Source organism: Pseudoalteromonas sp. GB56 (genome assembly GCF_054923835.1).
On the sequence record NZ_JBPCHK010000001.1, the window covers coordinates 1,963,014 to 2,193,699 of the forward strand.

The following is a 230,686-nucleotide window of genomic DNA, read 5'->3' on the forward strand; positions in this document are numbered from 1 at the left end:
ACGCAGTAAGTAGCATCGCAGGTGTTAGCCGTGTATTGGTGGCTGACAACGCGATTTATGCGCACCAGCTAGCAGAAAACTGTGCTGATCTGGTTGTTGCTTTAAGCGAAGGCTATAGCCACGTTTTTGCAAGTGCAACCACCACAGGTAAAAACATGATGCCACGAGTAGCTGCATTGCTAGACAAAGCGCAAATCTCTGACATCATCGATGTTGTTGATGCACAAACGTTTAAGCGTCCAATTTACGCTGGTAATGCCATCGCTACAGTGAAGTCGTTGGAATCACAACACATCATTACCGTGCGTTCAAGCGCGTTTGATGTCGCAGAGCAGGGCAACAGCGCACCGATTGAAACTGTTGACCATATGGTTGAGTCTGCAAACAGTGCGTTTGTTGCTAATGAACAAACTGAATCAGAGCGACCTGAGCTGACTGCCGCTGATGTGATCATCTCTGGTGGTCGCGGAATGCAAAACGGTGAGAACTTTAAATTGCTTGAAGGTATCGCCGATAAACTGGGTGCTGCAATTGGTGCTTCACGTGCTGCGGTTGATGCGGGCTTCGTACCAAATGATATGCAAGTAGGCCAAACGGGTAAAATCGTTGCTCCTAACTTATATATTGCTGTCGGTATCAGTGGTGCTATCCAACACTTAGCGGGTATGAAAGACTCAAAGGTTATCGTTGCTATCAATAAAGACCCAGATGCGCCTATCTTCCAAGTTGCAGATTATGGCTTGGTAGCTGATTTATTTGATGTGTTACCTGAGCTAGAAGCTGCACTGTAACATCACAGAAAATTAGACTTAAAAAGCCACTTTATTTAGTGGCTTTTTTGTTTTCCACTAGCCATAAAAAAACCGCTCGTAGAGCGGTTTTTAATAGATTAGACAAAGGCTTAATAAGTTGCGCTGCCTTTAGTACGTGGGAACGCGATTACATCACGAACGTTGCCCATACCTGTCACATACGCAACTAGACGCTCAAAACCAAGACCGAAACCAGAGTGAGGCACTGTACCGTAGCGACGTAGATCGCGATACCAGCTGTAGTCTTCTTTGTTAAGGCCCATTTCCTCAAGACGTGCATCAAGCACATCTAAGCGTTCTTCACGCTGAGAACCACCGATGATTTCACCGATGCCTGGCGCTACTACGTCCATGGCTGCAACAGTTTTGCCATCTTCGTTTTGGCGCATGTAGAAGGCTTTGATATCACGTGGGTAATTTTTGATAACTACAGGTGATTTGAAGTGCTCTTCCGCTAAGTAACGCTCGTGTTCTGATTGTAAATCCACGCCCCACTCAACAGGGAATTCAAATTTCTTGCCACAACCTTTAAGAATTTCGATTGCGTCTGTGTAATCAACTTGTGCAAAGTCTTTGCTAACAAATTCTTCTAGGCGAGAGATTGCCGTCTTTTCAATACGCTGAGCGAAGAATTCCATATCATCACGGCGTTCTTCCAGTACTGCAGCAAACACGTATTTCAACATGTCTTCTGCTAGTTTAGCGATGTCTTCTAAATCAGCGAACGCTACTTCAGGTTCAACCATCCAGAACTCAGCTAAGTGACGCGACGTGTTCGAGTTCTCTGCACGGAAGGTAGGACCAAACGTGTAGATTTTCGACATTGCGCTTGCGTAAGTCTCACCGTTTAGCTGACCGGATACCGTAAGGAATGCTTCTTTACCGAAGAAATCTTCGCTGTAGTCGATGTCGCCTTTGTCTGTCAGCGGCAAGTTTTGCATATCAAGTGTTGATACACGGAACATTTCACCCGCACCTTCACAGTCACTTGCCGTGATGATTGGCGTGCTGATCCACATGTAGCCTCGTTCATGGAAGAAACGGTGAATCGCTTGTGATAAACAATTACGAACGCGTGTTACGGCACCGATCACGTTTGTACGTGGGCGCAGGTGAGCGTGCTCACGAAGGAACTCGATGCTATGACGTTTTGCAGCCATAGGGTAAGAATCTGGATTCTCTACCCAACCGATAACCTCAACAGATTCTGCTTGGATCTCATATGCTTGGCCTTGGCCTTGTGAAGCGACCAATTTACCTGTTACCGACAGAGAACAACCCGCAGTTAAACGCGTTACTTCATCATAATTATTCAGAGAATTCGGCACGACTGCTTGGATAGGATCAAAACTCGAACCGTCATGGACGGCTAAAAACGAAATACCTGCTTTTGAGTCGCGACGTGTACGCAGCCAGCCCTTAATGGTCACTTGGCTGTCCACTGCAACGGCGCCTTTTAATAGCTCGGCGATTGCTGTATGGCTCATTTTCACTCCAATGATTACTTGTGCCAAAGGTGCTTATTCAATTCTGTGCACCTTAATTATGATGTAAGTTAAGAGGCCTATCTTAACCGCGATTTGGTGAGAAAAAAACTGTCAATTGGCCTGTTTCTACGTTAATTACCTAAAAGTGTTTAATATTTCACCTAAACTTAAAGGGTACAAGGATTTATGGGAGTATTGGACAATGTTGCGTGGTGACAGGAAAGGTCCGTTTCAATTAGTTGCTTGGTGTGCAGGTATCGGCTGGATGATGTTTATCGTGGTGTTGATACTCATACACTACGCTCGGCCAGAAGTTGATTACGGTATTTTGCGCTATTTTGACGTGCAAACACGAGATCATTGGCTATTTGAACCAAGAAATTGTGCATTAATTTTACTTGGGCTGTGCAGTCTATGCTGTGTTTGTGGCATTATACGAGCCAGAAAGATAAATAAAATGATGCATCTAGCGTCACTATCCTTAGTCGCATTGGCGTTTTTAAGCGTCAGCTTCACGCTAGCTATAGTGAGTGGTTAATGAAACAAGTTGTTATTCTAAGAGGGTTGCCGGGTAGTGGCAAAACCCACTATGCACAAAATCTCGCAGACGATTTAGTCGCTGGTGATGCCAGCCAATACTTTATTTGCAGCACGGATGATTTCTTCATCTCAGACGATGGCGGGTATCAGTTCGATAAACACAAATTACCGCAATTCCATAACCTTAATCTTGCGCGTTTTATTAAGGCATTAGCTGAGGGGATCCCGTTGGTGATTGTTGATAACACCAATATCAAAAAGTGGGAATTTGTGGCTTACGTTGAAGCAGCTCATGCACTTGATTATCAAGTTAAAGAAGTTATTGTGGGTGAAGTCAAAGACAAAGCCATGCAACACTTATATGCGCAGCGAAATACCCATAACGTCGCACTTCGAACTATTGCGAAAATGGCGTACCAATTCGAGTGGTAGTTAACTAAGAGCGTGCCAAAGAAGGCACACTCCCAATGTTCAATAGCCGTGCTTAATAAGGTGCGATGTCAATAATGTTTGCCTGCAATTGCAGCATAAATTGCGTCGCACAATTGGTTTATGTCTTGCTCTGTGGAGATGAAAGGGGGCATGAGGTAAATGAGTTTACCAAACGGCCTGATCCATACACCTTGCTTAACAAAGAACTTTTGAATTTTGGCTACATCCACCGCAGCGTTTAATTCAACGACGCCAATTGCACCGAGAGCTCTGACATCAACCACTTCATCAAGACTAAGGCAGTTTGTAAGTCTTTGAAGCCATCGATTAATATTGCTTACCTGCTGCTGCCAGTTATTCTCAAGTAGCAGACTCAAACTCGCATTGGCAACAGCACAGGCCAATGGGTTACCCATAAATGTAGGCCCGTGCATCAACACGCCAGCCTCGCCTTCACAAATGCCTGTTGCGACTTTCTCTGTCGTTAAAGTCGCTGCAAGCGTCATGTAACCACCTGTTAGCGCTTTACCCACACACATGATGTCTGGGCTAATATTCGCATGCTCAACTGCGAATAGCTTCCCAGTGCGTCCAAAGCCAGTGGCGATTTCATCACAAATTAATAGCACATCGTATTGGTCACATAAGTTGCGCACTGCTTTGAGGTATTGGGGGTGATAGAAGTTCATGCCACCGGCATTTTGCACGATTGGCTCGATAATAAACGCGGCGGCATCTTGATGATGTTCAGCAAAGTAAGTGTTTAATTCATGAGCTTCTCGCACATCAAACGATTCACCAAAGCGGCTTTTTGGCTGTGGCACAAAGAGTTGTTGCGGTAAAAAGCCCTGATACATGCTGTGCATGGAATTCACAGGGTCGCACACACTCATTGCTGCAAAAGTATCGCCGTGATAACCCTTTTTCGGCGTCATGAGTTTGTGTTTGCGCTGATTTCCCTGACTAAACCAATATTGAATAGCCATTTTTATCGCCACTTCAACACTCACCGAGCCACCATCCGCAAGAAACACTTTTTCTAATGGTTTAGGAGTCAGTTCAACCAATTTTTTGCATAGATCAACGGCAGGTTTGTGCGTAATGCCGCCAAACATGACATGACTCATGTGTTGAGTTTGTGACACCAATGCATCATTGAGTTTTGGGTGGTTGTAGCCATGCAATGCACTCCACCAAGATGCCATTCCGTCAACCAAAGATTCACCACTTTGCAAGTGAATGCGAGTGCCGCTTGCATGGGTCACTGGGTAATTTGGCAAAGGTTTGGTCATCGAGGTGTAGGGATGCCAGATGTGTGCGCGATCAAATTCCACATCAATGTGATTATCTGTACAATTATTGCTCATATGTAAACTTTAAACTTTGGTTTTGCGTTGACAATACTAAGGCAACTCGTAGACTGATACAAAATTTGTTTTAGTGCCCATAATAAAGAGAACTCTATGGAACAGGCCCAAATCCGTCATAACTGGACCCACGAGCAAGTCAAAGCTCTTTTCGAAATGCCATTTAACGATTTGTTGTTTAAAGCGGCGAGCATTCATAGGCAGAACTTCAATCCGAACGAAGTACAAATCTCAACGTTGTTATCGATCAAAACCGGTGCCTGCCCTGAAGACTGTAAATACTGCCCACAGTCAGGCCACTACAAAACAGAATCTAGAGCGTGAACGCTTAATGGAAGTTGAAAAGGTAGTCGAGCAGGCGCGTTTGGCTAAACAAAAAGGTGCGACTCGTTTTTGTATGGGCGCAGCGTGGTCAGATCCTAAAGACCGCGACATGCCCTACATTGAAAAAATGGTGCGCGAAGTAAAAGAACTCGGTTTAGAAACCTGTATGACGCTGGGCATGCTTGATAACGACAAAGCACACCAACTACGCGATGCCGGCCTAGACTACTACAACCATAACTTAGACACATCGCCTGAGTACTATCAGCAAATTATCACCACGCGTACCTATCAAGACCGACTAGACACGCTAGATAACGTGCGTGACGCCGGAATGAAGGTATGTTCAGGTGGTATCGTGGGTATGGGTGAGCAGGCAAAAGACCGTTACGGCTTACTTATTCAACTCGCTAATCTGCCAAAACAACCTGAAAGTGTGCCAATTAACATGCTCGTAAAAGTAAAGGGCACGCCGCTTGAGAATGTGGACGATTTAGACCACTTTGAATTTATTCGTACCATTGCCGTGGCTCGTATCATGATGCCTCACAGTTATGTGCGTTTGTCAGCAGGGCGCACGGCGATGAACGAGCAAATGCAAAGTATGTGTTTCTTTGCGGGTGCCAACTCAATTTTCTACGGTGATAAGTTGCTCACCACAGAAAACCCAGAAGCCGACGCGGATATGAATCTGATCCGCAAATTGGGCATGAACCCAGAGAAAGCACACGATTACTCAGATGAAGCGTATGAAGCGTCATTGACGTCTGCGATTGCCGACAAGGCTGAATCAGAGCTATTTTACGAAGCGAAATAAATGGCCTTTGATTTCATCGATGACGTGTTGAGCCAACGCCGAGCGCAACATTTGTTGCGCCAGCGCGTTGCGGTTGAACACGTCACTGCACGAACAATCACTGTGGCGGGCAAAATGTATTTGAATTTTGCTAGCAACGACTATCTGGGGCTAAGGGGATCAACCTCTCGCCGCGATAGATGAGCGTTCTGGCTCCCACAGTTCACCTTTGGTAACCGGGTATCATGGGTGTCATCGAGCGTTGGAACAGCGTTTTTGTACATTGCTTGGTTACCAGAGCGCCATGCTATTTTCCAGCGGCTTTAGCGCCAATGTGAGCGTGCTCAAAGCCTTGTTCAACGAAGCCCCTGAGGGGTTTATTGTTCAAGATAAGCTGAACCACGCCAGCTTGATTGATGGCGGATTGCAATCTAATGCGCAAATGCAGCGTTTCAACCACAACAATATCAGCCATTTGCAAGCCCGATTAGCTAAGTCGAAATCACCTAACAAGCTGGTCGTCAGTGAAGGCGTGTTTTCTATGGATGGTGATTGCGCGCCAGTAGGTGAGATAAAGACCGTCTGTGAGCAACACCATGCTTGGTTTATGCTCGATGACGCCCATGGTTTTGGTGTTTTGAACGACGGAGTGGGTAGTGCCCTAGAGGTTAAACCTGAAATCTTAGTGATCACCTTCGGTAAGGCCATGGCATGTAACGGTGCCATTGTGTTGGCCAAAAGCAAAGTGATTGATTTACTGCTGCAAGCAAATCGTGACTACATTTATTCAACGGCTGTTTCACCTATGCAGTGCGCGGTAGCATCACAGCGACTTACGCAGCTCCTTAATGCCAATAAAGAGCGTCAACATTTGGCACAATTGATTACTTATTTTCGCGATAAATGCGCCCAGGCCGGTTTAGCTTTAATGGCATCGGAAACGCCCATTCAACCCTTAATTGTGGGTGACAGCGAAAGCGCGCTTGAGATGCAACAGGCATTGCGTAAAAAGGGCATTTGGCTCAGTGCGATTCGCCCACCAACGGTGGCGCAAAACACCGCGCGGTTGCGTATAACGCTCAGTGCAGCGCACACTTATGAAGATGTTGATTCGTTGGTGAGAGCATTGGAGCAATGTCGATGAGCGCAGCACTCAAGCTAAGAACGCAGAGTCAGTTTTCGAAGGCAGCCTGCCAGTATCAAGACAATGCACGAGTGCAAGCCAGCAGCAGCGCATTATTACTCAATCAAATCGGTAAGCGGAATTTGGGTATATGTTTGGACTTGGGGGCAGGGCCAGGCGTCAACAGTCACGCACTACAAGCTAAAAGCCAGCGTTACATCGCACTCGATTTATCTGCGCAAATGCTTGCTCAAATTACGCATGGCAGTGAAAGAGTGTGTGGCGATATGGATGCGCTACCCATTCAAAATCAAGCGCTAGATACCGTGTTTAGTAACTTTGCGATGCAATGGTCAGAAGATATGAGTGGTGCATTGGCACAGCTTTATCGGGTATTGAAGCCAGGCGCAAGAGCATTTTTGGCAGTGGTTGCAGAACATTCATTACATGAAGTGAAACAAGCGTTTGCAAGTGTTGGGCGCACAGCAATCAATGACTTCAATTCACTCGAAGAACTGCAGCAGATGGCAAGGGGTAACGGTTTTACACTTGCTTGGGCACAGCAAAAAGTATTGTTCGATTACTTTACCAGTGCCCCTGAGGCGTTGAGAAGTTTATCCGCTATTGGCGCGACGAGTACAGCGCAAAAACAAAAACCGATTACAAAATTAGAGTATGCTGGCGTTCTTAAAGCGTTACAACAGCAAGGTAGCGAGGTAAAACTCAGTTACAACGTCGCCTTTTTGGAATTAGTAAAATGAAACAGTTCTTTATTACCGCAACCGATACCGATGCGGGGAAAACCCATGTAACAAGCTTGCTGTTGAAGCTAGTTGTGCAACACAAGAAAAAGGCGCTCGGATTTAAACCTATCGCTGCAGGCTCAGAAGAAGCATTTGGTTTGCGCTTGGTTAATAGCAATGCACTGACATTAATTGAAAGTGGCAACACCAATGTGCTTTATGAACAAGTTAATCCTTTCATCTATGCACCGCCAATTGCTCCTCACATCGCCGCTAAGCAAGTGGGTGAAACAGTCACAATCACAAAACTGCATGATGCATACGCAGATATTAAAACAGTGGCGCTGATGTGTTGTTGACCGAAGGCGCAGGTGGTTGGCTATTGCCAATTAATGATACTGAGCTCATGAGCGAGTGGGTAAGTGCTGCACAAATTCCTGTGATTCTAGTTGTGGGTATGAAATTAGGGTGTTTAAACCATGCGTTACTCACTATGGAAGTGTTGGCACATCAAGGTGTTCATGTCGCAGGTTGGATTGCCAACCAAGTGGATCCTGAAATGCAGTGCTATGATGAAAATTTAGCCACGCTTAAAGCACGATTACCTGCACCGATGCTAGCCGAAAGCCCTTATGCTGAAGGCACACCTAAGTTACGTATTCACGGTGCTTTATTAGACACATTAGGCCTTCGCTGAATAATAATCATCCATTGATACACACAGTTACATTTACACGTCGCACAAAACTTGAAGTAACGGGTTTTCGCCTATATATATTCAACTACCATCCGTTGTGAATTTCTCACCATGTTGATTGTCCAATCAAATAACATGTAATTCGCAGATGTTCACTTCAAGGTTAGAGTGATGCTATCCATTATGAGTCACCTTGCTGACTCCTAATGAATAATCTTACTCGATTGGAGAAATGTAGTATGAAGCGTGTAGTGCTGTTTTTATTGACCAACTTGGCAGTGATGCTGGTGCTTGGTCTGGTATTGTCAATTTTGTTTTCCGTGCTAGGTATTTCATCACGAAGCATTGGCGGTATCCTCGTCATCGCAGCTGTGTTTGGCTTCGGTGGTTCATTTATTTCCCTATTCATGTCTAAGTGGATTGCAAAAAAATCGACTGGTGCCTACGTGATTGAACAAGCGCGCACTGACACTGAACAATGGTTGGTTGCAACTGTTGCTGAACAAGCGCAGCAGCGCGGTATTAAAATGCCAGAAGTGGCTATTTACGACAGCCCAGAAATTAACGCCTTCGCGACGGGGCCATCAAAGAACAATTCATTAGTTGCCGTAAGTAGCGGCCTTCTACACAACATGACCAAAGATGAAGCGCAAGCTGTTCTTGCTCATGAAGTGTCGCACGTTGCTAATGGTGACATGGTGACTTTGACGCTCATTCAAGGTGTGGTAAATACCTTTGTTATTTTTCTCGCAAAGATCTTAGCGGGTATTGTCGATAACTTCCTTAACGGGGATGAAAGAAGAGGGCGGCAGCTGGACGTACTTTATCTTTGATATGGTTTTCCAAATCTTGTTCGGCATTTTAGCATCAGTGATTGTTGCCTACTTTAGCCGTAAACGCGAATACGCAGCAGATAAAGGTGCAGCAGAGCTCGTTGGTGCTAATAAAATGCGCGCAGCGCTGGAGCGCTTAAAGCATAACCATGAATCTCAATTGCAAGGTTCAATGATGGCATTTGGTATTGCTTCAGGTCGCTCAATTGGCGAGTTGTTCGCTTCACACCCACCATTAGATTCGCGTATAAACGCACTTAAATAACAAAAAGGGGCCAATTGGCCCCTTTTTCAACTAGTTACTTCTCTTGCCTGCTGGTTTGGCAATAGCTGCTCGACAATCTCTTTTGCGGAAATAGTGTGCCTCACACCGTCGAACATCACTGATGTGTATTCATCGATACCGGTTATTCCCGTTAATGTCCAACCTTCACCGCGCTCAGGGCAATATACTGTGGTTGTAGGTGGGACTTTCACATACTGTTCATGCATTTAACAATTACTTCCAGTGCTTGAATATAGACTTAGTTTAAGGCAATAATTCTGCAAACAAAATACCCCTTTCATACGTTCATGAATGTCGAACACCTTGCAGACCTACAATTTCGATTGATCAGCCATAAAGACGCAGCGGCTCTATTTACGCTTTTATCATTTGAGGCCGTTGCGCAATTTAATGATTATGCGCCCCTAACCTGTAAAGGTGATGTGCGCGATCTGATTCAGGGAGACATAGAAATGCAATTGGAGCAAACAGGGTGTCGATTGGCCATAGTTCACCGTAAATGTTTAATAGGCACCGTAGGTCTATACAATCTTCAGGACAGCTGTGCTGAGCTCGGATTCGAATTGCACCCAGATTATTGGGGGCAAGGGCTAATGCAGTGGGCGGTGGGCCATCTTTTAGCACGCTATAATAATTATTTGGAATCTGACATATCAGTAGTAACGGCGCGGGTGGATAAACGCAACACGCGATGCTGCAACACGTTATTGTCATTGGGATTTACACGAATAGATGAAACTCGTTGGCGAAAACAGCTGTGAGCTATTAAATAGTGTCGGTGTTGTGTGAGAGCGTTCTATGCATAACACTACTATGAAGCTCTATAAATAAATGGCAATGGTTTTTAGCCCGTACTTTGTGTTCAGTATGTAACGATGCTCATTGTACAAACATCACACCTGTTGCTCTTCGAAGATTGTGTCGCAGTGGCGGGTTTTTACGCCATTACAACAACGCCAACTTCGAGCTCAAGCGACTTACGAGCTGAGATGTTTTTATTCCTTCGCTATTGAGCCCTTCTAGCAGCGTCATGAAGTAACAATCGATCATTGCTGCAGCGCGTACTTCGTCATAGCGCTCACAGTCAATGAATAACGATGTCTTTAACTCTTCCATTTGCGCACTGAAGAAATCCCCTTGCCAGATAAGACCTTGAAGTATCGTTTTAGAGAATTCTACGTGCTGTAAATAAAACTCGTACAGATGTTGGGCGTAGTGGCGCATTTTTAACTTAGGTTGCTCGAATTCATCGCAGGCTTTGGCGCGTTGAATAACTTCTGAAAGTTGTTGGAGCATAAGCTCGCGCAGCAGATGCTCTTTGTTTTCAAAGTGAGAAAACAAGGTGCCGTTGCCAATCTTTGCATGGGCGGCAATGTCGCGAGTGGAGGTTGCTGTATAGCCGTTGGCCAAAAACAGCGTCCAAGCACTACCTAAAATACGTGCTCGGGTGGCGAGCTTCTTGGGGGATTGAGAGTGACTCACAGAGACTCCATACATTCCAATAGTGAGCGTGCTCACATTTAAATTGAGCGCGTTCACTTTTCTTTTGAATATAAAAAATAATATAAAATCAACAAGCAATGGCCGTTTCGTTAAAGTGGCCATATTGCGCAGATGTTGGTAAACATTAGGTATATTTATATATTAAGGCCTTCTTTTAAGGCAACCATCTTATGCAAAATAGGGTGAAAATTGCCGTGTGATTTGTGTACATAAAAGATACTGCGCTGTGCAGTGATAGGCTCCTTGATAGGGGCAAATAACTCATGGGTTACCGTTGCAAGATACTCACTTAATGATGAAGGATTTTTTCGTCGTATCATTACGCTTCTTGGCATGCTTTTTCATCTGTTTTTTTGTATAATGCGCGGCAAATTTGTTGCCATATAAATTTGTGGCGGTGGTCTTTGCGTACACCCTGAGGCAATAGTGCTTCGCGCAAAGACATCTAATTACGTATCGTTTATACCCGAGGAGTAGCAATGAAAGTAGGTATCATCATGGGGTCTAAGTCTGACTGGCCCACAATGCAACACGCAGCGGACATGTTAGATAAATTTGGTGTTGAATACGAAACCAAGGTTGTTTCTGCTCACCGTACTCCTCAGTTGCTAGCTGATTATGCTTCTTCAGCAGCCGACCGTGGTATAAAAGTGATCATCGCGGGTGCAGGTGGTGCGGCGCACCTACCAGGCATGGCGGCAGCCTTCACATCTTTGCCTGTGCTCGGTGTGCCTGTTAAGTCTAAAGCACTCAATGGTGTTGATTCTTTGTTATCTATTTGCCAAATGCCAAAGGGTGTTGCGGTAGGCACGCTTGCAATTGGTGACCCAGGTGCAGCCAACGCTGGTTTACTCGCGGCGCAAATTTTGGGTTGTCAGCAACCTGAACTTTTAGCAAAAATTGACGTATTCCGTAAAGAACAAACTGAGACTGTTCTAGCTAATCCAAATCCAGCTGAATAAGGGCTGCAGTGAAATGAAAATGTTAGTGTTAGGTGCAGGTCAATTGGCGCGCATGATGGCGTTGGCAGGTACTCCGCTTGATATTCATATTTGTGCTTATGATGTTGGTACAAAACAAGTTGTTCATCCGGTTACAGGTGAAGTGTATGCACTGACTCTTGAGCAGGCAATTGCGCAGAGCGACAGTATCACGGCAGAATTCGAACACATCCCAGCCGATGTTTTGGTACTGTGTGAACAAAGCGGTAAATTTTTCCCAGGTAAACAAGCGATTGAATGCGGTGGTGACCGAGCAAAAGAAAAAGCGTTGCTTGAAAAAGCGGGCGTGCCGAGCGCACCTTATGTTCTTGTTACTGAACGTAGCCACTTAGACAAAGCAATTGCACAGCTTGAGCTTCCATTAGTTATCAAGACTTGTCAGGCAGGTTATGACGGTAAAGGTCAATGGCGTCTAAAAACTATCGCTGATGCAGATGGTATTTGGGGTGAAATGGCAGAATTTCTAGCCAAAGACGAAGCGCACAGTATTATCTGTGAAAAAATGATTCCATTTGACCGTGAAGTATCCGTGATTGGTGCACGTGACCATCAAGGTAATGTGGCAATTTATCCTGTGACAGAAAACGAGCATACTCATGGTGTATTGACCCTGTCAGTTGCAGGTATTGTGGCCGATAGCATTCAACAACAAGCTATAGACGCGTATACCAAACTCGCTAATGAGCTTGAATATGTGGGCGTGTTAGCCATTGAGTTCTTTGATGTTGATGGCCGATTACTCGTTAATGAAATTGCTCCGCGTGTTCACAATTCGGGTCATTGGACACAGCAGGGTGCATACAGCTGTCAATTTGAAAACCACGTTCGTGCAGTCGCAGGGTTGCCTTTAGGCAACACTGAATTGCTCCAACCTAGTGCAATGATCAATGTGTTGGGACAAGCAGCAATTCCTACTACGGTGTTGAAAACAGCACAGGTACGCAGTCATTGGTATGGCAAGGGCGTTAAACCGGGTCGTAAGATGGGTCACATCAACGTGAGCGCACCAACGATTCATGCATTGGGTGAGCGATTATCTGAGCTAACAGAGGTGTTAGCGGAGGATGATTACCCCGGCGTTGGTGCATGTGCCAAGCGTTTGATTTTAAACTAACGCAATAATGCATAAAGAAGCCGAGCATCGCTCGGCTTTTTTATGCCCGTTCATTATTAACGTCAGCAGACTCTAATAAATAATATAAATTCATTATGTTAACTGATATCTTAAGGCGTTCAGGATTTTAGTGCTTAATATGGAAAAAGTATGAATCGAATATCTCTTGTGGCAGTTACCTCTATTTGTGCCTTCACAGTCACTGCCAGTGGTTGTTCAAATGTTACTTTTGATAGAAATATCGAAGTGCAGCAAGATACAACTATTCGGGTAGCAACATTCAACGTCAGTATGGATGGCTCTAATTACGAGAAAAATTTTACGTCTTTGGATGCATCGCCATTGCCACAGCTGTTGGAGGAAGGTGAAAACCCACAAATTCATAATATTGCCACTATAATTCAGCAGGTTAGACCCGATATTATCTTGCTAAACGAATTTGATTACACGGCTAACTGGCGTGAAAATGTCGCATTATTTCAGCGCAATTTTCTTAGTGTTCCGCATGGTCAATTACAACCTATCGAATACACATACAGTTTTAGCGGACCGGTAAACACCGGTGTGCCTAGTGAATATGACTTTGACGGTGATGGCAAAATGACCGCAAAGGCGGGTGACGCATATGGCTTCGGTTTTTATCCGGGTCAATATGGCATGGTTGTTTTAAGTCGCTATAAAATTGATGAATCGTCGATACGTAGCTTTATGAAGTTGAAGTGGCACACTCAAGAAGGGAGTACGATGCCCATGCTCGAAGGGCAGCCATTTTATGACAAGCAAACGTGGCAAGCTGCGAGACTTAGCTCCAAGTCATTTTGGGATATTCCTATAGATGTTAATGGTGACACTATTCATCTATTAGCATCGCATCCCACACCACCGGTTTTTGACGGACCTGAAGATAGAAATGGGCTCCGAAACTACGCGGAGATAAAATTATTAGCGGACTACATCTCAACTCAAACGCCTGATTATGTGATAGATGATAAGGGTGTACAGGGGGGCTTGAATCAGAATTCACGCTTTGTGATAGTCGGTGATTTGAATGCGGCACCTCAAGGCTCAAAAGCGCGCCCAGCGGCGATTAATCAAGTGTTACAACATCCTGCCGTAAACGCCAGCATTGTGCCCAAAAGTAACGGTGGAGCACACAGTGAAGATACGGTATTCGCTCAGTATTACACCGCAAGCTGGCGTGCTCGGGCAGATTATGTTCTTCCGTCGCAAGTAGGGCTAACCCCGATTGCCGGCGGGGTATATTGGCCACACGAAAATGAGCATGGCTATCAACTAGTGAGTGATCGAAAACTCTCTTCAGATCATCGGTTAGTGTGGATGGACTTAAAAATTTCTAAAATTGATTGAACTTAAATGTTCAAAAAGTAGTCTACCAGTTAATGAAGCAGGCATGGAGCTTGTTTTATTGCTAGCGCAGAGTTTTGGTCAGCACCCTTGCTGACCATTTTTTTGTCCCCTAACTTGCTTTGCACGAGTTTTGTCTAAAAAGATTGTCAATTCCGTAAGGATTTTGCTTAAATCCAAACACCTTGGATTTAAAAACTCTAATACTATGTTCCATAAATCTTTACTCGCTGTGACTATCGCATCGAGCTTACTAATGTCGGGTTGTCAAAGTACAGTCCAGCAGAGCGAGTCCGCTCCCGTCACAAACACACCGTCACAATCTCAACTTGCTGTTCAGACACCTACCAAAGCAGGTAGTGTTGCAATTACGCTCGAACAAGCTATGGCAGACCCAGATTGGATGGGTAACCAACCTGAGAATGCATATTGGACTGCTGATTCGAATACAGTGGTGTATCAGCAAAAGCAACAAGGCACAGTGCTGCGTGACAGTTTTATAAAACAGCTGAACACCAGCGAAGCATCGCAAGTGGAACTGAAAAACTTACATACTTTAGGTGATGCAGACGCGGTATTTAGCCGTGATAATCGCTTACAAGCCTATGAGTTTGAAGGTGATATTTTCCTTAAGAATTTAACTAATAACACCTTAATTCAAATCACCAAGACGTCTGCGTTCGAATCTGCACCGCAGTTTTTAAATGATAATTCTTTGGTTTATCGTGTGGGTAACGTGTTTATGCACGTTGACCTACAAACTTCTTTGCACAGCGAATTAGTGAATCTTAAGTTAGAAGACACGCCCGTAAAGATTGAAGAGCCAAAATCTTACATCGCCAAAGAGCAGCATAAGCTGATTGATTACGTCGCTTTGCAACATAAAAATAAGCAAGACAAAGCCAATCGTCAGCAAGCACTTAACGACGCCAATACAACGATTGTTGACGCCAATGTTTATTTGGGTGACAACAAGCGCCTTGTTGACGCGCAATTATCACCGGATGGTTCAAAACTGATTGTGGCATTGACTGACACGCGCAGTTGGCGAAGTGACGGTGATATTATGCCGAACTACATAACTGACGATGCAACCATTGCGGCTGTACCTGCACGTCGTCGCGTAGCGGACGCCAAGCCGCAAGAAACTGAATTGGTCTATATTGACCTCAATAATAAGCAAAAAACAACGTTGACCTACAACACGCTACCAGGTTGGGACGAAGACGTTCTAGCCGCGGTAAAAGCTGAAAATCATGCGCGTGAAGGTAAAACCTATCAGTCTGAAAAGAAACGCCGTGAAATCAACCTTATGATGGATTGGGGTTGGGATCAAAGTGCTATCGTCTGGAATAATGCGGGTACGCAAGTCGCTGTTATGCTTGAAGCATGGGACAATAAAGACCGCTGGATTGCGACTGTTGATTTTGCTGGTAAGAAATTAGTTAATCAACATCGTCTACATGATGACGCATGGGTTAATTACACTTTTAACGACTTTGGTTGGTTAAACAATAAAGATACCTTGTATTATCTTTCAGAAGAGTCTGGCTACAGCCATATCTACACTAAACCACTTAACGCGAAGGCAACGCAACGCACTAGAGGAAAGTTTGAAGTATCAAACCTGACTTTGTCGTCGGATGACAACTACCTTTATTACAAAGCGAACCAAAAGCACCCGGGGATCTTATGAGGTATACCGATTAAACCTTGAGAATTCGCAAGTTGAAGCTTTAACTGATCTCAATGGCATGACCGATTATGTACTTAGCCCTGATGAGAGTAAGGTGTTGCTAACGCACTCTACCGTGATGACACCACCTGAGCTTTTTGTTATCGATGCTGCGCCAAACAGTGAAGTAACACAGCTCACTCATACTGTGTCAGACCAATTCGTTGCCACTAAGTTAGTTGCTCCGAAAATTGTTGCTGTGCCATCGAGTCATGGTGAACAACCTGTGTATGCCAAAGTCTATTACCCAACGGATTACCAAGAAGGTGAGACAGGCAAAAACCGCAAAGCGGTGATATTTAACCACGGTGCTGGCTACTTACAAAACTCACATTTTGGTTGGTCAGGCTATTTCCGCGAGTTTATGTTCCACTCACTGCTTGCTAGCGAAGGCTATGTGGTAATGGATATGGATTACCGCGCATCGAAAGGTTACGGCCGTGATTGGCGTACAGCGATTTATCGTCAAATGGGTACACCGGAGACTCAAGATTTGGTTGATGGCGTAAATTGGATGGCTGAAAACGCAAACGTTGATGTTAAACGCGTTGGTACATACGGTGGTTCATACGGCGGCTTTATGACCTTTATGGCATTGTTCACTGAGCCAGAGCTATTCCAAGCGGGTGCTGCGCTTCGTCCAGTGAGTGACTGGGCTCATTACAATGCGCCATACACGTCAAACATTTTGAATCACCCAGATGTTGACCCTATCGCTTATGAGCGTAGTTCACCGATTTACTTTGCAGAAGGGTTGAATAAGCGTCTGCTGATCAACGCACCTATGGTTGATGACAACGTATTCTTCCAAGATGTGGTGCGTCTGGTTCAGCGCTTTATTGAGCTTGAGAAAGAGAACTTTGAAACTGCGATATTCCCAGTGGAACCACACGGTTTCGTACAACCATCAAGTTGGCTGGATGAATACCGCCGTATTTACAAGTTGTTTGGAGAAACGCTGTAATTAATGGAGTATAAAAAACCCAAGCTTAATGCTTGGGTTTTTTATTTAATAAGAACTCAATTGCGGCAATGGCTAAGCCACTTAACATCCCAAACAAATGTGCCTCTATCGCTACACGCGATTCAATCAATTGTTCCAAGTCAGCGCTAGCGCCAATAAATTGCTCATACCCGACTTTGCCAAGTACCCCAATCAAAAGCAGATAACCCGTTTTCTCTTTGTCCTGAATGTCCTTGATAGCACCATAAGCGAGTAAGCCATGCAAGGTGCCACTTAGTCCGACATAGATATCGATGTTATGACTAAACAGGAATATGAAGCCGGTACATGCAACAGAGATAACGAGCACATGGAGCCAATACTTACGCACACTATAAAAATGATGATGCAGTAGCCAAAGTGCGCCTACACCAGCCATATTCATTAACAAGTGAGCGGTGTTGCTGTGAACGACATTACTCGTAAGAATGCGATACCATTGCCCGTCGACAATTGCACTTCTATCAAAACGTAAATCAATGTTAAAGTGAAAGAGCATGATTAATGTGCATAAAATAATGAGTAATAACGGAGCTAACAGGGTTTTTCTTTTTGTTATTAATGCCAACATGGTGAACCGAATACAGAAACTTTGCTTTGCATATTGTGCCCGTTTAACTTTAAGATGCCAAACAAACAACGACAAATAAGCAGTGAGTAATGACATTCTCAAAACCATTTTTATCTCTAGCTATCACTCTTCTTCTCAGCACAGGCTGCTCAGCAACAGCATCATCAACAACGCCAGCACAAGTTCTGGCTGATAGAGAGCCTGAAGCCACCACCGCAATCGTTGCGAAAAAGCAAACTGTTGGTGAACGCTATATGGTGGCCGCTGCAAACCCGTATGCGGTAAGAGCAGGTGAAGCCGTGCTGGCCAAAGGTGGTAGTGCAATTGATGCGGCTATCGCCGTACAGCTTGTGCTGACACTTGTTGAGCCACAATCGTCCGGCGTGGGTGGTGGTGCCTTTATTCTTCACTACGATAAACAACACGAAAACTTGACTACGTTTGATGGTAGAGAAAAAGCACCAGCAAACGCGACACCTGAGTTATTTCTAGATGGCAATGGCAAAGCAGTGCGCTGGATTGATGCTGTTGTAGGTGGTCGTTCTGTAGGTGTGCCTGGGGTGCTAAAAGCGCTGGCAGACGCGCATCAACGTTATGGCACATTACCATGGAACGAACTATTCACGGATGCGATACAACTCGCTGATCAAGGTTTTAAAGTCTCACCTCGACTTCATAACTTATTGGCGCGTCGTCTTAATCCCGGCGTGGAATTAATACCCACCACTAAACAGTATTTTTTCCCAGGTGGTGAGCCACTCGCTGTAGGAACAATTAAAAAGAACCCAGAACTTGCCAATTTGTATCGCAAAGTAGCAAAAGAGGGCGTGAGCGCTTTTTATTCGGGTGAAAACGCTAAGGCAATAGCCAAAGCGGTACAAAGTAGTCCAATTGATCCAGGTTTACTTACCGAGGCTGACATCAATGCGTATCAGGCAAAAGAGCGAGCGCCTATTTGTGTTGGCTACCATACTTATCGAGTGTGCTCTATGGCACCACCGAGCAGCGGGGGAATGGCAGTACTACAAATACTCAAATTGCTTGAAGATAAGGACATGGGCAAATACCAAGCCAACGATCCGCAAGCACTTCATTACTTTACTCAGGCTTCCCGATTGGCATTTGCTGACCGCGAAGTATTTATGGCTGACCCAGATTTCCAACCGGTACCAACGCAAGCGTTATTGGATGCTCAGTATTTAGATCGTCGTGAGGCCCTTATCGGCGATGTCGATAAGAAGCAAGCGCATGGTAATCCGGTGACAGGTGTGGCTTACGCGAAAGATGATGCCTTCGAGCGCCCTAACACGAGTCATATTTCGATTGTCGATGCCAAAGGAAATGCAGTGTCGATGACCACGTCGATTGAAATGGCCTTTGGATCAACAGTTATGGCAAATGGTTATCTGTTAAATAACCAATTGACTGATTTTGCACTCACACCAAAACGTAATGGAAAATACGTGCTCAATCGCGTTGAAGGAGGTAAACGTCCGCGTAGTTCAATGTCACCTGTGATGGTGTTCAATGAAGATGGTACGCTACGTTTAGTTATTGGTTCTCCTGGTGGTAGCCGCATTATTAATTATGTGGCACAGAGTATTGTTGGCGTATTGGATTGGGGCATGACAGCGCAAGAAGCGATTAATATGCCACGTATTACCAATCGTAATGACAAAACTACGTTAGAGCAGGGTACGCCGCTAGCTGACCTTAAGGCTGAATTTGAGCGTCGTGGCCATAATGTGCACATAGGTGACCTAAACTCTGGCATTCATGCCGTTGAGGTTATTAACGGTAAATTGTATGGCGCCGCTGATCCGCGTCGTGAGGGCATCGCGTTAGGCCAATAACTTTGGCCTAAATGTTAATGCTTTTTCAGGGGCTTGTTGTTTATTTGCAAACAAGCCCTAAATCCAACAAAGATTGGTCCTACTTGCCGATTTCGGTTTGCTTTTTAATACTAAGCAGCAATAATATCAGGCAATTGTATTCTGCGCTTAGTAGGCATCATGACTGATAAATCATCTGCAAAAGAAAATCACACATCCGATCCAAATTATCTTTATATTCCTTACTCTGGTCCGACCTTATTAGAGACACCGCTATTAAACAAAGGCAGTGCGTTTACACAAAGAGAACGCCAGAACTTTAATTTAGCGGGTTTACTTCCACCTCGTTTTGAAACTATTGAGGAACAGGTTGAGCGTTGTTACCAGCAGTATTCAAGCTTCAGAGACAATCTCAACAAGCACATTTATCTTCGTGCAATTCAAGATAATAACGAGACGCTGTACTACCGTCTTGTTCGTGATCACATCGATGAAATGATGCCGATTATATACACCCCAACAGTGGGTGATGCGTGTGAGCAATTCTCAGATATTTATCGTAGCTCGCGCGGTTTATTTATCTCCTACGAAGACAGACACAACATCGATGATATTTTGCGCAATGCCACCAAAGGCAAAGTAAAAGTCATCGTAGTAACCGATGGTGAGCGTATTCTTGGCCTTGGCGACCAAGGTATTGGTGGTATGGGCATTCCAATCGGTAAGCTTTCGCTTTACACCGCGTGTGGTGGTATCAGCCCAGCCTATACATTACCAGTGATGCTTGATGTGGGTACAAACAACGAAAAGCTCCTCAATGATCCTATGTATATGGGTGCGCGTCACCCGCGTATTGGCCAAGAAGAATACGATGAGTTTCTTGATTTATTTATCAAGGCTGTAAAACGTCGTTGGCCTAATGTTATGTTGCAGTTTGAGGATTTTGCACAGCCAAATGCAATGCCATTGCTAAAGCGTTACCGTGACGAAATTTGTAGTTTCAACGATGACATTCAAGGTACCGCGGCTGTGACCGTAGGCACATTACTCGCTGCGTGTCGTGTAAAAGGCACAAAACTTAGTGAGCAGAAAGTTGTGTTTGTTGGCGCTGGTTCAGCAGGCTGCGGTATTGCAGAACAAGTGATCAGCCAAATGGTTTCAGAAGGGATCAGTGACGCCCAGGCGCGTAGTCAGATTTATATGGTAGATCGCTTCGGTTTATTGAGTGAGGGTATGGAAGGGTTGCGCGACTTCCAACAAGCGCTTGTGCAAACAAAAGACGCTTTAAGTCAGTGGACTTACAGTGGTGACTTTGCCTCATTACTTGATGTAATGCATTGTGCCGAGCCGGGTATCTTGATCGGTGTCTCCGGCCAACCGGGATTGTTTACTGAGCAAGTAGTGCGCACTATGTCTGAAAATTGCGAGCAACCGATTATCTTCCCATTATCTAATCCTTCAAAGCAGGTTGAGGCACACCCTCAAGATGTGATTAATTGGTCAAATGGTAAAGCAATCATCGCTACAGGTAGCCCATTTGGCAAAGTGAGTTTTGAAGATAAAGAAATGCTGATCCCGCAATGTAACAACAGTTATATTTTCCCAGGTATTGGCTTGGGCGTGATTGCCATCAAAGCGAAACGCATCACAGATGAAATGCTTATGGCTGCCAGTGAAACCCTCGCTTCTAGCTCACCGTTGGCAAATGAAGGTAAGGGCAGTTTGCTTCCACCTCTCACTGAAATCGAAGCATTGTCTAAGCGCATCGCTTTTGCGGTTGCCAAAGTAGCGATTGAGCAAGGTGAAGCGCTTGAAGTGAGTGATGAAGATATCATCAAAGCGATTGATAAAAACTATTGGCTTCCAGAGTATCGTAACTACAAACGTGTCAGTATCTAACTTGTGAACACTTGAATAAACGCCGCACTTAGTTGCGGCGTTTTGCGTTAAAGGAAAGGTAAAGCAAGACCAAATACAGTGCCTTTTGCACGGGCTTTATGAATAATGATAGTAGGTAATTATGCAATGTAGTGTCATGGAACTACGTTGTCAGGGAGTACAGTGAATTTTGAATTGGCAGCAACTAGTTGACAATCGACAGCGGTTCTTTTGGGTTCTGCAAATAGCGGGATGGATTGGCTACGCGTTAGTTAACTATATCGGTTCTAAGGTTTTCGAGATGCGTGATATTTACGTATTCGTGATCCTATTGAACGCCTATGCTGGCTGCTTAATGACCGTCCCATTGCGGTATCTATATCGCAGAGTTTGGAACGCTAGCCCATGGGTGTTAGTGATTGTTGTGTTTGGTGTTTCGTATTTAACAGGAACGCTGTGGTCGGTCGTTAAGAAGTTTAACTTCTGGGAGATTTATCGTCATGGTTATCGTCCAGATGAATGGTTTTATTACTTTGAACAAGGCTTAGATTCCGTCTACATCATTCTTTGTTGGAGTGGCTTGTATTTCGGTATTAAGTACTACCAACTATTGCAAGGTGAACGTCAAAAAGCGTTGAAGGCCAATACAATGGCCCATGAAGCAAAACTTAAAATGTTGCGTTATCAATTGAACCCGCATTTTTTGTTTAACACGCTTAACGCTATTTCCACGCTTATTTTGGTGGAAGAAAACAAAGACGCAAATAAGATGCTTTCGAGGTTGAGTGATTTCTTACGTTATACACTCAACACCAATCCAATTAGAAAGGTGCCCTTAGAACAAGAATTACATGCACTTAGCTTATATTTGGATATTGAAAGAGTGCGTTTTGATGACAGATTAACTGTCGATATGCAAATTAGTGATGACGCGCGCCAAGCAATGGTGCCGAGCTTAATTTTGCAACCACTGATTGAAAACTCATTGAAGTATGCCATTGCGCAGATGACCCAAGGCGGGGAGATTAAAATCAACGCGCAAGTATTTGCCAAAGAGCTGTTACTTGAAGTGAGTGACAACGGCCCAGGTGCTGAATTAAAAGATGGGCAGCTAATGCAGGCGTCCGGCGTGGGCTTAGCTAATACCAAAGATAGACTAAAGACCCTTTACGAGAACAATTATTCATTTGTATTATCAGGGAATACGCCGACTGGTTTAACGGTCAATATTCGTATCCCTTTTGAGAAGGCTGTAACAGAGTGAATACCATAAAAACCATTATTGTTGATGACGAGTCATTGGCACGCAAGGGCTTGGCAGTGCGATTAGAGCAACTTGAAGAAGTTGAGCTAGTGAGTCAATTTGCCCAAGGAAGCGATGCAGTGGCTTTGTGTCAGGAACAACAAATTGATTTGGTGTTTTTAGATATTCAAATGCCGGGTATGAATGGCTTCGAGGTGGCAGATGCGCTCACGCATTTACCTGCGTCTCATCAGCCACTCGTCGTTTTTGTTACCGCCTTTGATCGCTATGCCGTACAGGCGTTTGAGGTGCATGCATTAGATTATGTACTCAAACCTGTGGACGACGACAGACTAAAACAGGCGGTGGAAAAAGTGCAATCACATTTAAAAACACAACAAGATAATGCTCACAAGAAAAAGCTGGCCAGTTTTGTAGCTGGTATAACAGGCAACAATTGTGAGGAAATCCTTAAGAAACTCGCTTCGGGTGACAGCTTAGAAACGAAGAAATACCCTGAGTCGCTGGCTGTCAAAGAACAAGGTGAGATTATTCGCGTACCAACTAACACAATTCAGTGGGTTGATGCTGCAGGGGATTACATGTGTTTACATTGTAGTGATGGCCAGACTCATATTCTTCGCAAAACGATGAAAGAGCTAGAGCGTGAATTAAATCCAAGCCTTTTTGTGCGTGTTCACCGCAGTGCTATTGTTAATTCAAAGCAAATCAGTAAATTAGTGACGCAAGTCAGCGGCGAGTATCTGCTCGTATTAGGCAACGGTCAGGAATTAAAAGTAAGTCGTAGCTACCGTGACAAGGTTAAAGCCGCATTAGCTAATTAAATTAATAAAATTTCATCATGTATCATCTGTAAGAACGAGGCCAAGTGCCTCGTTTTTTTATATCTGACTTCGTTTTTATGTCTGTCGGGTAACTGTCGGGGTAAATTCGGCAACGACAATGCTAATATGTATCTATTCTCCTAACCGATTGAAAATGTGAGCAGTAGGCACAGTATGGATTTAAAGCACTTACGGTTGAGTCGACGACTATCGCAAGAGCAACTTGCGCAAATGTCTGGGTTAAATGTCAGAACAATCCAGCGCATTGAAAGCGGAGCAAATGCGAGTATGGAGTCTCAAAAGTGTCTAGCTGCAGCTCTCAACATTGACATTGAAACGTTGAATAAGGAGAACTTTATGCCAGATAAACAATCGGATAATTATCAGGCTTTACCGATTTTTTTAAAAATTTGGTTTGCATTTAACTTTTTGCAATTACGCTCAACACGAAAGACGGCAACACGAGTGGAGTGGGTGAGCCATCTATTTGGATATGGATTCTGTTTACTTGGATTCGTTAATGAAGCTGCATTGGCCGGTGGCCTCATTATGTTGACCATGGGCTATTTGTTTACGCTATTGAAATACCAAGGCGACAAATACCAAATTTGGTATGGGGAGAATTAGTACATCTGGTAAAGTTACACTCGAGGTCGACTCGCAAGGTTTCGACCTCTGAATGCTTATAAGCGATATTCTTTAAGTTTTGCAACGAAGTCTACATTGCGAGCATGCGTATCAGATGTGTCAGCTAAGCAAGTCGTTGTCACTTGCCCATTCTCTACGCCAATCATAATACCTGTATCGCCTCGTTCAACGTGTTTAACCGCCTCAACTCCTAACTGGGTTGCAAGGATACGGTCACCTGCTGCTGGCGCTCCACCGCGTTGTACATAGCCCAAAATCGCACTTCTACTGTCAACTCCGGTGTAGCTTTTAAGTTGCTCTGCGAGCTCTTGAGCACTCATACTCAGCGAGTGCTCAGCCATAACAAGCACATAGCTGTGAGCCGCGTCATTCGCCAAAGAATGAGCGACATCCTGTTTAAGCTTGTCGATGAATTGTTGTTCATTGTCGATGAGCTCTTTGCAAATGATTTGTTCAGCACCACAGGCAAGGCCGGCTTCCATAGCAATAATTCCACAATCACGACCCATCACTTCGACTACAAATGTCCGTTCGAACGCTTGTGCTGTATCACGGATTTTATCTATACAGCCAAGTGCTGTGTCGATGGCAGTATAAAAACCGATCGTAGCATCAGTTCCCTTGATATCGTTATCGATAGTACCCGGAATGCCGATGATTTGCCCAGGCCAGTGTTTTGCAAGTGCTTGTGCACCTTTAAAACTGCCGTCACCGCCAATTACTATCAGCGCGTCTACATGGCATTTACGCAAACTATTCGCCGCTTGCAATAAACCTGATTCGCTATGCATAGCAGGGCAACGAGCTGACTTAATAATTGTGCCGCCACGGTGAATGATGTCATTTACATCGCGCGCTGTGAGTTCAGTGTAATGTTCGTCGATGAGACCATTGTAGCCACAGTAGTAGCCGATGACTTGGAAGTTACTTGCCAGAGCTTTGAGGGTAATTGCTCGAATGGCGGGATTCATTCCGGGGGCATCGCCCCCGGACGTGATAATTGCGATACGTTTTTGTTTAGACATAAGTCTTTGCTTGTGTTGCTAAAACCTATGTTAACTATTTATTGAACCGTCACAATTTTCAAGGTATTTGTGGCACCAACGGTTTCCATCATGTCACCGTGTGTCAAAATCACGGTATCACCGCTGTGTAATTCACCCAACTCAACTAAGCGAGAGAGGGCTTCTGAAGCGATAAAGTCTTTTTGATACTTGGTCGTATCGAAATAGACTGGATAAACACCACGATACAACGCAGTTTGACCTAATGTCTGTGGGTGACGGGACAATGAATAGATAGGTAAACCTGATGAAATACGTGACATCAGTTTAGAGGTGTTACCTGATTCTGTTAGGGCAACAATAGCTTTCACTGTGCCTAAGTGGTTTGCCGCATACATCGCTGAAAGAGCAATGGTTTCTGCATTATCAGCAAACATACTATCTAAGCGATGCTTCGAAACGTGTGTTTCTTTTTGCGATTCTGCACCAACACATACGCGAGCCATCGTTTGCACTGTTTGCTCTGGGTAATCACCGGCAGCGGTTTCAGCTGATAGCATGACAGCGTCTGTGCCATCAAGAACTGCGTTAGCAACATCCATAACCTCTGCACGTGTTGGCATTGGGTTGTCAATCATTGACTCCATCATTTGCGTTGCGGTGATCACAACACGATTAAGTGAGCGAGCACGGCTAATGATGGTTTTTTGCTTGCCGACAAGGGCTGCATCACCAATCTCAACGCCTAAGTCACCGCGGGCTACCATGACTGCGTCAGATGCTAAGATAATATCGTCGATAGCTTCAACAGATTCTACTGCCTCTGCACGTTCGATTTTCGCGAGTAGTTGCGCTGTAGAACCTGCTTGTTCAGCTAGCGAGCGCACATAACGCATGTCTTCGCCAGAACGAGGGAAAGACACCGCTATATAGTCAACACCGATATTCGTAGCAGTGATTAGGTCTTCTTTGTCTTTATCAGTAAATGCTGGTGCTGTTAAACCACCACCTAGACGGTTAATGCCTTTGTTATTGGATAAAACACCGCCAACAGTCACGATACAATGGACTTTATTGCCTGCAACACTGTCGACAGTCAGCTGGATTAAACCGTCGTTTAGTAACAGTAAATCACCTGTAGTAACGTCATTTGGAAGTTCTTTATAGTCGATACCTACTGCGTTGACATCACCTTCGCCTAGACCTAGTTCAGCGTCAAGAGTGAACTTAGCGCCAACTGCGAGATTTACCTTGCCTTCTTTGAAAGTAGAAACACGAATTTTTGGACCCTGTAAGTCAGCTAGAATGGCCACATGCACATTTAAACGATTAGCAATCTCACGTACATCATCAGCACGTTTTTGGTGATCTGCAGGGGTACCATGCGAAAAGTTCAAACGTACAACGTTTGCACCAGCGCGGATAATTTTTTCTAGGTTGTTGTCTCTGTCCGTAGCCGGTCCAAGGGTGGCGACTATCTTTGTACGTCTAAGCATCAAATTCTCCCGTAGGCGTAATTGCTTTATTAGCATGGTAGCAAACTCTAGTATGAATGAGACCTTGAGTTTGCATATCCTTATTATTCGTTAACACTATGTCAGCATTATGACACCGGTGTCAGGTGCAGTCAATTATGTCGCAAAACTAAAGTGGGCATCTTTATGCAAAGATTCTCAGTTAATTTGATATAATTCCAGAGCGGGGATTGAATGGCACATAGTTTCGCCTATAATGCCCGCCGTAATCAGGTTATACCCATTGTATTAAGTTGTAGTCAGACGCACGCGCACAGATGCTCACTCGTAGAGTGGATTTTATCTCAAAGCTTGAAGGATAACATCACGTTAGCGCGTATGCTCTGTTGAATTATTACAGCACATATTGATGCAATCGGTATCATTTACCAGCCATACGTTTTTACCGAGGAGGAAACTTAATGCAAGTAGCATTAGTAGGTCTGGGAGTGATGGGCAAAAATCTTGCTTTGAACTTAATCGAGAAAGGGCTCACGCTTGTCGCATATGATAAAAATCCAGACGCTGGTGAAGAATTACTAAGCTGCGCCAAAACACAAGGAACGGCTGAGCGCTTGCATATAGTCTCTGATCTTCACGATATGGTTCGTCGTTTAAAGGCGCCACGTTCTATTTTACTGCTAGTCCCAGCGGGTGAACTAGTAGATCGCGTCTGCCAAGATCTTATTGACGCTGGTGTGAGCAAAGACGACATCATCGTTGATTGTGGCAACAGTAACTACAAAGACGGTATCGCACGTAAACTTAAGTTCCAGAACAAATTCGAATTTGCCACTATGGGTATCTCAGGTGGTGCAGAAGGTGCACGTCACGGTCCTGCAATGATGGCCAGTGGTTCAGAAGGTGGCTGGGAGCGTATCGAGTCATCTATGGAAAAGGTGGCAGCTAGCTACAATGGCGAGTCTTGTTTCGCGCGTGTAGGTCAATCAGCAAGTGGCCACTTTGTGAAAATGGTGCACAATGGTATTGAGTATGCGTTGATGCAACTGATTGCTGAAATTTACCATCTTCTTCGTTTAGGTGCGGGTAAATCACCACAAGAGATAGCGGCTATTTTTGACCAATGGTCTGAAGGTGAATTGAACAGCTATCTTCTCGCTATTTCTAGCCATATTCTTAAGCTTGAGTCTCACGAAGGCACGCCACTTGTTGATTTAATTGATAACAAAGTGGGCGCGAAAGGCACGGGTCTATGGACTGCACAAAATGCTCTAGAGTTAGGAATTGCTGTTCCGTCATTAGTTGCCGCTGTACAGGCTCGTCATCTTACTAACACGGGTGACACCCATGCGGCCAAAGAAATGACTTATGCGCCAAAAGCAACAGAAAAAGTTGATTTGGACTTAGACGAATTGAAAGACGCATTCCACTTAGCAAGTTTGCTGTGTTATCGCCAAGGTCTTGCACTAATCAAAGGTGCATCTCGCGCCCATCAGTGGAAGGTCGACTTAGCAAAAACGCTACAAACTTGGCGTGCAGGTTGTATCATCCGCGCTGATTACCTTGATCAAATCGCACAAGGTGTCGAGTTTATCGATACGCTTGATACCCAAGTCAAAGCGCTACGTCGTGTTACTGGTGCAGCGGTAACAACGGGTCTAGCATTCCCAGTATTGAGTGCGACACAAAACTACCTAGCTACACTCAGCACCCCAAGTAATGGTCATCTTGTGCAAGCGCAACGTGACTACTTCGGCGAGCATGGTATCAAAACCCACAGTGGTGAAGTGTGTCATTTAACAGATTTGGCTGACATTGACGCTAAAGTTCGTTAATAATTAATTCTTTCTTAAGATAGTAAAAATGCCGCTAACAAGCGGCATTTTTTTATTCACTTAACTCTTACAAGCATCAAGCTAACGGCTTAATTCTCCACGAAGGTTATCTTGCATTAGGTGGCGAATACTTTGTGTTGATACCTTCTTGCTCAACAAATAATGCAGCTTTGTTAAACACGCCTCTAGTGTCATATCGAATCCACTGATCACACCCACATTCAATAGGGCATTACCTGTGGCATAACCACCCATGTTGACTTGGCCCTGCAAACATTGAGTCAGGTTAATGATAATTATCCCGCGTTCATTGGCTTCTTCTAATAAACATAAGAATTCATGGTTTTGTGGTGCATTACCTACACCGAAGCTTAGTAAGATGAGTGCTTTGATATCATCGTTAATGATTGAACCGACTACATCAGCGCTGATCCCAGGGTATAGGTGCAAAACTGCAATGGCTTGCGGTGTAATCCGTGACACTTGCAGGTCGTTATCAATGTAAGGGCTAAGTTGGCCCTCAAGTAAACGTATGTTGATGCCTGCTTTCGCCAGCGGTGGTAGGTTAGGCGAATCGAAGGCGTTAAATCCGTCTGCGTGAATTTTTGTAGCGCGATTGCCTCGGAATAACTGGTTGTTGAAGAATAGGCTGACTTCAGCGATAGGGTAATTAGCAGCGAGATACATGGCGTTCAGTAAATTCACCTGACCGTCTGAGCGCAACTGCGACAGGGGGATTTGTGAGCCTGTTACGATGACCGGTTTTGTAAGGTTTTCGAACATGAAAGACAGCGCAGACGCTGTGTAGGCCATGGTATCTGTACCATGTAAAACGACAAAGCCGTCATAGTCGTGATACTTGTCTTTGATATCATCGGCAATCATCTGCCAGTGCGCTGGAGACATATCAGATGAATCAATTAGGGGGCAGTATTCCTCTATATCGAATAGAGGCATTTCGTCACGGTTAAATTCAGCGCTGTTTTTAACCGTTTCGGTTAGGAAGCCTGCTGCAGGAATATAACCTTGACTCGATTTTTTCATGCCGATCGTACCGCCTGTGTAGGCGATGTAAATGCGTTTACGTTTCATAAAAAAGCCCGATAGAGAGTATCGGGCTAAGTATACAACGAGTGAAGCTACGACTTCACGTAGCAACACACTTTATTTACGAAAATTAATCCGTTACAGCGCACACTAAGCAACGCGCGTAGATACCTTCAGGGTCGTTAAAGGTTTTCAATGTTGCAACTTGTGACTGTACTTGTTCAACTAAATTGTCGAATTGCATCGCAGCACCGACAGTCGCGCTTTGTGGCGCTTTGGCACTGACTAGTGATTGCACTGTGGCACTGCCAAATAGGTTCTGGATGAAGATATCCTGAGCTGACAGCGGTTGCTCAATCAATTTCACATCGTAATGTTTAAGGCTGGCAAGGGCCGCAGCTGCTTCAATCGCTGCTTGTTTGTCACCTAATTTATCAACAAGACCTAACTCTTTTGCTTGCGTTGCAATCCACACACGGCCCTGAGCAATCTCATCAACTTCTTCAACAGATAAACCACGTGATTGAGACACAACTTCTAGGAAGCGCTTGTAGGCGTTTTCAACACTCATTTGGATAGCTTGTGCCATCTTGTCATTAAGCCCAAGGAGGATTGAAGAACCTTTAAGTTCTGTCGTTGCCACACCGTCTGAGTGAACACCTAACTGAGCGGCACTGTTTTCGAATGTCATGATGGTGCCAAATACACCGATAGAACCGGTAATTGTGCTTGGTGCAGCCCAAATTTCATTGGCGGCGCTGGCAATCCAATAACCACCAGATGCTGCTACTGAACCCATAGACGCGATTACTGGTTTACCGGCTTCTTTTAGGGCAATTACTTCACGACGGATAAGCTCCGATGCGAACATGCTGCCACCGCCTGAATCGATACGTAATACCACCGCTTTAACCATGTCGTCATTGCGCGCTTCACGAAGTAGGGCGGCTGTACTGTCACCACCAATTTCGCCCGCTTTACGATGACCATCAACAATGGTGCCTTTGGCAACGATAACTGCCACTTTTTCAGTCATTGGGTTGTCAAATACAACAGGCAGTTTGAATGAAGCAAGATAGTCATTGAAGCCTATTTGACGGAACGTTTTGCCCTCTTCATCTAAACCAACAAGAATCGATTAACTGTTGGCGCAGCTGTTGATTGTTTTTAAGTGCATCTACCCAACCATATTTTAGAGCGAACTCAGCGCTGTTACCGTCAACGGTTTCGAGTTTCGCAAGGTAACCGTCAAGCGTTTCGTCGAAGTTAGTTTTTTCGAATCCGCGCAACGCTGCAACTTCATTTTTGTACTGAGTCCAAAGGTGTGACAACCATTCTTTATTGGCTTCTTTTGCGGCTTGTGACATGTCGTTGCGAATGAGTGGTTCAACCGCCGACTTAAATGTACCCACGCGGAATACATGTTGGGTAATTTTCAATTTATCCAGTGCATCTTTGAAGTAAACTGGGTAAACACCAAAGCCCTCAATTGAAACGCCGCCATAAGGGTGAAGATTGATTTCATCTGCATGTGCTGCAAGATAATATTGACTCTGTGTGTAGTAGTAGCCAGAAGCAATAACAGGTTTGCCTTGGGCTTTGAATTCGTCAATCGCTTTGGCGATTGCATCGAGTTTATTGATGTGCGCGCCGCCAAGGTTTTGTACATTCAAAAGCATGGCTTCAATGCGCGAATCCTTAGCAGCCTTTTTGATTACAGAAACAACATCATCAACGAGGATCTCAGCGGGCTCATCTGAACCGCCCATGGACTCTGCAAGCGCGGCATCAAGTGGGTCAACATAGCGTTTTTGTTCAACTAAATAACCATTTAGGTTGAGTGTTAACACTGAGCCATCTGGCACTAATATTTCATTTTCGTCGCTGCTTATGGATGCGATGATAGCAATGATGATTGCGATGAAGATGATATTGACCACCAGACGACGGGAAAAATTAATACCATCCCAGGTGGCTTTTACTGCTTTTTTAATCAAAATCAGACCCTTACTTTTAGATTCTGCTCTACACACTGGTTAGACTTCCATATTAGCCCAAAGACTTCAAAAATTTAAACAGAAAAAAGTAACTAAGTATTTACAGCACGATTATCAACCAATCTAAGAGACAGCGAATATACTTGCTGGAGAGTCGAAAAATAGTTACTCTCAGACAGGTATGACCAGATTAACCATAAGGGGAACGCCATGCTAGAACAACCATTAAAACTGGCGCATGGAGAAATTAGGAACCGACTTGTGATGGGTTCTATGCACACCGGTCTAGAGGAAGGGTGGCACAATCGAAAACGTCTTGCTGCATTTTATGAAGAACGAGCGAAAGGCGGTGTAGGTCTCATTATTACGGGAGGTTACAGTCCAAATGTGCGGGGTAAGCTGTCTCCTTTCGCATCATCATTCAATTCTGTGTTTGATGTAGTAAAACACAAGAAATACACCGATGCTGTGCATAAACACGGTGGAAAAATTTGCATTCAACTATTGCATGCTGGTCGCTATGGGTATCATCCTTTTAGCTGCGCACCGAGTGCAATTAAATCGCCTATCACTCCTTATGCACCTAAAGAAATGTCATTGGGAATGATAAAAAATACAGTAAAGGATTTTGCTAAAAGCGCCTTGCTCGCACACAAAGCGGGGTATGATGGCGTAGAAATAATGGGCTCAGAAGGCTATCTCATTAATGAGTTCATGGCTCCACACACGAACAAACGTACTGATCAATATGGTGGTAGCAACGAAAACAGAATGCGTTTTGCCAAAGAAATAGTCTCTGCGGTTCGTGCAAAAGTACCTGACGAATTCGTTATCGTTTTCCGTTTGTCAGTGATGGATTTAGTGCCTGATGGCTCAACGAAAGATGAAGTCACAGAGCAAGCTAAAGTGTTAGCTGAAGCAGGTGTCGATATCTTCAATACAGGTATCGGTTGGCATGAAGCGCGTATTCCCACAATAGCGTCCATGGTACCACCAGGTGCCTTCAGGGAAGCTTCGTTGAGATTAAAATCAGCGACTCAAAAACCTGTTATTGCGGTAAATCGTATTAACACACCAAAAATAGCAAATGACATACTTACAGCTGGCGAAGCAGATATGGTCTCAATGGCGCGGCCTTTGCTGGCAGATCCAGATATTTTCAATAAATACGCCGACAATAAATCTGAAGAAATCAACATTTGTATCGGTTGTAATCAGGGGTGTCTCGACCACGTATTTAAAGGCCAACGTGCAACCTGCTTAGTGAATCCATTGGCAGCGTATGAATTGGACTTGGCCATTGAGCCTGCAACCAGTACGAAAAATGTGCTTGTAGTAGGGGGTGGTCCAGCTGGCTTGGCTGCAGCGATTTATCTGCGTAAGCGTGGCCACAAGGTAACCTTAATTGAGCGCTCGGATACGCTAGGTGGTCAATTCAATTTAGCGATGCGTGTGCCAGGTAAGGAAGACTTTAAACTTGCACTGAAATACTTTAGCGATGAAGTCGTTCGTCAAGGCGTAGATTTGAAAATGAACACGGAATTTAGCCACAGCATGTTAAAAGAGTATGACGATGTGGTCTTCGCATGCGGTGTATCTCCGCGTATTGCGAACTTTGAGTGTGCTGATGGTAAGCGTGTTTATCGTTACGATGAAGTGATCCGTGGTGATGTTGAAATCGGCGATAAGGTGGCCATTCTTGGCGCTGGTGGTATTGGCTTCGATATGGTTGCATTTTTGACAGAAGAAACTGACCAAAGTATCGAAAGCTTTAAGCAGCAGTGGGGCATTGAACAAGCGCCTAAACCGCATCGCACTGATAAGAAATTGTATATGCTCAAGCGCAGTGAAGGACGATTTGGTAGTACGCTTGGTAAAACAACCGGTTGGATCCACCGCCAAGTGGCTAAGATGCAGGGTGTTGAACAAATTGCCGGTTGCCAATATACGCGTTTTGATGAACAAGGTTTGCACATTACTGTTAACGGAGAATCTCGCATCCTAGATGTTGATACAGTAATAGGTTGCATAGGTCAGACATCGAACGACTCTGAACTTAAACAAGCACAAGAAACGCACATGAGCACGAAAGTCCATGTCATTGGTGGAGCAAAGCTTGCGTCAGAAATTGATGCCAAGCGCGCTATCAAAGAAGCCTTGATGGTAGCACGAGAAATTTAACCTCTTTGCAACTGGCCATTGGACAACCTCAATGTAGCCAGTTGGCTTTTGTTTCTTTTTGACTGAAATAATAAATCGGCTCGTTAGGTCTATGTGCTATACAAATAGTAAATAGATGTAATTCGAGCTTTTTTATGTTTCACCGCACCGCTAGTTTTTATGAAAATACCCTCGAGCGAATACAATTCCTTGATGGCATTCCGTCTTTGTTAATGCGATTAATACTCGCACCAGTGATGATCATCGCAGGTTACAGCAAACTTAATTTAGGTAATGACTCTCTGCCTTGGCTAGAGCGAATATTGGCTGACCCCAATGTTGTTGCTTGGTTTGGTAATGCAGACTGGGGTCTGGGACTGCCTTTCTCAGAACTGTTGGCCTTCGCTGCGGGTTGGACAGAGTTTTTGGGAGGTTGGCTGTTATTGTTAGGTTTATTCACTCGACTTGTCACTATACCCTTGATGATTACCATGATTGTGGCGATTACGATGGTTCATTGGGATTATGGCTGGTTCGCCATCACACCCACTGACACACAAACAAGTCCCGCAAAAGTATTGAACTGGATTGGTATTGAACAAGCACAAGAGAGCCTTGATAATTCTGCAGCAGCAGGTGTTCGTTTGGACTCCATAAAGGAGATTGTTGCTGAACATGGACGCCCTCAATATCTCTACGATAGAGGCAATATTGTCATACTAAACAATGGTATTGAGTTTGCGAGTATTTATTTTGTGATGCTGACGTCGTTATTTTTCGTTGGCGGCGGGCGTTTTGTTAGTCTTGATTATTTCCTTAAACCGCGCAGGCGTGCAGTTTGAATTATCGAGTGTTGATCAACGAGTTACTATGATAGTCTCTGGCTATCATAGTAACGAAGTGAAGTTCCCCCAATGCTAGCAACTGAATTATTGCTCAACAGACAATCTGACAGTCACCTTTCTTTTCCCGGGCCTAACCCCAAACAACTCGAATTAATCCAAAACGCAGCGTTGCGAGTGCCTGACCACGCAAACTTAGCACCGTGGCAATTTATCGTGCTTGAGGAAGAAAATAGAAGTCAGCTCGGCCAAATATTCGAGCAAGCTGCAATCAGCGAGGATATGGGGGAGCGCGCAGTGTCACGTGCAGCTGCATTACCGGATCGCGCACCTATGGTCATCGTCTGCATCATGAAATACAAGCCACATGAGAAAGTGCCCCGTGTAGAGCAGATAGCCAGCGCATCATGTGCTACGTTTGCAATGCAACAAGCGGCATATTCACAAGGCCTGAGTGGGATTTGGCGAACGGGCAGTTATGCGACTTCTCCTTATGTAAAGAAAGCGCTAGGATTAACTGAAGACGACGAAATAATCGGCTTCTTGTACATTGGTACACCGACTGTTGATTGTCCGAAAAAGCGTCGACATGACATAGCACAGTTCTTTAGCCACTCTCTTTAATAGCTCGCCTAAAAAGCCTCACCTAAGTGGGGCTTTTTTGTCATCCTAGATTAATGTCCTCCTTGTTATTGTATCTTTTTGATCACTAATTTCGCTTTGGTGGTTTTTTAACTGAACAAATTTTGTTAGGGTAAGTTTTGTACAGAATTGTAATCAACAAAATAATAAGAAGATAAGAATCAATGGGTAACTTGTTCTTAAGAGAAAAAGAGCGTTGGGGCTTATGGACATTCTGGGGCGTTTTAGGAGCGTTGCTCACCACTTACGTTGCAATGGCAACGAAAGCACCATTATTTATTACTCTTGGCGCGATGAGTGTCGTTGTGGTGGTTTCCAGCTGGATGATGTATTCCAAGCGATATGATTTTTTACGGGCGTTAAAAGTAACGGCCTATGTACTGGGTGTTTCAGTATTGCCAGCATTGACCTTGGTTATCATACCAGCGAGTAAGCAAAATCGTGGTGAATTGCTTATGCAGAGCGCTTTGTTTGCTATCGTGGCATTAATTGGTTGTGTTATTTGTGCATTCATTGCCAAGCGACCGAAACAATATTATTGAATTAATTGGCGTTTATGGTCTTTACATTGCCATAGAAAACCTCTAACATGCGCGCCATTCGGAGAGATGGCTGAGTGGTTGAAAGCACCGGTCTTGAAAACCGGCATACGTTAATAGCGTATCTAGGGTTCAAATCCCTATCTCTCCGCCACCTCATTCTAAAAACCGCCCTCGAGGCGGTTTTTTCGTTATAGTGATGTCTCTTTTTTAACTATCAATGGAGTTCGTACAATGGCGGCACCGATGCGTATCTTTTTTTGGTTTGCACTGGCATTTTTTTACGCGATGAGTCTTGATGTTATTAATGCGATGGCTATCGATGCCCAGCTCGACACGCTTCCCACTCTGGCCGGCTTCGCAGTGTTTAATGCCTTAGTGGCTCATCTTATAGCGAAATATGAAACACAACTATCGGCTTTATGCGCATTACTCACGGGGTGTTTTGGCGTTATTGTATTTGGTGTAATGATATGGCCTTGGTTTGCACACATGCCGATGTGGTTATGGGCCTATCTCATCGTGTCATTGGTCGTGTTTACTTGGCTTGCGCCTATATTGGCGAAGAAAATGGCCAAATTATCTGCAAAAGAGTCAAATTAATTACTGAAATTCTTCATCAACCTGACGTTCACTAGGGAGTATGTTACCCTGTGTGCGAATTTTGTATTTTAAATAAAAGATGGACGACTTTATGTCTGATAAATTTTCGACTAACGCTGATAAAGCGAGCTACGGTATTGGTTTACAAATGGGTGAGCAACTTAAAGCTAATCCATTCGAAGGTTTGAACCTTAATTCTGTATTCGAAGGCATGAAAGATGCTTTCACTGGTGATAGCTTCCAAGTAGAGATCCCAGAAATTCAAGCTGCATTCGAAGAAATTAACGCTGAAATTCAAAAGCGTCGTGAAGAAGAAGCAAAAGTATTAGCGGCTGAAGGCGACGCTTTCCTTGCTGAAAATGCGAAGCGTGCTGAAGTCACTGTTACTGAGTCTGGCCTTCAATTCGAAGTTATCGAACAAGGCGAAGGCGAAAAGCCAACTGCTGAATCAACAGTCCGTACGCACTACCACGGAACATTGATCAACGGCACAACATTTGACAGCTCATATGAGCGCGGTCAGCCTGCAGAATTCCCTGTTGGCGGCGTAATCAAAGGTTGGACAGAAGCGCTACAAATGATGCCAGCTGGTTCTAAATGGCGTTTATACATCCCTCATGACCTAGCGTACGGTGAGCGTGGTGCGGGTGCAGCGATTGCTCCTTACTCAACACTTATCTTTGATATCGAGCTACTTGATATCCTATAAGTGAAAGCCATTATCTGACACGCAGGTGATGGTTTTTAATGTGTCGCTCCGCTAACAAGTGGGGCGATTTTTTTGCTTGTTACTACCAATTCTTTTCACACATAACGATACTCTCTTTGCTTTTATCTCGCGTTCCTCATTTGTCATAGATATATTTTGGGTACTATTCTTTGCATTATGTTATCTGTCATCCAATGGCGGGGTGGTTGTGCACGAGCATATTTTCAAAGCGATAATTGAAAACAATTGTGATGCCGTTGTCATCGCAGATCTACATGATGGTATTGTCTTTTGGAACAGTGCAGCGCAACGGATGTTTGGTTTCCAGTTTGATGAAGTCAAAGGCAAAGATCCTCATGATTTATTGACTGTTCCGAGTAATCGCGATTTTGCGAAGCATTCAAAGCAAGTGTATCTAAATACACGCAAGTCGAATATTTTCGGCGACTTCATTCGCCTTAAAGCCTTGACGAAAGATAACACTGAGCTGGATGTTGACTTGCAGATAAACGCCATTGAACAAGACGGCAAAACCTACATTTACACCTTCATACGAGACGTGTCTGAACTTGTCCAACTGGAGAGAAAAACTGAACATTTGCTCAACACCGATGGGTTGACGCAAATAAAGAATCGTTATCACTTTACCAATGATATGGAGTGGCTGGTTGAGCGCAGTCGACAGTACACAACGCCGTTGAGTATTGGCATTATCGATATCGACCACTTTAAATCTATCAACGATAACTACGGACATCTCGCAGGTGATCATGCACTTCGAGAATTTGCCAGAATTGTTTCAGAGCAATTATGCCCTCGAGCGCTGTTTGCAAGGTTAGGGGGGAAGAGTTCGCAGTCGCATTCCCAGACACATATTGCTATGAAGCTGTGCAAGCTGTTGAAAATGTGCGTCAACATGTTGAGAAACAAGTCATCGTGTTTGACCAAATTCAGTTTACGCTGACATTTAGCTGTGGCTTAGCGAGTTTAAAAGGGGCAGCATGTAATTTAGGCACGCTCTTGAGAGATGCGGACAAGGCTCTATATGAAGCAAAAGAACAAGGAAGAAATAGAACGATATTATTTCATCAATAACTGAGGGTTACTAACGGCGAGCGTTCCATGCTTTTCTGACGCTACGGCGCCATAAAACGTCCACTAGTACGAAGCCGAGTAGTGCGGCAACAGCACCACACACGACTGAGCCGAGCAAAAATGCGGGACCGATGGTTGTGAGGCTATCGCTTAGCCACTGCCAGCTTGGTTCAAAATAGAATTCTTGCTGAGGGTGGCCAAGAATCCATGTGCCGACTAAATATGAAAAATAGAAAATTGGGGGCATCGTAAGCGGATTTGTAATCCAAACCAACGCAATAGAAAGAGGTAAATTTACGCGAAATGGAATCGCGACAGCAGCCGAAAGCAGCATTTGAAAAGGAACAGGGATGAACGCAAAAAACAAACCAACGGAAAACGCTCCTCGTGCAGAACGTCTATTTAAGTGCCAAAGATTGGCATCGTGCAACAGTCGCCCAAAAATACGCAGAGATTTAATCTGCTTTATTTTATTGTGATCGGGTAAGAACCGTTGAATGGTTTTCTTCGCCATTTGATGGGGCCCTGTACATCTAGTGCGGTGTGCAGTGGGTTTTCATTCGGCTGTATTTTGTCACTTTTCACCCCGTCACCGCTAGCACTTTTTACAATAATAGTGATATTGGTCATTATTCGTATCAATAACGGTTATTTATTCGGCTACTTACGTTTTTGCGTTTTGGGAATCGTATACACAATAGCCTATTTTTATATTTTTTTTCACTGGCATGGTCCTGAAATAGATAATAGTGAGCGTGACGTCGTTGCTGTAGTAGAAACATTTAACAATCTCGACAATCAGGTATTTGTCACCGCACGGTTAAAGTCTATTACCAATTACACTGTCCCTTCATATCAAACGTTTCGTGTCTCTTTAGGGCTACAGGGGACCCATGTGCTGCACAGCGGTGATGTATTGAAATTCACCACGCGAGTCCGAAAAAAGGTATGGCGAGTCAATTTTGATGTGAGAGACTCTCGCATCTACGGCTTTACACATAGGTTAGTGTTTGTAGCGTCAACGCCTAAATCATTACAAATCGACGCTATGGAACGAGAAAATGTGCGCGATAGGTACAAGTTGTGGCTAGACGAGAAGTTGGAACAGTTCAGACTGTCGGGCGTGTTCAAGGCGCTTCTTAGTGGCGACCGTGATGACATAACGCTGCAGCATCTCACGATGTTGAAACATACGGGCACAAGTCATTTAATTGCCATCTCTGGATTACACATAGCCTTGTTGTTTGGTTTTTGTTTTTACATTTTAAAAGCGATCACCTATTTGTTAGCTCACTTAGTGTGTAAGCGAATATATCAACAGCAACATACAAACATTTTCTTGAGTCTAATGGCTGTCATATTGTGTGGTGTGTTTGTTTTTCTATGTGACTTTCCCGTGAGTGCACAGCGAGCTTGGATTATGTTGAGTGTGTTCACCTTTATGTACTTCAGTCACAACCAATATAGCCTGCTTAAAAGTCTGCTAGTCGCGTTTTGCGCCGTATTGGTATTTAATCCATTTGCGTTGCTTGAAGTTGGTATGTGGCTTTCATTTTGTGCCGTCGCAGTCATTTTTGTCACTTTAGTGCACACGCAAGGTCGAACGGTGTTTACACGTTATTTGCTGGTGCAATTAAGCTTGTTTGTTGCTTTGGCGCCGTTAAGTTTTTGGGCGTTTAACGGCGTCTCGATAGTCTCGCCGATAGCCAATTTGATTTTGGTTCCGGCCGTGAGTTTTATATTGTTGCCCTTATTGCTTCTCAATGTCATTTGTGGATTTTCAACGCCGTTTGTGTACCTATTGAACTGCGTCGATATGTGTTTAAGCGGTATTTTTAAATCTTTGGCACCTTTGGAACAGATGATTTGGTTGGACTTCGGTCAACTCCCTTTATGGGGGGTAATTGTCATATATGTTGTGAGTGTGTTGTGTGTATATATTCGTACTTTGATTCCCGTTGTTTATGCAGTGAGTCTGTTGTTCACCTATGGAATATGTACAACACTTGGTCAACCAAAATGGCGTGTGGATGTATTGGATGTTGGCCATGGTTTGAGTGTTGTAGTGAGCGCGGATCAAACGGCAATTGTGTATGATTTGGGCGCACGCTATTTTGACCAGTACTCTATTGTAAAAAACACCTTGTTGCCCCATATCGAAGCAAGGAGTTTAACAGTAGAGCACACGATCATTTCGCACAGCGACAATGACCACAGTGGTGGCTTTACACACTGGATAGACGCAGGATTTGGCGAGACCTTAATGTTATTTCATCCCCAAAGCGCACCACCATGTCAGAGGCAATCACTGCGTTGGCATGGGTTGCAAGTTGAGGTTTTGTGGCCTGATGCTTGGCAAGAGTCGGACAACGCAAGTTCCTGCGTAGTGTATATTACAGATGGTATTCATTCTGTGTTGTTACCTGGCGATATTGGTGCACACGAAGAACAACGTATCGTTGCGCAAGGAAGTTTACCGCAAATAGATGTGGTAATTAGCCCACATCACGGTAGCAAAACGTCCTCCAGCGAGCAGTTTGTAGAGACTGTAAACGCAACTCATGTTGTCCATTCCAGTAGCAACCGTTATGGGTGGCAAATGCCGCACCCAAGTGTTTTTAGTCGTTACCAGGAGCAAAACGCGCAGCAGTGGTTAACAAAACACCACGGCGGGATAAAAGTGGCGTTCTATACTGACAACATTGTGGTGCAAAGTGCAAAACAACAGAAAAAATATTGGTTTATCACCGATTAAGTTTTGTTTTTAAGCCCACGCAGATACAATATCCGATAACGCGTTCATTTGAGAAGATTATGCAAGAAAGCGCTACAAATACATATAAACGCCTATTGGGCTATGTAAAAGATTTTAAGTCCGCAGCAATTGTTGCTGTGGTAGGTATGTTGGGTTATTCAGCAATGGACGCCACCTTTGTGTGGTTGATGCAGCCCTTTATCGACGATGGTTTAACTGACAGAAATAGTACAGTTCTTACGTGGGCGCCTTATGTGGTTATCGCGTTAGTCATTGGCCGTGGGACATTTAACTTTCTTTCAAGCTATTGCCTCGCTTATGTCGGTTCGCAGGTTGTGCGTTCATTGCGCCAAGACTTATTCACACATATGCTAAATTTGCCCGTCAGTTTCCATGATAATCATTCTAACGGCGAACTTATTTCTAAAATCACCTTTGATACAGAACAAGTACAACAAGCGATTACAAAAGCCTTGTTGGTGCTGGTAAGAGAGGGTGCTTATGTCGTGTTTTTGCTGGTTGTTATGTTCAGCGCAAGTTGGAAGTTATCACTCATATTTCTTGTTATTACACCTATAGTTGCTGTGATTGTCGGCGTAGTTTCAAAGCGTTTTCGTAAAATCTCGAAGAATATACAAAACGCCATGGGTGATGTAACGCGTTGCTCCGAGCAGATGCTCTCTGGTCACAAAGTCATCCATGGTTTTAACGGTCAACAACAAGAAACAGAACGTTTCGCTCGCGTCAACAATATTAATCGTCTCCAACGAGTCAAAATGGATGCCACAAAAGCGTTGAGTGTATCCGTAATACAAATACTTGCAGCGTCTTCAATGGCCGTCATTTTAGTGTTGATTTCGATGCCTGGAATGATTGATGCCATAACGTCTGGAACCTTTGTAACCCTTATCTCATCGATGATGTTGATGTTGCGTCCACTTAAGCAGTTGTCAAACGTAAACAGTGAATTGCAACGCGGTATTGCAGCGGCACAAAGTATCTTTGCTGTGCTCGATACAGAAGTAGAAAAAGACACAGGCACGGTGGTCATTGAAAAGGCCAAAGGGCGTATTGAAGTTTTCGACCTCAACTTTACTTACCCAAGTGTAAGTGAACCAGTACTAAAAGGGCTCAACCTGACAATCGCCGCCGGCGAGAAAATAGCCTTGGTAGGGCGTTCGGGCTCTGGCAAATCGACACTGTCGAACTTGTTACCTCGTTACTATGATGTTACTGAACGCGAAGCGATAAAGCTCGATGGCGAGCCTCTAGATACCTATACGCTTAAAAGCTTACGTCAGCAATTCGCAATCGTTTCTCAACAAGTTGTTTTGTTTAATGACACCATCGCTAACAATATTATGTATGGATTAGAAACGCCGTTAAGTGAAGCTGAGTTAATCGAAGTAGCCAAAAAAGCACATGTCTGGGAATTTGTAAAAGAGTTACCGGATGGCCTGCAAACGACGGTAGGTGAAGATGGTGTCATGCTCTCTGGTGGTCAACGTCAGCGTATCGCAATCGCACGTGCAATTGTAAAAGACGCGCCGATTTTAATACTAGACGAGGCAACTTCTGCTTTGGATACCGAGTCTGAAAAGCTCATTCAAAATGCCCTAGAGTCTTTGATGGCGGATAAAACGGCGATCATCATCGCTCACCGTTTATCTACGATTGAGCAGGCAGACTGTATTTATGTGCTGGATAAAGGGCAAATTATTGAGCAGGGCACACATACTCAGCTTTTAGAACAAGATGGTACCTACGCCGCACTTGCAAAAATGCAACAAGGCGAGGCAGGATGAGTCAAGACCAAAGCAACACGCACAGGGGAGTTGCACAGCGTTTAGAGGCTTCATGGTTTAAACCCGTGGGAATGTTAGCGATTATTATGTGGCCACTGAGCTTCATATTTTGGCTTATCAGTGCAATGAATCGATGGCTATTTCGTGTTGGGATCAAAAAGAGCTATCGCAGCCACGTGCCGGTCATTGTCATTGGCAATATCAGTGTGGGCGGCAATGGTAAAACGCCCATGGTTATCTATTTAGCTGAATTGTTAAAACGCCAAGGTAAACGGGTAGGAGTTATTTCTCGCGGTTATGGTAGTCAACCACCTGTTACGCCTTTTGAGGTAAACCCACTCACCTCTACTGATGTCGGTGGTGATGAGCCTGTATTATTGGCGAAACGTACGCGTTGTCCTGTTGTCATTGGTGGTAACAGAAGAGCCAGTATCGAACATTTGGTGTCCGAGCATCAAATTGATGTCATTCTTAGCGACGACGGTTTGCAGCACTATGCTCTGGAGCGTGACATCGAGTTATGTATTATCGATGCAAAAAGAAAACATGGTAATGGTTTACTTATTCCTGCAGGCCCCTTGCGTGAAGGCAAGTGGCGGTTAAACAAGGTTGATTTGGTGGTTTTTAATGGCGAACACCAAGAGGGCTGTGCGTATCAACTAGCGGTCTCTGGTTTATTTAATGTTGCTAACGAACAGCCGTTAGTGCCGCCATTTTTGCCCGGTGTTGCACTCAGTGCAATCGGTAATCCACAACGCTTTTACGATAGTTTACGCGCTCATCAGGTCGCTGTTACCAAAACGTATCATTTTCGCGATCATCACAAATTTGTTCGTGAGGATATTCCAGCAGACGAGGTCGTGTATATGACCGAAAAAGATGCGGTAAAATGCAGCGCGTTTGCGCATGAGCAATGTTATTATTTACGAGTTGATGCCAAGCCCAACGAACAGCTTGAGCAACAACTAACAAAATTATTGAAAGATAAAGGGGTGCTATAAATGGCATTTGATACCAAGCTGCTTGAAATCATTGCGTGTCCTGTATGTAAGGGCAAATTGCAATTTGACAAAGAGAATCAAGAACTAATCAGTACAGCAGCGAAACTTGCTTACCCAATCCGCGATGATATTCCTGTACTGCTTGAAAACGAAGCCAGGGAATTGAGCAGCGAAGAGGTAGAGAAGTGGAATTCGTAGTCATTATTCCCGCGCGTTACGCGTCAACGCGACTACCCGCTAAACCTTTAGCGGATATAAACGGCAAGCCGATGATCCAGCATGTGTATGAACGTGCTTTGGAATCCGGTGCGAAAGCCGTTTTTATTGCAACTGATCATCCCGATGTTTATGACGTGTGTGTGGGTTTTGGCGCTGAGGTTGTTATGACTCGTGAAGACCATCAATCGGGCACAGAGCGTCTCGCTGAGGTGGTGGAAACATTGCAGTTGAGCGATGACGCGCTGGTGGTTAATGTGCAGGGTGACGAACCTTTGTTAGCACCAGAGAATGTGAGCCAGGTAGCGAAACTACTTGATGGCAACGACGCACCGATGGCAACACTGTCGACACCCATAATCGACATTGAAGAAGCATTAAACCCCAATGCAGTGAAAGTGGTGAGCAATACAGATAACAACGCCCTGTATTTTTCACGCGCAACCATCCCTTATCATCGCGACGCATTGCTAGCGAAGCAATGTGAGCTTGATATTAGCCATATGCAACGCCACATCGGCATTTACGCCTATCGAGCAGGATTTATTAGTCAGTATATTGAGCTAACACCATCGCCGATAGAAAAGTTAGAATCCCTTGAGCAACTGCGTGTATTGCATCATGGCTATACCATAAAAATTGCCCAGGCACACCACGTTCCAGCAGCAGGAGTGGATACGCCGGCTGATTTACAGCGTGTGATAGCGACGTTGCAATGAGTGTGTTGCAAGTCATTGCACACGAAGATGATTTCGTTGTAATCAACAAGCCAGCGGGTTTGAACTTTCACAGTGAAGACGGCGAAGCTGGGCTTGTTGCACTTGCTACTGAGCAACTTGGGCTCGACTTTTTCCCAGTCCATCGCCTTGATAAAGTGACTTCCGGTTTGGTAGTGTTGCCGACTCGCTCTGATGTCGCTGCGACATTTACGCAAATGTTCGCCGCGCGACAGGTCGACAAGTTTTATCTTGCCCTGAGCGATGCCAAGCCGAAAAAGAAGCAAGGTTGGGTCAAAGGCGATATGGATAAAGCCCGTAGAGGCGCCTATAAGCTGCTAAAAAGCAGCGAAAACCCCGCCATTACCCGGTTTTATTCTTATTCGTTAGCTCCCAAGATGCGGGGTTTTGTGCTCAAGCCTTACAGCGGTAAAACCCATCAACTAAGAGTGGCTATGAAGTCATTATCTGCCCCAATATTAGGGGATAGTCTCTATGGTGGAAGTGAAGCAGATCGTACCTATTTGCATGCTTATGCATTAGAATTTCAGTATAAACAACAGCGATTTCAATTTTGTGCCGCCAATGTTGAGGGGGATATGAGCCCTTATCTTCTGCAATTGGCGCAACAATGTGATAATCAACCCTGGCAGTTAGATTGGTAGTTATATGACTCAGGATTATGAACTTAGATTTGGTGGTATCGGCCGCCTGTATGGTCAACAACAGACACAATGGTTAAGTGAGGCGCACTTTTGCGTTATTGGCATTGGCGGTGTTGGCAGTTGGGTAGCAGAGGCGCTTGCACGCACGGGGGTTGGTCAATTAACCCTTATTGACTTAGATGATATCTGTGTCACCAATAGCAATCGTCAAATTCACGCCAACAAACAAACCGTAGGTGAAGCTAAAGTTGATGCAATGAAAACGCGTTGTGAGTTGATTAACCCTGAAATAATCGTCAATGTCATTGATGATTTCATTACCTTGGATAACTACCGTGAGCACATTCAAGGCTTTGACTACGTGATTGATGCCATCGATGCGGTAAAAGAAAAGGCGGCGCTGATTGCACATTGCAAACGCAATAAAATCCCGGTGATCACCACAGGCGGTGCGGGTGGTCAGACTGACCCGAGTGAAATTAAATTTGGCGACGTAGCAAAGACCACTCATGACCCATTGTTGGCAAAAGTTCGGTATATTCTGCGCAACCAATATAATTTTAGTAAAAATCCTAAACGTAAGTTCGATGTGGATTGCGTTTACTCGACTGAGCAGCTTGTTTATCCCGATGGGCGCGGGCAGGTGTGCAAAGCTAAACAAAGCGCAGATTCGAGCATGAACATGGATTGCGCCACCGGTTTTGGCTCGGCAACTATGGTAACGGGAACGTTCGGCTTTTTTGCCGCGGCGAAGGCTGTGCGTAAATACTTAGATAGGCGAGCTCGATTGCAGCACACAAATTAATTGTGCTGCTGTGCAAACTGATTGATTTTTTGCACAATGGCTTTGATGCCGTTACCGCGAGAAGGGCTGAGGTGTTTGAGCAAACCTAGCTCTTCAAATTCTTGCTCCGCATTGATGGCTGTTACCTCTGCAGGGGTTTTACCCTGATACATGCTTAAGATAATAAACAATAAACCTTTGACAATACGGGTGTCTGAATCTGCGATGATCACAAGATTGTCTTCACCTTGGTCAAAATCAATATACATCCACACGTTACTCTCACAGCCGGAGACTTTAGCATCATCGACTTTTAGCTCACTGGTCATCACAGGTAACTTTTTACCAAGTAACATGAGTTCACGGTAACGTTGCTGCCACGCACCGAGGGCTACAAACTCTTGTTTTAACGATTCATAGTTGTTTGCAATCACGCCATCATCTCCAGAGTATTACTGAGTGCATTGATAAATATATCGATATCGTTTTTATCGTTATAAAACGCCAGACTGACGCGTACTGTACCATTGATACCCAGTGCAGCCATGAGCGGCTGAGCACAGTGGTGGCCATGACGCACGGCAACACCTTCCAGATCAAGCAAGGTTGCTAGGTCGAAAGGATGCTCACCGTCAATAACGAAGCTGACTGTGCCGATATTATGTTCCATGTCACCCAGTAATCGTACTTGCTCAAAACCGGCAAGCTTTACCTTTAAGTGGTCAAATAAGTCTTGTTCATGGGCCAGTAATTCACTTTTATCGAGTGCGTTGAGGTAATCGATTGCAGATGCAAAGCCCAAAATACCGCCAATATTAGGTGTGCCAGTTTCAAATTTACTCGGTGGTGGATTGAAAGTGGTTTCTTCGATGGTGACCTTGGTCACCATTTCTCCGCCGCACTGAAACACATCCAACATTTCCAGCATATCATACCGTCCGTAAAGACCACCGACGCCCGTTGGCCCAAGGCATTTGTGCGCAGAAAATACGAAAAAATCGCAGTCTAGCTTTTTAACATCAGGGCGCAAATGCAAAAGAGACTGAGCTCCGTCAACTAAAGTAAACGTTCCGAGCTGTTTTGCCTTTGTAATAAATTGTCGCACTGGCTGAATATTACCCAGAGCGTTCGAGGCATGGCTAATTGCCAATACTTTCGGTTTCAATTGTTCAATCAATGTGATGGATTCAGCGACTTTTAACACGCCTTTTTCGTCAATTGGCAACGCTTTAACTACGGCACCTGTGCGCTTGGCTAGTTGTTGCCAGGGAACGATATTGGCGTGATGCTCAAGGTGCGAAATGAGGATGATATCGCCTTTACCAATATGAGGAGTCAATCCATAAGCGACTAGGTTAATGGATTCAGTCGCACCTTTGGTCCACACCAGCTCATTTGCATTGCAGTTAATAAAGCGGCTGACTTTGGTCCTCGCGTCTTCATAGGCCCTCGTTGCTGATTGGCTTAGGCGGTGCGCACCACGATGTACATTGGCATTTTCTTCACTGTAAAAGCGGTTGAGTGTGTCGATAACGCATTGTGGCTTTTGACTTGTCGCTGCAGAGTCCAAATACACCAATTGGTTTTGGGCATGGTGGGCTAGGGCAGGAAAGTCTTTGCGAATGGTATCGATATCGAACATAACTAAGGGCTAATACAGATGAGCTGAGTGTGGCGAATATTGTAGAGATTTGCTTTGAAATGGCAATAAAAAAGGCCGCTAAAATAGCGGCCTTCTTGAATATTCTAAGCGTGATTAACGCTTGTCAGTCGATACGTAATCACGCTTTGTCGCGCCTTTGTATAACTGACGTGGACGGCTGATCTTGTGACCAGGCTGAGACAGCATTTCATCCCAGTGTGAGATCCAACCAACAGTGCGCGCCATTGCAAAGATTACAGTGAACATGCTTGTTGGGATACCAATTGCCTTAAGAATGATACCTGAGTAGAAGTCAACGTTCGGGTATAGCTTCTTCTCAACGAAGTATGGGTCTTCTAGGGCAATTTGCTCAAGACGCATTGCTACATCTAGAAGTGGATCTTCGATGTTTAATTCTTTTAGTACTTCGTGACATGTTTCACGCATTACCGTAGCACGAGGGTCGAAGTTCTTATAAACACGGTGACCGAAGCCCATTAGACGGAACGGGTCGTTCTTGTCTTTCGCTTTCGCAATGTACTCGTCGATGTTGTCAACTGAACCGATTTGCTTGAGCATGTTCAAACATGCTTCGTTAGCGCCGCCGTGCGCAGGACCCCAAAGTGATGCGATACCCGCAGCGATACACGCGTAAGGATTAGCGCCAGAAGAACCAGCGATACGCACTGTTGACGTCGAAGCATTTTGTTCGTGGTCAGCGTGAAGCATAAAGATACGGTCCATTGCTTTGGCAAGCGTTGGACTTACTTTGTACTCTTCTGACGGTACAGAGAACATCATGTGTAGGAAGTTTTCTGCATAGCTTAAGTCGTTACGTGGGTATACGAATGGTTGTCCAATCGTATATTTGTAAGCCATTGCTGCGATAGTAGGCAGTTTCGCTACTAGACGGATTGCACTGCGCTTGCGCTGTGCTGGGTCAGAAATATCAAGGTCTTGGTGGTAGAAAGAAGACATCGCGCCAACCACACCACACAGCATTGCCATTGGGTGTGCATCAACTCGGAAACCTTGGAAGAAGGCTGCCACTTTTTCGTGCACCATTGTGCTTAGCGTGATTGACTTTGAAAACTTCTCAAGTTCAGCTTCAGTAGGTAACTCGCCGTTAAGAAGTAAGTAGCAAAGTTCTACATAGTTTGAGCTTTCAGCTAATTGATCAATCGGGTAACCACGGTGTAGAAGTACACCTTTAGCACCGTCGATATAGGTGATAGATGAGTCACAAGAGCCAGTTGACATGAAACCTGGGTCATAAGTGAAATAACCGTGTGAACCCAAGGTACGGACGTCAATAACGTCCTGACCCGCTGTGCCTTCATAAATTGGAAGCTCAATTGGGTCGTGTCCATCGATATGAACTGTGGCTTTCTTATCTGCCATCTATTTATCTCCTAATAAAAACAACAGCCGACGCTGTCATCATGATACTAATGTTAAGCAAATTCCGATCATTCTAACGTACAAGAGGGGTAGAAAGTCAATTTTAATGCATATTCGTATAATAAATATTCCTCGTAGATTAAATATTATACCAATGGCTAATTCGCAAACCTCTCACACTAAACAAGAATTGTAATATCCTCTGCAGACTTATATACTGTCGGAGGTTCAATACCGTAACGTCTTTGAGTAAATCGTCAATGACAGCTTGATGAAAATTCGCTTTAAAGTCGAATACATAAAGTGAATGTTTTGCATGTCTGCGGTTTATTTCTGTGAGCGCATTTATGTAGTGATACATAAATGGTTATAAAAACAATGTAGATGGCTCTATTTTTCAATGTGAGCAAGATGGGCAAGTAACTGTGAAAAAGCAAAGACCTGTAAATCTCGATTTAACGACCATCTCTATGCCAGCAACGGCCAAAGCTTCTATTCTTCACCGTGTCACCGGTGTAGCAATGTTCTTTGCCTTGACCTTTGTGATTTGGGCATGGGCTGAGTCTTTATCTTCTCCGGAAGGATTTGAATTTGTCAAAAGCCTGTTAACCGGGTTTGTTGCCAAATTTATCGCCTGGGGTACCCTCACCGTTCTTTCGTATCACTTCATCGCAGGTGTACGCCACTTAGTCCAAGATTTGGGCCCGTGGAAAGAACTAGACTCAGCTAACGCGACAGCGAAAGCGGGTTTTGTGTTGTGGGTAATTGTTGCTGTTTTAGCGGGAGTTTGGCTATGGTCTTAAATCAAGCATCTCTTAAGCGCAATGGCGTTCAGGATTTCGTATCTCTTCGTGCAACTGCGCTAGTCATTAGCTCTTACGCACTATTTATTATTGGTTATTTGCTTTGCACTCCAGCATTAACCTACGACGCATGGTCAGGCCTATTTGGTAACCTAGCAATGAAAGTGTTCACGCTTGTGGCGCTTGCTTGCATCATGGTTCACGCACGTATTGGCCTTTGGCAGGTACTGACTGACTATGTTAAGAACGCAAAGTTACGCGCGTTCCTTGGTTTCGTATTAAACCTAATGGCACTTACTTACGTAGTAATTGGCCTATTCGTTCTATGGGGTGTTTAAGTGAAATATTCAGTTCGCGAATTTGATGCGGTTGTAATCGGTGCAGGAGGCGCAGGCATGCGTGCAGCACTAGCAATCACTGAATCGGGCAAGTCTTGTGCCCTAATCTCTAAAGTTTTCCCAACTCGTTCTCACACAGTATCAGCTCAAGGTGGTATCACCGTAGCGCTAGGTAACTCGCACGAAGATAACTGGGAATGGCACATGTACGATACCGTAAAAGGTTCTGATTATATCGGTGACCAAGACGCTATCGAATACATGTGTAAAACAGGTCCTGAAGCTATCACCGAACTTGAAAACATGGGTCTTCCATTTTCTCGTTTTGAGAACGGTCGCGTATATCAGCGTCCATTTGGTGGTCAGTCTAAAAACTTCGGTGGTGAGCAAGCTGCTCGTACAGCTGCGGCAGCAGACCGTACAGGTCACGCGCTACTTCACTGCCTATACCAACAGAACGTTAAAAACCAAACAAACGTATATTCTGAGTGGTATGCACTAGACCTAGTTAAAAACGACGATGGTGCAGTTGTTGGTTGTACTGCAATCGACATCGAAACTGGCGAAGTTGTTTACTTCAAATCTAAAGCTGTTGTACTTGCAACGGGTGGTGCTGGTCGTATCTTCGCATCGACTACTAACGCACACATCAACACAGGTGACGGTGTGGGTATGGCAACACGTGCTGGCGTTTCTATGCAAGACATGGAAATGTGGCAGTTCCACCCAACCGGTATCGCAGGTGCGGGTGTACTTGTAACTGAAGGTTGTCGTGGTGAAGGTGGTTACCTTCTAAACAAAGACGGCGAACGCTTCATGGAGCGTTATGCGCCAAATGCAAAAGATTTAGCGTCTCGTGACGTTGTTGCTCGTTCAATGATGACAGAGATCCGTGAAGGTCGTGGCTGTGAAGGTCCTTGGGGTCCACACATCAAACTTAAGCTCGATCACCTTGGTGAAGAAACGCTTAATTTACGTCTACCTGGTGTATGTGATCTTGCGAAAACATTCGCACACGTTGACCCAGCTAAAGAGCCAATTCCAGTAATCCCAACATGTCACTACATGATGGGTGGTGTACCGACAAACGTTAACGGTCAAGTGCTGAACGTAGACGACGCTGGTAACGAGAAACTTGTAGAAGGTTTATTCGCAGTAGGTGAGATTGCCTGTGTATCTGTACACGGTGCTAACCGTCTTGGTGGTAACTCACTACTTGACCTTGTGGTATTCGGCCGTGCAGCGGGTAACTTCTTGGGTACTTACCTTAACGATTACCAAGCGCAGCGTGATGCGTCTAGCGACAACATTGATGGTGCGCTTGCACGTTTCAATCGTTGGGAAACATCGACACCTGGTCAAGGTGAAGACCCAGTACAAATTAAGAAAGACCTTCAACAGTGCATGCAGCTTAACTTCTCGGTATTCCGTGAAGGTGACTCAATGGCGACTGGTCTTAAAGAGCTTAAAGAAATTAAAGAACGTCTGCAGTTTGCTCGTCTTGATGACAAATCAAGCGATTTCAATACGCAACGTATCGAGTGTCTTGAGCTAGACAACTTAATGGAAACAGCTTATTCAACTGCTGTTGCTGCAAACTTCCGTACAGAAAGCCGTGGTGCACACTCTCGCTTTGACTTCCCAGAGCGTGATGATGACAACTGGTTATGTCACAGTATCTACAATCCTGAGACAGAGCAGATGTCAAAACGTGACGTAAACTACGCGCCTAAATTGCGTGAAGCATTCCCACCTAAAGCTCGTACTTACTAGGAGAGATGACGATGGCAACTTTAGAATTTTCTGTTTATCGTTACAATCCAGATGTGGATAACGCGCCACGCATGCAAGACTACACGTTAGAAGTGGAAGAAGGTCGTGACATGATGGTGCTTGACGCTTTGCTTCTTCTTAAAGAGCAAGACCCAACACTTTCTTTCCGTCGCTCTTGTCGTGAAGGTGTGTGTGGTTCTGATGGCGTGAACATGAACGGTAAAAACGGTCTTGCATGTATTACCCCGCTTTCAGCATTGCAAAGCAACGGTAAAGGTAAGATTGTGATCCGTCCTCTACCAGGTCTACCGGTTGTACGTGACCTCGTAATTGACATGACTCAGTTCTATACTCAATACGAAAAAGTAAAACCGTACCTAATTAATGATACGCCAGCTGCAGGTGAGCGTCTTCAGTCAATCGAAGAACGTGATAAGCTTGACGGCTTATACGAATGTATCTTGTGTGCGTGTTGTTCGACTTCTTGTCCGAGTTTCTGGTGGAACCCTGACAAGTTTATTGGCCCAGCGGGCTTGCTTCACGCTTATCGCTTCTTAGCGGATAGCCGTGACACAGCAACTGAAGAACGCTTGGCTGATTTGGATGACGCTTTCAGCGTGTTCCGTTGTCACAATATCATGAACTGTGTCAACGTTTGTCCGAAAGGCTTGAACCCGACAAAAGCGATTGGCCAAATCAAATCAATGCTTCTTAATCGTTCAGTTTAAGGGCATAATAACGCTAAGAATGGCTAGACGTCTGTCTGGCCATTCTTTGATCACTTACTCAGTAATGAGTAAGCCTAAAATGTAAATCTGCGCTAGATAAAAGGGCTTATAAATGCACGATGGTGTGATGAAGGCATGGCTAGAGTCTTCTCATCTATACGGCGGCAACGTTGCGTATGTTGAGGAGCTTTATGAAGCATATCTTGATGATGTGACTTCAGTGCCAGAGCAATGGCGTGAAGTGTTCGAGCAACTTCCAAAAGTGGAAGGCGTGGATGTTGAAACTAAGCATTCACAGGTTAAAGCCGAATTCGCCGAGCTGGCAAAAAACAAACATCGGGAAGTAGTAATCGCAGAAGGGGGTCAGGGCGATCCTAAACAAATTAAAGTTCTGCAACTTATCAACGCTTTCCGCTTCCGTGGTCACCAAAACGCAAACTTAGATCCATTGGGTCTTTGGCAGCGTGAGCGCGTACGCGACTTAGATTTAGAGTTCCACGGCCTTTCGAAAGAAGATTTTGACACCGAGTTTTATGTAGGTTCATTCGCTGCTGGCGGTGACATGATGAAACTGGGTGACTTATATCACGCACTGAAAACTACGTATTGTGGTTCAATTGGTGCGGAATACATGCACATCACATCGACTGAAGAAAAGCGTTGGTTACAACAGCGTTTGGAATCAGTACAAGCACGCCCTAAATTCGACAACACCACTAAGACACGTATCTTAAAAGGCTTAGTCGCAGCGGATGGCCTTGAGAAGTACTTGGGTGCTAAATTCCCTGGTGCAAAACGTTTCTCTCTAGAAGGTGGTGATGCACTCGTACCAATGCTTAAAGAGCTGATTCACCGTGCAGGTGAAAGTGGTCAACAAGAAGCGGTTATTGGTATGGCGCACCGCGGTCGTCTAAACGTGCTAGTGAACGTTCTTGGTAAGAACCCTTCGGCACTGTTCGATGAGTTCGCAGGTAAGCACAACGACACACTTGCCTCAGGTGACGTTAAATACCACATGGGTTATTCATCCGATTTCGCAACGGCAGGCGGAAGTGTTCATATGGCACTTGCATTTAACCCGTCACACTTAGAAATCGTTAACCCAGTAGTTATGGGCTCAGTTCGTGCTCGTCTTGACCGTTTAGCCTGTGAAAGTGGCTCAAAAGCGCTACCAATCACCATTCACGGTGACTCAGCAATCGCCGGTCAAGGCTGTGTGCAAGAGACATTCAATATGTCTCAAACAAATGCCTTTAAAGTGGGCGGAAGCGTTCGTATTGTTGTTAACAACCAAGTTGGTTTCACAACATCGAATCAAGACGACGTACGCTCTACTGATTACTGTACTGATATCGCCAAAATGGTTCAGGCGCCTATTTTCCACGTGAACTCGGATGATCCTGAAGCGGTGGCGTTCGTTACGCAAATCGCGCTAGATTTCCGTAACCAATTTAAACGTGACGTAGTTATCGACCTAGTTTGTTACCGTCGTCACGGCCACAACGAAGCTGATGAGCCAAATGCAACTCAGCCGTTGATGTATCAGAAAATTAAAAAACACGCAGTACCTCGCGAGATTTATGCACAGCAACTAATCAGCGAAGGTCTATACAGCGAAGATGAAATCAAGCAACTGGTTGATTCTTATCGCGTAGGTCTAGACGACGGTAACTGTGTTGTTGAAGAAATTCAAAAAGACACCAAGCACTCATCTGAGTGGTCAAAGTTTGTTGGCCATGATTGGGACACGCAGTATGACGCGAGCGTTCCTGTTGAGAAGTTAAAAGCACTTGGTGAGAAAGTTGCTTCTTATCCAGAAAACCACAAAGCACAATCACGTGTTAAAAAGATCTACGACGACCGTAAATTGATGGCTTCCGGTGAGAAAATGCTTGATTGGGGTATGGCGGAAACGCTTGCCTATGCAACGCTCGTAGAAGAGGGTACTGACATCCGTTTGACAGGTCAGGACTCTGGACGTGGTACATTCTTCCACCGTCATGCTGTCGTACACAATCAAACAGATGCTTCAACATATTTACCTCTGCAGCATGTTTCTGCAGAACAAGGTAAATTTGAAGTGTTCGACTCAGTGTTATCTGAAGAAGCGGTACTTGCATTTGAATATGGTTATGCAACAGCCGAACCTACGTCGTTAGTAATGTGGGAAGCACAGTTTGGCGACTTCGCTAACGGTGCGCAGGTTGTATTCGACCAATTCCTTAGTTCAGGTGAGCAGAAGTGGGGCCGTTTGTGCGGTCTAACATGTCTTCTTCCGCACGGCTATGAAGGGCAAGGCCCTGAGCACAGTTCTGCGCGCCTAGAGCGCTTCTTACAACTGTGTGCTGACCACAACATGCAAGTGTGTGTTCCATCAACACCTGCTCAGGTTTATGCCATGCTTCGTCGTCAATCAGTACGTCCACTGCGTCGTCCACTGATTGTTATGACACCTAAGTCGCTACTGCGTCATCCGTTAGCTGTGTCTTCGCTAGAAGAGTTGTCAGAGGGCACGTTCCACAACATGATCGACGAAATCGATGATATCGATACGAAGAACGTTGAACGTGTCGTGTTCTGTAGCGGTAAGGTTTACTACGAACTATTGCAAGAGCGCCGTAAGCTTGAGCTTAACAACATCGCAATCGTGCGTGTTGAACAGCTTTACCCATTCCCACATCAGGAAATGGAAAAGATCATTGAGCGCTACAGCCATGTTAAAGATTTCGTATGGTGTCAAGAAGAGCCACAGAACCAAGGTGCTTGGTACTGTTCTCAACACCACTTCTGGAATTCAATTCCGCAAGGCGCAAATCTAACATACGCTGGCCGTAAGGCATCTGCATCACCGGCATGTGGTTACATGTCTGTACACACTAAAGAACAACAAGCGTTAGTCGCTGACGCGCTTACCATTAAGAAATAAGGGATAAGAGATGACCACAGAAATTAAGGTTCCTGTTCTTCCTGAGTCAGTTGCTGACGCGTCAGTTGCAACATGGCACGTGAGTGTTGGCGACAAAGTAAGTCGTGACCAAAACCTAGTTGACATCGAAACTGACAAGGTTGTTTTAGAAGTTGTTGCACCGGCTGACGGTGTGATCACTGAAATCAAAGAACAAGAAGGTGCAACAGTATTAGCCGAGCAAGTTATTGCAATCATCGGTGAAGCTGCTGCAGCGGACGCTGGTGCGGCTGCACCAGCATCATCTGAAGAAACAAAAGCTGCGCCTGCTGCTGGCGCTCAAGAAGGTAAAGACGTGGATATCAAAGTTCCTGTACTTCCAGAATCTGTTGCTGATGCAACAATCGCTACTTGGCACGTACAACCGGGTGAAGCGGTTAGCCGTGACCAAAACCTAGTTGACATCGAAACTGACAAAGTTGTTCTAGAAGTTGTTGCTCCCGAAGACGGCGTAATGGGTGAGCACATCCACGCTGAAGGTGACACTGTTTTGGCTGAGCAAGTGATCGGCACAATGAAAGCGGGTGCAACTGCGAGTGCAACTGCTGCAGCGTCTGCGCCAGCGGCCCAAGAAGCGGGTGATGACAGCGCAGCTGACGTACTTACTCCTTCAGTTCGTCGTCTTATCGCTGAAAAAGGCCTTGATGCTTCAAAAATCAAAGGTTCAGGCAAAAACGGTCGTGTAACTAAAGAAGACGTTGATGCGTTCCTTAAGAGTGCGCCAGCTAAGCAAGAAAGCACAGCTGCTGCAACTCCAGCGCCAGCTCCAGTTGGCAATCGTACGCAGAAGCGTGTTCCTATGACGCGTCTTCGTAAGACCATTGCGAACCGTCTGCTTGAAGCTAAAAACTCAACGGCTATGTTGACTACGTTCAACGAAGTTAACATGAAGCCAATCATGGATCTTCGTAAGCAGTATCAAGAAGTATTTGAGAAGCGTCATGGTACGCGTCTTGGTTTCATGTCTTTCTACGTGAAAGCAGTTGTTGAAGCACTTAAGCGTTTCCCAGAAGTAAATGCGTCAATCGACGGTGATGATATTGTTTATCACAATTACTTCGACATCAGCATCGCTGTATCTACACCGCGTGGTCTAGTAACACCAGTGCTTCGTGATTGTGACAAGCTATCACTTGCTGAAATCGAAAAAGGCATCAAAGATTTAGCAATTAAAGGCCGCGACGGTAAGCTAACTGTTGAAGATATGACAGGTGGTAACTTCACTATCACTAATGGTGGTGTATTTGGTTCACTACTTTCAACGCCAATCATCAACTTACCACAGTCTTCAATCTTGGGTATGCACAAAATCCAAGACCGTCCGATGGCTGTAAATGGCAAAGTAGAAATCCTACCTATGATGTACCTAGCGCTGTCATACGACCACCGTCAAATCGATGGTAAAGAGTCAGTTGGCTTCTTGGTAACTATCAAAGAAATGCTAGAAGATCCTACCCGTCTTCTACTTGACGTTTAATTGTCAAAGTTTGCATAAAAAATAAGCTGTAACCCGGTGTTGCAGCTTTTTTTTTGCCACCTTTAGTCTTACTAGGGTTTTCAAGCAATGGCTTGGGATCTATACTAGGTGCGCAATTTGGGATGGTTGAATAAATGCATATTTATTCAGCTCTTTTAGTACAAAAAATTGGATAAAGCATCATGAATTTGCATGAGTATCAGGCAAAACAACTTTTTGCCGAATATGGTTTACCAGTTTCTGAAGGTTATGCATGTGACACACCTCAAGAAGCTGCTGAAGCTGCTGATAAAATCGGCGGTGACAAATGGGTTGTTAAATGTCAGGTTCACGCGGGTGGCCGTGGTAAAGCAGGTGGTGTAAAACTTGCTGACAGCAAACAAGAAATCAAAGAGTTTGCACAAAACTGGTTAGGTAAGAACCTAGTAACTTACCAAACAGACGAGAATGGTCAGCCAGTAGCTAAAATTCTTGTTGAAAGCTGCACAGACATTGCTAACGAACTATATCTTGGTGCTGTTGTTGACCGCGCTTCTCGTAAAGTTGTTTTCATGGCGTCAACTGAAGGCGGTGTTGAAATTGAACAAGTTGCAGAAGAAACGCCTGAACTAATTCACAAAGCTGAGATTGATCCACTAGTAGGTCCTCAAGCTTACCAAGCTCGTGAACTAGGCTTCAAATTGGGTCTTAACCCAACGCAAATGAAGCAATTCGTTAAGATCTTCATGGGTCTTGCGAACATGTTCAACGATCACGATTTCGCACTTCTCGAAATCAACCCGCTAGTTATCACAGACGAAGGTAACCTTCACTGTCTAGACGGCAAAATCGGTGTTGATGGTAACGCGTTATACCGTCAGCCTAAAATCCGCGCGATGCACGATCCTTCACAAGAAGACGAGCGTGAAGCTCACGCAGCACAGTGGGAACTTAACTACGTTGCACTAGACGGTAACGTTGGTTGTATGGTTAACGGTGCAGGCCTAGCGATGGGTACTATGGACATCGTAAACCTACACGGTGGTAAGCCAGCTAACTTCCTAGACGTTGGTGGCGGCGCGACGAAAGAGCGTGTAGCAGAAGCATTCAAGATCATCCTATCTGACGACAACGTTAAAGCTGTTCTAGTTAACATCTTCGGCGGTATCGTACGTTGTGACATGATTGCAGAAGGTATCATCGGTGCAGTTAAAGAAGTGGGCGTAAACGTTCCAGTAGTTGTACGTCTTGAAGGTACTAATGCTGAACTAGGTCGTGACGTTCTAGCGAACTCTGGTCTAGACATCATCGCTGCAGAATCTCTAACAGACGCTGCACAGAAAGTTGTTGCTGCTGCGGAGGGCAAATAATGTCTGTACTAATTAATAAAGACACTAAAGTAATCTGCCAAGGTTTCACTGGTGGCCAGGGTACTTTCCACTCTGAGCAAGCTATCGAGTACGGAACGCAGATGGTTGGTGGTGTATCACCAGGTAAAGGCGGTCAGACTCACCTTGGTCTACCTGTGTTCAACACAGTACGTGACGCAGTAGAAGCTACAGGCGCAACAGCATCTGTTATCTACGTACCAGCACCTTTCTGTAAAGATGCAATCCTTGAAGCAATCGATGCTGGCATCGAGCTAATCGTTTGTATCACTGAAGGTATCCCAACACTAGACATGGTTGACGTTAAAGTTAAGCTTGATGAAACTGGTGTTCGTATGATCGGTCCTAACTGCCCAGGTGTTATCACTCCGGGTGAAACTAAGATTGGTATCATGCCTGGTCACATCCACAAGCCTGGTAAAGTAGGTATTGTATCTCGTTCTGGTACACTTACTTACGAAGCAGTTAAGCAAACTACTGACGCTGGCTTCGGTCAATCAACATGTGTTGGTATCGGTGGTGACCCAATTCCTGGTACTAACTTCATCGACGTACTAGAGATGTTCGAGAAAGATCCGCAAACTGAAGCTATCGTAATGATCGGTGAGATCGGCGGTACAGCTGAAGAAGAAGCGGCGGCGTACATCAAAGAAAACGTCACTAAGCCAGTTGTTTCTTACATTGCAGGTGTTACGGCTCCTCCAGGTAAGCGCATGGGCCACGCAGGCGCAATCATCGCAGGCGGTAAAGGTACTGCTGACGAAAAATTTGCTGCTCTAGAAGCTGCTGGCGTGCAAACAGTGCGTTCACTAGCTGATATCGGTAAAGCACTAAAAGAGAAAACTGGTTGGTAATCTCTTTGCTTTATTGAAAAAGACCCGCTTTTGTAGCGGGTTTTTTTTTTGTCGGCATCAAGAAGAACAGCAAATTCTGATAGTTGCTGCGTTCGTACTGTTACTGTCGGTGTTATTTTTTTAAATATAGATGTGAGTTATATAAAGCAATCTGCATTTCTACCTCATAATATGCCCTTGAAACATAAAGAGTTGAGCTACACTTAACATGGGCCTAATCCTTAATTGACAATGATGAACCTGCCTTATCGTACGCTGCTCGCATTATTACTCGCCGTGACGTCAAACGTTGCGCGTAGTCATAATGGTGATATACATGTTGTCAGTGAAATGTGGCCAAATTTTACCCATGAAAATGGTACAGGCTTGTACTGGGACATTGTAAATAGTGCGTATAAAGACGAAAAAGTGATTTTTGAAGCGACTACGTATTCCCGCGCATTTAACCAATTCGATGTCCATGATGCTGATATCATGCTTGGTGTTTATAACTCAGAGATTGCTGACGACCAGTTTGTATTACGCTCGAAGACCTATATCGATGTCGACTATGTTTCCGTATGTGTTCGAAATGGCCATAATTTTCCAACTGTTGCTGAATTGAAATCAGGGACATCTGCATGGGTAGTCGACTATGGCTATAATGAAATCTTTGATATCCGTGTTTTCTACGAAGTTGAAGATAGAAGTAAAGGCTTGAGAATGTTGGCAAAGGGGCGGGTAGATTTTTTTATTGATGCATTGACTGAGATCACTGCTGAGCTCGATAAAGATTTGGAACTAAATTCACAAGTTACATGCCAAGTATTTCATGAAGAACCCATTTATCTGGCGTTTCACAATAACGCGCGTGGTGGTGCGTTGAAAGCGCAGTGGGATGTGCGTTTTAGTCAATTAGTTGCCAATGGTGAACTTAAACAACTGTTCGCAAAGTACAATGTCACCTATCCATTTGACCAAGTTGCCGTGGTGACGAAGTAGCCATCTGATACTTCTTAACACCCACGTATATCTTTATTTTAAAGTTCTGGAATTGCCTTTCATTATAGTGGCGTTATATAAGGCATTAAGCAGATAGTTTGATGGTAAACCTTGAACCTCCATTTTGTTGTCTTTTTCAAATGCCATTATTGCACTTTTCGTTCTTGTTCCCATTTTGCCGTCTTCTGGGCCGGCGTCATAACCAAGGAGATTTAATTTTTTTTGAATTTGCATTACTAATGCCCAGGAAAATTCGTTACTGCTATTTTGCGCCACAGGTGACTTTGAATTTGACGATAAGGATGTATACGATTTAGCTGAGTTGTGAGGTAGTTTTTTATTGTGACAATGATACCCACCAGTTTTTTTGTTGTTATGGCATCCTGAAAGATTTGTTCTGCCACTATGCGCATTTGCACATTTAATAATAAGTAAGCAAAATATTAAAACGATGGATTGAAAATACAATTGTATACCTATTTGATATCGAGTTATTTACATAGCCTTAGAGGTCTGAGTTTAAGTCTGCCACACACCTTTCAGTGTAATCAATTGATAAAAGGTATTAATATAGGCTTTTCAATAAAAAAGCCCCAACGAATTGGGGCTTTTATGTATATTAACTAAATCAAATCTTAATCTAGGTAGGTTACTTCACCTAGGTTTAAGCTTTCGATTTGGTCTTTGATTTTCGCTACGTCGCCAACGATAACCCAAGTCAATTGGCCTGGCTTAATCACTTTTTTGGCTTCTTGCGCGATCGTTGCTGTATCCGGTGTACGTACTAGATTTGCGTAGTTTTCTAAGTAAGTGACATCGCGGCCATTGTCATACGCATCAGCAAGTGCATTCAGTAGCGACCATTTTTTCTCGTAGCGACCCGGAAGTTTAGCCGTTTTGTTAGAAACAACTTTTGCTAATTCTTCTTCAGTTGCAGGATTGTCACCGATATAACCGTTCAGTTCCTTCAAGATTTCTTGAATAGACTCTTTAGTTTTATCCGTTTGTACAGGCGCATAAACGAAGAATGGGCTCTGCGCGTCAGTGTTCATCAGAATAGTACGCGCGCCATAAGACCAGCCTTTGTCTTCACGAAGGTTCATATTCATACGTGAAGTAAAGCTACCACCAATAATGGTGTTCATCATGTCTAAATTCACCTCGTCTTGCGCACTTAGCTCTTTCGAGTTAGGCGCTAATACACCTGAGATGATCAGAGACTGAGGAGACTCTGGCTTATCCAATACGAATACGCGAGCAGTTTGTGCGGCTGCAACGTTTGGAATATCTAAAGTAGGTGCCGCTGAGGCTGGCTTTTCCCAAGAAGCCAGTGCAGATTCAAGAGAAGATTTAAGCTGTGCTTGGTCAATATCACCCACAACCACCAAACGGCCAAGGTCTGGACGGATCCACTTGTTAGTGAAAGCCAGTAGGTCGTCACGACTGATTTTAGCGACCGATTCCTCAGTACCTGAACCTGTTAGAGGCTTACCATATGGGTGATTTTCGCCATATAGTAATGGTGGCAATACACGTAGAGCGTTATTCGCAGGTTGCGCTTTTTCCTGCTTGATACCTTGAAGAATAAGCTTACGTACGCGCTCAATATCGCTGTCTGCGAAAGTAGGGCGCTGCAAGATATCAGCAAAGATCTCAAGGCTAGGCTGCCAATTCACGGTCATTGCAGACATCGAAATAGACGTGCTATCAAGGCTTGCGTTGGTTGAGATCGACGCACCTAGTTTTTCTAGTTCACCAGCAAGTTGAAGTGCATCATATTCACCAGCACCTTCGTCCATCATACCTGCAGCGAAATTGGCAACACCCGGTAGGTTATTTGCATCCGTCGCTGTGCCTGCGCTGATATCAAGACGTACGTTTACAACTGGCGTATCTGTGCGTTGTGCTAATACTACTTCAAGGCCGTTGCTTAGGGTAAAGCTCGACACGCTTGGTAGTTCAAGAGCCGGTACGTCACCAGCACTTGGTACACCTGTTGAGCGGTCAACACCTTCTTCTTTCGCGGTTAGTTTATCGAATGGGTGAACCGTAAGTACAAAGTCACCGTCGCTCAACCAACGCTGTGCGGCTTGCTTTACATCACTTGGTGTGGCACTTGCCATGATGTCGAACGCTTCTTTATAGAAAGCAGGATCGCCGTGGTATACAGCCCCAGATGCGAGTACATCCGATTTACCACCGAAACCACCTACACCTTCAACACGCTTAACCCAGCCTGCTGCATTAGCAAAGCGGATACGGTTAAGCTCATCAGCAGTTGGACCTTCAGCGATGATACGTGCTACTTCTTCATCAACGATTGCTTCGATTTTATCGATATTGGCTTTATCTAACGCATCAGCACCAATCATGATTTGGCCAGCAAGTTTACGTTGATAATTGAATGCAAATACACTCGAAGCAAGTTGTTCATCGTATACTAAACGTTGGTAAAGACGTGAATTCTTACCACCCGCTAACACATCGCTTAGCAATGACAGGTATTCACCATCAACACTGCCTTTTTCAGCGGTGTTCCACACTTTTACGATACGAGAAGCAGGTACTCGGTCTTGGATAGTTAAGCGCGTTTGCTCATCACGTTTTGCAATCCACTTGTCAAGTTTGCCGACAGGTTTACCAGGTTTGATGTCACCAAAATACTTGCCTACTTTTTGTTTGGCTGTTTCAACATCAATATCACCTGCGAGAACAAGCACTGCGTTATTCGGGCCATAATAATCTTTAAACCATTGGTGCACGTCTTCAAGTGACGCGGCATTTAAATCTTCCATTGAGCCAATAACTGACCATGAATATGGGTGACCTTGTGGGAAGGTGTATTTCCAAATATTGTCCCACATTGTGCCATATGGTTGAGATTCACCTTGACGCTTTTCGTTTTGCACTACACCACGTTGTTCATCAAGTTTCTCTTGTGTGATTGCGCCTAGCAGGTGACCCATGCGCTCTGATTCCATCCACAATGCCATATCTAGAGCAGGAGTAGGGACGTTTTCAAAGTAGTTGGTTCTATCGGAGTTAGTAGTTCCGTTTTGCTCAGTAGCACCAGCGCGTTCGAACGGACCGAAATACTCGTCGTCGTAGTTTTCTGTGCCGTTGAACATCAGGTGTTCAAATAAGTGAGCAAAGCCAGTTTTACCGACTTTCTCATTTTTTGCACCCACGTCATACCAAACGTTTACCGCTACGATTGGTGCTTTGCGGTCAGTGTGAACGATAACAGTCAAACCGTTATCTAGGGTGAAAGAATCGTATTTAATGTCTACAAACGGAAGGTTTGCTGCTTGGCTACTACCTTGTACTGTCGAAGCAGTTGTATTGCTATCAGAAGTTGTTGCACAACCACTAAGTGACAACATTACAGCCATGCTAATTGCGCTGAGCGTCATTTTTTTCATTGTATTTCCTTGATTTGACTTGTTGGTCTCCCATTAATTCATGGTTAATTTAGCATTGACAAGGCGTTAATTGAATTGAAAGGCGATAACTTACGGTCACGACTATGTAACGAAATGTTTATAGCGAAAATACAACGAAGGCGCGGATGTTTGAAGTAACAATAAGGCATAAAAAAAACCCCTCAAAAGAGGGGTTTTGGGTAACACAGTGCCAACTAGCACTGGGAATGAGGACGGTACATGTGGGCACCTATTGAGGTTTACCCTTAGTCAAAGCTCATTTCTGGAACATCGCCTTCGACGATGAGTTTACCCGCTGTTTTGCTGATTATTTCATCAACACTAACACCCGGAGCGCGCTCTAGCAAATGAAAAGCGCCGTCTTTGACTTCTAACACAGCTAAATCAGTTACGATTTTTTTGACGCAATTTACACCAGTAAGTGGTAACTCGCATTGTTCAAGTAACTTTGAATCGCCATGTTTACTAGCATGAGTCATGGTTACGATGATGTTTTTGGCTCCTGCCACAAGGTCCATCGCGCCACCCATGCCTTTGATTAACTTTTTCGGGATCATCCACGACGCGATATTGCCGTGCTGATCAACTTCAAATGCACCTAAGACGGTCAAGTCTACATGACCTCCACGTATCATGGCAAAGCTATCGGCACTATTAAATATAGCGGCACCTTGTGCAGCTGTAACGGTTTCTTTACCCGCATTAATCATATCGGCATCAAGCTCATCTTCTGTAGGGTATGGACCCATTCCCAATAAGCCGTTTTCAGATTGCAACATCACTTCAATACCCTGTGGTACATAGTTAGCAACCAATGTTGGAATACCAATACCCAGATTAACGTAATAGCCGTCTTGCAATTCTTTTGCTACGCGCTGAGCGATTTGTTCGCGATTTAATGACATGATCACTCTCCTTAAGCTTGGCGCGTCGTTACGCGTTCAATACGTTTTTCAAAGTTGCCTTTGATCACACGGTTAACATAAATTCCTGGAGTATGAATTTGGCTAGGCTCTAATTCACCCGGCTCTACAATTTCTTCCACTTCAGCAACGGTGATTTTGCCAGCAGTTGCTGCCATGGGGTTGAAGTTCATTGCGGTGTGTCGGAACACTAAATTGCCGTAGCGATCAGCTTTCCATGCCTTTACGATCGCGAACTCTCCGGTAATCGACTCTTCGAGGATATATGGACGCCCGTCGAATTCTTTCACTTCTTTACCTTCAGCTACGGGAGTGCCGTATCCTGTTGCGGTGTAAAACGCTGGAATACCCGCACCGCCAGCACGCATTTTTTCAGCCAAGGTACCTTGAGGAGTTAATTCAACTTCCAATTCACCGTCGAGCATTTGCTTTTCAAACAACGCGTTTTCACCCACATATGATGCGATGATTTTTTTGATCTGCTTGTCTTGTAATAGGATACCTAAACCAAAATCATCAACGCCACAGTTGTTTGAAACAACCGTTAAATCTGTGGTGCCCATACGTTTAATTTCTGCGATTAAACCCTCTGGGATACCACATAAACCAAAGCCACCAGCGATGATGGTGTCACCATCTTTTAATCCAGCCATGGCTTCGGCGTAACTATTCACTACTTTATTAAATCCGGACATGTCTAAGCACTCCTTGGGTTCTTATTCTTCACTGGCCAATATGGCATTGGCAACTTTGCTCTGAGGCTTTTTACCCAGCGCGTTACAAATTCTCTCGCCAGCGCGGGCCAGTGTTTTTAAATCAATTCCAGTGTCGATGCCAAGCTTTTGCAAAAGATAGACAACATCTTCAGTGGCAACATTTCCTGACGCTCCCTTGGCATAGGGGCATCCGCCGAGTCCTGCGACTGCGCTATCGACAGTGCTTATACCCATTTTTAATGCTGCGTAGATATTACTAATCGCTTGGCCATAGGTATCATGGAAATGAACAGCAAGCTGGTGTGCATCTATGTGCTCAAGCAACAAACTCAGTAATGCTTCAACTTCATTGGCCGTACCCACACCTATGGTGTCGCCAAGGCTCACTTCATAGCAGCCAAGAGCCAATAATTGTTTACACACATCAAGCACTTGCTCTGGCGACACTGCACCTTGATACGGGCAACCTAGTACGCAACTGACATAGCCACGTACTTTGATGCCGTGTTGGTTTGCAAGCTCAACAACAGGACGAAAACGTTCAATGCTCTGTTCGATAGAGCAATTGATATTCTTTTGCGTAAAGGCTTCACTCGCTGCTGTAAAAATTGCAAATTCACCAACGTTGGCATTCAAGGCCAGCTCAGCACCTTTTAGGTTGGGCGTTAGTGCGCTGAATAACACCTCATCGGAACGTTTGACTGCTGCAAACACGTCGCTCGAGTCTGCCATTTGTGGCACCCATTTAGGTGACACAAAAGCGCCGCCTTCGATATGTTTAAGCCCTGCATCAATAAGGTCGTTTACGAGTGTCACCTTATCTTCAGTGGTGACACTCTTTTCGTTTTGTAAGCCGTCCCGTGCTCCCACTTCGACGATACGCACACTATTTGGGAAAGTCGTAGGCACAGCCATTAACTTTGCTCCTCGACGACAGCCAGTAAGGCTCCATGGCTTACAAGCTCACCTTCACCATAGCAATAGCTGCTCAACACGCCGTCAAATGGTGCGTTTAATGTGTATTCCATCTTCATTGCTTCCATAACGACAATGGCATCACCTTGTTTGACTGAGCTGCCGACTTTAAGTAGGTGTTTCACAACCGTGCCATTCATTGGCGCGGAGAGGGCATCACTGCCTGCTTGCTCAGCACCAATATAGTGCTTTGAGGTCAATGTGAATGCGTACTGGAGGCCATCTAATAACACCGTAAGGATTTCATCATCTATGGTCGCATCAGCACGCAAACGCTCGCCATTGACCACTGCAATGTAGCGATTGTTATCTAGTTGCTCACCGGCCAACGAGTAAGAGTCGCCGTCTATGTCGAGCTTCAAGCCATTTGTATTGGCGTGTAGAACAACAGTGTGATCAGCCAGTGGTACTTTGATTTCATTGACCGAATTAAGCTTAAAGCCTGAAAGTTGTGTCCACGGCGAGTGTTGCTTTTTATCTTTAGCCTGTAAGTGGCAATAATACACCCAGGCGGCCATCGCCATACTGCGATAGTCAGGCGCTGGCTCTTTTGTTAGCTCGTCGCAATTATTGTCGATAAAGTGGGTGTCCATCGTCGCATCTTGTAAAGGCTGCGCCTGACAAAGAGCGATAAGGAATCCTATGTTCGCTTTTACACCACCGACATAGGTTTCATGCAATGAACGCTCTAGCAGTGAAAGTGCCGCAGTACGGTCATCGCCTTTAACGATTAGCTTGGCCACCATAGGGTCATAGAATGAGCTTATTTCGTCGCCACTGGTGACACCTGTATCGATGCGCACATTGTCGCTTGCTGTGGGGAAGCTCAAATGAGTGAGGGTGCCGCTACTTGGCATGAATTGCTCGCTTGGGTCTTCTGCGTACAAACGGGCTTCAAAGCTGTGCCCGCTGATGACCACTTGCTCTTGAGTAAGCGGCAGTTGAGCACCCGAAGCAACGGCGATTTGCCATTTAACGAGGTCGACACCCGTTACCATTTCAGTCACGGGATGCTCTACTTGCAATCGTGTGTTCATCTCCATAAAGAAGAATTCTTCACCGCATAGGAGAAATTCAACTGTACCCGCGCCGACATAATCGATGGCTTTGGCACAGCGAACTGCCGCTTCACCCATGGCTTTGCGCATTGTATCGCTTAGACCTGGGGCAGGGGCTTCTTCAATGACTTTTTGGTGACGACGTTGTAATGAACAGTCGCGATCGCCAAGATAAACACAGTTACCGTGCTTATCGGCAAAAACTTGCACTTCCACATGACGCGGATTATCGACGTAGCGTTCAATGAGTACTAGGTCGTTACCAAAGCTACTAATCGCTTCGCGTTTTGCGCCTTCGAGCGCGCTCATAAAGTCTTTAGGTTCACGCACTACGCGCATGCCTTTCCCGCCACCGCCATAGGCTGCTTTGATAAGCACTGGGTAACCGATCTTATCTGCTTCATCTGACAGGAAAGTGGGGTCTTGCTTATCACCATAGTAACCAGGCACGAGTGGTACATTGGCATCGGCCATTATCTCTTTAGCGCGGGTCTTTGAACCCATAGCCTCGATACTTTTTGCGTAAGGACCAATAAACGTAATGCCTTTGTCTTCGCATAAAGCTGCAAATGCTTCGTTTTCAGATAAGAAACCGTAGCCTGGGTGGATACAGTCTGCACCTGACTTTTCTGCCACAGCAAACAGCTTGTCCATATCCAAATAGGACGATTTACTCGGCGCTGGGCCAATATGGTAAGCGCTGTCAGCCATTTTTACGTGTTGGGCGTTAGCGTCTGCGTCTGAGTAAACAGCAATGGTATGCATGCCCAGTGCCTTGGCACTGCGGATAACACGACAAGCAATCTCACCGCGGTTAGCTATCAAAATTCGTCTAAGCATGGTTTATCCTTGTTGTTGCCAAGCAGGCGCTTCTTTGTTGAAAAATGCGTTCAAGCCAGTTTGGCCTTCATCGCTCACACGAATGGCCGCGATGCGCTCTGCGGTCAAATGACGTAGCTGGGCATCAATCTCTTTGCCTGCGACATCATTAATTAAGCTCTTCGCCGCTTTAACAGCCATTGGGCCATTGTCAGTGATTATGTCGAGGAATTTGTCGCATTCGGCTTGTAGGTCTTCACAGACTTCATGGACTAGACCCATATCTGCGGCCTTGTTTGCGTCGAACACCTCTGCAGTGAGAAAGTAACGACGGGCGTTGCGCTCACCGATGGCTTTAATTACGTAGGGGCTGATCACAGCTGGAATTAAACCCAATTTAACTTCAGACAAACAAAACTTTGCGGTTGGATTAGCTAGGGCAATATCACATGCCGCTATTAGACCCAATGCGCCACCAAACGCGGCACCTTGCACTAAGCAAATAGTTGGGTGCGGGCAGGTGTGAAGCACATGCATGAGTTTGGCCAGTTCCAGTGAATCGGCAACATTGTCATCGAAGCTGTTGTCTTTCATGGATTTCATCCAGTTCAAGTCAGCGCCCGCTGAGAAATGCTTGCCCTCGCTGTTAAGCACTAGTGCGCGTATATCTAGAGTACTTGCATGTTCAATTAAACGGATCATTTCACTGATCAACGCGTCATCGAAGGCGTTGTGTTTTTCAACACGTTGCAAGGTAAGTGTCGCAATTCGACTTTTGCTGATATTAAGAGTAACTGACATCGCGCACCTCTACATTCTGAACACACCGAACTCGGTGTCTTTTTGAGGTGCATTGGCAGCAGCTTCAAGCGCTAGGCCAAGTACTGAACGAGTATCCGCTGGATCGATGATGCCATCGTCCCATAAGCGCGCACTGGCATAGTAAGGGTGACCCTGACGCTCATATTGCTCAACAATCGGTTTCTTAAATGCCGCTAATTGTTCATCATTCATCGACTCACCGGTACGGGCAAGACCATCTTGTTTGACCTGTGCCAATACACCAGCAGCCTGTTCGCCGCCCATTACCGAGATACGTGCGTTTGGCCACATCCACATCATAGTTGGGTCATAGGCACGGCCACACATACCATAGTTACCTGCACCATAAGAACCACCAATCAAAATGGTAAACTTAGGGACTTCGGCACACGACACGGCAGTCACCATTTTTGCCCCGTGTTTTGCAATCCCTTCGGCTTCGTATTTTTGACCGACCATAAAGCCAGTAATATTTTGCAAAAAGACTAAAGGTATATTGCGTTTCGCACACAGTTGAATGAAATGCGCGCCTTTTTGTGCTGATTCGCTGAATAACACACCGTTGTTAGCAACAATGCCCACAGGGTGTCCATAAATATGGGCAAATCCTGTAACTAAAGTTTCGCCAAAGTAACGTTTAAACTCATCAAATGACGAATCATCAACGATACGGGCTATCACTTCGCGCACATCGAAGCTCTTTTTGAGGTCACTACCGACGATGCCATAGAGTTCATGGATATCGTAACGTGGCGGCTTAACGGGCTCTAATACAGGCGCAACTGGGCGAACATGATTAATACGGGCGATGCATTGACGGGCAATAGACAGCGCATGCTCGTCGTTATCAGCGTAGTGGTCGGCGACACCAGATACTTTACAGTGTACGTCCGCACCACCTAAATCTTCGGCGCTCACTTCTTCACCTGTTGCCGCTTTTACAAGCGGAGGACCGGCTAAGAAAATCGTGCCTTGCTCTTTTACGATGATGCTCTCATCTGCCATAGCAGGGACATAAGCACCGCCAGCGGTACACAAGCCCATTACCACTGCAATTTGGGGAATGCCTTTCGCTGACATGCGTGCTTGGTTAAAGAAAATACGACCAAAATGCAGCTTGTCTGGAAATACTTCATCTTGCTCTGGTAAGTTAGCGCCGCCTGAGTCTACAAGGTAAATACAAGGCAGATGACAGCGCTCTGCGATTTCTTGAGCGCGTAAATGCTTTTTAACAGTGAGTGGGAAGTAAGTACCGCCTTTAACGGTCGCATCATTACCCACAATCATGCATTCAACGCCCTGAACTCGGCCGATTCCTGCAACAACACCGGCACACGGGATATCCTGCTCATACACACCAAACGCTGCGAACTGACCAATCTCTAGAAAAGGTGACCCTTCGTCTAGCAGGTGCTCAATTCGGTCACGTACGAATAATTTTCCACGACTCTGATGGCGTTCAACATATTTTGGGCCACCGCCGCCACGCAAGGTGGCAGCTTTGTCGTGTAAATCTTTTACTAGGGCGCGCATTGACTCATCGTTGGTGAGAAATTGCGGATCCTTTGGGTTAATTGCTGAAGTTAATATGGTCATAATGCACCTTATCGGCTTTCAGTGAATAGCTCACGGCCAATTAACATACGGCGAATCTCAGAGGTACCTGCACCAATTTCATATAACTTGGCATCACGAAGAAGACGACCTGTTGAGTACTCATTGATGTAACCGTTACCGCCTAGGATTTGAATTGCATCCAGTGCCATTTTAGTGGCGAGTTCGGCCGCATAAAGAATTACTCCAGCAGCGTCTTTACGGGTGGTTTCGCCGCGATCACATGCACGTGCAACTGTGTATACGTACGAACGCGCAGCGTTCATCTGCGTATACATGTCAGCCACTTTGCCTTGGATAAGCTGGAATTGGCCGATTGGCGTATCAAACTGTTTGCGCTCGTGAATGTAAGGCACAACCACATCCATACACGCTTGCATAATCCCCAGAGGGCCACCGGCAAGTACTACGCGCTCATAATCTAAGCCGCTCATAAGGACTTTTACGCCTTCATTGAGGTTACCTAAGATGTTTTCTTCAGGTACCGCACAGTTTTCAAATACCAACTCACATGTGTTAGAGCCGCGCATTCCAAGTTTGTCTAGCTTTTGCGCTTGCGTGAATCCCGGTGTGTCGCGTTCAACGATGAAAGCGGTAATGCCTTTAGGACCTGCGTTAGCATCTGTTTTTGCATAGATAACGTAGGTGTGTGCATCTGGACCATTGGTGATCCACATTTTATTACCGTTAAGAATATAGTGATCGCCTTTCTTTTCAGCTTTCAGGCGCATAGATACAACGTCAGAACCTGCACCTGGCTCGCTCATCGCTAGGGCACCTATGTGTTCACCACTGACTAGTTTTGGTAGATACTTTTGTTTTTGTTCTTCGTTACCATTTCGGAAAATTTGGTTAACACACAGATTAGAGTGCGCACCGTAGCTTAAGCCAATTGACGCACTCGCGCGGCTGATTTCTTCCATTGCAATCACGTGCTCAAGATAACCAAGACCAGCACCACCGTATTGCTCGTCTACTGTCATACCCAGTAAACCCATTTCACCTAGTTGCGGCCACAATTCGTTTGGAAATTGGTTTTCTACGTCTGTTTTCTCAGCTAGCGGCGCGATTTCAGCACTAGCAAAGCTATTGACGTGTGAGCGGATCATGTCGGCTGTTTCACCTAAGCCGAAGTTGAGTTCTTTATAAAGCGAGATAGTACTCATAGTGATTAATCCTGTTGTAAATGTGAGAGTGTTTCGCGGCAGCGTTTTTCAGCCGTAACTAATTCCATTAATACCACTTTGATGTCGTCCATCTGTTGTATTAAGTGCTCTTTCTTTTCTTCGATAAGATCTAACATGGTGGCCAGCTGCTTGGCACTGGATTTGTCAGCGTCGTAAAGCTCAAACAAGCGTCCTGTTTCAGCAAGTGAAAATCCTAAACGTTTACCACGTAAGATAAGTTTCAAACGTACTTTATCGCGCTTAGAATAAATACGTGTCTGGCCATTGCGACGTGGGGTGATAAGCCCTTGGTCTTCGTAAAAACGAATACTTCGGGTGGTAATATCAAATTCTTTCGCCAAGTCGCTGATGGAGAAAGTCTGTTCCTGTTGGCTTTGCTCGGTCATCATTATTTAGTCTTATCTACTACAAAATATTAACACCAATATAAGTGAAGTTTACGTAAAGGTAAAGCTGGAATTCGAATCTCTTATATAACTAATTATCTATAGTATTTATAGGCTAATAGCGCGTAAATAGTGGGGTTCGTCGCGACTGATAGGAACTGTTAGTTTGGTAAACAGGTTGGTCAGATATGTTTACAGTGACTAATTTGCCATCATTTCGGTTCATCTAATTGACGTTGGCGTAAACGTAAATTTTATGTATGCTCAAGTGAAACTGATTATGGAGAAAGAAATATGAGCTCACAGCTAAACGACAACGATATTGTTATTGTTAGTGCCAAACGTACCGCTATGGGCGGTTTCATGGGGGCTTTAAGTGGTGCGAGTGCCACAGAGTTAGGTGCAACAGCCATTAAAGGCGCACTAGAAAGCATCAACATCAACCCGTCTGAAATCGATGAAGTAATCATGGGCTGTGTATTGCCAGCAGGTTTAGGTCAAGCACCTGCACGCCAAGCAATGCTAAAAGCAGGTATGGATAAGCACACAGGTGCTACAACCATCAATAAGGTATGTGGTTCAGGTTTGAAAGCTGTGATGCTAGCGCATGACCTCATCAAAGCGGGAAGCGTAAATAGTGTAGTTGCCGGTGGTATGGAAAGCATGACTAACTCACCTTATGTATTACCTAAAGCTCGCGGCGGTATGCGTATGGGTCACGGCGAAGTGAAAGACCATATGATGATGGACGGTCTTGAAGATGCGTATGATAACTTGGCAATGGGTTGTTTTGCGCAAGCTACCGCAGACCAATATGAAATTACTCGTGAGCAAATGGATGAATTTGCGGTTTCGTCATTAGAAAAGGCCAACAAGGCAATTTCTTCAGGTGCGTTCGCCAACGAAGTGGTGGCACATACTATCAGCACACGTAAAGGTGATTCAGTTGTTGATACTGACGAGCAGCCAGGCAACGCGCGTCCAGACAAAATTCCTTCACTGCGCCCAGCGTTCAAAAAAGACGGTACTATCACAGCGGCAAACTCTTCATCTATCTCAGATGGTGCCGCAGCTTTAGTCGTAATGAGCTACGCAGAAGCACAAAAACAAGGTATGACGCCAATCGCCAAGATCAGCGGTCATAGCACGCATTCACGCCTTCCAGCTGAATTCACTATTGCACCCGTTGGTGCGATGGAGAAGTTATTAAGCAAGTTGGACTGGGATAAAAACGATGTTGATTTATGGGAAATCAACGAAGCATTCGCCATGGTTACCATGTTAGCTATTAATGAAATGGGCTTAAATAAAGACAAGGTAAACGTCAATGGCGGTGCATGTGCACTAGGCCACCCAATTGGTGCAAGTGGTGCTCGTATTTTAACGACACTTATTCATGCGCTTCGTAATCAAGGCAAACAGCGCGGTATCGCATCACTGTGTATCGGTGGTGGTGAAGCCGTAGCGCTTGCAGTCGAAGCACTTTAATTATCTTAAGCGCCCGCATAACAATAATGACTGGGCGCTTTTCTTATCTGGGGGACATGCAATATGCATAAGGTACCATTATATATCGGCGGCGAAATGCGCCAATCAGAATCATCACAGTGGTTAGACGTAGTTAATCCGGCTAACCAAGAAGTATTGGCACAAGTGCCAATGGCAACAGAAAATGAAGTATCAGAAGCGATTGCGTCTGCCAAAGAAGCATTTCAAACGTGGAAGGAAGTGCCAGTCAGTGAGCGCGCTCGAATTATGATGCGTTACGCACAGTTGCTAAAAGACCATCATGACGAGTTAGCTACGATTATCTGTCATGAGCTAGGTAAAACGTTTGAAGATGCTAAAGGCGATGTATGGCGTGGTATCGAAGTTGTTGAACAAGCAGCGAATGCTCCATCTAATATGATGGGTGAAACCGTATCAAACGTGGCTCGTAACATTGATACATACTCACTAATTCAACCGTTAGGTGTGTGTGCTGGTGTAACACCATTTAACTTTCCTGCAATGATCCCATTGTGGATGTTCCCATTGGCGATTGTGTGCGGTAACACCTTCGTACTTAAGCCGTCAGAGCAAGACCCTCTAACGCCAATGCGTTTGGTCGAACTGTTTGAAGAAGCCGGTGCACCTAAAGGCGTACTTCAAGTTGTACATGGTACTAAAGGCCAAGTTGACCAAATTCTTGAAAGCGAAGACGTACGCGCTATTTCATTCGTCGGTTCATGTGGCGTGGGTCAATACATCTATGACAAGGGCACAGCGAATTTAAAACGCGTGCAATGTTGCGTGGGTGCAAAGAACCACTTAGTGGTAATGCCTGACGCCAACAAGCAAAACGTAATCAACAACCTAGTAGGTTCTTCTGTTGGTGCTGCAGGTCAACGTTGTATGGGTATCTCGGTAGCGGTATTCGTGGGCAGCGCGCAGCAGTGGGTGGGCGAGCTTAAAGAAGCACTGAGTGTTGTTAAACCAGGCCCGTGGGATAAAGCTGATTCTGCTTACGGCCCACAAACGACAGTGGCAGCGAAAGAGCGCATTCTTTCTCTTATCGCTCAAGGTAAGGCAGAAGGTGCAGAGTGTTTACTCGATGGCTCTGATTGCACTGTTGAAGGTTATGAAAATGGTAACTGGGTTGGCCCAACGCTATTCACTAACGTGACCAAAGACATGGCGATTTACCGCGAAGAAATCTTCGGTCCAGTACTTTGCTGTGTGTTCGTTGATACGCTAGACGAGGCAATCGCACTTATTAATGACAACCCGTACGGTAACGGCACGTCCATCTTTACTGCCAGTGGTGCCGCGGCGCGTAAGTTCCAACACCACATCGAAGTAGGCCAGGTCGGTATTAACGTGCCAATTCCCGTGCCATTGCCGTTCTTCTCGTTCACAGGTTGGAAAGGCTCTTTCTACGGTGATCAACACACATACGGTAAACAAGGTGTGCGTTTCTATACAGAGACCAAAACAATTACAGCACGTTGGTTTGAAGACGACGTAGTAAGTGGTCCAAACATGAGTATTCACCTTAAGTAATTTAATTCTTGCAGTGGGTGACGTATGGCACCCACTGATAACTGCAGTACAAGAGAGAAAGTTATGGATTTTAATTTATCAGAAGACCAACTTGCCTTTGCCGATATGGCAGAGCGCTTTGCGGCTCAAGAGATGGCACCATTTGCTGCAAAATGGGACCAAGAGCACATTTTCCCTAAAGAAACGATTCAAAAAGCGGGTGAGCTCGGCTTTTGTGCCTTGTATACACCAGAAGAAGCGGGCGGTTTAGGCCTGTCTCGTTTAGATTCAAGCATCATTTTTGAACAGCTAGCTAAAGGCTGTACGGCGACGACGGCTATGTTGACGATTCACAACATGGCGACGTGGATGGTGGCGAGCTTCGGTACGCAAACAGCAAAAGATATCTACTGTCCGGAGCTGGTTACAGGTGAAAAGCTTGCGTCATATTGCTTAACAGAGCCAGGCAGTGGTTCAGATGCCGCGTCACTTAAAACCAAAGCTGTTCGTGACGGTGATGACTACCTGATCACAGGTTCTAAAATGTTTATCTCGGGTGCGGGCAGCACCGATGTGCTTGTGGTCATGGCACGCACAGGTCAAGACGGTCCAAAGGGCATTAGTGCATTTGTAGTACCTGCTGACGCGCAAGGGATCATTTACGGTAAAGCGGAAGAGAAAATGGGTTGGAATGCGCAACCAACACGCCTTGTGACTTTTGAAAACGTACGTATTCCAGCGGACCATCTACTCGGTAATGAAGGCGAAGGCTTTAAGTTTGCGATGCAAGGACTCGATGGCGGTCGCATCAATATTGCAACTTGTTCAATTGGTACTGCGCAACAAGCGCTTAATACGGCTAAAGCATACCTAAAAGAGCGTGAGCAATTTGGCAAACCACTTGCCGCATTCCAAGCACTACAATTTAAACTAGCCGACATGAATACTGAACTTGTTGCAGCGCGCCAAATGGTACGTTTGGCAGCCTTTAAACTAGACTCAGGTGACAGTGAAAAGACCGCTTACTGCGCTATGGCAAAACGCTTTGCCACGGACGTGGGTGTAAAAGTTTGTGATGACGCACTGCAAATCCATGGTGGTTACGGCTACATCAAGGAATACCCACTTGAGCGTCATCTGCGTGATGTTCGTGTACACCAAATTCTTGAAGGTACGAACGAAATAATGCGCTTGATCGTAGCGCGTCGTATCTTGGCAGACGAAGTTAACGAAATTCTTTAGGAGGGACCATGAGCGCACAAATAAAAGTACAAATGCAAGGTCACACCGCTGTATTAACGATGAGTAACCCACCTGCAAACACGTGGACTGAGCAGACACTGTTAAGTTTGACGAACATCATTTGTGAATTAAATGCTGATAAAAACATCTTTGCACTGGTTATTACTGGTGAAGGCGAGAAGTTCTTCTCTGCGGGTGCTGACTTAAATATTTTTGCCGGCGGTGATAAAGGCGTTGCGGCGCAAATGTCACAAGTATTCGGTGCGGCATTCGAAGCATTGTCGAACTTCCGCGGTGTATCTATCGCTGCCATTAATGGCTTTGCCATGGGCGGTGGTCTTGAAGTGGCACTTGCGTGTGACATCCGTATTGCTGAAGAGCAAGCTCAAATGGCGTTACCAGAAGCCAAAGTTGGCCTATTACCGTGTGCTGGTGGCACACAGAACCTGTCTTGGTTGGTCGGTGAAGGCTGGGCGAAACGTATGATCTTGTGTGGTGAACGTCTAAAAGCAGACAAAGCGCTTGAAATTGGTTTAGTTGAAGAAGTTGTCGAAACAGGTGCCGCACTAGATAAGGCATTAGCGCTAGCAGAGCAAGTGGGCGAGCAAAGCCCTGTTGCTGTCAGCTTCTGTAAAGAGCTAATTCAAAAAGGTCGTCATGGCGATATCACTAGCGCGTTGCCACTTGAGCGTGAGCTATTCGTTAAATTATTTGATACCGCAGACCAAAAAGAAGGTGTGAATGCGTTTTTAGAAAAACGCAAAGCAAATTGGGTGAATGGCTAATGGAATCAATAATCCCTCTAAACAGTAATGATGCAGAGGTGGTGTTTGAGTTAGCCCAGTGTACTAACGGCGCCAAAATCGGATTGGTGACCTTGAATGTGCCAAAAGCACTCAACGCACTTAACCTAAACATGATTCGGTTGTTAGATAAACAACTCAAACATTGGGCCGAAGATGAAGAGTTGGCATTAGTCATTATCAAAGGCTCTGGTGACAAGGCTTTTTGTGCTGGTGGTGATGTGGTATCGCTGCACAAAGCAATGGCCACGGGCGAGCCAAAAGACTATGGCAAAACCTTCTTTAGTGAAGAGTACCGACTAGATTATGCTATTCATTGCTATGACAAGCCCATCATCGTTTGGGGTGATGGCTTTATCATGGGCGGCGGCATGGGGCTTATGGCCGGTGCAAGTCACCGCGTGGTTACCGAAAACTCAAAGTTAGCTATGCCGGAAATCACCATCGGTCTGTATCCCGATGTAGGTGGTAGCTACTTCTTGCAGAAATCTCCTGAAAATGTTGGTTTATTCCTTGGCCTTACAGGCGCAATCATGAACGCCGACGATGCTCGCTATGCGGCGCTGGCCGATCATAGCATCGACAGTGACCGTTTTGACTCATTACTTGAGACCTTAGGTACGCAGAGTTGGGGCAAAGTAGCGGCTCTGAATCATGACAAACTCACGCAAATATTGAAAAAATTCGATAACGACTCTCGTGCTATGGAAAAAGGCGGGCTACGTAAACATCAAGCAGTCATCGCAAAGCTTGGCGATTACCAAACCCTAGCTGAAAAAGTTAATTATCTCAGTGGAATAGATACCGAAGATAAGTGGCTTGGGCGGGCGATTAAAACGCTTAAAAACGGCTGCCCATTGAGTGCCCACCTTGTGTTTGAACAGTTAAAACGTGCGCAAGGGCTATCCCTTAAAGCCTGTTTCAAGATGGAATTGGGTATGTCTGTGCATTGCTGTGAAGTAGGTGAATTCCAAGAGGGTGTGCGTGCGTTGTTAATCGACAAAGACATGACACCCAAGTGGCAATATCCAAAATTGGACAGCGTACCGCAGGAAGTCATCGAGCAATTTTTTGCGCCTCAGTGGGAAGAAAACCCACTCGAAACCTTAGTTTAGGAGTCAATTATGGCGAAGATTGGATTTATTGGATTAGGTAATATGGGCGCACCGATGGCGCGCAACCTGATCAAAGCAGGGCATGATGTTCAGGTATTTGACCTAAACCAACACGTGGTAAGTCAGTTGGCGGAAGAGGGCGCGACTGCATGTAAAAACGCGGTTGATGTAACGGTTGATGCGCAATTCGTGATTAGCATGCTGCCTGCGGCAAAACACGTACAACAGCTGTATTTAGGTGAAAATGGCCTGATTGAGTGCTTAAGTCAGGATACCCTTGTTATTGATTGTTCAACCATAGATGCAGCAAGCGCAAAGCACGTCGGTGAAACGCTCGAGAGCAAAGGTATCTCATTTGTTGATGCCCCAGTATCAGGTGGTGTAGCAGGTGCAGCAGCCGGCACACTCACATTCATTGTTGGCGGCGATGATGCCCATTTTGAAGCGGTTAAACCGATTCTTGAGAATATGGGCAAGAACATCTTTCATGCCGGTGCGATGGGCGCGGGCCAAGTAGCTAAAATCTGCAACAACATGCTTCTGAGCATTCTCATGGCTGGCACCAGTGAAGCAATTCAAATGGGTATTAACCATGGTTTAGACCCTAAAGTGCTATCGGATATTATGCTCAGTAGCTCTGGTCGAAACTGGACGTTGGAATTATATAACCCATGTCCGGGTGTGATTGATTCAGTGCCTTCAAGTAACAACTACGAGCCAGGCTTTATGGTTGATTTAATGGCTAAGGATTTAGGTTTAGCCATGGAAGCAGCGCAACATTCTGGTTCAGCGACCCCACTTGGTGCGCTGAGCAAGAACCTTTACACCCTGCTGCAAAACCAAGGTGCAGGCAAACAAGATTTCAGTTCTATTTTCACTTTATTTGAGAAGAAGTAACTATGGATTTAATGAACAAAACCATCGTGGTTACCGGCGGCGCGCAAGGCTTGGGTCTTGCAATGGCGACAATGACAGCACAACATGGTGCGCAACTCGCGTTAATTGATATGGACAGCGCATTGCTCGATGAAGCGGTGGCGCAATTGAAAGCTGAAAACATCAACAAAGATGCCAAGGTTCGTGGCTATGTTGCTAACGTCAGTGTAGAACAAGAAGTAGAATCAACTTTCGCAGCTATTGCAGAAGAATTCGGTGCAATTCACGGCTTAATCAACAACGCCGGTATTTTGCGTGATGGCCTTTTCATCAAGGCTAAAGAAGGCAAAGTGATTGATAAAATGTCATTGTCACAATTCCAATCTGTTATTGATGTAAACCTAACGGGCGTTTTCCTTTGTGGCCGCGAAGCGGCTGTGCACATGGTTGAAGGCGGCGAGGGTGGTGTGATCATCAACATGAGTAGTGTTGCGCGTGCCGGTAACATGGGGCAAACAAACTATTCTGCGGCGAAATCAGGTGTTGTTGCGATGACAACGAGCTGGGCGAAAGAGCTTGGCCGATTCGGTATTCGTGTGGGTGCAATTGCACCGGGTGTGATCCGCACCAAAATGACCGACGCGATGAAGCCTGAAGCAAAAGAACGCCTTGTGCAAATGAAACCTGTGGGTCGTTTAGGTGAAGCAGAAGAAATTGCACATACTGCTAAGTACATTTTTGAAAACGACTTCTTCACGGGTCGTGTAGTAGAAATTGATGGTGGTATTCGTCTTTAAATAGACGCGATAGAGATTAAAAAGGGCGGTTATGGTAACCGCCCTTTTTTATTAGTTTTTACGGATATGTGATGACGAACTCAATTGCAAGCCGTGTTTATTAATATCTGTAGTTACAGAGCTGCTAATATTTTGCTCTGCCAATGCTTTGAATTCAGGCGGTAATTCTTCACCTGATGCCTCAGACGCTTGAACCAACAATTTCATAAACGGTTCAAGTTGCACAGACACACCCACTAAACCATTTGCGACAAGGGCTTCGGTTTTTAATGCTTGAGCTGTTTTAGCGGCACTATCACCACTGTATAAAGTGATGTGATTACCGTTTACAGCTAATTTAGCATCGATAGGTAATTCCATGCCTTGTGCTAATTCAGAGATAGAAACAGCCGTGCCATCATCTGGGATTTCAATTTGCGCTAACTCAGGAGCGAAGCTCTTGGCTGTGTTAATCAGCGTCATTGGATCGTCTGCACTGAGCGTTACAATGCCGTTAAATTCCTTTAGGTCAGGCATATCGGGGTTACTCAAATCTAGGTTCATATCATTAATGCTAACACTGAAGCCTTTAATACCAGAGAACATGCCAGTTGCCATAGCAATGGCCATGGGGTTAGCCTGTTTCGCTTGCTGCTGTGCCATTATCAATGGTTCACACTGGAACTCGGCTTTGGTAAAAGACTGCCAAATGGTATTCGTGAACGCTGCTACTTTGCTTACGTCGATACCGTAACCAACGCTCAGCATTGCCGATTCTGATTGCGTAACGTGTGAAGGGATAAAGCCACGAATTGAGGCCATGGCACCGAGTAAATCAGCATCGGTGCTCTCCAATACTAGGTCAGCGTCGATATTCGCGAACGTGTCCGTGACTTCTAATTTCTTAGTACCCGATACAATGGCTGGAAATTTAGCTGCAATTTGCGGTAAATCCGCTTTACAGCCTGGTGTGCGGATCATCGCTAAGGCATCTGGATTACCACTCGTAGATAGAATTGTATCGATCATTTGTGATAAACGAGATGGCTTATCATTGACCAAGGCTGATACAAGCGCAGTGTTATCAATAAAGTTAACTGAGCTGCCGTCCCATTCGTATTTGTTAGTGTAATCTTGTAAACGTGTCGTCGCAGAAAGCGCAGTTGCTGGCTTTTTAGTGCCAAGAGCAATCGCTAGGTCATCTTGATTGGTCAATAATGCCGTATCAAGCGTGAGCGTTAACCAATTGCCTTGCTTAGCGACAACTAAATCAATTGAGTTTGTTTCATCAATTGGCATTTTAACGCGAGTGTAGGCAACATTATTCAAACTTTCGTCGCTGTAACTTATCCCTGATTCATCTGCAGAGGCTTTGACGGTGTCGATGAATGTTTGTGGATTTGCAAGCTCCAATTTTACAACGGGCATTAACCCAATCGCATAAGTTAAGTATCGTAGCTCATTGCCCAAGCCCCATACTTCAGCACCTTGTTGTTTTAATGTCGCTTGTTCATATTTCGCTAAAAGTGACAACATAAACGCAGCGCTTGGATTAGCATTTCCTTGCCCTTCAAATGCTTTTTTAATCTCTTCGTATTGCGAGCCTAACTCTTCAGCGGAGCTAAGTTGTGGCAATAACGCACTGTATTTTTCGTACGGAAACGGCGTTAATTGCGAGGCAAAAAATAATGTATCGGCTGGGACATAATCGAGTTCAGCCATTTTAATGTGTGCAACACTCGTATTGCTCTGCTGATAATAAAGGCCAGCTGCGATAGCACCTATTGCGACTGCGCCTAGTAGGATTTTCTTCATGAGAACTCCATTTCGTTGATTTATTAAATTTATGTAAAAAATCATACTGTATAGGTGCTCACTGAACAAGCAAACACTGAGTCTATTTTGTTTCCTATTATTTCAGGATTAACAAAAAAAGCGTAAACTGCGCAGAGAGTTAGGTATATCAGAGGTTTCCGTGGCACGAAGGCCAATCACCAATTTTTACATCAATGAAGAGCAATCCATCTATTTGCTCTCACACCGTGATGCGAAAAAGCACAAGCAATGGTTAAATATCTGTATAAAGCAACTGACCATGCTTGGCTATCGTGATGTTGAGCTCATTGGTTCCGGTGCGTTTGGGTTTGTGTTTGCAGGTATAGATGACGAATACCAACAGTGGGTGTTTAAATTCTCGCGGATAACCTTAGCTCAGTCAGTGCGCGACCGCTTAGAAGATGAAGCCTATATGTTGTCGCGCTTTAATCATCCGATGATCCCGAAGTACTTCGCGTTTGAACGTATTAAAAAGCAAGGGATCTTGATGATGGCCCGCTCTAAAGGCCATGATCTGGAGTATTTCTCACTGCGACAAGGGAAAATTCAACCTAAGCAGGTATTGGCGCTAGCGTTACAGCTTCACACATTGCTACTCGTTCTGCGAGAGCATCGCAATGGTATAACACCGACTCCGGTGGTTCATGGCGATATAAAACCGTCGAATCTTGTATGGGATCCAGTGAGTCGCAATTTGTCGTTGGTGGACTGGGGAAGTTCCGTTTACGCACAACTCGACGCTCGAAGAAACCCTGTTGGCGCGAATGTTATGGACTTGATGTCTTCTGATATCACCAATACCAATGCGCGTATGGGCGATGTGTATTTTATAGGTGACGAACAAATGTCGGGTGAAAAATCGTCACCGAGATTTGATGAACAAGGCGTGGCATCAACGCTGTATGCTTTAGCGTCTGCACAGTCCTGCCGGTTTGGCGCACAAGTTATCCCGGCAAGCTCTTTGGGCCTACCGGCGGAATTCGCCCGAGTTATTGACGGTATGTTGTCTAAAGACAAAGACATAAGAGATAAAGCAGGCGATTATTTTATGCGCAATATGCCGGCAATGGCTAAAGCATACATCCCTGAATTACAGCGTGAAGCAACAAAGTCTCTGATCCCATTTTGGAGTTCTCACGCACACACTTTGCCAGACACTGTTGTATACAGCTCGCGCAAACAATTCCTTCGACAAGCAGACAGCGAGCATCGCTTAGTTGATGTAAATGACGCGCAATTGGAGCGTTATTACAGGGAATTCTTATTTGATACCGGTGACACAGAAAAAGCATTTCTAGCTTCCATTAGCCGGTTAGCCAAATACCCCGTGGTTGGTGGCCTGAGTTTTCATTGGAAACAAGATAACTTGTTCGTTGAGTCCAGTTTAATCCTTTATGATGAATCACTCCAATTGGCCTTTCAAGACGCCGTTGATAACACTGTAAAGTTGGCGCAAGGCATTGAACAAAAAGGTTTATTTAAATGTTGCTTGTTTGACGCTAGGCAGACTATACAAGTTGAGCGCGATGCCACGGGGGCATATGTATTTGAAGACTTGCCACAGTTAAGTTATGACATTATTGACATCCCGAGCACCGAAACGTTACGACCGCATTCCTATTTCGAAGATGGCAAAGATCCAGACGAACAATTACAACTTCCAAAAAAAATCATCCAATGCGTATTCGAGTTAAATAAAATTCATCACACTGGGTGCATTATTTTTGAATCTTTGTCACAACGTCTAAAGATCCACCATTATTATCGCCTGCTGGATGCCACGCAGGAGTCGAAATTCAGCGAATTACTCAATGAAATCATGCAATACGCAATGAGTATAGAGGGTGTGGGCGTTGCAGGTTTTATGAAACTCCCTTACAAAAACACCCGCGAGTTCGACTTGTGTATTAGGCAAGACGACCACTTCTTATCAAAAAACCCAAAAAAACATAGTTGATGCAAAAATTAACATCAAAATGAGCACTCAAAACTGATTGTAAGACTCTTATGCCCGAGTCATTTAGAGACTTAAACCCTCGTGGAATTTTATTTCAAATTGATTACAAATTAGGGGTTGAAAAGTAAATTAATTGGGCGCAAATTGAAACTATAGACAAGGGGAACTTAAACCGTTCTTGCGTTGTCTTTAATACTGATAGAGCGTACGGCGTTCTAAGAATTTGAGGCAAAAGCCATCATAGTTAGTATTCCAACAACACAGAAGAGTCCATGTAATTCGGTCGAAGAAACAGAGGTACGACCAAAAATTTTTTTCGAACTAAATTAAATTAACTGTCAGCCAGTTACACAATGTCAATACGGCTGTACAAATTTTATACATTGAAAGTGACAGTTTTATTAACTATTCATTACGTGTAGATAATAAAAACTACACAGTACGAAAACTATAAAATGGTGAGGACTTTACCTATGAAGAGACAAAAACGTGATCGTCTAGAACGCGCCCATTCTCAAGGTTATAAAGCAGGCATGGCAGGCCGCTCAAAAGAAAACTGCCCCTACCAACAACTCGATCCACGTTCACAATGGCTAGGTGGCTGGCGAGAAGCCATCGAAGAAAGGTCAATGTATAAAGTCTAAAGAAGTATTAACGCCGCTAATAAGCGGCGTTTTTAATGGGGGGGGGTTAGAAAGCACTCGTATCTTGGAAAAGACCAACTTTTAAATCTTTAGCTTCATAGATAACTCGGCCGTCTACTTCAACCGTGCCATCAGCTAGGCCCATAAATAACTTACGTTTGATAACACGCTTCATTTCGATGCGATAAGTTACTTTTTTAGCGGTAGGTAGGATTTGGCCTGTGAATTTAACTTCACCTACACCCAATGCACGGCCAAGACCAGGACCACCTGACCAACCTAAGAAAAATCCAACTAGCTGCCACATTGCGTCAAGGCCAAGACAACCAGGCATTACAGGGTCACCTTTGAAGTGACAATCGAAGAACCAAAGTGAAGGGTCAATATCAAGCTCTGCAACGATTTGACCTTTTCCGTGTTCACCGCCATCTTCAGTGATAGAAACAATGCGGTCCATCATCAACATGTTGTCGCTTGGTAAACGGCAGTTCTCATCGCCGAATAGTTTGCCTTCACCACAAATGACTAAATCTTCTTTTGTATAGCTGTTCTTACGTTCCATAACACACTTATCGTTTTCAAAAATTTGCAGCTACTTTAGCGTACACATGTACGCTAAACAACTCTGAGCAGTGATTTAATGCGCTATTTTTACGCCATTTTTGTGTAAAAAATGTGAAGGTGGTGTTCTTTCGTTGTAATGATAAGAATAATTGCTATTTCTGTATGTAAAAGGGCAGAAAAGTGCTGCCATACTCTGTATAATTTGGAATAAATATTTGCAGCGTAAAAGGCTAATACATGACTCTATTCGTTAATAATCTCACGGTTATCGATTTTTCTTATTTTTGTACCAAGCGTGGACCAATTGGCGAAAGTTGGATTGTTGATTTGACCCTAGAGGGTGATTTAAACGACGAGTCTATGGTGTTGGATTTCGCGCTGGTAAAAAAACAAGTTAAGCGCATTATTGATGCATCCGTTGACCATTCATTGGCGGTTCCGATGCAAGCTGATTTACAGTTCGTAGAAGCAGACGGTTACTGTAAGGTCGACGCTACGTTTGCGGATAATTGTCACTTTGCTATGTATGCACCACTTGAGGCTGTCAGTAAGATTGATGCGCCTGAAATAAGCGAACATTCTGTTATTGAATATTTAAAAGCACTAATTCAGCCTGAACTGCCAGCGAATGTCACTGGTCTAGGTATTAGTTTGCGCCCAGAACCAAGTAACAGTTTTTACTACCATTATTCACACGGCTTGAAAAAGCACGATGGCAACTGTCAGCGTATTGTGCACGGCCACCGTAGCACGATTGGCATTGAATTAGATGGTATGCAGATGCCGCGCTTACAAAAACTGTGGTCTGAACGCTGGCGCGACATTTACTTATTGAGCGAAGAAGACAAAGTAAGCTCAGTTGAGCTGCAACATATTGATGCTAAAGAAGGCGATATCTGCAGCAAATACAACGCAAATCAAGGAGAGTTTGAGCTCGCAATCAGTGCTCAATGTGTTGATGTTTTACCATGTGACACCACGGTAGAGTGTATCGCTGACTACATCGCCCAAGAATTAAAACGTGAGCATCCAGACAATGCGATTAAAGTGACAGCGTATGAAGGGGTCGGTAAAGGTTCGATAAGTTATGCTTAACAAACTAAAGTCCTTAGGCGTGTTACTCATTTTTTGTGGGTGGAGCGGCGTGTCCGTTGCGCAACAAAATAATGCACTACCATACCCGTTAGTAAAAGGTGAATTGACGCAAGGTGCTATGCTTGTTGGCCAGTTGCCCGACGCGCAAAAGGTTGTATTTGCCGACCGTGATTTAATGCGCGACGAGCGAGGCCATTTTGTATTTGGTGTTGGCCGTGACGCTGAACAAAAGCAAGTATTAAAATGGCAAGATAAAACGGGTGTATGGCAGCAATTGACGTTCGATGTAAAGGCGCGCAACTACAAAATTGATAAAATTGAAGGTGTGGAGCAAAAATACGTGTCACCTGCACCTGAAGTAAGCGAACGAATTCGTAATGATGCAGTAATGGTAAAGAACGCGCGTGCAGTCGCATCAACGAGAACTGATTTCTTAGCGCCAGTGTATCGACCAGCCAGTGGACGTATTTCTGGAGTCTACGGTAGCCAGCGATACTTTAACGGCACCCCAAAACGTCCACATTTTGGCTTCGATATTGCCAACAAAACCGGCACGCCAATCTATGCACCCATGCCAGGCAAAGTGGTGTTCGCACACGCAGATTTATACTACTCCGGCGGCACCTTGATTCTTGACCATGGTCACGGCATTACTTCAACTTATATCCATATGCATAAGGTTACTGTGGAGCAGGGTGAGGAGGTCGTAACGGGCGAGCAAATTGGTCAAATAGGCGCAACGGGTCGCGTTACAGGCCCCCATTTAGATTGGCGTTTAAATTGGTTTGATACCCGTTTGGACCCACAAATTTTAATGATAGATACTCTAGCGAGCGAAGCTAAAACGAATGACTAAACCACTTGATAAAGATGCTGTTGTAGCACAACGAATCAAAGACTCAATTACTCACGTCACCAAAACTGTATTCCCAGGTCGTACGAACCATCACAACACTCTATTTGGTGGTGATGCATTGGCATGGATGGATGAAGTTGCATTTATCGCTGCGACTCGTTTTTGTCGTAAGCCCTTGGTAACAATTTCTTCAGATAGAGTTGATTTTAAAGAAGCTATTCCAGCCGGCACTTTTGCTGAATTGGTGTCTAAAGTAGTGCACGTAGGAAACACGAGTTTAAAGGTAGATGTAGAGATCTTCTTAGAGACTATGCACAAAGATGACAAACATTTAGCTATTTGTGGTAGCTTCACTTTTGTTGCTGTTGATGAAAATCATCGTCCAACACCGGTAGTGTGTGAAAAAATGTTAAATGGTTTTAAAGGCATTTAATACAAAATAACATGATAGTGCAGAGGAGCAGTTTGCTCCTCTTTAACGAATATGCAATGAACACATCATACTAAATGTGTCGTCATATGCACCGTAACAACAAAGAAACAAGGAGAATAGGGTAACCAAGCGTGGCCGATACATATTTGAAATTGCTAAAAATAAGCGCTTTAATGATTTTACCGAGAATATGGTATGCGTAGTAACAATAATAATGAACAAACTACTTTTTATAATTCTTATAGCGCTAAGCGGTGTGACGCATGGTAGTTCGTTGCCGCAAAAAATAAGTGAAGCCGACTTTGTACTAGGTAAGAGTTTAACTATTTCTTCAGAAGTTTTAGATGAGCAACGAGTTCTCAATGTCTATCTTCCAGCCAGTTATAACGATGGAGAACAAAAAGACTATCCAGTTATTTATCTCCTCGACGGGTCCGAAGATGAAGACTTTATTCATATTGCTGGTCTCGTTCAATTTGCGTCGTTTCCTTGGATTAAAACTGTTCCAGAATCTATCGTTGTGGGTATCGCTAATGTGGACCGCAAACGTGATTTTACATATCCGTCCAACAATGAGCTTGATCAAAGGGAATTTCCAACGTCTGGCCAATCAGCGGCCTTTATTTCGTTTCTTGCACAAGAATTACAACCCTTCATTGAAGGGTCATTCAGAACGACAAACCATAAAACGCTTATCGGCCAGTCGCTAGGGGGCCTGGTAACGACCGAAATTCTCTTTAGCCAACAACAGCTTTTCAATAACTACGTCATTGTAAGCCCCAGTTTGTGGTGGGATGACGAAAAGTTACTTCAACAACACGTGCCCAAATTGATGGCAGGTACTTCTATCTACATTGCAGTGGGTAATGAAGGAGAGGTGATGGAACGTGTAGCAAAGCAGTTGTACGAAAAGCTTGTTGCTATCGATAGCCAAGGTAGCAAATTACGCTTCGATTTTTTGGAGGATAGAAATCACGGTGACGCGCTACATTTAGCTGTTTACAACGCGTTTTCGCATTTTTATAGAGATAATTAAATAGACAATTAATACAAGGGGTACATGGTTATAGTTGTAATATTTAACCGCATTGCTAGTTATTAACTAAGACGAAATTCGATTTAATAAAAGGAAACTATTCAATGAGCAAAACCCTAATTTGTGTTTTGGTGACGCTTTGTTCGAACTATGGATATGCTAACAACCTACATGAATATAATTTAAATACTTCTGATGATATAAAATCTATTTATTGGCTCAGCAAGCTAGAAGATAGTGCTATCGTCTATGCGCGATTTGACGACTTCTACGCACTTAGAGATTTAATAGATAAGACGATTCTCACCAGCAGTATATCGTCAGAGTTTAACGGAACCTTAGAGAATGCAGATAAACTACTTTTAATGATGCCAGAGCAGGAAGATATTTTTGAAGTCTTCATAACCGACTATCACATAGTTTTTAACGGGTTACATTATCAGGTGGATGGTGAATTGATTAATTCAGTAAAAGCTCTGAATGACACTCGCATTTATAGAGGGGATTCAATCTCGCAAAGCGCGTTGTTTAGTGCTAAGGAAAGATTTGGCCGTAACTTCTGAGTTCCTCTGTTGATATTTGGAGCAACGCTAGAACTAACCTTCAATACCTCAAAATCGTTCAACATGAATAATGAAAGGGGTCTTGGAGACAATCGCAAATTCCTCTATTTAAACACCACATGACACCAATCTATCTAAAAATCAACGTGACATCAGTGTGATAGTGATTCATAGTCTATTATTGTTTTAACATAGTAATAATTAAATAACGCACGAGGGCTTGGAAATCGTCGCCTTTATAATCCTAGTTTTAGTTTCGGCACTGGTGCTAGCCATAATCAAAAATAGACAGTATCGACGAGAGATACATGTTGCTAGACTCAATAAAAATCGAGCCGATATCATTAATAAAATAGCTAAGTGTATCAATTCTGAATTAGCACCAGAAAATATAATCTCCATTGCGCTAGAAGACATTGGCCAATACTTCCCGATGTATCGTGTATCCTACTCAACAATTTCAGCCAAAGGGATATTAACTGTACATAGCTGTATTCCAAGAGAAAACTTACCCTCAATTGAAAATGTTCAAGCTGATTTAACTATCGCACCTCAATACCTTGCTGCGCTAAAAAATCAAAAGATAATAGCAATTGATGATGTGGAAAAAGATTCACTCGTCATGCCTTTAAAAGACGCTTTTGTTGCGGGTAGAACCAGAGCTTTATTAGATGCGCCCATAATTGTAAAAAATAACGTGGTGGGCTTATTTTGCATAGACAGCGCGTCAGCTAAACATTGGTCATGCTATGAAATTGAAATAATAAAAGAAGTTACCTCTTACATTGAAATCGCTATTCGCCAGGCTAACTACGTGATGGATATAGAGGAAATGGCAGATAAGTTAGAAAAATATAATCATAGCCTTGAGCAACAAGTCAAAGCGCGTACAGCAGAACTTGAAATTGCTATACAAAGAGCCGAATCACTCGCTTTAACAGATGAATTAACCGAACTTCCTAATCGCAGAGCTTTCTACAAAATGGCAGAGTATCAGCATTCACAGGCTGTACGTTACTGTAAGTCCTACAGTGTGTTGATATTTGACATCGATGACTTCAAGAAGATTAATGATACTTTTGGACACGCGGCTGGCGATACGGTACTCAAATCTCTATCAGCGTTAGTACGTCAATCCTTAAGGAAATCTGATGTCGTAGGACGAATAGGCGGTGAAGAATTCGCTATGTTACTACCTGAAACACCACTTAAGGAGGCTCAAGATATTGGAGAGCGTTTGAGATCACAAGTAGAACAAAGCAAAGTGACATATGAGCAACACACCATATCTTACACCTTGTCGATTGGTGTATCGCAGCTCAAAGATAACAATCTAAGCTTAGATAATGTTTTGGCTCTGGCCGATACGGCGTTGTATCAGGCTAAAGCGACAGGCCGAAATCGGGTAAGCAGTACACGTTAACGTGAGATTGCTGTGAAGATGTTTGCTTGCTTAGCCCAACAGAGCCGTTGCTATGTCTACTAATGACAATGTAAGAGATTGAAATAACAATATCGATAGGAATAATTAGGCTCTTAAGTGAATTATTTTGATATTTATAAAGGTTGGGGAATTCCCGTTGTTAAAATTGGTAACGGCTTGTTAGTGGCAAGAGTTTGATGCCAAGGTAACTATTAAAGCAATTGTTGAATCTAGGTACCACCTTTTAGGCTATGACTGTTTTACTGTCCTATCAGATGGTAAACGGCAACCCCATATTAATTTTTGCGCTTCATTCTCGAAAGATAATCAGCCTTCTGTAGAGCAAATGATTAACAGCATAAAGAGTGATCCAATAGAAATTACACATTATGAATTTGTTTTTTCTACCTGAGGTGAACAAGTCCAGCACTGCTTGCAGGGTATTATGGAAAATGAGTGATGTAAATTGCGTTCAAATATGTGGCACAGAGGAAAATATTATAAGCGTGCAGATGAATCAATTATTCGGTAAGAATGTAATAAGTATCAAAGCAACACCAGATAGAAGCGAACTTAAGATTATTGTTTTGCATGAAGATGGCTACCATGACTCTGTTAATGTTCGCTTTTTTAATTCTGATAAATCACCTATCACAATCGAATTTTCATATTTATCAATTGGAATGATTTTCGATCCTGATACTGAAACAATGAGTCTAGGCGAATTTGAATATGTGCGACCAATCAAAAATGGTTTTGAAGTGTTTGGTGATTTTGGAACCATTTGGGTATGTTGTGATTCCATTTCACCTAAATTGTAATTATTCATAGTAACCACACATCTAGCACCAAGGTGAACAAGTATTCCTGTAACCAATCACCATGTTTGGTGTTAATCTTCAATCGTTAGCGATTGTGGTATGGAAAATTACAACACCATTGCTGCTACCCAACCAAATATCACCAAGGGAATATTAAAGTGAACAAAGGTGGGAACCACAGAATCCCAAATATGATCGTGCTGGCCATCTGCATTCAAACCAGACGTTGGTCCCAAGGTAGAGTCAGAAGCAGGGGAGCCAGCATCGCCTAAAGCTCCTGCTGTGCCAACAAGGGCGACGGTGGCCATGGGGGAAAAGCCGATTTCCATGCACAGCGGGACAAACAAGGCGGCAATAATTGGCACAGTTGAGAACGAGCTACCGATCCCCATGGTGATCATTAAGCCTACAAGTAATATCAAGATCGCAGCAAGGGCTTTATTGTCACCTATTATGTGTGCAGTGCTCTTAACTAACGTCGTTATATGTCCTGTGGCTTTCATAACTTCCGCAAAGCCTTGAGCAGAGATCATTATAAAACCAATCATGGCCATCATCGCTACGCCTTGAGAAAATACGTCTTGATTTTCTTGCCACTTAACAACGCCGAATACCGTGAATACGACAACGCCCACTAATCCGCCTAGTATCATAGATTGACTCATGTACTGAGCCACGAGTGACAACACAACGGCGAGCGTGCCAACAATCAACACGCGATGTTGGTTGTCTACTGTGAGAGGTTGTTCATCATTGGCATGAACATCGCTATATTGACGTTTACCACGATAACTAATGAAAACAGCGACACATAGACCGGCTAACATACCCAAGGCAGGAATGAGCATAGCCTGCGGAACCAAGTCTTTATCAATTACTAATGCATTTTCTACGAGATTTAGGTGTAAGATATTAAATAGGTATATACCACCAAAACCGTAGGGAAGTACCATATAGGCTGTTGCTAAACCAAATGTGAGAATACAGGCTATTGCACGTCTATCTAATTGTAATTTATTGAAAATTCCCAATAAAGGTGGAATGAGAATCGGAATAAAAGCTATGTGCACGGGGATGATATTTTGTGAGCTTAAAGCACAAGCTAACATCACCGCCATTATCGCATACGATAAATAGCTATCCGATGTACCTTCGTGATGCATCATCTTGAGTAGTTTTTGTGCGAGTAGGTTAGTCATCCCAGACTTAGCTATTGCCACTGCGAAAGCACCCAACATTGCATAACTCAATGCAATCTCAGCCCCTCCTGATAAACCAGAATTAAACGCTTCAACTGTAGTGGTTAGAGACAGGCCAGCTAACAACCCACTAGTTATTGCCGCCACAACCATAGCTACAATTACATTGACGCGAAAAAGGGTAAGGATGAGCATGAGTAAAACGCCCAATACGACAGCATTCATTTACTAACCTAATGTTTTAATCGATTTATTTACTGCACGTTTAAGTGCTGTTTGCTGATTTTTTGATATTTCAGCTTGTTTGTAAGTTTGCTCAATATATGTACGTTTAATTTGCTCAATATATGATTCAATACGCGGGTTTTGTCGCGCCAAATAATGCAGTTGATTAACGGGTGTAAGCTGTTCGCTACTGAGCAAACCTAATTTATCCGCGGCTTTGAAAAGTCGTTGTAATTGTTTAGCACTGTAACTTAAATGAGTTTTGTGTTGCCTAGAACTGATGAGCAATATAACAGTAAGGATTATAGCGAGACACAATACAACAATCACCATACTGTACTGAGCAAACTTATTGCCTAGTAGATTTTTGAGCATGTTATTTTGTTGTTGTTGGTCAAACCCCAGTACCCACTTCGTCCAGCTGTAATCGAGTTCTTCTAATTTCATTCTTAACCAGCGTAATGATTCAAAATTAGCAAATTGAATGAGGCCAAAATCTAAGTTGTCTAAAAACTCACGCTGTAGTTCTTCAACTTGCGATAACGAACCATTCAGTCGCTCAGGTGCAACAACCGACGTTGCATCGAAGCGCTGCCATTTTTCACCATCGTAATATTCCACCCAAGCATGCGCATCGTATTGATACACAGCCAGGTAATTTTTATCTGTCACTTGCTCACCACCTAAATAGCCTGATACCAAGCGCGCAGGTATGCCCGCGCTGCGCATAATAAAGGCGCTCACGCTGGCATAATGACCACAAAATCCACGTTGGGTTTGTGTTAAAAAAATATCGAGCGTATCTGTGCCAGTAATAGGCGTTGGGGTTAGCGTATAAGTGAATCCATTCACGGCGTAGTGACTATACAGTGCTTCGATGAATCCTTGCGTATTGCTTGTTAGGGACTTTATCTGCCGAGCGAGTTTCCTTGATTCAGGATTTCCAGTAACCGGTAGCTGGGTATAAAATCGATACTCGTATTCACTTAAAGCTAAATCCGGTTGCTCTGAGAAATTCAGGGGGTATTGAAAGGACGATGCGGAAGGGTCTTTTCGTCTGATTAGTCCATGGCGAAGATTTAATATACTTGGCGAATTACTTACACCATAACCAAGCGTATATAACCACGGATTTGCACTTTTCTCTAGATAAATTGTGGCGTTATTCTCGTAATTTTGAACCTCTGTAGCAGAGGCCGCTGCGTATATACTTTCACTTCTCACCCAGGCTTTACCATCGAACTCATCATGAAGTAGGGCGCGCCAATAATAGGGCGGGTTTGGGGCGTTATTGTCAAATTCTGCTCGAAATACAAGCTCCCCTGATTTTGCAAGGTTTGCGATGTCAAAAGGGTCAATACGTTCATTTAGTCCGGTAGTTGCTGAACTTGCACCTGGTAATTTCCAAAATGCTGGGATTTTTGGGATGAAAATAAGCATCATAGATGCGATAGGTACTGCGATTAGTATAGTTTGCATTGCCTTAAAAAGTGAAACTCTAGCTGAGCGGACACCGCTAACCGACGAGAGTGCCGCTATCAATCCAATAAAGAAAATGCCAACGAGAAAAGTACTTATTAAATCAAATTTGTATAAAAATACCGTCGATATTGAAAAGAACGATAGCACAATGACAGTCTTTAATTGTTTTTCAGTCCGGGCTTGTAAGAATTTTAAAATACAGGCTTGTAACAGCATTGCTACGAATAAAAGCACACTTTGATTTAAGTTTATGGTTATAAAAAGCACAGCTAATAATGCAGCGGCAAGTATATTCGTTAACATTGGACCTGGTCGTTTGGAACGTTTACTCGATAACAGAAGGTTCCATAAACACAACAGTAACAACACACTAAGTAACATAGGTGGGAACTCAGCACCAATGAGCGCAAGGATGCCGATGTATATCAAACTCAAAATTAAACTAGCAAAATTAACCATTAGCTTGACGAGCCTTGATCAAATGTAGCGAGGGTTCTCAGATGCGAGGTGTAATCTGTCGTTGCACCTTCAATTGCTGCGTGTTTCCCTGGAACGTGAATTGCAATCGGGAGGTTTTGCCTCTTTGCTTCTTCTATTGTATGCGCCATCATACTCAAGCGTTGCTCGGTGCTCCCAACTAGCGCTTCAAAGTCCATGACTTTTGCAGTTTGCGCTTGCGTTACAAACTCTTTTTCTAACAGCTCTTCGCGCTTAGCAAAATGTTTCCAAGAAATGCGGCGGTAATCTACCTGATGCTTTTGTTCTTTTAGTCCAGAGAATTCATCATTACCAGATTTATACAATGCGGTGCTGTCTGACTCTTCGGAATCAGTCATATAGACACTAAGCGGATGATTGTGTGCGTAGGTAGCAGGGTAGACATAATGCACCTTTTTGGGATCTAGATAACTCCAAACTTGGGCAAGGCTAAAAGGAAAGGAAGACATGATTCTAAGTCGTGCAGATATATATTTACCGCGCACATGCTTTTGCCCGTTAATGACGATTTCTTGTGGGTTTTGATCAACAGAATCAATTAAGTAATCAACATTATCCCATGTTAAAAAAATCGCGTACGAGCGTCTTTGCTCGTTTGACACTCGGATACGACAACTCACAGGTTGATTGGCAAATACGTCAGGGATATCTTGAAAAACAATGGTGAGGCCCTTCATATTACTGTAAGCCTGGATCAACGACATGAGCAGTAATATCAACATAAGGTAAGCGGTGACGTGAATCAGATTATTCTGATAATTGGCCCCTAAAATAAAGTTCAGAATAGCAACGACTAAAAACAACATCCCCATTTTTGATGGTAAGACGTATAACGTACTGTGCCCCAATGTAATGCGTGAACGTTTATGTTTATCACGTAATAGCAGCGATTCAAATCTAGTACGAATGGGAGAAAATGCCTTGGATATAAAGGCAAACATGTTAAAGCGGTACCCTTACTCGGCGTAAAATATCTTCACACACACTCGACTGACTGTAGGAGTCATGTGGATTCATGCGGTGCTCGCAAATACTTGAGAACACTGCTTGTACGTCTTCAGGCATTACAAAATCACGACCTTCGATAAACGCCCATGCTTTTGCACCTTGCGCAATGGCAATACTCGCTCTTGGCGATAATGGATGGGCAATGTCTTTGTCTTGGCGTGTTAGCGTGACCAATGCAAGGATGTAATCGACGACGGTGTTAGCGATAGAGACCGCATCAACTTGTGACTGCATCGTCATTAGCTCATGGCTGGTGATGATAGGGTCTTTAACCATATCACGCTGTGGTCCAAGACCTTTAATCAGTCGCTTTTCAGCATCTGCAGGAGGGAAACCGAGACTTAAACGCATAAAAAAACGGTCTAATTGTGATTCAGGCAGTGGAAATGTACCGGATTGATGCTGTGGGTTTTGCGTCGCTACAACAAAAAATGGAGTAGGGAGCGTGTACCTTTGTGAATCGATACTGACGCGGCCTTCTTCCATTGCTTCAAGCAGTGCACTTTGGGTTTTGGGACCTGCACGATTAATTTCATCAGCAAGCACAACCTGGCTGAATATGGGACCTTTGTGAAATGAAAATTTCTGTTCTTTGGTGTTAAATATACTCGCGCCGAGAATGTCTGCGGGTAATAAATCACTGGTAAATTGGATTCGTTGATAGCTCATACCAAGCGCTTGTGCCAAACCATGAGATAAGGTGGTTTTTCCCATGCCCGGTAAGTCTTCAAGTAGTAAATGACCACGAGACAACATGGCACACAGAGCAAGTTTGATTTGTTGTTCTTTGCCGAAGATGACATCGGCAAGACCAAGAGTCAGTTGTGTTAATTTTTCTTGCATTAGCGCTAGTTTAATTCCAAACGTTTCATAACCATGTCGACTTTATTGGCATTGAAAGGCTTGCTTATGTATTCCTTTGCACCAAATTCCCAATTGTGTTCAACATTTTCAAATGAGTTGTGATCAGCACACAATATTATCTGACAATGAGGATGGGCGGAGGTTAAATAACTAATAATGTCACAACCGTCACAGTCAGGTAATGCGACATCAACAAATACAACTTTTGGATCGAGTTGTGAAAGTAAAGGTTTGGCGTCTGCGATATCAGCACTTCCAGATATCTGGTCATAACCAAGCTCTGTGAGAATGGCGGCTAAAGAACTTCGCATGGACTGATCATCATCGATAATCAGAATCGGCTCTAAGGGACGAACAAATTCCATAATGCGTCTTTTTTATTCGTGTTTAAATTAATACTATGCGATACGGAGTGTTTGCTCAATATCGTTAATACGCTAATAACATTCAAAATATAAAACACCAAGCTATGTTTGGGCAAACATAAAGCACAGGTAATTACGCAATTAAGACTAAGTTTGTAATTAAATAACCAAAATGTCCGATACCGTCTAGTATTGGACATATGTGGGTGTGTCGATTTGAATACACATTCACTTCCTATAATTTATGTTATGTTAAATAGGCTAAGTATTTATAAACCTAACCTCATTGCCCTGACAAATTCACCGTTTTAATTAGTGTATTTTCTATTATTCACTATCTCTTCGTGTATTTATTGAATTGGCTTTTGTGTTTGTGGATCGATTCTATCTAACGACTTACCTGTGTATGTGCCAAGCAGTAATTCGATAACAGCTTCACCATAAACATCAAACCACCATTTCCCCATGTCTTTGAGTTTTTTTATGTTACTACTTGAAATGTCATCCATCGCATCATCAGGCGGATTCATTAATCCCGGTTGCTTTTTCATATCGGCATTTACGCGAATGTAATTACCCGGCTTTAATATGGTGAACGCTTGATACGCTACCACCATTTCATCTGCTAACAAGTCAATAATATCGCCTTTGGTGACCCAACCAATTTTTCCCCAGCGTTGAGATTCAGGGCCATTGATTTTGCGCGTCCGATAACCGGTCCCCACAGACAGCACTTTAAAATTATCCCAAGGCTCTAGATGCCAAATTCTTCGTGCTTCTGCTAACGCACACATGGTTGGATTATTTGCTGTTACACCACCGTCGACTAACCAATGATCTTGTCCGTCGATTTTTAGTTCGAGCGTTGGAAAGTACGTGGGCGCAGCACTAGAAACATCGGCCGCGACCGAAGACTTCAGGCCGAGGTGCTTTGAATTGGTTGACTTTAATACAACGGGTCTTCGTTTGGTGATATCGTATGACATCGCTAATACGTGCTGGCCTGTCTTAACGTCATTAAGCGTCGCTGATTTAAAGTTGTCTTTGAGAACTTTTGTCTTGCCACTGGCTTCATACTTGGGAGCATTGACTCCATCCCAATCAAACCAACCTTTATTTTCCGTAAAGATTTTTTTAGCGCTTGTGCGAGCGTATAAATTATTTATGTCATCCAACGACATATCGGTAGTCGCAAGTGCCAATGCAATGATGCTGCCTGTGCTAGTGCCGGCATAAAAGTCAACGCATTGCCTTATTGATGTACCGTGTTTGTGCGCTAACTCTTGCTCTATGAGTGTTAAAAACTGTGTGGTTGCGGCGCCACGAATGCCGCCGCCATCGAGGGATAAAATGACCTTACTCATAGTACGCCCTTTTTAATTAACTTAATATTGATTTTATTTACAATATTTAAACATTACATAAGGGTAACTCTAGTCCTTCATTGGTTCTTTGCAAGGGACAAATGCCGTTTTATCATCTATGTCTAAGCATTAAAAAGTCAGACAAGTCCCCTATTATCTAGCCACCACTCATGACATCATGTTCTTTAGACGTATTGTTAAGTTCTGTATTGTTGATAATAGCCGCAGCGGTTTCTTTTAATTGCGGCGCATATTCTTGCATGTAATCCTGCACTAGTTTGACGTACTCATCATTATCTTGAAATGGTGTGTTTGGGTCGTAGGCTTCAGCTGTCACTTGCATCATTTGTCTATCGTAGTCATTAAACAATGCAATGACTTGTTCAGCTTTATCCCTTTCTATACCGAGTGCTTCATAGGCAGAGCGCCCGATACGTAATGAACTGTCATAAGTCTCTCGAATAATATCTCTGCAACCAAGTGACCATAAATCGTATACATGGTGCCTATCTATACCACGTGCGATTACGTGAACATGTGGATAGGATTGCACAACATAATGAGTGAGTTTAGAAATTTGTTCTTTATCGTCCAGTGCGATGATCAGTAACTTGGCATTCTCTATACCCGCAGCGCTTAATATTTCCGGCCGAGTGGCATCACCAAAGAAGTACTTAACCCCCACCCGCGCCATTGTTTCTAGCATTTGGAAATTGTGGTCTATAACGGTGGCTTTGAAGCCAGCTATTTTCAATATACGGTCGACTAAACCGCCGACCCTTCCCGATCCTGCGATGATTATATGGCTTTCTTCTGGGAATGTTTCTTCGATTTGTGGCGTACTTTGTACACAGCGTGTAGCGATGAATTTTTGATAAATAATGAACAGCAATGGCGATGCCAGCATAGACAAGGTCACGATAAGCAGTAGTTTGTCAGCGATATCTTGCGCCATAATGCTATTGGTTACCGAAAATGACAGCAATACGAAACCAAACTCACCCGCTTGGGCTAATCCTAATGCGAGCAACCACAGTGCCTGATTTCTTAACCCTATCGCTCGGCCAATAATCAGTAACACAATGATTTTTAGCGATATTAACAAACCAGTGGCAGCAAAAATTTCACTAGCATTGGCGAATAGCAAGTCAAAATCGACGCCAGCCCCGACTGTGATAAAGAAGACACCTAACAACAAGCCTTTAAATGGTTCGATATTACTTTCTAACTCATGACGATAAGGTGAATTTGCCAGCACCACGCCAGCAATAAAAGTACCGAGTGCTGGCGATAAGCCCACTAAAGTCATAAGAAGTGCTATGCCAATCACTAAAAATAAAGCGGTAACGGTAAACAACTCTCGTAACCTAGCTTGTGCGACAAAGCGGAAAATTGGGCCAGTTAAAAAGGTGCCACCAATAATGACTGCGAGTACAACGACTAGACGTACTAGTGCACTTTGCCAGCTATTCATTCCAGCAGTTAAATTAAAACCAACATTACTATGGTCAGCGACATTCTGTGCACTGGCCACTAATTCAGGTGCTGCCAACAGAGGAAGGAATGCAAGAATTGGTATAACAGCGATGTCTTGAGTTAGTAAAACAGAGAAAGACGCTTGCCCACCTTGGGTTTTGAGTAACCCTCTTTCCCCCAAACTTTGCAGTACAATGGCCGTTGAAGAAAGGGTTAAGATAAGTCCGATACTAAGTGATAGTTGCCAACTGAACCCCATCCACATACAGACAACGCCAATTATTAAAGTCGTAATAATAACTTGGCCGCCACCTAGCCCTATCAATTGTGTGCGCATAGACCACAGCTTTTTCGGTTCCAGCTCTAAACCGACCAAAAATAGCATCATGACGACGCCAAACTCGGCCACATGCTGTATTGCTGTGATGTCGACATTAAATATTGTTAAAAACGGCGCAATGACGATGCCTGCGATTAAATATCCAAGCACCGAGCCCAGGCCTAGGCGTGTGGCGATGGGCACCGCAATTAATCCTGACATTAGAAAAATACAGGCAACAATTAGGATCTCTGTCATCGCAAACTCCTTAATAGGAACAGATAGTTAAAGCTAACAGACAATAAACGCAAGTGATACAGCCAAATTATAATTAACTGACTAACAAACAGTTGTGAACTTCATGTTTAGTTGAAAATACAAAGGGTAGCAACTGCTACCCTTTTCTCAAAAGCGTCAACTATAAGTGGCTTCACGATATAAAAGTGGAAGCGAAGCTTAATACTGTACTTTTATAGATAGATTCCTATTGTTGCATCTAATAGCAGAGAAATTGCGGTTAGGATCATCACACTGAATGTTAGCAGCATACTCAGCACGCGGATTTTTAACTTTTCGTTTATCTGCGCGATATTACTTGCATGCAATAAGCGCCCTACCACAAACACAATCCCTAGAATATGCACATAATGACTGGCCATTCCTTGATATTCGTTGAGGAATAACAAAATCAATGCAAAAGGCACGTATTCGATAAAGTTACTGTGTGCACGGATAGCGCGGTTAAGCTCTTCATGCTCGCCAGTCCCAAGTGATTGACGTTTTTCGGTTCGTACTTTAACGACATAAAGGCTAAGTTGTACGTAAACCAAAGCTAGAATGGCGGCGTAAATTGACACAATCACAGTAAAGTTCCTGAAAAAAATTTAGTTTGTGAAACGTTACAGGTAATTGATTTAAAAGAAAAGCGCCGATGGGAAACAAAAAATACGTTTCGACATCGGCGCAGGAGAGGACGGTAGTTAATTATCGAGTAAGAAGACTGCGTTTACGGTTGCTGACACTTTAATTTCACCAACATTGTATGCATCTTTTACGCTACTCTGAGCGTCACTTGCCATCATTTTCATTTCAACCCGAGGATACGGCATTGGCTGTTGGTGTTCTAATGCATTAATGCTGTAAACATTTCCCACTTTGGCGTCAAAGCCATGAGCGTAAATAGATGCGTTTTCCTTTGCGTCTTTGAAGGCTAGCTGTCTTGCTTTTGCATATAGCTCATCATAATTACTCAATCCAAATTGAGATTGGCCTACTTGGTTAGCGCCGGATTGAACCAATATTTGTAAAACATTAGCGTAATTATCCACGCTTCTTAGAATGACGTTAACAGAACGACTTACTTCATAACCATCAAATTCATTGGTCTGTGTTTGTCTGTTATAGCGAGATTTACTGTGAATATTCAGCTGGCTTGCGTGTATGTCTTTTCCTGCAATGCCCTGCTCTTTGAGTAAAACAATCATCTTGGCGAGTTTGCCATCAGCCGCCTGTTTGGCCTGCATAACATCCATGTTCTGCTCGTTGACGCTGACATTTATCGTCACCTGATCCGGTGTAGCCCATACCTCACCCACACCATTGACCTGCATATGCGGTTTGTCAGGTAAAGCTTGTGCATGAAGTTGAAATGCTAAAGATGAAGCTACTAGTAATGGAAGGAACTTTTTCATTTACGGGTCCATTCGAAATTAAACTACAAAAAGTGTAGTCATTTTGGGGTTAATTTCACCTGAACAAAAAAGGCCAACATGATGTTGGCCTCTTATTTTTAATTTTAAGCTTGTTGCTTATCCTAGTTCGTCTGAAGCTACGCGGTATTTCGGGTCTTCAATTACGTTTATTTCGACCAAATCTCGCGCTTTGTGCAGAAGTTCTTTACAGTCCGCACTGACATGTCGAAGGTGTAGCGTCTTTCCTGCTTTATTGTATTTGTCTGCCAATGTATCTATGGCTTCAATCGCACTGTGATCAGCAACACGACTGTGCTTAAACTCAACAATAACGTCTTTAGGGTCATTCTTTACATCAAATAGTTCAATGAAGTTTTTTACAGAGCCAAAGAACAGCGGACCGTGTAATTCGTATACTTTTGAACCTTCTTCGTCGATGTAGCTTTCTGTGTAAATGTGTTTAGCGTGCTGCCAAGCGAAAACCAGTGCAGAGACGATAATACCTACACACACTGCAATCGCAAGGTCGGTCGCGACGGTCACAGCGCTCACAAGGAAAATCACAAAAGCATCTGACTTTGGTACTTTGCGCATGATGCGGAAGCTTGACCATTCAAACGTGCCGATGACGACCATAAACATTACACCAACCAGAGCTGCAAGAGGGATCATCTCTATATAGCTCGCTGCAAAAAGAATGAACACAAGCAATAACAGTGCAGCAGTAATACCGGATAAACGACTACGACCACCCGAGTTAATATTGATCATCGACTGACCTATCATGGCACAACCACCCATGGCACCGAAGAAACCACAGGTAACATTCGCTGCGCCTTGTCCAACACATTCTTTATTACTGTGACCACGGGTGTCAGTGATTTCGTCTATCAAGGTCAGTGTAAGAAGCGATTCAATAAGACCAATTGCCGCTAAGATCACCGCATAAGGAAGGATAATTTTCAGCGTTTCTAGATTAAACGGGACTTGAGGAATGTGGAATTCTGGTAAACCACCTGCGATAGTCGCAGCGCTGTCGCCTGTCATATCTTTAACGAAGTCGATAACTGTACGCGCTTCTAAATCTAACCCAAGCACTAGACCAGTAACAACAACGATGGCAGCCAAGCTAGAAGGAATTGCTGTGGTTAGCTTGGGTAAGAAATGAATAATAGCCATGGTTAGCGCCACGAGGCCTAGCATAGTGTAGAGCAAGTTACCTTGCATCCATTGCATCTGCCCTTCGCTGTCCAATACTTTAAACTGGCCCAGCTGCGCAAGAAATATAACTATCGCAAGTCCGTTTACAAAGCCCAGCATGACTGGATGCGGAACCATACGGATGAACTTACCGAGCTTAAACACTCCGGCCAGTATTTGCAGGATACCCATCAATAGCACGGTTGCGAATAGGTACTCTACCCCATGCGTCACCACTAAAGAGGTCATTACTACTGCAAGTGCGCCTGTTGCGCCAGAGATTATGCCAGGGCGGCCACCAATTAAGGACGTGATTAAACCGACGATAAACGCGGCGTACAAACCAACTAATGGGTCAACCTGCGCAACGAATGCGAAGGCAACGGCTTCAGGCACCAAAGCAAGTGCTACGGTAAGTCCTGACAATATATCGTTTTTAGCAGAGCTAGGTGCTTTGCTGAGTAAGTTAAACATTTATTCCTCGTTTGCGATGCGATTTGAAACAACCTGCGAAAGGGCTGCAAATTCTAGCAAAAACGGGATAAATTAACAATTACGCAAACAAAAGCGCCCACACATGTGGGCGCAGAATGATGTGTTTTAATTATGTCATTACAATGGCAAGGAGGTTGATCGTTTTACGCAAGTCATGGTCACGTTAGAATGCACTTCCTGTACATAAGGTAAGCTAAGTAGGTTATCGCGAACGAATAACTCGTAACCTTCGATACCTTTAGAAATGATACGCAACATAAAGTCCATCGTGCCAGCCATTGAGTAACACTCAGTGACTTCGTCGTAGCTCATGATCAATTCTTCAAATTGCGCTAACTGATCACGCCCATGGTTTGATAATCGAACATGGGCATAGACCAACATATCAAACCCTAGCTTTTTCTCATCTAAAAGCGCTACCTTGCCTTTGATGTAACCTTCTTGCTCGAGTCGCGCGATTCTTCGCCAACACGGAGATTGAGACAGACCAACTTGGTCTGCAATTTCGGCAGTCGATAGACTTGCATCTTGCTGTAGTAATGCCAATATCTGGCGATCAACTTGGTTCAATGACATTGTTTTTTCTTTTTTTATCGTTAATTAGGTGAAATTATACACAAGGGATCGGAAATCGTCTTGCTTTTTTAGCCAAATTTTCCACTTATAAAAGGGTTGGAAAGCCTTTCATGGCCAACCGAAGTGTCTTCCCCATGGCCGCTCAATATACGGTAATCGTCAGCTAATGACATGACTTCTCGCTCTATTGAAGCGATTAACGTTGGTCCGTCACCTTTGGGAAAATCGGTGCGCCCAATAGACCCTTTAAAAATAACATCACCCACTAAGGTCACCTTATTGTCATGGTCAACCAAAATAACATGACCTGGGGTATGTCCGGGGCACAAACGCACTTCAAATGACGCTTCGCCCAGTGTTAACACATCGCCATGACTTAACCATTTCGTTGGCAAAAATGCTGGCCGTGGCGCAAAACCAAACATCTGCGCCTGTTGTGGCAGGGCGTCAAACCAAAACTGTTCATCGGCGTGAGGACCGATGATGTCTACTTCATAGGCTGTGGCCAATTCGTCTGCTGCACCGACATGGTCAAGGTGACCATGGGTCAACCAAACAGCTTGTGGTTTTAGCCCTAGTTCATTTAATTTAGCGACTATTTTTGTTGTATCGCCTCCTGGATCCACTACAACAGCTTGTTGAGTGGCTGTGCACTCAATAATGCGGCAATTCTGCATAAACGGTGTTACAGGAATAGTATGAATTTTTATAGTCATATAATGGTTTGTTTATCTTTCGGTTTATTTTACGTCCATCAAATGCCTTGTGGTCTCACGATACGAAAGTGAGTTTGCTCGCTCTATCTATTGCAACAAAGACCAGAATGTATAGGATGAACCCATTAGGCAGCGTTATTCGTGTTTTTTAGGTTTTTTTCTCATGCTCAAACACAGTCACTAAACCACGCATGCTTTGCCTTGTATAAAACACGACTAGCTGCCTCAATAACAGGTATTAATGGATGAAAATCTCTAATACTGCATTAAAATTGGGTAGCGTAAATATTGTTGATCATAATATGGGCTGTTGGCGTAAAGCCATGCGCGCCGTGAATCTGCATCTTGTGCAAATGATTCGTCTTTCAACTTTTTCTCATATTGTTTCGCTAATTCAGGGTGTTGTTTTAGCAAAGTTTCAGCGTGCGGTGCTAACGCATAATTTTCTACATACTCTGTACGTTGAAAAAGGGTATGCATAAAGCCCCATTGTAATAGCGAATCCGGCGCCTCAGGATGCAACATGTGCGTTGCCAACAAGCCCAAGCGTTGCTGTGTATCTACTTTCAGCCATGAAGAATCTAGAGTATATGCTCCCGTCTTATACTCCATGGTTGGTGTAACACGAAAACGGCCTTCAAATGGCGATTTAGCAAATTCATGCTCAGCAATAACGCCCTGAGTCAGATTCATCGAGGTTATCGCATCAACAGCTTGCAACTCTATCCCCTGCACTTTGAGCGTATCAATGATTTGTCTATATTGCGCAGGAATATAAAACGCCTTAGGTATTGCTACCTGTGTTTTGATGTCTTTTTGCCAATAAATAGGCAGCTTTTCATAGTTTTGTGGCTTGCCTAAATAACGAACTTCTTTCGTTTTTGTCGCGTCACTGAAATAGTGTTCATAAGCGACACCTTTAAACTCAACAAAGTCAGGCTCTTTTGCATAGCCAAGCTCAACGACTAATTCTTCAGGTTGGCTTTGAACAGACGATTTAACAGCTGCAGCTATTTTATCAGCATTGTTTGCCATCGCATCAATGGCGCCGTCTAAGAATACATAGGTGCCTAACACGCGCTGTTTATATGGCTTTAACGAGTGATTCTCAACGAGAATTGTTGGTAAATGGCGAAGCTCACCCCACCCATTGGAGTAACGCGGTCCGGCAACCCACCCTGCGAGGCCGTGCTTGAATTCCATTTTGTCCATCACAAAAACTAATGGACCCGGAATGTGACCTTGTTTGTGTAGTTTTGCGTCAATGATCGGTTTTACGTAATCATCAAGTGCTTGAGTTACCTTTGGAGATACACTCACAAACACTGGGTTATAGCCATAGGTGATGTCGTACTGATAATCAGCGCCGTCAGTTACATGCACATCAATGTATAAATCCGGTTTATACGCATTGACGACATTAGCAATAGCGCGAATTCCCGGTGTGTCTAATTTGGTATAGTCACGATTGAGATTTAAGTTTTGGCCGTTGGTACGAAACCCCATTACCCGAGGACCGCGTTGATTGATGCGATTAAATTCACTGCTGCGCTCGTGACCATCAACATTAAGGATAGGAATAAACAGCAAGTTAACGCGTTTGAGTATGTCATTACGCCTACCGCTTGCGATATCACGAAGCATCATAAATCCAGCGTCTTTACCGTCTATTTCACCACTGTGGATACCTGCTTGTATAAGCAACGTTGGTTTGCCGTTTGCTAAGATGGCATCTGCAGATTCGGCACCATCTTGTGTAGCGATGAGCATATTGATATCTCGTCCTGCATTACTTTGGCCTATGGTCGTAATTGTGAATTGTGCAGGGTTTGCACTTTGTAATGCGTGCAAAAATACCATTGTTTGCTCATAGTTTGGCGAGTCGACACCGCCAGATTTTTCAAAATCCGTGACCAGCGGGCCTTGAGATAGGACTAATTCTTCGCTCTGGCCATGCCATTCAATGAGTGGCGGCAAGTGCGCGTCGTTGGCCAAGGCTGCCGTGAGTAATAGACTTGTAAGCATCTTCTATATCTTGTTATTGCTTTTATTACACTCGAGTATAACAAGCTTAACTAAACACTGGCGAGTACTGCGATGAAATGTTAGTTTCCTAACAATCTTGATCATAGATGATACATAAAACTATGAAAACCATATTAATTACCGGCTGCTCAAGTGGTATCGGCTATTACTGTGCTCAGCAATTGCAAAAACGCGGCTACGAGGTTATTGCTAGTTGCCGGCGTATTGAAGATGTAAAAAAGCTCAATGCACAGGGGATCACCTGTGTGCAATTAGATTACACCGATACTAATTCAATTGAACAAGGGTTAGAAGATGCCCTTGCCTACAGTGGTGGCAAACTGGATGCATTGTTTAACAATGGCGCTTATGGTCAACCGGGTGCCGTTGAAGACTTACCTGTAGATGCCCTAAGAAGGCAATTTGAAACGAATGTGTTCGGATGGCACCATTTGACTCAGCTAGCGTGTAAAAAAATGCGCAAACAAGGACATGGCCGAATTATTCAAAATTCGTCCGTGTTAGGTTTAGTGACCCTACCGTATCGTGGTGCGTACAATGCCAGCAAATTTGCCCTCGAAGGTCTTACCGACACCCTTAGATTAGAGCTACAAGGCAGTGGCGTACATGTGTCTCTTATCGAGCCTGGCCCTATCACGTCAAAGTTTAGAGACAATGCCCTTCACGCGTTTTTGACATCGGGTATCGATATTGATCACAGTGCGCATCGAGAAAATTACCTTGCGCAGCAGCGCAGGCTTGAATCAGCTACCGGACCACAACCCTTTACTCTTGGACCTGAAGCTGTGTATAAGCGCCTAGTGCATGCATTAGAATCGCAACATCCGCAAGCGCGTTACTATGTGACAAAGCCGACGTATATATTCGGTATTTTGAAACGCATTTTGCCAACGAGCTGGATGGATTGGGTATTGGTGAAATCAAGGTAGTGGTTGGTTTAAGTAAATCACAAATAATAAAAAAGGAGCCTATAGGCTCCTTTCTTCTGCTAACACAGGTAGATTAAGCTGAAAGACCTTCTTTCGCTTTAGCTACTAATGCTGCGAATGCAGTTTGGTCATAAACAGCGATATCTGCAAGGATTTACGGTCGATCTCTACAGAAGTCTTCTTAAGACCGTTGATGAAACGGCTGTAAGACAAACCATTTTGACGAGCTGCAGCGTTGATACGTGCGATCCATAGTTGACGGAAAGTACGTTTCTTCGCACGACGGTCACGGTAAGCGTATTGACCCGCTTTAGTAACCGCTTGGAAAGCTACGCGGTAAACACGTGAACGTGCACCGTAGTAACCTTTAGCTTGCTTTAAAACTTTCTTGTGACGTGCGCGCGCGATAGTACCGCGTTTTACTCTTGCCATTATTCTATACCCCTATTAAGCGAATGGTAACATACGAGAAACTAAGCCGTGGTCGTTCTTGTGAACCATTAGCTTAGGACGTAGGTGAAGCTTACGCTTAGAAGTTTTCTTAGTCAGAATGTGACGAAGGTGCGCCTGTTTACGCTTGAAACCGCCTGAAGCAGTTTTCTTGAAGCGCTTTGCAGCGCCACGGTGTGTTTTTAGCTTATAAGCCATTGCAATAACTCCAATATGTATTGCTTTAAATTTAGCAAGCAGGCGTCCAACTTACGTTGACACTTTAGTGGCCTAACTTACTCCCAAAACCGGTGAAGGGACTATAAAAGTCCCCTACTTTCAACCGGATAGATACAGGTGCTATTTAAAATACCGAGGTATTCCAATTAGCTTGTAAACCTGCACTAAATCTTAAGTCGCGCAGTATACTATTTTTTAGCCACTGGCGCTAGCATCATGATCATTTGGCGGCCTTCGACTTTCTTAGGGAAAGACTCTACTACTGCCAAATCTTCTAAATCATCTTTAACGCGATTTAAAAGTTCGATACCGATTTCTTGGTGTGCCATTTCACGACCGCGGAAACGAATAGTCACTTTCGCTTTATCGCCAGCTTCTAAGAACTTGCGAAGGCTGCGCAATTTAACTTGGTAATCACCAATGTCAGTACCCGGACGGAATTTAATTTCCTTAATCTGGATTTGCTTTTGCTTCTTCTTCTGTTCTTTTTGTGCCTTGCTCTTTTCGAAAATGAACTTACCGTAGTCCATAACCTTACAAACAGGTGGCTCAGCATTAGGGCTAATCTCAACGAAATCGACACCAGCTTCTTCCGCCAATGACAACGCTTCACTCAAAGACACAATGCCTGCTTGCTCACCGTCAAAGCCAATTAGTCGAACTTCTTTTGCCGTGATGTCTTCGTTAATACGATTTTTTTGAGTCGTTTGTTGACCCTTTTTTCCGCCTCTAATGGTACGTTCCTCCAAGAATATTAAAAATAAAAAAGGGTGTTACCGTCAGTATTTGGCACACCCTTTTTCCATCACAGATTAAATTCTATTTTTAATCTCATCTGCGATTTTTGTAATAAAGTCGTCGACTTTAAACTTGCCAGGTCTTCACCCGTACGTGTCCTTACTGCGACTTCCTGTTGTTCAACTTCTTTGTCGCCAACTACTAATAAGTAAGGTATACGTTTTAAAGTATGTTCGCGAATTTTAAAGCCAATTTTCTCATTTCTCAAGTCAGCTGCGGCACGAATACCCAGTTTATTTAATTTTTGTACAACTTCTTGCACATAATCAGACTGTTTATCGGTGATATTCATGATCACAACTTGCTTTGGTGCTAGCCACGTTGGGAACAAACCCGCGTATTCTTCAGTAAGAATTCCGATGAATCTTTCGATTGAACCCAGAATCGCACGGTGAATCATAACAGGTGTACGACGGTCGTTGTCTTCTGCAACATAACTTGCACCTTGAGCGTCCAGGCAGCATGAAATCAAGCTGTACAGTACCACATTGCCATGCACGCTCTAGGCAGTCATAGAGTGTGAATTCAATTTTTGGACCGTAGAAAGCACCTTCACCTGGTAAATATTCGAATTCGATATTTTTATCAGTCAGTGCTTGAGCAAGCGCTTTTTCAGCTTTTTCCCAAAGTTCATCTTCACCGATACGTTTTTCAGGGCGTGTAGATAGCTTTACAACAATTTTTTCAAAACCGAACGTAGAATAAGTGTCGTAAACCATGTCGATACACGAAATAACTTCTTCAAGAATTTGTTCTTCTGTACAGAAAATGTGCGCATCGTCTTGTGTAAAGCCACGTACACGCATCAAACCGTGCAATGCACCTGAAGGCTCGTTACGGTGACAGCAACCAAATTCCGCCATGCGCAGTGGTAAGTCACGGTATGACTTCAAACCTTGGTTAAAGATTTGAACGTGGCCTGGACAGTTCATCGGTTTGATAGCATATTCACGCTTTTCAGACTCGGTAGTAAACATCGCATCACCGTATTTATCCCAGTGACCTGATTTTTCCCACAAGCTGCGGTCCATCATCAGAGGACCTTTTACTTCTTCATAGTCGTATTCGCGTAATTTTTCACGAACAAAATCTTCAAGCTCGCGATAAATGCTCCAACCATCGTTGTGCCAGAAACACCATGCCGGGTGCTTCTTCTTTGCCAGTGCCATAAATCTAACGCTTTGCCAATTTTACGGTGGTCACGCTTTTCGGCCTCTTCTAAACGCTGTAAATAGCCTTTAAGTTGCTTTTTGTCAGCCCATGCTGTGCCGTAAATACGCTGCAACATCTTGTTTTCAGAGTTACCGCGCCAATAAGCGCCCGCTACTTTCATGAGTTTAAAGTGTTGGCAAAAAGACATATTTGGTACGTGAGGACCACGACACATGTCTACATACTCTTCGTGATGGTAAAGTCCTGGACGGTCATCTTTTGAGATATTTTCGTCTAGGATTTCCATTTTGTAGGTTTCGCCACGCGCTTCAAATGTATCGCGTGCTTCTTGCCAACTTACCACCTTTTTAACAACATCGTATTTTGTTTTTGCAAGCTCCAGCATGCGCTTTTCTAGTGCTTCTAGATCTTCTTGTGTTAACGAGTGCTCCATGTCAACGTCATAATAGAAGCCGTTGTCAATTGTAGGACCAATCGCCATTTTCGCATCAGGGTATAGTTGTTTGATGGCATGGCCGATAAGGTGTGCACAAGAGTGACGAATAATCTCTAGACCATCTTCGTCTTTAGCAGTGATAATTTCTAAACGCGCATCTTCGGTGATTAAATCACAGGCATCAACGCGTGAGCCATTAACACGCCCTGCGATGGTTGCTTTAGCAAGACCCGGACCGATGTCGTTAGCGACATCCATAGTAGAAACTGGATTTTCAAAGATACGCTGACTGCCGTCAGGAAGAGTAATTACAGGCATGTTTAATCCTTTTACAGTGGTGACACCTACGCCGCGCCACATGTAGTTAATTGTTTTTAATTGAAAATTTTAAATCAACGCTTATACCAACAAGCATTGCATTGATACAACAGCACAGACGTATCTGTGCAAGCGCACTATTTTCGCGTGCAAAGCACACAAATTAGAGGCTAAGTTAGTAATTTTTATGATCATCTCTGATATACTAGTGGGCATTGATTACAAGGGCGTTAAAACATGAATACCTGTGGCGTAGAAATTAAAGGCAGTGAAGTACTGCTTTGCTTATTATCTAAAGAAAACGATGTCTTCGATATCCGCGACGTAAGACAAACTCGTTTCGTTTTAAACGATGCTGATGACACTGAGCAAGTACAAAAATTTTATCGTGATTTTAAAAAGTTAATGGAAGATTACCGTGTAGATTCAATTGCGATCAAAGGACGCCCCCACAAGGGTAAATTTGCTGGCGGCGCGGTAGGTTTCAAAATGGAAGCTGCGCTGCAACTTATTTCAGATTTGGATGTGCGCGTACTTAACGCAACAACGATGAAAGAGCAGTTGAAGCGAAACCCTCTGCCAATTGACTTTGAAGAAACGGGCCTGAAGAAATTCCAAGAACAAGCGTTTACCACAGCGTACGTGTACATCATGCAACGTACTTACACAAAAGAATAATTTATCTTCATTTATTGGTTGGCCGTACTATTTTGTTAGCGGCTAACCACTGTCACCTCTTAAGATTTGTTTTATGATAGAAGTACTTATTTTAGCGATAGCGCTAAGTATGGATGCATTCGCTGTATCAATAGGTCTAGGCTCCAAACACACCCACACTACTAAGTCACTGGCTATCAAAGCGGGCATTTATTTTCGGCTTGTTTCAAGGGCTGATGCCGTTAATTGGTTACCTAGGCGGCAAAGGCCTACTCGGCTGGGTGGAAGACTATGCGCACTGGATTGCATTCGGATTACTGTTGTTGATCGGTGCCAAAATGATTTATGAAGCACTCAGCGAAGGAATAGAAGAAGATATTGCACAAATTACCCATAAAGTGATGTTAATTCTGGCGATAGCAACGAGTATCGACGCGATGGCAGCGGGTTTCACCTTAACCTTGTTAGATGTTCATCCGTTAATTGCTTGCGCTATGATTGGCGTCACCACTTTGATATTCAGTGTGATTGGTGTGCTAGTAGGCGCTCGCAGCGGCACATGGCTTGAGAGTAAAGCAGAATTGTTAGGTGGAGTCGTATTAGTCTTAATAGGCTTTAAAATTCTGCTTTTAAGTTCAAAAGTGGGTCCAACTGGGCCCATTTTAATTCGTGTCAAACATCCTTAATGCGGCATATAAGACACGCTTTGTTGCAAAAAAACCATCATCTCGGCGCTATGCAGTGCTAGCGTTAATCGTTAAACTGATTGATTAAATTACGTATCAATTAGTTGTCTATGTTTGCATTTTTTGAAAAATTAACACGCCCCTTCCCCGAACGCGAAACCAAAGCGCCTCCTTCAGGGCTTTGGGCATTTTGCCGTTATTATACCCAAGGAATGGAATGGCCATTAGTCGTCATGTCTATCAGTGCAGCACTACTGGCCATTATCGAAGTATCCATGTTTAATTTCATGGGGCAACTCGTTGATTGGTTGAGCAATACAACTCCTGAGCAATTATTTGCCAATGAGTCAGAGACGCTCTGGTTTATGGGTTTTGTAACCTTGGTTGCCCTACCGATTTTAGTGTTTGTTCATTCATCCATTTTGCATCAAAGCTTACTGGGTAACTACCCTATGTCGATTCGTTGGTTGGCACACCGCTATTTATTGAGGCAAAGTATTAGTTTTTATCAGGACGATTTTGCAGGGCGGATTGCAACCAAGGTAATGCAAACCTCACTAGCGGTGCGGGAAACCGTAATTAAGCTTCTCGACGTTGCTGTTTATATATTCGTGTATTTTAGTGCGATGCTTATCTTCATTGGCCAGGCAGATTGGCGATTGATGATCCCGATGCTTGTGTGGTTGGTAGGCTATATTTTCATCCAGCGTTATTTTATTCCACGCTTAAAGCAAGTAGCAGAACAACAAGCAGAAGCTCGCTCGCAGATGACCGGGCGTATCGTAGATAGCTACACCAACATCTCAACGATTAAGTTGTTTTCACATTCTGCAAAAGAAGAGCAATACGCCCAAGAATCAATGCAGTTATTTCTCGACCCTGTTTATCGTCAGATGCGCTTGGCGACTGGTTTGCAAGTGAGTGTGCAAGTGTTGAACTACGCCCTCGTCGCCGCTACAGCCGCGTTATCCATCTACTTATGGTCATTCAGTTTAATAAGTGTGGGTGCTATCGCGATTGCTGTTAGTTTAGCCTTGCGATTGAACGGAATGGCGCAATGGATGATGTGGGAAGTCAGTGCACTGTTTGAGAATATTGGCACTGTGGCTGATGGTATGGAAACGCTCACCAAACCCATTGCCATTAAAGATAAACCGAATGCTCATGAATTGTTCATCGACCAAGGTGCTATCAACTTCAATAACATTTCATTCAACTACGGCAAAGAATTACACCAAGACCAACCTGGAGTATTAGCGTCTTTGAATCTAGCGATAAAAGCAGGTGAGAAAGTCGGTGTAGTTGGTCGCTCTGGTGCCGGTAAATCCACACTCGTCAACTTGCTATTGCGTTTTTACGATGTGGAACAAGGCCATATCACGATAGATAACCAAGCTATTGATGCTGTAACTCAAGAGAGTTTACGTCAACACATCGCCATGGTGTCACAAGATACCGCCCTACTGCATCGCAGCGTACGCGAAAATATTGGATATGGCTTAGCCGATGCAACTGATGAACAAATTATAGAAGCGGCTAAACAAGCCAAGGCATGGGATTTTATCTGTGACCTTGAAGACTCAAAAGGCAACAAAGGGTTAGACGCTCAAGTAGGTGAACGTGGTGTGAAGCTCTCCGGCGGTCAAACGCCAGCGTATTGCCATAGCACGTGTATTGCTTAAAGATGCACCAATCTTAGTGTTAGACGAAGCAACATCGGCATTGGACTCAGAAGTCGAAGCGGCTATTCAAGCGAGTTTAGATACGCTAATGCAAGGTAAAACGGTGATTGCCATTGCCCATCGACTGTCTACGATTGCACAGATGGACCGCCTAGTGGTAATGGATAAGGGGCACATTGTTGAGCAAGGTACACACCAAGAATTAATAGCGCTTGGTGGTATTTATGCACAGTTATGGGCCCATCAAACTGGCGGCTTTATCGGCACGGAATAATACATTATTGCATATAACACAATAACGATTCGACAACGCGGTCAAGGACGACTAGTTTTATTAGCTCTCGTTGCAATATCGCAACCTGATATAAGGAAGCTTACTATGGCTAAGAACTTATTAATGGGCGCGTTGTTTTGTGTATTTAGTTTGTTGTCTATTCAAGTCGTACACGCAGATGATCACGAGCCACCTTTTATTGGTGGTAACTACTGGGAAGTAACAGGGATTAAAATTGCGGATGGAGCCGGCTTAAAGTATTCCAAATGGTTAGCTACAGAGTGGCGCAAAAGCTCTGACTTCGCTGTAAAGCAAGGTTGGTTAATTAGCTATTCCATTATCAGCAATGTCCATGCTCGCCATGACGAACCAGACCTCTACATTGTGAGGGTGTTTGAAAATATGGCGTCTGTCGCTGAGAATGAAAAGCGTCGTGAAGAGTATTTGGCTTGGGCAAAAAAAGCATGGAAAAAATGCAAGCGGAAAGCGGAAATCGTGCGGAATATCGCACCATCATGAGTACCGCACTACTGCAAGAAATGAAGTTCAGAAAATAACGTGAGCTGATGCGGAGCCTTTTTTAGGCTCTGCCACCAACTAACTATCCTATTCCTTCGATAATGCAGTCAATACCGATATAAATTTCTCTACCGACTCAATCGCTGCGGATTCTTGCATTGTGTGATACCCAGTTGAAGGTATTTGAATCGTAGTACCATCTACGAGTCCATTCGATGCTGCAATGATGCGGCCAAGCTCGGTACTCCCAATTGATTTAGGCTCCTCACCTTGTGCAACTAATTCAGCGTTGGTTTGCTCCATGTACTTATCTTTGAACATGTAGCTAATATTTTCATTAATACAAAGCTGTTCAACCATTTTGGTCGCTTCTTCGTTAAAGGACGCATTGGCATCTTTATAACGTAGAACGAGCTGTTGACTGTTTGCTGCTGCAACATCAGGAAACGGGCTGGTATCAACTACGAATAATCGGTTTGTGGAGCCACCAAAACGGCGGAACCACTCCAGCAAATAACGCCAACTTTTACCCGCCTCTTCTTGGGCTGTGAAGAACGCTGTGCCTTGGAAACCATTAGCAAACATATGTACCAAGGCCGCGGCGCATAGCACATTATCTAGTTGGCCTGTAAGTCGAGCGTCGTCAATCTTAAGCTTGTCTTTAAACGCCACGGGTGTACCTGCAACCAAACCTTCGAGGCCATCAATTTCAAAAATGAGGTTGTTTCTAAATTCACAGATATACGCATTTTTTATGACACCACCACCACGATACGCGCCCGACCATGGCTCATAGGCGTAGACAGGCTCGTTCTGGAAGCGTTCGGTGATTTTTGTCATCAATTCTTCGGAAACGGAGTTATTCAGCAAGTCCGTGCGATTACCCGCAATAAACGCGGCATATTGGAACTCATTTGGACCTGTACACACTAGACCATGCCTGTCTATATGAGCAGAAAACATGGTGCTAAACGGCTTGCTGCCTTGAGCTACAAGTAACCCTTCATACCAAGTAACGTGCGCACCTCGCTCTTCAAGCTCGCGTTGTAACACACGAAAAAAAGAGTGCTCAGCACCAACCACACTCGGTTGACGGATAATGGTTTTGAGTAATCAATAAAATCGCTGTTTAACATATGTTTTATAGTGGTTGTAACGCACTTCCGGAGTTAGCTTACAGCGAAATTAGAACAGCTTTTGGAAACAGTCAATTTATTTGCATCCTTTAAATACAAATAAATTGAAGGCTTTTCAGATATAAAAAAGGCCGCGAATACTGCGGCCTTTTTTAGCTTAAAAATCAGTCTATTATTTAGCGCTGATCACTTCTACTCCACCCATATACGGGCGCAGTACGCTTGGTACCACTACCGAACCATCGGCTTGCTGATAATTCTCAAGGATCGCAACTAGCGTGCGGCCCACAGCAAGACCAGAACCGTTTAATGTATGAAGAAGCTCTGGCTTTTTCTCACCTGCACGGCGGAAGCGCGCTTGCATACGACGCGCTTGAAAGTCACCCATGTTTGAACACGATGAAATCTCGCGGTAGGTGTCTTGTGCCGGTAACCATACTTCTAAATCGTATGTTTTAGACGCGCCGAAGCCCATATCACCAGTGCACAGTACAACTTTACGATATGGTAACTCTAACGCTTGAAGGATTTGTTCAGCATGACCCGTTAATTCTTCTAGCGCTTGCATCGAATCTTCCGGCTTAACGAGTTGCACTAGCTCAACTTTATCAAACTGGTGTTGACGAATTAGACCACGGGTATCACGACCATAGCTACCTGCTTCACTACGGAAACATGGTGTGTGCGCAGTCATACGCACAGGAAGTTCTTTCTCTTCGAAGATTTCGTCACGCGCACAGTTTGTTAGCGGCACCTCAGCGGTTGGAATTAAGCTAAACCCTGCATCATGCTCGCCCAGTTTTTCGGTGTGGAACAAGTCTTCTGCGAACTTTGGCAATTGACCTGTACCAAACAAGCTGTCTTTGTTGACAAGATACGGCACATACATCTCGGTATAGCCATTTTTATCTGTGTGGGTATCAAGCATAAATTGAACAAGCGCACGGTGCATACGCGCGATTTGACCGCGCATTACCGTAAAACGAGCACCAGATAGTTTTACACCCGCTTCAAAATCCAAACCTTTATCAAGTGCCTCGCCAAGATCAACGTAATCTTTTACTTCAAAGTCGTAGGATTTAGGCGCGCCCCACTTGCTCACTTCAACATTGTCAGCTTCGTCATTACCTATAGGCACTTCTTTAGCCGGCAAGTTAGGCAAGCCAGAAGCAATGTCGTTTAACTGGGCAAGTACTTCGTCTTGTTCTTTCTTAGCATTTTCAAGCTCATCACCTAGGTGGGCAACCGCATCAAGTAACGGTTGAATGTCTTCACCTTTGGCCTTTGCTTGACCAATTGCTTTAGAGCGCGTGTTACGCTCATTTTGTAATTCTTGAGTTTTTGTTTGTAGCGCTTTGCGCTTTTCTTCTAATTCAGCAAGTGTTGCTACGTCTAATTCGAAGCCACGTGTCTTTAAACGTGCTGCTGTTTGATCTACGTCCTGACGGAGATACTTTGAATCTAACATGTGAGTTTTTAACCTTTTTGCGTTGTTAGCATGAGGCCTATTGCAGCCATAAAAATACACACCCCAACATTAAGCAGGATGTTTAACGCCACTTTCAGCCACTGGCCTTGCTGCATCAGCAGTAAGGTATCGAGCGAAAATGTTGAAAATGTTGTCAGCGCGCCTAAAAAACCAATTCCTAGAGTTAGGCGGTGTGGATTTGTGAGAATTTCACGATCCAAAAGGCCATATAAAACGCCCATTAACAATGAACCGAGAATATTAACTGTCAGCGTGCCAAAAGGGAATCCCTTTGGCAGTAGTTTTAAAGCTAATTCGTTTACGCCAAAGCGAGCACATGCCCCTAATGCACCGCCTAGCGCGACCAATAGATAAGTGCTAATCGGATTCATAGCGCCTCCTTGTGCTTTGGCCATCTCTTTCTTTTAAATACTCAAGTTTATCAGCAATACGCTTTTCCAAGCCCCTGTCAGTAGGGTGATAATATTGAGTATCTGCAATTTCAGGAGGGAAGAAACATTCACCTGCTGCATATGCTCCTGGTTCATCGTGAGCATAGCGGTAATCTTCTCCGAAGCCCTGCTCTTTCATTAACGCAGTGGGTGCATTGCGCAAGTGAAACGGCACATCAAGATCCCCTGTTTGCATAGCATGACGCTTCGCTTCGTTGAATGCTTTATATACCGCATTGCTTTTTGGCGCACTGGCTAGGTAAATAGTCGCTTGCGCGATGGCGCGCTCACCTTCGCTTGGACCAACACGATGATAAATATCCCACGCATTGAGCGCGACCTCCATCGCTTTAGGGTCGGCATTGCCAATGTCTTCTGTGGCGATGGCAAGTAATCTCCTAGCAACATACAGTGGGTCACCACCTGCAGTTATGATGCGGCAGTACCAATACAATGCACCATCTGGACTGGAACCCCTTACTGACTTATGAAACGCTGAAATTAAGTCATAATAATGGTCGCCGCCTTTGTCGTATCGGGCAACCATTTGCGGAGCAACTTGTTGCATTACTTCTTGAGAAATGACTCCTTTATATTGTTCGCCCATCGCCAATTGCGAAGCGACTTCTAACAGATTGAGTGCGCTTCTCGCATCTCCCCCGGCTCCTTTACATAACTGCTGCAAACTGTCCGGTTCAATTCTGATATTGGCTTGGCGTAACATTTCATCATGCCCAAGCGCTTGGTTGATGACCTGTTCCAAGTCGCGGCTGTTGAGCTTTTGTAAAGTGTAGACACGCGCTCTGGAGAGCACCGCATTATTAAGAGCAAATGAAGGGTTCTCTGTGGTTGCGCCAATGAAAATAAAAGTACCATTTTCAACATGTGGCAGTAACGCGTCTTGTTGCGACTTATTGAATCGATGCACCTCATCTACAAACAACAAACTGCGTTTGCCTGATTGTAAACTCGATTGCGCCAATTCGACTGCTTCTCGAATGTCTTTTACACCTGCGCTAACGGCTGAAAGCTCAATAAATTGGGCGTCGCAATGATTGGCTATGATATGTGCGAGCGTAGTTTTACCGACCCCAGGCGGGCCCCATAAAATCGAGCTGTGACAATTGCCCGATATAATCGAGCGATACAAAGGCTGGTCTTTACCAAGGATGTGCGTTTGCCCGATATAGTCATCCAGAGTGTGAGGGCGCATGCGCGCCGCGAGTGGGCGCACATCAGGTGCAAAATCAAAGGTGAAATTATTCGCCACTTACCTGCGTTCCTGGAACTTGTCTTTGGTCATCAACGAATACATTCTCAGGAATAGCAAATTCAAATTGAGCATCATTGATATCTTGGTTTAATACTGGATCTTGAAATGTAAAGCGCGAGCGTTGCCCTGATTGATCAACTACTTCAACAGCTGCAACTTGGTTGTCTGCATCGAATAATAGAGTCAGCTGCTCAACTTGCCCTTGCTCTTTTGTCAATGGTGTGACCGCATATCCGCCTTCCACTTTCGTAACTGCAAAATTTTGCCAAAGTGACTCATCGCTCGTAGTAAGTAAGATAAACGGGGAGCTATCAATTAACTTTTCTGTATCGAGCAAGGTCACTTGCTCCGCAAACGGGTCAAAGTAAAAACTTTGTGTACCATTAGAGACGAATAGCGTTTCATCGGGCGTTTGTTGCTGCCAACGAATTTTGCGCGGTTGCTCGAGTTGCAGCTGTCCGGCACTTTCTGTCACTAATTCGCCTTGAGGGTCGAACACCTGTTGATTAAACGCCGTGTCTAACGAAGTTAAATCTGCCAACACATGTTTTAAGTCATCTGCATCGCTTGCAAATGTCACAGCGCTGGTCATCACAGAAATTGAAACTAGGGCTGCTGTTAAAATCTTTTTCATTTAGACCTCCATTTGGTGTCTGTTAACTGGCGTTATTCTTCACCAATACTTCTCGGGCACCATTATGTCCCGGAGGGCTCACTAGCCCAGATTGTTCCATTTGTTCTACCAAACGCGCAGCTCGGTTATAGCCTACACGTAACTTACGCTGAACGCTGGATACTGACACACGACCGCTTTCAATTACAAATGCCACTGCTTCGTCATAAAGCGGGTCAGACTCGTCGTCTTCACCCTCTGGCACTTCACCTGGCAGCAATACGTCCTCTACTGCGTCACCATTGAGGATTTCATCCACATAATTTGGCTTACCACGGGCTTTCCAATCATTTACCACCGCGTGTACTTCATGGTCATCAACAAATGCACCGTGAACACGAATGGGTACACTCGTCCCTGGTGGTAAATACAACATATCGCCCATACCTAACAGGTTTTCGGCTCCTTGTTGATCCAAGATTGTACGAGAGTCAATCTTCGACGAAACTTGGAACGCCATACGAGTTGGAATGTTTGCTTTAATCAATCCAGTAATAACATCTACCGATGGACGCTGCGTTGCTAACACAAGATGAATGCCTGCCGCGCGCGCTTTTTGTGCGATACGAGCGATTAATTCTTCAACCTTTTTGCCAACAATCATCATCATGTCGGCAAATTCATCAATAACGACCACAATGCTCGGTAGCTTATCCAACTCTTGTGGTCCATCTGCCATGCCGTCCGTGTCCTTAAACAGTGGATCCATAATCGGTTGGCCAGCAGCTTTAGCATCCAGTACTTTTTGATTGTAACCCTTGAGGTTACGCACACCTAGTGCTGACATTAGCTTATAACGGCGTTCCATCTCGCCTACACACCAACGCAGCGCATTGGCTGCTTCTTTCATATCCGTAACAACTTCACACAGAAGATGTGGAATACCTTCATAAACTGACAGCTCGAGCATTTTCGGGTCAATCATGATCATGCGTACGTCTTCAGGAGGCGACTTGTACAACAAGCTTAAGAATCATGACATTAACGCCCACTGACTTACCAGAACCCGTTGTACCCGCAACCAATAAGTGTGGCATCTTACCTAAATCCGCAACCACTGGCTGACCTGCGATATCTTTACCGAGCACCATGGTTAATGGCGACTTGTTTTGTTCGAATTTAGGCGCGTTGATTACTTCAGATAAGCGTACGACTTCACGATGTTTGTTCGGTAACTCTAAACCCACATAGGTCTTACCGGGAATCACCTCAACAACACGTACACTCACGGCTGACAAGGAACGTGCTAAGTCTTTCGCTAGCCCAGAAATTTTCGCTACTTTAACACCCGGCGCCAAATCCAACTCAAATCGCGTTACTACAGGGCCGGGATATACACCTACAACGGCAGCCTGTACGCCGAAATCTTGTAGTTTAGATTCAACTAAGCGTGAAACGGCTTCTAATTCCTCTTCAGAAATAGGGTTTTGGTGTTTATCTGGTCTGTCGAGCAAATCGAGCGAAGGCAACGGGTCCATTGGCGGTCGTTCTTCGAGCAATTGTTCAAACTTTTCTTTGGCAGACATTGGCTTTTGCGGCAAATGCGACACGTTAGAACCTTGCGCCACAGCAGAATTTATCTGTTCACTGTTGTTAGCTTGAACTGTTGCCGCTGTGGGTTGTAGCGGTTGTGATTTATCAAGTTCATTGAGTGCACTCACCGTGTCAAAGCTGTCATCATCAATGGCACTAAAATTCATTTCTTCAGCGAAGATATCGTCTAGATCATCAAATGCGGGATGTTGCTTCGTTTGTTGAGTTACGGCTAGTTCAGAGTGTGAATGCTCTTCCTTTTTCACTTCAGGGGCAAACATTGCGGCCGCTTTGGCGAGTAAGGCTTTATCTTTGTCCTTCGGCGTATCTATATCATCTATATCACCCAAAGAAATTTCCTGATCGCTATGGGTCTTTGATGTAACAGATGCGGCTTTAACGTCTTCTATTTTCGCTAACTTAGTAGGCTCTGGCTGTGTATTTTGTGATTCGGCCATTTCTTCTTGCCATTGGTCACGCTTGTTGTGAAACCATTGCCACACCCAACGACCCGCACTCATTACCCAGGCACCTAGTGTATCAACGGCCTGCACCCACGAAATGCCTGTTAACAAGGTTAAACCTGCGAAAAAGAAGCACAGTAGAAGGATTGATGTGCCTGTAAAATTAAACGCAGGCATCATCGCGCTGGCAATGACGTCCCCCACTACCCCGCCAGACGAAAAATAAAAAATATCGTCAAAATTGATTGAGCTAATTGCGCACGCGCTGAGCACAAATAACACTAAGCCGATTAGGCGCAAAGCAAGCGTAATATAATCTAGACTTAGTACCTGGTGAGGGCGTTTAAACGCGAAATAACCGAACATTTGGATTGCTGCAGGCACTAAAAAAGCCAACCACCCAAAACTAAACAGTAAAATGTCTGCTAACCACGCGCCAGCTGTGCCTGTAATGTTACTGACTTCCATAAACTCGCCGGTTTGCGACCAGGATGGATCGGCAGCATCGAAACTGATGAGCGCACATAAAATGAAAATGGCAAATGCTGTGCTTATAATTAAGCCTGTCTCAAGCAGTCTTTGTACACCATTTAGGCGCATATTCCATTATCCTTATATTTTTCTTGGTACTACAGCGCAATACCTTTAACCATAACAATTCTTTGTCAATTTTGCACTGTGTTTATAATCAGTGATGCATGCAAAACAGTGTGTATATATTACTCCGTTACTTGTGGTCGAATGATCAGCGCTTCTTCGCCTTTTACCTCTTCCATCACTACGTAGGTTCGACTCTCAGAAATATTGGGTAGCTTAAGTAATATATCGCCTAAGACCTGACGATACTCTGACATGTCTGTAACCCGTGTTTTAAGCAAAAAGTCGAAGTTACCGGAGACTAGGTGACACTCTACTATTTCATCGTGTTTTTTTACCGCTTGGTTAAACTCATCGAATACATCAGGCGATGTTTTTGTAATCGTTACTTCAACATACACTAATAGTGCTTGTCCTAACTTTGCTGGGTCGACAACGGCTTTATAGCCGCGTATGTAGCCTTCACGCTCAAGCTTTTTCACACGTTCTAGGCACGGTGTGGCGCTCAGACCAATACGTTTGGCTAGTTCAACATTGGAAATACGCCCGTCACGTTGTAATTCGACTAAAATTTTACGGTCGATTCTATCGAGTTGCTGATGCATTTTGATTATTAGTGATTTGTACTGAATTAGAGATTAATAAAGTGTAATACACTATCTGAATATCGTAAATCAGTGAGACACACTATTTGACCATGAGTACAATAGTGAAAAATTTTCCTGTTCAATTTAAGGTATAGTTACTTATGATTATCGGTGTACCAAAAGAGATTAAAAACCACGAATACCGCGTGGGTATGATTCCAGCAAGCGCACGTGAGCTAATCAACCACGGTCATGAAGTTATCGTTGAAACAAACGCGGGTCTTGGCATCGGTTTTACGGACGAAGACTATATTGAAGTTGGTGCTAAAATTTTACCAACTGCTGCTGAAATTTTCGCTCAAGCAGAAATGATCATCAAAGTGAAAGAGCCTCAAGCAGTTGAGCGCGCAATGCTTCGTGAAGATCAAATCCTATTCACATACTTACACTTAGCACCTGATCTTCCACAAACTGAAGACTTAGTTAAAAGTGGCGCTATCTGTATCGCTTACGAAACAGTGACTGACGCGAAAGGCGGTCTTCCTCTTCTTGCTCCTATGTCAGAAGTTGCTGGCCGTATGTCTATCCAAGCTGGTGCGCAAGCGCTTGAGAAATCAAAGCACGGCCGCGGCATGCTTTTAGGTGGTGTACCAGGTGTGGAGCCAGCTAAAGTAGTGGTTATCGGTGGTGGTATGGTTGGCCGTAACGCTGCGCAAATGGCTGTAGGCCTAGGTGCTGACGTTGTCATTCTTGACCGCAATATTGATGTGCTACGTAGCCTTAACGCACAATTCGGCTCTCAAGCTAAAGTAATCTACTCTACCGCTGACGCCCTAGAGAAGCACGTACTTGAAGCTGACCTTGTTATCGGTGGCGTATTAATTCCTGGTGCAGCGGCGCCTAAGCTTGTTACTGCCGAGCACATCAAAGGGATGAAGCCAGGTGCGGCGATCGTAGACGTAGCAATCGACCAAGGTGGTTGTATCGCTACTTCTAAGCCGACAACTCACGATGAGCCAACTTACATTGTGGATGAAGTTGTTCACTACTGTGTTGCGAACATGCCAGGAGCGGTTCCACGTACTTCAACGTTTGCACTAAACAACGCAACACTGCCTTATATCATCAAACTAGCGAACAAAGGCTACAAGCAAGCGCTTCTAGAAGACAAGCACTTCCTTGAAGGTCTGAACGTGATCAAGGGTAAAGTAACTTACAAAGAAGTAGCAGAAGCTTTCAACATGGAATATGTTGACCCACGCACTGCTGTTGAAACGCTTTAATTCGAGTGTCTCATTATTGAAAAACCCGCCTAGATGGCGGGTTTTTTTATTGTGATTGTTAGCGTTAAATAAAACGCTTAATAATAAAATCGACTTTCACTCGTTTAGCTTTTCCGAGAATCTTCTGCACTGGCTCTGGATAGTCGGTGACTTGCTGTAATTCTTGGTAACTATTTAAACGAATACAGTTGTCCAAAATAGTTTGCTTTTCTTTGTCTATCGACTCGATAAGCGTCCCGGCTTTATCATCGATGAAAATACCGTTTTCAACATCAAGTCCCCATGCACGCGGGTTTAAATTATGGCCACTGAGTAAGTGATAGCGGTTATCTGAGCAAATGCCTTTTAAATGAAACGAATTTTTGCCGTGTTTCCACAAGTACACATTTAAATTGCCTTTATCGACAAAGCGCTGTTGATTCTTAAGGAATTTGGCAAGAATCGTTTCGTAAAGATACGGCAGTGCCCCTACTTTTGAAAACTTCTCTTCAGGTGGAATGTAAAAATCATTTGCTGTCTTATCGCCGACCACGATAGTCACTTGCTTGCCTTGGCGTAACAAACGACGCAGTGCTCTCAATAATGGTGTTGGAAAATTAAAGTATGGGGTGTAAAGAACCAACTCATGGTCTGTAATATCAAAAAGCTGTTTGATAAGGCGATTAAGTTTGTTGTTTCGACGCCCAAGACCGATGAACGGGCGAACAGTCAGCCCACTTTCTGACTTGTCATCACTGACTTTATAGCTCGCTCGCTTAAGTGCTTTGACTAGCTGTTTATGAGCACCCTTGATATCGACATATTTTGGAATGGGTCGCGTATCTAAACGCGGTACCGCGTCACTTGCGATTAACGTTTGCTTTGTGAATTCAACAAAGGCATCGCACAGCTTGGGTTGGCGAATAAGAAAATATCGGTCTAAGCGATAACGCTCTTCATATTGTAAGTACACATTGTTTAGGCTAGCACCGCTGTACAGTAAGGTGTCATCAATAACAAAACCTTTAAGGTGCAAAACCCCAAACAATTCCTTGGCTTTTACAGGGACGCCATACACTTCAACATTACTCTGGTACTGCTGCAAACGCTGTAAATATAACGCAGCATTCCCTTCACTTTGAGCTTCACCAATCAAACCACGCTGCGCGCGATGAAAATCAACAAGTACTTTTATATCAAGTTCAGGATTTTTTAGCGAAGCTTGATGCAAGGCATCAAGAATTTCACGCCCAGCTTCATCGTCCTGTAAATAAAGTGCCGTGATATAGATACGATGAGTCGCATTAGCAATAAGCTCTAAAAGTGTTGAACGGTAACTTTGAGCATCAAGAAGTATGTCGATATCTTGCTCTTGCAGACTATAGCCTGCTTGATATTGCCAAAAATACATAAGGCCCTTTTTTCTTATTTCGCAGCGAGAATATCTCAGCTAACGAGTTTGTAATTGCCTAGAACATAGCAAAAAAAATATCTAAGGTCATGAAATAACGTTTATCGTGTCGCTATTTGCTGTTTAAACAAACAGTACAGTTATTTTGACACCTAGCTAATTTGTGCAATTTCAAAATTAGGAAAAATATTTACTTATGTGTTGTTTTTCTTAGAATCACCCGCATAACCAAATTCTATGAAATAAATTGAGACGTATTATGAGCGCCAAACATTGTAAATTACTTATCCTTGGCTCTGGTCCTGCGGGTTACACAGCTGCAGTTTATGCAGCACGTGCAAACCTAAACCCAGTGTTAGTTACCGGCATCCAACAAGGTGGTCAGTTAACCACGACGACAGAAGTTGAAAACTGGCCTGGTGATGCACACGGCTTAACTGGCCCTGCGCTAATGGAACGTATGAAAGAGCACGCTGAGCGTTTTGAAACTGAAATCGTGTTTGACCATATCAACGAAGTTAATTTAAATGTTCGCCCATTTGAATTAAAAGGCGACAGCGGTATGTACACGGCAGACGCGCTGATCATCGCAACGGGCGCTTCGGCTAAATACTTGGGTCTTGAATCAGAAACTGCATTCCAAGGTCGTGGTGTATCAGCTTGTGCAACCTGTGATGGTTTCTTCTACCGCAACCAGAAAGTTGCTGTTGTAGGTGGCGGTAATACTGCTGTTGAAGAAGCGCTATACCTTTCAAATATTGCGTCTGAGGTTCATGTAATCCACCGCCGTGATAGCTTCCGTAGCGAAAAGATCCTTGCTGATCGCTTAATGGAAAAGGCACAAAATGGTAACGTAACCATTCATTGGAACCGTGAGCTAGACGAAGTTCTCGGTGACGAAATGGGCGTGACAGGCATTCGTATTAAAGACAGTCAGTCAGGTGCAACTGAAGAGTTGGATGTAGCTGGTGCATTTATTGCAATCGGCCACAAGCCAAATACGGACATGTTCGTTGGTCAGTTAGAAATGAAAGACGGCTACCTTGTTGTTCAATCAGGCCTAAATGGTAATGCGACTCAAACTAGCATTGAGGGTGTGTTTGCGGCAGGTGACGTATCTGACCACATTTATCGTCAAGCAATTACATCAGCCGGTACAGGTTGTATGGCGGCACTTGATGCAGAGCGCTACTTAGACAGCCAAAAATAATTAGAAGGGGCGTAACGCCCCTTTTGTTTTATGACTCAATATTTACATCACCTTGGCACTATTGCCGAAGGGTTTCCAGACCCTAACACTGCATTGACGCAACCAGACGGCTTATTGGCTATTGGTGGATGTTTGTCGGTGCAGAGACTCTCTCAAGCCTATCAAAACGGTATATTCCCTTGGTACAGTGAAGGTGAACCTTTGATGTGGTGGTCTCCTAGCGAGCGCGCCATTATTGACCTTCAGCATTTCCATGCCAGTAAAAGCCTGCGTAAATCCGCAAAGCGACTGCGTCCTCGTATTACGGTAAATACCTGTTTCGCAGATGTTATCGCCTCTTGTAAAGAGCAACGCATGGAAACAGAAGGCACATGGATCACAGACGCTATGCAACATGCCTACACCAACGCTCATCAAGAAGGCCTCGCGCACAGTGTCGAAGTATGGGTTGATAACCAGCTCGCTGGTGGCCTATATGGCATTATGCAGTCACGCGTATTTTGCGGTGAGTCAATGTTTCATCGTGTTACAGATTGCTCAAAGCTTGCCATGTGGGCACTTGTCGAATTACTGAAACAGCACAACGCAGCATTTATCGATTGCCAATTAATGAACCCCTATCTCTGTCAGCTTGGTGCTACAGCGCTACCAAGGCATGAATTTTTAGCTAAACTAAAAAATAATACTACTCAGGCGTATGACCTGTCGTTTTGGCAAAAAAGTGAGTTAGAGAATCCCTATGGCCCAACATTTACCTATTAAAATAGGCCTTAGTCAGCGTTTTCAGTGTAGCTATATCAGTGATAGAGAAGAACAGCTTCTGGTGATCCTAGACCCAGCCTGTTATAGTCCTCAAGGATTTGAAGTACTTTTAAAACAGGGCTTTAGACGCAGTGGCGAGCAAATTTATCGCCCTCATTGCCCGAGCTGTAATGCCTGTTCTTCAGTGCGCGTCTTAGCGCACGATTTTACCCCTACTCGCTCTCAAAAGCGTAAGCTTAATAAAGCAAAAGAGTATCGCGTAAGTGTTAGCCAAAAAGAAAAACCGGAATACTTTGCCCTGTACGAGCGTTACATCGATGAGCGCCACAGCGATGGAACCATGTATCCACCCGAACGTTCTCAGTACGATAGTTTCTTATTTTGTAACTGGATGCATATTCATTTCATAGAATTATGGCAGCGCGATAAATTAATCGCGGTTGCAGTAACTGACGTTATGGATAACGCTCTATCAGCCATTTACACATTTTTTGACCCTGACTATGCCCATTTGAGTTTGGGTAGCGTCATGATCATGAAGCAAATAGAACATGCTCAAAAAACAAATAAAGAGTACCTCTATCTTGGTTATCAAATCGACGAATGTAAAAAGATGCGCTACAAGTTGCAGTTCCAACCTGCTCAACAATTGAAAAACGACCGATGGATAGATGTAATTTGCCTGTAAAATCGACAAATTCCGTGCCTTGGCTTTACATATCCTTTGCTTTTCGGCACAATCCCATGCGTTTAACTATCACAGAGGTGTTACGCTAGATATGGCGAAAGAAGACGTAATTGAAATGCAAGGTACGGTTTTAGAAACCTTGCCAAATACAATGTTCCGTGTAGAGCTTGAGAATGGTCACGTTGTTGTGGCTCACATTTCCGGTAAAATGCGTAAAAACTACATTCGTATTTTAACTGGCGACAAAGTAACAGTGGAACTTACGCCTTACGATCTGTCAAAAGGCCGTATCGTTTTCCGTGCACGTTAATTTGTTAGCACGCTAAGCCGATTTAGCAAAAAGCCCAGCAAGTGCTGGGCTTTTTGTTATCTAGCTTTTGGCAAGAGAGCCAATTATGCTGGGCTCATCTGTGTCACAAAATCAAAACTGAGCTTGTCCGTCTTTTTATCGACATCCACTCTGACATCACCACCGTCTGTGAGACTGCCGAACAAAATTTCATTAGCCAGTGGCTTTTTAACTTGTTCTTGAATCACGCGGGCCATAGGTCGTGCCCCCATCGCTTTGTCATAGCCCTTATCGGCAAGCCATTTTCGCGCGGCATCACTTAGTTCAAGGTTAACCGACTTCTTATCCAATTGTGCTTGTAATTCAACAAGGAATTTATCAACGACTTGCATAATGATTTCGGTATCTAAGTGATTAAACCAAATGATGTTATCAAGTCGGTTCCTAAACTCCGGAGAGAACACTTTATTGATCTCACCAAGGGCATCGTGTGATGTGTCTTGATCAACAAACCCAATGGCATTTTTAACAGTCTCTTGAACACCCGCATTGGTTGTCATTACCAGCACCACATTACGAAAATCAGCTTTACGTCCGTTGTTATCCGTTAACGTACCGTGATCCATGACTTGCAATAGAATGTTGTAGATATCGCTGTGCGCTTTTTCGATTTCATCAAGTAGCACCACCGCATGTGGATGTTTAATGACTGCATCAGTCAACAACCCACCTTGTTCATAGCCCACATATCCTGGCGGCGCACCAATTAAGCGGCTAATAGCGTGACGCTCCATGTATTCAGACATGTCAAATCGTAAAAACTCAATCCCCATGCATTTTGCAAGTTGCTTGGTTACTTCTGTTTTACCTACACCTGTTGGACCAGCAAACAAGAAAGAACCTACCGGTTTATCTTCATTCGCTAATCCCGAACGTGACAAGCGGATGGCTGAGGACAATGCGTCGATGGATTGATCTTGGCCAAACACCAGCATTTTTAGATTACGATCGAGATTCTTGAGCACTTCTTTATCTGAAGAAGAAACGCTTTGCTGCGGTATACGTGCGATTTTAGCGATGATCTGCTCTATATCAGACACGCTAATTGTTTTCTTACGCTTAGACACAGGTTGTAGACGCTGGTTTGCACCTGCTTCGTCAATGACATCAATCGCCTTATCAGGAAGATGTCGTTCATTGATGTATTTTGCGCTAAGCTCGGCAGCGGCACGCAATGCTTTTTGTGTATAGCGAATACCGTGGTGCTCTTCGTAACGCTCTTTTAAACCGTTTAGAATCTTGGTTGTATCTTCGACACTCGGCTCATTGATATCAATCTTTTGGAATCGGCGCACCAAGGCTCTGTCTTTTTCGAAAATATTCTTGAACTCATTGTAAGTCGTTGAGCCCATACAACGTAACTGACCGCTTGAAAGCAATGGTTTAATCAGGTTTGACGCATCCATTACGCCGCCTGATGCGGCACCTGCACCAATGATAGTATGGATTTCATCAATAAAGAGAATAGCGCCTGGCTCTTGTTGCAATTGCTTAAGTAAGCTTTTCAAACGCTTTTCAAAATCGCCGCGATATTTTGTACCTGCTAACAATGCGCCCATATCAAGTGAGTAAACCACGCCATCGGCTATAACCTCCGGAACTTCATTGTTAACAATTCGGTACGCTAAACCCTCAGCTATCGCCGTTTTACCGACCCCTGCTTCACCAACAAGCAGTGGGTTATTCTTTTTACGGCGACAGAGCACCTGAATAGTACGTTCAACCTCTTGGTCACGACCGATAAGCGGGTCTACCTGACCGTTTATAGATTGAATATTCAGGTTAGTAGTGTACTTGTCGAGAATGTTTTGCTCTTCAGAGCCTTCCGAAGATAATTCTTCAGGAATTTCGTCATGATCATCAATATGTTCACTGTCTTCATCAGTGCTAGAAATGCCATGAGAGATGAAATTAACGATATCGAGACGATTTACATCATTTTTCTTGAGCAGGTATACAGCCTGACTCTCTTGCTCAGAGAATATGGCCACGAGCACATTGACGCCTGTGACTTCATTTTTACCAGAAGATTGAACGTGGAACACTGCACGTTGAAGCACGCGCTGAAAGCCAAGTGTTGGCTGTGTTTCTCGCTCTTGCTCTAAATCAGAAATTACCGGAGTGGTTTCATCAATAAACTCTGATAACTCAGAGCGTAATACGTTTAAGTCAACGCCACAGGCAATGAGCGCCTCATTGGCCGAAGGGTTATCCAATAATGCCAGCAACAAATGTTCAACAGTCATGAACTCATGACGGCGGGTGCGGGCTTCTTTAAACGCTTCATTTAACGTAATTTCTAAATCTTTGTTTAGCATCGGCAACCCCCTAAAACTAAAATACTCGTTATTCCTGCTCACAACTGCAAAGCAGTGGATGCTCATGCTCTCTGGCAAAACGATTTACTTGCTCAGTTTTGGTGTGGGCAATATCTGCAGGATAGATACCACACACCGCTCTACCTTCATGGTGAACCTTGAGCATCACATCTGTTGCCTTTTCACTGTCCATGTTGAAGAAAGTCATTAAAACTTCAATAACAAAATCCATCGGCGTGTAGTCATCGTTATTTAAAATCACCTTGTATTTACGCGGTGGCTGTAACTTTTCCCTCTGTTCGTCACGGCTACGCTCTACAACACCTGAATCTTTCATTCCACTCATAACTAAATATAGTCTTCTTTTACGGATCTCAAGCAACCCTGAAATCAAAAATAAACAAACTGTTAAAAAAATGCACAAAACACTTGACTGACTGATTAAATAAACTACAGTCAAACAAGGCTGTCTACCTATTGAGCAGTCTAACAAACTATCAGGTTTAGATTAACTAAATTAGTCAACTTATAGAAGGATGTAGAAGTATGGCTTGTGGAAAAGTCAAGTGGTTCAACAACGCCAAAGGGTTCGGTTTTATCCAAGAAGTAGGAAGTGAAGATGATATTTTTGCGCACTACTCCACCATAGTCATGGACGGATACAAAACACTCAAAGCTGGTCAAGATGTAACCTTCGAACTGCAACAGGGTCCTAAAGGACTTCACGCCACAAACATTTCCCCTACTGACGGCTCTGACGTCGTTTGACGGAAAATGAACTGCGTACCAGCAGGACAGCCTAGCTGTTTTTGTTACATCGAAGAGCGAGCACCTAGCTCGCTTTGATTTATCTAGCTCATCATAATTTTAAATTCCTACGTAAAGTTCTCTCCTTTTTTGTAAACTAAACTTGAAATTTTTACACTCGCCCTAACCTAAGGTTGAATGGAGCTTTTCTCTTTTGCTTGGTAAACTGCATGGCAGTGACAGCAAATATCAGTTTGTTGGGATTGATTCGTCCTAGCACGCTGAAATACACAACGATAAATTAGGACATAAAATGACCTCGAAAATCATTTACACTAAGACTGATGAGGCGCCAGCACTGGCTACTTATTCCTTGCTTCCTGTTATTGAAGCATACTCAAGCGTTGCCGGCATCGATGTTGAAACGCGCGATATTTCTCTCGCGGGCCGTATCATCGCAGTATTCCCAGAATTTCTAAATGAAGACCAGCGCATCAGCGACGCACTTGCTGAACTTGGTGAACTTGCTAAGACGCCAGAAGCAAACATCATTAAGCTTCCAAACATCAGTGCTTCGATCCCACAGCTAAAAGCTGCAATCAAAGAGCTTCAAGCACAAGGCTATGCGCTACCAAACTACCCTGACGAGCCTAAAGATGAAAAAGAAGAAGATATCAAAGCGCGTTATGACAAAGTAAAAGGCAGTGCTGTAAACCCAGTTCTACGTGAGGGTAATTCAGACCGTCGTGCGCCAGCGTCAGTAAAAGCCTACGCACGCAAAAACCCACATTCAATGGGTGCATGGAGCAAAGATTCGAAATCACGCGTATCATCAATGCAAGACGGTGACTTCTTCGGTTCTGAAAAATCGGTAACGGTCGACAGTGCAACGAGCGTTCGTATTGAACATGTCGATGCAACTGGCACGACTACCGTTTTAAAACCAGAAGTAAAATTACTTGCTGGTGAGATCATCGATGGTTCACGCATGAGTGTTTCTAAGCTGCAAGCGTTTATCGCTGAGCAAATTGATGCAGCTAAAGCAGAAGGCATTCTATTCTCACTTCACATGAAAGCGACCATGATGAAGGTGTCTGACCCAATCATCTTCGGTCACGCTGTAAAAGTTTTTTACAAAGACGTTTTTGCAAAACATGGTGAGCTATTCGCTGAACTAGGTGTTGATGTCAATAACGGTATCGGTGATGTTTACGCACGCATCGAAGGCCTAGATGAAGCAAAACGCAAAGAAATCGAAGCAGATATCCTAGCAGTTTATGAGAGCCGTCCTCGTGTTGCTATGGTTGATTCAGATCGTGGTATCACAAACCTACATGTTCCAAGCGACGTTATCATCGACGCATCAATGCCTGCTGCAATTCGTTCTTCAGGTCAAATGTGGAATGCGGATGGTCAACTACAAGACACTGCGTTCGTTATTCCTGATCGCAGCTACTCAGGCGTATACGATGCAACGGTTGAATTCTGTAAAGAACACGGCGCATTCAACCCAAGCACTATGGGTAGCGTACCAAACGTCGGTTTGATGGCACAAAAAGCTGAAGAATACGGTTCACACGACAAAACGTTTGAAATCAAGAGTGCTGGTAAAGTGCGCGTAGTTGATGCAAACGATAACGTACTAATTGAACATGATGTTGATGCTGGTGACATCTGGCGTATGTGTCAGGTTAAAGATGCGCCGATCCAAGACTGGGTTAAGCTTGCTGTTAATCGTGCTCGCGCCACGAACACACCAGCAGTTTTTTGGTTAAACGAAGAGCGTGCGCATGACGCTCAGCTAATCAAAAAAGTAAATGCTTATTTGCCGCAGCATGATACAGACGGACTAGAAATCTTGATTCTAGACCCAATTGCAGCGACTAAATATTCACTTGAGCGTATCAAAGAAGGCAAGGACACAATTTCAGTAACTGGTAACGTACTTCGTGATTACCTAACTGACTTGTTCCCTATCCTTGAGCTGGGCACAAGTGCGAAAATGCTTTCAATCGTTCCTCTGATGAACGGCGGCGGCCTATTCGAAACCGGTGCTGGCGGCAGTGCTCCTAAGCACGTACAACAGTTCCAAAAAGAAAACCACCTACGTTGGGATTCTCTTGGTGAGTTCTTAGCGCTAGCGGCTTCATATGAGCACCTGAGTGCACGTACTAACAATGCAAAAGCACAAGTTCTTGCAGATACACTAGACCAAGCAACGGCGAAGTTCCTTGACGAAAATAAATCTCCATCACGTAAAGTCGGTGAGATTGATAACCGTGGCAGTCACTTCTTCCTTACGCTATTCTGGGCAGAAGCACTTGCAGCACAAGACGCTGATACTGACTTAAAAGCGCGTTTCACTGAGGTTGCAAGCCTACTTCGCGAAAACGAGCAAACCATCATTGCTGAATTAAATGATGCGCAAGGTCCTAGCATGGACATCGGCGGTTATTATCAGCCAAATGACGAGCTTGCATTCAAAGCAATGCGCCCTAGCGATACATTCAATGCGATTCTTGCTAAACTAGCGTAATCGTATCGATTTGCAAAAAAGGCATCCGATTGGGTGCCTTTTTTATTTTCTGAACTCATGAAAAACAACGCTAAAAACTCAAAACCCAGTCACAATCGCCGCCCCAGTGGCGCTGCTCACTACAAAAGAAAACCGACGAAGCCTCGTGTTACGCCAAACGACGTAAAAATCGTGCTATTTAATAAGCCATTTGATGTGCTGTGCCAATTCACTGACGATCATGACCGAGCAACATTGGCAGATTATATCGATATTAAAAATGTCTACGCTGCAGGTCGCTTGGACCGAGATTCGGAAGGCCTCCTTTTGCTTACTAACTGTGGTCAACTACAACACAAATTAGCAAATCCTAAAAAGAAGACATATAAAACATATTGGGTTCAAGTTGAAGGTGGTGTAACGAGTGAAGCAATCGAATCGCTGTGCAAAGGGGTGGAGTTGAAAGACGGACTCACCCTGCCCGCTAAAGTAAAGATTATTACTGAGCCAACTGCGTTGTGGGCACGTAACCCGCCGATTCGAGAGCGCAAGAACATCCCCACTACTTGGCTAGAGATCAGTATTCGTGAAGGTAAAAATCGCCAAGTACGCAGGATGACTGCCCATGTAGGCTATCCAACGTTAAGACTCATACGTGCCAGTATCGGCCCCTATCATCTTGATGGTTTAGAAAATGGCAAGTACAAGGTAATTTCAGCTAATGCATAAGCCAAATGTCACAGTCGCTCTCGTACTTAAACATAATGACCGCTATTTATTGGTTGAAGAATACGATAAATACACAGGAAAACGTGTATTTAACCAACCGGCTGGGCATCTAGAACAAGGTGAAACAATTGCTGATGCGTGTTTACGTGAATTAAAAGAGGAAACAGGCCTCAGTGCACAGCTCCAAGGATTGGTAGGGATATACTCTTTGTATGCACAAAACGGTGTTCATTATTTACGGTTTTGCTTCTATGCGGAGCTAGACTCACCTGAGCACGGCATACCACAAGACAACGACATTATCGCCACGCATTGGCTCAACTTGGCTGAAATTAGAGATTTTCCGCTGCGTTCTCACTTGGTGCTGCAATGTATTGAGGATTCATTATCGCGGCCGTTGATAAGTCTTGATTATTTGAGTCAATAGCGCACTTCAAGCCCTTGCTTAAGCGTGATATAATTCGCGCCCTCGAAGCAAAGTGATGTGAAATTCAAATCTTATGAGCGACAACAGCCAAATAAAAGTTATCGTCGGTATGTCCGGCGGCGTTGATTCATCCGTATCCGCTTACCTGTTAAAAGAGCAAGGCTATCAAGTTGAAGGTCTGTTCATGAAAAACTGGGAAGAAGACGACAACGATGAATACTGCGCAGCGGCTGAAGATTTAAAAGACGCTCAAATGGTTTGCGAGAAACTCGGTATTGAATTGCATACCGTCAACTTCGCAGCTGAATATTGGGACAACGTGTTTGAATACTTCCTTGAAGAATACAAGGCAGGTAGAACACCGAACCCAGACATCATGTGTAATAAAGAAATCAAATTCAAAGCCTTTCTTGAGTTCGCAGCCGAAGCCTTGGGTGCAGATTACATAGCTACCGGTCACTATGTACGACGCGAGGAGCGTGATGGTAAATTCGCTATGCTACGCGGTGAAGACGACAACAAAGACCAAAGTTATTTCCTGTACACGTTAAGCCATGAACATATTGGTCAAACACTTTTCCCAGTTGGTGAGCTACCAAAACCACAAGTACGCGAAATTGCTGAGCAGCAAGGTTTAGTAACCCACGATAAAAAAGACAGTACGGGAATCTGTTTTATCGGCGAGCGTAAGTTTAAAGACTTCTTGCAGCGCTACCTCCCTGCGCAACCAGGTATTATTGAAGACACAGACGGCAACGAAGTGGGTGAACACGAAGGCTTGATGTATCATACTCTTGGCCAACGTAAAGGTCTGCATATTGGTGGTCTAAAAGAAGGTTCTGGTGAGCCCTGGTATGTTGTCGATAAAGATATAGAACGTAATGTTCTCGTTGTCGGACAAGGTAAAGACAACCCTCGCCTATACAGCAATGGCCTATACGCAAATCAATTACATTGGGTCGATAGAGTTGGTCCAAAGGGCACTGCTAGAGTGTCAGTCAAAACTCGTTATCGTCAAGAAGATATCTCATGTACTTTATTAGTGGGTGAAGATGGCGTAGCCCGTGTATTGTTCGATGAGCCTCAAAAAGCGGTTACGCCAGGTCAGTCAGCCGTTTTCTACGATGGTGAAGTGTGTTTAGGTGGCGGCATCATTGATTCGGTGATCATATAATATGAATGCAAACCAAGTAATGGCGTTGGCCGCAATGTGTCAAGTTGCCATTCAAGTGCAAAAATTAGCGAAGTATGGCCAGTCTCAGCAGCATGAAATTGAGCCGTTACTTGAGTCTTTATTAGCCACAGACGCCAAAAACATCGACGAAATTTATGGCTCTCGCCGTAATTTAAATAGTGGTTACCGCGCGTTAGTCAGCCAATTATCAGCTGGCACAGAAAAAAACGTCGAGTTGGTTAAATATGTGGGTGGTTTGGTGCAGCTAGAGCGGATCTTAGCATCAAAGCCTGACGCACTCTCGGCTTTGGGTCGTGATATCGATGTAACCAAAGCTAAGCTTGACCATTTAGAGTTACTCGATGAATCAATCATCGCTGCGTTTGCCGATACCTACGCACGTATCATTAGCCCACTGGGGCAACGTATACAGGTGTTTGGGCAACCGGCATTATTAAAGCAAGCAAGTATTCAAAACCGCATTCGTGCACTACTGTTAGCAGGTATTCGTGCGGCGGTGCTATGGCGACAAATGGGCGGCAAACGCCGTCACTTCTTGTTCGCAAAGCGCAAGATTTTGGCCATCGCCAAAGAACAAGTTTAAACCCCAACTTGGCTTAATAACCGAGTAAATTAAAAGATAATCGTTCAACGTAACTTAGGAGTTAATATGGAGCTTTCAGCGTTAACCGCGATCTCTCCGGTAGACGGGCGCTACGGTAGCAAAACTGCAGAACTACGTAGCATTTTTAGTGAATTCGGTTTGATCAAATACCGCGTACAAGTTGAAGTTCGCTGGTTACAAGCGCTTGCACAAGCTGCTGATATTGCTGAAGTTCCAGCTTTAAGTGACGAAGCGAATGCCCTACTAGACAGTATCGTTGATAATTTTAGCGAAGCAGATGCACAGCGTGTTAAAGACATCGAGCGTACGACTAACCACGACGTAAAAGCGGTTGAATACCTACTGAAAGAAAAAGTAGCTGACAACGCAGAGCTAAACGCAGTTAATGAGTTCATTCACTTTGCATGTACGTCTGAAGACATCAACAACCTATCACATGGTTTGATGCTAACTGAAGCGCGCGACAAAGTATTGCTTCCATACATGGACCAACTTCTAGACGCAGTAAAAGAAAAAGCAATTGAGTACAAAACAGTTGCAATGATGACACGTACACACGGTCAACCTGCTTCACCTTCAACTATGGGTAAAGAGTTTGCTAACGTGTATATGCGCCTTAAGCGTCAACGTGATCAAGTCGCACAAGTAAATATGCTAGGTAAGATCAACGGTGCAGTTGGTAACTACAACGCACACCTAAGCGCTTACCCACAATACGATTGGCACGCACACGCAGAAAAGTTCGTTACTAGCCTTGGTCTTACGTTTAATCCTTTCACAACACAAATCGAACCACATGACTACATTGCCGAGTTGTTCGATGCTGTTGCACGTTTCAATACAGTACTAATCGACTTCGATCGTGATGTTTGGGGTTATATTGCACTTAACCACTTCAAACAGAAAACAGTTGCGGGTGAAATTGGTTCTTCAACCATGCCACACAAGGTAAACCCTATCGATTTCGAAAACTCAGAAGGTAACCTTGGCCTAGCAAACGCTATTTTTGGTCACCTCGCACAGAAACTTCCTATTTCGCGCTGGCAACGAGACCTTACAGACTCAACGGTTCTTCGTAACCTAGGTGTTGGTATGGGTTATGCGCTTATCGCTTATCAGGCAACACTTAAAGGCGTAAGCAAACTTGAAGTGAATGAGCAGCGCCTTCTTGACGAACTTGACCAAAACTGGGAATTACTTGCTGAGCCTATTCAAACGGTAATGCGTAAATTCGGTATCGAGAAGCCGTATGAGAAGCTCAAAGAGCTAACGCGTGGTAAACGTGTTGACCAAGTGGCAATGGCTGAGTTCATCGACACGCTTGAACTACCAGCAGAAGTAAAAGCACAGCTTAAAGAATTGAGCCCAGCTAACTACATCGGCCGTGCTGTTGAGTTTATCGATAATCTATAATCCATTTCGGTAATAGTTTATAAAAGCGAAAGGCTGCAGTTTAAGCATGGTCTTTCGCTTTTTTATTTGGAGTACCTATGTATACGCTACACATTAATGAGTTAAGCGAAACAGAATTTTTAAATCAATACTGGCAAAAGAAACCTTTGCTGATCAAAGGCGGATTTAAAGACTTCAACGACCCGATTGATGCTGAAGAGTTAGCTGGATTGGCGATGGAAGAAGGTATTGAATCTCGTATGGTAACCAACCATGACGGTTGGCAATGTGACAATGGTCCTTTTGAGGATTTCAGAGCGCTCGCCAATGACAATGCTACCCTACTCGTACAAGCCGTGGATCATTGGCATCCCGATGCAGCACAACTCGTTGAGCCTTTTCGTTTTATCCCTAATTGGCGCATTGACGATTTAATGGTGAGTTATTCTACTCCAGGCGGCGGTGTGGGTCCTCATTTGGATCAGTATGATGTGTTCATTATTCAAGGCAGTGGCAAACGTCATTGGCGTGTAGGTAATGTAGATAAAAACATTCAGCAATTCAGTGCTAACAAGTCGCTGTTGCAAGTTGGTAAGTTTGAAGCCGTGATTGATGTAGTTTTAGAACCCGGTGACATTCTCTATATTCCCCCGAGTGCTCCCCATGAAGGTTACGCTATAGAGCCAGCTATAAACTACTCTGTTGGATTTAGAGCACCAAATCAAACAGACTTACTTTCAGCTTTTGCAGATCACTTAATCGACCTTGACTTGGGCCAAGAACGCTACAGTGACGCAGACCTTACTATCCAGCGCAGTCGAGGCGAACTCACTGAGCCTGATATTAACAAACTACGCAGCTTAATGATCGAAGCAATTAAAGACGACAACACGTTTTTACGCTTTATCAGCGAGCAATTAAGTGAACCTAAACACGATAAAGACCTGCTTCAACTTGAGCCTAAATTAGAAGAGAGCGAGTTGGTCGAATTTCTGGGTGAATATCCTGTACTCTACAAAGCCGGTGGTTTGCGAAGCATTTATATAGAACAAAACAACAGCGTATTATTCGCTGTAGAAGGACACAGTTTTAATTTACCAAGCAAGCACTTAAGCGTGGTGAAATCGCTGTGCGACCAGCAATACCAAGATACAGAGCAACTTTTAGCACACACAGACTGTTTACTTTTCACACAAACCTTGTCTACACTTATTTCTGAGGGATATTGGTACGCAGATTAGGAGGGTACATGCCCTATCGGATCCACCAAGTCGACTGGGGGTCTCAGGACAACCCGATACGCCAAATTCGTGAGAGAGTGTTTGTTTTTGAATTGAATATTCCAAAGTCGGTAGAGTTTGATGGCCGCGACACAAGTGCCCTACACTTCGTGGCCTATACCGAACAAGGAGAAGCAGTTGCAACAGCAAGACTTTGTGAAGATGGTTTACTGGGTCGAATAGCCGTGCTTCCAGATCACCGCAACCGCGGTATCTACAACGAAATGATTCGCTATATATTTAGCAACGCCGCGCAATACGGGATGCGGTCAATCTGCATCAATTGCGTATTACATGAGGTTGAGCGCTTCAAACAAAAAGGCTTTTCGCCGTGTGGGTGTGTGTTTATGGAGGCTGGCATTCCAAGACAACGCTTAGAATGCCCAGTGGATCATTGTGATAGCAGCCCGTTTACGATGGTTCATTAGCCCACAGTTTTTCATTACCGTAGAGCTCATATAAACCATGAGCTCTTCTTACTAACAGCTCAGCGAAATCACGTTGTGTTTTGTCAACACGCGGGCTACTCATGATCTCTTCGGCTTTCATTTGCCATTGGAAAGAAAAATAACGCATTGCTTCACGCGCGTTAGAAGCCGCATTAATCTCAGCATGATCGGTAGGTAAATTACCACTGACCACCCAATAAGAGCGACCGTTACTCGCTTTGAATTTCCACACTGCGCACAATGGTGCGAGGAAGCGGCTGTCTTTATCAGCGACTGTTTGAGGAATAATGCCTTTTTGGGCTAAGTGCTTTTGCGCTGCTTCAAACGTTTCACGTTGAAACGCGCGGATTTGTTCTTCTTGGTTTTGTTGTTCAGACATAATACTGCTTTTATTGTTATCTTTGCTGACACTTTACGAAGATACGCCAACGCTTGCAAGGGGGCGTATCTTCGTTTTTATCGCTAATTATCTTAACGAGTTAATTTCCCAGTACTTTTGCTGGGTCAACTTTTGCAGCTTGCCACGCTGGGTAGATGGATGCCACAACAGTAATCGCCAATGTGATGGAAGAAACCCATATAACATCGTGCCATTGAATTTTTGAAGGCAAGAAATCAATAAAATACACGCCAGCCAGCTTATTTTGCCCGATAAGTGCACTCCACCAATCAAAAATATGGGTAATATTCATTGCTAAAAGCAAACCAAAAGCACTGCCAAGTATAATTGCAATAAGGGCTGACACTACACCTTGCAGTAAGAAGGTCTGCATTATAATAAAGTCCCCCGCCCCCATGGTTCTGAGGATGGCAATTGCGCTTTGTTTTTCCTTTACTTCCATAAACAGCGACGAAATGATGTTAAAACTGGCCACTGAAATAATCAAAAACACACTCAAGTACACGATAGTGCGTACCATTTGAATATCCTGATATAAACTGCCTTGCGTTCGCACCCAGCTATTCACATAGACATAGTCATCTAACGTGCGGCCTATTCGCATCGCCTCTGTATTGGCACTATAAACATCGTCAAGCGTGATACGTAATCCGGTTACTTGGTCTTCACGTAATTCAAATAGAGACTGCATATCATCCAAGCGCATGAATACCTGCTGTTTATCGAGCGGACCGTGACTGGTAATTAAACCGGCAAGTTTGCCACTATAGCGTACTGGTGCAGACAACCCTTTATCGATGTTATGCAAATCTGTCATCAATAGTGAAATTGTGTCTCCTACCTCAATATTGAGCTTGTTGGCGAGTTCAGCACCGACAATTACTTCACCCGACTTTAAACTGGTAAGGTCAAAATCAGCGATAAATTGATTAACAATGGAGACCTTGTTTTCCAAGTTAGGCTCAATGCCTCTCAGTTGCGCTGCTTCAAGTTGCCCCTTTGACTGCGCCATCGCATTCACGCCGATAAATGGCGCTGCGGCAGCGACATTGCTTTGCTGTTGCAAACGTTGTTGTTTAACTTGCCAATCATCGATGTAACCATCCGCACTCACATATTCAACATGAGGTACTAAGGCCAACAGTCTTTCTACCAGTTGCTGTTGAAAGCCGTTTACAACAGACAAAGCGACGATTAGTACTGCCACTCCCAGTAAAATCCCCAAACTCGAACTTTTGGCCATAAAGCCCATCAAGCCCGAGTTTCGTTGTGACTTACGAAAGCGCTGAGACAACAAATAACTGAGCTTGAACGCCTTCATGAAGCCATTTCTCCTTGTTGTTGAGGCGCAAGCAATACGCCCTCATCAAGTACCACTGTGCGCGTCAATTTGCTCGCTAACTCCAAATCGTGGGTCACGACAATAAAACTGGTGCCTAAATCATTTTGCAATTCCATGAGGAGCTCATAGATGCGCTGAGCGTTTGCTTTATCCAAATTTCCCGTTGGTTCATCAGCAAGCACTAAATCGGGTTCACCCACCACTGCACGAGCGATTGCAACACGTTGACGTTCACCACCGGACAATTTCGCTGGCTTATGTGACTCACGGTGCGACAAGCCGACTTTATCAAGCATGACTTTGGCTTTTTGTTTGGCAGTTTTAGCATCAACACCGGCAATCAGTAGTGGCATCGCGACGTTTTCTAATGCGGTGAACTCCATTAACAGGTGATGGAATTGATAGATAAAGCCGAGATGTTTATTTCTAAAAGCGGCTTGTTGCTTTCTGTCTAGTGTCGCAACGTCTTGCGAACATATTAGCACTTGCCCACTGGTTGGCTTATCCAGAGTGCCGAGGATATGCAGCAAGGTACTCTTACCCGAACCAGAGGACCCTACAACAGCAATACTTTCGCCTTTTTGAACATCCAATTGTACACCTTTTAATACTTCGACTTGTTCAGCTGCGTCTTGGTAGACTTTAACTAAATCCTGACAATGTAAAATCAAATTATTCATACCTTAAAACCTCTGCAGGACGCACTTCAGCTGCTTTTTTCGCTGGGTACAAAGTGGCAATAAAACTCATTAATATTGCACCAAGAATGATCATGCTTAATGTTGAAAAAGAAATTATAACGGGCAAAGATTGTTGTCCAAACAAGTTTAACCCCACTGCATGAAGGATTTCATTAAGGTTATAGACCACTACCAAAGCTAAAATTGAGCCAGTAATACTGCCTACCACGCCGTTATACATACCTTGCACCATAAATACACGGGCAACTTGGTTGTGATTCAAGCCCAAAGTTTGCAAAATGGCCACTTCACCCTGTTTTTCACGGACCATCATGGTCAACGATGACACGATGTTAAACACTGCTATGACAAATATCAGTCCAAGCAATAAACTCATAATACGCTTTTCCATCGCAACAGCTGAAAATAGACTCCCCTGGCTTTGTCGCCAATCAGTCACACCTTCTCTTTGTGAAGCATCGAGTCGATTGAGGACATCATCACTGACAAATGCATCATTGAGCATGACTTCTATGGGCGCCGCGTCTGCATCTTTGATTCTCATCACACGTTGCAATGACTCGCCAGACGTAAACATGGTGTACATGTCCAGCTCTGAACCACTGCGGTAAATCGCACTGACTGTGAACAACCGCTGCGCAGGAATACGCCCCATGGGCGTGTAAGTTGATACAGAAGGTACAGTGATGCGTAACGTATCACCCATTGCGACGCTAAGTGAACGTGCAAGATAGCGACTGATAGCAATTTGATATCGTTGTGCATAAATACTTTGCTCACTGCCAACTTCTATGTTGTCAGCAACACTTGTTGGAAGCGAGTCATAAGGTGCTTGCAGTAATATCCCTTGAATATCCTGAGCACTTTGCACGATCGTTTGTGCTTGATGATAACGCTTAATAGAGGTCACTTCTTTTTGTGCTCGAAGAGAGGATATCAACTGCTGCTGTTGTTGTTTGTCGCGTTCGCTCATTTCGAATTGAAGATGCGGGATCATCGACAACATGGAATTCTTTAGATTGCTCTCGAACCCACTCATCACAGAGATCACAGTAAACAGGGCTGTGATCCCCAATGCAATTCCCGCTATCGAAAAAAACGACACAAATGATACAAAGGCACTGCCTTTTGATAAGCGAGAATATCGAAGACCAATAAATAAACTGACAGGCTTATACATCAACGGCTTAACTAGTTTAATACAATTGCTCGATGCTAACATAGGTGATCGATAATGGGTATGCGTAGCCATACAAGACAAAGATTACATGGCTATTTTTTCGCTAATTGACGAGACCTTGAACCAATTGACCTTGAAGATTATCCGCTAAGTAATCTAATAACGTCTTGGTTGCATTGGCTTGATAGAGCTTTGCAGGTGTCACTGCCCAAATGGGTTCCTTGCGAATAGTAAAGGGCAATAACACTTCAGTAAGCTTACCTTGCTCAATCGCTGTACGCACGTAGTAGTCAGGTAATTGCACTAGGCCCAAACCTCGCATAGCTGCATCAGCCAACGCCCAGCCACTGTTGCAACGTAGCCGTGATTTGCCAATTTTCACGTGGCGTACACGTTGATTCTCTATAAAACGCCAATAGTCCGAATGCCCAAGTAAACAATGATGATGACTTAATTCACTGAGTGCATAGGGTACACCGTGCTCAGCTAAATACGTTTGGTTTGCACAAACGATGACGGCGCGCGACGCAAGTCTGCGAGCAGTTAAACTGGAATCGGGCATTTCGCCAATACGTATTGCCAAGTCAATATGTTCACCAATAAGGTCCAGTGTTTGGTTGGTCAGTGTCATAGAGACACTGACTTTAGGGTGCAAAGTCATAAACTCATGCACAAGTGGCATTATAAAGTGCTCACCAAACATCACAGGTGCAGTAATACGCAGTTGCCCACTAGGTTGAGCCTGTTGCTCCTTAAGCGCCCATTCCCCTTGCTCTAAAACGCTTTGCGCTTTTTTTGCGTGATGCAAAAGCAGTTCGCCTTGCTGTGTTAACACCACTTTACGGGTACTGCGGATAAACAATTGAGTATTGTAATACTCTTCTAATGCATTGATTGTTCTGCTGATATGAGCCACCGATGTACCAATTTGTTTGGCTGCTGCGGTAAAAGATTGCGCCTGCGCTGCCGCGATAAATTCAACCATTCCTTGCCAACGCATTATTACACCTGAGTAAAAGTCATTTAATTTGGGAAAAACTTTATCATATTGTGTAATAATTTCACCTCATTCGAAAACACGAGAACAAAAACATGGCAGAATTTATTAAATCAAAAGCCGCGATTGCTTGGGGTCCAAAACAACCACTTTCTATCGAAGAAGTGGATGTGATGATGCCAAAAGCCGGTGAAGTACTGGTCAAGATTCACGCGACTGGTGTTTGTCATACCGATGCTTTTACGCTATCAGGTGAAGACCCTGAAGGCATTTTCCCAGCAATTCTAGGCCATGAAGGTGGTGGCGTTGTCGAAGCGGTAGGTGAAGGTGTAACCAGTGTCGCCGTTGGCGACCATGTTATTCCACTTTACACACCTGAGTGTGGTGAATGTAAATTCTGTACATCGGGTAAAACCAACCTATGCCAGAAAATTCGTGAAACCCAAGGCAAAGGTTTGATGCCAGATGGCACAACACGTTTCTACAAAGACGGTCAGCCAATCTATCACTACATGGGCACGTCTACTTTTTCTGAATACACGGTATTACCAGAAATATCACTGGCTAAAGTGAATAAAGAAGCACCGCTTGAAGAAGTGTGTTTACTTGGTTGTGGTGTTACCACAGGCATGGGCGCTGTGTTAAATACTGCAAAGGTGCAACCTGGCGATAGCGTGGCCATTTTTGGTTTGGGGGGTATCGGCCTGTCTGCAATTATTGGTGCGAAAATGGCCGGTGCTGGTCGCATCATAGGTATTGATATCAATGAGAGTAAATTTGAGTTGGCTAAAAAGCTCGGCGCAACGGATCTGATCAACTCCAATGACTACGACAAACCAATCCAAGAAGTGATTGTCGAAATGACCGATGGCGGCGTGGATTACTCTTTTGAGTGTATTGGTAATGTTAATGTTATGCGCAGTGCCCTTGAATGTTGTCATAAAGGCTGGGGCGAATCGGTGATCATCGGTGTTGCCGGTGCAGGCCAAGAAATTTCCACTAGACCGTTCCAATTGGTAACAGGCCGTGTTTGGCGAGGTACTGCCTTCGGTGGCGTTAAAGGTCGCTCAGAGTTGCCTGAAATTGTTGAGCGTTACCTTAATAATGAGTTTGCGCTTAATGATTTTATTACCCACACCATGGGACTGGAAGACATCAATGAAGCCTTCGAATTGATGCACTCTGGTAAAAGTATTCGCAGCGTCATCCACTACAACAAGTAAGGGAAAGTTATGAGCTTAGAGTTACTCAGTAACAACAAGGTTCATGGCGGTTGGCATAAACGTTATTCACACTCTTCGAGTGTGAATAATTGCGACATGACGTTCGCAATTTATCTCCCGCCAGGTGTAGATGAAAATAGTAAAGCGCCTGTGCTTTACTGGCTGTCAGGTCTCACCTGCACAGATGAAAATTTTATGCAAAAAGCAGGAGCCTTTAAAGCGGCGGCTGAACTTGGACTCATCATTGTTGCACCGGACACTAGCCCACGCGGGGACGATGTCGCAGATGACCCGCTAGGGAGTTATGACTTTGGCCTAGGTGCGGGCTTTTATGTCAATGCGACTCAAGCACCCTATGCAAAGCATTACCAAATGTACGACTATGTGTGTTCTGAATTGCCTGCGTTGATCAATGAACACTTCCCTACGAATGGCAAACAAGCAATCAGCGGACACTCCATGGGCGGTCACGGTGCGTTAGTCTTAGGCTTACGCAATCCGCATGTTTACGCCAGCATCAGTGCCTTTGCTCCTATTGGTAACCCCATTAATTGTCCTTGGGGACAAAAGGCACTAACGGGCTATTTAGGTGACGATAAAGAATCGTGGGCACAATACGACAGTTGCATGTTGTTAAAAAACATTAACGAACCTAATTGTCCAGAAATTTTAGTGAGCCAGGGGTTAGCGGATAACTTCTTAGAAGAACAATTGCTTTTACCAAGCCTAAAAGAAGCGCTTGAATCAGCGTCAGTGAGTGCAACCGTGAAAGAACATGCGGGATATGATCATAGCTACTTTTTTATCAGTAGCTTCATTGATCAACATCTTGCCTTTCATGCGCGCGCGCTACGCGCTAAATAAATAACACATTCCCACAGGGCATGTTGATCTCTGTTGTGTAATTTTTCGGCAGCCCACTGGGGATATTAGCAAGGCAAAACTTACATCGTGACGTTAAGTTAGTCAGGTGATAACGCAGCAAATATCCCCCAATAGGACAGTCTAAACGGTCAACACGCCCTATTCGTTTGCTGCATTTTCTTCATTATCCTGTAGTAATTCTTTACTCAAGGCTTTAATAAAGCCAACCACTTGCCAAATAAAAATAAAGGCGAAAGGGAGAGCCCCTATGACAGCAATATTGCGATTGAGCTTTTCATCCGCGATAACAACTAGACCCAAACTAAACAACGCCATTGTAACTGACCACACTATTAAAGAACGTTTTCGTGACAAGGTTCCGCACAATTGACGTATAACCAATAAGGCTGAGTCTGCACTCGTCGCAACGAACACCACGAGCAAGAAAAAACTCAACCACGTCAGGATATGTCCCATCCATCCAAGTTGGTTAAAGAAGATGAATACGCCTTTGGTGTAATCTTCATTCACCGCTGTGATAACATTAGCATGCGCAAGATTGTCCAGTGCTAACGCCGAACCACCTAGCACACTAAACCACACTAAGCTCATTAAGCTTGGGACGAAAACGACCCCTAAAATGTATTGCCACAACGGCCGCCCTTTTGAAATACGCGCTAAAAATACGCCAACAAATGGGCCCCAAGCAAGCCACCAAAAATAGTAATTGTACGTCCATATGTTCGCCCACTGTGGGTCCTTCAACTGCGTTTCGAGTTGCCAGCCTCCAGAGACAACAAGCAGCGCATAGTCTTTTAACGCCACAAATATTGTTTCAAGAATGGGCGCTATAGGAACCACTAAAAGCACCAGTACCAGCATCACAAATGCAAGATACACATTGATAATACTCAAGGTCTGTATCCCTCGGTGTAAACCAAGTTGGGAAGACAAAAAATAAATCAACGTAATAGCCACCAGCACAAACACACCAATAGAGACTGAGTCGATCTCAAAACCCATATCGGTTAGGGTCATTTGTGCACCGTTATTAAGCAACATGCTGGCGTTAGCTATGGTTCCAACAACGCCAAAAAAAATGGCAATAATGGCAACGAGGTAGATAGTCTTTTTGAGCGGTGAATGCAATCGCGCTTGTAGTCTGGATGGCAGTGCAAAAAGAGCTGGTGCACTGATATCATCGGTTGTAACGAGCGCTTTGGTAACACCGCCTAGCAATAAACCGAAAGCGCCGTATAAGGCCCATGCATGAATTCCCCAATTGAGCATGGTCAACGCAATTGACGCCCCTATTTTGTCTGGATACAGTCCGTGTTTGAGAGGTTGTTCGATACTATGTATTACGGGCTCAGCAACTCCCAAAAAACAAGACCTGACCCCATTCCCGCTGCAAATAACATCGCCAACCAACCAAACGTTGAAAACTCAATTTTGGCGTGTTGTCCTCCCATTTTCTTTTTCGCAAGTGGACTCAAGCACAACAGTAACAATGCCAACAAAATAAAATTTATAAATACGAAAAAGCCACCGCCAAGCGTCGAAATAACTGCTTGTACGCTCGGTTGAACTGTATTTTTGAGCGCGCTCGGCCAAAGTAACGCCAGCGATGCAATAGCGATACAGATGATAAGAGCACGGCGCTCCAATGGAAGTTTCACAAAATGTTCTTATTTTAGGGAAAACGCGTAGTGTAACCAACAAGAACCTGCTTAAGCAAATACTCTTTGCCAAGGTTACATGAAGTTAGAATCAGTGGCAGTGCCAGTTGAGCGAAAACAAAACCGCTGAGATTATGTTCTCAGCGGTTTGGAGATTACTTCGTCATATCAGCAAACGGGTTATCAATATTCAGTGCAATGGGTTTATCAAAACCAGGGATCTGCATTTGCTGTGTATCAAATGCAATCGCACTCTCATCAATCAACCCCTCACCGAAGCGGTAAATAATATTGAATTGACCTTTTTGCGCATTTTCGAAGTACACGGCTTGTTGTTGTTTAGTGACTTCAAGCAATTGCGCGTGTTGGCAATTCGCTGCTTCACCATGACGGGCTTTAAGCATCTGCTTGGTTATGCTCGGGCTAAGCACTGGCGCTGTGGCGTTGTTACCACCGAAACCTTTGGAGTTAATAAATGCTACATCCTGAGGCTCACACGCTTGATGCGATAAGTTAATGTTAAGGCGGTCACTGTACACGTCATCAGCAACTTTATCGATGGTAGTGACGCCCGGCATAATGTTGTCTGAGAATACGCCAATTGCAAAGGCAAGTTGGTCGCCACTTGCTGGTGCGATAGTGTGACCAACAAATGCTTTTGGTGCAACAACAGGCCAATCCTTAATATCGTACGCAGCGGCAATGCGGTCATAAATCGCAGATTCAGTCACACGGTTTTGCGGTGTACTAGAACCATGGGCAAGAATAAACGAACGCTCTTTAATCGATTCGTCACCAACAATAGCCTGTGCCAAAGCCACTGCCTTTGCCATCGTGATGTAGTTACCCGGGCCAGGTGCAGTGATCGACTTTTTGAAGCCATCTGCATTGACATAGACATCCGGTACGCTGCCGAGAATGTCAGCCCCCAATTCAAGTGCCAACGCGTCATCCATCAAGATAGTGACTTGTGCACCTTCACCAATTGTGAAGCCGCAGTTTTCGCCAAATGGACGTGATGTACGGCGATAATCGACTTCGTCGCTGTTATCGAGCTTTTTCAAGTTGTCATCATTAGCAAGCGCACTCATGTTACCAAAACCTTCAATGATTTCTGGTTCTATGGCACATTCGCTCGACGCTACGATTGCGACACGAGTCCGGCCCGCTTTGATATCTTGAACCGCTGCACGCAAGTTATACAAGAATGTTGCACACGCACCTGAAGTCGTAAATGTTGTCCCGACGTTGCCTGTTACATAGGCATTAATGAAGTCAGTCGACATGGTATTAAGGCCCAGAGCAAGTTGTTTTGTGCTCACGCGCTCACCTAATAAGCGCGCTTTAAACAAACCACCTAGACCTTCACCGTTTACTTGGCCCGCAACCGACGCACTGTAAGTACCGATTTGGTCAGGCGCAACAGAGTTCATGACCTTTTGCCAATCTAAACCGCTGGCATGAATTGCATCACTTGCAGCAAAAATCGTCGCTTGTAAGCCACGAGGCTGGTAACGACTGTTGTAGAGCGCAGCAGGATCGAACCCTGTTGGAAATTGACCTGCTGCTTTAATTGGATTGTCACGGTATGCGTCATGTTTAATTTCAAACTCGCCGCAAATAGTGACTTCAACTTGGCCTTTTTCTAGCTCGGTAACTTCCCAATTACTTGGCAGCGGCACTGGCAATTGGCGTGCCTTAGTCACGAAGCTAATCGGCGCCCCAGCGTTTGCAGAGATTTTTTGTTGCCAGTGGGTAGCATCAACATCGAAGAAGGTTTTCTCAATACGGCGGATTAGTGTACCCGCTAGAATTTGCTCACCTAATTGCGCTTCAACGTTGTCAGCTGTGATCACCTCACCAGCGTCTGTGACTAACTGACCATCTGCATGTTTCACTAGATTCATTAAGCTTGCTAAACCAAGCAAAGTTTCTTGGCGAAGCTCGGTCGAAAGAGCATCTAAAACGACTCGACGGAAACCCTGATTAAACGATGTACGACCTGCGGCATTGATACCGCCCATTGCAACTATTACAGGTAATGCACTCATAAACCTTTGACTCATAGAAATGTTCGTTACGAAATTGGCCCTAGTGTAAGTGGAACCAAACAAGCACTTTATGCTTTAATGGCCACTAACTTGTTTATTTTGGCCAAAAGTAAGTGGTCGGATGTATATGAAAAAATTTAATGTATTAATTGCACTGTACCCGAACATGTTAGCCACCAGCTTGACGCTGCCGTTTGAAATGCTCAATGCTGGGTATGCCTTCGCCAAACGACATGTTGCAAATGCACCAGAGTTAAAGCTCAAACTAATGAGTCAAAACAACGAAGCCGTCAATGCCCACAGTGGCTTACCGTTTGTTTCAAACACAGGACTGAGCGCACTTGAACACTGTGATTTACTTATACTGCCGAGCCTTTGGCGAAATCCCCGCCCTGTAATTCGAGAGCAAAGAGCATTGATAGAAAAGCTGGCGCAGATTGATCCAAAACAATGCGCTTTGGTAGGTGTTGGAACAGGTAACTGTTTTTTGGCCGAAGCAAAATTATTAGACGGGCATCCCGCAACGACGCACTGGCACTATGCAAACCAATTTAAACGTGATTACCCCTTAGTAGAGTTAAAGCCGGAGTATTTTATAACCCAAGCAGAGGGCTTATATAGCGTTGCTAGTCTCAATGCCCTAGCCGATGTCATTGTCCACATCTTAGAAAATGTCTATGGTCGTGAATGTGCCTTACACGTACAACGTAACTTTTCTCACGAAGTAAGAAAACCCTACGAACAACAACGCTATTTAGAAGGCATGAATGAACGTCACCCGGATGAATTGATTGCGCAAATTCAATTTTGGATGAAGAACAATTTAAGTGATGAGTCTTCGATTGCAGATATCGCGTTGCAGTTTGACGTAGCCCAGCGTACCCTCACCCGCCGATTTAAAGAAGCTACGGGCTTAAGTCCCAATCAATATCGTCGCAAACTCAAGGTACAAGGCGCGCAAGACCTGCTCGCAAACTCCAATTTAAGTATTAACGATGTCGCATTCGAGCTTGGCTTTAATCATCAAAGCCAATTGAACAAACTGTTTGACCAACAATTAGGACAAAGCCCGAGTGAGTATCGGGCATTAGTGCGTAAAAAGTTGTTTGGCAGTGATACCTAATGCACGCCGATCAGCTAGTCATAGATTATTCATCAACTTTGCGCGCTGTATGGGCTTTTAGCGCTGACAATTCCTTGTCATTGAGTACCCTCACTTCCCTTTGCGGGAATGGAATTTCGATATTGTGTTCACGCAACGTTTCAAAAACCATGAGTAACAGATCGCCGCCTACGCGATTTTTACCATCGTCAACGCCATACATCCAAAACTCCACGAACATGTTGACACCAGAATCACCAAATGAGTCGATTTCACAATCTGGACGCTCTTCAAACGGGATATCGTCGCCACTTATTACCTGTGGATGTTCAGCAACGGCAGCACGGATAATGTCGCACATCGCACGGATATCGGTTTTATAAGCCACGCTGAAATCGATTCGATAACGCTGTTTCGGGTCTTTGTGGGTCCAGTTGGTCAGTAACGAATTGATGAACTTCTCATTCGGTACCAAAATATCTTTTCCGTCATAGGTTTCAAGCACGGTGTAACGCATCCTAAATTCGCGTACAAAGCCTTTGCTACCATCTTCAAGCTCAACAAAATCACCAATTGTGAGTGAATGGTCAAGCAGAATAATAATCCCAGATATGAAATTTGAGGCGATGGTTTGCAAGCCTAAACCCAAACCTACACCCAATGCACCACCGAATACCGCCAGCGCTGTAAGGTTAATGCCCATGATGTTGAGCAGTACCAAAAAGCCGATACAAAACAGAGCGACTTCAAACACTTTGGTGAAGACTTCTTTGGTCGTTACATCGAGGTTCTTATGATTGCGAATAAGATTACGCCCAACCATGCGAAAAGCTCTTCCAAGCCAAAAAAGGACGATGCCAAATACCAATACTCGGCCAATACCATAGAACGACACCTCAACATTGCCGATATTTATCGCCACGGTTTCTAACATCGCGATGATGTGCGGCAAAATCCCCACCAGATGCAAAAAAACCAAAGGTAATACCACCCAACGCATAAAGGCGATGAGATTTTCACCCTCAACAACCGCGCCGACCACGGTATTGAGAAAGACCAAAACAGCGATGATAAGTACGGTATTAATTAGCCATGTTTCGATGTCGTAACGTTCGCCTAGTAAGGTAGCCAAAGTTAAAAATGATATGGCCATCATCGGGAACACAACGTCTAAAAAACGATTAACGACTGATTGCAACGAATGAGCGCTATTCTCTGCAGATTCCTTGATAGGCGAGATCTTCCGCCGTAAACGGCTAGCGATGAGAAAGGAAAACAAATAGATGGAGGCGACAATGCTCAGCTGCATCACAAATTCCATACTCGTTAACGCACCCTGCGCTAACGCAAAATAGTCATTGAACATGGCCGTTAGAGATTCTTGAGATACATCTTTGATGGTCTCGGCGGAGCTAGTTACTGTCATATAAGTTCTGCTAAATACTGTGCATATACCTACTAACTATATAGCAATTATTGAGTTATAGAATGGCGATGTGATTACGTGGCTTTTTTGTGCATTGTTATTAGACGTATTTTTTACGCCAAATAGTACGCTGTAATGGGTCGTTGGCCGCCAACCAACCTTGACTGTATATTTATACAGTGCATTAAAAATAAGTAGAACATGTGGTGAAAAAGTGACTCAAGTGACTAGATAGCACCGGTTCATTAATCACACTGTGCGGCTTGTACTTGTCGATGATAGCTGATGACCCGTGTTCAAGAAATAATGAGACTGCGGTCGGGTTGCACCCGCGGTTGCACCCGCGGTTGCACCCGCGATTACACCATCGGGTAAAGCCACACGCTCAGGTATAAGCAACCCTTCCATATCGAAAAATAACAGAAAAAAATGGGCACTAAATAAACCGTGCCCTACACACCCACATTACCTTTTTAGCCCCCTTGTCTGCTTCATGACTCGCGTTAAAATCATCACGACCTACAAACTCTAATACCGTGGCATTAATACAATAGCGGGGTTTGCCACCAGGGCCTTCATTATCGAATACATGGCCAAGATGGATGCCAGATGACTTAGAACGAATCTCAACACGCTGCATTCCATAGCTGTTGTCCTTATGTCGGGTCACTTGGTTAGCAACAGGTTTTGTAAATGACAACCAACCTGTGCCAGAATTAAACCTGTCTCGAGTGTCGAATAATGGCGCGCCGGATAACTTATCTACAAACACACCATCTGGGGTATTTTTGAAAATTTCATACTGTTTACAAAAACGCCCATCGGTGCCTTTATTAAACGCCACTCTGTAGGCTTCTGAGTCACCGAGTTTAAAGGCCCCTAATGCTTGATAAAACAATGCAGGCTCCATGTAGCCTTGGTAACCGGCCACTTCTTTACCATTTTCTAAAAACAACACAGTGGGCGTAGCAAATGTTTGTGAGCTAATTTGCAGGCCATCTAGTTGCGAGGCGTAGCGCAGATGGACCGGCACTGTGCCTTGATAACTATTGAGTACGTCTTTTTTAAATTTCTCACAATAAGGACAATAGCCACGCGCATCTAACACCACAATGTGTTTGCCTGTTTTGATTGCATCATTATCAACCTTCTCGTCTTGGTTTTTAGCAAATCGCACGCCCGTTGAGTGATCTGGGCAATAACCATTCGGGTTCTTTTTCAAGTAATCTTGGTGATAGGTTTCAGCTAGGTGGAACTTTTCAAGCGGTTTAATTACGGTTGCAATTGTTCCATAACCTGCTTGTGTCAGTAACGTTTGATACTGTTCTTTCACTTTTCGCGCAGTGTGTTGTTGCTCATCACTGGTGGTGAGAATGACCGAGCGATATTGAGTGCCCTTATCGTTACCCTGGCGATTAATTTGCGTCGGATCATGCTGCTCAAAGTAAAACTGTAGAATATGCTCCGTACTTATTGCGTTCGCGTTGTAAGTGACTTTTACAACCTCTGCATAATTGTTGTCATCGAAACGCCGTTTACTGGCAATGATGTTTTTGTAGGTGGGTTTAAAACCGCGACCATCAGCATAACCCGCTTGTGCATTGAGTACGCCATCGAGGGCTTCAAAGCGCTTTTCTACCCCCCAAAAACACCCCGCGCCCAATACAATTTGTTGTGTGGCATCAGACATCTTGTTTGAATCGTCCGCGTTTTGGGCGTGAACCAATGTGCCCAACACTATAAAAATTACGCTTAAAAACAGCTTGTTAAACATAATAACCTCATTACACTAACGAAGAGAAAATGGACTACTCTAATACAGGTACGTATACCCGCTCTCTTTAGATGACCGTACAAACACACTATTTATTCGAATGAGCCTATGAAAAAGAAGCTTAGCCTAGAAGAAATATACAATCGCCTCGCCAATGTCGAGGATGCTCGTGCCTGTAAAGGCATTGATGAAAATGCCTGCACTGCCGTTCCTGGTAATTATGTGACCTTGCTATTTTCACAAATCCTTAGCCAGTTTGGTGACGCGCTACTCAACCCAAAAGTTACGCTGCCGTGGCTGATGCAGGCGCTTCAAGTACCTAGCGCATTTATTGCGTGGCTTGTGCCGATTCGAGAGTCAGGTTCCTTGTTACCGCAACTAGCCATTGCTGACTACGTGCGCACATTAGCCGTTCGCAAATGGGTATGGGTATGTGGTGCGGTTGTCCAGTCGTTGTGTATTTTAGCCATGGTGGCTGTTGGGCTCTTTTTACAAGGCAACACCGCAGGTTACGCCATTATTGCCCTGCTGATTGTTTTTTCACTTGCGCGGGGATTCAATTCTGTAGCCGCGAAGGACGTGCTCGGGAAGGTCATTCCTAAGAAGCAACGTGGCAGTTTATCGGGCTTCGCTGCGAGTGCCGCTGGGCTTGCTACCATTACCTTTGGACTCGGGCTTTGGTATTTTCAGCAACAAGGCGACAAAATTTCTGTGTTATTAGCACTTAGCGCGGGTGCACTGGTATGGCTATTAGCCGCGGCATTTTACGCCAAAATTGACGAGTACCCCGGCGCCACTGAAGGCGGACGCAATGGCTTAAAACACGCGTTGAAAAAAATCAGTTTGTTGAAAGAGGACAAACGCTTTGCCCACTTTGTCATTACGCGCGCTTTGTTGCTGTGCTCAGCATTAAGCGCGCCGTTTTATATTATTGTTGCATCTGAACAAGCTTTTAACTTCTCTTTATTAGCCTTGTTTATGGGATTATCAGGGTTGGCATCCTTGGTTTCTGGGCCAATTTGGGGGCGCTTAAGCGACTTATCCTCAAAACATGTGCTTGTGTTTGCTGCATCCATGGTGAGTGTCAATGGCGTGGTAGTGTATTTAGTGGCGACTTATGCAAACACTCTACTTGCATCATTAGTATTTATGCCGGGTATGTATTTATTGCTCACCATCGCCCATCAAGGAGTGCGATTAGGGCGCAAAACTTATTTGGTTGATATGGCAGAGGGCAATAAACGAACCGATTACGTTGCCGTGAGTAACACTGTAATCGGCGTTTGTTTACTGCTTTTTGGCAGTCTTGGGTTTTTGGGTAACTGGCTCAGTAATGCAGAATTAATTTTAATTTACAGTGTCATGGGCATTGCCGGTGCCGTTAGCGCAATGCTACTGCCCGAAGCATAAAGTATTTTCACACATGGCATCTTGTGGAATAATAAATTACACAACAACACTAAAAACGCTCAGAGGAACAGGCATCCATGTCAGCATCATTTCCAAAGCCGGAGTTCTACGCACTTAACGACACCTGCCTAGTATTAGACTGTGGTGCCCTAAGTGAACTTGCGCACATCCAAAAACAGCGTTTGGTCAACTTCGTTGCTAAACACATGCTGGCTGACAAGGACATCATTGATGCGGTAAGTGCTGATCAAAGCGTAACCCTTTACTGTGATAGCGATGCAGACCTCTTAGCTGTTGAGCGACAATGTCTGAGACTTTGGCAGCAATGTGACGTCACCAGCGTGGTTGGTCAACACCATGTCATTCCAATTATTTATGGTTCAGATGCCGCTTTGGATTTGCCAAAAGTTGCCAAACACTGTGGACTCACCCAATCGCAGATTATCGAGGCTCACTGTAGTGTTAAATATGATGTCGATTTTATCGGATTCCAGCCCGGTTTTGCCTATATGAGTGGGCTGCCTAAAGAAATTCAATTGCCGCGCTTGGACTTACCTAGAACGCTCGTACCCAAAGGGAGTGTCGCCATTGCCGGTGACAAAACCGCAATTTACCCCGCAAACTCCCCTGGTGGCTGGCATATCATAGGGCACACCAACGTCAGTCTGTTTGATGCCAACAGAAACCCTGCGTCGTTGTTCGCTCCTGGTGATACAGTCAGTTTTGTGGAGGAGAGATAATGCTTACAGTCATCAAACCCGGACCACAACTCAGTGTTCAAGACCTCGGTCGTGTCGGTCATCGACATATAGGGATTTCTCAATGTGGCGCCATTGACAGTGATGCACTGCGCATTGCCAATATGCTTGTCGGCAATGACGAAAATGCCCCAGCACTCGAAATAACCTTAGGCATGGCCAAATTAGAATTTCAATCAGCTACGTTATTTGCCCTCAGTGGTGCTGACTTAAGTGCCAATCTAGATGGTAAACGTATCGACGTGGGTTGGTGCTATGAAGCGAGTGCTGGGCAAGTCATCACCTTTGCGACGTCGGCAAAACAACTGCGTTGCTATCTTGCCATAGCGGGCGGATTTGGGTGCGAGCTTATGCTTGGCAGCACAAGCGTAGACATGATGGCGCAGCTTGGCGCCAATAATGGTCAATTATTACAAGCTAACGACATCGTGCCTTATCAAAAAACTACGCGCACACGCACTGCGTGGGGGGCACACCTCCCCCAACGCAAAGGGCCTATACATTTTATTGCCGACCCTCGCCCGCACGGGCTCCAAGCGAACGCTGCAGATCACTTTACTACAGGTTCTTGGTCGGTGTCCGCACAAAGCAATCGTATGGGACTAAGACTGGCCACCGAATATGTAGAACAACGCCTGCAACATAGTTTGAGCATTCGCACTACCGCCGTGTGTCCCGGTACCATTCAAGTACCGCCCAGTGGTGAACCCATCGTGCTACTCAATGACTGCCAAACAACGGGAGGTTATCCCATCCTTGGACAAGTCATTAGTGCAGACTTACCACGCTTGGGACAATATCGCGGGGGTGATGCCCTCACCTTCAAGGCGGTAACAATCGAGGACGCAGTTAAACTCAACCACCAGCACCAAGCTCACTTCAACAGATTACGGATTGCACAAGAGCATATACTGGCGTAAACGTTGGCCACCGCACGTTCCCTTTTGGTGCACACACACAGTGTGATGCACCACACCTAGCTTCAATTAGCCTCCGTTATCGTTTAATATTTCGCCTCACCACCCCGCCTTGCACCAATTTGATGCAATCGTACACTAAGCCGCATCAACTTGGCGCATAAATTTTCCTAATTAAGCGGTGCAAGCCGTGTGACTTAGCATATTTTTTCTGTTACAAATGAGGTGAAGTAATTAGGAATGAGGAAACCTAGTATGTGTTCAATTTTCGGGGTGTTGGATATCAAATCCAGCGTCGAACAGTTGCGAGAACAAGCAATTGATATGTCAAAACTGCTGCGCCACCGTGGCCCAGATTGGTCAGGTGTATACAGCAGCGACAACGCCATTTTAGTGCATGAGCGCTTGGCTATCGTTGGTGTGCAAAGCGGCGCACAGCCACTTTATAATCCACAAAAGACCCATGTACTCGCGGTAAACGGTGAGATTTATAATCACAAACAGCTCGCCGCAGACTTAGATATCGATTTTGAGTTTCAAACACAAAGTGACTGTGAAGTAATTCTTGCCCTTTATGAGCAAAAAGGCAGTCAGTTTTTAGATGATCTTAATGGCATATTTGCGTTTTGCTTGTATGACGAGCAAAAAGATAAATACCTTATTGGTCGCGACCATATTGGAATTGTGCCTTTGTACACAGGGCGAGACGAGCACGGCAACTTTTATGTCGCCAGTGAATTAAAAGCGCTCACTCCTATTTGTAATCACATAGAAGAATTCCCTCCAGGACATTATCTTGACAGTGAAGTAGGCGAATACGTCAGTTACTACCAACGAGATTGGCAACAATTCGATGCAGTACGTGATAACGACGCCAGCCCAGAGGATGTTAAAGCTGGGCTTGAAGCAGCGGTAAAACGCCAGCTAATGTGTGATGTTCCTTACGGTGTCTTGTTATCAGGTGGCCTAGATTCATCCGTTATCTCTGCAATCACACAAAAATTTGCTGCAAAACGTGTTGAAGACAATGACGCCAGCGATGCTTGGTGGCCGCGCTTACATTCATTTTCTATCGGTCTCGAAGGTTCTCCCGATTTAGCCGCTGCGGCAAAAGTAGCCGAGCAAATTGGTACTATTCACCACCCTATTCATTTTACTGTGCAACAGGGTATTGATGCGCTCAAAGAAGTGATTTATCACCTTGAGACTTATGACGTCACAACCGTGCGCGCATCGACACCTATGTACTTAATGGCTCGCCAAATAAAGGCGATGGGCATAAAAATGGTGCTATCTGGTGAAGGGGCTGATGAGTTATTCGGTGGTTATTTGTACTTCCATAAGGCGCCTAACGCACAAGAGTTCCATGAGGAGTTAAACCGAAAAGTCGCTAAATTACATATGTTTGACTGCCTACGCGCGAATAAATCAATGGCGGCGTGGGGTGTTGAAGCGCGAGTTCCCTTCCTTGACAAAGAATTTGTCGACGTTGCTATGCGAATCAATCCCGAAGCAAAGATGTGCAAAGACGGTCGTATCGAGAAACACATCGTGCGTCAGGCGTTTGAAGGTTATCTACCGGATGACGTATTGTGGCGTCAAAAAGAGCAATTTTCAGACGGCGTAGGCTACAACTGGATAGATTCTCTTAAGGAATATGTCGAGCAGCAAGTCAGCGACAGAGACATGCAAAACGCCAATTACAAGTTCCCTGTGAACACGCCTGAAACCAAAGAGGCGTATTTCTATCGCAGCATCTTCGAGCAACACTTCCCAGGTGGCGCGGCAACACGTTGCGTGCCCCATGGTAAGTCGGTTGCCTGCTCTACACCAGAAGCATTGCTGTGGGACGAGTCATTTCAAAATAATGCAGACCCATCTGGGCGCGCTGCAAACATTCATAACGCGGCTTACAAAGCCTAATCATTCATTATCGGTAAAGCACAGCAATCGCTGTGCTTTTTCTCTCATAGCGTAGAATATAATTTACACGCTGAAACATTCTGTAAAGGTAAAAAGTTGCACAGTCTCTTTGTGTGCGCGACACTGCGTCCCGATATAACAATAATCAGGAAGAAACTATGCGTTTATCTATTATCGGCGCTGCGCTACTCGCGTCTACTCTCGCTCCTGCTTTTGCAGATGAAGGTATGTGGCAACCACACCAACTACCAGAATTAGAATCCGTTCTTAAAGAAAAAGGCCTTGAAATAGACCCTAAAAATATTTCAAAGCTTACAGAGTTCCCTATGAACGCAGTGATCAGCTTAGGCGGCTGTACTGCTTCGTTCGTATCTCCAAAGGGCTTGGTAGTGACCAATCATCACTGCGCGTATGGCTCGATTCAATATAATTCAACACCTGAAAACAACATCTTAAAAGATGGTTTCCTTGCTAAAACATTTAACGACGAACTGCCAGCTTCTCCAGGCTCACGTGTGTATGTAACGGAAGAAGTTAAAAACGTAACTGACAAGGTTAACGCAAACTTATCAGACGATATGAATGGTAACGAGCGCTATCTAGCAGTTGAAAATGCTGAGAAAGCACTTGTTGCGGAGTGTGAACAAGATGCGGGTTACCGCTGTAACGTGTACACCTTTCACGGCGGCCTTGAATACTACCTCATTAAGTCGCTGGAAATTCAGGACGTGCGTTTAGTGTACAACCCTGCATTGGGTGTTGGTAAATACGGCGGCGACATCGATAACTGGATGTGGCCACGTCACACAGGTGATTACTCGTTCTATCGCGCTTACGTAAACAAAGACGGTAAACCAGCGCCCTACAGTGAAGACAATGTACCGTTTAGCTCAGATTCTTTCTTAAAAGTTAGCGCTAAAGGTGTTGAAGAAGGTGACTTTGTCATGGTGACTGGTTACCCTGGTCGCACTAACCGTTACCGCACTGCAAGCGAAGTGACGCATCAGTTCACCAGTGTCTACCCTACTGCTAAAGCATATCGCGAACAATCTATTGATATCATAAAAGAAAATTCACCAGAAGGTTCTAAGGCGCGTATCGCTTATGAAAGTACCTTGGCAGGACTTGCGAACTACGCTAAAAACTATGGCGGCATGATCAACTCGTACCAAAAAACGGACATGCAAGAACGCAAAGACAAACTTGCCAATGATTTGAGTACCTGGATCAATGCTGACAAGAAGCGTAAAAAGCAATATGCAAGCGTTCTTAAAGAACTCGATACACTTATTGCGAAATCACAAGCTGACAGCGAGTTAGACCTTATCCTAGGTTACATGGGTCGTAGCGCAATGATGTCAACGGCAAGTCGTTTATATCGTCTTGCCAATGAACAACAACGCCCTGATGCAGAGCGTGAGCCTGGCTTCCAAGACCGTGATATGACACGCTTTAAAGCTGGCATGACAAGCCTTTCTCGCCGTTACGATGACAAAGTCGATATGGCATTATTGGCACACTTTGTTGATTTGTATGCGCAGCTAGACAAAAACGACCGAATTGCTTCTCTTGATAAAGCCCTCGGCTTAGACAAGAAATACAACAAAGACGACATGCACGCGCGCTTAGCGAAGATGTATGAAAACACTTCACTAAACAACGAAGAACAGCGCCTCGGTTGGATGGAAAAATCGGTTGAAGACTTCAAACAAAGTAACGACCCATTCATCGCCTTAGCTGTCGCGACGTATGACGATTTCCAAAAGCGTGAGCAAGAGAAGAAAATGCTCAGTGGTGAATTGAGTGCGATTCGCCCGCAGTACATGGCCGCGATTATCGCCTACAATAAAGAGCAAGGCTTGCCTGTATATGCCGATGCCAACAGTACGTTGCGTGTAACTTACGGTACGGTTAAAGGCTATACCCCCCGTGATGCGGTGACATACACCCCATTCACGACGCTTGAAGGCATTAGCGAAAAGTACACAGGGGTAGAACCATTTGACGCACCAAAAGCGCAAATGGAGAAAATCGCTGAAAAAGTTTACGGCTCATACAAAGTGAAAGAATTAGACTCGGTACCCGTTAACTTCCTAAGTACTGTTGATACCACAGGCGGTAACTCCGGCTCTCCTACTCTAAACGGAAGAGCTGAATTGGTTGGTCTGCTGTTTGACGGTGTCAGCGAGAGCATTATTGGTGATTGGGATTATGACCCAAGCCTCAATCGTTCAATCCACGTAGATACTCGCTACATGTTGTGGCTCATGGAAAATGTCGATAATGCCCAGAATCTTATCGAGGAAATGGACATTGTAAAATAGTTTCACTAGAAATAATTTAAATTTTAAAGAGACGTTCTTGAACGTCTCTTTTTTTTGCCTCGTATATACTAATTATGCGCACAAATTCAGCAATCGTTTAGTTTGCAATTTACATTTATGTATAAATCTCTAAACTATTGTACTTATAACGGGGTCTATTTTAGTTAGTCTACGAACTTTTCTTTGTTGTTGTTGGATTAACTCAACTAGGTCTTTCTTGCAATATATGGCAACTAACCTAGAGGTATACATGAGTGAGCATCATGACAAGTACAGTATAGAAAATACGGATTACACCGTTGGCCAAGACAACATTCAAAAATGGGGGTTTGATGTCCATAACCCTGTATTCGGCACCAGTGCCGCACTGATAATTCTTTTCTTAGTTGCCATTTTGGTAACCGAACCTGACACCGCAAAAGCTGCCCTAGATGGTATCAAGTGGGATATCATCAACAACTTCGATGCTGTGTTCATGTGGTCAGCAAATCTATTTGTGGTGTTTTGTTTAGTGCTTATTGTCTCTCCATGGGGAAAGATCACACTCGGTGGGCAAGACGCCGTTCCTTCACACTCACGCATTTCTTGGCTTGCCATGCTGTTTGCGGCCGGTATGGGCATCGGCTTAATGTTTTGGGGTGTAGCTGAACCTGTGGCTTATTTTACAGGCTGGTACGAAACGCCACTTGGGGTAGAAGCAAATAGCCCTGAAGCAGCCAAAGCAGCGATGGGCGCAACCATGTTTCATTGGGGCCTCCACCCATGGGCAATATACGCAGTGGTCGCATTATCTTTAGCCTTTTTCTCTTATAACAAAGGCTTACCCTTATCTATCCGCTCTATTTTTTATCCGTTACTTGGTGATAGAGCATGGGGATGGCCAGGCCATATTATCGATATCTTAGCGGTTTTGGCGACCTTATTTGGTCTGGCTACCTCTCTAGGATTGGGCGCGCAACAAGCATCAGCAGGATTTAATCATGTATTTGGTACCCAGGGCGGCATTGGCCTTCAGATTGGCGTTATCGCGGGTGTAACACTGCTTGCTATCATTTCTGTCGTGCGTGGTATCGACGGTGGTGTTAAAGTCCTGAGTAACCTCAACATGGGCTTGGCATTTTTACTTTTAATATTCGTCGCGCTAGTAGGTTTTGCTGCAGCGGTTGGCAACCTCCCCAATACCTTGATGGGTTATGTAGAAAATATCATTCCACTGAGTAACCCACATGGGCGCGAGGATGAGACTTGGATGCATGCTTGGACCGTTTTCTATTGGGCTTGGTGGATTTCTTGGTCACCGTTTGTCGGTATGTTTATCGCTCGTGTGTCTAAGGGACGTACGATTCGTGAATTCCTTATCGCAGTGCTATTGATTCCCACTGTGGTTACGGCTTTATGGATGTCCATTTACGGTGGTATTGCCATTGATCAAATCATAAATGGCGTTGGAACACTTGGCGAGAAAGGCTTAACAGACGTACCTTTAGCAATGTTCCGAATGTTTGATGCCCTGCCAATGACAAACATCTTGTCATTTATCGCCATTGTTTTGGTACTCGTGTTCTTTATCACCTCATCGGACTCAGGTTCGTTGGTGATCGATTCCATTACCGCGGGCGGTAAAGTGGATGCGCCCGTGCCACAACGTATCTTTTGGGCCACGATTGAAGGTGCTATCGCCGCGGCACTACTGTGGATAGGTGGTAAAGAAGCAATTGAAGCGCTGCAGGCTGGCGCTGTGTCTACTGGTTTGCCTTTTACTATCGTACTGATACTTATGTGTATTAGCCTTGTATTAGGGCTTCGCACCGAGCCTAGAACATAGCCCTTTGTTTAATTGCAAAAAGCGCCGCACTCTGCGGCGTTTTTTCTAGCTAAATCCACAATTGTTGGATTGGCGTATCACTTCGATAATGATATGCCAGTTGTGCCTGTAAAAGCTCAGCCGTTGCTAAGGCATCGGTCATCGCATTATGAGCACCATAACTCGGTAGGTTATAGCGCGTTCTGCAATCCCCTAAACGCAGCGACCCCAACTTTTGCCTCAATAGCTTTCCAAACAATCCGCGGCGCACGGTCAATGCGCGACGTTCCAGTTCCATGGTATCGACAACTGCAAACTCAACCCCTTCACCAATTCGATTTAATAAAGCATTTGCTAAAAAGGGACGTTCGATTTCCTGATAATGAACAACAACCACTTTACCTTTAATTGCCTGGAATAGCTCAGGAATGAGCGCGCTCAAATCTGGTGCGCCTTCGATTTCAGAATGAGTGATACCATGGATCACGATAGATTCTGATGCCAATCTTTGTGTTGGATTTAATAGCCAGTGACGTGAGTTATTACAAAAGATACGTCTCCAATTAAATGGCACCAATCCAATGCTCACGATGTCATCCTTAAGACTATCTAACCCTGTTGTCTCAAAGTCCATAGCAACGAATTGAACCTCACTTACCGCCGTGTTTGGTGTTGTATTGTTGGCACAATAGAAATCTCTAAGAACTGGACTAATCGCAGTCTTGGCTAATTCATGATAGCGCGATTGCCAATCTAGATTTTGAGGCTTCGAGAACACTAGTTGATTCCAGTATTAGTTTGATATTTGAATTTCAAAAAGCTTTGCGCCTTTTCCAATATCGCAAACGCCTCTTTTAGGTTGCGCTGTTCAAAAGGTGATAGTAGGTTTGGGTCTAGGCTGTTGTCGGGTTGTTCACCCTGCTCTATTTGCCAGGCTTGATGGCGTATTCGAGTCATCGCTATGTATTCAAGTGCGTCTCGTAAATCTTGCGCTTTGCCCGGCGGGAGCAAATTGGCATCTATGATGTCTTCTAAACGTTCAAATGAGTTCTGTTTGCGAGATCCAACTGCCAACGCATGCACACGAATGACATCACTTAATGGCGCGGTTCCTCTGCGCTTTAAATTCATAGACCGTTTGTGTTCACCATCGTGCTCTAAAACAAAACCTTTAAAGAACCCAAGTGGTGGCGTTCGATTACGAGCATTTGTTGCCAAGTTGGCAAGGAAACGCTTGTTCGCACGTCCTTGGGTAGCGATAAACGCTTTCAATTCATCCGCCCATTTTACTTTACCCCAAACGCCATCTAAGTCGAAAAATATAGAGCTATGCAGCAATGCTTGGGGTTTTGGCTCGGCTATCCACGACGCAAATGTTTCCTTCCACTCGCTGCGCGTTAACCGCCATTTTTTAAATGACGCCATAATCTCACCTTCACAATATGCATAACCGCATTGTGCAAGGCCATCACACACAAAATCGGCCAGCTGCTGAAAATATTCACCGTGCTGGGCGTCATCATAACTGTCATCTAATATAAGGGCGTTGTCCTGATCGGTGACAATCAGTTGCTCATCGCGCGCCATTGACCCTAACGCAATAAAACAGTACGGAACGGGCGGCGGACCAAGTTGTTCTTGTGCCAACGCTAAAAGCTTTTGTTTAAAGGTTCTGCCTATGACTGCCATTGCAGTGCCGACCATATGAGAATTCGCATCTTCATTGACCATACGTACAAAAACATTGGGCAATTGATTAGCATAGTGAGTGAGGTCTTCTACACTTTGTTGAGCTAAAATGCCACGAACTAATAACAAACTGCTTTGAGACTCGTAGCGCAAAATGTCGGACAGAGTAATAACACCAATAGGCTTGCGTTTGTGGATAATTGGTAAATGATGTTGGCCTTCGCGCAACATGGCTAAGACAGCCTCAAAGACATAGCTGTTAGCGTCAAGTAAGATCGGTTCTGTCGTCATCACTTCGCCCGCAGTGATGCTCAATGTTCTCCCCTGTGCAACGACCTTAGAACGGATATCACGGTCTGTTATGATTCCGACGACTTGGCCATCATCTTCGTCTGGATCGTTACTGATTGGTTTATCCGGATCGGTAACCAAGACGCTCGACGTGTGTTCCTCAGTCATTAACGTTGCAACTGCTTGTATTGAGGCGTTCACCGTCACGGTGACGACATCACGATGTAACAGTGATTTGACTTTCGCTGTCGTCAAATCGTTGCTGTCAGCATGCTCTGCAACAGCTTGATGTAGCCTAACATTTCCTTCTGCTTCAAAGTAGTCTGCAAACGCTTCATGCTTATCACAGTACTCACTAAAGAGGTCGGCATCGATGCAATAAACTAAGGTATCCTCAATTGCGGTAACAGGAAAGCGAACCTTACGGTTCATTAATAAGCCCATTTGTCCAAATATGCCGCCACTATCCATACGATTATAAAGTTCACCGCTACGCCGATAGGACTCAACCGCTCCAGAGCGGATGACATACAAGTCGTCGATGTCTTCACCGTAATGTAAAATTTCAGTGCCACCACGGTAGTAAGCAACTTCGACCTGCGTAGCAAGATTGACTAGTGCGTCTTGTGGTAATTCATCAAAGGGAGAATGCCCGCTCAGGAATTGCACTATCTCCAACTGTTCAACTTGCATGAAGTTGTCCCTAAACTAGTGCTAATAGATTGAAGCTTAATATAAAAGTAAGTAAAAAAAAATGTCCGCTCACATTAGCGGACATCTTGATTAGTTTACTTCGGACAATTCCGACGCCAGTTTTTTACTTTCATCAGCTCTGGGGGCAGTGAAACGTGCTAGGCCGAGATACACAACTGGTGTTAAGAATAAGGTGAACAATACGGCCAACGCCAACCCACCGAATACAACCCAACCAATAGCATTACGAGCTTCTGCACCCGCTCCGGTTGATAGAATTAAAGGTAAGGCGCCTAACAGAGTTGATACCAAGGTCATAGCAATAGGTCGAAGGCGAACAAGTGCGGCTTGCTCTACAGCTTCTCTTACTGCATGGCCTCGGTCACGGAGTTGATCGGCAAACTCCACCAGTAATATCGCATTTTTGGCTATCAAGCCTATCAGCATCACCAAACCAATCTGCGAAAAGATATTGAGTGATGTACCCGTTAAATAAAGCGCTAGAATTGCACTGGTTATACCGAAAGGTACTGTAATCATCACCACGATGGCGCTATTGACGCTTTCGAACTGCGCCGCCAACACTAACAAAACAATGATGAACGCCAACACATAAGTGAGTAATACTTCATTTGCGGTTTCTTCAAAGGTCAGGGCTTCGCCCTTAAATGCCAAAGTTACGCTAGCTGGTAAGTTGTCCTGCGCCAAATCACGTAGTTGGCTTACTAAATCGGCCATGCTCATGTTCGGTGGAAGTTCCATATCCACTTCGATGGCTCTGCGCTGAGCGTGACGTTCCAATTCAGCCGCAACTCCCTCTTCACTGATGGTCGCCACAGAGCTTAGTGGCACCAACATACCATTTGCACCACCCACGTATAGATTAGCTAGATCTGTTGGTGAGTTAATGACGCGATTTTGTGCCTGTAACATAATAGGAATGGACTGATCGCCTACGTTCAAATCAGCGATATCGTCACCATTGATAGCCGAACGCAACGTGATTGCTATATCACTGAGCGAAACACCCAGCTCTTTTGCGCGTCTGCGGTCTATGTTGACTCGCAATTGTGGTTGTGACGGTTGGTAGGAAATACGCACGGGGGCGACTTCAGGAATTGTAGCTTCCACGACTTTAGCAAAATCCTGAGCAGCGGCAAAAATCGCTTTGTAGTCTTGGCCTAACAAAGCGAGCTCAACACCGCCGCCTTGTCCACGCAGGTTTAAACTATTTGAGCCAAACGCACGTGCCGGTGCGCCAGGAATGTCTCCAAGCGGCCCACGAATTTTATTAATGATTTCTTGCTGTGAAAAATGCCTTTCGTGCCAATGCTTGAGCGGCACCGTGATAAATACAATATTCGGGTCCCATTGCCCCACCACAGTGTAAATAGATTCTATTTCGCCGCTTTGTACATAGGGTAGCAAGATATCTTCCATTTTTTGTGCTTGCCTATCCATGAAATTAAGGCCAACCCCATCTGGCCCACGGGCAAAGATACGAATTTTTCCGCGGTCCTCGCTAGGCAATAACTCATTCTCTAGTTGCGTGTATAAAGCACCTGAGGCGAGCGCCACTAACACGCATGCTGCAAACACCATCCAAGCATGGTCAAGCACCTTGGTGATACACCATTTATATACGTTGGCTAACGTGTGCCCTAACCCCGAAAAAATATGACTGCCCCCGGATTTGAGCTTCAGTTTGGAGGTTAGTGCAGGCACCAGCGATAGCGCCACAAAACTGGATATAATCACCGCCCCTGCGAGTACCCCACCAAACTCTCGGAATAATCGCCCTGCGGTTGACGGTAAGAATGCTATAGGCACAAACACAGCCGCTAGCACTGCGGTTGTTGCGACCACAGCGAAAAACACTTCACGCGTGCCGATAACTGCAGCAGCACGTCTTCCCAAACCGAAGCTGCGTTGACGTTGGATGTTTTCACTGACCACGATGGCATCATCGACAATCAAACCGGTGGCCAACACTAAGGCCAAAAGGGTCAGAATATTAATGGAAAAGCCCAAGGCCCAAATCAACGCTAAGGAACCAATAAGCGCTACGGGTATTGCAAATGCAGGCACTAAGGTTGCGCGCCATGAACCAATGAATACCCACAGGGTGATGACTACTAGCACAATGGTTAACGCTAAAGAATTCAGTACCTCATCCACTGAGCTGCGAATAAACTGGGCGTCGTCTGATGTCAGGGTAAATTCCATTTCCGGGAAGCGTTCGCGCAAGCGCTCCATCAACATCAAAACCTCATCTGAGATTTCAATGGTGTTTGACTGCGCCTGACGAATGACTTCCATCCCAATAACTGGCTTGCCATCGAGTCGCACCATAGAACGAGGGTCAGCTGGACCAAAATACACTGATGCAATATCAGCAACGTACGTATCACCTCTGACGATAATATCGCCGACTTGCTCAGCGTTGATAGATGTTGCGTCGGCTCTGACTATCAATTGCTGATCATTTGATTTCAAACTACCCGCAGGCACGTCAAAAGGCGCCTGTCGCAACGCATCCGCTACGTCAGGTACAGTGAGGTTAAAACTACTCAGTTTGAGTGGGTCAATGCGCACTCTTAACACACGCTCACGATCGCCATTGAGGCGCACATCAGCCACACCAGGTATGGTCAAAAATTGTGGCGCTAAATCAACTTCAACCCTCTCAGTGAGTGCTTCGAGTGATAACGTTTCGCTACTGACCGTCATCGATACCACCGCTTCAGCATCGTTGTCAGCTTTTATAATAGAGACCCGTTCAACTTCTTCAGGTAACTCGCGTTGCACCCGAGATACCGACTCTCGGGTCTCATTGGCTGCGTCGTCGAGATTCACACCTGGTCGGAACTCGACCACGATACGGCTACTGCCTTCTTCGCTTTGTGCCCGAATAGATTTAACGCCGCTGACTCGTGCAACCGCACCTTCGAGTTTGCTTGTCACCTCAGTATCTACAGTTTCGGGGGATCCTCCGGGGAAAGACGCTGATACGGTAATTCGTGGACGATCAACATCCGGTAATTCACGCACTTCAACGCCTGCAATAGCTGCAATACCCGCGATGATGATCAGCAAGTTGAGCACAACAATAAGTACAGGTCGACGAATGGCCATCGATGGCAAATCGTGCATTTGTTGTGATGATTGTTCACTCATTGTTAGTACTCCTGAGCAATCTGGATTTGCTCAAAGGCAACTTCTTGATTAGGTCTTAGCCTTTGTATTCCCTCAACAATAAGTAATTCTCCTGGCGCTAAGTCGCCACTGACGAGTAATCGCCCAGATAAACGCTGTGCGATGTTTACGTCAACGCGTGTTGCGACGTTGTCGACGCTCTTCCAAACGTAAGGGCCTGTGGCTCCCCACAACATCGCCGCCTCTGGCACGACAGCATATTGCGCGCCTTTCATTTCCAAATAAACACGAAAACTCATTCCGGGAAGGACAGTATTATCCTGATTATCTATTTTTGCTTTTACACGGATGGTGCGATTTTGAGGGTCTATTCTTGAGTCGATCTGGGCGATGCTTGCTCTTACTTTGTCAGCGCCCTGCCAAGGCTCGACGCTCACTTGTGTACCACCGCGCAGCATAGCAAGAGCTGCCTCTGGAGCGTTAAAATTAACGTATAGCGCACGAGTGTCATCAATACTGGCTATTGCGGTTTGTTCTGTGATTCGGTCGCCCACTTCAACATCGGTGAGTCCCATTACACCACTAAAAGGGGCTCTAACTGTTCTATCTTCAAGTTCCGCTTGGGCCTTGACCACCAATACTTTGGCTAGGTCTCTGGCTGTCAGGGCATCGTCTAATTCACTTTTTGGAATAGCGCCTTTGTCATAACTATTTTTTAAACGGGCTAAGGTTCGCTCGGCATCAGCTAAACGAATTTGTGCTTCATCGAGTGCCGCTTTTTGTTGGCGAGCGTCTAATTCAACCAAAGAGTCACCTTCTTTGACCTCTTGCCCAGGGGTAAAGTGCACAGCGGTGACTCTATCCCCTACCGCAGGATAGAGCATCACAGAGCGAACAGCTTGCGCGCTGCCAACAGCCTGCACCTGTTGCTGACTACTTTCTGTTACCACCTGCTGAACAACCACACTCGTTGCCTTGGCTGACGCAATGGGAGTACTGACGAGGAATGTTAAAGATAAAAGTACGAATAAACGCAATGTACACCACCCTGTAGAGATAATTCGTAAAAAGTTTTGTAAATCAATTGTGACTATACGTAGTGTAACAGGCCTGTGATCAGCTTGGATTTATACGCACGTTCAAATCACATGACTGTGCGATAGATTGCAGAGAGTGAATTAAGAGTGGTTTGTTTGTTGCAACAATAATCAAGTTTGTGGTTTGTCTAGCACCCCTTTGTTGTGCAGTTGGCGCTCTAGACGGGTGAGTTTTGAAAAGGTGATTAGCCCAAAGGTCATGCCTAGCGTGCCGAATGTCATCCCCATGATTGCAATGGCTTCCATATAACCTCCAAAAAGTAGTTACTATGTATTTCAGTGTCTAAAGGTAGTTTGCAATATACATAAGCGCCAAATATGACCCTTGTATGCACCTATTCTTGCTTTGTCAGTGTTACGCCATCCACCGTCATTACCCATTTCCCATCGATTAATTGGGGGGTCTGGCTAACAACAAAACGAGTATCAAAAAAGCCAATACCAACGATGAAGTCATCTCCTTCAAAGGCTTTTAAGGGCGCATTGATTGTCGTTCTACCGCCATTTTTAATGCGTTCGTAATCCACCGTGCCGTCACTAACAATCAATAGACGCATCTCAGGACTGGTCCAAAAGCCAACATAAGCCTTTTTATCTTCAGGTAAAGGTTTTGAGCAACCGCTTAACAACAGTATTAAGAATATGACTACACTCGCTCTTATCATCGCGACTCTCCTTGTTTGTTGAGTACTTCTGCAAATACCAAATCTCGTATCTCCTTATAAGCACCGAATACTTTGTCATTTGATACGTCATTACACATCAAGCTAAACGATAACTTAAGTTCTGGATAACGAGCAAAGTAGGTAGATGTACCCAGCCAACCTCCGGAGTGAGCATATTCAGTAACCCCTTGGTATTGTTTTACAAATTGACCATTGGCATAGCTGACTTCGGCGGCCGGTTTTAAAGATTCATTAGCGGTATTCATCATTGCGATAAGGGCTATTGGGTCTTGGCCAAGTTGTGGTTCATTGAAGTGTTTATTCCACAGCAGCATGTCATCCAAATTTGTATGTAAACCGCCATCGCCTACCCAAAACAAGTTAGTCATGTCTGTAACATACTCGCCATTGTCATTTTTTTTGTACCCTGAGGCACGATTTTTAACAATCTCGACGGGGTTATCACTGAAGAATGTGTGTGACATGCCCAGCGGTTTGAACATAAATTCGTCGCTAAATTGGCGAAGCGATTTCCCTGATACTTCTTCTACCACCATAGCTAACAAAAAATAGGCAAGGTTTGAGTAGCTAAACTCCGTGTTTGGCTCCAAAGCGAGCGGTACCGTTTTAACCACTTCATAAAATTCGTCAATCGTTAAGTAATCTTCATTGCCGAGGCGGAAATGCCCGCCTGCTGCAGACTTTAACTCAATAGCTTGCTCGCTTTTCTCACCCTCAAATGACGGCGCGATAAGGTCGTAATCTCCCATGCCCGCAACATGGTCTAGCATTTGGCGCACCGTTACTTTTGCTTGGTATTTCGGTAAATCTGGGATATAGGTATGAATATCTTTGTCTAAGTCAATATGACCTTGCTGGGCAAGGATCAACACCGCCATTGCTGTGAACTGTTTAGAAACCGACGCCATACGATGTACTTGATTGCCATCGAGTGGCACACCTAACTCTAAATTAGCTAATCCATATCCTGCTTTATGAATAAATTCATTGTTATGTATTATCCCTAAATTACAGCCGGGTGCTGAGGGGGTGATAGCACTATTCATTAATGTGTCAATCTGCTCACTCATAGGAATAGAGCTGGCACTAACATGCAACGCCATTAGCATGCTAACAATACTCAGTGTCGTTTTCATAATTTCCCTATTTCTAACTAGCTAGTTTCTTTAACCTTGAGTTCAAGGGTATGCGGTAGGTATAAAAAAAGGAAGCAATTAATGCTTCCTCTTTCATCGTATTGTGGATGATAACTTATTTGTTAGCAGCGCGTTGTTGCTCTTTAAGCTGCTGCTTGAGTTCTTTTCGCTTATGAAGCATCTCTTGCGCTTCATGACCGATATGGCCTTCACCGCGCTCTTTCGCCAACTCGATTTGCTTTTGACGTTCAGCAAAACGTGCGCGCTGCTCATCAGTCACATTTTCGTGACAATGATGACAAGAAACGCCCTGCATGTACTCAGGCTTTTGCTTATCATCTTCAGTAATTGGCATACGACATGCGTGGCATTGGTCGTATTGGCCTTTGTTAAGGTCGTGGTCAACTGCAACTCGGTTATCAAAAACAAAGCATTCACCTTCCCACATGGTTTCTTCTTTTGGCACTTCTTCTAAGTACTTCAAGATACCGCCTTCAAGGTGATACACCTCTTCGAAGCCTTGCTCTTTCATATAAGCAGTCGACTTTTCACAACGAATACCGCCAGTGCAGAACATAGCTACTTTCTTGTGCTTTTTAGGGTCTAAGTTTTGCTCAGCCCAATTTGGGAATTCACGGAAGGTTTTAGTCTTCGGGTCAACCGCGTTCTTGAACGTGCCGATTTCAATCTCATAATCGTTACGAGTATCAACCAATACAACGTCTGGATCGCTAATTAGCGCATTCCAATCTTTTGGCTTCACATACGTACCAACGACTTCACGAGGATCGATGCCCTCAACGCCCATGGTCACAATTTCTTTTTTCAGTTTTACCTTAGTGCGGTAGAACGGACACTCTTCATCGAATGACTCTTTTGTGACGATGTTATCAAGGTTAGGCTGTTTATCTAGCCATGCTAATACCGCATCAATACCTTCACGCTTACCAGCGACTGTACCATTAATACCCTCACTCGCTAGCAATAGCGTACCGCGTACGTCATGCTCAAGCATAACATCAAGAAGAGGTTGGCGAATTTGTTCAAAATTTGGGAGCGCGACAAACTTGTACAGCGCACACACGACGTATTGTTGTGACATTGAAGTACCTTTTAAGTGCTTTTAACTAAACCGAATCGCAAATCCGGCGCATTAGGGACGCGTATTTTACTGAATATGGTGAAAAACGCAAAATTTGCTGCCAGCCTAAGGTAGCAATACGTTATAATACCCCTGTAATAACTGTAATTTTTTATTGGAGAGTGAATTTGCAATTTAGTGATTTGGGTATCGATACTCGTTTGTGCGCACAAATGACACACCAAGGTATTACCACACCCACCGATATCCAAGCCCAAGCGATTCCCCTAGCATTGGCTGGACATGACTTATTTGCGCAATCTAAAACTGGCTCAGGTAAGACCTTGGCGTTTTTGTTGCCTGCCGTCCAGCGAGTGATCAAACAAAAGGCGCTTTCAAAGCGCGATCCGCGTGTTTTGATTGTTACACCAACACGAGAGCTGGCAACACAAGTTCATGCTCAATTACGCCTGCTGATTGCCGGAACAGCACTGAGCGCAGTCAAAATTCTTGGCGGAGAAAATTATAATGACCAGGTCAAAGCATTACGTAAAGACCCTCATTTTGTTGTTGGTACGCCTGGTCGTATAGCAGACCATTTAGAAGATCGCTCTTTGCATTTAAGTGGTCTAGAGATGCTTATTTTCGATGAAGCAGACCGAATACTCGATTTGGGTTTCAGTGAACAAGTTGAGTTGATCAATAAAAGCGCCGACCACAGATTGCGCCAAAGTCTGCTGTTTTCAGCCACTCTTGAGCACGCTCAAGTAGGTGCACTATCGCGTAATTTATTAAAAAACCCAAAAGGCGTGAGCATAAGCGCTGCGACAGATGAGCACAGTGATATTAGTCAGCGCCTCTATTTAGCTGATCATCTCGATCACAAAGAAGCGCTATTAGACCATTTGCTAAGCAATGAAGAAGGCTTAGGTCAATGCATTATCTTCACCGCGACGCGAGAAGATACGCAACGTCTGTGCGACAAAGTCACTGCACATGGCCTTAAAGCGGTTGCCTTAGAAGGCACCATGGCGCAAAACAAGCGCTTAGAAATCATGGACAGCTTTAGTCGTGGTTTGTATCAAGTACTTATTACCACCGACGTTGCATCTCGTGGACTTGACTTGCTTAACGTTACTCACGTTATTAACTTCGATTTGCCAAAGAATGCAGAAGAATATATCCACCGTATCGGCCGCACCGGTCGCGCTGGCTTTAAAGGTTTTGCTATCTCCCTTGTCGGTCCGAAAGATTGGCAGAGTTATTTGGCAATTAACCAGTTTATGCGCCGCCCTCTTCCATTTAGCGAAATTGACGGTTTGGTAGGTAAATTCAAGGGCTTTACTCAACCTAAACCCAAGAAACCTGCCACAGACAAAGCAAAGTCTGGGGAACCTAAACGTATTAAAAGCAATCAACAAGCTAAACACAAACGTCGCGGTAAAATGACTAAAAAGCCTATAGCTGCACCGTTTGACCCGAATGTCATGGGCACGTTAAAACGTAAGCCAAAACCAATGTCGGATGAGGAAGAATAATGAGCAGTTTAGGACAATGGCAAACATTGTTTGTTGATGAAGTCGCTGGCGAAGGTGTTTACTTGCGCAGTACCGATTTGGGTGAAGTTTTCTTACCTGCCGAACAAGCACCGGATGAAATCGAAGAAGGCGACAGTTTAAGTGTATTTGTTTATTTAGATAGCATGGGCCACCCTACCGCTACGCGCACAAAACCGCGCGCTCAAGTAGGTGATTTTGCTTTGCTTCAAGTTAAACAAGTCAACAAAGTTGGCGCATTTTTAGATTGGGGTTTAGAGAAAGACTTGCTAGTGCCCTTCAATGAGCAAAAACCACGAATGCAGCCAGAACGCAGCTACCTTGTGAAGCTGTACTTGGATAACGCGTCAAAACGAATCTGTGCATCGAGCAATTTAAACAAATTTGTTGGGCGAGCTAAGCCAGAATATAAATCTGGTGATGTCGTTGAAGTTATTGTTGCTGGTAAGACCGATCTTGGCTTCAAAGTGATAGTCGATGAGCTACATTGGGGTTTGATTTTCCACAATCGAGTTCATCGCAACCTATTTGTCGGCCAACGATTGAGTGCTTTTGTACAAAATTGCCGTGAAGATGGCAAAGTTGATATCGTGCTAGAAGCCCCTGGCATGGCTAAAATTGATCCATTAAAGCAACAAATTCTCGACGAATTGAATGCACGAGGCGGTATTGTACCCTTAGGTGATAAGTCTGCTCCAGATGCTATAAAGCGAATGTTTTCAACCTCTAAAGCAAACTACAAAAAGGCCATCGGGGGGTTGTTTAAAGATGGGGTCATTGATATCGAAGCCACACAAATAAAATTAAAAACGCGACCTTAGTGTCGCGTTTTTTTAATTAATAAGACTGATATCTTAAATCTTTGTACGGTAGCGCACAGCGTAAATATCGCTTGGAATAGTCAAGTAACTCAGCTTTGCTTTCGATAGTAAGCGGGGCAAGTCTGAAAATTGTAGACTCACACTCTGGGCGTTTAACATCATGCTCCTGCATACACGCACTCACCGAGCGCCCTGACCCAAGTAACATTTCTTCGTTTTGTGCACAAATCGCATAGATTTGCTTAATGTTTGCATCTTTCAAATCAAACAAATCGACACTGTCATATTCAACTTCTTCCAACAAAACACCTAGTGCCTTAGCATTGTCTTGAGTCGTTGTGTACCTATGGTAGTAATAACCACTACCAACCAATAGCGCGATAAGAATGATATATTTCACATCAAGCTCCTAAGCTTGCATTAATTTCATTAAGTACGGCAACTGGATCTGCTGCTTGAGTAATTGGACGTCCAATCACAAGGTAATCACTACCGCTTTCAACTGCTTGTTTTGGTGTCATTATACGCTTTTTAATCCCCCGCATCACTGCCCACAGGGCGAATACCAGGAGTAACCAATTTAAAATCGCAACCGAGGGTAGACTTTAATACTTGTGCTTCTTGAGCGGAACACACAACCCCATCAAGACCCGCTAGTTTTGTTAAGTTTGCAAGATATAACACTTGTTCTTGAGGTGTTTTATCAATACCGAGTTGACGAAGTTGTTGCTCATCCATACTTGTTAGTACAGTCACGGCAATTAAAAGAGGCGCTTTATCACCATAAGGCGCCAGAATTGCTTTTGCCTTTTGCATCATTTCGACACCGCCACTTGCATGAACGTTAACCATCCAGACACCGAGAATCAGCGGCGGCTTTAACCGCTTTTGCTACTGTATTTGGGATGTCGTGAAATTTAAGATCAAGGAATACATCAAAACCTAGATCTACTAATTCTTTTACAAATTCAGGACCAAAGTAAGTAAACATCTCTTTACCTACTTTTAAACGGCACGCGTCTGGTGAAAGTTGCTTTACAAAATTCAAAGCGGTCGCTTTGTCATCGTAATCTAATGCGATAAGTACTTTTTTTGAATCAACAGCGTTCATGTTATTCCTGTTTAAAAACCATCAAGCCCACGGCTCGGTTGCATAGACTCCCAATGGCGGCATGAAGGACATAACCAATAGTGACTGTGGCTTTGGAAACCACAATGCTGACATTGATATTCGGCCTTGGTGTCTATGTAAGATTGAATAAGTTTATCGATGGGGTTTAATGCTTCATCTAATTGTTCATTTTGCCCAGCAAGTAATTGTAACAAAAAACGAAAGCCGCGAATATTAGGTTGTTTCTTTAAACTCTTAGTAATGAAGTCGACGGCTTCTTTACGCTTTCCGTCTTGTACCAAGTACTGACTATAGTGAATTTTAATGCCTATCCCGCCACTTTCAACAAGCTCAGACAGCACGTGCTCGAATTGATGCTCTAAATGCAGATGACGATAACTGACAGATAATTGCTCTAATACCAGCGGTGAGCAGGACGTGAATTGTAAAATTAAATCGCGCCAGTAATGGATTGCTTGAACATAGTCTTCACGCTTAAACGCGAGCTGACCCAGCTCGTAAAGAGGCCGGATACTTGGCTCACCTACACCGAGTGCTTGTGGCATCAACTCGGGCTTATTTTCTGATAGTGCAGCTTCGCAATAGAAATTTGCAATAGCGATTTTTTGTTGACGATTAATGAATAAGTGAGAATACCGATGATGAAGCGCGATGCCCTTTTGCCATTCCCTAGTTTGGGAATACAGAGCAATAAGTGGCTCAAGCGCTTGTTTACGCTTTTGCTTGATGAGAATCAGCAAATGCTCTTCTGCACTGTCTAGCATACCCGCAAGAATGTAATCTTGAGCAAGCTCTAAACGGGAGTCGGTAAGTTGGTCTTCATTGAGGTTGGGGTGTTCAAGGAGCAGTTCATGGATTTTAATGGCTCTATCTAGCTCACCACGCCTGCGGAACAAGGTAGCCAAAGTCAGATAATGTTCAACAGAATCTGCTGAAACTTCAAGCAATTGGATGAGGTGCTCGAGGCCTTGGTCATCTTCTCTATCAAGTAAAAACTTTAGCCCTTTACTGTACTCGGCAGTAATTTTTCTACTGTGTATATGTGCTTGATTCTTGGCACTGTTTTTACCCATGATCCAGCCGTATCCAGCTGCTACAGGCAAGAGTAAAAACAACAATTCCAGCATAGCTAGTATTCTTTAGCTGGTGTTAAAGCTTTGTTTTGTTCGCGTTCTTGAGCTGTTCGAGACAATTGCTCATTACGCTTTTGTAAGCGGTAGTTCTGCCATTTCAATGTCGAAAAAAGGCGAACACTTACAAAACAACCAAACAAAAGACCAATAACAAAACAGACGCTCATCAGCGCAGCAAGCGGGATGTTCGCACTCGCAATGAGGTAATTTACTTGGACAAACTGTGGATTTTGCGAACCCAATACGAAGGCTATAAAAACACACAGTACAAATAGAATGATTTTTATGACCTTCACTCAGCGGTTACTCCATCCGTGATCAATTAGATAGTGGCGTTGACGCGGTCGCGTAATTCCTTGCCAGGCTTAAAGTGAGGTACGTATTTTCCATCTAGCTCGACAGTCTCACCAGTTTTCGGGTTGCGACCTGTTCGTGGAGCTCTGAAATGGAGTGAGAAACTACCGAAGCCACGAATTTCGATGCGTTCTGCTTCTGACAATGAACCGGCCATTTGTTCTAGAATTTCTTTAACGGCATTCTCAACATCACGCGCTTGGATATGAGAGTGTTTTTCAGCAAGTTGTTCTATTAATTCTGACTTGGTCATAATGTTTCCTTTAGGGCTTACAAAGGAAGGGCTTTCGCCCTTCCTAAGACTAGACTAACTCTTAGTCTTTCTGTGCATTTTTGAATGCAGCAGCCATAGCATTTTCAAACTGAGGCTCATCTGCCTTAAGTTTTTCTAATGCTTCTTTTTCTTCAGCTTCGTAAATCGCTTTAACAGATAAGCTGATAGCGCGGTTCTTACAATCTACGCCTACAAACTTAGCTTCGATTTCTTGACCTTCAGAAACAGCAGCAGTTGCATCTTCAACACGTTCTTGTGCGATATCAGCTACACGGATGTAACCTTCAACGCCTTCAGCAAGTTCTACAGTTGCGCCTTTCGCGTCAACAGCAGTTACTGTACCTTTAACAATAGCACCTTTTTTGTTTGCGTCTAGGTAGTTATTGAAAGGATCAGCTTCGATTTGCTTAACGCCTAGAGAGATACGCTCACGCTCTGGGTCAACCTGAAGTACGATTGCAGTGATTTCGTCGCCTTTCTTGTACTCACGTACAGCTTCTTCGCCTGGAGTGTTCCAAGAGATATCAGAAAGGTGTACAAGACCGTCGATGCCACCGTCAAGACCGATGAAGATACCGAAGTCAGTGATTGACTTGATCTTACCAGTAACTTGGTCGCCTTTGTTTTGAAGACGAGCAAATTCTTGCCACGGGTTAGCTTTACACTGCTTAAGACCTAGAGAAATACGACGACGCTCTTCGTCGATTTCTAGAACCATTACTTCAACGTTGTCACCTAGTGAAACAACTTTTGATGGGTGGATGTTTTTGTTAGTCCAATCCATCTCTGAAACGTGTACTAGACCTTCTACGCCTTCTTCGATTTCAACGAAACAGCCGTAGTCAGTTAGGTTAGTTACACGACCAGATAGCTTAGCGCCTTCTGGGTAACGGTTAGCAATTTCTTGCCATGGATCTTCGCCAAGTTGCTTAAGACCTAGAGATACACGAGTCTTATCTTTGTCGAACTTAAGAACTTTAACGTTGATTTCGTCGCCAACATTCACGATTTCTGAAGGGTGCTTAACACGCTTCCACGCCATGTCAGTGATGTGTAGTAGACCGTCAACACCACCTAGGTCAACGAACGCACCGTAGTCTGTAAGGTTCTTAACGATACCTTTAACTTCTTGACCTTCAACAAGGTTCTGAAGAAGTTCTTCACGCTCTTGTGAGTTTTCAGATTCGATAACTGCACGGCGAGAAACAACAACGTTGTTACGCTTCTGGTCAAGCTTGATTACTTTGAACTCAAGCTCTTTACCTTCAAGGTGAGTCGTGTCACGTACTGGACGAACGTCAACAAGTGAACCAGGAAGGAAGGCACGGATAGAATCAACTTCAACAGTGAAACCACCTTTAACCTTACCATTGATAACACCAGTAACAGTTTCGTTTTCTTCACACGCTTTCTCAAGGCGGATCCACGCTTCGTGGCGTTTCGCTTTTTCACGAGAAAGGATAGTTTCACCGAAACCGTCTTCAATTGCATCTAGTGCAACATCTACTTCGTCACCAACAGCAACTTCTAGTTCACCAGCAGTATTTTTGAACTGCTCTGCAGGGATAGCACTTTCTGACTTAAGGCCAGCGTCTACAAGAACGATGTTGTTCTCGATTGAGATTACAGTACCTTTAACGATTGAGCCCTGTTGAGCTTCAAAACCCTGTAGGCTTTCTTCAAATAACTGCGCAAAATTTTCTGACATACTTAATACGTCTCTATAAGTTAAATTCACCACATCGCGTCACTGCTCTGCGGGGTTATTAAAAAAGCACGTGCGTCCTGCTCATGCGTAAAAAATAGTTTATCTAATACTCACTTTAGCTAGCTTACCAGCCAGCACAGCGTCTTCGAGTATTGTTTGTACTTTGACAAACACTTGCTGAGCGTCGAGCTCAGTGGTATCAAGCGTTATGGCATCCTCTGCAGGAACCAGTGGCGCAACTGCACGATTCATGTCGCGCTCGTCACGAGCTTGAATGTCCTCAAGTAGACCACTTAGTGTAACATCCAGGCCCTTAGCCTTCAACTCTTTAAAACGACGTTGTGCGCGCTCTTCTGCGCTCGCCGTTAAGAAAATCTTTACGTTTGCGTCTGGGAATATCACCGTGCCCATGTCACGACCATCGGCAATAAGCCCCGCTTCTGTACGAAATGCACGCTGACGACGAAGCAATGCTTCACGTACACGAGGTAATGCAGCGACTTTCGATGCTGCCGCACCGACTTCTTCGTTACGAATACCATGGGTGACTTCTTCGCCTTCAAGCACTATCTTGCTAGTTTCACTATCTGCATCAAATAAAAACTGCACATCTAAATTCGCTGCAAGAGGAACAAGCGCCTCTTCATTATCGAGCGCAATTTGATGGTGCAACGCTGCAAGCGCTAAAACTCGGTATATCGCTCCGCTGTCGAGCACATCCCAGCCCAGCTTTTGTGCTAATAAACGACACACAGTCCCTTTTCCTGATCCACTTGGACCATCAACGGTGATCACCGGCATTGATGCCTGCATTTAAACCTCCTGCATGCACAGCAAACTTTTCAAAACGGCGCTATTATACGCGAACTTTTTCGTAAATTCCCGTTTACACGCTACATTTTTATGATTGTTTTGTAACAGAGTAAGAAACACGCTTGTATGGCCCAGTGTCCATACAAGCGTTTTTATTAGCTTTGGCTAATACTGGCTAGCGTGTCGAAGTAGGTAGGAAAAGTTTTTGCGGTACAACCTGGATCGTTGATAGTCACTGGCCAACCGCCCACTGCAACCATAGAAAAGCACATGGCGATTCGATGGTCGTTGTAAGTATCAATTGCCACGTCCTTTAGCGATTCGACCGGCGTGATTTCAATGTAATCATGCCCTTCGACGACCTGTGCACCGAGCTTTTTAAGTTCGGTTGCCATCGCATACAAACGATCTGTCTCTTTCACACGCCAATTGTAAATGTTACGAATTGCTGTCTTGCCTTTAGCAAACAAAGCCACTGTCGCTAACGTCATGGCAGCATCAGGAATGGCATTGGCATCAATATCGACCGCATTCAATTCACCCTTGCTCACGATTAGCTTGTCACTGTGCCACTCAATATTAGCACCCACTTGCTCCATGACTTTGGCAAAACCAATATCACCTTGCACGCTGTCAGACCCGACGCCATGAATGGTAATTTCACCGCCATTTATCGCAGCTGCAGCAACAAAATAAGAGGCAGAAGAGGCATCGCCTTCAACCATTATTGTACCCGGTGAAGCATACTGCTGGCCGCCTTTAACAACAAAACTTTCATAGTTATTATTGGTTACCGAGATACCGAATTTAGCCATCACACCGATAGTAATGTCGATATAAGGCTTAGATACCAATTCACCCTTAATGCGAATAGTTGTATCACCGCTGAACAAAGGCGCTGCCATCAAAAGTGCTGTCAAAAACTGACTTGAAATACTGCCATCAATTGACACTTCCCCACCAGCCAAGGACATACCTTTTATTGCCAATGGTGGATAATCGTCATTTTTTAGATAAGAAACATCAGCACCCAATGTTTTTAGTGCATCGACTAAATGACCTATCGGGCGTTCTTCCATTCGAGGTTCACCGGTTAATTCGAATTGCCCTTCTGTGGCAGCAAGCACAGCGGTTAATGGTCGAAATGCCGTTCCAGCATTACCTAGAAACAACGCAGCGTCAGGCGTTTTAAGTTGACCGCCCTGACCGTGAACCATTGCCACCGTCTTGTCGTCATTCAATTCAACCTTTACGCCCATCGCAGCTAATGCGCCAAGCATGTGGCGAATGTCGTCACTGTCTAACAGATTAGTAACTTTCGTTGGGCCGTCACACAATGCAGCAAGAAGTAAAATACGATTTGATAAACTTTTCGAGCCTGGTAGAACGACCTCACCACTGACTTGCTTTATGGGTTGTAAACGCAAAGAGTCCATCAACTATGCTCCTTTGCAAACTGGTCCATAAAGGTCACAAGCGCTTCTATTCCAGCAACTGGCATTGCGTTATAAATACTGGCTCGCATACCACCCACATAGCGATGCCCCTCAAGTGCGAGTAACCCTGCTTGTTTTGACAGCTCAAGGAAACGGTCATTAAGGCTTTCATCATTGAGCCAAAATGGCACGTTCATTAGTGAACGACACTCTTTTTCCACTTTATTTGAGTAAAAATCTGAGCTATCAATGTAGTCGTACAGGATGGCTGCTTTATTCTGGTTGTGGCGCTGCATTGCAGGCACACCACCTTGTTCTTCTAAAAATTTAAAGACTACATCGGCAAGGTACCAAGCAAACGTCGGCGGTGTATTGTACATACTCTCTTGCTTCGCTTCAGTGGCATAGTCAAGAATACCAGGGCGTGGTAAACCTTTACGTTCGAGCAAGGTTTTACGCACGATGACAATACATAAGCCCGATGGACCAATGTTCTTCTGCGCGCCGGCATAAATCACGTCAAATTTATTAACGTCAATCTCTCGCGATAAAATCATCGATGACATATCAGCCACGATTGGCGCCGTTGGGTGACTTGGAACATCAAACAACTCAACGCCATCAATGGTTTCATTCGGGCAATAATGAATGTAACTGGCCTTTTCTGGCAGTGGCCAATCGGAAATAGGTTTTACGCCAAATTTACCGTCTTTGTCATCACGCACATTTAATTCAATAACGTCTGTATATTTTTGCGCTTCTTTTGCAGCACCATCAGACCAAATACCCGTATTCACATAAACAGCAGGAGCATCATCAAGATGCAAGTTTAAAGGCACTGCTGCAAATTGGCCACGACCACCGCCGTGCATAAACAACACCGCATATTCGTCGCTAATATTCATTAACCGGCGTAATCGCGCTTCACAATCTTTAGCCATCGTTAAGAAAGGCTCTGCGCGGTGACTTACTTCCATGACAGACACACCTAGTCCCTGCCAATCCAAAAACTCTTGTTGCGCTTTTTTCATCACTGCCGGTGGTAACATCGCCGGCCCGGCACAAAAGTTATATACGCTCATTAATACATCCTCATTCCACTATGCGTAGGCAAACAATACGCGGCTGCGCGCATTATTTGAATTGAATTAAATTTATATTAGGGATAAAAAAAGCGGCCAAAGCCGCTTTAAATATGATTATTCTGCATCTTGCTCAGGGTCGTCTGCAACAACCTCTGGCGCTTGTTCGCCAATGGCCGTTTCATCCCCTTGCTCTACAGGAAATTCATCTTCATCGATCTCTTCGATACGTTGTAAACCAACTACCTGTTCGCCGTCAACAGTACGAATTAAAATAACACCTTGGGTGTTACGACCAACCATTGAAACTTCATTCACACGCGTACGTACAAGCGTACCACGATTTGAAATGATGATGATTTCGTCGTTGTCATCGACTTGAACAGCACCCACAACGCGACCATTACGTTCACTTACTTTTATTGATACCACACCTTGAGTCGCACGACCTTTAGTTGGGTATTCAGCTAATTCAGTGCGTTTACCGTAACCGTTTTCAGTAACCGTCAGGACTGCGCCATCAGTGTGAGGAATGATGAGCGACACAACAGACACATCGTCTGGCATCTTGATACCACGAACACCTGTCGCTGTGCGGCCCATAGAACGAACGTGTTCTTCACTAAAGCGTACAACCTTACCAGCGTCAGTAAACAGCATCACTTCATTCGAACCGTCGGTGATATCCACACCGATTAAACTATCGCCATCTTTAAGATTGACCGCAATGATACCGCTCGCACGCTGGCGAGAGTAATCAACAAGTGGGGTCTTCTTAACGATACCATGAGCGGTTGCCATGAAAACATATTTGTCTTGCTCGTAATCACGCACTGGCAAAATAGCCGTAATACGTTCGTCAGCCTCGAGTGGCAGTAGGTTCACAATTGGCTTACCACGCGCCGCGCGGCTCGCAAGTGGCAATTGATACACTTTCAACCAGTACAAACGACCTGCTGTTGAGAAACATAAAATCGTATCGTGGGTATTGGCCACAAGTAGACGTTCGATGAAGTCTTCATCTTTCATCTTGGTTGCAGATTTACCCTTACCACCACGACGCTGTGCTTCGTAGTCGCTCAGAGGCTGATACTTCACATAACCTTCGTGAGAAAGCGTTACAACAACGTCTTCTTCAGTGATCAAATCTTCGAGACTAATATCGTGTGCAGCTGCACTGATCTCAGTGCGACGGTCATCACCGTATGTTTCTTTGATAGTAACCAATTCATCACGGATAACTTCCATCAAGCGCTCTGGCGAACCCAAAATGTGAAGTAGTTCTGCAATTAGCTCAAGAAGCTCTTGATACTCATCAAGGATCTTCTCGTGCTCAAGGCCAGTAAGTTTATGTAAGCGAAGCTCAAGGATTGCTTGTGCTTGTTGCTCAGATAAATAGTACTGACCATCACGAATACCCAAGTCATCAGCTAGCCAATCTGGACGCGCGGCGTTGTCGCCTGCTTTTTCCAGCATTGCTTTTACATTACCCAGTTCCCATGGGCGAGCAACCAAGCCTGCCTTAGCTTCTGCTGGTGTTGGCGATTTGCGGATAAGTTCAATGATAGGGTCGATATTGGCAAGCGCGATAGCTAAGCCTTCAAGCGTGTGCGCACGCTCGCGTGCCTTGCGAAGATCAAACACAGTGCGGCGTGTAACTACTTCACGACGGTGTAAGATAAACGCTTCAAGCATTTCTTTAAGGTTGAAACACTTCGGCTGATTACCGTCTAGGGCAACCATGTTCATACCAAACACTGTTTGCATCTGAGTTTGTGCATACAGATTGTTAAGTACTACTTCGCCTACTTCACCACGCTTAATCTCGATAACGATGCGCATACCATCTTTATCTGATTCATCGCGAAGCGCGCTAATGCCTTCAATCTTCTTGTCTTTAACAAGTTCAGCTATCTTCTCAATAAGACGTGCTTTGTTAACTTGGTAAGGAATTTCATGAACTATGATCGTTTCGCGGCTGGTTTTTTCATCGACTTCGATTTCAGCGCGTGCTCGGATATATACTTTTCCGCGACCCGTTTTGTATGCTTGCTCGATGCCCTTTTTGCCGTTGATAATTGCAGCAGTTGGGAAATCAGGGCCAGGAATGTACTCCATGAGTTCTTCAATCGTTGTTTCTGGCTCTTGAATCAGCGCCAAACAACCATTGATAACTTCGTTTAAGTTGTGCGGAGGAATATTAGTTGCCATACCTACGGCGATACCAGAAGAACCATTCACCAAGAGGTTAGGTACTTTAGTTGGTAACACGTCAGGTATTTGCTCTGTGCCATCGTAGTTAGGCACATAATCAACCGTTTCTTTTTCTAAGTCGGCGAGTAACTCTTGGGAAAGTTTAGACATGCGCACTTCGGTGTAACGCATCGCAGCGGCTGAGTCACCATCTACAGAACCAAAGTTACCTTGGCCGTCCACCAACATATAACGTAGTGAAAACGGCTGCGCCATACGAACGATCGTGTCGTAAACTGCGCTGTCACCATGCGGGTGGTATTTACCGATTACATCACCAACAACACGTGCTGATTTTTTATATGGTTTGTTCCAGTCATTGCGGAGTTCATTCATCGCGAACAATACACGACGGTGCACAGGCTTCAAGCCGTCACGTACATCGGGTAACGCACGTCCTACGATTACACTCATAGCGTAATCAAGGTAGGAATTCTTTAACTCATCTTCAATATTAACCGGAAGGACTTCATTGGCGAGATCAGTCATTGATATCACTTTCCTTCTTATTTGCGTCTACGGGTTAAATCACGAAGCTTCTTGCCTCGTCAGCCCAGCAGACCCATTGTCGTTATTATCTCGAACCATGCTATCACATAATTTTTGTTTTTACAGGCGCTAAATTTTTGCGATTTCATAAAATCCCCCCGTATAATGGCCTGAGAAACACGAGGAAGTTTTATATGACCGAACATCAAAATGTAGACAGCGCAGAAATTGCTAAATTTGAAGCCATAGCAGAGCGCTGGTGGGACATGGACGGAGAGTTCAAACCCTTACACGAAATCAATCCTCTGCGATTAGACTTCATTGCCCAATACGCACAAGGTTTGGCTGACAAAGAAACATTAGATATAGGCTGTGGTGGTGGCATACTGGCAGAGAGCATGGCGAAGTTAGGTGCGCAGGTTACCGGTATCGATATGGGTCGTGAACCACTCAATGTTGCGAAACTCCACAGTCTAGAAACAGGCGTTAAAGTTGCTTATCAACAAATAACAGCAGAACAATACGCAGAACAAAACCCTGAACGATTCGATGTTGTAACCTGTATGGAAATGCTCGAGCACGTACCGGATCCACAATCGATCATCGCAAGTGCTGCGGCACTGGCTAAACCCGGCGCTCACGTTTATTTCTCAACATTGAACAAAACCACCAAAGCCTATTTATTTGCAATTCTAGGTGCAGAAAAACTACTTAAGATGGTTCCAGAGGGTACTCACGACCACAGTAAATTTATCCGCCCGTCTACATTAATCCATTGGGCCGAGCAGGCAGGTCTGAAGGTAAGAAACAGTGCAGGTCTTAGCTACAACCCAATCACCAAACAATACACATTAGGTCATGACCTAAGTGTCAATTACATCTTGCATTTCGAAAAGCTTGCTTAACAACGAGTCAAAATCAATATTTGGTGTTTACGTAAACACCTCTTACACTATATCTGGTGTTTAGCTAAAATTTAAACACCAGATATAGTGCTTACTAAAGATCCGTTGTGCGAATCATGTGCTAATTGATGATAAAAAAATCATTCAATCATCACAGTAAAAAATCATTAAATTTGTATTTTTTGACGTTGATTTTCAGCAATTGACAGCATTAAAAATGCTATAAGGTTAACGACCACTAACAGACGCTAGTTATCCACAGATTGCTCATGTGATCAGCGCTTGCAAAAGGTTTAAGACCCCACTATCTTGTGAGTCACAAAGTTAAAAACACCATATCTAGTGTTTAAATGTTAAACAGTCATATTCATTTATGACCTGAGGTACGTTGCAGTGAGAGTTTACACGCCCCCTGCTCTTCACCTCAAACAGAGCTGAAAGTTACACTTTGACAGCTGTGCGCTATGACAACTAATTATAATTATGGGCTACGACAATGAATCAACAGTTATCTGTTAGCAAACGTGACGGACGAAAGGAAGCGTTGGATTTAGATAAGATCCACCGTGTTATTGCTTGGGCTGCTGAAGGTCTAAACAATGTCTCAGTATCACAGGTTGAATTGAAGTCTCACATCCAGTTTTATGACGGGATCCGTACTGAAGACATTCATGAAACGATCATTAAATCAGCTGCCGATCTGATCTCTAAAGATACTCCTGACTATCAGTATTTGGCCGCGCGTCTGGCTATTTTCCATTTGCGTAAGAAAGCATATGGTCAATTTGAGCCGCCGAAACTGTTTGATCACGTTGTTAAGCTCGTTGAAGATAAACGCTACGATCAACACCTATTAGCTGATTACACGCAGTCTGAATTTGAACAAATGGACTCGTTCATTGACCACGCTCGTGACTTAAATTTCAGCTATGCAGCGGTTAAACAACTAGAAGGTAAATACCTAGTTCAAAACCGTGTCACTGGTGATATCTATGAAAGTGCGCAGTTCCTATACATTTTAGTCGCAGCCAGCCTGTTCTCAGATTATCCAAAAGAGACGCGTCTTGATTACATCAAACGTTTCTATGATGCTGTGTCATTGTTTAAGATTTCACTGCCTACACCGATTATGTCAGGTGTACGTACACCAACACGTCAGTTCAGCTCGTGTGTATTGATTGAATGTGCCGATAGCCTAGATTCAATTAACGCTACTTCGTCAGCGATTGTAAAATACGTATCGCAACGTGCTGGTATCGGTATTAACGCAGGTCGTATCCGTGCATTAGGCAGCCCGATTCGCAACGGCGAAGCATACCACACAGGCTGTATCCCATTTTATAAGCACTTCCAAACAGCAGTAAAAAGCTGTTCACAAGGCGGTGTACGTGGCGGCGCTGCGACCCTATTCTACCCATTGTGGCACTTGGAAGTTGAGAACCTATTAGTTCTTAAAAACAACCGAGGCGTGGAAGATAACCGTGTACGCCACCTAGATTACGGCGTTCAGTTCAATAAATTAATGTATACACGCCTAATCAAAGATGGCTTTATCACATTATTCAGCCCATCTGATGTGCCAGGTTTGTACGATGCGTTTTTTGAAGACCAAGAGAAATTCGAAGAGTTGTACGTTAAATACGAACAAGATGAGTCAATTCGCAAGAAGCGTATCAAAGCAATTGAACTATTCTCAATGTTCTTACAAGAGCGTGCGAGTACTGGTCGTATCTATCTGCAAAACGTTGACCACTGTAATACTCACAGCCCGTTCGACGCCAAAGTTGCGCCGATTCGCCAATCTAACCTTTGCTTAGAAATCGCATTGCCGACTAAGCCTCTTAGCCATGTTAATGACGAAGAAGGTGAAATTGCCCTGTGTACACTGTCAGCATTTAACTTAGGTGCTATCGAGTCGCTAGATGAACTAGAAGAACTTGCAGAGCTCGCCGTACGTGCACTGGATAACCTGCTTGATTACCAAGAGTACCCAGTACCTGCTGCATTCAATGCAACTATGGGTCGTCGTACATTAGGTGTAGGTGTTATCAACTTTGCCTACTATCTTGCGAAAAATGGTAAGCGTTACTCTGATGGCAGTGCAAATGGACTGACCCACAAGACGTTCGAAGCAATTCAGTATTACCTGATGAAAGCATCAAACGAATTGGCGAAAGAAAAAGGCGCTTGTCCTAAATTTGATGAAACCACCTATGCGAAAGGTATCATGCCTATTGATACCTACAAGAAAGATCTTGATAGCGTATGTGATGAGCCTCTTCACCTTGATTGGGATGCGTTAAGAGAAAGCATCGTTGCGCACGGTATGCGTAACTCGACGCTATCTGCGTTAATGCCTTCTGAAACTTCGTCACAAATCTCAAACGCGACTAACGGTATCGAGCCACCGCGTGGGCACATCAGCGTAAAAGCGTCTAAAGACGGTATCTTGAAACAAGTAGTTCCAGAGTACGAAGCGCTTAAAGAGCAGTACGAATTACTTTGGGATATTCCATCAAATGATGGTTACCTACAGCTTGTTGGTATCATGCAGAAATTTGTTGACCAAACTATCTCTGCGAACACCAATTATGATCCAAATAAGTTCGAAGGCGGTAAAGTACCAATGAAGCTGTTGTTAAAAGATTTATTAACCGCGTACAAACTTGGTGTGAAAACGCTTTACTATCACAACACCCGTGATGGTGCTTCGGACGTCCAAGACGAACTCACACCGCAAGCAGATGACGGCTGTGAAGGCGGCGCTTGTAAAATATAATAAAAACAGTGAGCGGCTTTAAAGCCGCTTCGCTCTGTATTAAGTACTTTGAATCGAGATTCCACGACTATGTCATACACCACTTTTAGCCGTAATCGTAACGACCAATTAAAAGAACCGATGTTTTTCGGGCAAACGGTGAACGTATCGCGCTATGACCAACAAAAATATCCTATTTTTGAAAAGTTAATTGAAAAGCAACTTTCTTTCTTTTGGCGTCCAGAAGAAGTTGATGTGAGCAAAGACCGCGTTGATTTTCAATCGTTGCCTGAACACGAACGTCATATCTTTTTAAGTAACCTTAAGTACCAAACATTGCTCGACAGTGTTCAAGGTCGCTCGCCGAACGTTGCACTACTGCCGATCGTATCACTACCAGAACTAGAAACCTGGATTGAGACATGGGCGTTCAGTGAAACGATTCACAGTCGTTCTTATACGCATATTATCCGCAATGTGACCCAATCACCTGAAGTAATCTTTGATGACATCGTGACCAATGACCGTATCAACGAGCGTGCTGACGAAGTAACACGTTACTATGATGATCTGATTCACCTTACGTCGCTCTATAACCTATATGGTGAAGGCCAACATACGGTAAATGGTGAAGTTATTGATGTTTCTTTGCATGAATTGAAGAAACGTTTATATCTAGCAATGATGTCTGTGAACATATTAGAAGCTATTCGTTTCTATGTGTCATTCGCATGTTCATTTGCATTTGCAGAACGCGAATTAATGGAAGGTAACGCAAAAATCATCAAGCTTATCGCTCGTGATGAAGCTCTACACCTATCAGGTACGCAACACATCCTCAACATCATGCAAGATGGCAAAGACGACCCGCAAATGGCAGAAATTGCTGCTGAGTGCAAGGAGCAGGCTATCCAAATGTTTGTAGATGCTGCACAGCAAGAGAAAGAATGGGCTGCATACTTGTTTAAAGATGGTTCGATGATCGGTCTTAATAAAGATATTCTGTGCCAATACGTTGAATATATTACCAACGTGCGCATGGCAGCTGTAGGCTTACCGACTCAGTTTGAAGTTCAGAGCAACCCGATCCCATGGATCAATTCTTGGCTGGTGTCAGACAACGTCCAAGTTGCACCGCAAGAAGCTGAAATCAGCTCATACCTTGTTGGCCAAATCGACTCTCAAGTCGATGCCAATGATTTTGGTGACTTTGACTTATAAGTCATACGTGGGTCCCATCAGGGACCCATTTGCTTAACTACAGTAACCTCTCGTGTCTAAATCCCTAACCAAAATAATCTACAACGGCAAAGAGCTTTGCTTCGATGAACGTAATGGCTCATTGCTACGTAACATTGAACTGCAAGGCGAACGTCCAGCTTATCAATGCCGTGAAGGTTATTGCGGTGCATGCAGAGCGACCTTAAAACAAGGGACTGTACATTACACACACGAACCACTGGCGTTTGTCAGAGAAGGCGAAGTTCTACTGTGTTGCAGTGTACCTGACGCTGACATCATTCTTGAGAGCGACTAAGGCCAACGAATTGTAATTGGTGAGCGAATATACGTGTCATTAGCGCTAACAGCTAACTCATCACTATCAACACATACATCCCAATGCATTGTGCGCGATAACACAGCTTCAAGCTCCGCGACGGCTTCGTTATCGACGACAATCAATTCCACGCCATTGTTCAATTCTAACCAATGCGCTAATTCAGGGTCTAACGGAGTGACCGTAATGACATACAAGGCTCTACTTTGGTTTCGAATTTTTGTAAGTTCATCGATATTGTCATTAAACACTTCAATAACCAGTTCATAATCGTCATATAAGGTTGAAGCGAAGATATCAAGTTGCGGTTTGGTTTTAGACTCACATAGCACCAAATCATGCCGGTATGCGAATAAGCAAAAGCCTAATAACCTAATAATGAAGTGTTGTAGCGTTTCTGTTTCTCTGCGTGCAGTAGTGAAGTGCTCGTGTAAATGACAATGATGCACGTTGTCGATAATGGTGAAATGCGCTTTAAAAACTCGTCCTTTATCGCTCATGGCTACTATCTTATATTTTTAACTTCCACTGATTAGTATAGCGTTAAACAGCTAATGCAGCCTTTTAAATAAGTTATAATATAACATCATTGTTTTTAGGCGAATTACAATGTTATAGTATCACTATTGTTTATTAACGGAAGTATCTCAATGACAAAACCAACTCTGCTCTCTGTATCAATAGCTGCACTTTTGGGCTCTCATTCTGCTTTAGCTGGAACTATTTCAGGCGTTGTAGCGGATGATAATAATCAACCTTTACCCGGTGTCGCTGTCCACTACCATGGAAAAAAGCAAAGTATCCGAACCGATAAAAATGGTCAATTTACCATCGAAGTGGATCAAAGCGGGCAACTGCACTTCAGTAAAGAAAACTATGTTGATAAACGTATAGATGTTGGCTCTGAAGATGAACAATTACGTATAACGTTGAATGAATCTTCTATCGAAACGGTTGTTGTCTATGCGTCTGGTTTAGACAAAAATAACTTAGATATGGTGTCTCCTGTTTCAGTTTTAAGTGGTGATGACTTAAGAGATCGAGCACAACCCACGCTAGGTGAAACGCTCAAAGGGATGCCAGGAATTAACGCAAGTTATTTCGGTCCCGTTTCTTCTAGTCCTATCATCCGTGGTCTTGACGGTCCGCGCGTAAAAATCACGCAAAATGGATTAGACAGTGCCGATGCGTCACGCGTTGGTCCTGATCATGCTGTCAGTACGGAATCTATCGCCGCTGAGCAAATTGAAGTACTTCGAGGTCCAGCAACCCTACTCTATGGATCTGGTGCGATTGGTGGTGTCGTAAATGTAGTTGATAACCGAATCCCAACTGATGTGATCGTGGGTTATGAAGGTGCGGCTGAATACTCGCACGACACGGTATCAAATACGAATATGTATGCTGGTAAATTTGCCGCAGGCCATGACGGATTTAACGTACATGTTGATGGCACAGATCGCGTAGGTAAAGATTACCAAACCCCCACCTACTCCTTCCAAGAACATGAAGAAGATGAAGCCGAAACTCTGGATTCAGTTGAGAATACCTTTATTAACAGCGGCTCAGTAAATATTGGTAGTAGTTACGTCGCCGAACATTGGACCTTAGGCCTTTCTTTTGGTCGCATCGATAGCGACTATGGAATCCCTGCTCATGCGCACGACCATCATGATCATGGTGACGAGCATGACCACGAAGAAGACCACCTCGACCACGATGACGAAGCAGAAACAGGACATGAAGAAGAATCTGTATTTGCGCGTATGGAACAAGACAGATGGCAAGCACTGGCGAGCTACTCTTTCCATGACAGTATCCTAGAAACGCTAACGATGCGCGCTGGCTACACAGATTACCAACATGCGGAAATTGAAGACGGCGAAATTGGCACCGTGTTCTCTAACACCGCACGAGAAATGCGCGTGAACGCGAAGCATCGACTTGGTAATTGGCATGGTACTCTGGGCTACCATTTTAGCAGTAGTGACTATCGCGCTGATGGTAAAGAAGCGTTCACACCTGCAACAGATACAAAAGTACATGCCCTTTATTTGCTAGAAGAACGTGAGTTCGGTGATTTCACGCTTGAAATCGGCGGTCGTATTGAAAACTACCAACTAACTAGTGACATTACTGACACACATCATGAGCATGAAGAAGAGCATGATGATCACCTAGGTGAAGAACTGCATGATGAAACTATTCATTATGAATATGATGATACCAATGTCAGTGTGTCACTGGGTGGTATATGGCATTACCACGAAGGTCACTCTTTGGCGTTGAGCGTGTCACAGTCTGAGCGTGCTCCACTCACAGGAGAGCTATTGTCTAACGGGGTACATATTGCCACAGGTACGTACGAGTTAGGTTTGGGCTATCACATTGAAGACGGTGAAGCTCACTTCGAACCAGAGAACATCAAACAAGAAACAGCAACCAACATTGACTTTAGCTGGCGTAAATATGTAGGTGATTTCGGATTCAACATGAGTCTATTTTACAATGACGTAGAGAACTTTTATTACCAAGAAAATACTGGTTTAGCGTTTGAACACGATGCTGGTTTCATTGACCAAAGTATCGCTGATGAAGATGCCATGGACGTGTATCATTATAGAAGTGCGAATGCAGAGCTGTATGGCTTCGAGCTAGACATGCACTATGCTCTTTCCAATAATTTGGAAATTAAAGGTTTTGCTGACTCAGTGACAGCCAAATTAAAGAATGACGAGTACTTACCGCGTATACCAGCTGCAAAATTGGGTAGTCAGCTCAGCTATACCCACGACAATTGGGACCTTACGTTGATTGCAACGCACTACTTGGAACAGGATAAAATCACCGCCTACGAAACCACTACAGACAGCTACACGCTTGTAGATTTCAAAGTGAATTACAATTTTGCTTTAGGGTCATTCGACGGTGTAGCCTATGTTCAAGCTCAAAACTTAGGTGATGAACTGGGCTTTGTTCACACGTCTTTTATTAAAGACGAAGCGCCACTGCCGGGCAGAAATTTCCGTCTCGGAATTCGCGCCTACTTCTAAGCACTCATCCCCAACAAAAAAGCCCTGCAATAGCAGGGCTTTTTAATATTCTAAAACGATTAACGAGTAAACTTTCGTCTAAGAGCAAGTAGCGGTAGAGCGAGTAATGCAAACCAACCTAACGAACCACTCTGACGCTCGTAAGTCCCCGCGGCTGCAGGTGGGCATTCTTCAACTTCACCACCGGCTATACGTGAAAGCATAACAGGCATCGCCACACTTTCGTATAGCACCTTGCCAGAATCATCCACTTCAACTTCGCCACGGGCGTTTAGCTTCTGTGCTGTTTTAGTGGCAACTCCGTAGATATTACCATCGTCATCAACAGCGGTTGCTTCTGAGAAATTATAAGGATAGTCACTCTCACCATCTGTGTCATAACATGGAAGAAGGTCGTTTATGTTAGCGACTTTATCTTCACCGATGCTGTAAAGGAAAGCCTCACGTCGACGACTTGATGAGCTAACAACATCCACTTCACCTTCACCAACCACTAGTCCGTTCGCATTAACATCGCGTGCAACCGAACTAGAACTTGAGAAGTAGTCTGTTGGGAACGTAGTCGTGCCGGTATTCAAATCGTGATAGAAAAACTTGGTTGTGGTACGGCCCTCAATAATCTTAGTTCCGTAACCCACAACAACACCTTCGTCAGTAATTGCTAGGGCTTTACCTGCGCGCCAATCATCCTCTTGGTCAAGCAATTGAATTACTTCGCCATCTTTAAAGGCAACAGGCATTGTTAGAATTGAGTTTTCATTGTTATATCGGCGTACATGCGAATATCCAACTGACTCACCGTTAGCATTTACAGCAAGTGCAACTGACACGAAGGCATTTTCTTCATCTTCTTCACGCACAAGACCTAGTCCTAGATCTTTTGTCTCAACAACATTTAAATCAGCATCAAGCGTCCATTGAACCGCTCGACGATTATAAAAACTGCTTAATAAGTTAGATGATGATGAATTCTCATAACGCCACACACATGCTTCAACTGGTTCATCTTCACCATCACAGTTATTGTCATAGTTTTCTTGAGCATCTATTGTTACACCAATAGAGCTACTACCAACCACGTAATAACCACCGTCTGGACGCATGACCACATCGGTTGCAGTGCCTTCACCACCATATGTATCATCAATGACAGGTAATGTTGTGACTTCACCTGTGTTAGATACAACAACGCCTCGCGAGCGGAAATCGCGGATGAAGAAAGTTTCAGCTTCATCTTCGCCTTCAGGTGTGAACTCAACCTTATTGTAAGGAGCTGACGCAGTACCTACACGTATTCCGTCTTCACTAATGGCGTTATATAATGCGTTTACACTACGAGTTAGACCATCCAATTCCGTTGAAACAACGTCAGTCAATACCACTTCCGTTGCTGGGCTTGGCGTGAAATCAACCGCGATGATATCTGACAGTTTTTGCCAGTTATAGTCACCATTTTGATTTGATAGAAATGCCAACATAAACGTCAACGCATCTGCGTTGATATTGCCTGCAGCAATGTCATCCAGTGTAAAAGTAATGTCTTTATTGATTTGCTCGAACTGAGACGCTTCCCAGTTATCATATGCGTTTTTGATCGCATTTTCAGTAAAATCAATGTAGCTAACGTCGATTGGTAGGTTATAGATACCACGCGCTTGACCGATTACGTCGCCGTTATTATTTACGTCTGTGATGTAATGGTGTTTCGCTGTATCAAGTGTACTTAGCTCTTCTAGCTGATATACCGCAGCATTCGCCCCAGCGCTCATGCCAGCAGCGATACTTAATGCAACTAAGGATTTTTTCATCTTCTTCCCTACTACTGATTTTGTAATTCTTCGAGTTCTTCCCAGCGGGTGAACGCAACTTCAAGCTTCGACTCAAGCTCTGCCAATTGGTTCAATTTGGCAGTCGTTAATTCATTATCTTGCTTAAAAAAGTCACTACTATTTACTTCTTGCTGCAAGGTGTCAATAGCTTCTTCCAACTCTTCAACTAAACCTGGAAGTTGTTCAAGTTCACGTTTGTCTTTATACGATAACTTGTTGCCAGATTTTGTTTTGGCCGGCTTAGTCACTTCAACGGCAGGCTTGGGTGCTGCTTCTTTTACTTTTTGCGCCAACAATTGTTGGCGATACGCTTCATAATCACTGTAACCACCGATCACTTCGGTGATTTTACCATTTCCGTCAAAGCCCCAGACACTTGAGCAAGTGTTGTCAATAAACTCACGGTCATGGCTTACAATCAACACAGTGCCTTGATACTGGTTTACGATTTCTTCAAGTAATTCCAGCGTTTCAATATCCAAGTCGTTTGTCGGTTCATCCAGGACTAATACGTTTGAAGGCTTTAAAAATATCTTGGCGAGTAACAAGCGGTTTTTCTCACCACCCGAAAGCGCCTTTACAGGTGTGCGCGCACGTTTAGGTGGGAACAAGAAATCTTGCAAGTATCCTAATACATGGCGACTTCGGCCGCCAATTTGCACTTCTTGTTTACCATCGGCCACATTGTCTTGAACACTGGCCTCTTCATCTAGCTTGGCTCGGTACTGATCAAAATAGGCAATTTCAAGGTTTACGCCTTGCTTCAGCTTACCGCTATCGGCATTTAATTGACCAAACAGCAGTTTTAACAGCGTCGTTTTACCGACACCATTAGGCCCCACGAGACCGACTCGGTCACCGCGCATGAGTAAGGTGGAGAAATCGCTGACGATGACCTTCTCACCGAATGCGTGGCTCAAATGCTTTGCCTCTGCGACTAGCTTACCTGAACGTGCAGCTGTTTCGATATTAAGATCAACTTTACCGACTTGGTCGATTCGTTGCTTGCGCTCTTGGCGTAAAGACTTAAGTGCTCTTACGCGCCCCTCATTACGGGTGCGTCGAGCTTTGATACCTTGGCGGATCCACGCCTCTTCTTCGGCCAGCTTCTTGTCGAATTCAGCATTTTGCTGCTCTTCAACTTTCAAGTCGTGGGCTTTTCGTTCCAAATAGGTTCCGTAATCGCCAGGGTATGACACCAGCTGACCTCGGTCTAAATCAAGAATACGCGTAGCCAATGAACGAATAAAGGCACGGTCGTGCGAGATAAACACGATGGCTCCCTTAAATTCTTTAAGGAATTGTTCTAACCACTGTACCGACGCCACATCAAGGTGGTTGGTAGGTTCATCGAGTAACAACAAATCGGGTTCACCTACTAGTGCTTTCGCTAGTGCGACTTTACGCAGCCAGCCTCCAGATAACGTCGACAGCAGCGCATCCGCATCAAGTTGCAATTGACCAAGAACAAGTTTGATTTTTGACTCGAAGCGCCAACCATCGTGCGCTTCTATGTCAGCAGAAAGATTGGCAAGTCTATTTAGCGACTTTTCATCACTGGCATTTTCCGCCAATGATACATTTAATGCGTGAAACTCTTTTAATAGCCGCGCCAGCGTAGGTAAGCCGTCAGCGACATAGTCAAACACAGTTCCTTCACTGTTACGCGGTGGGTCCTGTTCAAGACGAGCAATTTTCAGTTCATTAACTTGGTTGATGTCACCATCATCAAGCAAAACATCGCCGCTTAGGACTTTTAGAAAGGTTGATTTACCGGCACCGTTTCTGCCAACAACACACACACGTTCACCGTGCTCAATAACGGCGTGAGCACCGTCTAGAAGAGGATGAGTACCAAACGCAAGTTGGCCATTTGTAATTCTAATTAGATCCATACTGCTTCAAAAATTCTGTAACTGATTGATAATCAAAAGGCCAGCCCAAATCAACTGACGGTGACATGTCAGCAATAGTCAATACTGGGATACGTACTTGGTAGGCTTCTAACCAAGTCGCATCGTCAATAATATCTCTTTGCTCAACGCTCTCTACAAGCTCATGCGCTGACAACAACGCATGTGCTTGTTCACACAAATGACAACCGTCAGTGTGATACAACACCACCTTAACCACGGCGAATTAGCCATGCATTGTGGATTTGTTTATTTCGAGCAAAATCAGGAGACAATGTCTGCTCAGTGATGTTTTCACACACCAAGCCGCTGAGCTCTAACGCATCAGTGTCCATTTTGAAACCGCGTTTATTGTTTGAAAACAATAAGGTGCCCTGCTTTGCTAATAACTTTACGGCATGTTGAATTAAACCGACATGGTCGCGCTGAACATCGAAACTCTCACGCATGCGTTTTGAGTTAGAAAACGTTGGCGGGTCTAAGAAGATCACATCATATTCGCCGCGGGTGCGCTTTAACCACTCAATACAGTCGCCTTGCTCGAAGCGATAGCGCGGACTTTTTAATTTGTTAAGTGCAAAGTTTCGTTGTGCCCATTGTAGATAGGTCTTCGACATATCCACTGTGGTGACCGACTTAGCACCACCCAACGCCGCCTGCACGGACGCCGTGCCAGTATAGGCAAACAAGTTAAGGACACGTTGGCCTTGACTCATTTCACGCACACGTTTACGAGCGAGTCTGTGGTCGAGGAAGATGCCGGTATCGAGATAATCGAAGAGGTTCACTTCAAATTGGGCACCGTATTCACTGATGACTTGCGTCTTTCCTTGACTACCTTGACTTTGATATTGGCTGTCGCCTTTTTGCTTACGACGCTCTTTGAGTGCCACTTTAGCAGGGGGAATCTCGAGCGTTTCACAGGTCAACATTAATACATCTTGGAGACGTTTTTGCGCAATGGCCGGGTCAATATTTTTCGGTGCTGCGTATTCATAGATAACCGCACTGTCGCCGTACACATCCACCGCGACGTTGTACTCTGGGATGTCAGCGTCATAGATTCGATAGGCGCTAATTTCGTCGCTCTTAAGCCACTTTTTCAATGCTTGGCCATTTTTCTTCAAGCGGTTTGCGAACGCTGTAGACTGCTCAAAATGCAGCGGCGTTTTTGTGTCGCTCTGGCCCTGTGTCTGCTGCTCAGTAATATCGTACAGCGCAAGCACGGTATCGAGTGGACCATTTTTAAACTTGTATTGCTTTTTCTTAACGAGTTTGAACAGCTTCAACATATCAACTTCGCTGATCAATAACGCAGCTCGCCAGTGCACAAAATGTTGTTTTAGCTGATGCCCTAGCTGACGATACAAAGACACAATCTCAGCCATCGAGCCAAGGCGCTCACCGTAGGGCAAGTTTGCTAATAACACCCCTGGGCGTTTCGCTGGCGCCTTCATATTAGCCAGATCGCCTGCACTGAATTCAATAAGCCCGTCGACTCCCGCACTGCGTGCATTTTCCTGAGCTTTTTCGATAACACGGGTGTTAATGTCATGACCAATTAACCAAGGTTTAACATCGTCATTAATCTGTTCTTTAATAGCTTGTTTTAATTCTTTAAATTTGGCGATGCGGAAACTCGGCAAACGCTCAAAAGCAAAGCCTTCACGTGTTAAGCCCGGGGCGCGATTCTGTGCAATTAAGGCCGCTTCAATTAACAATGTTCCTGAGCCGCACGTTGGGTCGAATAAAGGCTTTGACATATCCTCAAGCCAACCGCTGCGCATCACCAACGCCGCAGCGAGATGCTCTTTAAGCGGCGCTTTGCCTTGAGCAGCACGATAGCCACGTTGGGACAATCGCGGGCCTGAATAGTCGATATACAAAGTCAGCTTATCGCGATTTAGTTTCGCAATAATACGTACGTCGGGCGTGTCTTTACTCACGTTAGGACGGCGCTCATACAAATCGTTAAAGTAATCGCATACCGCATCTTTAACGACAAGGCCGCCAAACTGTGAATTCTTTAACAATCGGTTAGTGCCATTGAACTCAACCGCAAAGGATTGGTCGGGGCCGAAGAAATCTTGCCATGGTTGGAAGCGTGCAAAACGATACAACGCATCTTTGTCTTCAATTTCACTGCCATGTTGCAACACCAACATCACACGTGTTGCTAAGCGAGAGCACAAGCATATTTTTTGCGCGGTTAAACTATCGGCCGTAAACTCCACCGCACCGACGCGTTGTTTATTAACTTGGGCGCCTAAATCAGTGAGTTCTTGTTGTAGCAGTTGTTCAATGCCAATGGATGTAAGAGCGACAAATTGCAATGTGACTTTCCTATCTCGTAAATTCTACGCGATTGTATCACAGCCCCTTGGTTTTAGGCGCGCTTTTGTTGCCCTTGAGCACAGAAAAGAGGTTCGATTCTATCGTTTAAAACCTTGATGACTTCAAATTGCATCAGCGACAAATTGTCATCCAAGGCAAATTGAGGTTCTAGGCACAGACAGACGCTCGAGGTTTGGTCGCAATCAACAATGAGGAACTGGCCATGTTGTACTTTTGAAGTCAATTTCACTATTGCTTCTTGGTTCACTGCGTTGCCAGTGTAGTTATTAAAAAACCAACTCTTGGCGAGCATCGGTTTGAGGTAGTGTTTTACCGCAGTAGCATTGAGTGCGATCTGACAAATCTGGGCATCGCTCCAGATAGAGAATGTACTTAAATATTGGCAAACTTGTTGATAAAAGTCGGCATCTTGAAGATTAAAGTTAGGATTAGCGAAGGCTTCATTCGTTAATTGGCGGCGTTTAAAAGGCGTAGCAAACTGCATGTCACCCATGTCGAGTAACAACACATTATGTTGTTCGCAAAATTGCCATTGCCAATATTGTTGTGCCTGTAACATCCCTTCCTCGATTTTATTATCCGCAAAGCCAGTAAATTCAACGCTTATAACTTTGGATTATAGCGGTAAGTGATCCCCTGTAAAATAAATTCTAATAATATTTTACGAGGGATCATTTCCTGAAATAGCGGATCCTTATAAGGCGTTAATGATCCGTTTTACTAAGCCTGGTCCTTCGTAAATAAAACCGGTATAAACCTGCACTAAGTCCGCGCCAGCACTGAACTTTTCTTTCGCGGCTTCACCACTGTCAATACCACCTACACCGATAATAGGAAGCTTACCTTCTGAGATGCGTTTGATCTCTTTGATCACATCCGTGGATTTTGCACGCACCGGGCGACCTGATAAACCACCAGCTTCATCTGCGTACTGTAACCCCTGAACAGCCGTTCTATCTAAGGTTGTATTAGTCGCAATAACACCGTCTATGTTGTTACTTACGAGTGATTGCGTGACCTGTTCGACTTGTACAGCATCAAGATCAGGTGCAACTTTCACCAGCATAGGCACTTGTTTATTATGTTTCGCAATTAAATCAAGTTGTTCATTTTTCAAGCTTGAGAGTAAATCATCCAATGCTTCGCCATATTGTAAATCACGTAACCCTGGCGTGTTAGGTGAAGAGATATTTACCGTGATGTATGAGGCATGCTCGAACACTTTACGCATGCAGTGGATGTAATCATCTTTGCCCTGCTCGTTCGGCGTGTCTTTGTTTTTTCCGATATTAATACCGAGTATGCCGTTATAATTCGCGGCTTTTACATTCGCGACGAGATTATCAACACCTTTGTTGTTAAATCCCATGCGGTTGATTACGGCATGTTGCTCTGGCAGTCGGAAAATACGTGGCTTATCGTTTCCAGCTTGAGGACGCGGCGTTACAGTACCCACTTCAATGAAACCAAAGCCCATTTGTGCAAACGCTTCGATACACTCAGCGTTTTTGTCCAGACCTGCAGCAAGGCCTACTGGGTTTTTAAATTCAAGACCCAAAAATTTTGTCGGTTTATTCTGAACACTTTGAGACCATGCCATCGATAGCGGCGTATTCGCATAACGACGCAAATTCTTTAACGCAAAATCGTGCGCCCACTCAGCATCTTTGGTGAACATAAAACGGCGAGCTAAATCGTAAAACATGGATTCCCCTTAAAAAAATACCCCGGCAAAAAGCCGAGGTATTCTACAGAGTTTTACTGCGTATTAACAGTAACCAAAGACAGAAGCCTTAGTTACGATGATCACAGTTATGCGCAAGCAACATTAATTCACGCAATGCAACTGAGAACTTCGCAAAGTCATGACTTTGTGACGTTTTGAACTCACTTAGCATTTGTTGCCAACGTTGTAGCAGTGCTTCGTTAGCGTTCATCCACACGTCGATTTGCGCATCAACATCTTGCTCTTTGTCATCGAAGCTGCGTAAGACAACATCAGTCAATGTACGTTGTTGCCAATCTAACTCTTCACGGTATGAAGCACGTGCTAGAGCCTGCCAGTGGTTTTGTACCGGCTGATTGGTGATTTGTGCAAGGAACCAATGCAGACCCATGCGTGCACCTAACTTGAAGTACGTGCTAGACACAAGTGATGTCGGACGCTTGCTAACTGCTGCAACTTCTGCCAAATCCATTGCCGAGAATAAGCTTGATAGTGACACAATGCGCATAGCAAGTTGCGCTGGTACACCTTTATCAGCTAATTCTTTCGCATTTTGACGTATCTGCTCACTTTCACCGCTCACCATATAATTGTGTAGGTTATCAGTGAGGTCCTTGAAGCATGGAGTGAAGTGCTCAATGCTTTGCTCGATAGACATTGCTTTGTTGCGGTGGCGCAAGAACCAACGTGTTGCACGGCGAACAGTTCGACGTAATTGATATAGCATTTCTGTTTGAACTGCTGCATCGATTTGGTTATCCAGCGCGCTGATTTCAGACCAAGTGCTTGGTAGCGCGAAGATTTCACGAGCGATGCTGTAACATAACGCGATTTCAGCATCAGTTGCCCCTGTTTCTTCATGCATACGAACCATAAAGTTCAAACCCATGTCGTTAACAATATTGTTTGCTAACTTAGTGGCGATGATCTCACTGCGCAGTGGGTGGTTATCCATTGCAGTATTAAAACGCTCACGCAAAGGTACTGGGAACGACTGCACTAGCAGCTGGCGGTAGTATGGATTCGTCGATACTTCGTCAGTCACAAGTGTCTCTTTAAGCACCATCTTCGCATATGAAACAAGTACTGATAACTCTGGACGAGTTAAATCTTTACCCGCTGCTGCTCTGTCTGCTAATTCTTCATCGCTTGGTAAGAATTCGATAACTCGGTCAAGCTTACCGTCTTTCTCAAGTGCGTGAATAAAACGGATCTTCTCTTTTAGCGTAGAGACGCCTTTGAGCTGAGTCACAGAAATTGTTTGCGTTTGACGATAGCAATCCTTTAACACTAACTCCGAAACTTCATCCGTCATCGAATACAGTAACTCATCGCGCTGCTTCTTAGTCAGGTCACCTTCACCCACAAGAGAGTTTAGAAGGATCTTAATGTTCACTTCATTATCAGAACACGCCACACCACCCACATTGTCGATGAAATCAGTGTTGATACGACCGCCTTTAGCAGCGAATTCGATACGACCAAGTTGAGTTGCACCTAAGTTACCACCTTCGCCGAAGATTTTAGCACCTAGTTCGCCACCGTTGATACGCAACGCATCGTTAGCGCGATCCCCTACGTCAGAATCTGTTTCTGACTTAGATTTAATGTAGGTACCGATACCCCCGTTCCAAAGTAGGTCAACAGGCATCATTAAGATTGCTTTGATCAGCTCATTTGGCGTCATTGCCGCTTTCTTCGTACCGACCATTCTCTTAATTTCTGGTGTCAGCGTGATAGATTTCGCGCTGCGGTTAAAAATACCGCCACCTTGTGATATTAATTCACTGTTGTAATCTTCCCAGCTTGAGCGTGGTAGCTCAAACATGCGCTTACGTTCTTCCCAAGACTTCGCCGCATCAGGCGTCGGGTCGATGAAGATGTGCATGTGGTTAAACGCAGCTTGAAGGCGCGTGTGTTTCGATAGCAACATACCGTTACCAAATACGTCACCCGCCATATCACCGATAGCCACTGCGGTAAAATCTGTTGTTTGACAATCAATGCCGATTTCACGGAAATGGCGCTTAACAGATTCCCAACCACCTTTAGCTGTGATACCCATTTTCTTGTGGTCATAACCGATTGAGCCACCCGATGCGAAAGCGTCCCCTAGCCAGAAGCCATATTCTTGAGCAATGCCATTGGCAATGTCTGAGAACGTTGCAGTACCTTTATCGGCCGCAACAACGAGATATGGGTCGTCCTCATCGTGACGAGTAACATTAACTGGCGCTACGATTTCACCGTGAACAATGTTATCTGTGATATCGAGTAGACCACGGATGAAGATCTTGTAGCATTCTTGTCCTTCTTTGAAGAAGGCTTCACGCTCTGTAGGAAGCTGTTTACAAACAAAGCCACCTTTTGAGCCCACTGGCACGATTACAGTGTTCTTAACCTGTTGTGCTTTAACAAGACCCAGTACTTCAGTACGGAAGTCTTCACGACGGTCAGACCAACGTAAGCCACCACGAGCAACCTTACCACCACGTAGGTGCACACCTTCTACGCGTGGTGAATACACAAAGATTTCAAATGCAGGTAAAGGCAGTGGTACATCTGGGATTAAGCTTGGTTTTACTTTGAAAGAGATGTACGACTTGAACAAGCCATCTTCTGCTTTTTGATAATAGTTAGTACGTAACGTCGCGTTGATCATGTCAACGTACAAACGGATGATACGGTCGTCATCGAGGTTTGCTACATTTTCAAGCGCTTCATACACCTGAGCAACGAGCTTTTCTAACGCTTTATCTGTACCAGGACTCTTAACCGAAAATTTCTTAGCGAATAATTTCACGATTTGCGAGGCAATCGCTGGGTAATTAGCAAACGTGCTTTCAATGTAGCTTTGCGAGAAAGTCACGCCGATTTGGCGCATGTATTTAGCGTACGCACGTAAAATTGATGCTTCGCGACCGGTTAAACCGCCCATCAGTACAAGACGGTTGAAACCATCGTCTTCTAAACGGTTGTTCCACACATCTGTAAGCGCTTTTTGAAAACGCGCCGATACCTTATCGAAATCAGCAATCTCTTTGTTGTTTAGCAACATAGAGAAATCCATGATCCAATTTACTCGACCGTCCGAAGTTTTCACTGCATACGGTGTTTCACCGATTACACGCAAGCCGAAGTTTTCTAGCATCGGCATTACGTCTGAAAGGTGGATTGGCTCGTCTTTATGGAATAAAGATAAACGAACGATGTTCGAGTTAGCTTCTTCTTGTGGACGGTAGAACAACATTTCTAGCTTGTTCTCGTCGTCCAACAGTTCAAGCTTTTCAATATCAACAACCGCAGCACTTGGTAGTACTTGGTCTTTGTATGCGCTCGCGAACGCATTCGCGTATTTGCGGTTTAATTCGTTACCGCGAGCTTCGCCATTATTCGCAAGAAGTGCTGATTGAAGCTTGTCTTCCCATGTACGGGCCGCTTCAATTAAATTATTTTCGATTTCTTTCACGTCGTAATCTACGTTGTCTTCTTGCACACGCACGATGTAATGTGTACGTGCAAGATTTGATTCTGAGAAGTAAGTGGTGAAGGCTACTTTTTCATTCGAGCCCAATGCATCACCCAGTAATTGCTGTGTTTCACGGCGAAGTGCTGTGTTGTAACGCTCACGCGGTACGTACACCATGCACGAGAAGAAACGGCCATACGTATCTTTTCGTACGAACAAACGACACATATCGCGTTCTTGAATGTGCAATACACCCATAGCAACATCGAGCAGTTCACTTTCACGCGCTTGCACGAGTTCGTCACGCGGATAGGTTTCTAAAATATTGAGAACCGCTTTATACGCGTGTGTACCAGCTGCAAAATCACTCATGTCTAATACACGACGGATTTTAGACTTCAATACAGGAACGTCTGCGGCACTGTTATTGTAGAAGCTTGAAGAAAACAAACCGATAAAGCGGTCTTCACCTACTACGTTTCCGTCTTTGTCAAAACGCTTGATACCGATATAGTCGGTATGCGCAGGACGGTGAACACGCGATACTGAATTTGTTTTCGTTAATACCAACAGGTTATTACTGCGCGCTTCTTTGCGGGCAATCTCTGGCATATCTGAAAGTAAACGTACCTGCTCTTCATCAGAGTTTTTCATCAGACCTAAACTGGTGCCTTTGACACCTTTAAGCTGGTGGTCACCTTTTACGGGCGTCAGCTCATATTGGCGATAACCCATGAAGGTAAAGTTGTCACCGGCAAGCCATTCTAAAAACTCGATTGTTTCTTGCAGCTCTACCTTGTCAACCTTACTCGGACGCTTTGGCAACTCTTTAATGACATCAAGTAGCTTGCCGCGAATTGGTTGCCAATCTTCAACTGCAAGAGACACGTCATTAAGGACGGATTCTAATTCAGCTTTGAACGCATTAATTTCTGCTTCGTCCGTTTGGCGGTCGATTTCGATAAAGAACACGGTTTTAGTCGACGAAGATTCTTGCTCTGCTTTCAAGTTTGAAAGATTGATAATTGCACCTTTATCATCGCGCTGAATTTTCAGTGGCGAGTGCAATAAGAGATGTGAAGCGATGTTTGCACGGTTTAGCGACATGCGAACCGAATCCACCAAGAACGGCATGTCTTTAGCAATGATTTCTACGATGGTGTGAGAGGATTGCCAACCGTGTTTTGCTACTTCGGGATTAATTACACGGATAACAGCGTCATCGGTTTGGTTCGCTTCTAACGAATTCCAAAGACTGAGTGCTGCTCCGTAAAGGTCACTATCATTTCTGTGTGCAAGGTCTTCAGCCGACATATTGCTGTAAAGCGCATGGGCGAACTTATCGACCAGTGACACCTTATCTGCTTGAACTTTGCTTTTAATAAGCTTGCTGACGTTATTCAGAATAACGCTAGCGTGACCGTCATTTTGTGTCATTGTGTGTTCCTTAATCTATACCGCCTTGTGAACGGGTGACTGAATAGCGTGGAGTCAGGTAAATTCTAACGCTTTTACAGCTAATAAAAAGCCTTTTTCATCAAATCAGACCAATGATTTCAGCATGTTGGCATTCTATTCACAAAATATAGATAGAAATGGCCCGTTAGGGCCATTTCTGTACACAAGTATTCACATTATTTTTTCTGGTCAGACCAGAGAAAGGCGCTAATTGCAGGAATTAGGACAACGGCACCGATCATATTTACTAAGAACATGAAGGTTAAAAGGATGCCCATATCAGCTTGGAATTTTAGCGCTGAGAAAATCCAGGTGCTGACTCCCACCGCTAAAGTGATACCAGTAAACAACACAGCACTGCCTCGTTCGACGAGTGCATTTCGATATGCAGCGCTCAAAGTCAAACCTTGATTAAGCTGGATCATCTTAGAAGAAAGAATGTAAATACCGTAATCGACCCCGATACCGACCCCAAGCGCGATAACAGGTAAGGTGGAAACGGTCAGACCGATTTCTAAGCCAACCATCAAAGCCTGTGCGAGTGTCGATACAACATACAAGGGTAATACAACCGCTATGGTTGCGCGCAAAGAACGGAAACTCAATAAGCATAGGATAATCACGGCACCATATACGTAAATCATCATCGGCGTTTGCGCTTCAGATACTGATTCATTGGTCGCTGCCATGACCCCGATCGGGCCAGATGCCAAACGGAACGCTATTTTATCATTACCAAATTCGTCGCCGAACTCTTTCACTGCCGCAACAACCTGATCAATGCTTTGCGCTTTATGATCTTCCATAAAGATGATAACAGGCATAACTGAACAATCACCGTTTAACAAACCTGAGCTGGTCTCTACACGAGAGGTTGCTTGCACCAGTGATGACGTATTACGCGGAATCGTCTGCCATTTTAAGTTGCCTTCGTTGTAACCGGCATTGACTGCTTGAGCGACACTTGCAAGTGAAACGCTACTTTGTACACCGGGCACATTGTCAATGCGCCACTGGAATTGTCTGATTCGTTCCATCACATCGTGTTCTGTACACGCCGCTGGATACGCCTCAACAATTACCTTAAGAATATCAACCGAGATGGCATAGCGATTCTGAAATTAAGAAGGTATCTTGGTTATACACAGCGTCTTCATGAAGCGCGGGAGCACCTGCATGTAAATCGCCAATGTGCATTTTCTGTGATTGCCAAAAACCAAATGCAAAGAGCGCTGCAGTAAGAACAAGAACTATGGTCGCATTCTTTCTGTCTGTAAGTGACACAAGGAACTCGCGTACAACGAATAATGAATCTTTCTTCTTATTATCCGCAGTCATTACATGCATGCCTTTACCGTCAAGGTAAGATGCAATAACAGGCAGTAACACTAGGTTAGTAAAGATGATAACTGCCACACCTAAACTGGCGGTGATCGCGAGTTCACGGATGATGCCGATATCTATCGCGAGTAACGTCATAAAGCCAACGGTATCAGACAATAGCGCAATGCCGCCTGGTATCATCAATGCTTTGAAACTAGACTCAGCAGCGGTTTTCGTATCAGAACCAAGTTGTACTTTTTTGGCGATGTCATTAATCATTTGCACGCCATGGCTCACACCTATCGCGAACACTAGGAACGGCACTAAAATGGACATTGGGTCGAGACCAAAACCTAAAGAAGCCAATAAGCCCAACTGCCACACAACAGCAATGAATGAACAAACGATAGGAAGTAAGGTCAATTTAAAGTTGCGACAGAACAACCACACCATAATAAAGGTGATCGCAATCGCTATAGCAAAGAACACCACCACATCTTTTGCACCATCAGCGATATCACCTGCCATTTTGGCAAAACCGATGATATGAATACTGACATTGTCGGTGCTTAAGTCACTGCGAATTTTTGTTTCCAGTTGTTCAGCAATCGAAAGTGTATCGAGTTTTTCGCCAGTTTGAGGATCAAACTCCATCAACTGAGCACTCACCATCGCACATGAGTAATCTGACGCAATCATACGCCCTACTACCTTGGCTTTTTCGATATTTTCTTTAACCTTGGCCAAACCTTGGCTATTAGCAGTAAAGTTGGCCGGGATAATCGGGCCACCACTAAAACCGTCTTCAACAACCTCAACAAAACGCGCGCTAGGCGAGTAAATAGAGTTAACGAGTGTTCGGTTTACACCAGGGATGAAATAAAGTTGGTCGTGTACAGATTTCAGCTGCGTGAAGAATTCTTCATTAAAGATATCGCCATTCGCATCGCACACTGAAATCAGAATACCGTTAGCGCCACCAAACTGAGCCTCATGCTTGGTATACACTTTCATGTATTCGTGATTCAAAGGTATGTTCTTATTAAAAGATGCATCTAATTTAAGCTTGGTTGCTTGGAAAGCGAGCGCAACCGTCGCTAACACAAATGCAAAGATCACCCACATGCGATGGCGGAATAAACTACGCTCCAATGATTCCACAATAATTTGCATGATTAATTTAACTCCTTGCTTTTAATACCGGCTTCTGTGGCCAAAATAAGTTGGCCATTAAACTCTACACCATTAAGAATGGCCTTACCGTCACTCAATTGCTCGCTGTGAAGCGTCAGCGAGTTGATATCGGCTAAATGGTAAATAACAGCTGAGTTACCAAAGATATATAGACCATTATTTTGGGTTGTCATAATGCCATTCATGGTTGCTTCTTGCTCTGTTTCTAGCTGTTGCCAACCTGCGTCTTCAGAATATACGAAGGCATTACCGCGTAAACCAACTACGACGATATTGTCTTGAAACTGTGCAACATCAAAAAAAGAACCAGGATAGATTTCTTCATCGCGCTGCCACGTTTCACCGTTGTCACTACTGTGAGCAATGAGACCCATTTCACCAGCGATGTATAAGCCTTTTGACGTCGCTACAATGCGATTAAAGTGTGGCAAAATCGATGCGCTTTCTATTGCAAAACCTTCGGGATCATTCTCTTTTAAATCCATAAGGTACTCACGGTCTTCTTCAAATAATAGACTGTCTAAAAAACGCTTTTCCCAGCTTTTTCCACCATCTTTGGTTTGCAAATACATGCCATAGGCACCAACAGCAACGCCATTATTAGCGTCAAAGAAAGTCACATCAAGGCAAGGTTTATCGATGTCAGGGTTAAACTGCTGTACCTGCCAGCTTTGGCCACCGTCTTGCGAATTTAAAATTGTTGCGTCGTGACCACAGGCCCAACCGTTTTTGTTATCTATGAAATAGACAGCAGTCAACAAAATGTCCACCGGCGAATTAGCCTGTTGCCATTGCTGGCCATCTTGAGAGAAAACGATAGTGCCGTGTTGACCCACAGCAATAACTTTGTCTTTTGTTGCTGTGATGTCAGTAAATAGCGTTTGTGTTGCCTGTTCGGCCTGATACGCGGGTTGAGGCTCGACCTGAGCTACAGCCTGCAGCGACATAATCAACGTTGCCCAAAGCACGTACTTCATATTAATTAGCGCCCAAATGAAATGTTAATGAGAGAACAAGGCCCACATGTGTGGGCCTAGGTTAGTGCGAAGATTAACGGCGACCTTCGCGACGTAGTGCGTTTGATGTAAACTCGTTGTCTTGGAACGACTGTGAGAAGTCATACATCTCTGATTGGTTATCTAGACCAATGGCAAGATAACGGCGCGAGTTAAGGTCATGATAAACCTCTAGCGTCGTCCACTGCGTCGGTACTTCGTAGTAGTTTAGACCATAAGCCATGGCTACACGATATAACTGGTCACGGTTGTCATACAAGTCTGCTACTGAAATTTGCCAGCTGTCTTCGTCGATGTAGAAAACACGTTTCTTATACGTGTGGCGAGTACCTTCTTTCAGGTTTGCTTCTACCACCCATACACGGTGCTTTTCATAGCGAACGTGTTCAGGGTTTACATGACCTGGCTTAAGGATATCGTCATACTGCAAAGAGTCACTGTGTAACTTGTAGCTGTTGTAAGGGATTAACAACTCTTGCTTACCTTTAAGTTCCCAGTCATAACGGTTTGGAGAACCGTTGAACATATCGAAGTCATCGGTAGTACGTAAGTTGTCAGACGCAGTTCCTGGAGCATCATACGCTACGTTTGGTGCACGACGCACTCGACGTTGACCTGTATTGTATGTCCATGCCTGACGAGGCGTTAGAATTTGGTCCATCGTCTCGTGTACAAGCAGTGCTGTACCAGCTAGACGCGCAGGTTCGGTAACGCTTTGTTTGAACTTGAACAAGATATTTGATTCTTGAAGTTGCTCAGGTGTCGCGTCAGGATTTGAGTACTTCAGCATTAACTGTTCATCAAAACCGATTAAGTTGTATGAACCCGAAGCCGTAGGCATCGCCTGACCGCCAAAACGTGCCACCGAAAGACCACGATAGCGTAATAAGTGGTTCCAGATAGCTTCAAGACCATTCGCTGGGATTGGGAAAGGCACACCAATAGCTGTGTTCTTAATTCCGTTACCACCTTCGATCAGCTCAGCTTCAGTCGCATACTTTTTCGTCGCGTCATAATAAAACTGTGGGTATGAAGCGCTGCGTCGCGTAGGGTATACGTTCATTTTGAAAGTATCTGGGTACGCTTCGAACAGTGCAATCTGACCAGGACTCAATACATTTTTATATTGCTCAAGGTTAGACTTATCAATAGTGTACAACACCTGATCCGCAGCAAACGGGTCTGGGTGGTGCATCCCTGGCTCATAACCCGCAGGTGCTTCAGTAATACCGCCATTCCATGCTGGGATTGAACCATCTTCATTTGCCGCTTTTACAGCACCAATTGGTGTTAAATCTGCACCCAAACGTGCAGCCTGCTCCGGCGAAATCTTAGCGTTTACTGCAGTAGTAGCAAATAGGCCACAAAAGGCTGCTGCAATGAGGGTAGGTTTAGTTAACATACATGTACCCTTTTAAATTGAATATTTAATATTGAACGAAACAAAATCACGATCTGCGAAGGTATTCGTCGCGCCGCCACCCCAGAATGAATTGTAGCCAACATCAAATGACCATGTGTTTTGATAGTTGAAATTCATATTGATGCCCAATGATTTTCTGTCTTCAATAAACAGGAACATTGGATCTGGAGTAATACCATTCACATCATGTGAGAAAACAAAACGTGGTGAGAAGTTCACACCTGAGAATAAATCGTAGTAATCACCTTTAGCAATTAAACGATAACCCCATGCTGATGCAGTTGGGAACGGATTAGTCTCTGGACCATTCGATAGACCCATGTGCAATGCTGAGTAATCGTCAGACAATGGACCTTCCATGATTCCACTACGACCTGTACCTGAAACGTTTAAACGTAACTCATCGTAGGCCGGCATGTTATTGATACGCACACCACCGATCTCACCCACAACAGCCCAGCTGTCAGCACCAAGTGAAGGGCCGAACAAATGCGTTGCTGTGAACTGCAGTTGTGCAGTGTTACGAAGGATATAACCTTGCGCCGTTTCACCTGGACCAACAACTGAAATATCATCACCCTGGCTCATTTGCGAAATACCAGCAAAATCTGGACGTATACCCGCAACAGCTAGTTGCTCAGGCATACCTGCATAAAGCAGCTCAACATCATCGATTTGGAATGGCTCATCTTCGCGGAAAGCAAATTCACCAGCAAACGCTGTTTCACCTAACGACGTGTTGAAGCTCAAACCGTATAGCTTGATGTCTTCTGGGTAAGCTAAAACTGCTTTTGTAAATGCGCCAAGATCGTTGACATTGTCACTGTTAATTTCAGTAGTCATGATCATTTGCAAATCTTGCGCGATGCTAGCTTGAGTAAAATCAGAGACTTGACCAGAAATCACTGGGCGACGACTGTGGTAGTTAATGTAATATGCTGCCACTTCCGTGTCGTTAAGTTCTGGTAGGAACATACCCAAACGAAGACCGTACTGACCGCCATCATCTGGCTCAGCTTTACCACGATCACCCTTGCCTTTTAGAGCAACTTTCGTTGGGTATGCCAAGTACATATTAGCGAGTAATTGCTGGCCAGCGGCTGAGTTCGGGTCGATACCCTGCGCCGCGGCAGCTGCCTGCCAATTAGCGCCTAAGTTATTTAAACTGTCTGTTAAGAAAGCTAAATCGATATCAGGGTTTGATGTAAAGCCTAACTGAACATTTTGGTTGAAACCGTTTTCTGACGCAAAATCGTTGGTCGAGAAATAACTACCAGTCGCTGGAAGACGGGTTTCATGCCATTCATACTGATAAAAACCTTCTAGGTAAATATTTTCAGTAATACCTAATGAAGCCCATAACATGCCAACTGGGATGAACGCTTCTTTCAGTTCAGCGCCAGGTGCCTTTAGACGGTCAATATCAACAGGGTTTACGTTGATACCATGAGAAATTAAGGTACTCTCACCCCAGTTTACCACTTGCTGGCCTAGTCGCACTGACAACGGATTCATACCATCGTTGAAATCAAAGTCAGCCCACACGAATGCGTCTAATAAACGGAAATCAGCACACACCTGCACTTTAGTTTCATCGTAATCACAAGGGTCGACATATTCACCTGACACTGGGTTGGTGTAAGCATAATCACCATCCATCAAAGCGAAGTCATAGAAATACATGAAACGGCTGAAGAAACCATAAGAGTCGCCTGTGATAGCAAGCTCATGTGTTCCTTTTAGAAGTTGCGAGAAGGTATCACCCTTATCGAAATTCAAGTTACCTGCATCGCCGTTGTTTGAGTATGCGCCCGGTTGGCTCCAAACATCAGTCGATGAATAAATTGGGTTTAGTGCAGAGTTGTAGCCTGTCCAGTCAAAACGTGGGTGGTTACTCTTGCCGATGTATTTATCAAAATCACGGTTTTCTGTACGAATGCTTTGACCGTATGAAAACGTTGAGTCAAAGTTAACGTCAAAGTTACCAACCGTAAAATTAGCACTGTGTGCTGCGCTACTCATGCCTAACATCGCTGCGCCGATGCTGAGCGCAAGTCGATGCTTAGCAAATAGTGGCTGTCTTATCATTGTTGCTTCCCCCTTCGCGCGGGTAATTTTTAGATCAAGTTATTGTTTTTAGTGTAGTCTTGTACATAAGAAAGGATACGCTAAATTTACAAACAGTCCACATTAAAGCCTTGTTTGTCGCGTCTATTTTCCTTTTTATGCGCTAATGGTATGACATCCTACCACTATTTTTATACATGACAATAACGTTCGCGACAAATGCAATTTACATCTGTGTAGATTTAGCAAAATTTATGAAAGGTTATATTCGCTCCAAACTAACGAATTTATTGTTGTCATCTAGGGCAAGTCTGAATCGCCCACGGATACCTATGCTGGACATGTAAGGCAGAATCTTGGTCGCTGGAAAGCGGATTGTCAGTCCTGCATCATCAATTACTTGTATAGCAGAGACTCGGCCTTTGTAGTAGGCCAAGCACTGCTCATACGTTAAGTGCAAACTAAAATAAAAATAGTGAACATTCATCAAGCTAATGCTTTATCAACCTTTTCGAATAGATCTTTACTTAAGTTTGGTAATGATTGTAGACGTCGTAACTGCGCCTTCATCAGAGTTTGACGGGGTGTGTCATAGCGTTTCCAAGCCAGTAAAGGAGTAATTAAACGTGACGCTGTTTGTGGATTTATCTCGTTTAGTTTTACCAGCGCATCTCCTAGTACTTGATATCCCTCGCCACTTTGATGGTGGAATACTGCGGGGTTACTCATTGTCAAAGGCCCTAATAACGCGCGAACTCGATTAGGATTGTTCCAACTAAAATGAGCATGCTCATAGTGTTCGGTAATGGCGTTAAGCGCTTGGTCACCTTGCTTCAACGCCTGCAAATTAAACCATTTATCCATAACAAGTACGTCGTCTTGCCAACGCTGCTCAAATGCATTTAATTGCGTGAGCGCTTCGTCATGTTGCGCACACACCATCGCTTTCAGCGCGCCTAATGCCGTAGTCATAGACCCCTTTTGTGCTTGTGACACGATGTAATCGCTCGCTGTGTTAGTCTTAGCAAGGTAGTACATAGCAACATTCAAGAGCGCACGAATAGCGGCGCTTTGATGGTTTTGTTGCTTATCGTCCGCAAACGTTTCTATAACATGGAGCAGCGCTTTCTCTAAGGATGTTGCTATCTGCACCTCAAAGACTTGAGTAACCGCTATTAGGTCATCCATAGGAATCTGTGAAAAACGCGCGCTTAGTGTGTCGAAACTTGGGAGAGTAAGTAACTCAGCAACAAGGGCAAGGTCTTGCTCTTCCCCCTTTACGGCACTATTTACTATACTGTGCAGAGTCTCAATAACACTTGCGGGTAAAGTCGGTTCTTCACTTTGATTTGATATCGCTTGTACAATACAATCGGTCAACGCGCTTTGTTGTGCGTCCCAACGACTAAACTCACTACTGGCGTGCTTAACGATATGTAGCTGTTCTGATAAAGGCTGTTCAAACTCAACCTTAACCGGCGCAGAAAAGTCTTCAAAAACCACTGCCACAGGCTTACTGACAATCCCTTCAAACGTAAAGGTTTGAGTGGACTCGCTTAACTGCAATACTTTTGATACTGACTGCCCTTCAATTATCAGTGATACGGGTTCACCTTGATCATTGAGCAATTCAATGGCAACGGGAATAACCAGGTTTTCTTTGTTGGTTTGGTCGCCGCTTGGCGTGTGCACCTGTGTCAATGTCAATGAGTATGTCTGCGCTTCGCTGTTGTACTTTTGTGCAACTTGCACCACAGGTGTACCTGATTGACTGTACCATTTTGCAAAGTGCTTTAAGTCGATTGCATTGGCATCTGCCATCGCGCTGACGAAATCATCACAGGTAACAGCTTGACCATCATGTCGTTGAAAATACAGCTTCATTCCCAACTGGAAACCCTCCTCACCCAATAAAGTGTGTAACATACGGATGACCTCAGCCCCCTTGTCATACACAGTTACTGTGTAGAAGTTATTCATTTCTATCACTTTTTCTGGGCGGATTGGATGCGCCATTGGCCCTGCGTCTTCCGCAAACTGATGAGTTCGCATCACTTTAACCGCATCAATCCGGTTCAAAGCACGGGAACCTAAATCACTACTGAACTCTTGGTCTCTAAAAACCGTCAACCCTTCTTTTAAAGATAACTGGAACCAATCGCGACACGTTACACGGTTACCCGTCCAGTTGTGGAAATATTCATGGCCAACAATTGATTCAATAAGATGAAAATCGCGGTCTGTCGAAGTTTCTTCGTTAGCCAACACACATTTAGAATTAAAGATGTTCAAGCCTTTATTTTCCATCGCCCCCATGTTGAAGAAATCAACAGCGACGATCATATACACATCAAGATCGTATTCCAGTTCGAACCGCTGTTCGTCCCATTTCATCGCATTAATCAAAGAGGCCATGGCATGAGGCGCTTTAGACAAATTCCCTTTATCGACATAGAGCTCTAGTGCAACTTTGCGTCCCGACATCGTCGTATAATCATCACGTAAAACGTCGAAGTCTCCAGCGACTAATGCGAATAAGTAACTTGGTTTTTTAAATGGGTCTTGCCAAACAGCGTAGTGCTTACCATTTTCTAATTCGCCTTGTTCTATTTTGTTACCGTTAGACAACAAATGCGGGAATTGCGCTTGGTCTGCAATAATTGTCACGGTATAGCTTGCCATTACATCTGGGCGGTCTAAGAAATAAGTTATCTTTCTGAAGCCCTGCGCTTCACACTGAGTACAATAGGCACCGTCAGATAGATACAAGCCTTCTAACGAGGTGTTTGTTTGTGGTGAGCAATGAGTGGTGATTTCTATTTCAAACGAATCACTGGGCAAGTCGGAAATGATGAGTTGCTGAGCAACTTCTTTATAAGCAAGATGTTGTAGACCGTTGATAACAACACTTTGCAATTCTAAATTGATACCATCGAGTACCAACTCTTTACTTGGATTATCTGGGTTGTGAGAAACCTTTGAGCTAGCAACGACTTTGGTTTTAAGTGGGTCTAAATCAATATTCAGTGCCACAGATTCAATAAAAAAAGCCGGTGGTAAGTAGTCGCTGAGGTATTGCGCTGTTGGCTGGTTGGAGTTCATAAACTTACAGTCTCCTGAGGTAGCAAGGGCATCAAATGATGCCCTTAATATTAATCGCTTTGTTTTGCCTGAACTTCAGGCTGAAGATGCTTAGGCTCGATACGTAAAATTTTGATACCCAGATAAGCATAAATAACGGCCAATATAGGGTTAATTAAATTAAAGAAGGCGTATATAGCATAATCAAATGGGTTTATTAAAAGTACGCTCTGCATATAAGCACCGCAAGTGTTCCAAGGGATCAGCGGACTTGTAATTGTGCCACCGTCTTCAAGCGTGCGAGACAAGTTGACAGGTTTCAAGCCACGTTTCTTATATTCTTCCTTAAACATTCGCCCGGGGACGACAATAGCGATGTATTGATCCGCAGCAACTAGGTTTGTACCAATACATGTACCAATTGTCGCCGCTATTAATGAGCCGGTTGACTTGGCAACTTTTAAAATGCTGCGTACGAAAACATCGAGTAGACCTGTTTTCTCCATGATAGCCCCAAACATCAATGCCATCATGATTAACCATGTAGTATTGAGCATACCGGACATACCGCCACCCGATAACAAATCATCCATCTTGGCGTCACCGGTCGTGATACTAAAGCCATCAAAGAAGGTCGCCCACACCAGCTTAAAATAACCTATTAACTGACCTTGTGACATGTCAACTTGGGTCGCCAACAGATCAGTTTGGAAAATAAGCGCCCAAACCGCCCCCAACACAGCACCGATAGATATCGCTGGAAACGCGGGCATCTTACGAATAGCCAGTGTTAAAAGCACCACCAATGGTACAAGGTTTAAAATACTGATATTAAAGTTTTGCTCGAGCAATGAGACCATCGCGTCGATACTCGTTGCATCACTGCTAACCTCTGCATTGAAGCCCATAACAATGAAGATGATCACAGCAATCACAAAGCTAGGTACTGTAGTCCATAACATATGGTGGATGTGCGTAAATAAATCTGCACCAGCGACTGCTGGAGCGAGGTTGGTAGTTTCTGATAATGGACTTAATTTATCACCGAAATAGGCACCTGAAATCACCGCACCTGCAGTAACAACAGGGTCGAGTGATAGACCATTAGCGACACCTAGCAACGCCACACCAATAGTCGCTGCGGTCGTCCATGAACTGCCTATACTCATAGCCACAACACCACAAATAATACAGCTGGCAGCATAAAACCAATGCGGGTTAATTATTTGCAGACCATAGTAGATGAGCGTGGGAACAGTACCTGAGAGTAACCAAGTGCCAATTAAGGCGCCGACCATTAACAGTATAAGAATGGCACCAAGGGAAATAGTGATCCCTTTAATCATCGCTTCTTCGAGGGTTTTCCACGTGAAACCGTTTTTCAACCCGATCAAGGCTGCAGTGAACGTAGCGAATAATAGAGCAATTTGGTTAGGACCTGATGACGAATTATCACCGTACAAATACACTGCGGCACCCAAAAGACAGATTAGCACTGTTATCGGGATCATCGCATCTAAGAATTTAGCTTGTTTTGTTGTTGTCAAAATGACTCTCCTGCCCTCGCTAATTACACAACGCCGCAAGGGTTATTTTTATTATCCTGCAAAGAGTACCAGAGCCGTGAAGATTTAACAGCGTTTAAACAACAAAAAGGGCGCTAAAAGCGCCCTTTTCTCACGTATTTGATTACTTATTATTCTTAGCTAACCTACCGTGCTTAATAAAGTCTTGGGTGATAAGCGCTGCTTCTTCTAAGAAAGGATCGAAGTCCTCAAGAACCTCTGGCGCGTCATCCACTTTCGCGACTGCCTCCAAACCTAAGCGTGCTAATCGTTCATTTGTACGTTTAAGTGCCAAAGCTTCAAGCTCGTCTTTTTTCGCTAATCTATCTTTTTCATTCAGCGAAATATATTGACGATCCTTTTCCTCTTTATACGTTTTGATATCTTGCATCACGTAGTTAAATTCGGGTTCAGTCGCCACACGTTGATCATGCACTTTGTTCAAATAACTAATGGTGTCATCCAAAGTGTCAACCGTCGCGTATTTTGCGCGAGGAATGCTGTCCCAAGGTAATGCGTTGTCTTCTTGGCTTTCACCCCACTCTGCTGGGTCAATCGCCGAAGGCAGTTTGATATCAGGGATTACGCCTTTGTGCTGTGTACTGCCACCATCGATACGATAGAACTTTGCGATGGTGTACTGCACACTGCCCAACTTATTGTCGTACAAGTCGTAATTGCGACCTAAACCACGATGTTGTTGCACGGTGCCCTTGCCGAACGTTTGTTCGCCGATGATCACTGCACGACCATAATCTTGCATCGCTGCGGCAAAAATTTCTGAGGCAGATGCACTGTATCTATCAACGAGCACCGTCAATGGGCCATCATAATAAGTGACTCCGTCACTGTCTTTTTGCTCTTGTACACTGCCATTTAGAGTATGGATTTGCACGATTGGGCCTTGGTCTATAAACAAGCCCGACAGCTGATTCGCTTCGTACAAAGAGCCACCACCATTTTGGCGCAAGTCGATGATGACGCCATCGACCTTTTGTGCTTTTAACTTAACGAGCTCAGCTTTTACATCTTCAGACAAATTGTTGTAAAAGCCTGGGATCTCGATAACACCTATTTTACTCGTGAGATCTGAATAGCTAGCATCAAACACACTTGATTTTGCTGCTCTGTCTTCAAGACGTACTTTATCACGAGTTATCTCTACGATTTTAGGGCTACCGTGGTCGTCTTTACCTTTGAGGTACTGTAAACGAACAAGCGTGCCTTTAGGGCCTTTAATGAGATCCACAACGTCGTCAAGACGCCAGCCAATTACATCGACAAAATCATCTTCGCCTTGGGCCACACCAATAATACGGTCGTCTGGTTTGATCGTAGCCGTTTTATCTGCAGGACCACCAGGAACAAGAGAACGAATGACTGTGTAGTCTTCATCGTAGCTTAGTACCGCGCCGATGCCTTCTAGTTCAAGATCCATATCCATCTTGAACTGTTCTGCACGTCGTGGTGATAGATAAGAAGTGTGAGCTTCAATCGAACGAGCAAACGCGTTCATAATAATTTGGAATGCATCTTCGCTTTTCGTTTGTACTAGACGTTTTAGCGTGTACGTATAACGCTTTTCTAGTACTTCTTTAATGCCATCCCAATCTTTACCTGCGAGTTTCAATCGCAGCGCGTCATATTTAACTTTTTGACGCCACAACTCATTGAGTTCAGCTTCCGTGGACGCAAAAGGTGCATCTTCGCGTTCAAAGTAATATTTATCGTCCTTCGTAAAGTCGAACGGTTCACCTTCTAGCAAAGACAAAGAATATTCGTAACGTTCGAAGCGACGCTTCATACTTAAGTTGAACAAGTCGTAAGCGAATTCTAACTTGCCAGATTTAAGTGCGTTGTCGAACTTATCGCGGAATTGCTCGAACTGTTCAACGTCAGATGCGAGGAAAATACTGCGATTGTAATCAAGCGATTCGACATAACAATCAAACATCTGTTCTGACAATTCGTCATTAAATCGAATCGGCTTGTAGTGTGCACGGGTAAAGAGGTTTGTCACTCGCTTACTTGCCGTACTGTGTTGCGACTCTTGGTGCAACGTTGGCAAATCGGCAATGGTTACCTTATCTAATGATGCTAAGGCAGGTGTTGCAACTAACGCTGCAACAAGGGGAATGAGTGAAAACGTCTTACTCATGCACAACTCCTTTTTTAAACTAGATACAAGCTGTCTGCTTTAGTCTTAACTTGCATACCAGTCACTAACTCAACGTGAATATCTTCTTTGTTGACTTCAGTGATAGTACCGTTAACCAGTGCTTGACCTAATTTTACTTTAACTTTGGTATTAGCCTTGACCTGTTCGCTTGGTAAAGGTTCAACTTTATTGCTGCGACGTGGTTGTTCAGCAGGTGCTTTTTTGACTTTAGCGCCTTTTGGACTCGGTTTGCCACTCCCTTGAGGACGTTTTTTGTAACCCTTTGTGTCACCGTCTTTAGGACCGCGCGTTGGCTTTTTACGCTTCGCCATTTTTGCACGGCTCTGTTCAAGCGCAGTTTGAGCATGATCAACGTGCTCTTGCTCAACTTTTTCTGCTTGGTTACCGTCTAGGTCAACGCGGAATTCATTTTTAACCACCGCTTCAAGATAGCGCCAGTTAGAGGTGTATTTTCTAAGAGCTTGGCGCACTTGCGTTTTGCTGACTTTTTCATTGCCTTCAATACGCTCAGCGATATCTTTAAAGATACCGACTTTAAGTGGCTTGATGCCCTCTTTTTGTTTAAAACAGTTTGGGAATTCTTCGTAAAGAAACGCCAATACTTCGTTTATGTCTTTTAGCTTGTCTGTGGTTTCCATTTCTGAACCTTAATTTACATCTGCTCGTCTTGAGCTGAGTCGATATAGTGCTCAACCCAGTCTAGTAACTCATCGAGTTCAGCATCAATCAATGCCAAATCACCTCGAAGTTGTTCCCAAATACCTGTGATGATACTGTCGATTTGATCGCAACCTAAATCATCAGGAAGGCGTTCCCAGGCATGGTGTATAAGATCGTTGAGTCGCTCACACACCAATTCTTCTTCTCCTTCCCAATCACCTACATCTGCAATCGAAAATAAGTAATCCTGAACGCTTAGTAATCTTTCATACGATGTGCTTTTCTAAACAACGAACAAGCTGTTCAATTCCAGCCTGGTCTTGTTCGTCGAAACGGTTCAAGCTAGGGCTATCAATATCTAAAACACCAATTGCCTCGCCATTTTTCTTTACCACAACAACAATTTCCGAATTTGATGCCGCGTCACAGGCAATGTGACCAGGGAATGCATGCACATCAGATACTAGTTGCGTTTTATCTAGCGCAACCGCTGTTCCACATACGCCCTTACCAACTTCTATGCGAACACACGCTGGCTTTCCTTGGAAAGGACCAAGCACCAATTGCTGTGGTGATTCCAACAAATAAAAACCCGCCCAGTTGATGTCTTCTAACGACATGTATAACAAGGCACTGATGTTCGCTAAGTTAGCAATTAAATTGGGCTCATCGGAAATTAGCGCGTTGGCTTGTTCCGTCAAAGAGCGATAAAAATCTTCTTTGCTCATCAAATACTACTTCACATAGAATACGCAGTGTTTAAGGTACTCTTTGTGGCGCGCAAATGAAACCTTTTATCAAGAAAAAATTGGTGGGATTACATTAAATTGAGCTGGTTGCTTAAAATTAACTCAGCTCCATTAACATCTCTACGCGTGTTCGGGACTATTTCGTCTTAAACCGTACAAAAACAACCCGCTACCTAACGCTGCCATCACTGCGTTAACGACGAGTAAAAATCCCGCCCCTGCACCGAAAACATAACTAAACAGCGCACCGCCAAGCATGCCCAGTGTAAGCACGCCACTGTAATGAACTTTGTTGTACTTATGCATAAACAGATAGCCTGGGACAACAAATACAGCCATAGACAGACCAACGATATGGGCATTAGCGATAGCCGAGAGTAAAACGTTAAAGAAAATTTGTGAGCCGTTATTTTGTGCGCCTAACGCGTAATAAATGCCCAAGGTCACGCCGACAATGATTGGCGCAAGTAAGGAGTAAAATACAGCTTTTGCTAAACGATGTTTCATGACTTTATAGTTTTATTGTTATATCGACATTCAGCGTCGCAGAAAAAAAGGACACTGCCAACAGATACCTTAGTCGAATAACACAAACTAATAAAAGCGAGATACATTTATTTCGGACGTAAAAAAGGCCGCTAATTCTGCGGCCTTTTCTATTTGGCGGAGAGATAGGGATTTGAACCCTAGATACGCTATTAACGTATGCCGGTTTTCAAGACCGGTGCTTTCAACCGCTCAGCCATCTCTCCAATGCGGTTACCCAGATGACATAATCACCCAAGTGTAATTTAGTGGCGGAGAGATAGGGATTTGAACCCTAGATACGCTATTAACGTATGCCGGTTTTCAAGACCGGTGCTTTCAACCGCTCAGCCATCTCTCCGCAGCGGGGCGAATATTAGATAAATGAATTGCATTTGTGAAGCGTTATTTTTATTTTTTTGTTTAAACGCCTAATTTTTGACTATTTTGTTCAAATTAGAATCGATTAGGGCTAATTACAGCGTATTGAATCGTAAAGGTTTGCCCATATTAATGAGACTTGGTAGTCTTGAACTTGGATGCAATGTGCATCTGAGGATTGATTAATATTAAGGAGTTTAACAATGGCGTTTAATAACTCGTACAGCACGGCGCAGCCGGTGATGTCGACCATTGAGACTAATAAGGTTTTAAAGAACACTTACTTTTTACTCGCGATGACATTGGCATTCAGTGCGGTTACTGCGGGTATTTCCATGGCGCTTAACCCTCCGTACTTCACGGGCCTTATATGTACTCTTATCGCTTTTGGCATGTTGTTTGTCATTAACAAGAAGGCCGAGACTTCTGCAGGCGTTTTATTAGTGTTTGCGTTTACTGGCATATTGGGTTTTGGCCTAGGCCCATTGTTGAACCACTACGCAGCGATGCCAAATGGCCCAATGCTTATAATGCAAGCTCTTGGCTCAACAGCCCTTATCTTCTTTGGTTTATCTGCGTACGCACTAACGACTAAGAAAGATTTCTCATTCATGGGCGGCTTCCTAACGGTTGGCCTAATCGTTGTAATCATTGCGAGTGTAGTGAACATTTTCATCGGCAGCTCGTTGATGATGACCGTGATCAATGCCGCTGTTGTGCTGATTATGTCTGGACTAATTCTGTTTGACACAAGCCGTATCATCAATGGTGGTGAAACAAACTATGTGCGCGCAACTGTGTCTTTGTATTTGAACGTGTATAACTTATTCACGTCACTACTACACTTACTTGGCGCAGCGGATGACTAATTAGCAAAATTTGTTAGAATGAGCCCCATTAACTGGGGCTTTTTTTGGACTAAATTTGGCCAGCTTTGTACTTTCCTTACATTCAGCGGCGAGTGACACTTGCACACTCGAAGCTTTACAACGCTTCGCCCATGCGGCGATTGCAAACGGACATGAAATAAAATGCGTGTTTCTCTATCAGAACGGTGTTTATCATGCCCTTTCAGACTTTGACCTTGCCAGCGATGAATTTAATCCTGCACTGGTGTGGCAAACGCTTTTTGACTTAAACATCCCAGTACATGTATGTGTAACGGCGGCGAGCAAACGCGGTGTTGAGGTGCGTGAAGGTAGTCGGTTTACTGTTTCTGGACTAGCTGAATTCGCGATGGAAGCAGCGCAAGTTGACAGGTGGATTCAATTCAAATGAAGCATATCCTCGTCATAAGCAAAAACGCCCCCTATGCAGGCCAAAGTCTACGTGAATCACTTGATTTGGTGTTAATATTTGCGGCCATTGACCAACAGGTTACTTGGTTGCTTGAAGAGGACGCAGTGTATGCCTTGGCTCCTGATCAACAACCAAAAATTGTTGCCCACAAAGATTTTACCAAGGCCATCAACATGCTAGAAATATACGACGTGGAAGATGTGTATGTATGCGAGAAATCATTAACGGCGCGTGGACTATCACTGAATACCTTGAGTATTGACACCCACGGCGCTGATTCGCAGCAAATTCAAACCTTGATTCACCAAGCAGATCATGTGGTGGTACTGTAATTATGAGTACTTTATTCATTGTAAGCACAGCCAATGCCTCAACATCCGCATTGCTGAGTAGGTTAAACGATGCTGACGCAGTCTTGTTACGGGGTGATGGCTGTTTTTCTTGGGCCGCATTTGCTCAGTTGCAACACCCTTTGTACGCGCTTGAACGAGACATGCAAGCCCGCGGACTCAGTGAGCATTCAAGCAAAGCCATGCTCATTAGCGACAGTCAATGGGTTGAATTGACCCTACAGTTTTCTAAATGTGTGAGTGAGTAATGATTGAATTCAATGGTCAACAACTAGAGACTGATAAAGAGGGCTATCTCTTAGATAGTAACCAATGGTGCAAAGAATTAGCACCTATTATTGCTGCAGGTGAGAACATTACGTTGACAGACCCACATTGGGAAGTCGTGATGTTTGTGCGTGATTTTTATGAAGAATTTGAAACTAGCCCAGCAATTCGCATGCTTGTTAAAGCCATGGCCAAGAAACTGGGGGAAGACAAAGGCAACAGCAAATATTTGTATAAACTGTTTCCCAAAGGACCTGCGAAACAAGCAACAAAGATTGCGGGCTTACCTAAACCGGCTCGCTGCATCTAGCATTAAAAAAGGCGCCAATCGGCGCCTTTTTTAGTTATCCACGACTATTTATTATATGCACGCGGCATATCTGATTCAGCCATGTATCGATCGCGTAGTTTGTCTTGACGAGATTCAGTGGAAACCTCTACACCGTCAATCCATACTTTTTCTAACTTAGTGCTGTATTCAAACGGGTCTGCGCTCCACAGTACGATGTCCGCTGGTTTACCTACGCTAATAGAACCCGCATCGATGTTAAATGCATCGGCGACATTGCTGCTGATAGCGGCAAGTGCACCTTCAGGGCTCATACCGTAAGACACCGCGTTACCAGCGTCATAACGTAATTGGTATAGGTTATGAGCACTGTCGCCAGCGATCGTCAGAATTACTTTCACGCCAGCTTTTTCAAGCTTACCTGGGTTGTCTAAACTCGCATGCATAGAGTCAAAGCTACCTGGCAAGTTGTCCATGGCGCTTATCACAACTGGCGTATTGCTTGCTGCAAGTTCATCGGCAATCAACACGGCATCTTGAGCACGAGCAAACACCATATTAAGGTCATACTTAGCTTTTACTTTTAACAGCTCGAGCATGTCTGCGGCGCGAGAAACACTGATCAGAAGTGGAATTTCTTTTGCAAATACGCCATCGAGGATCTCTACTTCAGGCTTTTTCACTTCTTTATCTTTCTTTTCACGGTTTTTGTGATCTTTCAAGCTTTTGAATTAAATCCTGCAAAGAAAGTGCGCGTGAACCTTTGTCTTTAGCGCCAAGATCAACCACTAAGGCGACCTGCTTTTGTGAAACGCTATCAAACTCACCACTTAGCGATACCACAGACGCTAAGCCATCAAAAATACCTTCACTGCCACTTGGTACGATAACATCGCGCGTGACACCGCCTTTACGAGCGTAAGGAATGAGTGAAGAGCGTGGGTTGAACGCCAAGCTTGGGTCAAAAGTAATGGATGCTTTTTTATCGGCGCCATCACGCGAGTCAGATACCGCACCAACTTCAACCAAACCAATTTGGTTTAACGAACCAATAAAGCCAGGTGTTAATACTTTTCCAGATGCATCGATTGTGACATCTGCGGTAATTTCTTGTGGATTAATAGCCGCAATTTTACCGTCTTTAATCACCACTGACGCATTCGTTAAAGTGCCCTGCTCCGTCGCTGTATGTACAGTAGCGTTAGTAATTGCCAGTGTTTGCGCAAATACTGATGAGCTCATCGCCAATGCTGTGGCAACAGAAGTTAACGTAAACAATTTCATTATAATTCTCCTTAACGTTGGCCTAGCATAAAGTCACTTTGAGCTTGGAATTTCTCATCGTTACGGTCATACACTTTCGCACCGTCTACGAATACCTGCTCTGCTTTTGCATAAACGCTAAAAGGACTGGTGTTCCAAATTACAATGTCTGCTTGCTTATTTGAGGCGAGTGAACCCGTTTTATCATCGATACCCAGCGATTTCGCTGCATTTGATGTGATCCACTTAATGGCATGCGCTTCGTTGATATCAAAACCATTTTCATTGGCGCGATACATCACTTTCGCTGCCTCTTGGTTCAAACGCTGAATAGTTGTATCAGAGTCTGAGTGCACGATTGCACAAGAATTTTTCACTGCGTCGACAATGGCTACGTTCTCTTGAACCATATCATAGGCTTCCATTTTAAAGCCCCACCAATCTGGCCATAGCGCAGCACAGTTACCATTTTCACCTAACATGTCAGCAATCTTGTAGGCTTCAATACCGTGATGGAAAGTACCTGCGTGGTAACCGAACTCTTTTGATAGGTCGATCATCATTGCCATTTCTTCGGCTTTATAACAGTGATTGTGAATAAGAATTTCACCATCAAGCACACCACGCAAGGTGTCTAACATCAAGTCACGCTCTGGCGCATCGACATTTTTACCCGCTGCGTAGTTTGCATCATATTGTTCCCAAGCACGCTTGTACTCCGTCGCGTCGATCCACGCATTACGGTAACCGGCCATGTTACCCATGCGAGTTGAGGGTAAAACACCTTTGCTGCCATATACACGCTTAGGGTTTTCACCACACGCCATTTTCAAGCCGTAGGGCGCATCTGGGAATTTCATCGCTTGCATTGTGTGCGCAGGAACATTTTTCAACGTCACACCACGACCACCAATTAAGTTGGCTGAACCAGGTAGAATTTGTAGTGTCGTAATACCACCTTCACGGGCACGGTTAAAACCAGGGTCTTGTGGCCAAATTGAGTGTTCAACCCACACTTCAGCGGTTACTGGGCTGGTCATCTCGTTGCCGTCTTGGTGAGACGCAACTGAAGGACTTGGATACGCGCCTAAGTGCGAGTGAACATCGATGATACCGGGGGTGATCCACTTGCCTTGCGCATCAATGGTGACGTCGGCACTTACTTGTAGGTCTTGACCGACTTGCTTGATTTTACCGTCGACGACATATACATCGCCGTTTTCAATACGTTCACCGTCACCCGTTAGTACAGTTGCATTTGTGAACAACGTAGACTGGTTCGGCATGGGTTGATAAGTACTTGGGTATGGGTTTTTCTTGATTGTTACGTGTTCGCCTTGAGGACCTTCTTGTTGGCACCCCGTTAGCGCAATAGCCAAGGCTATTACACTAAGGCTTGATGTTGTTTTTAGCATTGTTTGCATCACTCCTTTTTTTGTCTACTTTATCTAATCCCTAAAACAATTGCGATGAAAATAGGTTAATACACGGTAAATCAGGATAGATGGGAACAAGTACTCGGTAGCCAGCATGGTGAGTAACATTTGGAGCGATTAAAGCGGCAAATGTTACCCTGCGGTGAATAACGTTCAAACTAAAGAGGTACAAGTATTAAAATTCAAAATATTTCGCACGTCTTTTGGGTATTTATGTGAACAATTGCTGGCTATTTAATGAGCGAAATAAGTAACTTGAGGAAATGAGTTCACAATTGAAATAGCTTCTTACATTTAGAATTATTCTATTCATTCTATAACAACAAATAGCGTACATACTTAGACAGCACCCAACGCACCGTAAAGGAGAATACCCCATGAAACGCACAACTCTGTTAGGCTCTGCTGGCGCTGTTATCTTAGGCGCACTATCTATGAGTGCATCAGCTCAGTCGAATTTTATTGCTGCGGATGATTCCATTGGCACACAAATTTGCATGGCAATTACAAAAGATAGCCCACTCAAATTAAGAAACGAAATGAAGAATCATCATGTGAGAAAAACTGTCGTAGTGAACAAATTACAATGCAATGATCTCACTGTTCGTCAGTTCGCTAGCCTATATGGATTTGACCGAACTTTGAAAGGGTTAGGTATGACCCCATTAACTGAAACATCTATCCATGACTTAGCAAAAGTACATGGCGATACACTCACTGTTGTTTCAGGTTCACATTAACTTCGAATAACGCGCAGACACACTATCCTGCAAAAATTCAATACGCGGCGCCTCTGCTAAGATAGCACGGGCGCCGCGTCTTTTTTTATAAATGATGTGTTTCGTTGTCCCATCGATTTAGTCCCCTTTGTCAGTCCTCGAAACACGGTAATTAAAAATCAAAAGCACCATTTACAGTTATCAATGCTAAAAAACATTAAGTTCACCGTGAGAACACTTCACTTTATTTGGTTTTTAAACACCTAACTGGTGTTACTGTTCAGACATATTTGTACATAAGTCGTACATCAGCCAAGCGATTGAAATGCGCCAAGCGTGGAGGTAGAAAACACGTCAAAAAAAATCGTCTTTTTGTAACTGAAATGTAGATTAAATTCATTTAAAAACAATATGATATAAATAATATACACAGCTGAAATAGCCGTTTACATTTAGAATTACTCTGTTCATTCAATGACAAAAGACTTTGTGCATACTTAGTTGGCACCCAACGCACCGACAAGGAAAATTCGT

General features: G+C 44.3%; 186 protein-coding genes, 3 tRNA genes and 16 pseudogenes (1 of these 205 running past the window's edge). 100 read left to right on the forward strand and 105 right to left on the reverse strand.

All coding sequences use genetic code 11. The annotated features are described in order from the left end of the window. A protein-coding gene (locus ACH19P_RS09355) for an electron transfer flavoprotein subunit alpha/FixB family protein (RefSeq protein WP_462158319.1) crosses the window boundary here: on the forward strand, positions 1–791 show its 3' portion. It extends 136 nt beyond the left edge of the window; only the last 791 of its 927 coding nucleotides appear in the window; its start codon lies beyond the left edge, outside the window; it ends in the stop codon at positions 789–791. A gap of 110 nt (positions 792–901) precedes the next feature. On the opposite strand, the gene asnS is transcribed toward ACH19P_RS09355, so the two are convergent. Then, on the reverse strand, positions 902–2,299 hold the full coding sequence (gene asnS, locus ACH19P_RS09360; protein ID WP_462158320.1) for an asparagine--tRNA ligase: 1,398 nt from the start codon (positions 2,297–2,299) through the stop codon (positions 902–904). 537 nt (positions 2,300–2,836) lie between these two features. Between asnS and ACH19P_RS09365 the strand changes: the two genes are divergently transcribed. Further along, on the forward strand, positions 2,837–3,271 hold the full coding sequence (locus ACH19P_RS09365) for an ATP-binding protein (RefSeq protein WP_462158321.1): 435 nt from the start codon (positions 2,837–2,839) through the stop codon (positions 3,269–3,271). Positions 3,272–3,339: 68 nt separating this feature from the next. Here ACH19P_RS09365 and bioA read toward each other — a convergent pair whose 3' ends face one another. Further along, entirely contained in the window at positions 3,340–4,638 is a 1,299-nt protein-coding gene (gene bioA / locus ACH19P_RS09370; protein WP_462158322.1) for an adenosylmethionine--8-amino-7-oxononanoate transaminase, read from the reverse strand. 96 nt (positions 4,639–4,734) lie between these two features. On the opposite strand from bioA, the pseudogene bioB reads away from it, so the two are divergent. The 6 genes and pseudogenes from bioB to htpX all read left to right on the forward strand — a co-directional run bounded on the left by bioB (position 4,735) and on the right by htpX (position 9,419). Beyond that, positions 4,735–5,779: pseudogene (gene bioB, locus ACH19P_RS09375) on the forward strand (biotin synthase BioB). Then, positions 5,780–5,962 (forward strand): hypothetical protein, encoded by a 183-nt coding sequence (locus tag ACH19P_RS09380; protein WP_462158323.1) that lies wholly within the window; start codon positions 5,780–5,782, stop codon positions 5,960–5,962. A 79-nt stretch (positions 5,963–6,041) separates the two neighbouring features. Beyond that, entirely contained in the window at positions 6,042–6,902 is an 861-nt protein-coding gene (locus ACH19P_RS09385) for an aminotransferase class I/II-fold pyridoxal phosphate-dependent enzyme (RefSeq protein WP_462159333.1), read from the forward strand. Then, positions 6,899–7,642, forward strand: coding sequence for a methyltransferase domain-containing protein (locus ACH19P_RS09390; protein WP_462158324.1), 744 nt, complete (start codon positions 6,899–6,901; stop codon positions 7,640–7,642). The genes ACH19P_RS09385 and ACH19P_RS09390 overlap by 4 nt, the downstream gene beginning before the upstream one ends. Beyond that, a pseudogene (gene bioD / locus ACH19P_RS09395) lies at positions 7,639–8,321 on the forward strand (dethiobiotin synthase). Before ACH19P_RS09390 ends, bioD begins: the two are co-directional and overlap by 4 nt. A 239-nt stretch (positions 8,322–8,560) precedes the next feature. Then, positions 8,561–9,419: pseudogene (gene htpX, locus ACH19P_RS09400) on the forward strand (protease HtpX). A gap of 26 nt (positions 9,420–9,445) precedes the next feature. Here htpX and ACH19P_RS09405 read toward each other — a convergent pair. Further along, positions 9,446–9,646 carry a hypothetical protein gene (locus tag ACH19P_RS09405; RefSeq protein WP_462158325.1) on the reverse strand — a complete coding sequence of 67 codons (201 nt, stop codon included), beginning with the start codon at positions 9,644–9,646 and terminating at the stop codon, positions 9,446–9,448. Positions 9,647–9,727: 81 nt separating this feature from the next. Here ACH19P_RS09405 and ACH19P_RS09410 point away from each other — a divergent pair, with 81 nt between their 5' ends. Then, entirely contained in the window at positions 9,728–10,201 is a 474-nt protein-coding gene (locus ACH19P_RS09410; protein WP_462158326.1) for a GNAT family N-acetyltransferase, read from the forward strand. Positions 10,202–10,385: 184 nt separating this feature from the next. Here ACH19P_RS09410 and ACH19P_RS09415 read toward each other — a convergent pair whose 3' ends face one another. Then, on the reverse strand, positions 10,386–10,922 hold the full coding sequence (locus tag ACH19P_RS09415; RefSeq protein WP_462158327.1) for a TetR/AcrR family transcriptional regulator: 537 nt from the start codon (positions 10,920–10,922) through the stop codon (positions 10,386–10,388). 155 nt (positions 10,923–11,077) lie between these two features. Then, the gene (locus ACH19P_RS09420) at positions 11,078–11,263 is read right to left on the reverse strand and encodes a hypothetical protein (protein ID WP_462158328.1); all 186 of its coding nucleotides are present in this window, start codon (positions 11,261–11,263) and stop codon (positions 11,078–11,080) included. Positions 11,264–11,422: 159 nt separating this feature from the next. On the opposite strand from ACH19P_RS09420, the gene purE reads away from it, so the two are divergent. From purE to ACH19P_RS09440, 4 genes and pseudogenes are all read left to right on the forward strand, one after another. Continuing rightward, entirely contained in the window at positions 11,423–11,905 is a 483-nt protein-coding gene (gene purE / locus ACH19P_RS09425) for a 5-(carboxyamino)imidazole ribonucleotide mutase (RefSeq protein ID WP_462158329.1), read from the forward strand. 13 nt (positions 11,906–11,918) lie between these two features. Continuing rightward, entirely contained in the window at positions 11,919–13,058 is a 1,140-nt protein-coding gene (locus ACH19P_RS09430) for a 5-(carboxyamino)imidazole ribonucleotide synthase (protein WP_462158330.1), read from the forward strand. Positions 13,059–13,208: 150 nt separating this feature from the next. Then, entirely contained in the window at positions 13,209–14,426 is a 1,218-nt protein-coding gene (locus ACH19P_RS09435) for an endonuclease/exonuclease/phosphatase family protein (RefSeq protein WP_462158331.1), read from the forward strand. A 205-nt stretch (positions 14,427–14,631) separates the two neighbouring features. Beyond that, positions 14,632–17,122, forward strand: a pseudogene (locus ACH19P_RS09440) (S9 family peptidase). Positions 17,123–17,147: 25 nt separating this feature from the next. Here ACH19P_RS09440 and rrtA read toward each other — a convergent pair. Next, positions 17,148–17,660 carry a rhombosortase gene (rrtA, locus tag ACH19P_RS09445; RefSeq protein ID WP_462158332.1) on the reverse strand — a complete coding sequence of 171 codons (513 nt, stop codon included), beginning with the start codon at positions 17,658–17,660 and terminating at the stop codon, positions 17,148–17,150. A 161-nt stretch (positions 17,661–17,821) separates the two neighbouring features. Between rrtA and ggt the strand changes: the two genes are divergently transcribed. The 5 genes from ggt (at position 17,822) to ACH19P_RS09470 (ending at position 24,157) form a co-directional block, all read left to right on the forward strand. Further along, positions 17,822–19,585, forward strand: coding sequence for a gamma-glutamyltransferase (gene ggt / locus ACH19P_RS09450; RefSeq protein WP_462158333.1), 1,764 nt, complete (start codon positions 17,822–17,824; stop codon positions 19,583–19,585). A gap of 159 nt (positions 19,586–19,744) precedes the next feature. After that, the gene (locus ACH19P_RS09455) at positions 19,745–21,463 is read left to right on the forward strand and encodes an NAD-dependent malic enzyme (RefSeq protein ID WP_462158334.1); all 1,719 of its coding nucleotides are present in this window, start codon (positions 19,745–19,747) and stop codon (positions 21,461–21,463) included. A gap of 169 nt (positions 21,464–21,632) precedes the next feature. Further along, positions 21,633–22,706 (forward strand): sensor histidine kinase, encoded by a 1,074-nt coding sequence (locus ACH19P_RS09460; protein WP_462158335.1) that lies wholly within the window; start codon positions 21,633–21,635, stop codon positions 22,704–22,706. Next, entirely contained in the window at positions 22,703–23,530 is an 828-nt protein-coding gene (locus ACH19P_RS09465) for a LytR/AlgR family response regulator transcription factor (protein ID WP_462158336.1), read from the forward strand. Before ACH19P_RS09460 ends, ACH19P_RS09465 begins: the two co-directional genes overlap by 4 nt. Before the next feature lie 174 nt (positions 23,531–23,704). Then, positions 23,705–24,157, forward strand: coding sequence for a helix-turn-helix domain-containing protein (locus ACH19P_RS09470; protein ID WP_462158337.1), 453 nt, complete (start codon positions 23,705–23,707; stop codon positions 24,155–24,157). A gap of 56 nt (positions 24,158–24,213) precedes the next feature. On the opposite strand, the gene ACH19P_RS09475 is transcribed toward ACH19P_RS09470, so the two are convergent. Beyond that, positions 24,214–25,203, reverse strand: coding sequence for an ATP-dependent 6-phosphofructokinase (locus tag ACH19P_RS09475; protein ID WP_462158338.1), 990 nt, complete (start codon positions 25,201–25,203; stop codon positions 24,214–24,216). A gap of 38 nt (positions 25,204–25,241) precedes the next feature. Further along, on the reverse strand, positions 25,242–26,678 hold the full coding sequence (gene pyk / locus ACH19P_RS09480; protein ID WP_462158339.1) for a pyruvate kinase: 1,437 nt from the start codon (positions 26,676–26,678) through the stop codon (positions 25,242–25,244). A 440-nt stretch (positions 26,679–27,118) separates the two neighbouring features. Here pyk and gndA point away from each other — a divergent pair, with 440 nt between their 5' ends. After that, on the forward strand, positions 27,119–28,492 hold the full coding sequence (gene gndA, locus ACH19P_RS09485) for an NADP-dependent phosphogluconate dehydrogenase (RefSeq protein ID WP_462158340.1): 1,374 nt from the start codon (positions 27,119–27,121) through the stop codon (positions 28,490–28,492). A gap of 81 nt (positions 28,493–28,573) precedes the next feature. Here gndA and ansA read toward each other — a convergent pair whose 3' ends face one another. Further along, positions 28,574–29,584 carry an asparaginase gene (gene ansA / locus ACH19P_RS09490; RefSeq protein ID WP_462158341.1) on the reverse strand — a complete coding sequence of 337 codons (1,011 nt, stop codon included), beginning with the start codon at positions 29,582–29,584 and terminating at the stop codon, positions 28,574–28,576. An 85-nt stretch (positions 29,585–29,669) separates the two neighbouring features. Further along, positions 29,670–31,536, reverse strand: a pseudogene (gene sppA / locus ACH19P_RS09495) (signal peptide peptidase SppA). A 210-nt stretch (positions 31,537–31,746) separates the two neighbouring features. Here sppA and ACH19P_RS09500 point away from each other — a divergent pair. The 8 genes and pseudogenes from ACH19P_RS09500 (at position 31,747) to ACH19P_RS09535 (ending at position 38,126) form a co-directional block, all read left to right on the forward strand. Beyond that, positions 31,747–33,717, forward strand: coding sequence for an FAD-dependent oxidoreductase (locus ACH19P_RS09500; RefSeq protein WP_462158342.1), 1,971 nt, complete (start codon positions 31,747–31,749; stop codon positions 33,715–33,717). A 134-nt stretch (positions 33,718–33,851) separates the two neighbouring features. Continuing rightward, the gene (locus ACH19P_RS09505) at positions 33,852–34,538 is read left to right on the forward strand and encodes an HvfX family Cu-binding RiPP maturation protein (protein WP_462158343.1); all 687 of its coding nucleotides are present in this window, start codon (positions 33,852–33,854) and stop codon (positions 34,536–34,538) included. A gap of 72 nt (positions 34,539–34,610) precedes the next feature. Next, the gene (locus ACH19P_RS09510; RefSeq protein WP_462158344.1) at positions 34,611–35,162 is read left to right on the forward strand and encodes an NAD(P)H nitroreductase; all 552 of its coding nucleotides are present in this window, start codon (positions 34,611–34,613) and stop codon (positions 35,160–35,162) included. Positions 35,163–35,344: 182 nt separating this feature from the next. After that, the gene (locus ACH19P_RS09515) at positions 35,345–35,722 is read left to right on the forward strand and encodes a hypothetical protein (RefSeq protein WP_462158345.1); all 378 of its coding nucleotides are present in this window, start codon (positions 35,345–35,347) and stop codon (positions 35,720–35,722) included. Positions 35,723–35,782: 60 nt separating this feature from the next. After that, a tRNA-Ser gene (locus ACH19P_RS09520) sits at positions 35,783–35,873 on the forward strand. 80 nt (positions 35,874–35,953) lie between these two features. Next, positions 35,954–36,322 (forward strand): hypothetical protein, encoded by a 369-nt coding sequence (locus tag ACH19P_RS09525; protein ID WP_462158346.1) that lies wholly within the window; start codon positions 35,954–35,956, stop codon positions 36,320–36,322. A gap of 91 nt (positions 36,323–36,413) precedes the next feature. Beyond that, a complete protein-coding gene (locus ACH19P_RS09530) occupies positions 36,414–37,031 on the forward strand; it encodes an FKBP-type peptidyl-prolyl cis-trans isomerase (RefSeq protein WP_462158347.1) in 618 nt (205 codons plus the stop codon). A 208-nt stretch (positions 37,032–37,239) separates the two neighbouring features. Then, positions 37,240–38,126, forward strand: a pseudogene (locus ACH19P_RS09535) (GGDEF domain-containing protein). Between the two features lie 10 nt (positions 38,127–38,136). Here ACH19P_RS09535 and ACH19P_RS09540 read toward each other — a convergent pair. Beyond that, positions 38,137–38,640, reverse strand: coding sequence for a DUF2062 domain-containing protein (locus ACH19P_RS09540; RefSeq protein WP_462158348.1), 504 nt, complete (start codon positions 38,638–38,640; stop codon positions 38,137–38,139). A gap of 3 nt (positions 38,641–38,643) precedes the next feature. Between ACH19P_RS09540 and ACH19P_RS09545 the strand changes: the two genes are divergently transcribed. The 7 genes from ACH19P_RS09545 to tcdA are packed head-to-tail and all read left to right on the forward strand — an operon-like array spanning position 38,644 to position 46,089. Next, positions 38,644–40,881, forward strand: a complete 2,238-nt coding sequence (locus tag ACH19P_RS09545; RefSeq protein ID WP_462159334.1) for a DNA internalization-related competence protein ComEC/Rec2 — start codon at positions 38,644–38,646, stop codon at positions 40,879–40,881. Positions 40,882–40,940: 59 nt separating this feature from the next. Then, positions 40,941–42,686, forward strand: coding sequence for a lipid A export permease/ATP-binding protein MsbA (msbA, locus tag ACH19P_RS09550; RefSeq protein ID WP_462158349.1), 1,746 nt, complete (start codon positions 40,941–40,943; stop codon positions 42,684–42,686). After that, on the forward strand, positions 42,683–43,687 hold the full coding sequence (gene lpxK / locus ACH19P_RS09555) for a tetraacyldisaccharide 4'-kinase (protein WP_462158350.1): 1,005 nt from the start codon (positions 42,683–42,685) through the stop codon (positions 43,685–43,687). The genes msbA and lpxK overlap by 4 nt, the downstream gene beginning before the upstream one ends. Further along, positions 43,688–43,885: a Trm112 family protein gene (locus ACH19P_RS09560; RefSeq protein WP_462158351.1), complete on the forward strand. Its 198-nt coding sequence runs from the start codon at positions 43,688–43,690 to the stop codon at positions 43,883–43,885. Next, entirely contained in the window at positions 43,873–44,622 is a 750-nt protein-coding gene (kdsB, locus tag ACH19P_RS09565; RefSeq protein ID WP_462158352.1) for a 3-deoxy-manno-octulosonate cytidylyltransferase, read from the forward strand. Before ACH19P_RS09560 ends, kdsB begins: the two co-directional genes overlap by 13 nt. Next, the gene (locus ACH19P_RS09570; protein WP_462158353.1) at positions 44,619–45,284 is read left to right on the forward strand and encodes a TIGR01621 family pseudouridine synthase; all 666 of its coding nucleotides are present in this window, start codon (positions 44,619–44,621) and stop codon (positions 45,282–45,284) included. The genes kdsB and ACH19P_RS09570 overlap by 4 nt, the downstream gene beginning before the upstream one ends. Before the next feature lie 4 nt (positions 45,285–45,288). Beyond that, positions 45,289–46,089: a tRNA cyclic N6-threonylcarbamoyladenosine(37) synthase TcdA gene (tcdA, locus tag ACH19P_RS09575; RefSeq protein WP_462158354.1), complete on the forward strand. Its 801-nt coding sequence runs from the start codon at positions 45,289–45,291 to the stop codon at positions 46,087–46,089. Here the strand turns inward: tcdA and ACH19P_RS09580 are convergent. The 3 genes from ACH19P_RS09580 to ACH19P_RS09590 all read right to left on the reverse strand — a co-directional run bounded on the left by ACH19P_RS09580 (position 46,086) and on the right by ACH19P_RS09590 (position 49,111). After that, on the reverse strand, positions 46,086–46,499 hold the full coding sequence (locus tag ACH19P_RS09580; RefSeq protein ID WP_462159335.1) for a SufE family protein: 414 nt from the start codon (positions 46,497–46,499) through the stop codon (positions 46,086–46,088). The two genes, tcdA and ACH19P_RS09580, sit on opposite strands and share 4 nt — an antisense overlap. After that, a complete protein-coding gene (locus ACH19P_RS09585) occupies positions 46,499–47,710 on the reverse strand; it encodes an aminotransferase class V-fold PLP-dependent enzyme (RefSeq protein ID WP_462158355.1) in 1,212 nt (403 codons plus the stop codon). The genes ACH19P_RS09580 and ACH19P_RS09585 overlap by 1 nt, the downstream gene beginning before the upstream one ends. Positions 47,711–47,824: 114 nt before the next feature. Further along, positions 47,825–49,111, reverse strand: coding sequence for a citrate synthase (locus ACH19P_RS09590; protein WP_462158356.1), 1,287 nt, complete (start codon positions 49,109–49,111; stop codon positions 47,825–47,827). A gap of 425 nt (positions 49,112–49,536) precedes the next feature. Here ACH19P_RS09590 and sdhC point away from each other — a divergent pair, with 425 nt between their 5' ends. The 9 genes from sdhC (at position 49,537) to ACH19P_RS09635 (ending at position 60,397) form a co-directional block, all read left to right on the forward strand. Then, on the forward strand, positions 49,537–49,914 hold the full coding sequence (gene sdhC / locus ACH19P_RS09595; RefSeq protein ID WP_462158357.1) for a succinate dehydrogenase, cytochrome b556 subunit: 378 nt from the start codon (positions 49,537–49,539) through the stop codon (positions 49,912–49,914). After that, entirely contained in the window at positions 49,905–50,252 is a 348-nt protein-coding gene (gene sdhD / locus ACH19P_RS09600) for a succinate dehydrogenase, hydrophobic membrane anchor protein (protein WP_462158358.1), read from the forward strand. Before sdhC ends, sdhD begins: the two co-directional genes overlap by 10 nt. Continuing rightward, complete coding sequence (gene sdhA / locus ACH19P_RS09605; protein ID WP_462158359.1) at positions 50,253–52,025, forward strand: succinate dehydrogenase flavoprotein subunit; 1,773 nt, start codon at positions 50,253–50,255, stop codon at positions 52,023–52,025. It begins immediately after the preceding gene. Between the two features lie 11 nt (positions 52,026–52,036). Continuing rightward, a complete protein-coding gene (locus tag ACH19P_RS09610) occupies positions 52,037–52,753 on the forward strand; it encodes a succinate dehydrogenase iron-sulfur subunit (protein ID WP_462158360.1) in 717 nt (238 codons plus the stop codon). Positions 52,754–52,865: 112 nt separating this feature from the next. Then, a complete protein-coding gene (locus ACH19P_RS09615) occupies positions 52,866–55,679 on the forward strand; it encodes a 2-oxoglutarate dehydrogenase E1 component (RefSeq protein WP_462158361.1) in 2,814 nt (937 codons plus the stop codon). A 10-nt stretch (positions 55,680–55,689) separates the two neighbouring features. Then, positions 55,690–57,195, forward strand: a complete 1,506-nt coding sequence (odhB, locus tag ACH19P_RS09620; RefSeq protein WP_462158362.1) for a 2-oxoglutarate dehydrogenase complex dihydrolipoyllysine-residue succinyltransferase — start codon at positions 55,690–55,692, stop codon at positions 57,193–57,195. A gap of 182 nt (positions 57,196–57,377) precedes the next feature. Beyond that, complete coding sequence (gene sucC, locus ACH19P_RS09625; RefSeq protein WP_462158363.1) at positions 57,378–58,544, forward strand: ADP-forming succinate--CoA ligase subunit beta; 1,167 nt, start codon at positions 57,378–57,380, stop codon at positions 58,542–58,544. Next, positions 58,544–59,416, forward strand: a complete 873-nt coding sequence (gene sucD, locus ACH19P_RS09630; protein ID WP_462158364.1) for a succinate--CoA ligase subunit alpha — start codon at positions 58,544–58,546, stop codon at positions 59,414–59,416. Before sucC ends, sucD begins: the two co-directional genes overlap by 1 nt. 231 nt (positions 59,417–59,647) lie before the next feature. Continuing rightward, entirely contained in the window at positions 59,648–60,397 is a 750-nt protein-coding gene (locus ACH19P_RS09635; RefSeq protein WP_462158365.1) for a substrate-binding periplasmic protein, read from the forward strand. Between the two features lie 33 nt (positions 60,398–60,430). On the opposite strand, the gene ACH19P_RS09640 is transcribed toward ACH19P_RS09635, so the two are convergent. The 10 genes from ACH19P_RS09640 to ACH19P_RS09685 all read right to left on the reverse strand — a co-directional run bounded on the left by ACH19P_RS09640 (position 60,431) and on the right by ACH19P_RS09685 (position 72,343). After that, a complete protein-coding gene (locus tag ACH19P_RS09640) occupies positions 60,431–60,865 on the reverse strand; it encodes a peptidoglycan-binding protein (protein ID WP_462158366.1) in 435 nt (144 codons plus the stop codon). Positions 60,866–61,032: 167 nt separating this feature from the next. Then, positions 61,033–63,819 (reverse strand): M16 family metallopeptidase, encoded by a 2,787-nt coding sequence (locus ACH19P_RS09645; RefSeq protein WP_462158367.1) that lies wholly within the window; start codon positions 63,817–63,819, stop codon positions 61,033–61,035. Between the two features lie 266 nt (positions 63,820–64,085). Further along, positions 64,086–64,745, reverse strand: a complete 660-nt coding sequence (locus ACH19P_RS09650) for a CoA transferase subunit B (protein ID WP_347389390.1) — start codon at positions 64,743–64,745, stop codon at positions 64,086–64,088. An 11-nt stretch (positions 64,746–64,756) separates the two neighbouring features. Then, positions 64,757–65,458, reverse strand: coding sequence for a CoA transferase subunit A (locus tag ACH19P_RS09655; protein WP_347389389.1), 702 nt, complete (start codon positions 65,456–65,458; stop codon positions 64,757–64,759). A 21-nt stretch (positions 65,459–65,479) separates the two neighbouring features. Next, complete coding sequence (locus ACH19P_RS09660; protein ID WP_462158368.1) at positions 65,480–66,394, reverse strand: hydroxymethylglutaryl-CoA lyase; 915 nt, start codon at positions 66,392–66,394, stop codon at positions 65,480–65,482. Then, on the reverse strand, positions 66,394–68,352 hold the full coding sequence (locus tag ACH19P_RS09665) for an acetyl/propionyl/methylcrotonyl-CoA carboxylase subunit alpha (RefSeq protein WP_462158369.1): 1,959 nt from the start codon (positions 68,350–68,352) through the stop codon (positions 66,394–66,396). The genes ACH19P_RS09660 and ACH19P_RS09665 overlap by 1 nt, the downstream gene beginning before the upstream one ends. Positions 68,353–68,355: 3 nt before the next feature. Then, positions 68,356–69,132, reverse strand: coding sequence for an enoyl-CoA hydratase-related protein (locus tag ACH19P_RS09670; RefSeq protein WP_462158370.1), 777 nt, complete (start codon positions 69,130–69,132; stop codon positions 68,356–68,358). Between the two features lie 9 nt (positions 69,133–69,141). Next, positions 69,142–70,749 (reverse strand): carboxyl transferase domain-containing protein, encoded by a 1,608-nt coding sequence (locus tag ACH19P_RS09675; protein WP_347389385.1) that lies wholly within the window; start codon positions 70,747–70,749, stop codon positions 69,142–69,144. A gap of 8 nt (positions 70,750–70,757) precedes the next feature. Continuing rightward, complete coding sequence (locus ACH19P_RS09680) at positions 70,758–71,933, reverse strand: isovaleryl-CoA dehydrogenase (RefSeq protein ID WP_347389384.1); 1,176 nt, start codon at positions 71,931–71,933, stop codon at positions 70,758–70,760. 5 nt (positions 71,934–71,938) lie between these two features. Then, positions 71,939–72,343 carry a MerR family transcriptional regulator gene (locus ACH19P_RS09685; protein ID WP_347389383.1) on the reverse strand — a complete coding sequence of 135 codons (405 nt, stop codon included), beginning with the start codon at positions 72,341–72,343 and terminating at the stop codon, positions 71,939–71,941. Between the two features lie 291 nt (positions 72,344–72,634). On the opposite strand from ACH19P_RS09685, the gene ACH19P_RS09690 reads away from it, so the two are divergent. The 7 genes from ACH19P_RS09690 (at position 72,635) to ACH19P_RS09720 (ending at position 80,194) form a co-directional block, all read left to right on the forward strand. Beyond that, entirely contained in the window at positions 72,635–73,828 is a 1,194-nt protein-coding gene (locus ACH19P_RS09690) for a thiolase family protein (protein ID WP_462158371.1), read from the forward strand. 63 nt (positions 73,829–73,891) lie between these two features. Beyond that, on the forward strand, positions 73,892–75,382 hold the full coding sequence (locus ACH19P_RS09695; RefSeq protein ID WP_462158372.1) for a CoA-acylating methylmalonate-semialdehyde dehydrogenase: 1,491 nt from the start codon (positions 73,892–73,894) through the stop codon (positions 75,380–75,382). A gap of 63 nt (positions 75,383–75,445) precedes the next feature. Continuing rightward, positions 75,446–76,603, forward strand: a complete 1,158-nt coding sequence (locus tag ACH19P_RS09700; protein ID WP_347392313.1) for an acyl-CoA dehydrogenase family protein — start codon at positions 75,446–75,448, stop codon at positions 76,601–76,603. Between the two features lie 8 nt (positions 76,604–76,611). Further along, on the forward strand, positions 76,612–77,388 hold the full coding sequence (locus ACH19P_RS09705; RefSeq protein ID WP_462158373.1) for an enoyl-CoA hydratase: 777 nt from the start codon (positions 76,612–76,614) through the stop codon (positions 77,386–77,388). Then, the gene (locus ACH19P_RS09710; protein WP_462158374.1) at positions 77,388–78,521 is read left to right on the forward strand and encodes an enoyl-CoA hydratase/isomerase family protein; all 1,134 of its coding nucleotides are present in this window, start codon (positions 77,388–77,390) and stop codon (positions 78,519–78,521) included. Before ACH19P_RS09705 ends, ACH19P_RS09710 begins: the two co-directional genes overlap by 1 nt. A 9-nt stretch (positions 78,522–78,530) precedes the next feature. After that, positions 78,531–79,418 (forward strand): 3-hydroxyisobutyrate dehydrogenase, encoded by an 888-nt coding sequence (gene mmsB, locus ACH19P_RS09715; RefSeq protein ID WP_462158375.1) that lies wholly within the window; start codon positions 78,531–78,533, stop codon positions 79,416–79,418. 2 nt (positions 79,419–79,420) lie between these two features. Further along, the gene (locus ACH19P_RS09720; protein ID WP_462158376.1) at positions 79,421–80,194 is read left to right on the forward strand and encodes an SDR family oxidoreductase; all 774 of its coding nucleotides are present in this window, start codon (positions 79,421–79,423) and stop codon (positions 80,192–80,194) included. Between the two features lie 51 nt (positions 80,195–80,245). Here the strand turns inward: ACH19P_RS09720 and ACH19P_RS09725 are convergent, their stop codons facing one another. After that, positions 80,246–81,988 carry a hypothetical protein gene (locus ACH19P_RS09725; RefSeq protein ID WP_462158377.1) on the reverse strand — a complete coding sequence of 581 codons (1,743 nt, stop codon included), beginning with the start codon at positions 81,986–81,988 and terminating at the stop codon, positions 80,246–80,248. Positions 81,989–82,148: 160 nt separating this feature from the next. Between ACH19P_RS09725 and ACH19P_RS09730 the strand changes: the two genes are divergently transcribed. Together ACH19P_RS09730 and rmf are read left to right on the forward strand one after the other, a co-directional pair. Continuing rightward, positions 82,149–83,966, forward strand: coding sequence for a protein kinase domain-containing protein (locus ACH19P_RS09730; RefSeq protein ID WP_462158378.1), 1,818 nt, complete (start codon positions 82,149–82,151; stop codon positions 83,964–83,966). A 473-nt stretch (positions 83,967–84,439) separates the two neighbouring features. Beyond that, a complete protein-coding gene (rmf, locus tag ACH19P_RS09735) occupies positions 84,440–84,610 on the forward strand; it encodes a ribosome modulation factor (protein WP_462158379.1) in 171 nt (56 codons plus the stop codon). 46 nt (positions 84,611–84,656) lie between these two features. Here the strand turns inward: rmf and fabA are convergent, their stop codons facing one another. Next, a complete protein-coding gene (fabA, locus tag ACH19P_RS09740; protein WP_462158380.1) occupies positions 84,657–85,172 on the reverse strand; it encodes a bifunctional 3-hydroxydecanoyl-ACP dehydratase/trans-2-decenoyl-ACP isomerase in 516 nt (171 codons plus the stop codon). Positions 85,173–85,411: 239 nt separating this feature from the next. Between fabA and ACH19P_RS09745 the strand changes: the two genes are divergently transcribed. The 7 genes from ACH19P_RS09745 to ACH19P_RS09775 all read left to right on the forward strand — a co-directional run bounded on the left by ACH19P_RS09745 (position 85,412) and on the right by ACH19P_RS09775 (position 91,401). Beyond that, the gene (locus tag ACH19P_RS09745) at positions 85,412–86,269 is read left to right on the forward strand and encodes a 6-carboxytetrahydropterin synthase (RefSeq protein WP_462158381.1); all 858 of its coding nucleotides are present in this window, start codon (positions 85,412–85,414) and stop codon (positions 86,267–86,269) included. Further along, positions 86,262–87,125 (forward strand): M23 family metallopeptidase, encoded by an 864-nt coding sequence (locus tag ACH19P_RS09750; protein ID WP_462158382.1) that lies wholly within the window; start codon positions 86,262–86,264, stop codon positions 87,123–87,125. Before ACH19P_RS09745 ends, ACH19P_RS09750 begins: the two co-directional genes overlap by 8 nt. Beyond that, on the forward strand, positions 87,118–87,558 hold the full coding sequence (locus ACH19P_RS09755; RefSeq protein WP_462158383.1) for an acyl-CoA thioesterase: 441 nt from the start codon (positions 87,118–87,120) through the stop codon (positions 87,556–87,558). The genes ACH19P_RS09750 and ACH19P_RS09755 overlap by 8 nt, the downstream gene beginning before the upstream one ends. Positions 87,559–87,772: 214 nt before the next feature. Further along, complete coding sequence (locus tag ACH19P_RS09760) at positions 87,773–88,594, forward strand: alpha/beta hydrolase (RefSeq protein WP_462158384.1); 822 nt, start codon at positions 87,773–87,775, stop codon at positions 88,592–88,594. A 104-nt stretch (positions 88,595–88,698) separates the two neighbouring features. Then, entirely contained in the window at positions 88,699–89,157 is a 459-nt protein-coding gene (locus ACH19P_RS09765) for a hypothetical protein (RefSeq protein WP_462158385.1), read from the forward strand. A 220-nt stretch (positions 89,158–89,377) separates the two neighbouring features. Next, positions 89,378–90,580: a sensor domain-containing diguanylate cyclase gene (locus tag ACH19P_RS09770; RefSeq protein WP_462158386.1), complete on the forward strand. Its 1,203-nt coding sequence runs from the start codon at positions 89,378–89,380 to the stop codon at positions 90,578–90,580. A 452-nt stretch (positions 90,581–91,032) separates the two neighbouring features. Further along, positions 91,033–91,401, forward strand: coding sequence for a hypothetical protein (locus ACH19P_RS09775; RefSeq protein ID WP_462158387.1), 369 nt, complete (start codon positions 91,033–91,035; stop codon positions 91,399–91,401). A gap of 107 nt (positions 91,402–91,508) precedes the next feature. Here ACH19P_RS09775 and ACH19P_RS09780 read toward each other — a convergent pair whose 3' ends face one another. The 13 genes from ACH19P_RS09780 to ACH19P_RS09840 all read right to left on the reverse strand — a co-directional run bounded on the left by ACH19P_RS09780 (position 91,509) and on the right by ACH19P_RS09840 (position 106,904). Continuing rightward, the gene (locus tag ACH19P_RS09780) at positions 91,509–92,825 is read right to left on the reverse strand and encodes a Na+/H+ antiporter family protein (protein ID WP_462158388.1); all 1,317 of its coding nucleotides are present in this window, start codon (positions 92,823–92,825) and stop codon (positions 91,509–91,511) included. Between the two features lie 3 nt (positions 92,826–92,828). After that, a complete protein-coding gene (locus ACH19P_RS09785; protein WP_462158389.1) occupies positions 92,829–94,766 on the reverse strand; it encodes a transglutaminase TgpA family protein in 1,938 nt (645 codons plus the stop codon). Further along, a complete protein-coding gene (locus tag ACH19P_RS09790) occupies positions 94,766–95,746 on the reverse strand; it encodes a DUF58 domain-containing protein (protein ID WP_462158390.1) in 981 nt (326 codons plus the stop codon). Before ACH19P_RS09790 ends, ACH19P_RS09785 begins: the two co-directional genes overlap by 1 nt. 1 nt (position 95,747) lies before the next feature. Beyond that, complete coding sequence (locus ACH19P_RS09795) at positions 95,748–96,656, reverse strand: AAA family ATPase (RefSeq protein WP_462158391.1); 909 nt, start codon at positions 96,654–96,656, stop codon at positions 95,748–95,750. Between the two features lie 5 nt (positions 96,657–96,661). Continuing rightward, positions 96,662–97,042, reverse strand: coding sequence for a response regulator (locus ACH19P_RS09800; protein WP_347389364.1), 381 nt, complete (start codon positions 97,040–97,042; stop codon positions 96,662–96,664). A 350-nt stretch (positions 97,043–97,392) separates the two neighbouring features. After that, the gene (locus ACH19P_RS09805; protein ID WP_462158392.1) at positions 97,393–98,406 is read right to left on the reverse strand and encodes a patatin-like phospholipase family protein; all 1,014 of its coding nucleotides are present in this window, start codon (positions 98,404–98,406) and stop codon (positions 97,393–97,395) included. Between the two features lie 157 nt (positions 98,407–98,563). Then, positions 98,564–100,459, reverse strand: coding sequence for a monovalent cation:proton antiporter-2 (CPA2) family protein (locus ACH19P_RS09810; protein WP_462158393.1), 1,896 nt, complete (start codon positions 100,457–100,459; stop codon positions 98,564–98,566). A gap of 212 nt (positions 100,460–100,671) precedes the next feature. Then, positions 100,672–101,064 carry an MAPEG family protein gene (locus ACH19P_RS09815; protein ID WP_462158394.1) on the reverse strand — a complete coding sequence of 131 codons (393 nt, stop codon included), beginning with the start codon at positions 101,062–101,064 and terminating at the stop codon, positions 100,672–100,674. A 117-nt stretch (positions 101,065–101,181) separates the two neighbouring features. After that, positions 101,182–101,892, reverse strand: a complete 711-nt coding sequence (locus tag ACH19P_RS09820) for an SIMPL domain-containing protein (protein WP_462158395.1) — start codon at positions 101,890–101,892, stop codon at positions 101,182–101,184. A 117-nt stretch (positions 101,893–102,009) separates the two neighbouring features. Then, complete coding sequence (locus ACH19P_RS09825) at positions 102,010–103,566, reverse strand: SulP family inorganic anion transporter (RefSeq protein ID WP_462158396.1); 1,557 nt, start codon at positions 103,564–103,566, stop codon at positions 102,010–102,012. Positions 103,567–103,704: 138 nt separating this feature from the next. Beyond that, positions 103,705–104,163, reverse strand: coding sequence for an Lrp/AsnC family transcriptional regulator (locus tag ACH19P_RS09830; protein WP_347389358.1), 459 nt, complete (start codon positions 104,161–104,163; stop codon positions 103,705–103,707). Positions 104,164–104,231: 68 nt separating this feature from the next. Beyond that, the gene (locus tag ACH19P_RS09835) at positions 104,232–104,873 is read right to left on the reverse strand and encodes an MBL fold metallo-hydrolase (RefSeq protein ID WP_462159336.1); all 642 of its coding nucleotides are present in this window, start codon (positions 104,871–104,873) and stop codon (positions 104,232–104,234) included. A gap of 261 nt (positions 104,874–105,134) precedes the next feature. Continuing rightward, the gene (locus tag ACH19P_RS09840) at positions 105,135–106,904 is read right to left on the reverse strand and encodes a M14 family metallopeptidase (protein WP_462158397.1); all 1,770 of its coding nucleotides are present in this window, start codon (positions 106,902–106,904) and stop codon (positions 105,135–105,137) included. Between the two features lie 122 nt (positions 106,905–107,026). On the opposite strand from ACH19P_RS09840, the gene ACH19P_RS09845 reads away from it, so the two are divergent. Further along, complete coding sequence (locus ACH19P_RS09845; protein ID WP_462158398.1) at positions 107,027–107,854, forward strand: SDR family oxidoreductase; 828 nt, start codon at positions 107,027–107,029, stop codon at positions 107,852–107,854. Between the two features lie 73 nt (positions 107,855–107,927). Here the strand turns inward: ACH19P_RS09845 and rplT are convergent. From rplT to thrS, 4 genes and pseudogenes are all read right to left on the reverse strand, one after another. Then, positions 107,928–108,286 (reverse strand): annotated as a pseudogene (rplT, locus tag ACH19P_RS09850) (50S ribosomal protein L20). Positions 108,287–108,301: 15 nt separating this feature from the next. Beyond that, on the reverse strand, positions 108,302–108,502 hold the full coding sequence (gene rpmI, locus ACH19P_RS09855; protein WP_022944197.1) for a 50S ribosomal protein L35: 201 nt from the start codon (positions 108,500–108,502) through the stop codon (positions 108,302–108,304). Between the two features lie 209 nt (positions 108,503–108,711). Then, positions 108,712–109,272, reverse strand: a complete 561-nt coding sequence (infC, locus tag ACH19P_RS09860) for a translation initiation factor IF-3 (protein ID WP_462158399.1) — start codon at positions 109,270–109,272, stop codon at positions 108,712–108,714. A gap of 63 nt (positions 109,273–109,335) precedes the next feature. Then, positions 109,336–111,248, reverse strand: a pseudogene (gene thrS / locus ACH19P_RS09865) (threonine--tRNA ligase). Positions 111,249–111,485: 237 nt separating this feature from the next. Between thrS and ACH19P_RS09870 the strand changes: the two are divergent. The 4 genes and pseudogenes from ACH19P_RS09870 (at position 111,486) to ACH19P_RS09885 (ending at position 115,066) form a co-directional block, all read left to right on the forward strand. After that, positions 111,486–111,926: a DUF3010 family protein gene (locus ACH19P_RS09870; RefSeq protein WP_462158400.1), complete on the forward strand. Its 441-nt coding sequence runs from the start codon at positions 111,486–111,488 to the stop codon at positions 111,924–111,926. 73 nt (positions 111,927–111,999) lie between these two features. Continuing rightward, positions 112,000–112,591 (forward strand): annotated as a pseudogene (locus tag ACH19P_RS09875) (manganese efflux pump MntP). A gap of 110 nt (positions 112,592–112,701) precedes the next feature. Further along, a pseudogene (locus tag ACH19P_RS09880) lies at positions 112,702–114,547 on the forward strand (ABC transporter ATP-binding protein). A gap of 105 nt (positions 114,548–114,652) precedes the next feature. Then, a complete protein-coding gene (locus tag ACH19P_RS09885) occupies positions 114,653–115,066 on the forward strand; it encodes a hypothetical protein (protein ID WP_462158401.1) in 414 nt (137 codons plus the stop codon). Positions 115,067–115,153: 87 nt separating this feature from the next. Here ACH19P_RS09885 and ACH19P_RS09890 read toward each other — a convergent pair whose 3' ends face one another. The 8 genes and pseudogenes from ACH19P_RS09890 to lrp form a co-directional block, all read right to left on the reverse strand. After that, the gene (locus ACH19P_RS09890; RefSeq protein ID WP_462158402.1) at positions 115,154–116,119 is read right to left on the reverse strand and encodes a peptidase M42; all 966 of its coding nucleotides are present in this window, start codon (positions 116,117–116,119) and stop codon (positions 115,154–115,156) included. A gap of 255 nt (positions 116,120–116,374) precedes the next feature. Further along, positions 116,375–117,670: a serine--tRNA ligase gene (serS, locus tag ACH19P_RS09895; RefSeq protein ID WP_462158403.1), complete on the reverse strand. Its 1,296-nt coding sequence runs from the start codon at positions 117,668–117,670 to the stop codon at positions 116,375–116,377. A gap of 8 nt (positions 117,671–117,678) precedes the next feature. After that, a complete protein-coding gene (gene crcB, locus ACH19P_RS09900; RefSeq protein ID WP_347389347.1) occupies positions 117,679–118,062 on the reverse strand; it encodes a fluoride efflux transporter CrcB in 384 nt (127 codons plus the stop codon). Next, positions 118,049–119,335 carry a replication-associated recombination protein A gene (locus ACH19P_RS09905; RefSeq protein WP_462159337.1) on the reverse strand — a complete coding sequence of 429 codons (1,287 nt, stop codon included), beginning with the start codon at positions 119,333–119,335 and terminating at the stop codon, positions 118,049–118,051. Before ACH19P_RS09905 ends, crcB begins: the two co-directional genes overlap by 14 nt. Positions 119,336–119,381: 46 nt before the next feature. Further along, positions 119,382–120,029, reverse strand: coding sequence for an outer membrane lipoprotein chaperone LolA (gene lolA, locus ACH19P_RS09910; protein WP_462158404.1), 648 nt, complete (start codon positions 120,027–120,029; stop codon positions 119,382–119,384). Between the two features lie 22 nt (positions 120,030–120,051). After that, a pseudogene (locus tag ACH19P_RS09915) lies at positions 120,052–121,801 on the reverse strand (DNA translocase FtsK); the annotation flags it as partial. 320 nt (positions 121,802–122,121) lie between these two features. After that, positions 122,122–122,665: pseudogene (locus ACH19P_RS09920) on the reverse strand (DNA translocase FtsK 4TM domain-containing protein); the annotation flags it as partial. A 119-nt stretch (positions 122,666–122,784) separates the two neighbouring features. Beyond that, positions 122,785–123,267 carry a leucine-responsive transcriptional regulator Lrp gene (lrp, locus tag ACH19P_RS09925; protein WP_462158405.1) on the reverse strand — a complete coding sequence of 161 codons (483 nt, stop codon included), beginning with the start codon at positions 123,265–123,267 and terminating at the stop codon, positions 122,785–122,787. Positions 123,268–123,410: 143 nt separating this feature from the next. On the opposite strand from lrp, the gene ald reads away from it, so the two are divergent. Continuing rightward, positions 123,411–124,532: an alanine dehydrogenase gene (gene ald / locus ACH19P_RS09930; RefSeq protein ID WP_462158406.1), complete on the forward strand. Its 1,122-nt coding sequence runs from the start codon at positions 123,411–123,413 to the stop codon at positions 124,530–124,532. A 64-nt stretch (positions 124,533–124,596) separates the two neighbouring features. Here ald and pssA read toward each other — a convergent pair whose 3' ends face one another. After that, on the reverse strand, positions 124,597–125,922 hold the full coding sequence (pssA, locus tag ACH19P_RS09935) for a CDP-diacylglycerol--serine O-phosphatidyltransferase (RefSeq protein ID WP_462158407.1): 1,326 nt from the start codon (positions 125,920–125,922) through the stop codon (positions 124,597–124,599). Positions 125,923–126,178: 256 nt separating this feature from the next. Here pssA and trxB point away from each other — a divergent pair, with 256 nt between their 5' ends. From trxB to infA, 4 genes are all read left to right on the forward strand, one after another. Continuing rightward, on the forward strand, positions 126,179–127,132 hold the full coding sequence (trxB, locus tag ACH19P_RS09940) for a thioredoxin-disulfide reductase (RefSeq protein WP_462159338.1): 954 nt from the start codon (positions 126,179–126,181) through the stop codon (positions 127,130–127,132). Between the two features lie 30 nt (positions 127,133–127,162). Continuing rightward, complete coding sequence (gene aat / locus ACH19P_RS09945) at positions 127,163–127,894, forward strand: leucyl/phenylalanyl-tRNA--protein transferase (RefSeq protein WP_462158408.1); 732 nt, start codon at positions 127,163–127,165, stop codon at positions 127,892–127,894. Further along, positions 127,872–128,582, forward strand: a complete 711-nt coding sequence (locus tag ACH19P_RS09950) for an arginyltransferase (protein ID WP_462158409.1) — start codon at positions 127,872–127,874, stop codon at positions 128,580–128,582. Before aat ends, ACH19P_RS09950 begins: the two co-directional genes overlap by 23 nt. A 91-nt stretch (positions 128,583–128,673) precedes the next feature. Next, on the forward strand, positions 128,674–128,892 hold the full coding sequence (gene infA, locus ACH19P_RS09955; RefSeq protein ID WP_023401681.1) for a translation initiation factor IF-1: 219 nt from the start codon (positions 128,674–128,676) through the stop codon (positions 128,890–128,892). Positions 128,893–128,975: 83 nt separating this feature from the next. Here the strand turns inward: infA and clpA are convergent, their stop codons facing one another. Together clpA and clpS are read right to left on the reverse strand one after the other, a co-directional pair. After that, on the reverse strand, positions 128,976–131,249 hold the full coding sequence (clpA, locus tag ACH19P_RS09960) for an ATP-dependent Clp protease ATP-binding subunit ClpA (protein WP_462158410.1): 2,274 nt from the start codon (positions 131,247–131,249) through the stop codon (positions 128,976–128,978). 28 nt (positions 131,250–131,277) lie between these two features. Further along, positions 131,278–131,586 carry an ATP-dependent Clp protease adapter ClpS gene (gene clpS / locus ACH19P_RS09965; protein ID WP_440589688.1) on the reverse strand — a complete coding sequence of 103 codons (309 nt, stop codon included), beginning with the start codon at positions 131,584–131,586 and terminating at the stop codon, positions 131,278–131,280. 209 nt (positions 131,587–131,795) lie between these two features. Here clpS and cspD point away from each other — a divergent pair, with 209 nt between their 5' ends. The 9 genes from cspD to ACH19P_RS10010 all read left to right on the forward strand — a co-directional run bounded on the left by cspD (position 131,796) and on the right by ACH19P_RS10010 (position 140,566). Continuing rightward, complete coding sequence (gene cspD, locus ACH19P_RS09970; protein ID WP_462158411.1) at positions 131,796–132,017, forward strand: cold shock domain-containing protein CspD; 222 nt, start codon at positions 131,796–131,798, stop codon at positions 132,015–132,017. A 292-nt stretch (positions 132,018–132,309) separates the two neighbouring features. Continuing rightward, the gene (locus tag ACH19P_RS09975) at positions 132,310–134,532 is read left to right on the forward strand and encodes an NADP-dependent isocitrate dehydrogenase (protein ID WP_462158412.1); all 2,223 of its coding nucleotides are present in this window, start codon (positions 132,310–132,312) and stop codon (positions 134,530–134,532) included. Between the two features lie 57 nt (positions 134,533–134,589). Further along, complete coding sequence (locus tag ACH19P_RS09980) at positions 134,590–135,240, forward strand: rRNA large subunit pseudouridine synthase E (RefSeq protein ID WP_462159339.1); 651 nt, start codon at positions 134,590–134,592, stop codon at positions 135,238–135,240. After that, complete coding sequence (locus tag ACH19P_RS09985) at positions 135,233–135,667, forward strand: NUDIX hydrolase (protein ID WP_462158413.1); 435 nt, start codon at positions 135,233–135,235, stop codon at positions 135,665–135,667. The genes ACH19P_RS09980 and ACH19P_RS09985 overlap by 8 nt, the downstream gene beginning before the upstream one ends. Before the next feature lie 73 nt (positions 135,668–135,740). After that, on the forward strand, positions 135,741–136,841 hold the full coding sequence (gene mnmA / locus ACH19P_RS09990) for a tRNA 2-thiouridine(34) synthase MnmA (protein ID WP_462158414.1): 1,101 nt from the start codon (positions 135,741–135,743) through the stop codon (positions 136,839–136,841). A gap of 1 nt (position 136,842) precedes the next feature. Further along, positions 136,843–137,445 (forward strand): high frequency lysogenization protein HflD, encoded by a 603-nt coding sequence (hflD, locus tag ACH19P_RS09995; RefSeq protein ID WP_462158415.1) that lies wholly within the window; start codon positions 136,843–136,845, stop codon positions 137,443–137,445. Between the two features lie 66 nt (positions 137,446–137,511). Beyond that, positions 137,512–138,879, forward strand: a complete 1,368-nt coding sequence (purB, locus tag ACH19P_RS10000; protein WP_462158416.1) for an adenylosuccinate lyase — start codon at positions 137,512–137,514, stop codon at positions 138,877–138,879. Positions 138,880–138,956: 77 nt separating this feature from the next. Further along, positions 138,957–140,099: a JmjC domain-containing protein gene (locus ACH19P_RS10005; protein WP_462158417.1), complete on the forward strand. Its 1,143-nt coding sequence runs from the start codon at positions 138,957–138,959 to the stop codon at positions 140,097–140,099. An 8-nt stretch (positions 140,100–140,107) separates the two neighbouring features. Beyond that, positions 140,108–140,566, forward strand: a complete 459-nt coding sequence (locus ACH19P_RS10010; protein ID WP_462158418.1) for a GNAT family N-acetyltransferase — start codon at positions 140,108–140,110, stop codon at positions 140,564–140,566. On the opposite strand, the gene ACH19P_RS10015 is transcribed toward ACH19P_RS10010, so the two are convergent. The 5 genes from ACH19P_RS10015 to ACH19P_RS10035 form a co-directional block, all read right to left on the reverse strand. Continuing rightward, positions 140,550–140,966, reverse strand: coding sequence for a DUF4826 family protein (locus ACH19P_RS10015; protein ID WP_462158419.1), 417 nt, complete (start codon positions 140,964–140,966; stop codon positions 140,550–140,552). The two genes, ACH19P_RS10010 and ACH19P_RS10015, sit on opposite strands and share 17 nt — an antisense overlap. Positions 140,967–141,066: 100 nt before the next feature. Then, positions 141,067–142,308 (reverse strand): lipoprotein-releasing ABC transporter permease subunit, encoded by a 1,242-nt coding sequence (locus ACH19P_RS10020; protein ID WP_462158420.1) that lies wholly within the window; start codon positions 142,306–142,308, stop codon positions 141,067–141,069. Further along, a complete protein-coding gene (lolD, locus tag ACH19P_RS10025; RefSeq protein ID WP_462158421.1) occupies positions 142,305–143,009 on the reverse strand; it encodes a lipoprotein-releasing ABC transporter ATP-binding protein LolD in 705 nt (234 codons plus the stop codon). Before lolD ends, ACH19P_RS10020 begins: the two co-directional genes overlap by 4 nt. Continuing rightward, positions 143,002–144,210, reverse strand: coding sequence for an FtsX-like permease family protein (locus ACH19P_RS10030; protein ID WP_462159340.1), 1,209 nt, complete (start codon positions 144,208–144,210; stop codon positions 143,002–143,004). Before ACH19P_RS10030 ends, lolD begins: the two co-directional genes overlap by 8 nt. A gap of 103 nt (positions 144,211–144,313) precedes the next feature. Continuing rightward, a complete protein-coding gene (locus ACH19P_RS10035) occupies positions 144,314–145,210 on the reverse strand; it encodes a LysR substrate-binding domain-containing protein (RefSeq protein ID WP_462158422.1) in 897 nt (298 codons plus the stop codon). Between the two features lie 92 nt (positions 145,211–145,302). Between ACH19P_RS10035 and ACH19P_RS10040 the strand changes: the two genes are divergently transcribed. Further along, entirely contained in the window at positions 145,303–146,430 is a 1,128-nt protein-coding gene (locus ACH19P_RS10040; RefSeq protein ID WP_462158423.1) for an S-(hydroxymethyl)glutathione dehydrogenase/class III alcohol dehydrogenase, read from the forward strand. 9 nt (positions 146,431–146,439) lie between these two features. Further along, positions 146,440–147,294 carry an S-formylglutathione hydrolase gene (fghA, locus tag ACH19P_RS10045; protein ID WP_462158424.1) on the forward strand — a complete coding sequence of 285 codons (855 nt, stop codon included), beginning with the start codon at positions 146,440–146,442 and terminating at the stop codon, positions 147,292–147,294. A 159-nt stretch (positions 147,295–147,453) separates the two neighbouring features. On the opposite strand, the pseudogene ACH19P_RS10050 reads toward fghA, so the two are convergent. Together ACH19P_RS10050 and ACH19P_RS10055 are read right to left on the reverse strand one after the other, a co-directional pair. Next, positions 147,454–148,973: pseudogene (locus ACH19P_RS10050) on the reverse strand (BCCT family transporter). A gap of 155 nt (positions 148,974–149,128) precedes the next feature. Further along, positions 149,129–151,024 carry a beta-ketoacyl synthase gene (locus tag ACH19P_RS10055; protein ID WP_462159341.1) on the reverse strand — a complete coding sequence of 632 codons (1,896 nt, stop codon included), beginning with the start codon at positions 151,022–151,024 and terminating at the stop codon, positions 149,129–149,131. Between the two features lie 127 nt (positions 151,025–151,151). Here ACH19P_RS10055 and ACH19P_RS10060 point away from each other — a divergent pair, with 127 nt between their 5' ends. Beyond that, positions 151,152–152,147 carry a GlxA family transcriptional regulator gene (locus ACH19P_RS10060; protein WP_462158425.1) on the forward strand — a complete coding sequence of 332 codons (996 nt, stop codon included), beginning with the start codon at positions 151,152–151,154 and terminating at the stop codon, positions 152,145–152,147. A gap of 25 nt (positions 152,148–152,172) precedes the next feature. On the opposite strand, the gene ACH19P_RS10065 is transcribed toward ACH19P_RS10060, so the two are convergent. Together ACH19P_RS10065 and msrA are read right to left on the reverse strand one after the other, a co-directional pair. Then, positions 152,173–153,552: a mechanosensitive ion channel family protein gene (locus tag ACH19P_RS10065; protein ID WP_462158426.1), complete on the reverse strand. Its 1,380-nt coding sequence runs from the start codon at positions 153,550–153,552 to the stop codon at positions 152,173–152,175. Positions 153,553–153,988: 436 nt separating this feature from the next. Further along, positions 153,989–155,326, reverse strand: a complete 1,338-nt coding sequence (msrA, locus tag ACH19P_RS10070; RefSeq protein ID WP_462158427.1) for a peptide-methionine (S)-S-oxide reductase MsrA — start codon at positions 155,324–155,326, stop codon at positions 153,989–153,991. 108 nt (positions 155,327–155,434) lie between these two features. On the opposite strand from msrA, the gene ACH19P_RS10075 reads away from it, so the two are divergent. The 6 genes from ACH19P_RS10075 (at position 155,435) to ACH19P_RS10100 (ending at position 164,483) form a co-directional block, all read left to right on the forward strand. After that, entirely contained in the window at positions 155,435–156,736 is a 1,302-nt protein-coding gene (locus tag ACH19P_RS10075; protein ID WP_462158428.1) for an MFS transporter, read from the forward strand. 77 nt (positions 156,737–156,813) lie between these two features. After that, the gene (gene pxpB / locus ACH19P_RS10080) at positions 156,814–157,476 is read left to right on the forward strand and encodes a 5-oxoprolinase subunit PxpB (RefSeq protein WP_462158429.1); all 663 of its coding nucleotides are present in this window, start codon (positions 156,814–156,816) and stop codon (positions 157,474–157,476) included. Continuing rightward, positions 157,476–158,414: a 5-oxoprolinase subunit C family protein gene (locus ACH19P_RS10085; protein ID WP_462158430.1), complete on the forward strand. Its 939-nt coding sequence runs from the start codon at positions 157,476–157,478 to the stop codon at positions 158,412–158,414. The genes pxpB and ACH19P_RS10085 overlap by 1 nt, the downstream gene beginning before the upstream one ends. Positions 158,415–158,666: 252 nt before the next feature. Next, positions 158,667–160,334: an asparagine synthase B gene (gene asnB, locus ACH19P_RS10090; RefSeq protein WP_462158431.1), complete on the forward strand. Its 1,668-nt coding sequence runs from the start codon at positions 158,667–158,669 to the stop codon at positions 160,332–160,334. Between the two features lie 158 nt (positions 160,335–160,492). Then, positions 160,493–162,658, forward strand: coding sequence for a S46 family peptidase (locus tag ACH19P_RS10095; RefSeq protein WP_462158432.1), 2,166 nt, complete (start codon positions 160,493–160,495; stop codon positions 162,656–162,658). A 250-nt stretch (positions 162,659–162,908) separates the two neighbouring features. After that, positions 162,909–164,483, forward strand: coding sequence for a BCCT family transporter (locus ACH19P_RS10100; protein WP_462158433.1), 1,575 nt, complete (start codon positions 162,909–162,911; stop codon positions 164,481–164,483). A gap of 49 nt (positions 164,484–164,532) precedes the next feature. Here the strand turns inward: ACH19P_RS10100 and ACH19P_RS10105 are convergent, their stop codons facing one another. The 8 genes from ACH19P_RS10105 to trhO all read right to left on the reverse strand — a co-directional run bounded on the left by ACH19P_RS10105 (position 164,533) and on the right by trhO (position 174,312). Continuing rightward, complete coding sequence (locus tag ACH19P_RS10105) at positions 164,533–165,240, reverse strand: 3'-5' exonuclease (protein ID WP_462158434.1); 708 nt, start codon at positions 165,238–165,240, stop codon at positions 164,533–164,535. Next, a complete protein-coding gene (locus ACH19P_RS10110; protein WP_462158435.1) occupies positions 165,240–167,135 on the reverse strand; it encodes a DUF294 nucleotidyltransferase-like domain-containing protein in 1,896 nt (631 codons plus the stop codon). The genes ACH19P_RS10105 and ACH19P_RS10110 overlap by 1 nt, the downstream gene beginning before the upstream one ends. A gap of 90 nt (positions 167,136–167,225) precedes the next feature. Next, complete coding sequence (locus ACH19P_RS10115) at positions 167,226–170,312, reverse strand: efflux RND transporter permease subunit (protein WP_462158436.1); 3,087 nt, start codon at positions 170,310–170,312, stop codon at positions 167,226–167,228. A gap of 2 nt (positions 170,313–170,314) precedes the next feature. Beyond that, complete coding sequence (locus ACH19P_RS10120) at positions 170,315–171,328, reverse strand: efflux RND transporter periplasmic adaptor subunit (RefSeq protein ID WP_462158437.1); 1,014 nt, start codon at positions 171,326–171,328, stop codon at positions 170,315–170,317. Between the two features lie 171 nt (positions 171,329–171,499). Beyond that, on the reverse strand, positions 171,500–171,634 hold the full coding sequence (locus ACH19P_RS10125) for a hypothetical protein (protein WP_462158438.1): 135 nt from the start codon (positions 171,632–171,634) through the stop codon (positions 171,500–171,502). 89 nt (positions 171,635–171,723) lie between these two features. Then, positions 171,724–172,053 carry a hypothetical protein gene (locus ACH19P_RS10130; RefSeq protein WP_462158439.1) on the reverse strand — a complete coding sequence of 110 codons (330 nt, stop codon included), beginning with the start codon at positions 172,051–172,053 and terminating at the stop codon, positions 171,724–171,726. After that, positions 172,050–173,210: a serine hydrolase domain-containing protein gene (locus tag ACH19P_RS10135; RefSeq protein ID WP_462158440.1), complete on the reverse strand. Its 1,161-nt coding sequence runs from the start codon at positions 173,208–173,210 to the stop codon at positions 172,050–172,052. Before ACH19P_RS10135 ends, ACH19P_RS10130 begins: the two co-directional genes overlap by 4 nt. A gap of 115 nt (positions 173,211–173,325) precedes the next feature. Beyond that, positions 173,326–174,312 (reverse strand): oxygen-dependent tRNA uridine(34) hydroxylase TrhO, encoded by a 987-nt coding sequence (gene trhO, locus ACH19P_RS10140; protein WP_462158441.1) that lies wholly within the window; start codon positions 174,310–174,312, stop codon positions 173,326–173,328. Between the two features lie 167 nt (positions 174,313–174,479). Between trhO and ACH19P_RS10145 the strand changes: the two genes are divergently transcribed. Beyond that, complete coding sequence (locus ACH19P_RS10145; protein ID WP_462158442.1) at positions 174,480–175,829, forward strand: DEAD/DEAH box helicase; 1,350 nt, start codon at positions 174,480–174,482, stop codon at positions 175,827–175,829. After that, complete coding sequence (locus ACH19P_RS10150; protein ID WP_462158443.1) at positions 175,829–176,668, forward strand: CvfB family protein; 840 nt, start codon at positions 175,829–175,831, stop codon at positions 176,666–176,668. Before ACH19P_RS10145 ends, ACH19P_RS10150 begins: the two co-directional genes overlap by 1 nt. 16 nt (positions 176,669–176,684) lie before the next feature. Here the strand turns inward: ACH19P_RS10150 and ACH19P_RS10155 are convergent, their stop codons facing one another. The 10 genes and pseudogenes from ACH19P_RS10155 to gyrA all read right to left on the reverse strand — a co-directional run bounded on the left by ACH19P_RS10155 (position 176,685) and on the right by gyrA (position 187,342). Beyond that, complete coding sequence (locus ACH19P_RS10155) at positions 176,685–177,068, reverse strand: hypothetical protein (RefSeq protein WP_462158444.1); 384 nt, start codon at positions 177,066–177,068, stop codon at positions 176,685–176,687. Position 177,069: 1 nt separating this feature from the next. Next, a pseudogene (pyrF, locus tag ACH19P_RS10160) lies at positions 177,070–177,779 on the reverse strand (orotidine-5'-phosphate decarboxylase). An 11-nt stretch (positions 177,780–177,790) separates the two neighbouring features. Then, positions 177,791–178,927 carry a lipopolysaccharide assembly protein LapB gene (gene lapB / locus ACH19P_RS10165; RefSeq protein WP_462158445.1) on the reverse strand — a complete coding sequence of 379 codons (1,137 nt, stop codon included), beginning with the start codon at positions 178,925–178,927 and terminating at the stop codon, positions 177,791–177,793. Between the two features lie 2 nt (positions 178,928–178,929). After that, the gene (locus ACH19P_RS10170) at positions 178,930–179,229 is read right to left on the reverse strand and encodes a lipopolysaccharide assembly protein LapA domain-containing protein (protein WP_462158446.1); all 300 of its coding nucleotides are present in this window, start codon (positions 179,227–179,229) and stop codon (positions 178,930–178,932) included. A gap of 26 nt (positions 179,230–179,255) precedes the next feature. After that, positions 179,256–179,540: an integration host factor subunit beta gene (ihfB, locus tag ACH19P_RS10175; protein WP_462158447.1), complete on the reverse strand. Its 285-nt coding sequence runs from the start codon at positions 179,538–179,540 to the stop codon at positions 179,256–179,258. A 61-nt stretch (positions 179,541–179,601) separates the two neighbouring features. Next, complete coding sequence (gene rpsA / locus ACH19P_RS10180; RefSeq protein ID WP_462158448.1) at positions 179,602–181,269, reverse strand: 30S ribosomal protein S1; 1,668 nt, start codon at positions 181,267–181,269, stop codon at positions 179,602–179,604. 99 nt (positions 181,270–181,368) lie between these two features. Continuing rightward, positions 181,369–182,082, reverse strand: a complete 714-nt coding sequence (cmk, locus tag ACH19P_RS10185; RefSeq protein ID WP_462158449.1) for a (d)CMP kinase — start codon at positions 182,080–182,082, stop codon at positions 181,369–181,371. 155 nt (positions 182,083–182,237) lie between these two features. Next, entirely contained in the window at positions 182,238–183,518 is a 1,281-nt protein-coding gene (aroA, locus tag ACH19P_RS10190; RefSeq protein WP_462158450.1) for a 3-phosphoshikimate 1-carboxyvinyltransferase, read from the reverse strand. After that, on the reverse strand, positions 183,518–184,600 hold the full coding sequence (gene serC / locus ACH19P_RS10195) for a 3-phosphoserine/phosphohydroxythreonine transaminase (protein WP_462158451.1): 1,083 nt from the start codon (positions 184,598–184,600) through the stop codon (positions 183,518–183,520). The genes aroA and serC overlap by 1 nt, the downstream gene beginning before the upstream one ends. Positions 184,601–184,717: 117 nt before the next feature. Further along, entirely contained in the window at positions 184,718–187,342 is a 2,625-nt protein-coding gene (gene gyrA, locus ACH19P_RS10200; RefSeq protein WP_462158452.1) for a DNA topoisomerase (ATP-hydrolyzing) subunit A, read from the reverse strand. Between the two features lie 194 nt (positions 187,343–187,536). Here gyrA and ubiG point away from each other — a divergent pair, with 194 nt between their 5' ends. The 4 genes from ubiG (at position 187,537) to yfaE (ending at position 192,542) form a co-directional block, all read left to right on the forward strand. Next, complete coding sequence (ubiG, locus tag ACH19P_RS10205; RefSeq protein ID WP_462158453.1) at positions 187,537–188,247, forward strand: bifunctional 2-polyprenyl-6-hydroxyphenol methylase/3-demethylubiquinol 3-O-methyltransferase UbiG; 711 nt, start codon at positions 187,537–187,539, stop codon at positions 188,245–188,247. A gap of 496 nt (positions 188,248–188,743) precedes the next feature. Beyond that, positions 188,744–191,026, forward strand: coding sequence for a class 1a ribonucleoside-diphosphate reductase subunit alpha (nrdA, locus tag ACH19P_RS10210; protein WP_462158454.1), 2,283 nt, complete (start codon positions 188,744–188,746; stop codon positions 191,024–191,026). Between the two features lie 69 nt (positions 191,027–191,095). Next, positions 191,096–192,226: a class Ia ribonucleoside-diphosphate reductase subunit beta gene (nrdB, locus tag ACH19P_RS10215; RefSeq protein ID WP_462158455.1), complete on the forward strand. Its 1,131-nt coding sequence runs from the start codon at positions 191,096–191,098 to the stop codon at positions 192,224–192,226. A 52-nt stretch (positions 192,227–192,278) separates the two neighbouring features. After that, a complete protein-coding gene (yfaE, locus tag ACH19P_RS10220) occupies positions 192,279–192,542 on the forward strand; it encodes a class I ribonucleotide reductase maintenance protein YfaE (protein WP_462158456.1) in 264 nt (87 codons plus the stop codon). Here the strand turns inward: yfaE and ACH19P_RS10225 are convergent. Beyond that, on the reverse strand, positions 192,539–193,063 hold the full coding sequence (locus tag ACH19P_RS10225) for a YaeQ family protein (protein WP_462158457.1): 525 nt from the start codon (positions 193,061–193,063) through the stop codon (positions 192,539–192,541). The genes yfaE and ACH19P_RS10225 overlap by 4 nt on opposite strands. A 150-nt stretch (positions 193,064–193,213) precedes the next feature. Here ACH19P_RS10225 and ACH19P_RS10230 point away from each other — a divergent pair, with 150 nt between their 5' ends. Further along, positions 193,214–195,616: a TonB-dependent receptor gene (locus ACH19P_RS10230; protein ID WP_462158458.1), complete on the forward strand. Its 2,403-nt coding sequence runs from the start codon at positions 193,214–193,216 to the stop codon at positions 195,614–195,616. Between the two features lie 59 nt (positions 195,617–195,675). On the opposite strand, the gene ACH19P_RS10235 is transcribed toward ACH19P_RS10230, so the two are convergent. The 21 genes and pseudogenes from ACH19P_RS10235 to ACH19P_RS10335 all read right to left on the reverse strand — a co-directional run bounded on the left by ACH19P_RS10235 (position 195,676) and on the right by ACH19P_RS10335 (position 224,509). After that, positions 195,676–197,424 (reverse strand): DUF3466 family protein, encoded by a 1,749-nt coding sequence (locus tag ACH19P_RS10235; protein ID WP_462158459.1) that lies wholly within the window; start codon positions 197,422–197,424, stop codon positions 195,676–195,678. 11 nt (positions 197,425–197,435) lie between these two features. After that, positions 197,436–199,340 carry an ATP-binding cassette ATPase Uup gene (gene uup / locus ACH19P_RS10240; RefSeq protein WP_462158460.1) on the reverse strand — a complete coding sequence of 635 codons (1,905 nt, stop codon included), beginning with the start codon at positions 199,338–199,340 and terminating at the stop codon, positions 197,436–197,438. Then, positions 199,327–199,578, reverse strand: coding sequence for a glutaredoxin family protein (locus tag ACH19P_RS10245; protein ID WP_462158461.1), 252 nt, complete (start codon positions 199,576–199,578; stop codon positions 199,327–199,329). The genes uup and ACH19P_RS10245 overlap by 14 nt, the downstream gene beginning before the upstream one ends. Further along, the gene (gene rlmKL / locus ACH19P_RS10250; protein ID WP_462158462.1) at positions 199,571–201,691 is read right to left on the reverse strand and encodes a bifunctional 23S rRNA (guanine(2069)-N(7))-methyltransferase RlmK/23S rRNA (guanine(2445)-N(2))-methyltransferase RlmL; all 2,121 of its coding nucleotides are present in this window, start codon (positions 201,689–201,691) and stop codon (positions 199,571–199,573) included. The genes ACH19P_RS10245 and rlmKL overlap by 8 nt, the downstream gene beginning before the upstream one ends. A 53-nt stretch (positions 201,692–201,744) precedes the next feature. Continuing rightward, positions 201,745–202,272, reverse strand: coding sequence for a cell division protein ZapC domain-containing protein (locus tag ACH19P_RS10255; RefSeq protein WP_462158463.1), 528 nt, complete (start codon positions 202,270–202,272; stop codon positions 201,745–201,747). Between the two features lie 135 nt (positions 202,273–202,407). Beyond that, the gene (gene pyrD, locus ACH19P_RS10260; RefSeq protein ID WP_462158464.1) at positions 202,408–203,418 is read right to left on the reverse strand and encodes a quinone-dependent dihydroorotate dehydrogenase; all 1,011 of its coding nucleotides are present in this window, start codon (positions 203,416–203,418) and stop codon (positions 202,408–202,410) included. 88 nt (positions 203,419–203,506) lie between these two features. Further along, the gene (locus ACH19P_RS10265; protein WP_462158465.1) at positions 203,507–208,345 is read right to left on the reverse strand and encodes an NAD-glutamate dehydrogenase; all 4,839 of its coding nucleotides are present in this window, start codon (positions 208,343–208,345) and stop codon (positions 203,507–203,509) included. A gap of 197 nt (positions 208,346–208,542) precedes the next feature. Next, positions 208,543–210,862: pseudogene (locus tag ACH19P_RS10270) on the reverse strand (efflux RND transporter permease subunit). Positions 210,863–210,864: 2 nt separating this feature from the next. After that, positions 210,865–211,860 carry a WD40/YVTN/BNR-like repeat-containing protein gene (locus tag ACH19P_RS10275; RefSeq protein WP_462158466.1) on the reverse strand — a complete coding sequence of 332 codons (996 nt, stop codon included), beginning with the start codon at positions 211,858–211,860 and terminating at the stop codon, positions 210,865–210,867. Positions 211,861–211,933: 73 nt separating this feature from the next. After that, entirely contained in the window at positions 211,934–213,301 is a 1,368-nt protein-coding gene (locus ACH19P_RS10280) for a DUF1329 domain-containing protein (RefSeq protein WP_462158467.1), read from the reverse strand. A gap of 12 nt (positions 213,302–213,313) precedes the next feature. After that, positions 213,314–215,410: a DUF1302 domain-containing protein gene (locus ACH19P_RS10285; protein ID WP_462158468.1), complete on the reverse strand. Its 2,097-nt coding sequence runs from the start codon at positions 215,408–215,410 to the stop codon at positions 213,314–213,316. A 241-nt stretch (positions 215,411–215,651) separates the two neighbouring features. Further along, the gene (locus tag ACH19P_RS10290) at positions 215,652–215,876 is read right to left on the reverse strand and encodes a DUF2835 domain-containing protein (protein WP_462158469.1); all 225 of its coding nucleotides are present in this window, start codon (positions 215,874–215,876) and stop codon (positions 215,652–215,654) included. Beyond that, positions 215,876–218,491 carry an aminopeptidase N gene (pepN, locus tag ACH19P_RS10295; protein ID WP_462158470.1) on the reverse strand — a complete coding sequence of 872 codons (2,616 nt, stop codon included), beginning with the start codon at positions 218,489–218,491 and terminating at the stop codon, positions 215,876–215,878. The genes ACH19P_RS10290 and pepN overlap by 1 nt, the downstream gene beginning before the upstream one ends. A 50-nt stretch (positions 218,492–218,541) precedes the next feature. Then, positions 218,542–220,017 (reverse strand): Na+/H+ antiporter NhaC, encoded by a 1,476-nt coding sequence (gene nhaC / locus ACH19P_RS10300; RefSeq protein ID WP_462158471.1) that lies wholly within the window; start codon positions 220,015–220,017, stop codon positions 218,542–218,544. Positions 220,018–220,159: 142 nt separating this feature from the next. Then, positions 220,160–222,193 carry a carboxy terminal-processing peptidase gene (prc, locus tag ACH19P_RS10305; protein ID WP_462158472.1) on the reverse strand — a complete coding sequence of 678 codons (2,034 nt, stop codon included), beginning with the start codon at positions 222,191–222,193 and terminating at the stop codon, positions 220,160–220,162. 14 nt (positions 222,194–222,207) lie between these two features. Continuing rightward, a complete protein-coding gene (gene proQ / locus ACH19P_RS10310; protein ID WP_462158473.1) occupies positions 222,208–222,852 on the reverse strand; it encodes an RNA chaperone ProQ in 645 nt (214 codons plus the stop codon). A gap of 14 nt (positions 222,853–222,866) precedes the next feature. Beyond that, the gene (locus ACH19P_RS10315; protein ID WP_462159342.1) at positions 222,867–223,106 is read right to left on the reverse strand and encodes a hypothetical protein; all 240 of its coding nucleotides are present in this window, start codon (positions 223,104–223,106) and stop codon (positions 222,867–222,869) included. Positions 223,107–223,140: 34 nt separating this feature from the next. Then, positions 223,141–223,602: a GAF domain-containing protein gene (locus ACH19P_RS10320; protein ID WP_462158474.1), complete on the reverse strand. Its 462-nt coding sequence runs from the start codon at positions 223,600–223,602 to the stop codon at positions 223,141–223,143. A 141-nt stretch (positions 223,603–223,743) separates the two neighbouring features. Then, entirely contained in the window at positions 223,744–224,130 is a 387-nt protein-coding gene (locus ACH19P_RS10325) for a hypothetical protein (RefSeq protein WP_462158475.1), read from the reverse strand. Positions 224,131–224,284: 154 nt separating this feature from the next. Next, positions 224,285–224,375, reverse strand: a tRNA-Ser gene (locus ACH19P_RS10330). 43 nt (positions 224,376–224,418) lie between these two features. Beyond that, positions 224,419–224,509, reverse strand: a tRNA-Ser gene (locus tag ACH19P_RS10335). A gap of 223 nt (positions 224,510–224,732) precedes the next feature. On the opposite strand from ACH19P_RS10335, the gene ACH19P_RS10340 reads away from it, so the two are divergent. From ACH19P_RS10340 to ACH19P_RS10360, 5 genes are read left to right on the forward strand one after another with little or no spacing between them, the layout of a single operon-like run. Beyond that, the gene (locus ACH19P_RS10340; protein WP_462158476.1) at positions 224,733–225,398 is read left to right on the forward strand and encodes a Bax inhibitor-1/YccA family protein; all 666 of its coding nucleotides are present in this window, start codon (positions 224,733–224,735) and stop codon (positions 225,396–225,398) included. A 55-nt stretch (positions 225,399–225,453) separates the two neighbouring features. Then, on the forward strand, positions 225,454–225,807 hold the full coding sequence (tusD, locus tag ACH19P_RS10345) for a sulfurtransferase complex subunit TusD (RefSeq protein ID WP_462158477.1): 354 nt from the start codon (positions 225,454–225,456) through the stop codon (positions 225,805–225,807). Further along, the gene (gene tusC / locus ACH19P_RS10350) at positions 225,804–226,160 is read left to right on the forward strand and encodes a sulfurtransferase complex subunit TusC (RefSeq protein WP_462158478.1); all 357 of its coding nucleotides are present in this window, start codon (positions 225,804–225,806) and stop codon (positions 226,158–226,160) included. Before tusD ends, tusC begins: the two co-directional genes overlap by 4 nt. A gap of 2 nt (positions 226,161–226,162) precedes the next feature. Beyond that, positions 226,163–226,426: a DsrH/TusB family sulfur relay protein gene (locus ACH19P_RS10355; RefSeq protein ID WP_462158479.1), complete on the forward strand. Its 264-nt coding sequence runs from the start codon at positions 226,163–226,165 to the stop codon at positions 226,424–226,426. Then, the gene (locus ACH19P_RS10360) at positions 226,426–226,755 is read left to right on the forward strand and encodes a TusE/DsrC/DsvC family sulfur relay protein (protein WP_462158480.1); all 330 of its coding nucleotides are present in this window, start codon (positions 226,426–226,428) and stop codon (positions 226,753–226,755) included. The genes ACH19P_RS10355 and ACH19P_RS10360 overlap by 1 nt, the downstream gene beginning before the upstream one ends. Positions 226,756–226,799: 44 nt before the next feature. Here the strand turns inward: ACH19P_RS10360 and ACH19P_RS10365 are convergent. Beyond that, positions 226,800–228,018 (reverse strand): annotated as a pseudogene (locus tag ACH19P_RS10365) (amidohydrolase family protein). Between the two features lie 11 nt (positions 228,019–228,029). Then, positions 228,030–229,412 carry an amidohydrolase gene (locus tag ACH19P_RS10370; protein WP_462158481.1) on the reverse strand — a complete coding sequence of 461 codons (1,383 nt, stop codon included), beginning with the start codon at positions 229,410–229,412 and terminating at the stop codon, positions 228,030–228,032. 398 nt (positions 229,413–229,810) lie between these two features. Between ACH19P_RS10370 and ACH19P_RS10375 the strand changes: the two genes are divergently transcribed. Then, complete coding sequence (locus ACH19P_RS10375; RefSeq protein WP_462158482.1) at positions 229,811–230,173, forward strand: DUF3718 domain-containing protein; 363 nt, start codon at positions 229,811–229,813, stop codon at positions 230,171–230,173. Positions 230,174–230,686: the final 513 nt, after the last annotated feature.

Excerpts from the sequence above, each read along its gene's own strand:
- ACH19P_RS09800 (WP_347389364.1), bottom strand. The coding sequence starts at position 97,042 with ATGGAATTTGTTCGTCCCTTAGAGCCGATTCTGATTATCGATGATGAT.
- ACH19P_RS09470 (WP_462158337.1), top strand. The coding sequence starts at position 23,705 with ATGGATTTAAAGCACTTACGGTTGAGTCGACGACTATCGCAAGAGCAA.
- ACH19P_RS10130 (WP_462158439.1), bottom strand. The coding sequence starts at position 172,053 with ATGATAAGAGCGAGTGTAGTCATATTCTTAATACTGTTGTTAAGCGGT.
- msbA (WP_462158349.1), top strand. The coding sequence starts at position 40,941 with ATGCAAGAAAGCGCTACAAATACATATAAACGCCTATTGGGCTATGTA.
- purE (WP_462158329.1), top strand. The coding sequence starts at position 11,423 with ATGAAAGTAGGTATCATCATGGGGTCTAAGTCTGACTGGCCCACAATG.
- ubiG (WP_462158453.1), top strand. The coding sequence starts at position 187,537 with ATGACCGAACATCAAAATGTAGACAGCGCAGAAATTGCTAAATTTGAA.
- ACH19P_RS10135 (WP_462158440.1), bottom strand. The coding sequence starts at position 173,210 with ATGAAAACGACACTGAGTATTGTTAGCATGCTAATGGCGTTGCATGTT.
- ACH19P_RS09790 (WP_462158390.1), bottom strand. The coding sequence starts at position 95,746 with ATGTTTGCCTTTATATCCAAGGCATTTTCTCCCATTCGTACTAGATTT.
- ACH19P_RS09670 (WP_462158370.1), bottom strand. The coding sequence starts at position 69,132 with ATGTCAGTTACTCTTAATATCAGCAAAAGTCGAATTGCGACACTTACC.
- aat (WP_462158408.1), top strand. The coding sequence starts at position 127,163 with ATGACTCAATATTTACATCACCTTGGCACTATTGCCGAAGGGTTTCCA.
- ACH19P_RS09825 (WP_462158396.1), bottom strand. The coding sequence starts at position 103,566 with ATGTTTAACTTACTCAGCAAAGCACCTAGCTCTGCTAAAAACGATATA.
- ACH19P_RS10230 (WP_462158458.1), top strand. The coding sequence starts at position 193,214 with ATGACAAAACCAACTCTGCTCTCTGTATCAATAGCTGCACTTTTGGGC.
- ACH19P_RS09820 (WP_462158395.1), bottom strand. The coding sequence starts at position 101,892 with ATGAAAAAGTTCCTTCCATTACTAGTAGCTTCATCTTTAGCATTTCAA.
- ACH19P_RS10125 (WP_462158438.1), bottom strand. The coding sequence starts at position 171,634 with ATGGAAGCCATTGCAATCATGGGGATGACATTCGGCACGCTAGGCATG.
- fghA (WP_462158424.1), top strand. The coding sequence starts at position 146,440 with ATGAGCTTAGAGTTACTCAGTAACAACAAGGTTCATGGCGGTTGGCAT.
- purB (WP_462158416.1), top strand. The coding sequence starts at position 137,512 with ATGGAGCTTTCAGCGTTAACCGCGATCTCTCCGGTAGACGGGCGCTAC.
- ACH19P_RS10290 (WP_462158469.1), bottom strand. The coding sequence starts at position 215,876 with ATGAATGTTCACTATTTTTATTTTAGTTTGCACTTAACGTATGAGCAG.
- ACH19P_RS09675 (WP_347389385.1), bottom strand. The coding sequence starts at position 70,749 with ATGACCATATTAACTTCAGCAATTAACCCAAAGGATCCGCAATTTCTC.
- ACH19P_RS10040 (WP_462158423.1), top strand. The coding sequence starts at position 145,303 with ATGGCAGAATTTATTAAATCAAAAGCCGCGATTGCTTGGGGTCCAAAA.
- asnB (WP_462158431.1), top strand. The coding sequence starts at position 158,667 with ATGTGTTCAATTTTCGGGGTGTTGGATATCAAATCCAGCGTCGAACAG.
- ACH19P_RS10035 (WP_462158422.1), bottom strand. The coding sequence starts at position 145,210 with ATGCGTTGGCAAGGAATGGTTGAATTTATCGCGGCAGCGCAGGCGCAA.
- ACH19P_RS10275 (WP_462158466.1), bottom strand. The coding sequence starts at position 211,860 with ATGAAGTACGTGCTTTGGGCAACGTTGATTATGTCGCTGCAGGCTGTA.
- ACH19P_RS10085 (WP_462158430.1), top strand. The coding sequence starts at position 157,476 with ATGCTTACAGTCATCAAACCCGGACCACAACTCAGTGTTCAAGACCTC.
- ACH19P_RS09685 (WP_347389383.1), bottom strand. The coding sequence starts at position 72,343 with ATGATGACCGAGCAAAGCCAACAGGAACAGACTTTCTCCATCAGCGAC.
- ACH19P_RS09710 (WP_462158374.1), top strand. The coding sequence starts at position 77,388 with ATGGAATCAATAATCCCTCTAAACAGTAATGATGCAGAGGTGGTGTTT.
- fabA (WP_462158380.1), bottom strand. The coding sequence starts at position 85,172 with ATGGAACGTAAGAACAGCTATACAAAAGAAGATTTAGTCATTTGTGGT.
- tusC (WP_462158478.1), top strand. The coding sequence starts at position 225,804 with ATGAAGCATATCCTCGTCATAAGCAAAAACGCCCCCTATGCAGGCCAA.
- ACH19P_RS09615 (WP_462158361.1), top strand. The coding sequence starts at position 52,866 with ATGCACGATGGTGTGATGAAGGCATGGCTAGAGTCTTCTCATCTATAC.
- gyrA (WP_462158452.1), bottom strand. The coding sequence starts at position 187,342 with ATGACTGATCTCGCCAATGAAGTCCTTCCGGTTAATATTGAAGATGAG.
- ACH19P_RS09780 (WP_462158388.1), bottom strand. The coding sequence starts at position 92,825 with ATGAATGCTGTCGTATTGGGCGTTTTACTCATGCTCATCCTTACCCTT.
- pxpB (WP_462158429.1), top strand. The coding sequence starts at position 156,814 with ATGTCAGCATCATTTCCAAAGCCGGAGTTCTACGCACTTAACGACACC.
- pssA (WP_462158407.1), bottom strand. The coding sequence starts at position 125,922 with ATGTATTTTTGGCAATATCAAGCAGGCTATAGTCTGCAAGAGCAAGAT.
- ACH19P_RS09655 (WP_347389389.1), bottom strand. The coding sequence starts at position 65,458 with ATGTCCGGATTTAATAAAGTAGTGAATAGTTACGCCGAAGCCATGGCT.
- ACH19P_RS10265 (WP_462158465.1), bottom strand. The coding sequence starts at position 208,345 with ATGACACAAAATGACGGTCACGCTAGCGTTATTCTGAATAACGTCAGC.
- ACH19P_RS09590 (WP_462158356.1), bottom strand. The coding sequence starts at position 49,111 with ATGGCAGATAAGAAAGCCACAGTTCATATCGATGGACACGACCCAATT.
- asnS (WP_462158320.1), bottom strand. The coding sequence starts at position 2,299 with ATGAGCCATACAGCAATCGCCGAGCTATTAAAAGGCGCCGTTGCAGTG.
- ACH19P_RS09810 (WP_462158393.1), bottom strand. The coding sequence starts at position 100,459 with ATGACAGAGATCCTAATTGTTGCCTGTATTTTTCTAATGTCAGGATTA.
- uup (WP_462158460.1), bottom strand. The coding sequence starts at position 199,340 with ATGGATCTAATTAGAATTACAAATGGCCAACTTGCGTTTGGTACTCAT.
- ACH19P_RS09805 (WP_462158392.1), bottom strand. The coding sequence starts at position 98,406 with ATGAGTAAGGTCATTTTATCCCTCGATGGCGGCGGCATTCGTGGCGCC.
- ACH19P_RS10325 (WP_462158475.1), bottom strand. The coding sequence starts at position 224,130 with ATGAAACATCGTTTAGCAAAAGCTGTATTTTACTCCTTACTTGCGCCA.
- ACH19P_RS09760 (WP_462158384.1), top strand. The coding sequence starts at position 87,773 with ATGAACAAACTACTTTTTATAATTCTTATAGCGCTAAGCGGTGTGACG.
- ACH19P_RS09845 (WP_462158398.1), top strand. The coding sequence starts at position 107,027 with ATGAAAACCATATTAATTACCGGCTGCTCAAGTGGTATCGGCTATTAC.
- ACH19P_RS09420 (WP_462158328.1), bottom strand. The coding sequence starts at position 11,263 with ATGATACGACGAAAAAATCCTTCATCATTAAGTGAGTATCTTGCAACG.
- lolD (WP_462158421.1), bottom strand. The coding sequence starts at position 143,009 with ATGAATAATTTGATTTTACATTGTCAGGATTTAGTTAAAGTCTACCAA.
- ACH19P_RS10095 (WP_462158432.1), top strand. The coding sequence starts at position 160,493 with ATGCGTTTATCTATTATCGGCGCTGCGCTACTCGCGTCTACTCTCGCT.
- rmf (WP_462158379.1), top strand. The coding sequence starts at position 84,440 with ATGAAGAGACAAAAACGTGATCGTCTAGAACGCGCCCATTCTCAAGGT.
- tcdA (WP_462158354.1), top strand. The coding sequence starts at position 45,289 with ATGACTCAGGATTATGAACTTAGATTTGGTGGTATCGGCCGCCTGTAT.
- ACH19P_RS09765 (WP_462158385.1), top strand. The coding sequence starts at position 88,699 with ATGAGCAAAACCCTAATTTGTGTTTTGGTGACGCTTTGTTCGAACTAT.
- rpmI (WP_022944197.1), bottom strand. The coding sequence starts at position 108,502 with ATGGCTTATAAGCTAAAAACACACCGTGGCGCTGCAAAGCGCTTCAAG.
- ACH19P_RS10255 (WP_462158463.1), bottom strand. The coding sequence starts at position 202,272 with ATGTTACAGGCACAACAATATTGGCAATGGCAATTTTGCGAACAACAT.
- sucC (WP_462158363.1), top strand. The coding sequence starts at position 57,378 with ATGAATTTGCATGAGTATCAGGCAAAACAACTTTTTGCCGAATATGGT.
- sucD (WP_462158364.1), top strand. The coding sequence starts at position 58,544 with ATGTCTGTACTAATTAATAAAGACACTAAAGTAATCTGCCAAGGTTTC.
- nrdA (WP_462158454.1), top strand. The coding sequence starts at position 188,744 with ATGAATCAACAGTTATCTGTTAGCAAACGTGACGGACGAAAGGAAGCG.
- clpS (WP_440589688.1), bottom strand. The coding sequence starts at position 131,586 with ATGAAAGATTCAGGTGTTGTAGAGCGTAGCCGTGACGAACAGAGGGAA.
- ansA (WP_462158341.1), bottom strand. The coding sequence starts at position 29,584 with ATGAAACGTAAACGCATTTACATCGCCTACACAGGCGGTACGATCGGC.
- ACH19P_RS09390 (WP_462158324.1), top strand. The coding sequence starts at position 6,899 with ATGAGCGCAGCACTCAAGCTAAGAACGCAGAGTCAGTTTTCGAAGGCA.
- lolA (WP_462158404.1), bottom strand. The coding sequence starts at position 120,029 with ATGAAAAAGATTTTAACAGCAGCCCTAGTTTCAATTTCTGTGATGACC.
- ACH19P_RS09950 (WP_462158409.1), top strand. The coding sequence starts at position 127,872 with ATGGCCCAACATTTACCTATTAAAATAGGCCTTAGTCAGCGTTTTCAG.
- ACH19P_RS09905 (WP_462159337.1), bottom strand. The coding sequence starts at position 119,335 with ATGCGCCCTCACACTCTGGATGACTATATCGGGCAAACGCACATCCTT.
- ACH19P_RS09505 (WP_462158343.1), top strand. The coding sequence starts at position 33,852 with ATGTTTCACCGCACCGCTAGTTTTTATGAAAATACCCTCGAGCGAATA.
- ACH19P_RS10030 (WP_462159340.1), bottom strand. The coding sequence starts at position 144,210 with ATGTATAAGCCTGTCAGTTTATTTATTGGTCTTCGATATTCTCGCTTA.
- ACH19P_RS10280 (WP_462158467.1), bottom strand. The coding sequence starts at position 213,301 with ATGTTAACTAAACCTACCCTCATTGCAGCAGCCTTTTGTGGCCTATTT.
- ACH19P_RS09680 (WP_347389384.1), bottom strand. The coding sequence starts at position 71,933 with ATGAGTACTATCTCGCTTTATAAAGAACTCAACTTCGGCTTAGGTGAA.
- odhB (WP_462158362.1), top strand. The coding sequence starts at position 55,690 with ATGACCACAGAAATTAAGGTTCCTGTTCTTCCTGAGTCAGTTGCTGAC.
- cmk (WP_462158449.1), bottom strand. The coding sequence starts at position 182,082 with ATGCAGGCATCAATGCCGGTGATCACCGTTGATGGTCCAAGTGGATCA.
- trhO (WP_462158441.1), bottom strand. The coding sequence starts at position 174,312 with ATGTCACAACAATACGTCGTGTGTGCGCTGTACAAGTTTGTCGCGCTC.
- mmsB (WP_462158375.1), top strand. The coding sequence starts at position 78,531 with ATGGCGAAGATTGGATTTATTGGATTAGGTAATATGGGCGCACCGATG.
- ACH19P_RS09570 (WP_462158353.1), top strand. The coding sequence starts at position 44,619 with ATGAGTGTGTTGCAAGTCATTGCACACGAAGATGATTTCGTTGTAATC.
- ACH19P_RS10320 (WP_462158474.1), bottom strand. The coding sequence starts at position 223,602 with ATGAGCAAAGAAGATTTTTATCGCTCTTTGACGGAACAAGCCAACGCG.
- hflD (WP_462158415.1), top strand. The coding sequence starts at position 136,843 with ATGAATGCAAACCAAGTAATGGCGTTGGCCGCAATGTGTCAAGTTGCC.
- sdhD (WP_462158358.1), top strand. The coding sequence starts at position 49,905 with ATGGTCTTAAATCAAGCATCTCTTAAGCGCAATGGCGTTCAGGATTTC.
- ACH19P_RS10005 (WP_462158417.1), top strand. The coding sequence starts at position 138,957 with ATGTATACGCTACACATTAATGAGTTAAGCGAAACAGAATTTTTAAAT.
- ACH19P_RS10150 (WP_462158443.1), top strand. The coding sequence starts at position 175,829 with ATGAGCAGTTTAGGACAATGGCAAACATTGTTTGTTGATGAAGTCGCT.
- aroA (WP_462158450.1), bottom strand. The coding sequence starts at position 183,518 with ATGGACTCTTTGCGTTTACAACCCATAAAGCAAGTCAGTGGTGAGGTC.
- ACH19P_RS10375 (WP_462158482.1), top strand. The coding sequence starts at position 229,811 with ATGAAACGCACAACTCTGTTAGGCTCTGCTGGCGCTGTTATCTTAGGC.
- ACH19P_RS09635 (WP_462158365.1), top strand. The coding sequence starts at position 59,648 with ATGATGAACCTGCCTTATCGTACGCTGCTCGCATTATTACTCGCCGTG.
- ACH19P_RS09695 (WP_462158372.1), top strand. The coding sequence starts at position 73,892 with ATGCATAAGGTACCATTATATATCGGCGGCGAAATGCGCCAATCAGAA.
- ACH19P_RS09700 (WP_347392313.1), top strand. The coding sequence starts at position 75,446 with ATGGATTTTAATTTATCAGAAGACCAACTTGCCTTTGCCGATATGGCA.
- ACH19P_RS10020 (WP_462158420.1), bottom strand. The coding sequence starts at position 142,308 with ATGAAGGCGTTCAAGCTCAGTTATTTGTTGTCTCAGCGCTTTCGTAAG.
- ACH19P_RS09585 (WP_462158355.1), bottom strand. The coding sequence starts at position 47,710 with ATGTTCGATATCGATACCATTCGCAAAGACTTTCCTGCCCTAGCCCAC.
- ACH19P_RS09410 (WP_462158326.1), top strand. The coding sequence starts at position 9,728 with ATGAATGTCGAACACCTTGCAGACCTACAATTTCGATTGATCAGCCAT.
- serC (WP_462158451.1), bottom strand. The coding sequence starts at position 184,600 with ATGAGCGTATATAACTTTTGTGCCGGGCCGGCGATGTTACCACCGGCA.
- ald (WP_462158406.1), top strand. The coding sequence starts at position 123,411 with ATGATTATCGGTGTACCAAAAGAGATTAAAAACCACGAATACCGCGTG.
- ACH19P_RS09660 (WP_462158368.1), bottom strand. The coding sequence starts at position 66,394 with ATGGCTGTGCCTACGACTTTCCCAAATAGTGTGCGTATCGTCGAAGTG.
- nrdB (WP_462158455.1), top strand. The coding sequence starts at position 191,096 with ATGTCATACACCACTTTTAGCCGTAATCGTAACGACCAATTAAAAGAA.
- ACH19P_RS09775 (WP_462158387.1), top strand. The coding sequence starts at position 91,033 with ATGAGTGATGTAAATTGCGTTCAAATATGTGGCACAGAGGAAAATATT.
- ACH19P_RS09750 (WP_462158382.1), top strand. The coding sequence starts at position 86,262 with ATGCTTAACAAACTAAAGTCCTTAGGCGTGTTACTCATTTTTTGTGGG.
- ihfB (WP_462158447.1), bottom strand. The coding sequence starts at position 179,540 with ATGACCAAGTCAGAATTAATAGAACAACTTGCTGAAAAACACTCTCAT.
- rrtA (WP_462158332.1), bottom strand. The coding sequence starts at position 17,660 with ATGCTCTTTCACTTTAACATTGATTTACGTTTTGATAGAAGTGCAATT.
- ACH19P_RS10100 (WP_462158433.1), top strand. The coding sequence starts at position 162,909 with ATGAGTGAGCATCATGACAAGTACAGTATAGAAAATACGGATTACACC.
- ACH19P_RS09705 (WP_462158373.1), top strand. The coding sequence starts at position 76,612 with ATGAGCGCACAAATAAAAGTACAAATGCAAGGTCACACCGCTGTATTA.
- pepN (WP_462158470.1), bottom strand. The coding sequence starts at position 218,491 with ATGAACTCCAACCAGCCAACAGCGCAATACCTCAGCGACTACTTACCA.
- ACH19P_RS09500 (WP_462158342.1), top strand. The coding sequence starts at position 31,747 with ATGCTAGAACAACCATTAAAACTGGCGCATGGAGAAATTAGGAACCGA.
- rpsA (WP_462158448.1), bottom strand. The coding sequence starts at position 181,269 with ATGTCAGAAAATTTTGCGCAGTTATTTGAAGAAAGCCTACAGGGTTTT.
- ACH19P_RS09525 (WP_462158346.1), top strand. The coding sequence starts at position 35,954 with ATGGCGGCACCGATGCGTATCTTTTTTTGGTTTGCACTGGCATTTTTT.
- mnmA (WP_462158414.1), top strand. The coding sequence starts at position 135,741 with ATGAGCGACAACAGCCAAATAAAAGTTATCGTCGGTATGTCCGGCGGC.
- ACH19P_RS09985 (WP_462158413.1), top strand. The coding sequence starts at position 135,233 with ATGCATAAGCCAAATGTCACAGTCGCTCTCGTACTTAAACATAATGAC.
- ACH19P_RS10285 (WP_462158468.1), bottom strand. The coding sequence starts at position 215,410 with ATGATAAGACAGCCACTATTTGCTAAGCATCGACTTGCGCTCAGCATC.
- ACH19P_RS09610 (WP_462158360.1), top strand. The coding sequence starts at position 52,037 with ATGGCAACTTTAGAATTTTCTGTTTATCGTTACAATCCAGATGTGGAT.
- proQ (WP_462158473.1), bottom strand. The coding sequence starts at position 222,852 with ATGGAAACCACAGACAAGCTAAAAGACATAAACGAAGTATTGGCGTTT.
- ACH19P_RS09430 (WP_462158330.1), top strand. The coding sequence starts at position 11,919 with ATGAAAATGTTAGTGTTAGGTGCAGGTCAATTGGCGCGCATGATGGCG.
- ACH19P_RS10065 (WP_462158426.1), bottom strand. The coding sequence starts at position 153,552 with ATGACAGTAACTAGCTCCGCCGAGACCATCAAAGATGTATCTCAAGAA.
- ACH19P_RS10235 (WP_462158459.1), bottom strand. The coding sequence starts at position 197,424 with ATGAAAAAATCCTTAGTTGCATTAAGTATCGCTGCTGGCATGAGCGCT.
- ACH19P_RS09725 (WP_462158377.1), bottom strand. The coding sequence starts at position 81,988 with ATGAAGAAAATCCTACTAGGCGCAGTCGCAATAGGTGCTATCGCAGCT.
- ACH19P_RS10370 (WP_462158481.1), bottom strand. The coding sequence starts at position 229,412 with ATGCTAAAAACAACATCAAGCCTTAGTGTAATAGCCTTGGCTATTGCG.
- ACH19P_RS09755 (WP_462158383.1), top strand. The coding sequence starts at position 87,118 with ATGACTAAACCACTTGATAAAGATGCTGTTGTAGCACAACGAATCAAA.
- ACH19P_RS09720 (WP_462158376.1), top strand. The coding sequence starts at position 79,421 with ATGGATTTAATGAACAAAACCATCGTGGTTACCGGCGGCGCGCAAGGC.
- ACH19P_RS10360 (WP_462158480.1), top strand. The coding sequence starts at position 226,426 with ATGATTGAATTCAATGGTCAACAACTAGAGACTGATAAAGAGGGCTAT.
- lapB (WP_462158445.1), bottom strand. The coding sequence starts at position 178,927 with ATGCTGGAATTGTTGTTTTTACTCTTGCCTGTAGCAGCTGGATACGGC.
- gndA (WP_462158340.1), top strand. The coding sequence starts at position 27,119 with ATGCAAGTAGCATTAGTAGGTCTGGGAGTGATGGGCAAAAATCTTGCT.
- serS (WP_462158403.1), bottom strand. The coding sequence starts at position 117,670 with ATGTTAGATTCAAAGTATCTCCGTCAGGACGTAGATCAAACAGCAGCA.
- ACH19P_RS10225 (WP_462158457.1), bottom strand. The coding sequence starts at position 193,063 with ATGAGCGATAAAGGACGAGTTTTTAAAGCGCATTTCACCATTATCGAC.
- ACH19P_RS09975 (WP_462158412.1), top strand. The coding sequence starts at position 132,310 with ATGACCTCGAAAATCATTTACACTAAGACTGATGAGGCGCCAGCACTG.
- ACH19P_RS09510 (WP_462158344.1), top strand. The coding sequence starts at position 34,611 with ATGCTAGCAACTGAATTATTGCTCAACAGACAATCTGACAGTCACCTT.
- ACH19P_RS09980 (WP_462159339.1), top strand. The coding sequence starts at position 134,590 with ATGAAAAACAACGCTAAAAACTCAAAACCCAGTCACAATCGCCGCCCC.
- ACH19P_RS09475 (WP_462158338.1), bottom strand. The coding sequence starts at position 25,203 with ATGTCTAAACAAAAACGTATCGCAATTATCACGTCCGGGGGCGATGCC.
- ACH19P_RS09455 (WP_462158334.1), top strand. The coding sequence starts at position 19,745 with ATGACTGATAAATCATCTGCAAAAGAAAATCACACATCCGATCCAAAT.
- lrp (WP_462158405.1), bottom strand. The coding sequence starts at position 123,267 with ATGCATCAGCAACTCGATAGAATCGACCGTAAAATTTTAGTCGAATTA.
- infA (WP_023401681.1), top strand. The coding sequence starts at position 128,674 with ATGGCGAAAGAAGACGTAATTGAAATGCAAGGTACGGTTTTAGAAACC.
- ACH19P_RS09515 (WP_462158345.1), top strand. The coding sequence starts at position 35,345 with ATGGGTAACTTGTTCTTAAGAGAAAAAGAGCGTTGGGGCTTATGGACA.
- ACH19P_RS09745 (WP_462158381.1), top strand. The coding sequence starts at position 85,412 with ATGACTCTATTCGTTAATAATCTCACGGTTATCGATTTTTCTTATTTT.
- ACH19P_RS09665 (WP_462158369.1), bottom strand. The coding sequence starts at position 68,352 with ATGCTTAGACGAATTTTGATAGCTAACCGCGGTGAGATTGCTTGTCGT.
- ACH19P_RS09830 (WP_347389358.1), bottom strand. The coding sequence starts at position 104,163 with ATGTCATTGAACCAAGTTGATCGCCAGATATTGGCATTACTACAGCAA.
- ACH19P_RS09405 (WP_462158325.1), bottom strand. The coding sequence starts at position 9,646 with ATGCATGAACAGTATGTGAAAGTCCCACCTACAACCACAGTATATTGC.
- ACH19P_RS09365 (WP_462158321.1), top strand. The coding sequence starts at position 2,837 with ATGAAACAAGTTGTTATTCTAAGAGGGTTGCCGGGTAGTGGCAAAACC.
- lpxK (WP_462158350.1), top strand. The coding sequence starts at position 42,683 with ATGAGTCAAGACCAAAGCAACACGCACAGGGGAGTTGCACAGCGTTTA.
- ACH19P_RS10110 (WP_462158435.1), bottom strand. The coding sequence starts at position 167,135 with ATGCAAGTTGAACAGTTGGAGATAGTGCAATTCCTGAGCGGGCATTCT.
- prc (WP_462158472.1), bottom strand. The coding sequence starts at position 222,193 with ATGAGTAAGACGTTTTCACTCATTCCCCTTGTTGCAGCGTTAGTTGCA.
- ACH19P_RS09540 (WP_462158348.1), bottom strand. The coding sequence starts at position 38,640 with ATGGCGAAGAAAACCATTCAACGGTTCTTACCCGATCACAATAAAATA.
- pyk (WP_462158339.1), bottom strand. The coding sequence starts at position 26,678 with ATGCTTAGACGTACAAAGATAGTCGCCACCCTTGGACCGGCTACGGAC.
- cspD (WP_462158411.1), top strand. The coding sequence starts at position 131,796 with ATGGCTTGTGGAAAAGTCAAGTGGTTCAACAACGCCAAAGGGTTCGGT.
- ACH19P_RS09530 (WP_462158347.1), top strand. The coding sequence starts at position 36,414 with ATGTCTGATAAATTTTCGACTAACGCTGATAAAGCGAGCTACGGTATT.
- bioA (WP_462158322.1), bottom strand. The coding sequence starts at position 4,638 with ATGAGCAATAATTGTACAGATAATCACATTGATGTGGAATTTGATCGC.
- ACH19P_RS10060 (WP_462158425.1), top strand. The coding sequence starts at position 151,152 with ATGAAAAAATTTAATGTATTAATTGCACTGTACCCGAACATGTTAGCC.
- ACH19P_RS10340 (WP_462158476.1), top strand. The coding sequence starts at position 224,733 with ATGGCGTTTAATAACTCGTACAGCACGGCGCAGCCGGTGATGTCGACC.
- ACH19P_RS09785 (WP_462158389.1), bottom strand. The coding sequence starts at position 94,766 with ATGGTTAATTTTGCTAGTTTAATTTTGAGTTTGATATACATCGGCATC.
- crcB (WP_347389347.1), bottom strand. The coding sequence starts at position 118,062 with ATGAATCCGATTAGCACTTATCTATTGGTCGCGCTAGGCGGTGCATTA.
- msrA (WP_462158427.1), bottom strand. The coding sequence starts at position 155,326 with ATGTTTAACAAGCTGTTTTTAAGCGTAATTTTTATAGTGTTGGGCACA.
- ACH19P_RS10015 (WP_462158419.1), bottom strand. The coding sequence starts at position 140,966 with ATGTCTGAACAACAAAACCAAGAAGAACAAATCCGCGCGTTTCAACGT.
- ACH19P_RS09795 (WP_462158391.1), bottom strand. The coding sequence starts at position 96,656 with ATGCAAGAAAAATTAACACAACTGACTCTTGGTCTTGCCGATGTCATC.
- ACH19P_RS09380 (WP_462158323.1), top strand. The coding sequence starts at position 5,780 with ATGGCCTTTGATTTCATCGATGACGTGTTGAGCCAACGCCGAGCGCAA.
- ACH19P_RS10075 (WP_462158428.1), top strand. The coding sequence starts at position 155,435 with ATGAAAAAGAAGCTTAGCCTAGAAGAAATATACAATCGCCTCGCCAAT.
- ACH19P_RS09545 (WP_462159334.1), top strand. The coding sequence starts at position 38,644 with ATGGGGCCCTGTACATCTAGTGCGGTGTGCAGTGGGTTTTCATTCGGC.
- ACH19P_RS09690 (WP_462158371.1), top strand. The coding sequence starts at position 72,635 with ATGAGCTCACAGCTAAACGACAACGATATTGTTATTGTTAGTGCCAAA.
- ACH19P_RS09645 (WP_462158367.1), bottom strand. The coding sequence starts at position 63,819 with ATGAAAAAAATGACGCTCAGCGCAATTAGCATGGCTGTAATGTTGTCA.
- ACH19P_RS09560 (WP_462158351.1), top strand. The coding sequence starts at position 43,688 with ATGGCATTTGATACCAAGCTGCTTGAAATCATTGCGTGTCCTGTATGT.
- ACH19P_RS10055 (WP_462159341.1), bottom strand. The coding sequence starts at position 151,024 with ATGAGTGCATTACCTGTAATAGTTGCAATGGGCGGTATCAATGCCGCA.
- ACH19P_RS09885 (WP_462158401.1), top strand. The coding sequence starts at position 114,653 with ATGGCTAAGAACTTATTAATGGGCGCGTTGTTTTGTGTATTTAGTTTG.
- ACH19P_RS09870 (WP_462158400.1), top strand. The coding sequence starts at position 111,486 with ATGAATACCTGTGGCGTAGAAATTAAAGGCAGTGAAGTACTGCTTTGC.
- clpA (WP_462158410.1), bottom strand. The coding sequence starts at position 131,249 with ATGCTAAACAAAGATTTAGAAATTACGTTAAATGAAGCGTTTAAAGAA.
- ACH19P_RS10010 (WP_462158418.1), top strand. The coding sequence starts at position 140,108 with ATGCCCTATCGGATCCACCAAGTCGACTGGGGGTCTCAGGACAACCCG.
- pyrD (WP_462158464.1), bottom strand. The coding sequence starts at position 203,418 with ATGTTTTACGATTTAGCTCGCCGTTTTATGTTCACCAAAGATGCTGAG.
- ACH19P_RS09435 (WP_462158331.1), top strand. The coding sequence starts at position 13,209 with ATGAATCGAATATCTCTTGTGGCAGTTACCTCTATTTGTGCCTTCACA.
- ACH19P_RS10355 (WP_462158479.1), top strand. The coding sequence starts at position 226,163 with ATGAGTACTTTATTCATTGTAAGCACAGCCAATGCCTCAACATCCGCA.
- ACH19P_RS09840 (WP_462158397.1), bottom strand. The coding sequence starts at position 106,904 with ATGCTTACAAGTCTATTACTCACGGCAGCCTTGGCCAACGACGCGCAC.
- ACH19P_RS10115 (WP_462158436.1), bottom strand. The coding sequence starts at position 170,312 with ATGAGTGAACAATCATCACAACAAATGCACGATTTGCCATCGATGGCC.
- ACH19P_RS09650 (WP_347389390.1), bottom strand. The coding sequence starts at position 64,745 with ATGTCATTAAATCGCGAACAAATCGCTCAGCGCGTAGCAAAAGAATTG.
- ggt (WP_462158333.1), top strand. The coding sequence starts at position 17,822 with ATGACATTCTCAAAACCATTTTTATCTCTAGCTATCACTCTTCTTCTC.